General features: G+C 61.6%; 178 protein-coding genes, 2 pseudogenes and 2 riboswitches (1 of these 182 cut by a window edge). Of the genes and pseudogenes, 83 read left to right on the top strand and 97 right to left on the bottom strand.

Features of this window, described 5'->3' with window-relative positions:
• The first annotated feature begins 24 nt into the window (after window positions 1-24).
• The 3 genes from KQ659_RS19260 to KQ659_RS19250 all read left to right on the top strand — a co-directional run bounded on the left by KQ659_RS19260 (window position 25) and on the right by KQ659_RS19250 (window position 3,607).
• The gene (locus KQ659_RS19260; RefSeq protein ID WP_216685801.1) at window positions 25-1,554 is read left to right on the top strand and encodes a BatD family protein; all 1,530 of its coding nucleotides are present in this window, start codon (window positions 25-27) and stop codon (window positions 1,552-1,554) included.
• A 188-nt stretch (window positions 1,555-1,742) separates the two neighbouring features.
• Window positions 1,743-2,822 (top strand): chorismate synthase, encoded by a 1,080-nt coding sequence (aroC, locus tag KQ659_RS19255; protein ID WP_216685802.1) that lies wholly within the window; start codon window positions 1,743-1,745, stop codon window positions 2,820-2,822.
• Window positions 2,823-3,004: 182 nt separating this feature from the next.
• The gene (locus tag KQ659_RS19250; RefSeq protein WP_216679600.1) at window positions 3,005-3,607 is read left to right on the top strand and encodes a NifU family protein; all 603 of its coding nucleotides are present in this window, start codon (window positions 3,005-3,007) and stop codon (window positions 3,605-3,607) included.
• 385 nt (window positions 3,608-3,992) lie between these two features.
• Here the strand turns inward: KQ659_RS19250 and secDF are convergent, their stop codons facing one another.
• The 7 genes from secDF to KQ659_RS19215 form a co-directional block, all read right to left on the bottom strand.
• Window positions 3,993-6,980, bottom strand: a complete 2,988-nt coding sequence (gene secDF, locus KQ659_RS19245; protein WP_216679601.1) for a protein translocase subunit SecDF — start codon at window positions 6,978-6,980, stop codon at window positions 3,993-3,995.
• Window positions 6,981-7,140: 160 nt separating this feature from the next.
• Window positions 7,141-7,518: a hypothetical protein gene (locus KQ659_RS19240; protein WP_216679602.1), complete on the bottom strand. Its 378-nt coding sequence runs from the start codon at window positions 7,516-7,518 to the stop codon at window positions 7,141-7,143.
• 87 nt (window positions 7,519-7,605) lie between these two features.
• Window positions 7,606-8,067 (bottom strand): DUF4268 domain-containing protein, encoded by a 462-nt coding sequence (locus KQ659_RS19235; protein ID WP_216679603.1) that lies wholly within the window; start codon window positions 8,065-8,067, stop codon window positions 7,606-7,608.
• 90 nt (window positions 8,068-8,157) lie between these two features.
• Window positions 8,158-8,547 (bottom strand): hypothetical protein, encoded by a 390-nt coding sequence (locus tag KQ659_RS19230; protein WP_216679604.1) that lies wholly within the window; start codon window positions 8,545-8,547, stop codon window positions 8,158-8,160.
• Window positions 8,548-8,773: 226 nt separating this feature from the next.
• Window positions 8,774-9,394: a uridine kinase family protein gene (locus KQ659_RS19225; RefSeq protein ID WP_216679605.1), complete on the bottom strand. Its 621-nt coding sequence runs from the start codon at window positions 9,392-9,394 to the stop codon at window positions 8,774-8,776.
• A 106-nt stretch (window positions 9,395-9,500) separates the two neighbouring features.
• Entirely contained in the window at window positions 9,501-10,082 is a 582-nt protein-coding gene (gene rdgB, locus KQ659_RS19220; RefSeq protein ID WP_216679606.1) for an RdgB/HAM1 family non-canonical purine NTP pyrophosphatase, read from the bottom strand.
• Window positions 10,083-10,251: 169 nt separating this feature from the next.
• Window positions 10,252-10,674, bottom strand: a complete 423-nt coding sequence (locus tag KQ659_RS19215) for a hypothetical protein (protein ID WP_168672423.1) — start codon at window positions 10,672-10,674, stop codon at window positions 10,252-10,254.
• 232 nt (window positions 10,675-10,906) lie between these two features.
• On the opposite strand from KQ659_RS19215, the gene KQ659_RS19210 reads away from it, so the two are divergent.
• From KQ659_RS19210 to KQ659_RS19180, 7 genes are all read left to right on the top strand, one after another.
• On the top strand, window positions 10,907-11,176 hold the full coding sequence (locus KQ659_RS19210; RefSeq protein ID WP_168672421.1) for a type B 50S ribosomal protein L31: 270 nt from the start codon (window positions 10,907-10,909) through the stop codon (window positions 11,174-11,176).
• 172 nt (window positions 11,177-11,348) lie between these two features.
• Window positions 11,349-12,548 carry a GlmU family protein gene (locus KQ659_RS19205; protein WP_216690578.1) on the top strand — a complete coding sequence of 400 codons (1,200 nt, stop codon included), beginning with the start codon at window positions 11,349-11,351 and terminating at the stop codon, window positions 12,546-12,548.
• Window positions 12,549-12,641: 93 nt separating this feature from the next.
• Window positions 12,642-13,043 carry a GxxExxY protein gene (locus KQ659_RS19200; protein ID WP_216690579.1) on the top strand — a complete coding sequence of 134 codons (402 nt, stop codon included), beginning with the start codon at window positions 12,642-12,644 and terminating at the stop codon, window positions 13,041-13,043.
• Window positions 13,044-13,129: 86 nt separating this feature from the next.
• Window positions 13,130-14,266 carry a DNA polymerase III subunit gene (locus KQ659_RS19195; protein ID WP_216679609.1) on the top strand — a complete coding sequence of 379 codons (1,137 nt, stop codon included), beginning with the start codon at window positions 13,130-13,132 and terminating at the stop codon, window positions 14,264-14,266.
• Window positions 14,267-14,335: 69 nt separating this feature from the next.
• Window positions 14,336-15,262, top strand: coding sequence for a hydroxymethylbilane synthase (gene hemC, locus KQ659_RS19190; protein WP_216679610.1), 927 nt, complete (start codon window positions 14,336-14,338; stop codon window positions 15,260-15,262).
• Window positions 15,263-15,352: 90 nt separating this feature from the next.
• A complete protein-coding gene (locus KQ659_RS19185; protein WP_216690580.1) occupies window positions 15,353-16,006 on the top strand; it encodes a peptidylprolyl isomerase in 654 nt (217 codons plus the stop codon).
• A 74-nt stretch (window positions 16,007-16,080) separates the two neighbouring features.
• Window positions 16,081-16,992 carry an SDR family oxidoreductase gene (locus KQ659_RS19180; protein ID WP_216690581.1) on the top strand — a complete coding sequence of 304 codons (912 nt, stop codon included), beginning with the start codon at window positions 16,081-16,083 and terminating at the stop codon, window positions 16,990-16,992.
• A gap of 780 nt (window positions 16,993-17,772) precedes the next feature.
• On the opposite strand, the gene KQ659_RS19175 is transcribed toward KQ659_RS19180, so the two are convergent.
• The 4 genes from KQ659_RS19175 to KQ659_RS19160 form a co-directional block, all read right to left on the bottom strand.
• Window positions 17,773-18,750, bottom strand: a complete 978-nt coding sequence (locus KQ659_RS19175) for an ABC transporter permease (RefSeq protein ID WP_216690582.1) — start codon at window positions 18,748-18,750, stop codon at window positions 17,773-17,775.
• Window positions 18,738-19,808, bottom strand: a complete 1,071-nt coding sequence (locus KQ659_RS19170; protein ID WP_216685811.1) for an ABC transporter permease — start codon at window positions 19,806-19,808, stop codon at window positions 18,738-18,740. The genes KQ659_RS19175 and KQ659_RS19170 overlap by 13 nt, the downstream gene beginning before the upstream one ends.
• 3 nt (window positions 19,809-19,811) lie before the next feature.
• Window positions 19,812-21,437, bottom strand: coding sequence for an ABC transporter substrate-binding protein (locus tag KQ659_RS19165; protein ID WP_216690583.1), 1,626 nt, complete (start codon window positions 21,435-21,437; stop codon window positions 19,812-19,814).
• 204 nt (window positions 21,438-21,641) lie between these two features.
• Window positions 21,642-22,031 carry a hypothetical protein gene (locus KQ659_RS19160; protein WP_216679616.1) on the bottom strand — a complete coding sequence of 130 codons (390 nt, stop codon included), beginning with the start codon at window positions 22,029-22,031 and terminating at the stop codon, window positions 21,642-21,644.
• A gap of 539 nt (window positions 22,032-22,570) precedes the next feature.
• Here KQ659_RS19160 and KQ659_RS19155 point away from each other — a divergent pair.
• On the top strand, window positions 22,571-24,022 hold the full coding sequence (locus KQ659_RS19155; RefSeq protein WP_216690584.1) for a hypothetical protein: 1,452 nt from the start codon (window positions 22,571-22,573) through the stop codon (window positions 24,020-24,022).
• Window positions 24,023-24,219: 197 nt separating this feature from the next.
• On the opposite strand, the gene KQ659_RS19150 is transcribed toward KQ659_RS19155, so the two are convergent.
• From KQ659_RS19150 to KQ659_RS19125, 6 genes are all read right to left on the bottom strand, one after another.
• Window positions 24,220-24,840 (bottom strand): PKD domain-containing protein, encoded by a 621-nt coding sequence (locus KQ659_RS19150; protein ID WP_216690585.1) that lies wholly within the window; start codon window positions 24,838-24,840, stop codon window positions 24,220-24,222.
• A 33-nt stretch (window positions 24,841-24,873) separates the two neighbouring features.
• Window positions 24,874-25,599, bottom strand: coding sequence for a LytR/AlgR family response regulator transcription factor (locus tag KQ659_RS19145; RefSeq protein ID WP_216690586.1), 726 nt, complete (start codon window positions 25,597-25,599; stop codon window positions 24,874-24,876).
• 56 nt (window positions 25,600-25,655) lie between these two features.
• Window positions 25,656-29,312 (bottom strand): hybrid sensor histidine kinase/response regulator, encoded by a 3,657-nt coding sequence (locus KQ659_RS19140; RefSeq protein WP_216690587.1) that lies wholly within the window; start codon window positions 29,310-29,312, stop codon window positions 25,656-25,658.
• A gap of 194 nt (window positions 29,313-29,506) precedes the next feature.
• Window positions 29,507-31,567, bottom strand: a complete 2,061-nt coding sequence (locus tag KQ659_RS19135; protein ID WP_216690588.1) for an OmpA family protein — start codon at window positions 31,565-31,567, stop codon at window positions 29,507-29,509.
• 154 nt (window positions 31,568-31,721) lie between these two features.
• Window positions 31,722-32,795, bottom strand: coding sequence for a tetratricopeptide repeat protein (locus KQ659_RS19130; protein ID WP_216690589.1), 1,074 nt, complete (start codon window positions 32,793-32,795; stop codon window positions 31,722-31,724).
• A 62-nt stretch (window positions 32,796-32,857) separates the two neighbouring features.
• Window positions 32,858-33,904: an acetamidase/formamidase family protein gene (locus tag KQ659_RS19125; RefSeq protein ID WP_216690590.1), complete on the bottom strand. Its 1,047-nt coding sequence runs from the start codon at window positions 33,902-33,904 to the stop codon at window positions 32,858-32,860.
• A 423-nt stretch (window positions 33,905-34,327) separates the two neighbouring features.
• On the opposite strand from KQ659_RS19125, the gene moeB reads away from it, so the two are divergent.
• Window positions 34,328-35,431, top strand: coding sequence for a molybdopterin-synthase adenylyltransferase MoeB (gene moeB / locus KQ659_RS19120; RefSeq protein ID WP_216690591.1), 1,104 nt, complete (start codon window positions 34,328-34,330; stop codon window positions 35,429-35,431).
• Window positions 35,432-35,518: 87 nt separating this feature from the next.
• Here moeB and KQ659_RS19115 read toward each other — a convergent pair whose 3' ends face one another.
• The gene (locus tag KQ659_RS19115) at window positions 35,519-36,130 is read right to left on the bottom strand and encodes an HD domain-containing protein (protein ID WP_216679625.1); all 612 of its coding nucleotides are present in this window, start codon (window positions 36,128-36,130) and stop codon (window positions 35,519-35,521) included.
• A gap of 541 nt (window positions 36,131-36,671) precedes the next feature.
• On the opposite strand from KQ659_RS19115, the gene KQ659_RS19110 reads away from it, so the two are divergent.
• The 11 genes from KQ659_RS19110 to KQ659_RS19060 all read left to right on the top strand — a co-directional run bounded on the left by KQ659_RS19110 (window position 36,672) and on the right by KQ659_RS19060 (window position 55,695).
• Window positions 36,672-38,909 (top strand): sensor histidine kinase, encoded by a 2,238-nt coding sequence (locus KQ659_RS19110; RefSeq protein ID WP_226915717.1) that lies wholly within the window; start codon window positions 36,672-36,674, stop codon window positions 38,907-38,909.
• Between the two features lie 3 nt (window positions 38,910-38,912).
• Complete coding sequence (locus KQ659_RS19105; protein WP_216690592.1) at window positions 38,913-41,096, top strand: ATP-binding protein; 2,184 nt, start codon at window positions 38,913-38,915, stop codon at window positions 41,094-41,096.
• Between the two features lie 138 nt (window positions 41,097-41,234).
• Complete coding sequence (locus KQ659_RS19100; RefSeq protein WP_226930059.1) at window positions 41,235-42,617, top strand: ATP-binding protein; 1,383 nt, start codon at window positions 41,235-41,237, stop codon at window positions 42,615-42,617.
• 2 nt (window positions 42,618-42,619) lie between these two features.
• Window positions 42,620-44,911: an ATP-binding protein gene (locus tag KQ659_RS19095; RefSeq protein ID WP_226930058.1), complete on the top strand. Its 2,292-nt coding sequence runs from the start codon at window positions 42,620-42,622 to the stop codon at window positions 44,909-44,911.
• Window positions 44,912-44,913: 2 nt separating this feature from the next.
• A complete protein-coding gene (locus tag KQ659_RS21695) occupies window positions 44,914-47,283 on the top strand; it encodes an ATP-binding protein (RefSeq protein WP_269808175.1) in 2,370 nt (789 codons plus the stop codon).
• A gap of 2 nt (window positions 47,284-47,285) precedes the next feature.
• Window positions 47,286-49,547, top strand: coding sequence for an ATP-binding protein (locus KQ659_RS19085; RefSeq protein ID WP_226930057.1), 2,262 nt, complete (start codon window positions 47,286-47,288; stop codon window positions 49,545-49,547).
• 2 nt (window positions 49,548-49,549) lie between these two features.
• The gene (locus tag KQ659_RS19080; RefSeq protein WP_216690593.1) at window positions 49,550-51,052 is read left to right on the top strand and encodes a tetratricopeptide repeat protein; all 1,503 of its coding nucleotides are present in this window, start codon (window positions 49,550-49,552) and stop codon (window positions 51,050-51,052) included.
• 123 nt (window positions 51,053-51,175) lie between these two features.
• Entirely contained in the window at window positions 51,176-51,937 is a 762-nt protein-coding gene (locus KQ659_RS19075) for a sensor histidine kinase (RefSeq protein WP_216690594.1), read from the top strand.
• Between the two features lie 267 nt (window positions 51,938-52,204).
• Window positions 52,205-54,133, top strand: coding sequence for a tetratricopeptide repeat-containing sensor histidine kinase (locus KQ659_RS19070; protein ID WP_226915891.1), 1,929 nt, complete (start codon window positions 52,205-52,207; stop codon window positions 54,131-54,133).
• A gap of 51 nt (window positions 54,134-54,184) precedes the next feature.
• Entirely contained in the window at window positions 54,185-54,562 is a 378-nt protein-coding gene (locus KQ659_RS19065) for a response regulator (RefSeq protein WP_216679627.1), read from the top strand.
• An 86-nt stretch (window positions 54,563-54,648) separates the two neighbouring features.
• A complete protein-coding gene (locus KQ659_RS19060) occupies window positions 54,649-55,695 on the top strand; it encodes an adenylate/guanylate cyclase domain-containing protein (protein WP_216679628.1) in 1,047 nt (348 codons plus the stop codon).
• An 82-nt stretch (window positions 55,696-55,777) separates the two neighbouring features.
• Here the strand turns inward: KQ659_RS19060 and KQ659_RS19055 are convergent, their stop codons facing one another.
• Both KQ659_RS19055 and KQ659_RS19050 read right to left on the bottom strand, forming a co-directional pair.
• Window positions 55,778-59,101, bottom strand: coding sequence for a cyclic nucleotide-binding domain-containing protein (locus KQ659_RS19055; protein WP_216690595.1), 3,324 nt, complete (start codon window positions 59,099-59,101; stop codon window positions 55,778-55,780).
• 141 nt (window positions 59,102-59,242) lie between these two features.
• The gene (locus KQ659_RS19050; RefSeq protein WP_216679630.1) at window positions 59,243-59,779 is read right to left on the bottom strand and encodes a DUF4833 domain-containing protein; all 537 of its coding nucleotides are present in this window, start codon (window positions 59,777-59,779) and stop codon (window positions 59,243-59,245) included.
• Window positions 59,780-60,321: 542 nt separating this feature from the next.
• Here KQ659_RS19050 and KQ659_RS19045 point away from each other — a divergent pair.
• Window positions 60,322-60,897, top strand: a complete 576-nt coding sequence (locus KQ659_RS19045) for a helix-turn-helix domain-containing protein (protein WP_216679631.1) — start codon at window positions 60,322-60,324, stop codon at window positions 60,895-60,897.
• 141 nt (window positions 60,898-61,038) lie between these two features.
• On the top strand, window positions 61,039-62,274 hold the full coding sequence (locus tag KQ659_RS19040) for an ice-binding family protein (RefSeq protein ID WP_216690596.1): 1,236 nt from the start codon (window positions 61,039-61,041) through the stop codon (window positions 62,272-62,274).
• A 45-nt stretch (window positions 62,275-62,319) separates the two neighbouring features.
• Here the strand turns inward: KQ659_RS19040 and KQ659_RS19035 are convergent, their stop codons facing one another.
• Window positions 62,320-63,864, bottom strand: coding sequence for a hypothetical protein (locus KQ659_RS19035; RefSeq protein ID WP_216679633.1), 1,545 nt, complete (start codon window positions 63,862-63,864; stop codon window positions 62,320-62,322).
• Window positions 63,865-64,029: 165 nt separating this feature from the next.
• Between KQ659_RS19035 and KQ659_RS19030 the strand changes: the two genes are divergently transcribed.
• The 13 genes and pseudogenes from KQ659_RS19030 (at window position 64,030) to KQ659_RS18970 (ending at window position 77,072) form a co-directional block, all read left to right on the top strand.
• Window positions 64,030-65,196, top strand: a complete 1,167-nt coding sequence (locus tag KQ659_RS19030) for a 2-isopropylmalate synthase (RefSeq protein ID WP_216690597.1) — start codon at window positions 64,030-64,032, stop codon at window positions 65,194-65,196.
• Window position 65,197: 1 nt separating this feature from the next.
• Entirely contained in the window at window positions 65,198-65,371 is a 174-nt protein-coding gene (locus KQ659_RS19025) for a hypothetical protein (protein ID WP_216679635.1), read from the top strand.
• A gap of 28 nt (window positions 65,372-65,399) precedes the next feature.
• Window positions 65,400-66,794, top strand: a complete 1,395-nt coding sequence (gene leuC, locus KQ659_RS19020; protein ID WP_216679636.1) for a 3-isopropylmalate dehydratase large subunit — start codon at window positions 65,400-65,402, stop codon at window positions 66,792-66,794.
• Window positions 66,795-66,930: 136 nt separating this feature from the next.
• Window positions 66,931-67,527, top strand: coding sequence for a 3-isopropylmalate dehydratase small subunit (gene leuD / locus KQ659_RS19015; protein WP_216679637.1), 597 nt, complete (start codon window positions 66,931-66,933; stop codon window positions 67,525-67,527).
• A gap of 13 nt (window positions 67,528-67,540) precedes the next feature.
• Window positions 67,541-68,662, top strand: a complete 1,122-nt coding sequence (gene leuB, locus KQ659_RS19010; protein WP_226915724.1) for a 3-isopropylmalate dehydrogenase — start codon at window positions 67,541-67,543, stop codon at window positions 68,660-68,662.
• A 305-nt stretch (window positions 68,663-68,967) separates the two neighbouring features.
• Window positions 68,968-69,855, top strand: coding sequence for a branched-chain amino acid transaminase (locus tag KQ659_RS19005; protein WP_216679638.1), 888 nt, complete (start codon window positions 68,968-68,970; stop codon window positions 69,853-69,855).
• Window positions 69,856-70,001: 146 nt separating this feature from the next.
• Window positions 70,002-71,711 (top strand): dihydroxy-acid dehydratase, encoded by a 1,710-nt coding sequence (ilvD, locus tag KQ659_RS19000; protein ID WP_216679639.1) that lies wholly within the window; start codon window positions 70,002-70,004, stop codon window positions 71,709-71,711.
• A 159-nt stretch (window positions 71,712-71,870) separates the two neighbouring features.
• Entirely contained in the window at window positions 71,871-73,658 is a 1,788-nt protein-coding gene (gene ilvB, locus KQ659_RS18995; protein WP_216690598.1) for a biosynthetic-type acetolactate synthase large subunit, read from the top strand.
• Window positions 73,659-73,839: 181 nt separating this feature from the next.
• Complete coding sequence (gene ilvN / locus KQ659_RS18990) at window positions 73,840-74,442, top strand: acetolactate synthase small subunit (protein ID WP_216679641.1); 603 nt, start codon at window positions 73,840-73,842, stop codon at window positions 74,440-74,442.
• 82 nt (window positions 74,443-74,524) lie between these two features.
• The gene (ilvC, locus tag KQ659_RS18985; protein ID WP_216679642.1) at window positions 74,525-75,586 is read left to right on the top strand and encodes a ketol-acid reductoisomerase; all 1,062 of its coding nucleotides are present in this window, start codon (window positions 74,525-74,527) and stop codon (window positions 75,584-75,586) included.
• Between the two features lie 221 nt (window positions 75,587-75,807).
• Entirely contained in the window at window positions 75,808-76,038 is a 231-nt protein-coding gene (locus tag KQ659_RS18980) for a hypothetical protein (RefSeq protein ID WP_226915725.1), read from the top strand.
• Window positions 75,959-76,930, top strand: a pseudogene (locus KQ659_RS18975) (pyridoxal-phosphate dependent enzyme). The gene KQ659_RS18980 and the pseudogene KQ659_RS18975 overlap by 80 nt, the downstream one beginning before the upstream one ends.
• Window positions 76,857-77,072, top strand: a complete 216-nt coding sequence (locus tag KQ659_RS18970; protein WP_226930056.1) for a hypothetical protein — start codon at window positions 76,857-76,859, stop codon at window positions 77,070-77,072. Before KQ659_RS18975 ends, KQ659_RS18970 begins: the two are co-directional and overlap by 74 nt.
• 15 nt (window positions 77,073-77,087) lie before the next feature.
• On the opposite strand, the gene KQ659_RS18965 is transcribed toward KQ659_RS18970, so the two are convergent.
• The 11 genes from KQ659_RS18965 to KQ659_RS18915 all read right to left on the bottom strand — a co-directional run bounded on the left by KQ659_RS18965 (window position 77,088) and on the right by KQ659_RS18915 (window position 96,526).
• Window positions 77,088-78,131: a YeiH family protein gene (locus tag KQ659_RS18965; protein WP_216679643.1), complete on the bottom strand. Its 1,044-nt coding sequence runs from the start codon at window positions 78,129-78,131 to the stop codon at window positions 77,088-77,090.
• Between the two features lie 83 nt (window positions 78,132-78,214).
• Window positions 78,215-79,126 carry a LysR substrate-binding domain-containing protein gene (locus KQ659_RS18960; protein WP_216679644.1) on the bottom strand — a complete coding sequence of 304 codons (912 nt, stop codon included), beginning with the start codon at window positions 79,124-79,126 and terminating at the stop codon, window positions 78,215-78,217.
• A 240-nt stretch (window positions 79,127-79,366) separates the two neighbouring features.
• Window positions 79,367-80,809, bottom strand: coding sequence for a T9SS type A sorting domain-containing protein (locus tag KQ659_RS18955; protein WP_216690599.1), 1,443 nt, complete (start codon window positions 80,807-80,809; stop codon window positions 79,367-79,369).
• 151 nt (window positions 80,810-80,960) lie between these two features.
• Complete coding sequence (locus KQ659_RS18950; protein ID WP_216690600.1) at window positions 80,961-81,794, bottom strand: glycoside hydrolase family 16 protein; 834 nt, start codon at window positions 81,792-81,794, stop codon at window positions 80,961-80,963.
• Between the two features lie 186 nt (window positions 81,795-81,980).
• A complete protein-coding gene (locus KQ659_RS18945) occupies window positions 81,981-82,850 on the bottom strand; it encodes a glycoside hydrolase family 16 protein (RefSeq protein ID WP_216690601.1) in 870 nt (289 codons plus the stop codon).
• Between the two features lie 51 nt (window positions 82,851-82,901).
• Window positions 82,902-84,158, bottom strand: coding sequence for a PKD domain-containing protein (locus KQ659_RS18940; protein ID WP_216679648.1), 1,257 nt, complete (start codon window positions 84,156-84,158; stop codon window positions 82,902-82,904).
• A 68-nt stretch (window positions 84,159-84,226) separates the two neighbouring features.
• Window positions 84,227-85,717, bottom strand: a complete 1,491-nt coding sequence (locus KQ659_RS18935; RefSeq protein WP_216679649.1) for a RagB/SusD family nutrient uptake outer membrane protein — start codon at window positions 85,715-85,717, stop codon at window positions 84,227-84,229.
• 19 nt (window positions 85,718-85,736) lie between these two features.
• Window positions 85,737-88,880, bottom strand: a complete 3,144-nt coding sequence (locus KQ659_RS18930; protein WP_216690602.1) for a SusC/RagA family TonB-linked outer membrane protein — start codon at window positions 88,878-88,880, stop codon at window positions 85,737-85,739.
• A gap of 60 nt (window positions 88,881-88,940) precedes the next feature.
• A complete protein-coding gene (locus tag KQ659_RS18925) occupies window positions 88,941-91,304 on the bottom strand; it encodes a glycoside hydrolase family 3 N-terminal domain-containing protein (RefSeq protein WP_216685831.1) in 2,364 nt (787 codons plus the stop codon).
• 490 nt (window positions 91,305-91,794) lie between these two features.
• Entirely contained in the window at window positions 91,795-93,780 is a 1,986-nt protein-coding gene (locus KQ659_RS18920) for a 7TM diverse intracellular signaling domain-containing protein (protein ID WP_216679652.1), read from the bottom strand.
• A gap of 202 nt (window positions 93,781-93,982) precedes the next feature.
• Complete coding sequence (locus KQ659_RS18915) at window positions 93,983-96,526, bottom strand: DUF5686 and carboxypeptidase-like regulatory domain-containing protein (protein WP_216679653.1); 2,544 nt, start codon at window positions 96,524-96,526, stop codon at window positions 93,983-93,985.
• A gap of 727 nt (window positions 96,527-97,253) precedes the next feature.
• Here KQ659_RS18915 and KQ659_RS18910 point away from each other — a divergent pair.
• A complete protein-coding gene (locus KQ659_RS18910) occupies window positions 97,254-97,964 on the top strand; it encodes a hypothetical protein (protein ID WP_216679654.1) in 711 nt (236 codons plus the stop codon).
• A 161-nt stretch (window positions 97,965-98,125) separates the two neighbouring features.
• Here KQ659_RS18910 and KQ659_RS18905 read toward each other — a convergent pair whose 3' ends face one another.
• Window positions 98,126-99,241, bottom strand: a complete 1,116-nt coding sequence (locus KQ659_RS18905; RefSeq protein ID WP_216685403.1) for an IS4 family transposase — start codon at window positions 99,239-99,241, stop codon at window positions 98,126-98,128.
• Window positions 99,242-99,698: 457 nt separating this feature from the next.
• Between KQ659_RS18905 and KQ659_RS18900 the strand changes: the two genes are divergently transcribed.
• Together KQ659_RS18900 and KQ659_RS18895 are read left to right on the top strand one after the other, a co-directional pair.
• Window positions 99,699-100,892, top strand: coding sequence for a hypothetical protein (locus KQ659_RS18900; protein ID WP_216690603.1), 1,194 nt, complete (start codon window positions 99,699-99,701; stop codon window positions 100,890-100,892).
• 36 nt (window positions 100,893-100,928) lie between these two features.
• A complete protein-coding gene (locus KQ659_RS18895) occupies window positions 100,929-101,174 on the top strand; it encodes a T9SS type A sorting domain-containing protein (protein WP_216679657.1) in 246 nt (81 codons plus the stop codon).
• A 40-nt stretch (window positions 101,175-101,214) separates the two neighbouring features.
• Here KQ659_RS18895 and KQ659_RS18890 read toward each other — a convergent pair whose 3' ends face one another.
• The 13 genes from KQ659_RS18890 to metH all read right to left on the bottom strand — a co-directional run bounded on the left by KQ659_RS18890 (window position 101,215) and on the right by metH (window position 117,857).
• A complete protein-coding gene (locus tag KQ659_RS18890; protein WP_216690604.1) occupies window positions 101,215-102,549 on the bottom strand; it encodes a family 1 glycosylhydrolase in 1,335 nt (444 codons plus the stop codon).
• Between the two features lie 161 nt (window positions 102,550-102,710).
• On the bottom strand, window positions 102,711-104,381 hold the full coding sequence (locus tag KQ659_RS18885; protein WP_216679659.1) for a GMC family oxidoreductase: 1,671 nt from the start codon (window positions 104,379-104,381) through the stop codon (window positions 102,711-102,713).
• 126 nt (window positions 104,382-104,507) lie between these two features.
• A complete protein-coding gene (locus KQ659_RS18880) occupies window positions 104,508-105,113 on the bottom strand; it encodes a gluconate 2-dehydrogenase subunit 3 family protein (RefSeq protein ID WP_216679660.1) in 606 nt (201 codons plus the stop codon).
• Between the two features lie 142 nt (window positions 105,114-105,255).
• On the bottom strand, window positions 105,256-106,779 hold the full coding sequence (locus tag KQ659_RS18875) for a M20/M25/M40 family metallo-hydrolase (protein WP_216679661.1): 1,524 nt from the start codon (window positions 106,777-106,779) through the stop codon (window positions 105,256-105,258).
• 104 nt (window positions 106,780-106,883) lie between these two features.
• Window positions 106,884-107,030, bottom strand: coding sequence for an MFS transporter small subunit (locus KQ659_RS18870; protein WP_216679662.1), 147 nt, complete (start codon window positions 107,028-107,030; stop codon window positions 106,884-106,886).
• Window positions 107,031-107,061: 31 nt separating this feature from the next.
• Window positions 107,062-108,543, bottom strand: a complete 1,482-nt coding sequence (locus KQ659_RS18865; RefSeq protein WP_216679663.1) for an L-lactate MFS transporter — start codon at window positions 108,541-108,543, stop codon at window positions 107,062-107,064.
• A 304-nt stretch (window positions 108,544-108,847) separates the two neighbouring features.
• On the bottom strand, window positions 108,848-109,780 hold the full coding sequence (locus KQ659_RS18860; protein ID WP_216690605.1) for an SDR family oxidoreductase: 933 nt from the start codon (window positions 109,778-109,780) through the stop codon (window positions 108,848-108,850).
• A 255-nt stretch (window positions 109,781-110,035) separates the two neighbouring features.
• Window positions 110,036-110,617, bottom strand: coding sequence for an aquaporin (locus KQ659_RS18855; protein WP_226930053.1), 582 nt, complete (start codon window positions 110,615-110,617; stop codon window positions 110,036-110,038).
• A 64-nt stretch (window positions 110,618-110,681) separates the two neighbouring features.
• Window positions 110,682-111,836, bottom strand: coding sequence for a PA14 domain-containing protein (locus tag KQ659_RS18850; protein ID WP_216679666.1), 1,155 nt, complete (start codon window positions 111,834-111,836; stop codon window positions 110,682-110,684).
• Between the two features lie 111 nt (window positions 111,837-111,947).
• On the bottom strand, window positions 111,948-112,388 hold the full coding sequence (locus KQ659_RS18845; RefSeq protein WP_216679667.1) for a putative signal transducing protein: 441 nt from the start codon (window positions 112,386-112,388) through the stop codon (window positions 111,948-111,950).
• Window positions 112,389-112,488: 100 nt separating this feature from the next.
• Complete coding sequence (locus tag KQ659_RS18840) at window positions 112,489-113,055, bottom strand: hypothetical protein (protein ID WP_216679668.1); 567 nt, start codon at window positions 113,053-113,055, stop codon at window positions 112,489-112,491.
• Between the two features lie 86 nt (window positions 113,056-113,141).
• Window positions 113,142-114,098: a methylenetetrahydrofolate reductase [NAD(P)H] gene (gene metF / locus KQ659_RS18835; protein ID WP_216679669.1), complete on the bottom strand. Its 957-nt coding sequence runs from the start codon at window positions 114,096-114,098 to the stop codon at window positions 113,142-113,144.
• A 63-nt stretch (window positions 114,099-114,161) separates the two neighbouring features.
• A complete protein-coding gene (gene metH, locus KQ659_RS18830) occupies window positions 114,162-117,857 on the bottom strand; it encodes a methionine synthase (protein WP_216685842.1) in 3,696 nt (1,231 codons plus the stop codon).
• A gap of 71 nt (window positions 117,858-117,928) precedes the next feature.
• Window positions 117,929-118,036, bottom strand: a riboswitch (SAM riboswitch).
• 123 nt (window positions 118,037-118,159) lie between these two features.
• Between metH and KQ659_RS18825 the strand changes: the two genes are divergently transcribed.
• Together KQ659_RS18825 and KQ659_RS18820 are read left to right on the top strand one after the other, a co-directional pair.
• Window positions 118,160-119,110, top strand: coding sequence for an NADP-dependent oxidoreductase (locus KQ659_RS18825; RefSeq protein WP_216679671.1), 951 nt, complete (start codon window positions 118,160-118,162; stop codon window positions 119,108-119,110).
• A 417-nt stretch (window positions 119,111-119,527) separates the two neighbouring features.
• Window positions 119,528-120,259: a LytR/AlgR family response regulator transcription factor gene (locus KQ659_RS18820; RefSeq protein WP_216679672.1), complete on the top strand. Its 732-nt coding sequence runs from the start codon at window positions 119,528-119,530 to the stop codon at window positions 120,257-120,259.
• Window position 120,260: 1 nt separating this feature from the next.
• On the opposite strand, the gene KQ659_RS18815 is transcribed toward KQ659_RS18820, so the two are convergent.
• The 14 genes from KQ659_RS18815 to KQ659_RS18750 all read right to left on the bottom strand — a co-directional run bounded on the left by KQ659_RS18815 (window position 120,261) and on the right by KQ659_RS18750 (window position 138,593).
• Window positions 120,261-123,356: a lantibiotic dehydratase gene (locus tag KQ659_RS18815; RefSeq protein ID WP_216690607.1), complete on the bottom strand. Its 3,096-nt coding sequence runs from the start codon at window positions 123,354-123,356 to the stop codon at window positions 120,261-120,263.
• 75 nt (window positions 123,357-123,431) lie between these two features.
• On the bottom strand, window positions 123,432-124,433 hold the full coding sequence (locus KQ659_RS18810) for a hypothetical protein (protein WP_216690608.1): 1,002 nt from the start codon (window positions 124,431-124,433) through the stop codon (window positions 123,432-123,434).
• A 48-nt stretch (window positions 124,434-124,481) separates the two neighbouring features.
• A complete protein-coding gene (locus KQ659_RS18805) occupies window positions 124,482-125,498 on the bottom strand; it encodes a tetratricopeptide repeat protein (protein WP_216690609.1) in 1,017 nt (338 codons plus the stop codon).
• A 34-nt stretch (window positions 125,499-125,532) separates the two neighbouring features.
• Complete coding sequence (locus KQ659_RS18800; protein ID WP_317196071.1) at window positions 125,533-127,731, bottom strand: peptidase domain-containing ABC transporter; 2,199 nt, start codon at window positions 127,729-127,731, stop codon at window positions 125,533-125,535.
• Window positions 127,732-127,760: 29 nt separating this feature from the next.
• Window positions 127,761-128,966, bottom strand: a complete 1,206-nt coding sequence (locus tag KQ659_RS18795; protein WP_216679676.1) for a lanthionine synthetase LanC family protein — start codon at window positions 128,964-128,966, stop codon at window positions 127,761-127,763.
• Between the two features lie 36 nt (window positions 128,967-129,002).
• Window positions 129,003-131,426 (bottom strand): outer membrane beta-barrel protein, encoded by a 2,424-nt coding sequence (locus KQ659_RS18790; RefSeq protein ID WP_216690610.1) that lies wholly within the window; start codon window positions 131,424-131,426, stop codon window positions 129,003-129,005.
• Window positions 131,427-131,491: 65 nt separating this feature from the next.
• Complete coding sequence (locus KQ659_RS18785) at window positions 131,492-132,178, bottom strand: hypothetical protein (protein ID WP_216679678.1); 687 nt, start codon at window positions 132,176-132,178, stop codon at window positions 131,492-131,494.
• 20 nt (window positions 132,179-132,198) lie between these two features.
• Window positions 132,199-135,342 carry a lantibiotic dehydratase gene (locus tag KQ659_RS18780; RefSeq protein WP_216679679.1) on the bottom strand — a complete coding sequence of 1,048 codons (3,144 nt, stop codon included), beginning with the start codon at window positions 135,340-135,342 and terminating at the stop codon, window positions 132,199-132,201.
• Window positions 135,343-135,431: 89 nt separating this feature from the next.
• Window positions 135,432-135,593, bottom strand: coding sequence for a class I lanthipeptide (locus tag KQ659_RS18775; RefSeq protein ID WP_216679680.1), 162 nt, complete (start codon window positions 135,591-135,593; stop codon window positions 135,432-135,434).
• A gap of 100 nt (window positions 135,594-135,693) precedes the next feature.
• Window positions 135,694-135,864 carry a class I lanthipeptide gene (locus KQ659_RS18770; protein ID WP_216679681.1) on the bottom strand — a complete coding sequence of 57 codons (171 nt, stop codon included), beginning with the start codon at window positions 135,862-135,864 and terminating at the stop codon, window positions 135,694-135,696.
• A gap of 100 nt (window positions 135,865-135,964) precedes the next feature.
• Window positions 135,965-136,135: a class I lanthipeptide gene (locus tag KQ659_RS18765; RefSeq protein WP_216679681.1), complete on the bottom strand. Its 171-nt coding sequence runs from the start codon at window positions 136,133-136,135 to the stop codon at window positions 135,965-135,967.
• Between the two features lie 101 nt (window positions 136,136-136,236).
• Window positions 136,237-136,407, bottom strand: coding sequence for a class I lanthipeptide (locus tag KQ659_RS18760; protein WP_216679681.1), 171 nt, complete (start codon window positions 136,405-136,407; stop codon window positions 136,237-136,239).
• A gap of 239 nt (window positions 136,408-136,646) precedes the next feature.
• A complete protein-coding gene (locus KQ659_RS18755; RefSeq protein ID WP_216679682.1) occupies window positions 136,647-136,802 on the bottom strand; it encodes a hypothetical protein in 156 nt (51 codons plus the stop codon).
• Window positions 136,803-137,579: 777 nt separating this feature from the next.
• Window positions 137,580-138,593 (bottom strand): sensor histidine kinase, encoded by a 1,014-nt coding sequence (locus KQ659_RS18750; protein WP_216679683.1) that lies wholly within the window; start codon window positions 138,591-138,593, stop codon window positions 137,580-137,582.
• Window positions 138,594-138,968: 375 nt separating this feature from the next.
• Here KQ659_RS18750 and KQ659_RS18745 point away from each other — a divergent pair, with 375 nt between their 5' ends.
• A complete protein-coding gene (locus KQ659_RS18745; RefSeq protein ID WP_216679684.1) occupies window positions 138,969-139,124 on the top strand; it encodes a hypothetical protein in 156 nt (51 codons plus the stop codon).
• Between the two features lie 311 nt (window positions 139,125-139,435).
• Entirely contained in the window at window positions 139,436-140,578 is a 1,143-nt protein-coding gene (locus KQ659_RS18740) for a lanthionine synthetase LanC family protein (RefSeq protein ID WP_216691033.1), read from the top strand.
• A gap of 136 nt (window positions 140,579-140,714) precedes the next feature.
• On the opposite strand, the gene KQ659_RS18735 is transcribed toward KQ659_RS18740, so the two are convergent.
• Window positions 140,715-141,938: a molybdopterin molybdotransferase MoeA gene (locus tag KQ659_RS18735; protein WP_216691034.1), complete on the bottom strand. Its 1,224-nt coding sequence runs from the start codon at window positions 141,936-141,938 to the stop codon at window positions 140,715-140,717.
• A gap of 99 nt (window positions 141,939-142,037) precedes the next feature.
• Window positions 142,038-143,105: an SDR family oxidoreductase gene (locus tag KQ659_RS18730; protein ID WP_216691035.1), complete on the bottom strand. Its 1,068-nt coding sequence runs from the start codon at window positions 143,103-143,105 to the stop codon at window positions 142,038-142,040.
• A 241-nt stretch (window positions 143,106-143,346) separates the two neighbouring features.
• On the opposite strand from KQ659_RS18730, the gene moaC reads away from it, so the two are divergent.
• The 4 genes from moaC to KQ659_RS18710 all read left to right on the top strand — a co-directional run bounded on the left by moaC (window position 143,347) and on the right by KQ659_RS18710 (window position 146,601).
• Window positions 143,347-143,838 carry a cyclic pyranopterin monophosphate synthase MoaC gene (gene moaC, locus KQ659_RS18725; protein ID WP_216679689.1) on the top strand — a complete coding sequence of 164 codons (492 nt, stop codon included), beginning with the start codon at window positions 143,347-143,349 and terminating at the stop codon, window positions 143,836-143,838.
• A gap of 8 nt (window positions 143,839-143,846) precedes the next feature.
• Entirely contained in the window at window positions 143,847-145,052 is a 1,206-nt protein-coding gene (locus KQ659_RS18720; protein WP_226930051.1) for an NTP transferase domain-containing protein, read from the top strand.
• 101 nt (window positions 145,053-145,153) lie between these two features.
• A complete protein-coding gene (locus tag KQ659_RS18715) occupies window positions 145,154-145,729 on the top strand; it encodes a S41 family peptidase (protein ID WP_226930140.1) in 576 nt (191 codons plus the stop codon).
• 179 nt (window positions 145,730-145,908) lie between these two features.
• Window positions 145,909-146,601, top strand: coding sequence for a porin family protein (locus tag KQ659_RS18710; protein ID WP_216691037.1), 693 nt, complete (start codon window positions 145,909-145,911; stop codon window positions 146,599-146,601).
• 107 nt (window positions 146,602-146,708) lie between these two features.
• Here KQ659_RS18710 and KQ659_RS18705 read toward each other — a convergent pair whose 3' ends face one another.
• Together KQ659_RS18705 and KQ659_RS18700 are read right to left on the bottom strand one after the other, a co-directional pair.
• Complete coding sequence (locus KQ659_RS18705) at window positions 146,709-147,131, bottom strand: molybdenum cofactor biosynthesis protein MoaE (protein ID WP_216679692.1); 423 nt, start codon at window positions 147,129-147,131, stop codon at window positions 146,709-146,711.
• Between the two features lie 85 nt (window positions 147,132-147,216).
• Window positions 147,217-147,459 carry a MoaD/ThiS family protein gene (locus tag KQ659_RS18700; protein ID WP_216679693.1) on the bottom strand — a complete coding sequence of 81 codons (243 nt, stop codon included), beginning with the start codon at window positions 147,457-147,459 and terminating at the stop codon, window positions 147,217-147,219.
• A gap of 138 nt (window positions 147,460-147,597) precedes the next feature.
• On the opposite strand from KQ659_RS18700, the gene moaA reads away from it, so the two are divergent.
• The 8 genes from moaA (at window position 147,598) to KQ659_RS18660 (ending at window position 154,686) form a co-directional block, all read left to right on the top strand.
• Window positions 147,598-148,635 carry a GTP 3',8-cyclase MoaA gene (gene moaA, locus KQ659_RS18695; RefSeq protein WP_216691038.1) on the top strand — a complete coding sequence of 346 codons (1,038 nt, stop codon included), beginning with the start codon at window positions 147,598-147,600 and terminating at the stop codon, window positions 148,633-148,635.
• A gap of 72 nt (window positions 148,636-148,707) precedes the next feature.
• Window positions 148,708-148,974, top strand: coding sequence for a hypothetical protein (locus KQ659_RS18690; RefSeq protein ID WP_216679694.1), 267 nt, complete (start codon window positions 148,708-148,710; stop codon window positions 148,972-148,974).
• Window positions 148,975-149,001: 27 nt separating this feature from the next.
• Complete coding sequence (locus KQ659_RS18685) at window positions 149,002-149,505, top strand: alpha/beta hydrolase (protein WP_235726929.1); 504 nt, start codon at window positions 149,002-149,004, stop codon at window positions 149,503-149,505.
• 220 nt (window positions 149,506-149,725) lie between these two features.
• Complete coding sequence (locus KQ659_RS18680) at window positions 149,726-150,886, top strand: MFS transporter (protein ID WP_216679696.1); 1,161 nt, start codon at window positions 149,726-149,728, stop codon at window positions 150,884-150,886.
• 173 nt (window positions 150,887-151,059) lie between these two features.
• Window positions 151,060-151,437, top strand: a complete 378-nt coding sequence (locus KQ659_RS18675; protein ID WP_216679697.1) for a cupin domain-containing protein — start codon at window positions 151,060-151,062, stop codon at window positions 151,435-151,437.
• A gap of 7 nt (window positions 151,438-151,444) precedes the next feature.
• The gene (locus tag KQ659_RS18670; protein WP_216679698.1) at window positions 151,445-152,236 is read left to right on the top strand and encodes an SDR family oxidoreductase; all 792 of its coding nucleotides are present in this window, start codon (window positions 151,445-151,447) and stop codon (window positions 152,234-152,236) included.
• A gap of 40 nt (window positions 152,237-152,276) precedes the next feature.
• Window positions 152,277-153,848 (top strand): MDR family MFS transporter, encoded by a 1,572-nt coding sequence (locus KQ659_RS18665; RefSeq protein ID WP_226915729.1) that lies wholly within the window; start codon window positions 152,277-152,279, stop codon window positions 153,846-153,848.
• A gap of 81 nt (window positions 153,849-153,929) precedes the next feature.
• Window positions 153,930-154,154: riboswitch (cobalamin riboswitch) on the top strand.
• 145 nt (window positions 154,155-154,299) lie between these two features.
• Window positions 154,300-154,686, top strand: coding sequence for an acyl-CoA thioesterase (locus tag KQ659_RS18660; protein ID WP_216679699.1), 387 nt, complete (start codon window positions 154,300-154,302; stop codon window positions 154,684-154,686).
• A 120-nt stretch (window positions 154,687-154,806) separates the two neighbouring features.
• On the opposite strand, the gene KQ659_RS18655 is transcribed toward KQ659_RS18660, so the two are convergent.
• The 9 genes from KQ659_RS18655 to KQ659_RS18615 form a co-directional block, all read right to left on the bottom strand.
• On the bottom strand, window positions 154,807-155,985 hold the full coding sequence (locus KQ659_RS18655) for a putative sulfate/molybdate transporter (RefSeq protein WP_216691039.1): 1,179 nt from the start codon (window positions 155,983-155,985) through the stop codon (window positions 154,807-154,809).
• 82 nt (window positions 155,986-156,067) lie between these two features.
• Complete coding sequence (locus KQ659_RS18650; RefSeq protein WP_216679701.1) at window positions 156,068-157,045, bottom strand: alpha/beta fold hydrolase; 978 nt, start codon at window positions 157,043-157,045, stop codon at window positions 156,068-156,070.
• A gap of 141 nt (window positions 157,046-157,186) precedes the next feature.
• On the bottom strand, window positions 157,187-158,281 hold the full coding sequence (locus KQ659_RS18645; RefSeq protein WP_216691040.1) for a tartrate dehydrogenase: 1,095 nt from the start codon (window positions 158,279-158,281) through the stop codon (window positions 157,187-157,189).
• 209 nt (window positions 158,282-158,490) lie between these two features.
• Window positions 158,491-159,645 carry a glycerate kinase gene (locus KQ659_RS18640; RefSeq protein ID WP_216691041.1) on the bottom strand — a complete coding sequence of 385 codons (1,155 nt, stop codon included), beginning with the start codon at window positions 159,643-159,645 and terminating at the stop codon, window positions 158,491-158,493.
• Between the two features lie 85 nt (window positions 159,646-159,730).
• Window positions 159,731-161,059 carry a cation:dicarboxylate symporter family transporter gene (locus KQ659_RS18635; RefSeq protein WP_216685857.1) on the bottom strand — a complete coding sequence of 443 codons (1,329 nt, stop codon included), beginning with the start codon at window positions 161,057-161,059 and terminating at the stop codon, window positions 159,731-159,733.
• A 194-nt stretch (window positions 161,060-161,253) separates the two neighbouring features.
• Window positions 161,254-162,159, bottom strand: a complete 906-nt coding sequence (locus tag KQ659_RS18630) for an AEC family transporter (RefSeq protein ID WP_216679705.1) — start codon at window positions 162,157-162,159, stop codon at window positions 161,254-161,256.
• Between the two features lie 159 nt (window positions 162,160-162,318).
• Window positions 162,319-165,375: a TonB-dependent receptor gene (locus KQ659_RS18625; RefSeq protein WP_216691002.1), complete on the bottom strand. Its 3,057-nt coding sequence runs from the start codon at window positions 165,373-165,375 to the stop codon at window positions 162,319-162,321.
• Between the two features lie 61 nt (window positions 165,376-165,436).
• Window positions 165,437-166,462 (bottom strand): FecR family protein, encoded by a 1,026-nt coding sequence (locus KQ659_RS18620; RefSeq protein WP_216691001.1) that lies wholly within the window; start codon window positions 166,460-166,462, stop codon window positions 165,437-165,439.
• 243 nt (window positions 166,463-166,705) lie between these two features.
• The gene (locus KQ659_RS18615; protein WP_216679708.1) at window positions 166,706-167,323 is read right to left on the bottom strand and encodes an RNA polymerase sigma factor; all 618 of its coding nucleotides are present in this window, start codon (window positions 167,321-167,323) and stop codon (window positions 166,706-166,708) included.
• A gap of 291 nt (window positions 167,324-167,614) precedes the next feature.
• On the opposite strand from KQ659_RS18615, the gene fdhD reads away from it, so the two are divergent.
• From fdhD to KQ659_RS18600, 3 genes are all read left to right on the top strand, one after another.
• Complete coding sequence (fdhD, locus tag KQ659_RS18610; RefSeq protein WP_216679709.1) at window positions 167,615-168,484, top strand: formate dehydrogenase accessory sulfurtransferase FdhD; 870 nt, start codon at window positions 167,615-167,617, stop codon at window positions 168,482-168,484.
• 115 nt (window positions 168,485-168,599) lie between these two features.
• Complete coding sequence (locus KQ659_RS18605) at window positions 168,600-168,947, top strand: DUF7009 family protein (protein ID WP_216679710.1); 348 nt, start codon at window positions 168,600-168,602, stop codon at window positions 168,945-168,947.
• A gap of 123 nt (window positions 168,948-169,070) precedes the next feature.
• On the top strand, window positions 169,071-171,617 hold the full coding sequence (locus KQ659_RS18600; protein WP_216691000.1) for an FdhF/YdeP family oxidoreductase: 2,547 nt from the start codon (window positions 169,071-169,073) through the stop codon (window positions 171,615-171,617).
• Between the two features lie 791 nt (window positions 171,618-172,408).
• Here KQ659_RS18600 and hemA read toward each other — a convergent pair.
• Window positions 172,409-173,683 carry a glutamyl-tRNA reductase gene (hemA, locus tag KQ659_RS18595; protein WP_216691004.1) on the bottom strand — a complete coding sequence of 425 codons (1,275 nt, stop codon included), beginning with the start codon at window positions 173,681-173,683 and terminating at the stop codon, window positions 172,409-172,411.
• 287 nt (window positions 173,684-173,970) lie between these two features.
• On the opposite strand from hemA, the gene KQ659_RS18590 reads away from it, so the two are divergent.
• A complete protein-coding gene (locus KQ659_RS18590; protein WP_226930050.1) occupies window positions 173,971-174,978 on the top strand; it encodes a DMT family transporter in 1,008 nt (335 codons plus the stop codon).
• 84 nt (window positions 174,979-175,062) lie between these two features.
• Here KQ659_RS18590 and KQ659_RS18585 read toward each other — a convergent pair whose 3' ends face one another.
• From KQ659_RS18585 to KQ659_RS18570, 4 genes are all read right to left on the bottom strand, one after another.
• Window positions 175,063-176,040, bottom strand: coding sequence for a lipid A deacylase LpxR family protein (locus KQ659_RS18585; RefSeq protein ID WP_216690999.1), 978 nt, complete (start codon window positions 176,038-176,040; stop codon window positions 175,063-175,065).
• Window positions 176,041-176,205: 165 nt separating this feature from the next.
• Window positions 176,206-176,766 (bottom strand): transposase, encoded by a 561-nt coding sequence (locus KQ659_RS18580; protein WP_216679713.1) that lies wholly within the window; start codon window positions 176,764-176,766, stop codon window positions 176,206-176,208.
• Window positions 176,767-176,853: 87 nt separating this feature from the next.
• Window positions 176,854-178,653 (bottom strand): amino acid permease, encoded by a 1,800-nt coding sequence (locus tag KQ659_RS18575; protein WP_216690998.1) that lies wholly within the window; start codon window positions 178,651-178,653, stop codon window positions 176,854-176,856.
• Between the two features lie 81 nt (window positions 178,654-178,734).
• Window positions 178,735-179,238, bottom strand: coding sequence for a hypothetical protein (locus KQ659_RS18570; protein WP_216690997.1), 504 nt, complete (start codon window positions 179,236-179,238; stop codon window positions 178,735-178,737).
• 283 nt (window positions 179,239-179,521) lie between these two features.
• On the opposite strand from KQ659_RS18570, the gene KQ659_RS21945 reads away from it, so the two are divergent.
• From KQ659_RS21945 to KQ659_RS18550, 4 genes are all read left to right on the top strand, one after another.
• On the top strand, window positions 179,522-180,400 hold the full coding sequence (locus KQ659_RS21945; protein WP_216690996.1) for a carboxypeptidase-like regulatory domain-containing protein: 879 nt from the start codon (window positions 179,522-179,524) through the stop codon (window positions 180,398-180,400).
• A gap of 51 nt (window positions 180,401-180,451) precedes the next feature.
• On the top strand, window positions 180,452-181,159 hold the full coding sequence (locus KQ659_RS18560) for a carboxypeptidase-like regulatory domain-containing protein (protein ID WP_216685866.1): 708 nt from the start codon (window positions 180,452-180,454) through the stop codon (window positions 181,157-181,159).
• A gap of 330 nt (window positions 181,160-181,489) precedes the next feature.
• Window positions 181,490-181,993 (top strand): hypothetical protein, encoded by a 504-nt coding sequence (locus KQ659_RS18555; protein WP_216690995.1) that lies wholly within the window; start codon window positions 181,490-181,492, stop codon window positions 181,991-181,993.
• A 41-nt stretch (window positions 181,994-182,034) separates the two neighbouring features.
• On the top strand, window positions 182,035-183,099 hold the full coding sequence (locus tag KQ659_RS18550; protein WP_216679719.1) for a lipocalin family protein: 1,065 nt from the start codon (window positions 182,035-182,037) through the stop codon (window positions 183,097-183,099).
• Window positions 183,100-183,197: 98 nt separating this feature from the next.
• Here the strand turns inward: KQ659_RS18550 and KQ659_RS18545 are convergent, their stop codons facing one another.
• Both KQ659_RS18545 and dusB read right to left on the bottom strand, forming a co-directional pair.
• Window positions 183,198-184,403, bottom strand: coding sequence for an ATP-binding protein (locus KQ659_RS18545; RefSeq protein WP_216679720.1), 1,206 nt, complete (start codon window positions 184,401-184,403; stop codon window positions 183,198-183,200).
• Window positions 184,404-184,579: 176 nt separating this feature from the next.
• Window positions 184,580-185,569: a tRNA dihydrouridine synthase DusB gene (gene dusB / locus KQ659_RS18540; protein WP_216679721.1), complete on the bottom strand. Its 990-nt coding sequence runs from the start codon at window positions 185,567-185,569 to the stop codon at window positions 184,580-184,582.
• 231 nt (window positions 185,570-185,800) lie between these two features.
• Between dusB and KQ659_RS18535 the strand changes: the two genes are divergently transcribed.
• The 4 genes from KQ659_RS18535 (at window position 185,801) to KQ659_RS18520 (ending at window position 190,447) form a co-directional block, all read left to right on the top strand.
• Window positions 185,801-186,781, top strand: a complete 981-nt coding sequence (locus KQ659_RS18535) for a CPBP family intramembrane glutamic endopeptidase (protein ID WP_216690994.1) — start codon at window positions 185,801-185,803, stop codon at window positions 186,779-186,781.
• 117 nt (window positions 186,782-186,898) lie between these two features.
• Window positions 186,899-187,870 (top strand): phosphatidate cytidylyltransferase, encoded by a 972-nt coding sequence (locus KQ659_RS18530; protein ID WP_216690993.1) that lies wholly within the window; start codon window positions 186,899-186,901, stop codon window positions 187,868-187,870.
• A gap of 367 nt (window positions 187,871-188,237) precedes the next feature.
• Entirely contained in the window at window positions 188,238-189,527 is a 1,290-nt protein-coding gene (locus tag KQ659_RS18525) for a Glu/Leu/Phe/Val family dehydrogenase (RefSeq protein WP_216679724.1), read from the top strand.
• 257 nt (window positions 189,528-189,784) lie between these two features.
• Window positions 189,785-190,447, top strand: a complete 663-nt coding sequence (locus tag KQ659_RS18520; protein WP_168672318.1) for a phosphatidylserine decarboxylase family protein — start codon at window positions 189,785-189,787, stop codon at window positions 190,445-190,447.
• Window positions 190,448-190,619: 172 nt separating this feature from the next.
• Here the strand turns inward: KQ659_RS18520 and KQ659_RS18515 are convergent, their stop codons facing one another.
• On the bottom strand, window positions 190,620-191,102 hold the full coding sequence (locus KQ659_RS18515) for a GAF domain-containing protein (RefSeq protein WP_216690992.1): 483 nt from the start codon (window positions 191,100-191,102) through the stop codon (window positions 190,620-190,622).
• Between the two features lie 86 nt (window positions 191,103-191,188).
• On the bottom strand, window positions 191,189-192,226 hold the full coding sequence (gene ribD, locus KQ659_RS18510; RefSeq protein ID WP_216685870.1) for a bifunctional diaminohydroxyphosphoribosylaminopyrimidine deaminase/5-amino-6-(5-phosphoribosylamino)uracil reductase RibD: 1,038 nt from the start codon (window positions 192,224-192,226) through the stop codon (window positions 191,189-191,191).
• Between the two features lie 55 nt (window positions 192,227-192,281).
• Between ribD and prmC the strand changes: the two genes are divergently transcribed.
• Window positions 192,282-193,139 carry a peptide chain release factor N(5)-glutamine methyltransferase gene (gene prmC / locus KQ659_RS18505; RefSeq protein ID WP_216679727.1) on the top strand — a complete coding sequence of 286 codons (858 nt, stop codon included), beginning with the start codon at window positions 192,282-192,284 and terminating at the stop codon, window positions 193,137-193,139.
• A gap of 46 nt (window positions 193,140-193,185) precedes the next feature.
• Here prmC and KQ659_RS18500 read toward each other — a convergent pair whose 3' ends face one another.
• The 4 genes and pseudogenes from KQ659_RS18500 to KQ659_RS18485 all read right to left on the bottom strand — a co-directional run bounded on the left by KQ659_RS18500 (window position 193,186) and on the right by KQ659_RS18485 (window position 196,448).
• Complete coding sequence (locus tag KQ659_RS18500) at window positions 193,186-193,881, bottom strand: T9SS type A sorting domain-containing protein (RefSeq protein ID WP_226930048.1); 696 nt, start codon at window positions 193,879-193,881, stop codon at window positions 193,186-193,188.
• A complete protein-coding gene (locus tag KQ659_RS18495) occupies window positions 193,806-194,903 on the bottom strand; it encodes a pectate lyase family protein (RefSeq protein WP_216685872.1) in 1,098 nt (365 codons plus the stop codon). The genes KQ659_RS18500 and KQ659_RS18495 overlap by 76 nt, the downstream gene beginning before the upstream one ends.
• A gap of 20 nt (window positions 194,904-194,923) precedes the next feature.
• Window positions 194,924-195,169 (bottom strand): hypothetical protein, encoded by a 246-nt coding sequence (locus tag KQ659_RS18490; RefSeq protein WP_216679731.1) that lies wholly within the window; start codon window positions 195,167-195,169, stop codon window positions 194,924-194,926.
• Between the two features lie 322 nt (window positions 195,170-195,491).
• Window positions 195,492-196,448 (bottom strand): annotated as a pseudogene (locus KQ659_RS18485) (alpha/beta fold hydrolase).
• Window positions 196,449-196,911: 463 nt separating this feature from the next.
• Here KQ659_RS18485 and KQ659_RS18480 point away from each other — a divergent pair.
• Window positions 196,912-199,281, top strand: coding sequence for a T9SS type A sorting domain-containing protein (locus tag KQ659_RS18480; protein WP_216690991.1), 2,370 nt, complete (start codon window positions 196,912-196,914; stop codon window positions 199,279-199,281).
• Between the two features lie 91 nt (window positions 199,282-199,372).
• On the opposite strand, the gene KQ659_RS18475 is transcribed toward KQ659_RS18480, so the two are convergent.
• Entirely contained in the window at window positions 199,373-201,607 is a 2,235-nt protein-coding gene (locus tag KQ659_RS18475) for a S9 family peptidase (protein ID WP_216690990.1), read from the bottom strand.
• 103 nt (window positions 201,608-201,710) lie between these two features.
• On the opposite strand from KQ659_RS18475, the gene KQ659_RS18470 reads away from it, so the two are divergent.
• A complete protein-coding gene (locus KQ659_RS18470; RefSeq protein ID WP_216679736.1) occupies window positions 201,711-202,733 on the top strand; it encodes a hypothetical protein in 1,023 nt (340 codons plus the stop codon).
• Between the two features lie 74 nt (window positions 202,734-202,807).
• Here KQ659_RS18470 and KQ659_RS18465 read toward each other — a convergent pair whose 3' ends face one another.
• Window positions 202,808-204,418 carry an OmpP1/FadL family transporter gene (locus KQ659_RS18465; protein ID WP_216690989.1) on the bottom strand — a complete coding sequence of 537 codons (1,611 nt, stop codon included), beginning with the start codon at window positions 204,416-204,418 and terminating at the stop codon, window positions 202,808-202,810.
• A gap of 75 nt (window positions 204,419-204,493) precedes the next feature.
• Complete coding sequence (locus KQ659_RS18460; protein WP_216690988.1) at window positions 204,494-205,933, bottom strand: hypothetical protein; 1,440 nt, start codon at window positions 205,931-205,933, stop codon at window positions 204,494-204,496.
• 262 nt (window positions 205,934-206,195) lie between these two features.
• On the opposite strand from KQ659_RS18460, the gene proS reads away from it, so the two are divergent.
• The 4 genes from proS (at window position 206,196) to KQ659_RS18440 (ending at window position 209,851) form a co-directional block, all read left to right on the top strand.
• A complete protein-coding gene (proS, locus tag KQ659_RS18455) occupies window positions 206,196-207,671 on the top strand; it encodes a proline--tRNA ligase (RefSeq protein ID WP_216679739.1) in 1,476 nt (491 codons plus the stop codon).
• A gap of 241 nt (window positions 207,672-207,912) precedes the next feature.
• Window positions 207,913-208,221 (top strand): hypothetical protein, encoded by a 309-nt coding sequence (locus KQ659_RS18450; protein WP_216679740.1) that lies wholly within the window; start codon window positions 207,913-207,915, stop codon window positions 208,219-208,221.
• 246 nt (window positions 208,222-208,467) lie between these two features.
• Window positions 208,468-209,298 (top strand): IS5 family transposase, encoded by an 831-nt coding sequence (locus KQ659_RS18445; RefSeq protein ID WP_216678791.1) that lies wholly within the window; start codon window positions 208,468-208,470, stop codon window positions 209,296-209,298.
• Window positions 209,299-209,422: 124 nt separating this feature from the next.
• Window positions 209,423-209,851 (top strand): DUF4844 domain-containing protein, encoded by a 429-nt coding sequence (locus KQ659_RS18440; protein WP_216679741.1) that lies wholly within the window; start codon window positions 209,423-209,425, stop codon window positions 209,849-209,851.
• Window positions 209,852-209,942: 91 nt separating this feature from the next.
• Here KQ659_RS18440 and KQ659_RS18435 read toward each other — a convergent pair whose 3' ends face one another.
• Entirely contained in the window at window positions 209,943-212,021 is a 2,079-nt protein-coding gene (locus KQ659_RS18435) for an OmpA family protein (protein ID WP_216688076.1), read from the bottom strand.
• Between the two features lie 205 nt (window positions 212,022-212,226).
• Between KQ659_RS18435 and KQ659_RS18430 the strand changes: the two genes are divergently transcribed.
• The 3 genes from KQ659_RS18430 to KQ659_RS21610 all read left to right on the top strand — a co-directional run bounded on the left by KQ659_RS18430 (window position 212,227) and on the right by KQ659_RS21610 (window position 215,021).
• A complete protein-coding gene (locus KQ659_RS18430; protein ID WP_216688077.1) occupies window positions 212,227-214,326 on the top strand; it encodes a hypothetical protein in 2,100 nt (699 codons plus the stop codon).
• 107 nt (window positions 214,327-214,433) lie between these two features.
• On the top strand, window positions 214,434-214,874 hold the full coding sequence (locus tag KQ659_RS18425) for a transposase (protein ID WP_216688078.1): 441 nt from the start codon (window positions 214,434-214,436) through the stop codon (window positions 214,872-214,874).
• Between the two features lie 24 nt (window positions 214,875-214,898).
• Window positions 214,899-215,021 carry a hypothetical protein gene (locus tag KQ659_RS21610; RefSeq protein ID WP_262898293.1) on the top strand — a complete coding sequence of 41 codons (123 nt, stop codon included), beginning with the start codon at window positions 214,899-214,901 and terminating at the stop codon, window positions 215,019-215,021.
• Between the two features lie 183 nt (window positions 215,022-215,204).
• Here the strand turns inward: KQ659_RS21610 and KQ659_RS18420 are convergent, their stop codons facing one another.
• Window positions 215,205-217,964 (bottom strand): ATP-binding protein, encoded by a 2,760-nt coding sequence (locus KQ659_RS18420; protein WP_216688079.1) that lies wholly within the window; start codon window positions 217,962-217,964, stop codon window positions 215,205-215,207.
• Window positions 217,965-218,225: 261 nt separating this feature from the next.
• Window positions 218,226-219,818 carry an RNA polymerase factor sigma-54 gene (rpoN, locus tag KQ659_RS18415; RefSeq protein WP_216679746.1) on the bottom strand — a complete coding sequence of 531 codons (1,593 nt, stop codon included), beginning with the start codon at window positions 219,816-219,818 and terminating at the stop codon, window positions 218,226-218,228.
• A 274-nt stretch (window positions 219,819-220,092) separates the two neighbouring features.
• On the opposite strand from rpoN, the gene asnS reads away from it, so the two are divergent.
• On the top strand, window positions 220,093-221,487 hold the full coding sequence (asnS, locus tag KQ659_RS18410; RefSeq protein ID WP_216679747.1) for an asparagine--tRNA ligase: 1,395 nt from the start codon (window positions 220,093-220,095) through the stop codon (window positions 221,485-221,487).
• Between the two features lie 118 nt (window positions 221,488-221,605).
• On the top strand, window positions 221,606-223,243 hold the full coding sequence (locus KQ659_RS18405) for an FAD-dependent oxidoreductase (protein WP_216679748.1): 1,638 nt from the start codon (window positions 221,606-221,608) through the stop codon (window positions 223,241-223,243).
• Between the two features lie 189 nt (window positions 223,244-223,432).
• Here KQ659_RS18405 and KQ659_RS18400 read toward each other — a convergent pair whose 3' ends face one another.
• The 3 genes from KQ659_RS18400 to KQ659_RS18390 form a co-directional block, all read right to left on the bottom strand.
• Window positions 223,433-223,945, bottom strand: coding sequence for a hypothetical protein (locus KQ659_RS18400; protein ID WP_216679749.1), 513 nt, complete (start codon window positions 223,943-223,945; stop codon window positions 223,433-223,435).
• 165 nt (window positions 223,946-224,110) lie between these two features.
• Window positions 224,111-224,671, bottom strand: coding sequence for a hypothetical protein (locus KQ659_RS18395; RefSeq protein WP_216679750.1), 561 nt, complete (start codon window positions 224,669-224,671; stop codon window positions 224,111-224,113).
• A 110-nt stretch (window positions 224,672-224,781) separates the two neighbouring features.
• Window positions 224,782-225,573, bottom strand: a complete 792-nt coding sequence (locus tag KQ659_RS18390) for a hypothetical protein (RefSeq protein WP_216679751.1) — start codon at window positions 225,571-225,573, stop codon at window positions 224,782-224,784.
• Between the two features lie 410 nt (window positions 225,574-225,983).
• On the opposite strand from KQ659_RS18390, the gene uvrA reads away from it, so the two are divergent.
• Window positions 225,984-229,016 carry an excinuclease ABC subunit UvrA gene (gene uvrA / locus KQ659_RS18385; RefSeq protein WP_226915732.1) on the top strand — a complete coding sequence of 1,011 codons (3,033 nt, stop codon included), beginning with the start codon at window positions 225,984-225,986 and terminating at the stop codon, window positions 229,014-229,016.
• A gap of 97 nt (window positions 229,017-229,113) precedes the next feature.
• On the opposite strand, the gene KQ659_RS18380 is transcribed toward uvrA, so the two are convergent.
• Both KQ659_RS18380 and KQ659_RS18375 read right to left on the bottom strand, forming a co-directional pair.
• Window positions 229,114-229,716, bottom strand: a complete 603-nt coding sequence (locus KQ659_RS18380) for a DUF4142 domain-containing protein (RefSeq protein WP_216679752.1) — start codon at window positions 229,714-229,716, stop codon at window positions 229,114-229,116.
• Window positions 229,717-229,871: 155 nt separating this feature from the next.
• Complete coding sequence (locus KQ659_RS18375; protein WP_216679753.1) at window positions 229,872-230,483, bottom strand: DUF4142 domain-containing protein; 612 nt, start codon at window positions 230,481-230,483, stop codon at window positions 229,872-229,874.
• Window positions 230,484-230,682: 199 nt separating this feature from the next.
• On the opposite strand from KQ659_RS18375, the gene KQ659_RS18370 reads away from it, so the two are divergent.
• Window positions 230,683-230,686: the 5' end (the start) of a hypothetical protein gene (locus KQ659_RS18370; RefSeq protein WP_216679754.1), read on the top strand. 836 nt of this gene lie beyond the right edge of the window; 4 of the gene's 840 nt are visible here — the first part of the coding sequence; its start codon is at window positions 230,683-230,685; the stop codon falls past the right edge of the window.

Here is a 230,686-nt window from a genome sequence, read left to right as displayed (position 1 = left end):
GGGGGTGATAATGCGCTAGTGACTATGGGAGGACTTTTTTGGGCATTGGGGCTGCTGCCGGGGCTACTACTGGCCGGACCGGGCCAGGCCCCGCCCAAACTGAGTCCGGCCCCGCCGGCCGCCCAGCCTCGGCCCCCGGCCACCCTGCCGGCCGATGTAGAGCTATTACCTGGGCCAGCCACGCTGCCCGTCACGGGGGTGTTCACGCTGGCTTTCCGGCTGCGCGGCGGTGCGCTCGACAAATACTCAGAGTTTCCGGAGCTGGAGAGTTTCAAGAAAAGCGGCAAAACCAGCACCACCACCACGCGCATTGTGCAGGGCCGGCGGTTTTCCGACCTCACCATTACCCAGCGCTACGTGCCCTACGGCGAGGGCGAAATCATTATCAAGCCCTTCCAACTCACGGTGAATGGGGTGGTGTTGCGTAGCAAAGGGGCCACTGTGCGCGTGGTGCCGGCCGCTCCGCCCAACCCCGGCGCCATCACCAAGCCTGCTAACCCCAGCGCGCCGCTGCAAGCCGTGGCCGACCTGGACAAGATGTTTGGCAAGCCCAAGCCGGTGCTCTACGAAGAGCGGGCCGACCATGCCTTCCTGGCCGTGGTGGCCGACCGGCCGCGCGTGTTTGTGGGCGAGGGCGTGCGCGTGGGGCTGTATTTCTACCTCAAGCCCGAAGACCAGGCCCTGCTGGCTTTCCACGATTTTAACGACCAGCTGCCGCCCCTGCTCCACGAGCTGCACCAGCCCACCGCCTGGCAGGAGCCCGGCCCCGAACCCAGCGTGACCCCCGATACCGTGCGCCACCTGGGCCAGAAATACCTGCGCTTCCGGCTGGCCGAAAACCTGTATTATCCCCTCACAGACCAGCCCCTGCGCTTCCCGGCCCTGGCCCTGACGATGGTGAAGTTCAAGCTTCTGAAAAAGCCAGAGCCCGGCCAGGACAACCGCCTGGCGGGTTACAAAACCTATACTTCGCCCGGCATAGTAGTGGCCGTGCAGCCGCTGCCCTTGGCGGCCCCGGGCGGCCCGTTGGCCGTTGGCCGCTTCACGCTCCAGGAGGCTATCAGCCGGACGAAGTTCCGGGTGGGCGAGTCATTCACTTACACCTTTGGCGTGGCGGGGCCGGGTAATTTGTCGGCGGTGCTGGCCCCGGTGGTGGCACCCTGGCCGGGCCTGGACGTGTACGGCCCCGACGTGCGCGAGGAGCCCGCGCCGGGCGGCGGCCGCAAGCTGTTTCGGTACCGGCTGGTAGCCCGGCGGCCCGGTGTGCTGCCCCTCGATAGTCTGTTGCAGTTGGTCGTATTCAACCCCGCTGTGGCGCGCTACGAGGTGTTGCGCCCCGGCCTGCGGCCGTTGGTACAGGGCGTGGTAGCCACCGTCGAGCCCCTGGCCCGGCCCGAGGACGACCCTTTCTATGGCCCGGCACTGGCCGGGGCCGATACCACCATGCAGTCGCTGGACGTGTACCGCGACGTGCGCCGCTACGCCGACTGGCTGCTCATCGGGCTGGCGGGCGTGGCCGCCTTCGGCTGGTGGCGGGCGGGGCGGCGGGCGTAGTTTTGCGAGGACTTGTGGCTGTCCGTCTGTCATCCTGAGCTCGCGAATGACCTTATCACCGCTTCGCTGTTTGAGTATGCGGCAAGCTGTTCCGGCCTGATTAGGTCCTTGGCTACGCCGACCTTCGGTTAGCAAGCTCAGGATGACAGGCACCAAGTACTAAGCACCAAAAACCAAGCACCCAAAAAATGTCCAATACTTTCGGCTCCCTCTTTCGCATCACCACATTTGGCGAGTCGCACGGGGCGGGCATCGGCGTCATCATCGATGGCTGCCCGGCGGGCGTGGCCGTCGATGCCACCCATATTCAGGCCGCGCTCGACCGGCGACGGCCCGGCCAGTCCGACCTCACCACGCCGCGCAAGGAAGCTGATACAGTGCATATTCAGTCGGGCCTGTTCGAGGGCGTGACCACCGGCACGCCCATCAGCCTGTTCATCCCCAACGCCGACCAGCGCTCCGACGACTACTCGCACATTGCGCACGCCTACCGCGCCAGCCATGCCGACTACACTTACGACGCCAAGTACGGCCGCCGCGACTATCGCGGCGGAGGCCGCAGCTCGGCCCGCGAAACGGCCGCCCGCGTGGCCGCCGGCGCGGTAGCCGCCCGCCTGCTGGCCCATTTCGGCATCGATACCGTGGCTTACGTTTCGGCCGTGGGCGAGGTAGAAGTGCCCGTGGGCTACGAGCTGCTCGATTTAAGCCTTATCGATAGCAACCTGGTGCGCTGCCCGCACCCCGAAACGGCCGTTCTCATGGAAGCTCGTATCCGGGCTGCACAGGCCGCGCACGACACCGTGGGCGGCGTGATTACGGGCGTGGCGCGCCACGTTCCCGCCGGCCTCGGCGAGCCGGTATTTGACAAGCTGCCCGCCCTGTTGGGCCAGGCCATGCTCAGCATCAATGCCGTGAAGGGTTTCGAGTTCGGCTCGGGTTTCGAGGGCACCAAGCTGCCGGGCTCCGAGCACAACGACGAGTTTTACACCGACGCCCTGGGGGCCGTGCGCACCCGCACCAACCACAGCGGCGGCAGCCAGGGCGGCATTTCCAACGGCCAGGATATTTATTTCCGTGTGGCGTTTAAGCCCGTGGCCACGCTGCTCCAGCCCCAGCAAACCATCAATGATAAGGGCGAGGCTGTTACGCTGGTGGGCCGGGGCCGCCACGACCCCTGCGTGCTGCCCCGTGCCGTGCCCATTGTGGAAGCCATGACCCAGCTGGTGCTGGCCGATTTGCTGCTGCGGGCGCGGGCCAACCGGCTGTAACGTGGACGCTGCGAGTCCGCGAGTGGGCGATAGTTAAACGTCCTCTTCCATGCGCGGACTCGCAGCGTCCACGGTGCCTAAAATCGTGTACGTACATTTGCAACCTCCGTCACCCCGTTGTGGTTGTACCTTTACAGCTGCCGCCACGGCGGCGCTTTCCCCTGATTTTAAGCCCCGAAACCATGTCTGCTGTTTCCATTTATGCCGAAGCCTCTCCCAACCCGGAGAGCATGAAGTTCGTCCTCAACCAAAACCTGCTGGTGGATGGCGTGAGCGTGGATTACCCCAATCTCGAAGCCGCCACCAACTCGCCGCTGGCGCAGGAGCTGTTTGGCTTCGACTACGTGGGCCGCGTGTTCATCGCCCAGAACTTCGTCACCGTCACCAAATCCCAGCCCGAGCTGGCCTGGACCCAGCTCATTCCCGAGCTGCGCCAGTTCCTGAAAAGCTACGTGGAGGCCGGGGGCCCCATTTTCCTCGTGGACCCCGCCGCCGAGCAGAAAGCAGCTCAGGCCGCCGTTGCTGGCGACCCCACCCAGCAGGACGGCCAGATTGCCCAGAAAGTCATCGACCTGCTCGATAACTACGTGCGCCCCGCCGTGGAGCAGGATGGTGGCAACATCACCTTCAAAAGCTACCACGAAGGCATCGTGACCGTGAACCTGCAAGGTTCGTGCTCCGGCTGCCCCTCGGCCACCGTTACCCTGAAATCCGGCATCGAAAACCTGCTCAAGCGCATGGTGCCCGAAGTGCAAAGCGTAGTAGCCGAAGGCATCACGGTTTAGCCCTCAACACCAGCCAGAAGAAGCCCCGCCGTCCGCAAGGTCGCCGGGGCTTTTTCGTTTGTATCGACCGTGGCGAACAAACACACGGCTGGCCCACCTCATCAGCCGCAAAGCGGCGATACGTTGGTAGTAGTAAGCTGAAAACAGCGCAGAGCCGCAAAGCGGCGGCACTCGCCCACGACAGTGGTGCCGCTACTTTGCGGCTCAACATCCGCCAACAACATGTCGACTACCAAGGTGTCGCTGCTTTGCGGCTAATGAAACGGCTCAACCGCGTGTCCGGCAGGCACAAAAAAAGGCTGCCCGAAGGCAGCCTTTTTTCAATAGGGTCAATCGAAATAATCAGCCACGAAATCCGAGGAATCCGTTTAATCCGCGGTTCAGACTAAACCGTGGTGGTGCTCAGCTTGGGGGCGTCGCCCGAGAGGTTGCTCACGTCCTCACCGGCGGCGAGGCGCTCACGCTCCTCTTTCTTGCCGTAGGTGTCGAGGATAATCGGGGTGGCGATGAACAGCGACGAGTACGTGCCGAAAATCACGCCGATAATCATGGCGAAAGAGAACGAGCGCAGCGTTTCGCCACCGAAGATGTACATCACGAGTACCACCAGGAATACCGTGGTGAATGTAATCATCGTCCGCGAGAAGGTCGAGTTCAGGGCCGGGTTCACCACCTGGGCGAAGGTCAGCTTGGGGTTTTCGCGCAGGTACTCGCGGATACGGTCGTAAATCACCACCGTGTCGTTCATCGAGAAGCCGATAACCGTGAGCACGGCGGCCACGAAAATCTGGTCCATCTCGTAGTTCGCCCCGAAGAGGCGGGCAATCGGGAAGGCCGCGATAACCAGCAGCGCATCGTGGAACAGGGCCACTACGGCGGCCATCGAGTACTGCCACTTATCGAAGCGGAACAGTACGTACACGAAGATGCCCAGCAGCGTGAGGCCCAGCGAGAGCACCGAGGTGCGCTTGATGTCGTCGGCAATGGTCGCGCCCACTTTCGAGGTCGACTTGATGGCCGGGGCATCGGCGCTGTACTGCTGCAGGCCCTGGTTGAGGGCGGCCGTTACCTTGGCATCGGCGGCGGCGCTTTCATCCTCGGCCAGGTAGCCGGTGGTGATGCGCAGGCGGTCGGGCGAGCCGTACTGCTTCACTTCGAGGCCGGCATCCTGGAACGCGGGGCGGATTTTATCGGCCACGTCGGAAGCCACCATCGTTTTGTTGAAGTCGACTACGTAGGCGCGGCCCCCTTTGAAGTCCACGCCCAGGTTCGGGCCACCCTGCACGTACATCAGGCCGAAGCCGATGATAATGAATACGGCCGAGAATGTGTAGGCAATTTTGCGCTTGCCCACGATGTCGAAATTCAGGTTTTTGAACAGGTTGCGCGAAATCGAGGTGCTGAACGTCATCGGGTGGTTCTCGTTGCCCTTCACCATCCACTCGATGATGAGGCGCGACACGAACACGGCCGACAGGAACGAGGTAAGCACACCAATGCCGAGCGTGATGGCGAAGCTCTGCACCGGACCCGTGCCGAAGAAGCCGAGAATCACAGCAATCAGCATAGTCGTCACGTTCGAGTCAAAGATGGCCGAGAAGGCCCGCGAGTAGCCTTTGTTGATGGCATCGGTGAGGCCGAGGCCGTGGTCCAATTCCTCTCGAATCCGCTCAAAAATCAGTACGTTGGCATCTACCGAAGTGCCCATCACCAGAATCAGACCGGCGATGCCGGGCAGGGTGAGGGCCGTGCCGAACTGCGCCAGCACGCCCAGAATCAGGAAGATGTTGAAGAGCAGGGCGATGTCGGCTACCACGCCGGCGCGGCCGTAGTAGAGGGCCATGAAAATCATGATAATCACCACGCCGGCCAGCGACGAGTACAGGCCCTGGTTGATGGCTTCCTTGCCGAGCGACGGACCTACCACGGCCTCTTCCACGATGCGCGTGGGGGCGGGCAGCTTACCGGCCTTGAGCTGGTTGGCAAGGTCCTGGGTATCTTCGATGGTGAAGCTGCCGGTGATGCTGGTACCGCCGCCCGAAATCTCGCTCTGCACCACGGGGGCCGAGCACACGTAGTCATCCAGCACCATGGCTACCTGCTTGCCGATATTGGCGGCGGTCATCTTCTGCCACTTACGGGCGCCCGAGGGCGTCATGCTCATCAGCACTTCGGGCTGGCCGTTCTGGCCGATGTCGGAGCGGGCATCGCTCACTACCTCGCCACCCAGGGGAGGCACGCCATCGCGGGTTTTGCGCACCGGAATCAGCTCCAGGTACTCCTGCTTGTCGATGGTGGTGGGCTTCAGGCTCCAGAGCAGGGCCAGGGTGGGGGGCAGGGTAGCCTTGGCTTCGGGCGAACGCAGGATGGTGTTCATGGCCGAGGTATCGCGCAGATTCACGCCCAGGCGGCCGGGCATGGTGAAGAGCTTGGCCAGCGCCCCGGCCTTATTGGCGGTGGCCGACGAATCAGCGGCTGTTTTGCCGGATTTCTTGGCGAGCTGGGCGGCCAGTGAGGTCGAGTCGCCGGCGGTGGCGGTAGCCGTGGTGTCGGCGAAAGCCGTGGCGGTGGCGGGGCCGGCTTTGGCAGCGGCGTCCCGGGCTTGCAGCTGCTTGTCGAGGGCTACCAGGTAGGGGCCTACTTCGTTTTGGTTCCATACTTCCCAGAACTCCAGCTTGGCCTGGCCTTGCAGCAGTTTGCGTACACGGTCGGGGTTGTCTACGCCGGGCAGCTCGATTTGCAGGCGGCCAGTGCCTTTCACCCGCTGAATGGTGGGCTGATTCACGCCGAACTTATCGACGCGGGTACGCAGGATGTTGAACGAACGGTCGATGGCTTCTTCTACTTCCTTATCAATCGCGCCAATCACCTTCTCGTTCGAGGAGTTGATGTCGATGTTGCGGCTCTTGTTGGTGGTGTTGGCAAAAATGCGGGCCAGCGGCTGGCCGGGTGCGTTCTGCTGGTAAGCCTGGGCAAACAGCGCCGTGAAGGGCGTGCCCGAGTTGGTTTTCTGGGCTTGCTGTGCCTGCTCCAACGCTTTGTTGAAGGCGGGGTCCTTGCTGTTGCCACTCATGGCGCGCACAATTTCCACCGGCGAAACTTCCAGCGTTACGTGCATGCCGCCTTTCAGGTCAAGGCCGAGGCCGAGCTCGCTCTGGCGCACCTCGCGGTAGGTGAAGGGGCCGAATACGGGTGCCCGCCACACCGAGTCGAGGTAGTGCTGGCGCTGGCCTTCGTCGAGTTTGCCGTCGTGGGTGGCGTAGGCCACGGCCTTCTGCTGCACCCCACGCGAGATGTAGGTGAAGAACAGGAAGTACGCGCACAACGCCGTGACGACGAGTGTGAGCGCGATGATTAATCCTTTGTTACGCATTATCTTAGGAGGGTTGAGTTTTGAATGTTGAGGGTTGAATTCCCAGAGTTGAAATCGGAGAGTAAGCGAAGCGAAAAAGAAAAGGGTTGAATGTTGCCTGAGCTCTCCGCCCTGCGACGAAAACTCATTCAATATTTAACCCTCAAAATTCAACACTTCATTAGGGTGCCTGCGGGGACAGGGCCACGGCCAGCAGCCGCGCCCGGAAAATCTCGCCGGCCCGTACGCCCGCCCGGGGGCGCGGCACGGCCAGAGCGCGGCGCAGGGCCGGCAGCCAGGTAGTGGCCATGGTGGGCAGCGGGAGCCAGGCATCGGCCAGCGGGGCCACGAAATGCTTGAGCGAAGCCGTAGCTTCAAACTGCACCTTCTGCTTCACCACCGTGGCCTTGGGCGGGGCGGCGAGGTGGTTTTGGTCCGTGCCCTGGGGCAGGCGCAGCACGCTCACGGCCCGCTGGTTCAGGCCCAGCACCAGCAGCACCGTGGCAGCAAGCCATGCGAAGCGGAGCGAAAACCAAAAACGAGCAATCAGTTGGGACATGGCGGCAAACGGGGTCTGCAAAGATACCAATTTGACGCGAACGGGCGCAAATGATTATGTAGCCCGCCAGCCGGGCCGTAAAGCCCGCTACTTCAGCGCATCAAACGAATACTGCGCGTCGGCCCAAAATGTGTCCAGCGCCATAAGCCGGGGCTTAAAGAACGAAATCAGCGCCGGCCAGTCGTCGCGGTTGAACAGGTTCACGCCGGGCAGGTCGTAATAGATGCGACTCAGCGGCTGGCCATGGGCATCGGTGGTATCGGGGGCCCAGGTCCAGGTTTCGCCCAGGGTTTCGTGCAATAGGGTCTTCAACTCCAGAAACTGCTCCCAGAACAGCTCGCGGATGCCCGCGTCGGGGTGCGTGAGCTCGATGGCGATGCTGGCCCGCGCCTTATCAGCCTGCATCCGAAAATACACGTTCTTAACGCCCGTCTTGTAGTTTATCCAGTTGGTCGTGTCGCCTTCGGCCGAAGGCACTGGGGCCATGTACTGCCCAAACGCCGTCCAGAAGGCCTGGCGCAATCGGGTGATTTCTGCTTTGCTATACATTGGGGGAGTTAAGAGTTAGAAGTTAAGAGTTAAGAGTTGTCAGGAAGTGTGTTTATGTCAGTTCCTAACTCTCAACGCTCAACTCTTAACTCACAATGGGGTAGCCCACCAGCCGGCTTCGTTGTTTTGAATAGCCACACCGCCCGCGTTCTGGTAATACTCCGACACGCACTCCCGGAAGCCGGGGTTGTACGTGCTGGCAAAGCACACGGCATGGTCGGCGGTGGGCAGCGGGCCGGTGTGCACGGCAAACATGCTGCCGCGCTCGGCCTTGGTAATGATGAGATAGGTGGTGTCGCTCAGCTTACTGGTCGATGCGTCAAAGGCCTGGTCGTATTCCTTGTCGGGCGTCACGGGTACGCGCAAAGCCTTGTTTCCTGCCGGGTGTTGCAGCACGCCGGACTGGCCATTTTTGTCACAGCTGGTCAGCCCCACCAATCCCGCCACCGCCAGCACCACTAGTTGAAAAGAACCCTTCATCGTTGCAAGAATAGCGTGTAAAAGAGAATTATACGGAACATTCTACCCTTGAGCCAACCCCGACCGGTGCGCCTTCAGGAATGATTGTGCTTCGATTTTGGTCCAATATAATCCATTTTAACTGCTAATTACCTGAAAGCCGCAAAAAGCGCTGGCCGGCTTAGCCAGCTGTATTGCGTAGCAATGGCCTTCTACGGCAGTCTGACCGTTGCTAAAGACCTTATTATCAGGCGTTCACCTTGGTGCGCAGGAAGCCCACCAGCACCTCCAGGCCGCGCTCGAAGTGGCGGTTGTTGGGAATAACGATATCGGCGTAATGCTTGTAGGGCGCGATAAACTGTTCGTAGGTGGGCGCTACGTGGTGCGTGTAGCGGTAGAGCACGTCGGCCAGGTCGTAGCCCCGCTCGTCGCGGTCGCGGATGATGCGGCGGTGCAGCTTCACATGCTCCTGGGCATCGATGTACACTTTCAGGTTGAGGAGCTTGGCGATTTCCTCGAAGTGAAACACAAAAATGCCCTCTACTACCACAATGGGGGCGGGCCGGAACACCAGCTCCTGCGGCGTCACGGAGGCGTTATTGAAGGTATACTCCTTGCGACGCACCTCGTGGCCCTGGCTGATGCTGAGCACATCGGCCGCGTAAGCAGTGGCATCGATGCTGGCCGGCAGGTCGAAATTTTCAACCCCCATGTCGTCGCGCAGCTGTTTTTCGCGCGGGTGGTAATAATTGTCCTGCGAGATGAGGCAAATCTGTTCCTCCGGGAATGCTTCCAGCAGCCGGCGCAGGAAGGTAGTTTTGCCAGAAGCGCTGCCGCCGGTAATGCCAATTAAGTAGGGGGTCTGCATAGCTGGCAAAGGTAGCAGTTGAGATGGAGAATATGGGGTAGGGGAGGAGGGATAAGCCGAACGTCATGCAGCGCGCAGCGAAGCATGACGTTCGGCTCTATTATTCCTACGCCTCATTCAAAAACGCCACCAGCCCGGCCACGGCCCGCGCCCGGTGGCTGATGCGGTTCTTCTCAGCCCCGCTCATCTCGGCAAACGTGCGGCCGTCGCCCTCGATGGGCGCAAACACGGGGTCGTAGCCGAAGCCGCCGGTGCCCCGCTGGTCTTCCGTAATACGGCCGGCTACTTCGCCCGCGAACTCGTGCATCGTGCCATCGGCCCCGGCCAGCGCCACCACCGTGCGGAAGCGGGCCGAGCGGTCGGGCTGGCCGGCCAGCTCCTGCAGGAGCTTGGCCACGTTGTCTTCGGCCAGGCGCTGGGGGCCGGCATAGCGGGCCGAGTACACGCCCGGCGCGCCGCCCAGGGCAATTACTTCCAGCCCGGTATCGTCGGCGAAGCAGGCCATGCCGTAGTGCTGGCGCACGTATTCGGCTTTCTGGCGGGCGTTGCCTTCCAGGGTGTCTTGGGTTTCGGGCAGTTCTTCGTGGCAGCCGATGTCGGCCAGGCTCAGCAGCTCCAGGCTGGCCGGCAGCAGCGGGCGGATTTCATCGAGCTTGTGGGCATTGTTGGAAGCGAAGCAGAGGCGCATGGATAAGGCGGGATTGTTGATGAGGCCACAAAAGAACGTTATGCAGAGCGCAGCGAAGCATCTTTACCGCAATAGTAAATCCTGTCAATTGGATTACTGGCGGCGGGCAAGATGCTTCGCTGCGCTCTGCATGACGTTCTGTAAAATGAAACGCGCCTGATGTTTCCCCCTACCGGAACATCGACTTGATAGTACCCCAGGAGCGCTGCACGGCGCTGGGCGTGCCGGCCAGCCCGGTGAGGTAGCTCTGGTCGGCCCCGGGGCCGCGCACGGTGAGGCGATAAGTATAGGGGCCATTGCCGGCCGAAGGCGCGGGCGTGGTGCCGCCGGTGGTGCGGTACACGTTGGCATCGAGGTACTGGTAGTGGCGCATGCCGGTAACGGCGGTGGTATTCACTACGGTGTAGCTGGTTTCGGTGGCTCCCTTGCGGGCCAGCTCGAAGCCGGTGACATCGGTTTCGGTGTTCACCTCCCAGTCGACCTGCACCATGGCGCCGGAATAGGCCGCCGTGAACACCGTGAGCGTGGCCGCATACACCACCGCCACGCTCCACAGCACCAGTAGCAGGGCTACTGGGCCGGAACGGCGCAACAGATGGCGAACGAGTACAGATTTCAGCACACGCAACGGGCCGGCCCCGAGTGTAGGTCGAATTCAAATGTACAACCTTTTCAGAAAGCCAACAAGCTCAGCCGCATGGGGTGGCGAGGGCCGTTGCGGCGAAAATATTGGACGCAGAGTTGGGTATTTCCGAGCTAAGCCGTACTTTTGCAGTCCCTTCCGCAAAATCGGCCGGGTTCAACTGGTAAAATAGGCCCTCGATATGAAAAAAGACACGCACCCCGAGTATCAGGAAGTAGTATTTCAGGACTCTTCTTCCGATTTCAAGTTCATCACGCGCTCGACGATGAAGCCGACCGACACCATTGTAATGGAAGACGGCAAAACGTACCCGCTGGTGAAAATCGAAGTTAGCTCCGCTTCGCACCCCTTCTACACCGGCAAAAACATGTTCATTGATACGGCCGGACGCGTGGAGAAATTCCGCAGCCGCTACGCCAAGAAAGAGCAGGCCAGCGCCAACAAAGAATAGCTGCTTTTTAGCTTTTAGCCAATGGCTGATAGCTGTTAGCTTTTTAAAAACTCCTTTCGGGAATACCGGAAGGAGTTTTTTATTGGCCCTTTGCCAAGTCGCCTGCCGTAAATTTGGATCTATTTCAAAAGAAGCTAACAGCTAACGGCTATTAGTTAATAGCTTAAGAAAAATGCACGTTCTCCTCTTCGACGACCCGACCATTCGGCCGCACCTGCTGCCCTTCACCTTCACGCGGCCCGTGGCGGCGCTGCGTTGCGGTATTCTCACGCTGGCCGAAAAGTGGCAGCACCGGCTGGGGGTTGATGCCGTGGGCTACCTCACGCAGCCTTACCTGCAGGCCAAGTATCCGGCCGGCGAGGTGAGCGGCCCGGCTCTTATCATCAACGGCGCGGTGTGCCCCGACGACCTGCTGACCAAGCAGGTGCGGGCCCTGCAGCCCGGCCAGGCCCTGTATTGCGACGAGCTGCTGGTGGCCGCGCACGTTGCCGATGCCTCGCTGGTGGCCGAACTCATTCAGGACGGCATCCCCGAAACCCGGCAGGTAGCTGAGCCCGTGACGGTGATTGACCGGCCGTGGCAGCTGTTTCTGCGCAACGGCGTGGAAATCCGCCGCGACTTCGCGCTCCTCACCAAGGGCCGCACCTCGCAGCCGGTGAACGACGCGCATACCATCGTGTATGGCGCGGAGAATATTTTCATCGAAGAAGGCGTGAAGATTCGCGCCGCGATTCTCAATGCCGAGGATGGCCCGATTTACCTGGGCAAGAACTCGCAGGTGCACGAGGGGGCCATCATCAAAGGTCCGCTGGCGCTGTGCGAGGGCTCGCACATTAATGCGGGTGCTAAAATGCGCGGCGACAACACCGTGGGCCCGTTCTCGAAAGTGGGCGGCGAAGTGGGCAACAGCATCCTGATGGGCTACTCCAATAAGGGCCACGACGGCTACCTCGGCAACTCCGTCATCGGCGAGTGGTGCAACCTTGGGGCTGACACCAATACCTCGAACCTCAAGAACAACTACGCGCCCGTCAAAATCTGGAGCCACGCCGCCAAGCGCTTCGTGGATACCGGCCAGACCTTCTGCGGCCTGATGATGGGTGACCACAGCAAGTGTGGCATCAACACCATGTTCAACACCGGCACGGTGGTGGGCGTGGGGGCCAATATTTTCGGGGCCGGCTTCCCGCGCACCTTCATCCCGAGCTTCAGCTGGGGCGGCGCGGCGGGCTTCGAAACCTTCAAGCTGCCGAAGGTGAACGAAGTGGCTGAGCGGGTGATGGCCCGACGTGGCCTGCCGTATGATGCAGTGGAGCAGGGAATTATGGCTAAGGTGTTTGAAGACACCAAAGCCGACCGAAACGATGTCTGAACCGCGGATTTATCGGATTCGTCGGATTCGTCGGATTTTGTGGGCGAAGCGGTAGTTCCTACAGTCAGTTGCCGTGCATTTCTCTTTTCTGCCATGCTCCTTCAGAATAAATATCAGGCGATAACTGGGTTGGTTATCGGTTGTGCGATGGAAGTACACAAAACATTGGGAAGCGGATTCCAAGAGGTTATCTACCAGCGCAGCTTGGCAGTTGAGATGGAAAAGGCCGGGTTGGTTTTCGGTCGGGAAGTAGAGATGCCTCTTTTTTATAAGGGCGTGGACGTAGGCTCGCGCCGGGTCGACTTTCTGGTTGCAGATGCAGTGCTGGTTGAGTTAAAAGCGCTGCACGAAATCACGCCAACGCACCACGCCCAAATCATCAACTACCTCGAAGCCTATCAATTGGAAGTCGGTCTGCTCATCAACTTTGGCGAACGCAGTCTTCGCTTCAAACGATTCATCAAAGCCCCACGCCCCTTGCGCCCAAACGTATAAAAGCTTTCTTCAAACCTCGCCAACCAGAAGTACAATCGGCCACAAAATCCGAATAATCCGACCAATCCGATAAATCCGCGGTTCAGATGACCTTCGCTGATATTCCCAACCAGTCCGCCGTTAAAGCCCTACTGCGCCAATCCGTGGCGCGGCAGCACGTGGCGCACGCCCAGCTTTTCCGGGGGCAGGAGGGCGGCGCGGCGCTGGCCCTGGCCCTCGCCTACGCCCAGTTCCTGAACTGCGAAGCCCGTGCCCCCGACGCCGACGACAGTTGCGGCCACTGCCCGGCCTGCACCAAAACGGCCAAGCTCGCCCACCCTGATTTGAACTTCATCGTGCCCGTGACCACCACTAAGTCGGTGGCCAAGGACGCGGTGAGCAGTAAGTTCATGGGCGAGTGGCGAGCATTCGTGCTCGACAATCCCTACCAGGGCCTCAACGACTGGATGCAGCACATCGGGGCCGAAAACAAGCAGGGCAACATCAGCAAGGACGAGGCCGTGCAGATTTTGAAGTTGGTAAGCCTGAAAGCGTTCGAGGCCCGCTTCAAAATTGTGATTCTCTGGTTGCCCGAGCTCATGCACCCTGCCGCCGCCAACGCCGTGCTGAAATTACTGGAGGAGCCGCCGCCCGCCACCATTTTCCTGCTGGTGAGCCATGCGCCCGAGCAGCTCATGCCCACCATCATCAGCCGGGTGCAGCCGGTGGTGGTGCGCCCATTTTCGGAGGACGACATCACCGATTTCCTGCACGAGCACTACCAAGTGCCCGAAGTGAAAGCCCGCCAGGTCGCCCAGCTGGCCGAAGGCAGCCTGGGCGCGGCCATTGCCAGCCGCGACGCCAACGCTGACCACGACTACTTCGAGTTTTTTAGCGGCTGGATGCGCCTGTGCTTCAGCTACGGCAACAAGGCTGGCGAAATTCTGAAGAAGAGCGAGGAATTTCAGAAGCTGGGCCGCGAAAACCAGAAGGAGCTGCTTAGCTATTCGCTGGGGCTGGTGCGCAAAGTGCTGCTGTTCGGCATTGACCCGAAATTTGTGCCCCACCTGGCCACCGGCGAGCAGCAATTTGTGACCGGCTTCGCCAAATTTGTGACGCCCCGCAATGCCGATTTATTAACCAGAGAGCTGACTGATGCCCACTACCACATCGAGCGCAACGCCAACGCCAAGATGGTGTTTGTGGATAGCTCGCTGCGGCTGGGCGGCTTTTTAAGAGTTTGAGCAAATTGAAAACAGCACGTCATGCTTCGGCTGCCCTCAGCATGACGTGCTAACGACCCCAAACAAACCATGACCATCCGCCTCGCCACCCGCGCCAGCCGCCTCGCCCTCTGGCAGACCGAGCACGTTGCCCACCTGCTGCAAAAAGCCGGTTTCGAAACCGAAATCGTGCCCATGCAAACCACCGGCGATGCCGTGCAGGACCGCAGCCTGGCCAAAATCGGCTCCAAAGGCGTATTCACCGAAGAACTGGAGGCCAGCCTTCTGCGCCACGAAACCCACCTCGCCGTGCACTCGGCCAAAGACGTGCAAAGCAGCATCCCGCGCGAGTTGGAGCTGCTGGCCTTCCTGGAGCGCGAAAAAGTGAATGACGTGGTGCTCAGCTTCGACGAGAACTTTTCCCTCGACAAGCCGGGCATTGTGCTGGGTACCAGCAGCACCCGCCGCAAGGCCCAGCTGCGCCGCTTCTACCCCAATGCCACCACCGCCGAAGCCCGGGGCAACCTCCAAACCCGCCTGCGCAAGCTCGAAGAAGGCCAGTTTGATGCCCTGGTGCTGGCCTACGCCGGCGTGCACCGCATGGGCTACGAGCACCTGGTGCGCCACACGCTGCCCGCCCACCAGTTTGTGCCCGCCACCGGCCAGGGCAGCATCGCCATCGAGTGCGCCGCCGACCTGGACGAAGCCCTGAAAGCCCGCCTAAAAGCTGCCCTCGACCACGCCGCCACCCATACCTGCCTGCTGGCCGAGCGCGCCTTTCTGCACACCATGGAAGGCGGGTGCAGCATCCCGTCCTTCGCCCTGGCCACGCTCGACGGCGACCGGCTGCGGCTGCACGGCGGCCTCATCAGCCTCGGCGGCGAGGAGTACGTGGAGGAAATCCAGACCGTCGAAACTACCGCTGAAGCCCTGGCGCTGGGCACCTCGGTGGCCGATGCCGTGCTGGGGCGCGGGGGGCGCGAAATTCTGGCCAGTATCCGCGAACACCGCGGCTAGGGGCTGTTTGGTGCGGCCCGGGCGCTTGGTCGGGGCCTGCAAATCCAAGTAGTTTTGGGGCATTAACCCCGTATTTCTGATTTTTATTTTATGAAATCCTTTCTTTTCTCCTGGGCTAGTACGCTGTTTCTGGCCCTGTTGTGGCTGACTTCTCCCTCCTTCGCGGCTGACAAGCCGGCCAAGCCCGCCAGGCATAAAAACAAGGATGAAGTCGTAACCATCACCACGGCTCAGGGGACTATTCGCCTGGTTTTGTTCGATGACACGCCTCTGCACAAAGCCAATTTTCTGAAGAAAGCCAAGAGCGGATTTTACAACGGCACCAGCTTTCACCGCGTTATCGACGGCTTCATGATTCAGGGCGGCGATGCCAATTCCAAAGATGCCGACCCCAGCAACGACGGCCTGGGCCAGCCCAATGAAGGCACTGTTCCCGCCGAGCTCGCGCCTGGCCACAAGCACAACTACGGTTCCCTGGCTGCGGCCCGCATGGGTGGCCCGGCCGGTACGCCCAGCAGCATCACGCAATTTTACTTGGTTGAGAACCACGACGGTGTCCATTTTCTCGATGGCCAGTACACCGTTTTCGGCCAGGTAATTCAGGGTCTCAGCGTAATTGATAAAATTGCAAAGCTCCCCAAAGATGGCCGCGACCACCCCCTGGCCGACGCCAAAATGACCATGAAAGTGGAGAAGATGCGACGTAAGAAAATCATGAAAGAATACGGCTATACCTATCCGTAAAGCACTGAGGTATCGTGCTGATTATCAGCATATGTGAGGGTATTAGGTAATAACTGATTGCAATGGCGTACCGCATGAAAATCCTTCTCACGGGCTCCAACGGCCTGCTCGGGCAGAAGCTCGTGGCCTTACTGCGGCAGCAGCCCGACGTAGCCCTCGTCGCCACATCGCGGGGCCCCAACAAGTTGGCCGGCTTATACCCGGACGTTCGTTTCATAGAATTGGATGTGAGCGATGCCGCTCAGGTGCAACAGGTGCTGGCCCGGGAGCAGCCCACCCACCTCATCCACACCGCCGCCATGACCAACGTGGACGAGTGCGAGCTCAACCGCGAAGCCTGCTGGCAGCACAACGTCACGGCCGTGGAGCACCTGGTGCAGGCCTGCGCCCGGCAGCAAATCCACCTCACGCACCTCAGCACCGATTTTGTTTTCAGTGGCGAAGCCGGCCCCCTGGCCGAAGATGCCGTTCCGGGGCCGGTCAATTTCTACGGCGAAAGCAAGCTGGCCGCCGAGCAGGCCGTGCAGGCCAGCCTGGGCCCCTGGGCCATTGCCCGCACCGTACTGGTATATGGTGTGGCGCACGATTATGGCCGTACCAACCTGGTAATCTGGGTGCGCGACTCCCTGCGCGCCGGTAAACCCATCAAAGTAGTGGCCGACCAGTGGCGCACGCCCACCCTGGCCGAAGACCTGGCCCAGGGCTGCTGGCTGCTGGCCCGGCAGACTGCCCAGGGCATCTACCACATCAGCGGCGAAGAAATGCTCACGCCCCACGCCATGGCCCTGCGCGTAGCCGCGCATTTCGGCCTCGATGCGGGCCTGATTGAACGAGTAGACGCCAGCACCTTCACGCAGCCCGCCCGGCGGCCGGCCCGTACCGGCTTCCTCATCGCCAAAGCCCGGCACGACCTCGGCTACCGCCCCCACACCTTTGCCGAAGGCATTGCCCTGGTTAGCGTCCAAAACGAAACGGCCGCCAGCTAGCAGCACCTGGCATCGGGCGGGGTATTATTTGCCGCACACCGGACAAAAAAACCCGCCGGGGTAGACGGCGGGTTGAAGCTCAACTGGGGTAGCCGGTGAGCGGTAGATACTGGATTATGGGTAGCATATTATACCAGATTCGGGAAGGGTAGTCGAGGGCTGGAAATCGAGAAATAGGAAAGGTAGAACAGCAGTGGAAGCACAGGCTACGCCTGTGGCCATACCCCAACAAGAAGCCCTCCTACCAAAACGGCCGTGCGGCCCAGCAAAGCAGCTTCGCCAAAAGCTCGGGGTACTACCATTCCGTCGGGAGTGACGAAATCGAGGCCCGTTGAGGTTGGGCGAGCGGTTTCTTTCGGGGCTTTTGGCCGGCGAGGAGTGCTCAATGACGGGTATATGAGTAGATACATAAGAATATAGATAAGACGTCGGTAGAAAAAGATGCGCTACCTGGGGAAAGCAGCGAGGGCTTAGGTTAAAATCAATACAATGTTACGGCGGCTCTTATGCCCATAAAAGGACATTATGCTACTAATTGTGACATTGAAAAATTGAGATAATGCGGTGGCTTCTGATAATTTATAGTGGGTAAAATTATATTAAACGAAACGTATATAAAATGTATTTTCGTCAAACAAATGATTTTCAGATGGATAGTTGTAATCGGTGCTCGATGTAAAAGGCCCTTAGCTCTCTGAAAAAAGAACCAATTGTGACATCGGATTAATATCCTCGTTCTGCTTAATTATTAAATAACCGCACCTTTTTATACGCCGGGAATTAAGCCCTTGATGTGGACATCCGGCTTAAGGTGTTTAAGCTCAATATGCTCAGGGTGAGCAATAAAGATGGGAAAAGTAGGGCCCACCAGGCACTGGGCTCATCGCGCACGGTGGCGAGCAGCCGGCCCCAGCTGGCTATCTCTGGGGGCAGGCCAATACCCAGAAACGACAGGGTGCTTTCCAGGCCCAGCAGCCCCGCAACGCTCAGCGGCAAGGCGGTGCGGAGCGGGTGCAGGGCATGGGGCAGCGCGTGCCGAAACCATATCTGCCGTTCCGGGAGGCCGGCCGCCCGTGCTGCTTCTATAAACGGCAGCTGGCGCACGCGCAGCATTTGGGCCCGCACCAAACGGGCCATTGGCGGCCACGCGGTCAGAACCATTACCGCCAGCAGGCCGGGGGCCGAAAGCCCGATACTCGCCACCACGGCCACCACCACAATCAGGCGCGGGATGGTGTCGAGGGCCGTGGCTGTGCCTACCACCAGGGCATCGACCGGGAGTGGCCAGGTAGGGAGCGGGCGGTTTTGTAAGCGCGCCAGCCACGCCAACAGTGCGCCGATAAGCATCAGCCCCAACCCGAGCGTGGGCAACGGTAGCTGCAAAACCCACCACGTGCCGCCCGTGCCCACCAGCCAGTAGGTCAGGGGCACCCGGGCAGAATTTTCCCAAAAGCCGGCGGCGGCCCCGGCCAGGCCCCCCACCAGTGCCGCCAGCAGGGCGGCCGGCAGCGTGAGCAGCACGGCCGTGCGGGCACCATATACCAGAATGCTCAGCACATCGCGCCCCTGAGGGTCGGTGCCCAGCCAGTGCCGGGCGGCGCTGAATGGTGGCACGGCCATGTTGGCCAAATCGGGCAGGCCCGGCGGGTAGGGCAGGGGCAGCAGGGGCGCTGCTGCCGCCACCAGCACCAGCAAAACCAACCAGCCCAATGCCAGCCGCTGCCACCAGGTGAAGCGGAAGGCGGTCAGGACTGCCAACGGATGCGGGGGTCGGCCCATAAATAACACAAGTCGGCGAGGAGCAGGGCCAGCAGGCGAACTGCACCGGTGAGCAGCACGCCGCCAATCAGCACGGGATAGTCGCGGGCGGCGGAGGCCTCCGCCAGCAGGCGGCCCATACCCGGCAGGGCAAACACGACCTCTACCACCACAGCCCCAGCCACCAGGGCGGGCAGGAACTCGGCGATTTGGGCCAGGGTGGGGAGCAAGGCATTGCGCAGGGCATGGTGCCGCACCACGGCCGCTGCCGACAAGCCTTTGGCGCGGGCCGTGGTGGCGTAGGCGGTGCCCAGCTCCTGCTGCAGGGCTGCGGTGAGCTGAAGCGTGAGCTCGGGCACGGCCGTAATAACCAGCGCTGATACGGGCAGAATTAAATGCAGGAAACCATCGGTCAGCTGCTGGGTGGTGCTCGTGTTCAGCTCATTGGGGCTGCCGAGGCCATACGTAGGCAGCCAGTCCAGCACATCGGGATTGGCAAATACCAGCAGCAGCACCAAGGCCACTACGAACAGCGGCAGCCCGTGCACGGCCACCAGCACCGCCCGCAGGGGGCGCTGCCACCATGGGGCCGTGGCTAGGCGCTGCGCCAGGGCCAGCGCGCTCAGCACCGCGAGCAAGGCCGCCGTGCCCGTGAGCGGCAGCGTGAAAGCCAGGGCGTGGCGCAGGCGGCCGGCCACGCCCTGGCCCGTCCGAAACGAGGTGCCCCAATCGCCGTGCGCCAGCCCCCGCAGCCACTGGTGGTACTGGTTGCGGCCGCCATGCCAATGCCAGGGCCGCACCCCGGCGGGCGAAGCCGGCCCGCGGCTCACGTAAAAAACGGGTAAATCGAGGCCAAATCGCCGGCGCAGGGCCTGCTGAGCAGCCTGCTGGCGCTCGGGTAGCAGGGCCGCGCCTGAGCCCGCTTGGCTGGTGGCATCGGGCAGCGACAGGCGCAGGGCCGTGTCGAGGTCGTGGCGGCTCAGCAGGAATACGCCCGATGCCAATGCCCAGATTGCCAGGAAAGTGCGGGCTAGTCGCCAGAAAATAAAGCCGGCCATGCACTACGGAGCAGGAGTAGCCCGGGCCGTGCGCACGATGGTAGTGGCCAGGTAGCCCGGCTTGAGGCTGCCCACGTTCAGCCCGCTCAGGCGTTTATCGGCCACCGTGCGGCTGGGGAGGAAAAACAGCGGCACTATCGGCATCTCCTGCTGCATCAGGGCTTGGAACTGGCGCAGAAGCCGTTGCCGGGAGGCGTTGCTGCTGGCGGTGGCAATGGCTTCGATGAGGCGGTTGCTGGCCGGGGTGCTGAACCGCGTGAAATTGCTCACCCCAATGCCCTGCGAATGCAAAAAAGACGTGAAGTTGAACATAAACGGATTACCTTTCAGCACTTGGGCATACATGTCGAAATCGCCGACGCGCAAGGCCTCCGAAAAAGACCCCGCTTCGGTGGGCAGCAGCGAAACCGGGATATCGAGCGGGGCCGTAGCTGCCTGAAACTGCAGCGCGATGGTGGTAAGCAAGGGGTCGCCGGCGCGGTAGCGCATGGTTAGGCGCAGCTGCTGGCGCGTGCCACCGGGGCCCGGCCGGAACCAGCCGGCCGTGGGCGCGGCCGCCCGCCGCCAGCCGCTCTGGCGCAATAAGGCCGCTGCTTGAATGGGGTCGAAGGGGATGAGGGACAGCGCACGATTGTAGTTCGCCGTGTCGGAGGGACTGATGAAGCCCACGGTGCGCTGGCCGGCCCCCAGCTGGGTGGCTTTCATCAGGCGGCCGGCATCAAAGCATCGGCTCAGGGCCCGGCGGGTAGCGGCATCGGCCAGGGCCGGGTGGCTGGTATTGAAGCCCGCCGTCACCACATTGTAGGAGTCCGTGGTGTAAAACTGCAGTGCTGCCCGCGTGGCCGGGGCGGTGCGCAGGCGCTCAAACTCGCGGGCCGGCATTTGCGGAAATACATCCAGCTCGCCGCGTCGCAGGGCGAGAATGGCCGTGGCCACATCCGGAATAATGACGTATTCCAGCTGCTGTGGCTTGGCCCGGAGCATCAGGGGCGTGGGGTGCAGCTGGTCGGCCCACCAGTGGGACTTGCGCCGCAAATACAGGAAACGGTCTTTTTCCCAGCTCACCAGCTCGTATGGCCCGCAGCCGGGCAGTTGCCCCGGCGAGTGGCCGGCATAGCCTTGCTGGTATTGGCGGGCCAGGGCTTGCAGGGCCGTATCGGCGGGGGCAGTTGGCGCGCGGTGTTGCAGCTCGGCCAGGGTGAAGCGGCTGAGGCGGCCGGCGGGGTCCAGCGTGGCGGCCGGCAGGATATAAAAATCACCGGTGGCCTTTACGTATTCCGGCGCCTGCCCCCAGCACACAATGGTGAACCGGCGCGGGGTGGCCGGGTCCGTAATTACCGCTTTAATAAAGTGGTATTGGTTTCTGACTACTTCATTGGGCAGGCCCGGGCAAAACATGAGCTTGACGGTGAAAGCTACGTCGCTTCCCAGTATGGGGCGGCCATCGTCCCACGCGGCCACCGGCCGCAGCTCATAGGTGATGTGCATCAGCGAGTCGCCAACCAGCCGGACTTCCGGCAATGCGACGGCCAGGGCTGGCACGTACTGGTGGTTTGTTACTTCGGCCTGTATCAGGCTGAGGTGAAGCAGGTTGTTTACCTCAACGGCGGTCTGGTTGACGAGGGCCATCGGGTTAATGGTTTCGGGGTCGTGGACCCATCTTATTCGGATGGCTTCATGCGGGCTGCCTTTTGAGGAGCAGCTACAAGCCAGCAGGGAGCTGAAGATAAGCCAAAGCAGAACTCCTGAGGGATTTTTCTTTGGAACGAGCATCGAATATTACTATTTCACCAAGGTGAATAGGCAATATAAGGATGAAATTGTGCCGCCCGTTTAGGCGATGTCGCCGCCCCAGCCGCCCGTGCCACCGTCGAGGGCGATGTCACCACCCCAGCCGCCCGTGCCGCCATCCTTGGTCATGGTAACATCGCCGCCCCAACCGCCGGTGCCGCCGTCCTTAAGCACAGCAACATCGCCACCCCAGCCACCGGTGCCGCCATCAAGAGCAATGTCGCCGCCCCAACCGCCGGTGCCACCGTCTTTAAGCATGGCGATGTCACCGCCCCAGCCGCCGGTGCCGCCATCAAGAGCAATGTCGCCGCCCCAGCCGCCCGTGCCGCCGTCCTTAAGCACAGCAACATCGCCACCCCAGCCACCGGTGCCGCCATCAAGAGCAATGTCGCCGCCCCAGCCGCCCGTGCCACCTGGCAAAATTGAGGTCACAATAGCCGGGGCTGTCGAAGCCTGTTTGGCAACGTTTGACTGTGCGCCAACAGAAGAAAAGCTGGCAACTTGAAAGAGGGCGATGGCGAGGAGGTTCAGCACGATATGGAGGAGTTGGAAGGTGCATTAGGTGATTGATTGACACAAAGTTGTGGCCTCCATGGGGCTTAAAAAAGGACTATATTGCGCTAGAACTGACTAAAATTATATTGATAAATTAAATAAATAAAAAAAGTTTTTTTTCTGAAAAGACTATTGGATACAGGCAATCACACAATTTTATTTGAACTTTTAGGAAAAACAAGCCAAATTGTGACATCATCGCTCAAAAACACCCCATTATATCATGATACAAAGGTGATTGTTGTGCTGGTATTAAAAAAGGAAAGTATACCGGTTTTTAAGACATCGGTTTTAAGAGGAAAAATTTTACAAAAATTCTGATTTATGGCTTCTAAGGCACTTTTTCTATGAATGAAATTGCGAATTTGGCGCGAATTGTGACATCGCGTAGTTTGTCTTCTCTGCCAATCCTGGATTTGCGGAACAATCAGGCGAACAAAGAGAACCAGTTCGTGGAATCCCTGAATAAGTCGCCGGAAGCCACCCAATTACAGGTGGTGAAAGCCTTATATGGCAAGACTACGCTGGCCAATGTGCGGGCCCTGCACAAGCTGCAGTCGCGGGTGCGCAGCAAGCTGCTCAACCAGCTGTACTTCCTGGACCACTCCGACCCCCGGTTGCTGGTGTCGCGGCGTTACGAGCTGGAATGCCTGGACCTGCTGCACAAGGTGAGTATTCTGTATGCCGAGCGCGAGTACAAGCTGTCGGAACGGCTGCTGCAGCGCTGCCTGCGGCTGGCCGAAGCCGGCGAGTTTACGCAATACGTGGTGATGTGCGCCCGCATGCTGCGCAACCTGCACGCCGAGCGGCAGCAAACTATCCTTTATAAGAAAGCAGCTAAGGTATTTCAGCGCGCGCAGCAGGTATTGGCCTGGGAGGACGAGGCCGAGCAGCTGCACACCGAAACCCAGCTGGCCCTGAGCGGAACCGTGGCAACCCGCCGGGCCGTGCTGGCCGTGCTGCCCGACCGCATTGCCCAGCTCGATGCCCTGCACCGCCGGGCCCGCAGCTTCACTACCTATAACATTGTGTACCGGGCCCGGCTGGCCTACGAGGAGCTGCAAGGCAACTATCAGGAGATGATTCGGGTGACGGCGCTGGCCTCGCGGCGGCTACGGGCGGGCAAGCTGAACGACCGGCGCTTTGATATTCGCTTCAACCATTTTGTGAGCGTGTATGCCTACCTGCGCAGCCGGCAGCCGGTGCAGGGCCTGCGGCTGGCCGATGAGTACAACCGGGATTTTCACCCGTCGTCCCACAACTGGTTTTATTTTCAGGAGCACTACGTGTTGCTGGCTTTGCACGCCCAGCAATACGAGCGAGCGCAGCAGCTGATGGGCATTATCGCCAAGAACCCGGCCTATTCCATTCAGCGGGATACGGCCTTGCAGCGGTGGGACTTATATCGGTCGTACGTCGATTTTGTGGTGCCGCCCGCCCGCAATACCACGGCCCGCCAGCGGCAGCTGGCCCAATGGGTGCTGATGCTGCCCGAATACAGCCGCGACAAGCGAGGCCACAACGTGGCCATTCTGGTGCTCCAGCTGCTGCACTTCCTGCGCGAGCGCAACCTGGAAGCCGTGATGCAACGCCTGGAACGCCTGCGCAAGTACCAGCAGCGCCATCTGTACGAAGCCAACACGCTGCGGAGCCGCCTGTTTCTGCGTCTGCTGTCGATTATCGTGGAAAAGAATTTCGATGCCGACCGCATTGCCGAGCGCGGCAAAGCCCTGCTCCAGCAGCTGCGCGACACGCAGCCACCCGGCGAGGCCTTTGCCGAGGTCGAAATCATCCCGTATGAGCATTTGTGGGAGCTGGTGCTGGACTTGCTGCGCGAAGGCCCGCCGGTACCAAACGAAGCGCCGTAGCACGAGCGGCAGCATTGACTCAGAATACAGCTTCTAAGCGTTTGTCATCCTTCGCTCCGCTCAGGATGACGTTCTATTAGTTATACTCGTCACGAAGTGGATTGCGAAAAACGAAGTAGGGTACGACCCCGCACTCTACTTCGGGACGAGTATAACACGGTATCAGCACCGCCAGGGAGTTGTATCTGCCCCTCAGCTTAGGGCTCAACTACGATTTCGCGCGAAACGCAGTGGCTGGCCACGCAGTCCTGCGAGCCGTAGCCGCGCATGCTGAAGCGCACCGAGTACGTGCCGGGGCGGCGGAAGCTATGCTGCGCCGTGCGGCCCTGCATAATGGTGCCATCGCGAAAATCCCAGACATACTGCACGTTGCGGCAGGTGATGAGCTGGGCCTCGGGCGAATCGAAGGACACGGGCTGGCCCACGTGCACGCGGGTGGTGGTAGTGAAATCGATGATATCCTGCTGCACGAGGTTGACGGGGATGTACTTCTGGCCACGTCGGATTTCGCCGGTTTTATCCACGATGACGTCGAGCTCGACCACGTAGTTCTTGCGCTCCTTGTAGCAGTAGCTCACCGTGGGGCCGGTGAGGGTGGTGCCATCGCCCATGTGCCATTGGTAGGTGAAGGGGCCGGCGGGCTCGTCGATGGATGGGCGGCCGTCGAGGTCTACGCACAGCATGCGGGGCAGCGGCGGGCCGCAACTTATGCTGGTGGTATCGCCGGCCTGCTGGGCCTGGGCGGCAAAGCCCACCAACATGAGCAGGGCGGCCAGCAGTGAGGTTTTGGCGGAAATAACGGCTAATGAAAAGCGCATATCAGAGAAGTAGACAGGGGGAAAGCGCGGTGGCTAGAATTTGTTCAGGCGCTGCATGACCTCGCGCAGGTAGGTCTGGCCCACGGGAATGTGCTTGGCTTCCACAATGACCGAGTTGTCCTCAAGGGCCTGAATGCGGTTGAAATTGACAATGAATGAGCGGTGTACGCGCACGAAGCGGTTGCTGGGAAACTTCTCTTCCACGGCCTTCATGGTGCTGTACACGATGAGCTTGCTCTGGCCCGTGACGATGTGCACGTAGTCGCCGAGGGCTTCCACGTAGCGTACTTCGTCGAAGCCCACGCGCACGAGCTTGTTGTCGACTTTCATGAAGGTGAAATCGGCGTCGGCGTCGGGCACTTCGATGGCGTCGGGAGTGGTGGTAGCGCGGCGCTCGGCCATTTCCAGGGCTTTTTGGGAGGCTTGCAGGAAGCGGGCGTAGCTCACGGGCTTCACCAGGTAGTCGACCACGGCGTGCTCAAAAGCCTGCACCGCGTAGTCTTTGCTGCTGGTGATGAGCACGACCAGCGGCGGGTGCTGGAGCATGCCCAGGAGCTCGATGCCGGAAAGCAGCGGCATTTCCACGTCGAGAAAGAGCAGGTCGACGGGGGCGGTACGCAGGGCTTCGGTGGCTTCGATGGGGTTGGTGAAGCTGCCGGTGGCCGTCAGAAATGGCGTGTTGTTGATGCAATTGAGCACTACCTGAACTGAGAGCGGGTCGTCATCAACCACTAAGCAACGCAGATTAGAAACAGCCATATACAAGCAAAATTGAGGGGGTTTTGGTAACGAATGTAGGGCGTACCGGTCAATTTTCAAGTTCCGGCCCGCTCCTCCAGCTGCGGGTACAGCTCGGCCAGCTGCTGGCGGATGGTGTGGAGCAGCGGCTCGCAGTAGGGCAGGGCCGGGTGGCGGGCGGCGCGCTCCAGCTCGTCGAGCTGGGTGTGCAGCACCGGCACCCCAAAATACGCCACCTGGCCCTTGAGCTTGTGGGCGGTGCTGGCCAGCGCGGCGGGGTCATGGGGGTAGGTGGCGGCCAGCAGGGCCTCCAGGGCCGGGGCTTCGGTGAGGAAGGTGGTGATGATTTGGCGCAGGAAGCTTTCGTTGCCGCCGGCCAGCTCCTCCAGGAGGTGCCAATTGGGCTTGAGCGTTGGTGGATTGGCGGATTGGTGGGTTGGTGGGTTGGTAGTGATGCGGGGATGTTTTTCGTTGGGGGTGGTGGCCGCTTCATTGCCGACAGTGCTCCGCCCCGTGAAGTGGGCAATACGGGCGTAGAGCACGGCCGGCTCGAAGGGTTTAGCGAGGGTATCGTTCATGCCGGCGGCCAGGGCCAGGGCGCGGTCTTCGGGCAGCACGGAGGCGGTGAGGCCGATGATGGGCAGCTGGCCGGCATCGGGATAATGCCGGCGAATTTCGCGGGTGGCCCCGTAGCCGTCGAGTTCGGGCATCTGCACGTCCATCAGGATGGCGTCGAAGGGCTGGGTTGCGCCGGTGATGGCCTCCACGGCCAGGTGGCCATTTTCGGCGATGACGACCTGTACGTTCCAGGCTTCGAGGGTTTTGCGGGCCACGAGCTGGTTGAGGGCGTTGTCTTCGGCCACCAGGATGCGCAAGGCGGGCTCGAAGGGCGTGAGCAGGCCGGCGTGGGCGTCGGGGCGGGCGGCGCTGGCATCGGCCAGTTCGTAGGGCAGCTCGAAGAAAAACTCGGAGCCCTGGCCTTCCTCGCTGGTCACGCCGAGCTGGCCGCCGTGCAGCTGCACGAGGTTGCGGGCAATGCTCAGGCCCAGGCCAGTGCCGCCAAACTCGCGGGTGGTGGAAGTATTGGCCTGCGAAAAATCCTCGAAAATGGCCCCCAGCTTGTCATTCGGGATGCCAATCCCGGTATCGCGCACGGCGAAGCGGATGAGTGGGTTGGTGGATTGGTGGATTTGCGAATCCGGCCCGGGCACAACTTCGACCGTCACCGTTACGCCGCCGGCGCGGGTAAACTTGATGGCGTTACCCACCAGGTTCACCAGGATTTGGTTGAGGCGCACGGGGTCGCCGAGCACGGCGGCGGGCACGTTGTCGGCCACGTTCACCGCGAAAAACAGGCCCTTGCTCTCGGTGGCAAATTTGAACATGGCCCCCAGGCGGCGCACGGCTTCGGGCAGGCGGAAGGGCACCTGTTCCAGCGTGAGCTTACCGGCCTCCATTTTGGAGCTGTCGAGGATGTCGTTGATAATCAACAGCAAGTTCTGCGACGACGACTCGATGGCCGTGAGGTATTCGGCCTGCTCGGTGTTGGGGCGGGTGGCTTGCAGCAGGTTGGTGAGGCCGATGACGGCGTTCATTGGCGTGCGAATTTCGTGGCTCATGTTGGCTAGAAACTGCGCCTTGGCCCGGCGCGAAGCCTCGGCCGCGTCGCGGGCCACCATCAAATCGACGTTGATGTCTTCGATATGCGCCTTTTGCTGGCGCAGCTCGGCGGTGCGCTCGCGCACGGCGCGCTCCAGCGCAAACTGCGTGCGGCGCAGCGTGCGCTCGCGGAAGCGTATCAGCCCATAAGCCAGCCCAGCCAGCGCCAGCAGCGCCAGCGTGCGGAACCACCAGGTGCGCCAAACCGGCGTAGCCACGTCAAAAGTGGCGGCCACCACCGGGCTCCACGGGCCGGAATCACCACGCCGTACCCGCGCCTCAAACACGTACTGGCCGGCATCGAGGCCCGGAAACTGGGCTTCGGCGGCGGGGCCGGGGTGGCTCCATTCATCGGCGAGGCCGCGCAGGCGGTGCTGGTACATCAGTGCTTCGCCGGCATTGAGGCTGATGCCCTGGAAGGTGAAATTGACGCGGTGGCGGGTGGCCGACAAGGTGCCCAGCGCATCGAGGGCGCGGGGCTCGCCGTCGATTTCGACTGCGGTAATGGCCAGGCCGGGCCGGCGGGCGGCTACGAGGTGGCGGGCGGCATTCACGTCCACGCGCAGCAGGCCGGTGCGGGTGCTTAGCCACGCAATGGTACCCGTACCGGGGCTGGTGGCCAGGGCAGCCGGCCCGAGGCAGTCGCGCACCAGCGGGTCGTCGGTGGTGGCGAGGGGCGTGAAGACGCGGGTGCGGCAGTCGAGCAGCGTGAGGCCCTGGCGATGCACCAGCAGCAGCTGCGGCCCGGCTGGGCCGGGCAGCGGCAGCAGGCCATAGGCATAGTCGGAAGGCAGCTGGCTGACGGCGGCGAGATGCTGCCACTGGCCGGAGCGCTGGCGGCAATAGATGCTCTGGCCCTCGGTGCCCACCCAGATGCGGCCGTCGGCATCCTCGGCCAGGCTGCTGGCATCGAGGCCCACGGAGCCGAGGCGGTAATGCACGAATTCGTCCAGTGCGGGGTCGTAGGCGGCGATGCCGGTGCCGTGCGTGGCTACCCAAACGCGGCCATTGCGGTCGGCCAGCAGGGCGTAGGTGGTGTTGTGCAGCAGGCCGTTGGCGGTGGTGAAATGGCGGATGCGCAGCGAAGAATCGGCGGGCAATAGGTAGATGCCGTCGGCGGCGGTGCCTATCCAGAGGCCGGAGCCGGGCGCGTAAGCCAGAGCAGTGATGTTGAAATTAGTGTTGTTTGACAAGCCCGGTATAGCCTGTGGAAGGTGGTTGGGATTAGAAGTAGCGTAAAGCCCCGTCGAAGTTCCCACCCAAAACCCGCCGCCCAGCCGCGCCGGGCGTGGCAGCAGCACTTTCACCTCGTCAGGCAAAGGGGGAGCCCGCGGATTGCCAGTCGCAGCAGGAACATCAGTGGTTGCTCTTAATTGATAAAATCTATTGCCATACTGCGTAAGCCAAGCCTCTGCAATGCCGTTTGTGAGCACAGTAGCCAATACGGGGAAGTCGCTTGGTGTCGGTACCCGGTACGGTTCCATTCGCAAATGCCGGTCCGAATGCCGCAGCAGGCCCTGACCGGCGGTGCCCAGCCAGGCGTTGCCCTCGCGGTCTTCGAGCAGACAGGTGATTTCGGTGCCGACTGGCAGGCGCAGGTGGTAGCGCCTCAGGTAGTGGCCAATGGCGGCGGTGTCGACGCGGGGCGGGCCGTCGGCGGACAGGCGCAGGCCGGCGGGCACGGCGCTGCGCTTGGCAGGGCTGAATGAGCCGGCGGCCGTTTTTTTTACCGAAATGCCGCCCTGGTAGTGGCCCACCCAGAGCCGGCCGGTGGCGGGCTCCTCGCGCAGCGACACCACAAAATCCTCGGCCAGCCCGTCTTTCTTCGTGAAAGTGATGAACTGCGTGCCGTCGTAGCGAATGAGGCCTTCGCCGGTGCCCAGCCAGAGGTAGCCCTGCCGGTCCTGCAACAGCGCGTACACGAAGGCTGGGCGAAAGCCTTCAGTGGGGCCAAACTGGCGCAGATAGACCTGCTGGGCACTGGCCGGCCGCGTCCAAAACAGCAGCAGCCCGAGCAGCGCCAGTAGCAGCAGCCCCAGCCGGCGCATATAGAGAAAGCGGAGAAGTAGTTTCAAGCGGAAAATGCTACCTGCCGGATTGGGCAGCGGTTTAGACGCTGCAAGGTAGAACGGGCCATTTGGCGGCGAACCGGCTTTCCGATTATCGAAGGGCAGAACCCGATGAACACGGCGTTTTGCCCGACTGTAGTGCGGTCTTTTAGTGCGCGTATGGCAGCTCTCATACGCGGACTAAAAGTCCGCGCTACAGCCTACTTGGCCGTCACCTTGAATTCGGTACGGCGGTTGAGCTGGCGGTTGCCTTTGCTGGTATTGGGCACTTCGGGTTTGCTTTCGCCGTAGCCCACGGCCGTGAGGCGGCTGGCAGCGATGCCGTGCTGCGTGAGGTAGGTGACCACAGCCTGGGCGCGGCGCTGGCTCAGGTCCTGGTTTAGGGCAGCTTCGCCCACATCGTCGGTGTGGCCGGCCATTTCCAGTTTCAGGGCGGGCGTTTCCGTCAGGAGCTTTTGCAGGCGTTCCAGCTCGGCGGTGCTTTCGGGGCGCAGAGTCGCCTTGCCGGTATCGAAGAAAATGTTGCGCAGAACGATGGTGGTGCCAATTTCGACCTTCTTGAGCGGAATGTCCTTCACCACTTCGGCAAAGGCCGCGCCGGCGGGCAGGTCGAAGTTTTCGGAGTGAAACAGGTAGCCGTCCTGCCGCACCACGATGCCGTAATTGGTGCCCGAGGGCAGGCTCACGAGGTAGCGGCCCGAGGTGGTGTTGCTGCGGAAATTGGCAATGGTCTGGCCGCTGGTGTTGTCAATCAGGTCGATGGCAGCATCCACGGGCTGGTGCGTGGCGTCGTCGGTCACGGTGCCTTTCAGAATCGTGACCTGGGCCGTGGCCACCGCTACGGCCGGCGCCAGCACCATTTGCTTGATGGGCGCGAGGCGCGAGGCCAGTAATTGGTCTTCTTCGCTCAATAAAGGCTGTTTTTCGGGACCCAGAAAGGTGATGCGGTAAATGTCCTTCGCGCCGAGGCCGCCGGGCCGCTCGCTGCTGTAGTAGCCGTGCCGCCCCGAGGCCGAAGTCACGAAAAAAACGTCGTCGTCGGGCGTATTAATCGGCCAGCCCAGGTTTTCGGGCGTGCTCCACTTGCTATTCTCAAATACTGATTTAAAGATGTCGTAGCCGCCCATTGAGTTGTGGCCTTCGGAGGAAAAGTACAGTGTTTTGCCATCAGGGGCCATAAATGCGCCTTCTTCTCCATACGCCGTATTGATGGCCGGACCCAGGCTCACGGGCGTGTTTTTGCCATCGAGGTCCACCTTATAAATGTCGGAGCTGCCCGCGCCGCCGGGCCGGTCGCTCACGAAATAGAGGTAGCGGCCATCGGGCGAGTAGCTGGCCGAGGTTTCGTGGGCGTTGGTGTTGATGCGGTTGTTGAGGCGGTGGGGCTTGTCCCAGGTGCTGCCGCTGAGGGTGGTTTCGAGCAAATCGCCGCCGTTGGTGCCCACGTACACCAGCATGCGCTGGCCGTCGGGGGCCAGGCCCACGGTGGCGTTGTGGTCGTCGGTGTTTACGGGCGCGCCCAGGTTGGTGGCGCGGCTCCAGGCCTTGCCTTTCCAGGTCGACTGGTAAATGTCTTCGAAAAAGTCGTTGCCCTCCGGGTCTTTCTTGCCGCCCGTCGAGCCCTCCCGGCGCGAGGTGATGAGGATGGTCGACTCGTCGGCCGATACCACCGGGCCGTAGTCGGAGGCCGGCGAATTCAGCTCCGGCCCCGCGTTGTCGATGAACACGCGGGTGGGGTGGGCCATCAATTGCTGGCCGTTGCGGCACTCCTGCATGCGGCGCTGCAAGTCGTTGGGCGTGATGGTGCCGGCGTCGCCGTTGCGGGTGTTGCTGGCCACGGGCGGGGCCAGCTGGTATTCGGCCATGGCCTCGCGCCACTTGGCGCTCAGGTGCAGGGCTCGGGCCAGCAGGTAGTGGGTGCGGGCATCGGCGGTGGCATCAAGCTTAGCGGCCTTTTGCAGGTAGGGCAGGGCGGCGGTTTTGGTGGCCGAATTCAGGTAGCAGTCTCCGATTTTAACGTTCAGGGCCGCATTGTTGGGGTTGAACAGTTGGGCCGCCAGGAAGTGCGGCAGGGCCTGGGCGTAGCGCGGCGGGTCGGCGCGGTAGTCGTCGTCGCCGGCTTTTAGCTTGCGGTTGGCTTCGCGCAGGCCGTCCTTTTCGTTGCCAAAATTGTCTTTGGTAAAGGCAATGCTTTGGGCTGCGGCGGGCAGGGCCGCGCCGGCGAGGAAAAGGAGGAATAGCAGGCGAATAGGAAAGGACATAGCAGATAATTAGGAATAAGTGTGGCCGTCATGTCGAGCGCAGCCGAGACATCTCGCTCGAAGCCGTTGAATCGATTGGATTGCTATTGCACGCGAGATGTCTCGGCTGCGCTCGACATGACGTTCTGATTGTTAGCTCCGTGCTCGTTTTTCTCTACTCCGCCGCTTCGCCCGCGCAGCCGGCGGCGGCCGCGTAGTTATTGCCCACCGCAATGCCCAGCTCGGCGGCTTTGCGCCAGTCCTGGCAGGCCTCGTCGGCCTGGCGGAGCATTTCGCGGGCGTGGCCCCGGTTGAGATAGGCCTCGGCGTAGTCGGGCTTCAGCTTGAGGGCAGCGCTGGCATCGGCGGCGGCATCGGCGTATTTCTCCAGTTTGAGGTGGGCGGCGGCGCGGTTGTTCCAGGCGTAGGCGTACTTCGGGTCGATTTGTAGGGCCTGACTGAAATCGGCAATGGCGCCGGCGTAGTCCTTGCTCTCGAAACGGGCACTACCCCGGTTGTTATAGGCGAGGGCGTTGTCGGTTTTCCTGGCCAGGTAGGCGTCGTAGTCTTTCAGGGCCTGGGGCAGCTGGCCGGTGTGGCGCTCGGCGGTGGCGCGGTTCAGCAAGGCCGCGAGCAGCTCGGGCTGCAAGGTCAGGGCCTGGGTATAATCCAGCGTCGCAGCGGCATAGTTGCCGAGTTTCTGCTGGGTGCTGGCGCGGTCGTGGTAAGCATAGGCCAGCTTGGGGTCGGCCTTGATGGCCCCGTCGAAATCGTCGCGGGCGGCCTGGTAGTCGCCTTTCTCAAAGCGTAGCACGGCGCGGTTGTACCAGGCCGGCGCGTAATCGGCCTTGGCCTTCACGGCTTCGGAATAGTCGGTTTCGGCTTCGCTGCGCTGGTTTTGGGCCTCGTGGGTACGGCCCCGGCCGAAGTAGCCGGCGTAGTTGCCGGGCTCCAGCTTCAGGGCCTGGTCGTAGTCGGCTAGGGCCTGCGGGTACTCTTTCAGCTCGTAGCGGGTGGCGGCGCGGTTGGTGTAGGCGGCCGCAAAATCGGGCTTGGCCGCAATGGCCTGGTCGAAGCTGGCCAGCGCCGCCGGGTAGCGCTGCTCGCTGAAGCTGGCCAGGCCGCTGTTATAGGCTTTTTCGGCCAGCTGCGGGCCGGGCAGGGTGCTGGCCCGCACGGTATCGACCTGCGCCCGCACGGCGAGCGGCGCGCCCAGCAACACGAATAAAAACAGACTTTTTTGTATCATAGCCAGATGCCTCGGCTGCGCTCGGCATGACGGCCAAATTCCGCTGACGTTCGCCAGAATGCCTAGTTCTTCTTCGCTGCCTTCACTTTCCCAAAAATGCTCTTCGGCAAAATCATGTGGGCCCCGCGCGTGCCGTCCACTACCTGCGTCACGTCGAGGTCGCCGGCTACGCTGCATAGCATGTAGGCATCGTCGCGGGTGAGGTGCTTTTCGGTGACTAGGAAGGTAATCATTTCGCGCACCGCGTCTTTGGCGGCGAGGGTTAAATCCTCGTTCAGGCCCATGCTGATGTAGGCGGTAGGCGTTTCGGCGCGGGGTAGGGTGAGGTGCATGTCCTTGCGCACAATGAACTGCAGCGTGCCAGTGAGCGAGGTTTCGAGCCCCGTAATATCAACTTCGCCGTTGCCCTGCCCGGCGTGGCCATCGCCCACAAAAAACAGCGCGCCCGCCGCGTGCACCGGCAGATATAGCGTGGTGCCGGCCACCAGCTCCTTGTTATCGAGGTTGCCGCCATGGATGCCGGGCGGCGCGCTGTTGATGCGGCCCGCTGCGGCCGGCGGGGCCACGCCCATGCTGCCAAAAAACGGCCGCAGCGGCACATCAATGCCCGGCAGGAAATGCGCCACCATCTGCTTCGCGTCGAGCGGGATAATGCGCATTTTGGCGTAGCCGAAATCCTCCGGAATGAAGCCACTTTTGGGCCCAAAAGCATTGTAGGCGTAGGGAATGGCCAGGTCGACGCGCTGAATGCGTACTTCCAGGACGTCGCCCGGCTCGGCGCCTTCCACGAAGATGGGGCCGGTGAGGATGTGCCCGCCCGGTCCTTTGTTGGTTACGTGCTCGGTGATGTCGCGCAGGTTGGGCTCGACCTGCGCGGCGGGCAGGCCCGCGCCTTCCAGCCGCGATGGCGTGGAGGTAATGAGCGTGTGCACCCGCACCGTTTCGCCGGATTTGATGCGCAGCACCGGCGGCGCGGCGGCATCATAATAGCCCCAGGCGGCGGTGGCCGGCGTGATGGGCAACTCGTGCGAGGCGGCTTTCTGGGCGCGGGCGCGGGGTGACAGGCCTAGCAGCGCGGCCAGGACGAAAAACGGGAGACAAGCTTTCATGCCGGTAAGTTCGCTCCGGGGGCGCGGTTGTTCAACCGGATGCCTGGGCGGCAGGTCGGGCGGGTGGTGGGCACGGGCCAGCCGTTGGGTGAAGTCGTCCGTTTCCGCATCGCCAAAAAACAGGCCTATGAGCTTAGAATGAGGTTTGATAAGCCATTTAACTATTTTTTTAAATAAAAAGCGCCCATGAAAAAATTTCGTTTTGCCAACCCGTAGTTTTGAGTGCTTCGGCAAATTTAGGGCAGAGGCCCGTCCGAATGCAATGCGCTACGGTAGCGCTTGCCCAAGCAACGTCAGGACCGCAACGGCTGCCGGTGCGCCGCTCCCACCCGAGATTTGCAGAAGCATTGCGCCAATTGCGTCAGCCAACTGTTTCAGCAGACCCACGTAATTGTGCTGAAGCACGTAATTTCCGCTACCACCATGACCCCAGCCGCCGCCCCGCTTTCCGCCGCCGAAACCAACCGCTACAGTCGACACCTGCTGCTGCCCGAAATAGGCCCGGCCGGCCAGCAGAAGCTCAAAGCCGCCCGCGTGCTGGTGGTGGGCTGCGGCGGCCTGGGCTGTCCCGTGCTCCAATACCTGGCCGCCGCCGGCGTGGGCACGCTCGGCCTGCTCGATTTTGATACCGTGGACGACAGCAATCTGCAACGCCAGGTCCTCTACGCCACCGCCGACGTGGGCCGCCCCAAGGCCGTAGCCGCCGCCGAAAAGCTGCGCGCCCAAAACCCTTTTATTGTGTTGCAGCCGCACCAGGTGGTGCTTTCGGCGGCTAATGCGCTGGCGCTGTTTGCCGAATACGACGTGGTGGTAGACTGCTCCGATAATTTCGCCACCCGCTACCTCGTCAGCGATGCGTGCGTGGTGCTGGGCAAGCCGCTGGTGTTCGGGGCCATCTTCAAGTTTGAGGGACAGGTTTCGGTATTCAATTACCAAAACGGCCCCACCTACCGCTGCCTGCACCCGGTGCCGCCTACCCCCGGCGACGCCCCCAACTGCGCCGAAATTGGGGTGCTGGGCGTGTTGCCCGGCCTTATCGGCACCATGCAGGCGAATGAGGCCCTGAAAATCATCCTCGAAATAGGGGAGGTGCTGAGTGGCCGCCTGCTGCTGGTGGATGCCCTGAGCATGCGCTTCCAGACCATCCGCTTCCAGCCCGTGGCGGCCAATCAGCAGCTCACCGCGCTGGCCCCGGACTACGCGGCTTTTTGTGGCGAAGCGCCCCTCGACGCCGCCCCGGCCCGCGCCCCCGAAATATCGGCCGATGAGCTGAAGGACTGGCAGGCCAGCGGCCGGCCGCTGCAGCTGCTGGACGTGCGCGAGCCGCATGAGCACGCCCGCCGCAGCATTGGCGGGCAGCTGGTGCCGCTGGGGCAATTGGCAGCGCAATTGGCTGGCTTTGAGTCCGACGTGCCCGTGGTGGTGCACTGCGCCAGCGGCGTGCGTAGCCAAAAAGCTGCGCAGCTGCTGCTGGCCAATGGCTTTGCCGAAGTGTACTCGCTGCGCAACGGCCTGGCCGACTATTAAGTAGCTGCTGTTACGCGGCAGTAATCGTCTGCTCCGGTCGGACCGCCCTAGGCGGTCGGACCGGTGGTATCGCCTGATAACGCTTCCTTAAGCACCGTCCTGCTGCGGGCCGGGCCAGGCCGCCAGGCGCGCCCGGATGTGCGCGAGCCGGGCCTGCTTGGGCGTGCTGCGCCGGGCCAGGGCCGTGGCCGTCCAATACCGATGGCCCGTGAGGAACTGCTCCTGCAGCTGAAACCAGGCAAATTCGTCGGCGATAAGCTGGCGGACCGTCAGCTCGCGGAAAAGGCTGGTGGAGATGGGCACGAAATCGGGCCGGCCGAGGTAGTCGAGGTCGGCATCGCAGAGGATTTGGGCCAGGTGGCAGCGGGGGGCCTGCGGGTACTGGGTGGCGATAATCAGGGCACATATCAGCTCAATCTGGCCCGGCGAGTAGCCGAAGTCCGGCAGCGTGGCACGGCCCATCTCGCAGCCCCGGGTTTCGTGGCCCGCGTACGTGTGCAGGAAGCCCGCATCGTGGTACAGGGCCGCCGTGCGGAGCAGCGCCAGGGTTTCGGCATCGGTCACGCCTTCGGCGGCGGCCAGCGTCTGGGCCGCCTGCGCCACGTCGAGGGTATGGGCCAGGCTGTGGTAGTAGAGGGTGGGGGCCAGGCCCCGGCGCAGCTCGCGCACAATAAACGCTTCGGCAGAGGAGGCTTGCATAGGGAAGGGGCGAATGCGGTGAGGGGATGAAACGAGGCGGAGCAGGCCGGTTGAAAAAGCAGGGGCAAGTCAAAACCGGGCCCAATGGCGGCTACTAATGCACTACTGCTGAGAAATTAAGAAGCTGCAATAAATTTAGATATGATTTATTACAAGGCAAAATTATTCGCTACCTTGATTAGGTATCGAATTTGGCCCGCTAGTTATGAAGGAGGAAATTAATTTCGTCAAACAGGTTTTTAGCAAGTAATATATTGAAAATGAAGGTAATATACTGACTTAATGATGTCTGTTAAAAGCGGAGTGGCGTAATTAATTCATCTTTGTGCGACCAATGCGGGCCGGCACACCGTCGGGCCCTGTTGGTGTTGTCCGCCCCGGCGGTCTGGCCGTAATTTTCGCCCAGTTCCCACTCGCTTCTGCCCCTGATGATGTCCTGCCAATCCTATTGCTTTTCGTTCCGGCTACCGTGGCCGCGACCAGCAATACAGTACGGACAGGGTACGCGTTTCCCCGTCGCCGTCAAGCCCCAGCTTTGTATATGAGATGGATTCTTACGGTGTTGATTTTCTGGGTGATGTGTGGGCCGGCGGTTGGCCGGCAGCACTACTGGGAGGCCGATTATGATTCGCTGACCCGTGCCTTGCCGCAACAGGCTTCTGACATGGCCCGCCTGCGGGTGGTGCAGCACCTGATAGACCTGCACCCCACCAACGTACAGGCCCTGCCGCTGCTCGACCAGCTGCTGCGTCTGAACCAGAAACTGCAGCTGCTGGAGGCGGCCCCTTACCGGCACCTGCGCAACGGCCTGGTGCTGTGGCAGCAAGGTGGCGCCGATGCGGCCGCCCTGGATACCATGAAGGTAGCCGTGACGGAATTCGACCGCCTGGGCCGGCCCATTCCGTGGCTGCTGATTGATTTGGTGACGCTCTACAACCGGCTGAGCCGCATGGATTCCCGCCAGCGCTACTACGAGAAAAAGCTGGCCTACTACCGGGTGCACAACGCCACCGAGAACATCGCCGCCTGCTACGTGTCGCAGGGCGGCTACTACCGGCGCATGGGCGACTACAATCGCACCCTAAACAGCGTGCTGCGCGCCGCCGACCTGGTGCGCACCTACGACCGGCTGCTCTACGTGCGTGAGCTGCTGGTGACCGGGGCCGTGTACGCCGACTGGGGCAACCGCGCCAAGGCCGTGCAGTACTTGGGCCAGGCCCTGCGCCTGCCGGAGTTTCGGCGCATCCAGGGCCTGGAGCGGGTATTTACCTTTCTGGCGCTGTCGCGCCTCTACGCCGAGGGCAACCACCCCAATACCGCCCTGCGCATGGTGGATTCGGTGCTGGCCACCCACAGCGGCGATGCCGCCGAGCGCAAGCTCAGCCAGGCCTATGCGCTGGTGCAAAAGGGGCGGGTGCTGCTGCAAATGCAGCGGGTAGCGTCGGCGGGCCAGCTCCTGCAGCAGGCGCAGCAGCTCGACGATTCGCTGCACATCCCCATGTCGGGCAGGCCCGGCGAGTTTGAGCTGGATGCCGCCTGGGCCCGGTATTACACGGCCCGGCACGACGATGCCCGCGCCGAAAAGCACTGGCTACAGGCTTATCGCAAGGCCACGGCCGGCCGCGTTGAGCGCCTGCGGCCCGAATACCTGAAGCAGCTCATTGCCTTCTACGACGACCGCAACCGGCCGGCCGAGGCGCAGCGCTACTCCCACGCCTACATCGCCCTCACCGATACCCTCAATGCGGCCCAGAACACTTTTCATGTGGCGCAGTACGAAAGCGAGCGGCTGGAGCAAACCCAGAACGCCCGAATTACCAGCCTGAAACAGGACCAGGCGGTGCAGGCCATGCGCCTGCGCCTGGGCCAGTGGCTGCTGCTGGGCGCCCTGCTCACGGTGCTGCTGGTGTCGGCCCTGGGCGTGTTTATCTATCGCCAGCTGCAGGTGAACCGGCGCACCCTGGACCAGCTGCGCCAAACGCAGAGCCAGCTGGTGCAGGCCGAGAAAATGGCTTTCCTGGGCGAGCTCACGGCCGGCATTGCCCACGAGCTGCAAAACCCGCTCAACTTCATGAAAAACTTCGCCGAAGTCAGCACCGACCTCGTCGACGGCATGAACCCGCAGCACAATGGCCACGTGCCGGTGCTGGAAACCGAGATTCTGGCCGGCCTGAAGCAAAACCTCCAGCAAATCAGCCAGCACGGGCAGCGGGCATCGTCCATTATTAAGGACATGCTGGAGCACTCGCGCTCCGGCACCGGCGAGTGCGTGCCCGGCGACCTAAACGCGCTGGCCGCCGATTCGCTGGCGCTGGCTTACCAGGGCCTGCGCACCACCGACAAAGACTTTTACGCCACCCTGAGCAAGGAGCTCGACCCCAGCCTGGAGCAGGTAGTGATGGTGACGCAGGATATGGGCCGCGTGCTGCTGAACCTGTGCACCAACGCCCTGCACGCCGTGCGCCAGCGCCAGCGCGACCTGGCGCAGCCGGGAGCCGGCGGGCCGGCCAACTACCAGCCCACCGTGACGGTGCGCACCCGCCGCGCTGCCGGTAGCCCGGTGGTGGAAATCCTGATTTCTGACAACGGCACGGGAATGTCGGAGCAGGTGCGGGAAAAAATCTTCCAGCCCTTCTTCACCACCAAGCCGCCCGGCGAGGGCACCGGCCTGGGCTTGTCGCTGAGCTACGACATCGTGACCAAGGGCCACGGCGGTACCCTCACCGTAGAAACCCGCGAGGGCGAAGGCACCGAATTCCTCATCACCCTGCCCGCCTGAGCTGTGGAGAAGCCAGCCAACCAGACGGGCCGCCGCGCCACCACCAGCTGGGCCATGGGCCTGCGCCGCGCGGCGCTGGATTGGGGCCTGCGCGCGGCCGTGGCCATTGGCGTGCTGCTGAGCACCCCCCCTTCTGTGCACGCCCAAAACCCCGCCACCGACCGCCTCCGGGCCAAGGTGCAGGCTAATATCCAACCCGATGCCTCTCGCGTCAACAGCCTCAACGCCCTGGCCCTGGAGCTGCGCAACAACGCACCCGACGAGTCGGCCAGCCTGTTTGAGGAGGCGCGCCAGCTGGCGCAGCTGCTGGGCTACACCGCCGGCGCGGCCGAGGCCGAGCTGGGCCTTGGGTTTTACCACCGCCACCGCAGCGAGTTCCCTTTGGCCGAGAGCTTTTCGGAGCAGGCCCGGCGCGATTTTGAGCGGGTGGGCGACCGCATCGGGCAAACCCGCAGCCTCTACAACCAGTCGAACGTGTATTCGGAACAGGGCCTGTACGCCAAATCCCTGCAGGCCAACCTGCGTGGCCTGGCCCTGGCCGAGGCAGTCCACAGCCCCAAATGGCTGGCCTTTCTCAACACCCAGTTGGGCATTACCAGTACCTATCTGCGCGAGTATGAGAATGCCCGGCGCTACCTCACGCAGGGCCTGTACTGGGCCCGGCGCTCGGGCGACCAGCCCGGCATCGGCCATGCCTATTCCGGGCTGGGCAACCTCTACCGCACCCAGGGACAGTGGGCCACCGCCCAGTACAACTACGAGCAGGATGCCAAGATATTCCGGCAGCTGAAGGACGAGGGCGGGCTGTTGTTCGAGGGAATTAACGTTGCTGATATGGAAGAGCGGCAGGGCCATTACCCCGAAGCGTTTGCCAACGCCCGCCGCAGCTTGCGGCTCGCCCTGCGCCTGCGCGCCGTGGGCGAAGTGCCCCGGGCAGAGCTGGTGCTGGCCCGTACTTTTCTACACATCGGCCGCCCGGATAGCGCCATTTTTTACGCCCTGCGCACCTTGCAGGCCACGCGCCGCAGTGGGGCCCGGCAATATAGCCGCGACGCCAGCCAGATACTGGCGCAGGCCTCGGCCCGGCGCGGTAATTTTGCGGCCGCCTACCGCTACGAAAAGTTGTTTGGCGCCTATCGCGACACCCTCAACAGCAGCGACCTGCAGCGCCAGGCCGCCGTGCTGGAATACCGCGCCGAGCTGGCCAAGAAGCAAGCCCAGATTGGCCGGCTCACTAGCAACAGCTGGCTCATTCAATCCCAGAACCGCCAGCAGGGCTGGCTGCTGCTGGCCGCCCTGCTGGGCCTGGGGGCCGTGGGCACCCTAAGCGCCGTGCTCTGGCGCAACAATCGCGAAAAGCAGCGGGCCTACGCCCTGCTCAAGCACCAGCAGGACGAGCTGCACGCCGCCCAGAGCCAGCTGGTAGCGGCCGAGAAATGGGCTTTTGTGGGCGAGCTTTCGGCCGGCATTGCCCATGAGCTGCAGAACCCGTTGGCGTTCATGAAAAACTTTGCCGATGTGAGCGTGGGCCTGCTCGACCACAGCCCCGCCGCGCAGCCCGCCGGCCTGGAACAGGAAATTATGGCTGGCCTGAAGCAGAACCTGCTCAAAATCAGCCAGCAGGGCCAGCGGGCTTCCGCCATCATCACCGATATGCTGGCTCATGCCCGCACCGGCGCGGGGCCGCGCGTGCCCACCGAGCTCAATGCCCTGGTGGCCGAGGCGCTGGCGCTGGCCTACCAGGGCCTGCGCGTGCAGGACGCCACCTTCCATGCCACGCTGGTGCAGGACTTTACCCCCAATCTGGGGCTGGTAGCCGTGGTGCCCTCCGACCTCACCCGCGTGCTGGTAAACCTGTGCACCAATGCCCTGCACGCCGTGCGCCAGCAGGCCGAAGCAGCCGAAGTGGCCTACCAGCCCACCGTGACGGTGGGGACGCGCCAGACCGCCGCCGGCACCGTCGAAATTACCGTGCATGACAACGGCACGGGAATGCCGGCGCAGGTGCGGGAAAAAATCTTTCAGCCCTTCTTCACCACCAAGCCGATGGGCGAGGGCACAGGCCTGGGCCTGTCGCTCAGCCACGAGATTGTGACCAAGGGCCACGGCGGCACCCTGGCCGTGGAAAGCGAAGAGGGCAAAGGCACCGAATTCATCATCAGTCTGCCAACTGGCGGCAAAGCTTAACGGCGGGGGTAGTAGATTTCAGCCGTTTGGGCGGGCCCGAAACCGGGCCCGGGAAAAATTCAGCCGCACTACCCAACTTTGCGGTGGCCCGCGCGCCGTTTCTCTGCTCTACTTTCTTGCTTCTGCGCTTCTTCCCCTATGGCTCACTCGGCTGGTTACGGCGACCTTTTTTACCTGGCTCCGATGGCGTATGGCATCATGCGCGGCCTGAGCCGGTTTCTGGACCTGCCGCAGCGGCTGCCGCGCTGGCACCGGGCGCTGAATTATATCTGGGTGCCGGCGGCGGCGTTTGTGTTCATTTCGGTGGCGCTCAGGTTCAAATCGCCGGTGCTGGGCGATGTGTACTGGCTGCTGGTATTGTTTGCCCTGCTGGGCGTGCTGCTGGCCGTGCGGCACTACCGCCCGGCGCGTACGCTGCTGTTTGCCACGGCCCCGTTTGTGGTCTACAAAGTGCTCGAAATCATTATTGAAGATTCCAACGGTAAGATTCCCAAGAGCTTCGATGCCTTCCTTGGTACAACGCAGGGCTTTGTCATCATCTGGCTGATTACGTTTGTTTTCATTGCCCGCAGCCAGAAAAAGCAGCTCGAAAAAGAGCGGGTGCTGCGCGAAGAGGAAGAAAAAGCCAAACGCCTCATCGAGGCCCAAAACGTGGAGCTGGAGCGCCTGGTGGCCGAGCGCACCGCCGCCCTCACGCAGCAGGCCCAGGAGCTGAGCGGGGCCCTCGTGGAGCTGCGCACCACGCAGGCCCAGCTCATTCAGGCCGAGAAAATGGCGAGCCTGGGGGAGCTCACGGCGGGCATTGCCCACGAGATTCAGAACCCGTTGAATTTCGTCAACAACTTTGCCGAGGTCAGCGCCGAGCTGGTGGAGGAGCTGGAAGAAGAGCAAACCCGCTCCGTACGCGACCTGGAGCTGGAAGCCGAGCTGCTGGGCGACCTCAAGCAGAACCTGGTCAAAATCAACCAGCACGGGCAGCGGGCGGCCGGTATCGTGCGGGGCATGCTCGAACACAGCCGGGCCAGCACCGGCGAGCGTGCGCCGACCGACGTCAACCAGCTCGCCGACGAGTACCTGCGCCTGGCCTACCACGGGCTTCGGGCTAAAGACAAGACGTTCAACGCCACGCTGGAAACCGACTTTGCGCCGGCCCTGCCCCTGGTCGATGCCGTGAGTGGCGACCTGGGCCGGGTGCTGCTGAACCTGTTCACCAACGCCTTCTACGCCGTGCGCCAGCGCCAGCAGGCGGGCGAGGCGGGCTACGCGCCTACCGTCGGCGTGGGCACCGCGCGCGCGAACGGCCACGTCGAAATCCGGGTGACGGACAATGGCACGGGCATGCCGCCCGAGGTGCAGCAGAAAATCTTCCAGCCTTTTTTCACCACCAAGCCCACGGGCGAGGGCACGGGCCTGGGGCTTTCGCTCAGCCACGATATCGTAGTGCAAGGCCACGGCGGCACGCTCACCGTCGAGAGCCAGCCCGGCCAGGGCACCACCTTCACCATTTCCTTACCCGCTTAGCCGTGTCCTCTTTTCCCCCACGCCCGCCGGCCCGCCGGTGCTGGCTGCCGCTGGTGTTCCTCCTGCTCCTTAGCGGCCCGCTGGCCGCCCAGTCCAGCCGCCGCTACTGGGAGGCCAACCCCGACTCGCTGCGCCGGGTGCTGGCCACCCAGCGCGCCGACACGGCCCGTCTGCGCACCCTCCAGCACCTGGCCAATTTAGCCCCGGTTGCGAGCGAAGGCGCAATGCAGGAACGAGACTACGAAGAGCTGGTTGCCCTGACCAGCCGCCTGCATCGCCCCGAGCAGCGAGCCTACCGCCTGCTGCTGCACGGTAACCAACTCCTCCAACGCAAGGTCCTGATTCCCGCGCTCGACAGCCTGAAAGCGGCCATCGCGGAGTTTGACCGCCTGCACCGGCCGGTGCCGATACTGCTGATTTCCATCCGCTTCCTGTTCAACGCCGCGGGCCAGCCGCAAGCCAGGCGGGCCTATTACGAAGGCCAGCTGGCCACCTACCGCCGGCGGGGCGATGCCGTCAGCATGACGGCCTGCTACCATGGCCTGGCCGGCTACTACTACTTGCTGGGCAACTACAACCAGGCCATTGGCTATTACCTGCAAGCGGCCGAAGGGTACCGAGCTTTTAGTAGGGGCACTTCCCTCAATGAGTTCGCGACGGCTGGCCAGATGTATGCCGAGTGGGGCAACCTGGACAAGGCGCTGTATTATCTGCGGCAGTCCCTGGCGGGGTCCCTGGCGGGGCAAGGCAACCCGGACGATAGCTACCGGAACCTGCAGATGGCCGCGGTGCAGCTGCAAGTGCATAATTATCCGGCCGCGCTGCACGCCATCGACCGGGCCCTGGCGGCCGCAGCCCGTGATACCGCTAACGATGCTGCGTTAAAACCCATTGCACTGGTGCTAAAAAGCGCGGTGCTGCTGGCGCAGCGGCGCCCGCGCGAAGCCGGACCGCTGCTGCGCACGGCCCAGCACCTGGCCGACTCGCTCCAGTTGCCTTTCAGCAGCGGCAACGGCACTTTGGAGCTGGAGGCGACCTGGGCGCGGTATTACGAGGCCCTGGGCGACAGCGCCCGCGCCGAAAGCTATTGGCTGGCTGCTTCCCGCACGGTCCGGCGGGTCGGTTTCGCCTCGGAGCGCCTGGCCTATCTGCACGAGCTGGCCCGCTTCTACCAGCAGCACCGCCGGCCGGCCGTGGCGGCCACTTACGCGCTGGCGGCCCTGGGCCTGGCCGACACCCTGCGGGCGGCCGAAGGTGCCCTGAATGTAACGCGCTACGAAACCGACCAGGCTCAACAAACCCAGCAGGCGCGCATCGCGGGCCTGCGCCTGGCCCAGGTGCAGGACGCGGCCCGGGCGCGGCGCCAGCGCCTGCTGCTGGGCGCCGCGCTGGCCGTGCTGGCCCTGCTGGCCGGCCTGGGCTTCGTGTTGTGGCGCGGCAATCGCCGCCAGCAGCAAGCCAACGCGCAGCTGGAAGCCCAGCGCGACGAAACCGCGCAGGCGCTGAAGAATTTGCAGACCACGCAGGCCCAGCTCATTCAGGCCGAGAAAATGGCGAGCCTGGGGGAGCTCACGGCGGGCATTGCCCACGAGATTCAGAACCCGTTGAACTTCGTCAACAACTTTGCCGAGGTCAGCGCCGAGCTGCTAACGGAGCTGAAAGAAGCCCAGGCCGCAGGCGACTTTGAAGAAGTCATGGCGTTGGCCGACGACCTGACCCAGAACCTGGTCAAAATCAACCAGCACGGGCAGCGGGCGGCCGGTATCGTGCGGGGCATGCTCGAACACAGCCGGGCCAGCACCGGCGAGCGGGCGCCGACCGACGTCAACCAGCTCGCCGACGAGTACCTGCGCCTGGCCTACCACGGGCTTCGGGCTAAAGACAAGACGTTCAACGCCACGCTGGAAACCGACTTTGCGCCGGCCCTGCCCCTGGTCGATGCCGTGAGTGGCGACCTGGGCCGGGTGCTGCTCAACCTGTTCACCAACGCCTTCTACGCCGTGCGCCAGCGCCAGCAGGCGGGCGAGGCGGGCTACGCGCCCACCGTCGGCGTGGGCACCGCGCGCGCGAACGGCCACGTCGAAATCCGGGTGACGGACAATGGCACGGGCATGCCGCCCGAGGTGCAGCAGAAAATCTTCCAGCCTTTTTTCACCACCAAGCCCACGGGCGAGGGCACGGGCCTGGGGCTTTCGCTCAGCCACGATATCGTAGTGCAAGGCCACGGCGGCAGCCTCACCGTCGAGAGCCAGCCCGGCCAGGGCACCACCTTCACCATTTCCTTACCCGCTTAGCCATGTCCTCTTTTCCCCCACGCCCGCCGGCCCGCCGGTGCTGGCTGCCGCTGGTGTTCCTCCTGCTGCTCAGCGGCCCGCTGGCCGCCCAGTCCGGCCGCCGCTACTGGGAGGCCAACCCGGACTCGCTGCTCCGGGTGCTGGCCACCCAGCACGCCGATACGGCCCGCCTGCGCACCCTGCTGCACCTCTACGATACTTCGAACCTCCTGTTGGTGGGCCTCTTTAACGTGCCTTTAGGCCCACAATTAGGGGAGTTGGTGCAGCTCACGCGCCGGCAGCAGCGTCCTGATGCCCCCGCCTTCCGCCTGAGCTATGCTGCGGTGCGGCTCGCCCAGGCGGAGCCCGCGCGCGCCCTCGACAGCCTGCGGGCGGCGGTCGAAGTGTTCGACCGCGTGGGGCGGCCCATTCCGTTCGTACTCGCAGCGGTGGCGTCTTATTTCCGACGGCTCAAGCAGCGGGCGGCGCAAATAGCCTATTTCGAAGCCAAGCTGGCACGGTACCAAGCCCGCGGTGCCCGGGAAAATACTTCCCGCAGCTACCATGCGCTGGGCGGCCCTTTCGTGGAACAGGGAGATTACAACCGGGCCATCAGCCACTACCTGCGCGCGGCGGACTTGGCCGTCACCTACGACCGGTCGTTTCAAGAAAGTGAGCTTCAAGTAGTGGGCAACTATTACGCCGAGTGGGGCAACCCGACCAAGGCCCTGTACTTCCTGCGCCAGTCGTTGGCCGTGGATGCAACCTTGCCCCGGCGCAATGGCCTCGACTGGAACTGCTACACGTACTGGGCTATGGCCCAGGCCTACCGCCAGCTGCGCAACTATCCCGCAGCCCTGCGCTATGCCAACCTGTCCTTAGCTGGTGTCCCCACCGACACCACCCGCATCTATGCGGCTCAAGTTCCAGCTGTTCAGGCATACGGCTTGGTGGTCAAAAGCGCGGTGCTGCTCGATATGAGACGCGTGGCCGAAGCCGGGCCCTTGCTGGCGCGGGCGCAGCACTTGGCCGACTCGCTCAAGCTAAACATCATCAGTTCCGATGGAGTTATCGAGTTGGATGCGACCTGGGCCCGCTACTACGCCGCCCGCAACGAGCCGGCCCGCGCCGAAGCCGCTTGGCTCACCGCCTTTCGAAAGGCCCGCGAGATGAAGATTGTGCCGCTGCGCTTGGTCTACCTGCGCGCGCTGGCCGACTTCTACGCCCAGCGCGGAAAGGACGGGCCTGCCGGCCGCTACGCCCGCACGGCCCTGGCCTTGAGCGACTCACTCGGCGCCCGGCAGGGCGCCTTTCACGTGGCCGGCTACGAAGCCGAGCGTGCCGAGCAGGCCCAGCAGCAGCGCATCGCCGCCTTGCGCTTGGCCCAGGTGCAGGACGCCGCCCGCGCCCGCCGCCAGCGCCTGCTGCTGGGGGCCACGCTGGCGGTGCTGGCGTTGCTGGCGGGCCTGGGCGTGGTGCTGGGGCGCGCCAACCGCCAAAAGCAGTTCGCCAACGAGCAGCTCAACGAGCTCAACGCGGCCGTCACCCATCAGAAACAAGGCCTGCAGACCCAGCGCGACCAGCTCGACGCCTCCCTGACGGAGCTGCGCACCACGCAGGCCCAGCTCATTCAGAAAGAGAAGATGGCGAGCCTGGGCGAGCTCACGGCCGGCATCGCCCACGAGATTCAGAACCCGTTGAACTTCGTCAACAACTTCTCCGAGGTCAGCAGCGAGCTGCTGGCCGAGCTGGCCGAGGAACAAATACGCCCGGAACGCGACGCTGGCTTGGAAGCGGAGCTGGTGAGCGACCTGCGGCAGAACATGCAAAAAATCACCCAGCACGGGCAGCGGGCCGCCGGCATCGTCAAGGGCATGTTGGAGCACTCCAGTTCCGCCGCTGGCGAGCGCGAGCCCACCGACTTGAACCGCCTCTGCGACGAGTACCTGCGCCTGGCCTACCAGGGCCTGCGGGCCAAGGACAAATCCTTCAACGCTGCCCTCAGCACCGACTTCTTGGCCGACTTGCCGCGGGTCACGCTAGTGGGCGCCGACGTGGGGCGAGTGTTGCTGAACCTGTTCACCAACGCCTTTTACGCCGTGCGCCAGCGCCAGCAGCAGGGCGAGCCTGGCTACCAGCCCCAGGTCGGCGTGCGCACCGTGCTGCTCAATCAGCAGGTCCAGATTCAGGTGACGGATAACGGCACGGGCATGAGCGAAGCCATCCAAAGCAAGATTTTCCAGCCTTTTTTCACCACCAAGCCCACGGGCGAGGGCACGGGCCTGGGGCTTTCGCTCAGCCACGATATCGTAGTGCAAGGCCACGGCGGCAGCCTCACCGTCGAGAGCCAGCCCGGCCAGGGCACCACCTTCACCATTTCCTTACCCGCTTAGCCGTGTCCTCTTTTCCCCCACGCCCGCCGGCCCGCCGGTGCTGGCTGCCGCTGGTGTTCCTCCTGCTGCTCAGCGGCCCGCTGGCCGCCCAGTCCAGCCGCCGCTACTGGGAGGCCGACCCGGACTCGCTGCGCCGGGTGCTGGCCACCCAACGCACCGATACGGCCCGCCTGCGCACGCTGATGCATTTGGTGGATACTGGAGAGGGTAATATCGCTCACCTCGCCGAGTTGAGCGCCTTATCGGGCCGCCTGCACCGGCCCGAGCACCGGGCCTACCGCCTGCTGCTGCACGGCAAACAGCTCGCTGCACGCCGAGCGGTTGTTCCCGCCCTCGATAGCCTGCAGGCGGCCATTGCCGCGCTCGACCGCCTGCACCGGCCGGTGCCGTGGCAGCTGATTTCCATCCGCTTCCTGTTCAACGCCGCGGGCCAGCCGCAAGCCAAGCGGGCCTATTACGAAAGTCAGCTGGCTACCTACCGCCGGCGGGGCGATGCCGTCAGCATGACGGCCTGCTACCATGGCCTGGCCGGCTACTACAACTCGCTGGGCAACTACAACCAGGCCATTGGCTATTACCTGCAAGCGGCCGAAGGGTACCGAGCTTTTAGTAGGGGCACTTCCCGCGATGAGTTCGCGGCGGCTGGCCAGTTGTATGCCGAGTGGGGCAACCTGGACAAGGCGCTGTATTATCTGCGGCAGTCCCTGGCGGGGCAAGGCAACCCGGACGATAGCTACCGGAACCTGCAGATGGCCGCGGTGCAGCTGCAAGTGCATAATTATCCGGCCGCGCTGCACGCCATCGACCGGGCCCTGGCGGCCGCAGCCCGTGATACCACCAACGATGCTACGTTAAAACCCATTGCACTGGTGCTAAAAAGCGCGGTGCTGCTGGCGCAGCGGCGCCCGCGCGAAGCCGGACCGCTGCTGCGCACGGCCCAGTACCTGGCCGACTCGCTCCAGTTGCCTTTCCGCAGCGGCTACGGCACTTTGGAGCTGGAGGCGACTTGGGCGCGGTATTACGAGGCCCTGGGCGACAACGCCCGCGCCGAAAGCTACTGGCTGGCTGCTTCCCGCACGGTCCGGCAGGGCGGTTTCGCCTCGGGGCGCCTGGCCTATCTGCACGAGCTGGCCCGCTTCTACCAGCAGCACCGCCGGCCGGCCGTGGCGGCCACTTACGCGCTGGCGGCCCTGGGCCTGGCCGACACCCTGCGGGCGGCCGAAGGTGCCCTGAATGTAACGCGCTACGAAACCGACCAGGCTCAACAAACCCAGCAGGCGCGCATCGCGGGCCTGCGCCTGGCCCAGGTGCAGGACGCGGCCCGGGCGCGGCGCCAGCGCCTGCTGCTGGGCGCCGCGCTGGCCGTGCTGGCCCTGCTGGCCGGCCTGGGCTTCGTGTTGTGGCGCGGCAATCGCCGCCAGCAGCAAGCCAACGCGCAGCTGGAAGCCCAGCGCGACGAAACCGCGCAGGCGCTGAAGAATTTGCAGACCACGCAAACCCAGCTCATTCAGGCCGAGAAAATGGCCAGCCTGGGGGAGCTCACGGCGGGCATTGCCCACGAGATTCAGAACCCGTTGAACTTCGTTAATAACTTTGCCGAGGTCAGCGCCGAGCTGCTAACGGAGCTGAAAGAAGCCCAGGCCGCAGGCGACTTTGAAGAAGTCATGGCGTTGGCCGACGACCTGACCCAGAACCTGGTCAAAATCAACCAGCACGGGCAGCGGGCGGCCGGTATCGTGCGGGGCATGCTCGAACACAGCCGGGCCAGCACCAGCGAGCGGGCGCCGACCGACCTCAACCAGCTCGCCGACGAGTACCTGCGCCTGGCCTACCACGGGCTTCGGGCTAAAGACAAGACGTTCAACGCCACGCTGGAAACCGACTTCGTGCCGGCTCTGCCCCTGGTCGATGCCGTGAGTGGCGACCTGGGCCGGGTGCTGCTGAACCTGTTCACCAACGCCTTCTACGCCGTGCGCCAGCGCCAGCAGCTGGGCGAGGCGGGCTACGCGCCCACCGTCGGCGTGGGCACCGCGCGCGCGAACGGCCACGTCGAAATCCGGGTGACGGACAACGGTTCGGGCATGCCGCCCGAGGTGCAGCAGAAAATCTTCCAGCCTTTTTTCACCACCAAGCCCACGGGCGAGGGCACGGGCCTGGGGCTTTCGCTCAGCCACGATATCGTAGTGCAAGGCCACGGCGGCAGCCTCACCGTCGAGAGCCAGCCCGGCCAGGGCACCACCTTCACCATTTCCTTACCCGCTTAGCCGTGTCCTCTTTTCCCCCACGCCCGCCGGCCCGCCGGTGCTGGCTGCCGCTGGTGTTCCTCCTGCTGCTCAGCGGCCCGCTGGCCGCCCAGTCCAGCCGCCGCTACTGGGAGGCCAACCCGGACTCGCTGCGCCGGGTGCTGGCCACCCAGCGCGCCGATACGGCCCGACTGCGCACCCTGCTGCACCTCTACGATACTCCGAGCCTCCTCTTTAACGTGTCTTTAGGCCCACAATTAGGGGAGTTGGTGCAGCTCACGCGCCGGCAGCAGCGTCCTGATGCCCCCGCCTTCCGCCTGAGCTATGCTGCGGCGCGGCTCGCCCAGGCGGAGCCCGCGCGCGCCCTCGACAGCATGCGGGCGGCGGTCGAAGTGTTCGACCGCGTGGGGCGGCCCATTCCGTTCGTACTCGCAGCGGTGGCGTCTTATTTCCGACGGCTCAAGCAGCGGGCGGCGCAAACAGCCTATTTCGAAGCCAAGCTGGCACGGTACCAAGCCCGCGGTGCCCGGGAAAACACTTCCCGCAGCTACCATGCGCTGGGCGGCCCTTTCTTGGAACAGGGAGATTACAACCGGGCCATCAGCCACTACCTGCGCGCGGCGGACTTGGCCGTCACCTACGACCGGTGGTTTCAAGAAAATGAGTTGAAAGTGGTCGGCTACTGCTACGCCGAATGGGGCAACTCGGCCAAGGCCCTGTACTATCTGCGCAAGTCGCTGGCTGTACACCGCTCCTTGCTGGCTGCACACCCCTCCCGGTACGACCGGCTCACCTCCTCCCTGGCGTACACTTACCGGGGCATGGCCCAGGCCTATCGCCAGTTGCACGACTACCCCGCTGCCCTGCGCTACGCCCGGCTCTCGGGGGCGAATAGCCCCGCTGACACCCTCCGCGACATGGCCAGTTTCGTGCTTCAGATGCGTGCCTATGGGCTGGTGGCCGAAAGCGCGGTGCTGCTCGACATAGGCCGCGTAGCCGATGCCAGACCCCTGCTGGTGCGGGCGCAGCACTTGGCCGATTCGCTCAAGATGGGCCTCACTTCCTCCAACGGCTCCTTTGAGCTCGATGCCACCTGGGCGCGCTACTACGTCGCCCGTAACGAGCCGGTCCGCGCCGAAACCGATTGGCTCACGGCCTACCGCAAGGCCCGCGAAGCCAAGCTGGTGCCCCTGCGGCTGTCCTACCTGCGCGCGCTGGCCGACTTCTACGTCCAGCGTGGGCAAACCGAACCCGCCGGCCGCTACGCCCGCCTCGGCTTGGCCCTGAGCGACTCGCTCAGCACCCAGCAAGGCGCCTTTCACGTGGCCGGCTACGAAGCCGAGCGTGCCGAGCAGGCCCAGCAGCAGCGCATCGCCGCCTTGCGCTTGGCCCAGGTGCAGGACGCCGCCCGCGCCCGCCGCCAGCGCCTGCTGCTGGGGGCCACGCTGGCGGTGCTGGCGTTGCTGGCGGGCCTGGGCTTCGTCCTCTGGCGCGCCAACCGCCAAAAGCAGTTCGCCAACGAGTAGCTCAACGAGCTCAACGCGGCCGTCACCCATCAGAAACAAGGCCTGCAGACCCAGCGCGACCAGCTCGACGCCTCCCTGACGGAGCTGCGCACCACGCAGGCCCAGCTCATTCAGGCCGAGAAGATGGCGAGTTTGGGCGAGCTCACGGCGGGCATTGCCCACGAGATTCAGAACCCGTTGAACTTCGTTAATAACTTTGCCGAGGTCAGCGCCGAGCTCATCACCGAGCTGGAAGAAGAGCAACAGAAACCCGACCGCGACCTGGAGCTGGAAGCCGAGCTGCTGACCGACCTCAAGCAGAACCTGCTCAAAATCAGCCAGCACGGCGGGCGGGCGGCCAGCATTGTGCGGGGCATGCTGGAGCACTCGCGCACCAGCTCCGGCGAGCGCACGCCCACCAACCTCAACCAGCTGGCCGACGAGTACCTGCGCCTGGCCTACCACGGCCTGCGCGCCAAAGACAAAACCTTCAACGCCACGCTCAAGCCCGATTTCGACCCCGTCCTGCCGCCTGTCGAGGTTATTGCCCAGGACCTGGGCCGGGTGCTGCTCAACCTGCTCAGCAACGCGTTTTATGCCGTGCGCCAGCGCCAGCAGCGCGGCGTGGCCGGCTACGCGCCCACCGTGGGCATCAGCACCCGGCGGGTGGGTGAGAAGGTGGAAATCCGGGTGCGCGACAACGGCCAGGGCATTCCCGAGGCCGTGCGGGCCAAAATATTTCAGCCTTTTTTCACCACCAAGCCCACCGGCGAGGGCACGGGCCTGGGCCTGTCGCTGAGCTATGATATTGTGACGCAGGGCCACGGCGGCACGCTCTCCGTGACGTCGGAGGAAGGCAGTTTTACCAAGTTTCTGATTAGCTTGCCTATTAATCAAACAGGCTGATTACTGGCAATGCCTCCGGCCCGGCCTTGCTCGGCACACCAGCCGCTGTGCTGCTCTCTTTTCTGGTTCTACCACAGGATTTCACTGCTAAGCTACTGAACCATTGGCTGTATTTGGCGGTTTGGGCGGGGCTTTGGCCGGTGGCTTGGTGAATAAGCGCCGGCGGTATCAGTCACTTTTTTTCCCCTTAGAACCAATTCGTTGATTTCTATTATTTCCCGGATTTCAGCTTTCCGTAGGCTTGGCTGGCTGGGCATCTGGTTGGCTGTGCTGGTAGCCGGCCCAAAGCCGGTGGTGGCCGGAATCCCGTCGCCGGGAGTGGCCGTAGACAGCCTGCGCCACCTGCTGACGCTGCCCCAGACCGACTTCAACCGCGTGACGCTGCTCTGCCAAATCAGCGACCAGCTCTGGACCCAGCACACCGACTCGGCCGCCGTGTACGCCAACAAGGCCTTGGCTCTGGCCCGCCGCATCCATTACCGGCAGGGCGAGGGCGCGGCCCTCAACCGCCTGGGGGCCGCCCTGCGCGAGAGCAACCTGGCGCGCTCGCTGGAGGTGTTTCAGCAGTCCTTGCACATTGCCGAAACCACCCACGACCAGGGCCTGATTGCCCAGAACCTGCGCAGCATCGGCATAATCTACGTGTACTTGCGCGACAAGCGCCAAGGCCTGGCCTACTACTTCCGGGCCCTGAAAATTGGCGAGCAGCTGCACGACGAGTACCGCACGGTGATTGAGCTGAGCAACATTGGCCTGGCGTATGACTTGTTCGGCCAGCTCGATTCGGCCCGGATTTTTCAGGAACGCGCCTACGCCCTGGCCCGCCGCCTGCACACCCCCACCAACTACATTCTGTACGGCCTGGGCAACGTGGCCCGCAAGAGCGGCCAGGTGGCGCCGGCCCGCACGTACTACCGCCAAAGCATCGCCGAGTCGAAGAAGGTACACCACCTGCGCAGCCTCAATTTCGCCTACGTGGGCTTGGCCGAGCTGTACCAGCAAACCGGGCAGCCCGATTCCAGTATTTACTACGCCCGGCTGGGCTGCCAGGCGGCCCAGAACAATGGTTTTCTGCGCGGCGTGCTCAACGCCAGCACGCTGCTTACCAAGGATTTTAAACAGCGCGGCCGCCCCGACAGCGCCCTCAAGTACCAGAGCCTCATGCTGGTGATGAAGGACACGCTGTTTGGCCAGGAGAAGGTGATGCGCCTGCAAAGCCTCAACTACCGCGAGCAGCAGCGCACGCAGGAAGTGGCCGCCAGCCATGCCGCGCTGCGGGCCCGCTACCGCACTGCCGCGCTGGTGGCCGGGCTGGTGGGCCTGCTGGTGCTGGCCGTGATTCTGGCCCGGCACGGCCGCCAGCAGCGGCGCGCCCGCATGGCGCTGGAGCAGTCGCTGGCCGAGCTCAAAACGGCCCAGGACCAGCTGGTGCAGCGCGAGAAAATGGCCTTTCTGGGCGAGCTCACGGCTGGCATTGCCCACGAGCTGCAAAACCCGCTCAACTTCGTGAAAAACTTCGCCGAAGTAAGTGCCGAGCTGGTAGACGAAATCAACGGCGCCCCCCACAACTCCGCCCGCGACATCACCCTGGAACGCGAAATTCTGGATGGCCTGAAGCTGAACCTGCAGCAAATCAGCCAGCACGGGCAGCGGGCCACGTCCATCATCAAGGGCATGCTGGAGCACTCCCGCACCGGCAGCGGCCAGCGCGAGCCCACCAACCTCAACTCCCTCATCGAGGAAAGCCTGTGCCTGGCCTACCAGGGCCTGCGCACGAAGGATAAAGATTTTAACGCCGAGTTTATCACCCGGCTCGACCCCGCCCTGCCGCCAATGTCGGTGGTGACGCAGGACCTGATTCGGGTTCTCATTAACCTGTTTACCAACGCCTTTCATGCCATGCAGCAGCGCCAGCGCCGCCACTCTGGGCCCGGGTACCAGCCGGCCCTCACGGTGAGTAGCCGGGTGGTGGCGGAACAGGTCGAAATCAGCATTCGCGACAATGGTACGGGCATGTCTGACAAGGTGAAAGCCAAAATATTCCAGCCGTTTTTCACCACCAAGCCCGTGGGCGAGGGCACGGGCCTGGGCCTGTCCATGAGCCACGAAATAGTGACTAAGGGCCACGGCGGCACCCTCACCTTAGAAACCCGCGAGGGCGAGGGCACCGAATTCCTCATCCGCCTGCCGGCCTAAGCCGGTCCGCGCCCTACCTTTGGCCCCGACTACTTTTCCAGCCTCCGCCCCATGCAAATTCTGGTTGTTGATGATGAAACCGATGTGCGCGACCTGTTTTTGCAGCGCTTTCGCCGCGAAATCCGCAACGGCGAGATGAGCTTCAGCTTCGCTTTTTCGGGCGAGGAAGCCCTGACGTATCTGCGCGCCCACCAATCCGAGGTGCTCATCATTCTCTCCGACATCAACATGCCCGGCATGAGCGGCCTCGACCTGCTCGGCCACGTCAAGGAGGAGTTTGAGATGCCGCCCACCACCATGATAATGATTACGGCCTACGGCGACAATGCCAGCTACCAGCAGGCCATGAGCCTGGGGGCCAACGATTTTCTGACCAAGCCCGTCGATTTTGCCGTGCTCAAGGAAAAGCTTCAGCACCTGCTGCCCTAAGCCAACATAGAAAGGGGAGCGGTAATCTAAGTGCCATCCTTTTCCGACGTATTTTTGTCCAACTATTCGGCCTTCTGCCAATCCTTATGAAAACCAAGATTCTGGTGGTCGATGACGAAGCCGACCTCGAACTGCTTATCAAGCAGAAGTTTCGGCGCAAAATCCGGGAGAGTACCTACGAGTTTGTCTTCGCCACCAACGGCCAGGAAGCCCTCGACCGCATCCTCGAAAATCCGGATACCGATGTCATTCTCTCCGACATCAACATGCCGGTGATGGATGGCCTCACCCTGCTCACCCACACCCACACCGAGTACCCGGCCATGAAAACGGTCATCGTATCGGCCTACGGCGACATGGGCAACCTGCGCATCGCCATGAACCGGGGCGCGTTCGATTTCGTGGTGAAACCCGTCGATTTTGCCGACCTGGAACTCACCATCGAAAAAACCGCCGAGCAGGTGCGCCAGCTGCGCGACACGCTCCGCGCCATCCAGGAAAACAACATCCTGAAGATGTACGTCGATGAAACCGTGCTCAATTTCATGACGCGGCCCGACTTCGAAAACCGCCTCCTGGCCTCCGAAACTGTGGAAGCCACCGTGGTTTTTCTCGATATCTGCGGCTTTACCTCGCTGGCCGAAAAGCTGCCGCCCACCGACGTGGTGAGCCTGCTCAACACGTATTTTGACTTGGTAGTGAAGGAGTTTATTTCCCAGGGCGGCCACGTCGATAAGTTCATGGGCGATGCCGTGATGGCCGTGTTCCGGGGCGAGCACCACCTAGACCGCGCCATCGATGCGGCTCTCTCGGCCCGCACCGCGCTCCAGCAGAGCCAGGCCCCGCTGCCCCCCGGCTTCGACTACCGCCCCAAAGTGAGCATCGGCGTGAACACCGGCGAAGTCGTATCCGGCAACATCGGCTCCGCCTCCCTCAAACGCCTGGATTACACTGTGATTGGCGACGTCGTGAATATGTCGCAGCGTCTGCAGTCGGCCGCCAAAGCCGGCCAGGTTATCATCAGCGAAGCCGTGTATTTTAAGGTGAAAGGGTCCTTTCACTGCCAGTATGTTGATGAGGTAGTACTCAAGAACAAGGCGTTGCCGGTAAAGATTTACGAAGTAATGGAGTAGGGAATAGCGCTAATCAGAGCACGTCATGCTGAGCGCAGCCGAAGCATGACGTTGTTTTATACCCTAAACCCAACTCAGACCTCTACCCCGCCAGCTCGCGCATTTTCTCGTTCTGCGCCCTGATGCGCTGGCACAGCATGCGCAGGATATTGCGCAGCACCTCGCCGCGCTCCTCCATCAGGTCGTAGAAATCTTCCTGGTCGATGCGGAAGGCCAGTACTTCGCTCAGGGCCGCCGCCGTGGCTGAGCGCGGCTCGGCATCGAGCAGGGCCAGCTCGCCAAAAAAGTCGCCCGGCCCGAAGGTGGCCAGCTGCTGCGGGCCGTTGAAAATGCCCACCTGCCCATCGTGCAGGATGAACAGCGAGGTACCGATGTCGCCTTTGGCAAAAATCTCCTCGCCTTCCCGAAAGGTTACCTCCTTCATAATGGGCACGATACTACTGAGCACGTTTTCGGGCGTGGTGGCAAATAGGGCGGTGCTTTTCAGCACCACCACCCGCTCCAGGGCAGAAATGCGAGCGTCGGAAGTGGCGTGGGCGTGGCTCATTTCGAGGGGAAGATGAAGTTCGGAGAGGGGCACGCCACGGTGGGCAGCCAGCGCCCGGACCGCTACTCCGGCGCTTTCGCGTAACAGCAGGTAGGGCGAGGCGCAGTAGGGCCGCAGCAGGGCGGTCGCGTCGGTTTCGAGGGGCTGCCAGTGGCGCAGGGCCTGGCTTAGCGTCCAGGATGTGAAGGCGGTGTGGCCGTGGCGCAGCAGCAGCGTGGGCAGTGGCTCGGGCGTGGGCGGCGGCGCGTAGTGGTGCACGTGCGGCGGTGGGGCCACGGCGCTGCCGGCGGCGGCGCCCATTGGCACCAGGGTGTGATGATGAGCGGCCGGAGTCGGTACCGCCGTGAGTCCGGCAAACAGCCGCGCCTTCTCGGCCACGGGCGAGTCGTCGAGCAGCGCCTGCAAGCCCTGGTATACAGGTCGGGGGATGAGGTTGTCGAGGATTTCAAGGGCATTGGCCTGGCGCTCGCGGGCGGCGTGGGCCACGTTGCGCTGGGCCGTGGCTACCAGTTCGGCATCGTAGAGCAGGGCCAGCAGGCCAAACACACGCTGGTGCAAGAGGGTCAATTCGTAGTCGACGGTTGCGGCCAGGGCCGGGCGACCGTCGGCCACCACGCCTTGCAGCAGCTGCGCGGCCAGGCTGAATTCCTCGCGCAGCAGGTGCTCGAAGGTGGGCCGCTCGGCGGTGCGGGCCGGGAAGCGGCGCAGCGCCCGCAGCGCCAGCCCGCGCGAAAACAGGTGCGGGTGCCGGGCCAGCTCCAGCAGCACGGCGCGGCTGGCGGTGGTATCGAGGCGTTCGAGCACGGTGGCCAGGCGCTGCGGGTGGGCGGGCTCGGCCTCCTGCAGTAGCACCTGGCGCAGCAGCGGCACCACGGCCGGGCCCAGGGCCACAAGGCTGTCGGCGGCCCCGGCCCAGCGGTGCTTATCATCGAGGGCGGCGAGCAGGTGGTGGGCCAGTTCGAGATGACCCACGGTACCGATGGCGCGGAGCGCGGCTTGAGCTACCTCCGGCTCGGAGCTGGCGAGGTGGCGCTCAATCAATTGCTGCTGAACATCCAGCGGGTAGAAACGTAGTAGTGCCAGTGCCGCCTGGTGCGCGCCGGGATGCGTATCGGTCAGCAGGGCCCGCAAACTTTTGCGGGCAGCCACGTTGCCCGTTTCCAGTGTCAGGCATCCCTGAATAGCACCCTGCCGGGCAGCCAAATCAATCCCGGTCAAAAGCATATTCTGAACTGCTCTAACTGAATCGGGTGGGGTAGCAGTGGCTAATTCGCGGGCGGCTAATTCGCGTATTGCCGGAACCGGGTCGTGCTGGGCTAATCCTGCCAAAGTGTTGAGTGGCAGCGGTTGTGCCTCGGGGGTGGCCAGCAGGGCCAGCCGGATGCGCTCGTCGGGATGTTCGAGCAGGCGCGGGGCATGGGCGGGCAGCGACCTTGGCTCGTGCTTTCGTAGCCAGGCCACGGCATTCAGCACCTCGGTGGGGTGGGGGCTGAGCAGGTGGGCCAGCACGACGTGGCGGGCGGCATCGGGCAGGGCCAGCTCGGCGGTTTCGGCGAAGCGGCGGCCCAGGCCCTCCTTCAATTCGGCCAGATAATTCAGGTAGGTGCGGCGCAAAAACAGCAGCGCCAGCCCTAATAATGCGCCCATCCACACCAGGGGCAGGCCGCCATCGAGCAGGCCCGACGAACGCAGGCCGAAGAACAGCCCGCCCGTGAGGGCCATGCCCAGCGGCTCATAAAAACCTTTGGCCAGCGTGTGCGCCGCCAGCCGTTGCGGCGGGGCCAGCGGCTGAAACAGCACCAGAAACACGGGGTCGAACACGGTGCGCCGCAGCACTTCCAGCAACAAGTACAGCCCGCAATAGAAGGCCAGCTGCCCGGTTTGCGAGTAGCCGCTAGCCACCTTGAAACCGCCGAACACGGCCAGCGCCACCAGCGCTACCACTGGCAGTAGCCGCAAGGACCATTGTACGCCGTAGCGCTCCAGCGCCTGCCGGCTCACCAGCAGCTTGAAGAACGTGGCGGCTAAGTACGTGGCCGCCAGTATCCAGCCCACCGACTGCATCACGTCCTCGGCCTCGTGAAACTTGTGCTTCACGTTCAGGAAAAACATGTACTCCACGCCCGTAATCACGGCCGCGATGGCCACCAGGCTCAGGCACATGGCCAGCACCAGCTGACTGCCGCCAAATAGCTGCTGCACCAGCTTCTTTGGTGGCTGGGCCACGGCCCGCACCGGCCGCGCCGTGGCTTCTACTACGTGCGACTTGAGGGTGGCCCGCAGCGTGAACAAGGCCCCCAGATAGGCCATAAATGCCACGCCCAGCAGCACCGGCAACTGGGCATCGCCGTGGATAAGCGCCGCCAGGATAGCCCCCAGGGCCTTGGCCGGCATATCGCCCGAGCTGATGATGCTGAACAGGCGCTTGCTCTGCCGCACATCAAACACCACCGCCGACACGCCCCAGAACTCCAGGTTAGTGAGCAGATAGATAACCCGGTAGCCCGCCATAATGGCCACTGCCGCCGCCACCGAATGGCCCAGCACAACCAGTACGCCCAGCACGCCCGTGAGGGCTACCACGGCTAGCAGCACGCGCACGACCAGCATTTTCAGCAGCAGGTGGTGCTCAAAATGCGTGTAGATTTTTCCCACGGCCATCATGGCCAGGGCGCCCATGATGTAGCCCAGCGGCAGGCTGTGCTCAGGGTTGTGCTCCAGCAGCAGCACATTGGCCGCCACGTACACCAGCACCGAGCCGATGCCGAGTAGAAAATTGTGCAGCAAAAACAGCCCCACGGTGCGGGTTTCGCTGGCTTTGATGCCGAAGAGACGTTGCAGAGAGGTAGCCGGAATCATGCGCGGAGGCAGCCGGCCCCACCGGGCACGGCTCCGGCCAAAGATAGGGCTAAGGCATGTAGCGTGGACTAAAAGTCCGCGTATGGTCAAGCCGTGCGTGGCAAGGAGCTTCCCAGGCAACGCGCGGACTAAAAGTCCGCGCTACAGCATTATCCGCTCGGCTGCCGGCTCGCGGGTCGCGGTATTTATTCCTTTGAACTCGATGTACTTCACATTCGGCACCCAGAACGTGCCGCCCTCGATGCGCAGAAATACGCGCTCCAGCTGCAGCTGTTTGCCGCCGATGGTGGTGTACACGTGGAAGGCCTTATCCGTCGGCGACTTCAGAAGGAAGAACCGGACCTTATTGTAGGCCGCAAATTTCAGCTCGTATTTATCGGCCGCCAGCTTTTCGGCCGTGAGGCCGTAGGCAAACTTGCGTTGGATGAAGTTCAGGTCCTTGCGCTCGCCGTGCTCATCGTAGCGCAGCCAGAACACGTTCACGGGCTCGTCCTCGATGAGGTGGCCGGCGCGGTCCACGTTCAACTGGTAGATAACGGTGTTGGTATTGGGGTCGCGCTGGAGGTAGAAGAGTTGGTTGGGCACGCCGCTGGGCACCGGGAAGATGACGGTTGGCTTCGGCGCGGGCGGCAGGGCGAAGAGCAGGTTGAAAAACAGCAGGAGGGTCGTTGCCGACATTGTTTTGGGGATTCAATGAGGCGGCAAAGGTACGATTGAGGCCAACGGCTCATCTTACCTCCCCAGCGCCTCTATTAAAAAACGGGGCCGACTGATTCCTCCGGCCGGTATGGTGACCCTGAGAGCAAACGAGGCACGGCTGAGGGCGGCGATACCCGCTAATTTCGCCCACTGGCGCACAGCACCTTCCGACGCGGGTTGGATGGAGCACGGCCGGTGCAAGGCCAATTGCAAACAGGTGGGCCTTGGCATGCAGGCGCCGTTGCATGTCGCTGACTACCGGACGTGGGGAGTCAGCAAAATAAAACAAAACAAATCCGTGATACCGTTAAATGCTTGCTTTGTTTAGCAGTCTGTGAATTGTGTAACATGTGCCATTATCAATGGAAGTATCTTTGAGACACAATATGAAGATATTGCTACTACTTCTATCTGTGAAAACATTGCGCTTAGTGTAACACGCGCCGCTGGACTGGAAGCTTTTAGGGATAAAGAGCAATTAAAAGGTTGCAGCGGCATTACTCCTACTTCGCAATCAGTTAATGAGAATTCATATCAAGTTCATGGTCAGTCCGCGCTGCATCGTGATGGTGGAAGCGGCATTGGGAGCGTTGGGCCTGTCCGGAAGTGTAGTGGTTCTGGGGCAAGCGGAAATCCCAACACGCATAACCCTGGACCAGCACTGTGAGCTAAAAGCCTCACTGGCAGCCCTGGGGCTGGAACTGATGGACGACGAGCGGGCCACACTGATTGAAAGGATAGAAGCAGTCATCGTCGAAATGGTGGACGGCGACGACGATACCGTGCGCGAAACAAAGAATTCCGCCTACATCAGCAGCAGGTTGAATTACAATTACACCTATCTCGCCAATACGTTCGCCATTGCGACGGGTAGCACCATTGAGCGGTTTATAATTTACCGCAAAATCCAGCGCATAAAGGAATTATTACGCTACGACAAACTCACGCTGACGCAGATATCCTACAAATTGAACTACAGCAGCGTAGCCCATTTATGTAAGCAGTTTAAGAAAGCTACTGGCTTGACAACCAGTGGATTTATGCGGATTGTTTCCCTGGTATTCGTAGCATTGGAAAGTATTTGGATTGCTAATTGATTTTCGCAATTGCTCAGCACCATGCAAAAAAGCGCTTTTGCCATGGGTATAATCAATTTACGTACTACTTGAGCATCCATGCGAAGACTACTTCTACTAGCTGCACTGCTCATAGCGGGCTGTTTTTCTGCAAACATCGTTTTGGCCCAAACAATCAATATGCGCAGCGCGGCTGGCTATTGCCTGTTCACCCGCACCGGTGCTATGGGCGATAACAACTCCACTACCCAATCAATCATTACCGGCCGGCTTGGTACGCACACCGGCGGATATACTGGCTTTAACCCGGTCTATAATGCTCCGGTAGGAATCCAGCCCGCTCAGCACGAATTAGATGCCGCCACCTTGCTCCAGGTAGCCGACGATATAGATGCGGCCGATGCCCAGATAGAAGCGTATGTTGATAGCCCGGTGGCTCTGCCAAGCACGATGGGAGGACTGGTTATTACGCCGGGCGTATACAATATACCCAGTGCGGTATCCTTATCCGGCGACGTGATTCTCGATGGCCTAGGGCAGATTAATCCGCTGTTTATTTTTAAGGTGGGCGGGGCGTTCACGACTACTTCTCCCTACCGGGTTTTGCTGATAAACGGTGCCACGCTGGACAATGTGTACTGGCGCATGGCAGGGGCCGTATCCTTCGCCGGTGGTATTTCGATTTTCAGGGGTACCGTAATTGCCACGCCGGCCGGGGCCATCAGCTTTGCAGACGGGGCCACGTTGCTGGGCAAAGCGCTGACGAAGGCCGGGGCCATCAATCTGGACAATAACCGGGTCAGCAACAGCGAGCTGCCTTATGTTGGCCCCTTGCCGGTAGAGCTCACGCGCTTTGTGGCGGAGCGGCAGGGCGTTGCCGCGCAGCTGAGCTGGGCCACCGCGTCGGAAAAAAATAACGACTACTTCGCCGTGGAGCGCAGCGCCGATGGCCGCACGTTCGCCGAGGTGGGGCGAGTGGCAGGCCATGGTACCAGCACCTTCCCCTACGCCTACCAGTGGATCGATGCGCACCTGGGCCAGTATGCCCCGGCAGTGTACTACCGGCTGAAGCAAGTGGATAGCAACGGGGCGGTTATCTACTCACCCGTTCGCACGGTGGCTGGTGTACCAGCCACGGGCTCGCCACTGCAGTTACGGGCATATCCAAATCCGGCCTGGAACGGTTTCAGTGTGCAGCTGGATGTGGCCCTGGCCGGCCCCGCGATACTGCAGCTGAACGATTGCCGCGGCCACATGGTGGCGCAACGCCAACTCGTGCTGGTGCCGGGCAGCACCACGCTGGTACTGAGCGAGGCCGCCAGTCTGCGCCCGGGTATTTATCTGGTGCAGCTCCGGCAAGGTGCTCTGCATCAGGCGTTGCGCCTGGTGCAGGAGTAGCGGTCGCGCCCGGCAGGGACAGGGGCGGCTTGCGCCAGCAGGAGGTTATTTCATACCCCTAAATTTCCGGCGCATCACCTCCTGCACCGGCACGCCCTCAATCTTGCTGTCGAGCCACGACACGATGTCGAGGTACAGAAACGGCCGGCTCTCGTAGGGCGTGGCGGCGATGACGATGAGCTTATCGCGCAGCCGGATAAACGCCTCGCGCACCTGATGCGGCGCAATGCTGCCCACGGTGCGCAGAAACCGAAAAATCTCGACCTGCATGGGCTGCTGGTCGTCCATCTTGCCCAGAAAGTGGTACACCGAGCGAATCTGGTAGTCCAGGCTGGCATCGTCGCCGGCCTCGTAGTGGGCAATCAGGTTCAGGATGCGGGCGAAGCATTGCAGGTCCTCGCGCAGACTCAGCTCCTTGTGCTGGATAATCAGGTTCAGGTATTCAATGGCCTTCCCGAACTCGCCGCTGCCGAAATACAGGCTCGCGATTTTGTAGTACAGCACCAGCGTGCGGTGCAGGTCGAGCTGCGGCTTGTAGCGCTCCAGCTGCTCCAGCAGGTCGGGGATAATAGTCAGGCCCTCGGTGAGGCGGCCTTCGAGGAAGTAGGCGTTGATGCGGTTGGTGTAGAGGTACTGGAAGAGCAGGATTTCGGTGTTGGGGCTGCTGCGGCGCGTCTGGTTGGCCGCAAACTCTTCGAGGGTATTCAATACCTGCTTGAATTTGCTGTAGTACAACATATTATACAGTGAGGCCAGCAAATTGTGTAATCCCTTGATATAGAGCATGGTTTGCAGCTCCTTCATGTGCGGCGCGGCCTCAAATAGGTCCACCCACTTCTGGGCGTAGCGGTAGCCGGCCCGGAAATCCTGGTCGAGCGTGTGGTACCACACGTGGGCTTGGTAGAAGTAGAGCTTCTCGAAAAAGCCACCCTCGCTGTGCACCTGCGGCGGCAGATTATCCCGGAAAAATGCGGTGATGTGCTCGTGGTCGGCCCGGTTGCGGGCGTGCCCGGCTTTCAGGTACAGCCCATACAGCCGCAGCGAGGCATTGCTGAGCGCATGCTGATTGGCCAGGTGGGCCACGGTGTCGGTGGCTTCGGCGGTGAGGGTATCGGCGCGGTCCTTCAGGCTGCGGGTGATGTACTGGCTTTCAATCAGCTTCTCAAAATCAAGAGCCAGCAGCACAATGTGCGGCATTTCGGCCTGGCGCGCGCCCTGCTTCACCTTTTCCAGCATGCGCAGGGCCTGCTGATAGAAGCCCTTGTTGTAGAGTACGCGGGCGTAGTCGAGCTGCTCGTGGAGCTGAATATCGGGGTTCTGGCCGGCGTGGTACACGCGCAGACTGGCCAGAATCTGGCGGTAGAGGTTGGCCTTGAGATTGGCCAGCTGCACGCGCTTCAGGCTGGGAACCTGGGCGAGCACGGCGGCGTCGTCGGCCGTATCCAGCGCGTCGAGGGCATCGAAAAGCAGCAGGAATTTGAGGTCCTCGCTAGCCCCCGCCCGGTTGGTAAACAGCCGGAAATGGCGCTTTTCGGTCCGCGTCAGGGACTTAATTAACTGAAATACGGGCTCCTGGCTTTTGGTAGGCATTGTATGGAATGAGAAAGCAAGTAGCTGATAGATAAATGGTTGTTTGATGAAATCCGGCTTTTGGAAATAGTATAATTTCCGAAAACAGGATTTTGCAGCGCGAGCGTAGGGCGGTTCTTGCCGACCTATTCACCACTACAGCCTTTCGTTTCGGGCTATTATCGTATGCCAACCCAGCAAATCCAGATATTCGATACCACGCTCCGCGACGGCGAACAGGTGCCGGGCTGCAAGCTAAACCGCGACGAGAAGCTTCTCATTGCCCGGCAGCTCGAACAGCTCGGCGTCGACGTCATCGAGGCCGGTTTCCCGGTGTCCAGCCCCGGCGATTTTGCCTCCGTGCAGGCCATCGCCGCCCAGACCCGCGAAGCCACCGTCTGCGGCCTGTCGCGGGCCGTCGAAAACGATATTCGCGTGGCCGCCGAGGCCCTGCGCCCGGCCCGCTACCCGCGCATCCACACCGGTATCGGCACGTCCGATGTGCACATTCAGCACAAGCTCTGCACCACGCGAGAGGACGTGCTGGCCCGCGCCATTGCGGCCGTGAAGCTGGCCAAAAGCTTCGTGGAAGACGTGGAATTCTACGCCGAAGATGCCGGCCGCACCGACAACGAGTTTCTGGCCCGCGTGTGCGAGGCCGCCATCCGGGCCGGGGCCACCGTCCTCAACATCCCCGACACCACCGGCTACTGCCTTCCCCAGGAATACGGCGCGAAAATCAAATTCCTCCACGAGAACGTGACGGGCATCCACAACGTGCGCCTCTCCACGCACTGCCACAACGACCTGGGCCTGGCCACCGCCAACTCCATTGCCGGCGTGATGAACGGCGCCCGCCAGATTGAATGCACGATAAATGGCGTGGGCGAGCGTGCCGGCAACACGGCCCTGGAGGAAGTAGTGATGATTCTGCGCCAGCACCCCTCCCTCAACCTGCATACCAACATCAACACCCGCCTGCTGGCCGAAACCTCGGCCATGGTTTCGCACCTCATGACCATGCCCGTGCAGCCCAACAAGGCCATTGTGGGCGCCAATGCTTTCTCGCACAGCAGCGGTATCCACCAGGACGGCATCATCAAGCACCGCGAAACCTACGAAATCATCGACCCCCGGGAAGTCGGCGTGGCCGATTCGTCCATCGTGCTCACCGCCCGCTCCGGCCGCGCCGCCCTGGCCTACCGCCTCCAGAAGCTGGGTTACGATTTCGAAAAAGTTGCTTTGAACAAAGCATACACCCGCTTCATGGAGCTGGCCGACCGTCAGCGCGAGGTGGTGGATAATGACCTGCATATGCTGGTCGAACAGGAAAAACTCGTTACTGCTGACTGATATGACTATCTCCGAAACCCCTTACATCAGCCTCACGCCTGCCACCGAAAACCACCAACCCGAACAACCGGCAGCGCACTCCCAGCGCTGCGCCGATTGGATTAGCTACGCCGCCGCCATGAGTCAGCAAGTAGCACCCACTACCGCCGATTTCACTGAATCCACTACTCGTTAAGCCTCTTTTTTCCTTCCTCCCCCAACCAATGGCCAAGTCCTTGTTCGATAAAATCTGGGATGCGCACGTAGTGAAAACTGCGTCCGGCGGCCTGGACATCGTGTATATCGACCGCCACCTCATCCACGAGGTGACCAGCCCGCAGGCATTTGACGAGCTCGATGCCCGCGACCTGCCGCTGTTCCGCCCGGCGCGCATCCTCGCTACGGCCGACCACAACGTGCCCACCCGCAACCAGCACCTGCCCATCGAGGAGCCGCTGAGCCGCTCGCAGGTAGACAAGCTGACTGCGAATTGCGCCAAGTACGGCGTGGAATTGTACGGCCTGGGCCACGCCCGGCAGGGCATCGTGCACGTCATCGGGCCGGAGCTGGGGCTCACGCTGCCCGGCACCACCATCGTGTGCGGCGACAGTCACACGTCCACCCACGGCGCATTCGGCGCGGTGGCCTTCGGCATCGGTACCAGCCAGGTGGCCCAGGTGATGGCCACTCAGTGCCTGCTCTTGAGCCGCCCCAAGCGTATGCGCATTGCCGTGGACGGCGAGTTGCGGCCCGGCGTAACGGCCAAAGATTTGATTCTCTATGTAATATCCAGGCTCGGCACCGGCGGGGCTACCGGCTACTTCGTAGAGTATGCCGGCAGCGCCGTGCGCGCCCTGAGCATGGAAGGCCGCATGACGGTCTGCAACATGAGCATCGAAATGGGTGCCCGTGGCGGCCTCATCGCGCCCGACGAAACGACGTTTGCCTACGTGGAGGGCCGCCCCTATGCCCCCAAGGAAGCCGCCTGGGACCAGGCCGTGGCCTACTGGAAAACACTGTATTCGGACGACGACACGGTTTTTGATGCTGCGCATCATTTCGACGCGGCGACCATCACCCCGATGATTACCTACGGTACCAACCCCGGCATGGGCATCGCCCTGAACGGCCACATCCCCAGCGAAGTACCCGCCAGCGAAGCTGAGAGCTTCGATAAGTCGCTGCAGTACATGGGGTTTAAGCGTGGCGAATCCTTGCTGGGCAAGGAAATCAACTACGTGTTCATCGGCAGCTGCACCAACTCGCGCATCGAGGATTTGCGGGCGGTGGCGGCCTACGTACAGGGCAAGCAGAAGGCTGGCCACGTCGAGGCCATCATCGTGCCCGGCTCGAAGCAGGTGGAGCAGCAGGCCATTGCTGAGGGCCTCGACAAGATTCTGGCCGATGCCGGCTTCGAGCTGCGTGAGCCCGGCTGTAGCGCTTGCCTGGCCATGAACGAGGACAAAATCCCTGCCGGGGCCTACTGCGTGGCCACCTCGAACCGCAACTTCGAAGGGCGGCAGGGGCCGGGGTCGCGCACGCTGCTGGCGAGTCCGCTAGTGGCCGCGATTACGGCGGTGCAGGGCCGGATTGTGGATATCACGCAGTATTTGAACTAGATAAGAACGTTATTAAAAGGACCGTCATGCAGAGCGCAGCGAAGCATCTTTACCTCATTAGTAATCAATGCAATTGCAACGAAGCGGGCAAAATGCTTCGCTGCGCTCTGCATGACGTGCCAACGGTTCAAGCATAATGGAAAAATTCCAGACCCTGCACTCGGCCGCCGTGCCGCTGCCGCTCGAAAACATCGATACGGACCAGATTATCCCGGCCCGTTTCCTGAAGGCGACCACGCGCGATGGTTTCGGCGAAAACTTGTTCTGCGACTGGCGGCGCAATGCCGACGGCTCGCCCAAGCCGGATTTCGTGCTCAATAACCCACGCTACGCCGGCCAGATACTGCTGGCGGGCAAGAATTTCGGCTGTGGCTCCAGCCGCGAGCACGCTGCCTGGGCGCTGTACGACGCCGGTTTTCGGGTAGTCATTTCGAGCTACTTCGCCGATATATTTCGCGGCAACGCGCTGAATACCGGCCTGCTGCCCCTGCAAGTGACCGATGAGGAGCTAAGCCAGCTTTTCGCGCTGGTAGAGCAGAATGCCGACACGCAATTCGTGGTGAACCTGCCCGAGCAGACGCTGTACGTGCCTGCCACCGGCGACAGTTTTCACTTCGACCTCGACGCCTACAAAAAGGAATGCCTGATTAACGGCTACGACGACATCGACTATCTGGTGAGTCAGAAGCCGGCCATCGAAGCCTACGAACAAACCCGAACCTGGAACTGGTAAATAATTAGTTAAGATGATGGTAAGCAAGAAAATAGCCATATTGCCCGGCGATGGTATCGGCCCGGAAGTGTGTCGGCAAGCCGTGAAGGTGCTCGAAGCCGTAGCCGAACGGTTCGACCACCACTTCGACCTGAGCTCGCACCTGATGGGTGCCTGCGCCATCGACGCCACCGGCAACCCCTTGCCCGACGAAACCCTCGACGCCTGCCGCGCCGCTGATGCCGTGCTGCTCGGGGCCATCGGCGACCCCAAGTACGACAACGACCCCAGCGCCAAAGTGCGCCCCGAGCAGGGCCTACTGCGCTTGCGCAAGGAGCTGGGCCTGTTCGCCAACATCCGCCCCGTTACGGCCTACGATGTGCTGCTGGCCCATTCGCCCCTCAAAAAAGAGCGTATTCAGGGCACCGACATGGTCATCTTCCGCGAGTTGACGGGCGGGATTTATTTTGGCGATAAGGGCCGCACTGCCGATGGCGAAGGTGCTTACGACCACTGTACTTACAGCCGTACCGAAATCCGCCGCATCGCGCACCTGGCGTTTCAGGCCGCTGCCGGCCGCCGCCAGCATCTCACGCTGGTGGATAAGGCCAACGTGCTCGAAACCTCCCGCCTCTGGCGCGAGGAAGTGCGCGCCATGGCCAGCCAGTACCCTGAAGTGACGGTCGATTACCTCTTCGTGGATAACGCCGCCATGCAGGTCATCCTCAACCCCACGCAGTTCGACGTGATTCTGACCGAGAACATGTTCGGCGATATTATCTCCGACGAGGCTTCGGTCATTGCCGGCTCCATGGGCCTGCTGCCCTCGGCTTCGGTAGGCGAGGCGGTGGCGCTGTTCGAGCCCATTCACGGCTCATATCCGCAGGCCAGGGGCAAGGGCATCGCCAATCCCATTGCCGCCATTCTATCGGCCGCTCTGCTGCTGGAGCACCTCGAGCTGCCCGAAGAAGCCGCCCTGGTGCGCGAGGCCGTGGACGAAGCCCTGAACAACGGCATTTTGACGCCCGAGCTGAATCAAAATGCTCCCTACACCACCGAGGAAGTAGGCAACTACATCGCCTTCTGGATTGCCGATTCCAACGAAAAGCAGTGGAACAAGAACAACGTTGAAATCGGCGTGAGCACGATTATTTGATGGTTAATGGAGGGAAAAGAAACGTCATGCAGAGCGCAGCGAAGCATCTCGCGTGCCACCACTAACCCTTTTCTAACGGTTGGATTACTACCCCACGCGAGATGCTTCGCTGCGCTCTGCATGACGTTCAACTTGCCAGAAACTCACCCATGAAAAACCTCCTTCTACTGGTCTTTACTATCATTATTCCTGGCCCGCGGGGCGCGTAGGAACAGCTTGTTGCAACCTAGCAAAAGCCTTTCTAAGCCCCGCGCTCAGAAGGGCTTTTTTATTGATTTCCTGACTCTTAAACGTTTTTCAGAAGTATGTATTTTAACCCCGATACCCTGGCCTTTGTCGACGGCGAATTCATCAAAGCCGAAGCCGCCCGGGTGAGTGCCTACGCCCAGTCGCTGCACTATGGCTATGCCGTTTTCGAAGGTATCCGGTCGTATGCCACGCCGGCCGGCACCCGCATTTTCAAGGCCGAGGAGCACTACGAGCGGCTACACTACTCCTGCCGCAGCATCGGCCTGCCGTTCAGCTACTCGGTGGAGGAACTGACCAGCATTACCTACCAGCTGCTGGAGAAAAACGGCCTGGCCGACGCTTACATCCGCCCCTTGGTGTACGCCGGCGAACCCAACATGACCCTGAAGCACGCCAGCAGCAGCAACCTGCTCATTGCCGTGTGGGACTGGGGCAAGTACCTCGGCGACCAGAGCCTGCGCCTGAGCATCTCGCCCTACCAGCGCCCCAACCCCAAGGCCGTTCCCATCGAGTCCAAAGTATCGGGCCACTACGTCAACTCCATCATTGCCAGCTCCGAAGCCAAGGGCCGTGGCTTCGACGAAGCCCTGTTGCTGGACATGAACGGCTACGTGGCCGAGGGCCCAGGCGCCAACTTCTTCTTCGAGAAAAACGGCGAGTTATTCACCGCGCCGCAGGGCAGCATCCTGCGCGGCATCACCCGCAACACCATTATTGACTTGGCCCGCGAAGCCGGCATTTCGGTCACCGAAAAATTCTTCACCCCCGATGAGCTACAGGGCGCCACTGGCGCATTCTACACCGGTACCGCCGCCGAGGTGGTGGGCATTGCCGCCATCGATGAGCTGGAATTCAGCCTGCCGTTTTCCGAGACGCTGGGGGCCCAACTGGCCGAGCGCTACCGGGCGTTGGTGACCGGCGCGCTGGTTGCGCAGACTGCTTAGAAGAACGAAAGCAGAACAACAAAAAAGACCGTCATGCCGAGCGCAGCCGAGGCATCTCGCGTGCAATAGTAACTCAATCGTTGAACGATGCGAGCGAGATGCCTCGGCTGCGCTCGGCATGACACACGATTCCCCAATACCCTAACATGATTCTCAATAAATACAGCCGCATCTATACCCAGGACGACAGCTTACCGGCTTCGCAGGCCATGCTCATCGGCTCGGGGCTGTCGGATGCGGATTTGCGTAAGCCGTTCGTGGGTATCTGCTCCACGGGCTTCGAGGGCAACACCTGCAACATGCACCTGGATGCGCTGGCCGACGGCGTGAAAATCGGCGTGCAGGCGCAGGGGCTGGTGGGGCTGCGCTTCAACACCATCGGTGTGAGCGACGGCATTACGAACGGCACGCCGGGCATGCGGTTTTCGCTGGTATCGCGCGAGATTATTGCCGACTCCATTGAGGCCATGGCGGGCGCGCACAACTACGACGCCCTGGCCACGGTGGTGGGCTGCGACAAGAACATGCCCGGCGCGCTCATCGCCATGGCGCGGCTCAACCGGCCCAGCCTGATGGTGTACGGCGGCACCATCAAGGGCGGCACGTTCAAGGGGCAGCAGCTCAATATTGTATCGTGTTTTGAGGCCTATGGTAAGAAGCTGCAGGGGGAGATTTCGGACGAGGACTACAGCGGCATCATTCACAATGCCTGTCCCGGGCCGGGGGCCTGCGGCGGCATGTACACGGCCAACACCATGGCTGCCGCCATCGAGGCGCTGGGCATGAGCGTGCCGTTCTCGTCGTCGCTGCCCGCCGTGAGCGTGGAGAAAAACCAGGAATGCCTCGATGCCGGGGCCTACCTGCGCCGGCTGCTGGAGCGCGACATCAAGCCCCGCGACATTCTGGTGCGCGAGGCGTTCGAGAATGCGTTGGTAGTCATCACCATCCTGGGCGGCTCGACCAATGCGGTGCTGCACCTCATTGCCATTGCCCACGCCGCCGGAGTGCCGCTGAGCATGGAAGATTTCCAGGCTGTGAGCAACCGCGTGCCGGTGCTGGCCGACCTCAAGCCCAGCGGCAAGTACCTCATGGAGGACCTCTCGGCCCTGGGCGGCGTGCCCGCCGTGATGCGCACCCTGCTCGACGCCGGCCTGCTGCACGGCGACCTGCTGACCGTAACCGGTAAAACCCTGGCCGAAAACCTGGCCGACGTGAAACCCCTGGGCCCCGAGCAGGACCTGTTGCGCCCGCTGGATAACCCCATCAAAGCCGACGGCCATATCCAGATTCTCTACGGTAACCTCGCCCCGCGCGGCGCGGTGGCCAAAATCACGGGCAAAGAAGGACTACGCTTTGAAGGCTCGGCCAACGTGTTTGACTCGGAAGAGGCACTGAACGAGGGCATCACGCAGGGTAGTATTAAGGCCGGGCAGGTGGTCGTGATTCGCTACGTGGGGCCGAAGGGCGGGCCGGGCATGCCCGAAATGCTGAAGCCGACTTCGGCCATCATCGGGGCCGGGCTGGGCGATAAGGTGGCCCTGATTACGGACGGCCGGTTTTCGGGCGGTACCCACGGTTTCGTGGTCGGCCACGTCTGCCCCGAGGCCTACGATGGCGGCGCTATCGCCCTGGTCGAAAACGGCGACTGGATTATCCTCGATGCCGCCGCTAATACCATTGATATTCAAATTGACCCCGCCCTGCTGGAGCTGCGCCGGAGCCAGTGGCAGCGCCCCCGCCCCAACGTGCGTCAGGGCGTGCTGCTGAAATACATCCGCACCGTGAGCGACGCCAGCCATGGGTGTATCACTGATTTGCTGGAGGAGGTCGTCCTCCCCGTCAACCTCACCCCCTGACCCCTGCCGGGCACGGCCCCTTTCCAAAAAAGAGGGGGCACCGGAAATGCTCCTAATAAATCCGCGCGAAAAATCGTCCTCACGGACCGGTGCTCCCTCTTTTTTGGAGAGGGGGTCAGGGGTGAGGTGACCCTGTCGCGCCGTTTTAAGCTCAACCCCATGTTAATCAACGAGCCCACCACCGCCACCGCCGAGCCGGAAACCACCGTGCTCACCGCCCCGGAAACCACCGTGCTCACCGCCCCGGAAGCAACCGCGCCTAACTCCACGGGTGCCGAGGCGGTGCTGAACATCCTGCTGGCCGAGGGCGTGGACACCATTTTCGGCTATCCCGGCGGGGCCATCATCCCGATTTATGACGCGCTATACGACTTCAACGACCGGCTGAACCACGTGCTGGTGCGGCACGAGCAGGGCGGTATTCACGCGGCGCAGGGGTATGCGCGCAGCTCGGGGCGGGTGGGGGTAGTGTTTGCCACCAGCGGGCCGGGCGCGACCAACCTGGTCACGGGCTTGGCCGATGCGCAGATTGATAGCACGCCGCTGGTCTGCATCACGGGGCAGGTGTTCGCGCACTTGCTGGGCACCGATGCGTTTCAGGAAACGGACATCATCAACATCACCACGCCCGTCACGAAGTGGAACTACCAGGTGACCAAGGCCGAGGAAATTCCCGAGGCGCTGGCCAAGGCTTTCTACATCGCGCGCAGCGGCCGGCCCGGCCCGGTGCTGATTGATATCACCAAAAACGCCCAGCTGCAAGCCTTTCATTTTGCGCCGTACGCGCCGTGCACGCACATTCGCAGCTACCGGCCAGTGCCCATCGTGCGGCCTGAGTACATCCGTGAGGCGGCGGCGCTTATCAACCGGGCTAAAAAGCCGTTCGTGCTTTGGGGCCAGGGCGTGGTGCTGGGGAGAGCCGAGGCAGAGTTTAAAGCCTTCATCGAAAAAAGTGGCATTCCGGCTGCCTGGACCATCCTCGGCGCGGGCGCATTGCCCACCGACCACCCGCTAAACGTGGGCATGCTGGGCATGCACGGCAACTATGGTCCCAACGTGCTCACCAACGAGTGCGACGTGCTCATCGCCATTGGCATGCGCTTCGATGACCGCGTGACTGGCCGCTTGGATAAGTACGCCAAGCAAGCGAAGGTGATTCACCTCGACATCGACCCCACCGAAATCGATAAAAACGTGGCCGTCACCGTGCCCGTGTGGGGCGACTGCAAGGAAACCCTGCCGCTGCTCACTGCCCTCATCGAGCCGAAAACGCATCCCGAATGGCACCAGCGCTTCCAGGACTACATGGCCGAGGAGGTGTCTGCCGTGATAAACGACGAGTTGTTTCCGACGGGCGAGGAACTGACCATGGGCGAGGTCCTGCAACAGCTCAACGAGCTGACCGGCGGCGAGGCCATCATCGTGACCGACGTAGGGCAGCACCAGATGGTGGCCTGCCGCTACGCCAAATTCAACCATACCCGCAGCAACATCACCAGCGGCGGACTGGGCACAATGGGCTTTGCGCTGCCGGCCGCTATCGGGGCCAAATTCGGCGCGCCCGAGCGGCCGGTGGTGGCCATTATCGGCGACGGCGGCGTGCAGATGACCATTCAGGAGCTGGGCACCATCATGCAGACCGGGGTTGATGTGAAAATCATCATCCTCAACAACCGCTTCTTGGGCATGGTGCGGCAGTGGCAGGAGCTGTTCAACTCCCGCCGCTACTCCTTCGTGGATATCCAAAGCCCCGACTACGTGGCCGTAGCGGCCGGCTACCGCATCGCCGGGCGGCGCGTGGAAATTCGCGACGAGCTGCAACCCGCACTGCGGCAGATGCTGGAGCAGCCCGGCTCCTTCCTGCTGGAGGTGCTGGTGGCGAAGGAGAATAACATCTTCCCGATGGTGCCGCAGGGGTGCAGCGTGGCGGAAATAAGGCTGCGTTAAGAACCAATAGAACAACGAAAAAAGAACGTCATGCAGAGCGGAGGCGCAGCCGCAGTCGAAGCATCTCGCGTGCTTCAACTAATCCAATCGATTGAATTACTACCCCAAGCGAGATGCTTCGACTGCGGCTGCGCCTCCGCTCTGCATGACGTTCCATTAAGTCAGTATTTCCCCAGAAACCATGTCTCACCAACCTGACCGCCAGGAATACAACATCACGGCCTACACCGAAAACCAAGTGGGACTGCTCAACCGCATTGCCATTATTTTCTCGCGCCGCAAAATCAACATCGAGAGCCTGAACGTGTCGCCCTCGGAAATCGAAGGCATCCACCGCTTCAACATCGTCATCACCGAAACCGAGGAAGTGGTGAGCAAGCTGGCCCGCCAGATTGAAAAGCAGGTGGAGGTGCTGAAAGTATACTACAACACCAACGCCGACGTAATCTGGCAGGAAATGGCCCTCTATAAAGTGCCTACCGATGTGATTGCCGAAAAAGCCTCCGTCGAGCGTCTGCTGCGCGAAAACGGAGCCCGCGCCGTGGTCATTCGCAAAGATTATACGGTGTTTGAAACGACCGGCCACCGCGAGGAAACCGATGCGCTAATCAAGGTTTTGCAGCCGTACGGGCTCATTGAGTTTGTGCGCAGCGCCCGCATCGCCATCATCAAGGCCAGCGACGGCTTCAACCACAAGCTGCGCGATTTCGAGCGCCGCGAGCCCAGCGAGGACGTGGCCGAAAACGAGTTCCTGAACAGCCGCGACGCGGTGTTTACGATGTAGCGCGGACTTTCAGTCCGCGAGTAAAACGATATTCTTTTAACCCCGGCGCGGACTAAAAGTCCGCGCTACATCCCTTAACCCCATGGCACAAATTAATTTCGGTGGCGTAGACGAAACCGTTATCACCCGCGACGAATTCCCGCTTGAAAAGGCGCTGGAATACCTCAAAGACGAAACCATCGCCGTTATCGGCTACGGCGTGCAGGGGCCGGGCCAGGCCCTGAACATGCGCGACAACGGCTTCAACGTCATTGTGGGCCAGCGTCAGGGCACGCCTTCGTGGGACCGCGCCATTCGCGACGGTTGGGTGGAGGGCGAAACCCTGTTTTCGCTGGAAGAAGCCGCCGAGCGTGGCACCATCATCTGCAACCTGCTGTCTGATGCCGGCCAGATTGCCCTGTGGCCCATGCTCAAGAGCAAGCTCACGCCCGGCAAAACGCTGTACTTCTCGCACGGCTTTGGCATCACCTTCAACGACCAGACCAACATCATTCCGCCCGCCGATGTGGACGTGATTCTGGTGGCGCCCAAGGGCAGCGGCACCAGTCTGCGCCGCCTGTTCCTGGCCGGCGGCGGGCTGAATTCATCCTTCGCCGTGTTCCAGGACGCCACTGGCAAGGCCTGGGAGAAGGCCATTGCTATGGGCATTGGCGTGGGCTCGGGCTATTTGTTTGAAACCGACTTCAAGAAGGAGGTGTACTCCGACCTCACCGGCGAGCGCGGCGTGCTGATGGGCGCCCTGGCCGGCATCATCGAGGCCCAGTACCAGGTGCTGCGCCAGCGCGGCCACTCGCCCTCCGAGGCCTTCAACGAAACCGTGGAGGAGCTCACCCAGAGCCTCGTGCCGCTGGTGGGCGAAAACGGCATGGACTGGATGTTTGCCAACTGCTCGGTAACCGCCCAACGCGGGGCGCTGGACTGGAAAGGCCGCTTCCGCGAAGCCACCCTGCCGGTGCTCAACGAGCTGTACGACAGTGTGGCCAGCGGCGCGGAAGCCCGCCGCACCATCGAGCGCGGCACCACGCCCAACTACCGCGCCGAGCTGGACGCGGAGCTGAAGGAAGTGCGCGAGTCGGAGCTGTGGGCGACTGGTGCCACGGTGCGCCAGCTGCGTTCCAAGGCGGCGGAAAAGGTAGAGGCGTAGGCGAGGTAGAGACGCGACACTTCGCGTCTCGTCGTTGAACGACCCGGCAGAACGACCAATCTGGAACGGTTCTGCTGAACAACCCCAGAACGTTATGCTGAGCGCAGCCGAGGCATCTCGCGTGCCACCACTAATCCTGATGATTGGATTACTATCCCACGCGAGATGCCTCGGCTGCGCTCGGCATGACGTTCTTTTTTATCCCAACGATTTCCATTGCTATGCCCAACGCCGCCGCCGCCCCGCCCGCCGTGCTGCTCAAAAACGTGGAGCGGGCGGCGCGCAACCTCAAGCACGTCATCTACAAGACGCCGCTGCTGCAAAACCACGGCCTCTCGCGCCTCTACGGCGCCACGGTGCTGCTCAAGCGGGATGATTTGCAGGGTGGTGCGCTCCTACAAGATTCGCGGGGCCTACCACAAGATGAGCACGCTGTCGCCCATTGCCGGTGAGCGCGAGATTGTGTGCGCCAGCGCCGGCAACCACGCCCAGGGCGTGGCCTACGCCTGCCAGCTGTTGGGCCTGAAAGGCTACATTTTCATGCCCGCCCAAACGCCTGCCCAGAAGGTGGACAAGGTGCGTCTCTTCGGCAAAGAATACGTGGAGGTCATCCTCACCAGGGCCAGCTTCGATGATTCGTTCCGGGCCGCCCGGGAGTTCAGCGACGAGCGGGGCAGCACCTTTATTCACCCCTTCGATGACCTGGCTATTGTGGAAGGATAGGCCACTGTGGGGCTGGAAATCCTGAAAGCCACCACCGGACCCATCGATTACTATTTTCTGCCCATCGGCGGGGGCTGGCTGACGGCGGGCGTGGGCAGCGTATTCCGGCTGCTGAGCCCAGGTATCAAGCTCATTGGCGTGCAGCCCCTGGGCGCGTCCTTCATGCACGATGCAATCCGCAATCAGCAGCATGCGGCGCTGGCCAGCATCGACAGCTTCGTGGACGGCGCGGCGGTGAAGTGCCCCGGCCAGCTCACGTATGCGCTGTGCCGCGAACTGCTCGACGAGGTAGTGCTGGTGCCGGAAGGCCAGGTCTGCCTCGATTTGCTGAAGATGTACAACGAGGAAGGCATCGTGCTGGAGCCGGCCGGCACGCTCACCATCTCAGCCCTGCACCAGTTTGCCGACCGCATCGCGGGTAAAACCGTGGTATGCGTGGTGAGCGGCTCCAACAACGACATCACCCGCATGGAGGATATCAAGGAGCGCGCCGCCAAATACCAGTGCTTGAAACACTACTTCATGGTGAATTTCAACCAAGCCCCCGGTGCGCTGCTTCGTGAACCAGGTGCTGGCCGAGGGCGACGACATCATTCACTTCCAATACATCAAAAAAGATAACCGGGAGAAAGGCCCCGTTTTCGTCGGTATCGAAGTGAAACGGTCCCATGACGTGGAGGCCATCAAAGCCTGCATGGGGGCAGAGGGCTTTGATTTTGAGTATTTGAACGGCCAGCCCGATTTCCTGGCGCTGCTGGTGTAGCCGGGTATGACCGTTCTACGCCACCGTGTGCAGAATCACATACAGCGACGCGCTCGAAATGACCACCCACAACAACACGCCCAGCAAATAGGGCCGGGCCCCCACCGCACGCACCGTTTTGGCCGATAGCCCCGCCCCGATGAAGAACAGCGTGAGTGTGAGACCGATTTTGGCCAGCGCCACCAGCACCGGGCCCAGCGGGTGCAATGCGGGAACGTAGGTATTCAGCAGCATGGCCGCGATGAAGCCGAAGATGAAATAGGGAATCTTGATTTTGACACCTTTTTGCTTGAAAATAAGTGCTGTGCCGATGCTGACCGGGATAATCCAGAGGGCGCGGGCCAGCTTCACGGTGGTAGCTACCTGCAGGGCCTGGTCGCCGTAGACCTTGGCCGCGCCCACCACCGAGGACGTGTCGTGGATGGCAATGGCACACCACAGGCCAAACTGCTGCTGCGTCATGGCCAGGGCGTGGCCGATAGGCGGGAAGGTAAACAGCGCAATGGCATTGAGCACGAACACTGTGCCCAGCGCCACCGAAATTTCCTCGTCCTTGGCCCCCAGCACCGGCCCCACGGCCGCAATGGCCGAGCCCCCGCAAATGGCGGTGCCGCACGAAATAAGGTGCGTGACGCGCCTGCCCAGTCCCAGCCAGCGCCCCGCGAAATACCCTAGAATGAGTGTGCCGAGAATGGACACTACCGTGAACAAAAGGCCCGTCCGCCCGGCCTGCACCGCCGCGTGAGCATTCATGCCGAAGCCCAGGCCCACCACCGAGTATTGCAGCAGCTTGGCCGTGGCCGCCTTGGTCTCACTGGCGAAGGGATTGCCCAGCGTCTGGGCCAGCACGAGGCCCAGCGCCAGCGCTACCGGCGGCGAGGCCCAGGGCGTGAGGCAGAACACCAGTAGCACCCCAAATACCACCTGCCGCCCCGTAACCGGGTAGCCCGCCACCAGATGCGGCGTGTGCAAGTGCCGGAAAAAGCCGGTGGCTACCGCCGACTCGGCCGTTTCTGGCGGGGCAGGCGGGATAGATGGTGGCAGGGTGGGAGGGGCCATGAAGCAGCAGATTAGGTGCCTCAAATTTACGACTTAGCCAGTCGCAGAGGTAATTGAAAAAGGTAATCTCAGATTACCAGTAGTTATGACAACTGCTTCAACTGCTGCTGGGCGAAGCTGAGAAACCGCTGCGCGGCGCGGGGTAGCTGCTTGCCCTGCACCCACACCGCCTCAAACTGCCGGGGCAGATGCAGGCCCTCAATGGGCACGATTTCGAGCCGGCCGGCGGTGAGTTCCCGGGCAAGTGCCCGGCGCGATACGAAGCCCAGCGCATCGGGTGCGGCTTCGAGGTAGCCTTTGATGGCTTCGGTATTATCAAAAAAAAAGGCTACTTGCAGGGTGCTGAGCTTGATTTTTAGCTCGCGCAGGGTAAACTCCAGCACCTCCAGCGTGCCCGAGCCGCGCTCGCGCAGCACCAGCGGGTGGGCCAGCGCCTCGGCCAGGAGCAGGGGCGTGGCGGGTGGGCCGGCGGGGGTGGCGCGGCGCACGGCCACCAACTCATCGGGGAGCAGTAGCTCGTAGTGCAGGTCGCGGCTGCGGGAGCGGCCTTCCACGAAGGCCAGGTCCAGCTCGCCGCGCAGCAGGGTTTCGGCAATGTGCTCGGAATTGGCGTTGGCCAGGGTGAGCTGCACGTTGGGGTAGCGGGCCTGAAAGGCCGGCAGCAGGCCCGGCAGCACGTACTGGCACAGGGTGGTGCTGGCGCCCAGGCGCAGGCGGCCGGCGGCTTCGTCGGGGTCGCGCAGGGTCAGGAGCTGGTCGGCGAGAAGCTGGTCGGCGGCGGCCACGGCTTCGGCGTGGCTCTGGAGCAGGCGGCCGGCTTCGGTGAGGGCCACGCGGTTGCCGCGCCGCTCCAGCAGGCGCTGGCCGTAGTGCTTCTCTAGCTCGTGGATGTGCTTGGTGACGGCGGGCTGCGTTACGAACAGCTCCCGGGCCGCTTTGGTGAAGCTCAGGTGTCGGGCCACGGCCTCGAACACGCGCAATCGGAAATCAGACATGGCCCAAAGTACGCCAGGGTTACGTTGGTTCTATGAACAACCTCAGAACGTCATGCCGAGCGTAGCCGAGGCATCTCGCGTGCATTAGCAATCCAATCGTCAGGATTAGTGGTAGCACGCGAGACGCCTCGGCTACGCTCGGCATGACGTTCTTTTCTTCTCGTTATGCTACCTTCAAACGCATGAAAAAGCCCTCGTCGGTTCCGGCGAGGGCTTTGTAGTTCAGGCAATCAAGCGAACCTATTCCACGCTCAGCGGGCGGGTCAGGCTCATGCCGTCCACGGTGAGGCGGCAGGTGTAGAGGCCGGGGGCCAGCTTGGCGGCGTTCAGCTCGGCGGTGAACTGGCCGGCGGCGCGGGGCTCACCGTTGATGAGCTGGGCCACGCGGCGGCCGAGGTTGTCAAACACGGCCAGGCTCACTACCGACGGCTTCTGCAGGCTGAAGGGCAGCTGCGTGAGGCCCGAGGTGGGGTTGGGGTAGGCCGGGGCGAAAGCGGCAAAATCGGTGCTGATGGTGCGGGTGGCGGTGGGCACGAAACCAACCAGGCTCGGGCCGTAAAAATCGTCGAGGTAAACCCTGCGGCGGGTGGTGGTGTTGGGCGCCACCAGCAGCACAATCTCGTTTATGCTGGTATTGGCCGTGGCGCTGGGTGCGTTTACGAAGTTGAAGCTCAGGTTTTCCCAGCCGTTGGTAACGGTGGTGGTGGCGGTGTACTCCGAGTTGCGGCCGGCCGGATAGTTGGTGGCACCGGCCACAGTCGAGTCCTGCAGCGTAATCTGGTAGAGCACGCCTGGAGTCACACTAAACACCTTCAGGGTCATGTGCAGAGCGGTGGGGGTGGTGCTTTTGAAGTTGGTTACGTCGGCCAGGGCCGCGCCCCGGGGTTGCATCACCAGCACGTCGTATTGGTTGGTTGAGCGCGTGTAGCGGGCCACGCGGGCGCTGGTGTTGCCGGCGCTTACCGAATTGTTCAGCGTATCCAGCTTCAGCCCACCCGATGTTTTGGAGCCACCAATGTACTTGATGACGCGGGTACCATCGTAGTTGTCATAGAGCTGGCGCACGGCCAGATTATTGGGCGGAGCCACGGCCAGCAGCTCTGGGCCCATAATGTCGTCGAGAAAATAGGTAGCCGAGTTGTTGGAGTTGGGGGCCACCTGAAACAGCATCTGGTCGATGTCGGTCACCGTCACGCTGGCGTCGAAGTTACCCGCGCCGGCCGGGCTGGGCGTGAAAGTGAGGACCTCCCAGGCGTTGGCCACGGTGGTAACGGCCGTGTACTCGGTACCGAACTTGCCGGTAGGGTAGTTGGCCGTGTTCAAGCGGCTGTTTTGCAGCACCACGCCCACCGTCACGCCCGCAGCGGGGCTGCGGAACTTCACGCTGATGCGCTTGGCGCCGCCGGTGGTGTAGGCGGTCACGTTGTCCATGCGGGCGTTGTTGGGCTTCACCACCAGCACCGCGTATTGGGCGGCGGCGGCCCGGGCGTAGCTGGCGCAGGTGCTGCTGGTGTTCACGGGGTTGCTGCCGGGGTTGGCCGCGTTCTGCACCAGCGTACCCTCTACTATGGGGTAGCTCACCAGCCGGGTATTTTCAAAGTTGTCGTACAGGGTCTGGGCTGAAGCCGCCGTGGCGCAGGTCAGCAGCGCGGCGGTACTTAGCAAACGAGTAAAGTTGTTCATGTGAGAATTGGTAAAAATGTGGGAAAAATTGATTGGGAAACGAGAAGCCTGTTGCCGGGAAAGCGGTGGTAGATGAGTAGAAAGTGGCTTATTGCTTGGTAATAGCCCGTTATGCTGAGCGCCAGCTGTCATTCCGGATGACAGCTGATGCTCAGGAGGCCTTTTTCATCTCATAGAACCGCACGTAATCCACCAGCATCTGCTGGGGGAATGCGGCTTCGTCCACGCCCTTCAGGCCGCCCCACTCGCCGCCTACTGCCACGTTGAGCAGCAGGTGAAAGGGCTGGTCCCAGGGCCAGGTTTCCCAGCCGGTACCCTCGTTGCGGTGGGCGAAATAGATTTGGCCATCGATGTAGGCCGTGATGGTTTCGGGCGTCCACTCCATGGCGTACACGTGGTAGGCCGAGGTGGCATCGGGCAGCTTGGTGATGCCCGTTTTCTGGGTGTTGATGCGGAAGTAGTAGGCCTTGCAGTGGGTGGTGGCGTGAATCACGTTAGGGTCGTAGCCCACGTGCTCCATGATGTCGATTTCGCCGTTGTCGGGCCAGCCGTGGTTGCCGTAGGGGTTCTTGTCGGGTAGCATCCAGATGGCGGGCCAGGTGCCGCGCCCGCCGGGAATTTGGGCCCGAATCTCGAAGCGGCCGTAGAGCTGGCTGCTGCCCTTGCCCCGCGATACCAGGCGGGCGGAGGTATAGTCGTTGCCGGGCATCAGGGCCTCCTTGCGGGCTTCCACCACGAGGTGGCCGTTTTCCACGCGGGCGTTTTCGCGGCGCTTTTTGGTGTAGTACTGCTGCTCCTTATTGCCCCAGCCGGAGCCGCCCACGTCGTAGGTCCACTTCGTGGAATCGGGCAGGCCGCTGTAGTTGAACTCGTCGGCCCAGGCCAGCTTGCTGAAGGTGTAGCGGGGCGTGGGCGGGGGCGTGGGCGGGCCGGTTTCGGATGGGCTGCCTAATAGCAGCAGGCCGGTAAATAGCGTAGAAATCATGCTATTGAAAAGTTGCGGGGAGAAGTGCCCGGCCCAAAACGGGCACAGGAAAAGAAAACCCAATTGGCCGCCAGCCCACTGGACCGGCAGCCAACGCCCAGTCCGGCGGAGAACTCACCAAAGCTCCGGCCGGAGTGACCGTAGTAAAGGGTAGAAACCATCGGGGCAGGGTCGATGGCCAGGCAATTACTTGTATTGCAGGTACTTCACGTAGTCCACCTGCATCTGCTGCGGGAAAGCGGTAGAGCCGTCGGGGTTGCCATCGAAATCGCCACCAATGGCTACGTTCAGCACCACGAAAAATGGATAGTTGAAGGGGTAAGGGCTGGCGTCGGCCCCGGTGAAGGCATAGTACTGCTGCCCGTCGACGAAGAAGCGCATCTGGTCTTTGCTGCGCACCATGGAGTAAATGTGGAAATCGGCCGACAGGTCCATGTTCATCACCTGGGTGGTGCCTTTGTAGCGGTGGTCGGGCACGCTGTTGCCAAAGTGCATGGTCGAGAGGAACTGCTGGGGCTGGCTGCCGCGCAGCTCCATGATGTCGATTTCGCCGCAGCGGGGCCAGTTATTCTGGTCGATATCGGCCCCCAGCATCCAGATGGCGGGCCACACGCCCTTGCCCTTGGGCAGCTTGGCGCGCACATCGATGCGGCCAAACTGGAAGCTCTGCTTGCCCTTGGTCACGAGGCGCCCCGAGGTGTAGGAACCCGCCGCCCCCCGGGCCTGAATGACGAGGCTGCCGCCTGCCTGGTACACGTTGTCGGCCGAGTTGGTGTAGGTCTGTAGCTCATTGTTGCCCCAGCCGCCGCCGCCCAGCTCATAGGCCCACTTGCTCTGGTCGAGGGCACCGCCGGTAAACTCGTCGCTCCAGATGAGCTCCGTGTAGTCGGCGTAGGCGCGGGCGTCCTCGTTGGCGGCGGTGGTCGGAGTCGTTGGGGTAGTGGGAGCCGGTGTAAAGCTGCTGCCTTTTTCAGTGCAGGCGGCCATGCTCAGCGCCAGCAGCAGGCTGGTGCTGAGGTACAAGCTGCGGCGGCTAGCTGGGGTTAATTTAAACATAAGCAATACGGTAATTAAGTGGTTCTATCTGAATAAAAAACCGATATTCAGCTATTTAGCAACCAGCTTAATGGTGAATACGGTTCCGCCGTTGAGGCCGCTGCCAGCGCGCAGCACCATGTGCTGGGCATCGATGGACAGTATGCGGTACACCCGCTCGGTGACGGAGGCATCGGTAGCGCCAATGAAGGCACCCATCCGCGTGAGGGTGAACTGCGCTAGCCCCGTACCGGCCGACGGCCCAAACACGAAGGGCGAGGTGCCCGTCTGGGGAGCCTGGCAGGAGTAGCCATTGGCCGAGAAGGTTTCGGCCTTGGCATCGTAGGAGAAAATGTTGGTGTTCGAGAACTTGTACTCGTCATCGGACTGGCAGGCGGGCAGCTGCCCGGCTAGCACGCCGGCAAAGTAGGAGGTGGGCGCGGCTTCGGTGCCTACCACAATGGGGGCGTCGGCGGCATTGTCCAGCAGCCACGTTTTGGAAGAGCCGCCGGTGAGCAGCAGCTTATAGGGGGCCGTGGCATCGTAGGGCGCGAAGGTGAGGGTGGTGCGGGTACCGTCGGGATTGGTGCCGCGCAGGCGCAGGCGGGTATCAGTGGCTTCCAGTACGTCGTAGGTTTTGTTCACCACCGAGTCCGTGAGGCCCAGGAAGGTCTTTTTGCCTTTCAGCACAATCTGCGGGTTGCCGCTGGCATTGGGCCGGAACACGAAGTCGGTCGCGAAGTTCAGCGAAGCGCCGCAGGCTCCGTTCTGGAAGGTCTGGCCGGCGCTGTTGTAGTTGATGGTAAACGCGCTGCTGAACGAAAACTGGTCGTCGAGCTGGCAGGCGGGCAGCGTGGTGGAGGTCGAAATGGGCACGCCACCGGCCGTTTCCCGCACAATGGCCCCGGGCTGGCTCGAAAACGCCCATACCCGGATGCCGCTGCCCGCGCAGTTCACCACCTTGCTGAAGGTGGCATTGGCACAGGGGTCGGCAATGGTCACGGTCTGCTTGGCCGAGATGCCGGTGCCGCCGCGGCCGGCCGTGGTCAGCTCTACCTGGTAGGAGCCGCCGCGGGGGTAGGTGTGCATCACGGTAGGCCCCGAGGCGATGGAATTATCGCCGAAGTTCCACTGATAGAGAAAGCCGGCGGTGCTGGTGCTGGTGAAGGACACCACGGTCGGAAACTCGGTGGTGTTGACCTGGGAGGTAAAGGTGGAGGTGGGCACGGGGCCTTCGAGCTTGCTATCGTCGCCGGCTTTCTTGCAGGAAGTCAGCAGCAGGGGCGTCATCAGCACGCCCAGCACGGCGGTACGAAGTATATTTTTCATGGGAATTCAAAGGAGAGGGGTGAGATGCCTGGGGCCGGCAGCGGGAAGGCCGCCGGCCCGGCGGTCAGTTAATAGCCAGTATTTTGCGTGAGGGCGGGGTTCACGTCGCGCTCCGACTGCGGAACGGGCAGCACAATGTTGAAGGGCTTCACGCCCTTGACCGTGTACAGCAACAGCTCGCCGGTGCGCTTCATGTCGAACCACCGGTCGTTTTCGAACGCCAGCTCGTACTTGCGCTCACGCCACACGGCGGTTTTGAAGGCCGTGGCGCTCAGGCCGGCGGCCAAATCGTGCGGGCCAGCCGTGCCAACAGCTTCCCCAAACGAGCGGCGGCGCACCTTGTTGATGGCCTCCAGGCCCTCGGCCGTGGGGCCCACGCCTTCGGCCATAATCAGGTACATCTCGGCCAGGCGCAGCACCGCAATGTTCAGTTCCGAGTCCCAGATGTTGGTATTCACCTTGCCGATAAACCATTTTTTGCAGCCGTAGCCGCGGGGCGAGCCCGGCAGCGAAGCCGGCTGGGTGCGGCCATCGGGGTAGGCATCGCCGGGCTTCCAGATGGTCACGTCGCGGCGCAGGTCGCCGGGTTCGTAGCCGGCCACAAAGGCGTCTTCGGGAATGTTGAAGCCGTAGCCGCCCTGGGGCACAATGCCCTGGCCGCGGGGCCCGAAGAACTCGTTGCCCACAAAGCCCAGGCCATCAAACGTGTACTGGTTGCGGCCCGCCACGTACTGCACCTCAAAGAGCGACTCCTTGCCGTTCTCGTTGCCTACCTTAAAGTTGTCGCCGTAGTTGGCCCACAGGCTCTTGCCGCTGCTGTTGATAACGGTGCGCGCCTGGGTGGCGGCCTCCGCCATTTTGTCCTCGGTGAGGTACACCTTGGCCAGCAGGCCGGTGGCAGCCCACTTGGTGGCGCGGCCCAGCTCATCGCCGCTATACGAGGCCGGCAGCTTGGTAATGGCGTCGAGCAAATCCTTCTCAATCAGGGCATACACCTGTGCCGCTGGTGTGCGGGGCACGTTCACTTCGGCCACCGTGGTGGGCGGCGTGGTGAGCAGGGGCACATCGCCGAAAGCCCGCACCAGGTCGAAGTAGTACTTGGCCCGCAGGAACTCGGCCTCGCCAATGGAGCGGGCCTGAATGGCCGGGTCAATCTGCATGGCCGGCACCTTTTGGAGCACAATGTTAGCCCGGCCAATGCCGATGTAGCAGCCTCCCCACAGGCGCGAAGTGAGCGGGTTGGTGGCCGGAATGTTGTAGTTATCGAGCTGCTGCTGCTCAATGCCGTCGCCGCCCCCGCCGCCGCCGGTGTAGGAAATATCCGAGCCAATGTCGCCGATGCCCCACAGGGCATAGTTGTACTGCCCGCCCTTACCCAACTCGCTATAGATAGCGTTGGTGGCCTGAATGGCGTCGGTGGTTGTTTTGTAGAAGTTGGCGTCGGTCACCTGGTCGGAGGGCGACTCGTCCAGAAACTTCTTGCCGCAGCTGGCCGAGAGCAGGCCGAGGGTAAGCAGCAGCGCGCTGCTGGCGAATTTAGGAGAAATGGTGAGTTTCATCGTCGTAAGTCGTTAAGGATTAGAAGCCCAGGTTGAGGCCGGCCAGGAACACGCGCGGCTGTGGGTATACGCCCAGGTCTACCCCGCGCGAGCCCACCTCGGGGTCGAAGCCGGTGTACTTGGTCAGGGTCACCAGGTTTTGGGCCGACACGTACACGCGCAGCTGCTTGGCGGCAATGCGGCTGGACAGGGCCGTGGGCAGGCTGTAGCCCAGCGTCAGGGTTTTGATGCGCAGGTAGGAACCGTCTTCGATGTAGTAGCTGCTCACGCGCAGGTTGTTGTTGGGGTCGCCGGCAATGGCGCGGGGCACGTCGGTGCTAGTGCCTTCGCCGGTCCAGCGGCCCAGCACGCGGGTACTGCCGCTGCTGTTGCCATACAGGGCGCTTTCCAGGATGTAGCGGTTCTGGTTGTAAATCTGGTTGCCCTGCGAACCCTGCACAAACACATTCAGGTCGATACCCTTAAAGGTCAGGCTGTTGTTCACGCCGTAGGTGAACTTGGGGTTGGGGTTGCCGATGTAGGTGCGGTCCGAGGCATTAATCACGCCGTCGCCGTTCAGGTCCTTGAAGCGGATGTCGCCGGGGGCGGTGCTGGTTTGCGAGTTGGTGCCGCCGGTTTGGGTGGCGTGGTTTTTCACGTCTTCCGGCGTCTGGAACAGGCCATCGGCCACGTAGCCGAAGAACGAGCCGAAGGGCTGGCCCTGGTCGTAGCGCACAATCACGCCGCTCAGGCTGCTCAGGCCATCATAAGGCTGCCCGGCACCCAGTGATTCCAGCTTGGTCTTGTAAGCCGAGAAGTTCAGGTTGGTGGTCCAGGTCAGGCCCGAAGTGCCGCCCTGGATGTTGCGCGAGGTCAGCGACACGTCCACGCCGCGGTTGTAGGCCGAGGCCGCGTTGCGGTTCACACTCTCATAGGTGCCCGACACCAGCGACACGGGTACCGGCGCAATCAGGTTGGGCGAGGTGCGGTCGTAGAGGTCGATGGTGGCCTCAAAGCGGTTGTCGAGGAAGCCGAAGTCGAAGCCCAGGTTGGTCTGGTTGTTGGTTTCCCAGCGCAGGTCGGGGTTGGCCAGGCGCGTAGGCGCGGCACCCGTCTGAATGGTGCCGCTGGGCCCGAAGGGATACGAAATGGCCGAGTTGATGGAGTAGAGGTAGGCGAAGCGCCCGGCGTTGTTGGGGTTGCCCACCTTGCCGTAGCCCACGCGCACCTTCAGGTTGCTGATAACAGCGTTGCCCTTGAGGAATGCCTCCTCCGACACCCGCCAGCCGGCCGATACGCCGGGGAAGAAGCCGAACTGCTGGCCGGGCGGGAAGTTGCCCGAGCCATCGTAGCGGGCAATGGCCGAGAACAGGTACTTGCCGGCAAACTCGTAGTTGAGGCGGGTAAAGTAGCTGGCCAGGTGCGAGGTGGGGTTGATAATGCCCGCGTTGGCCAGCGACGTGTTCAGCGGGCCGGTGTTAATCACCTGCAGGTCGTTGCGCAGATAGCCCGTGCGGTAGGCTTCCACGTTGCTGAAGTTGAAAGCCTGCGCCGACTGGCCCAGCAGCAGCGTTACCTGGTGCTTGTTGGCAAAGAGGTGGTCGTAGGTGGCCGTGTTCTCAATCAGGTAGCTCGGCGTGTAGCCGGCCGTAGCCGTGGCACCGGCCAGGTTGTAGCGGGTGCTGTACACATCAGCGCCCACCCGCAGCTCGGGAATGGTGGGCCGGAAAGAATTGAAGTTGTCAAAAATCAGGTCGGCACCCACGTTGGTGCGGAAGCGCAGGCCTTTCAGGGGCTCCACTTCCACAAAGAAGGTGGTGAGGGCCCGGTTGCGGGTGAATTTCTGATTGTTGAGGGTGGCCGCTACAATGGGGTTTTCCTCAATAAAGTTGTCCTGGGCACCGCGCGGCTCATAGTAGTAGCCATCGGGTCGGAACACCGGGATAATGGCCGGAATGCGCAGCGCCTGCTGCACCGTGCCATACTCGCCGCTATTGGTCGTAATCTGCCGGTCTTCCAGGTGGGTAATCGAAATGCTGTTGCCGATTTTCAGAATCTTGTTTATCTGCAGGTCGCCGTTGGCGCGCAGCGTAAACCGCTCAAAATTAGAGCCCACAATGGTACCGTCCTGCTTAAAGTAGCTGGCCGAAACTGCAAAGCGTGCCTTGTCGCCGCCGCCCGTGGCCGACAGCGAATAGTTCTGAATAGCCGCCCGGCGGAACACCTCGTCCTGCCAGTTGGTGCCCGTGCCCAGGGCCTGCGGATTGCGCAGGCGGTCTACCACAATGGGCTGGCCCGCCGCGAGGCGGTTTTCGTTGTTAATCACCGCGTATTGCTCGGCCGTGAGCAGGCTCAGCTTGCGCGATACATCCTGCACGCCCCGGTAGGCATCCACGTTGATGGTGGATTGCCCGGACTTGCCGCGCTTGGTGGTGATGATGACCACGCCGTTGGCGGCCCGCACGCCGTAGATGGCCGTGGCCGAGGCATCCTTCAGGATGTCAATGGTTTCAATGTCGTTGGGGCTGATGGCGTTCAGTTGGTTCTCGCTGCCGTTGTCGGGTAGCGGGAAGCCGTCGACTACGTACAGCGGGTTGTTGTTGCCGGCCGATGTAATACCCCGCACGCGCACCGAAGTGCCCGCCGCGCCGCCCGGCGCGCCACCGTTAGAAGTTACCGTAACGCCCGCCGCCCGGCCCTGCAAGGCCTGGGTAGCATCGGCCACTGGCTGGGAGGCAATCTCCTTCGCTGTTACCGATGATACAGCCCCCGTCACGCTGCCGCGCTGCTGGGTACCGTAGCCCACTACCACTACTTCGTTCAGCTTCTGCTCGTCTACGGCCATCGACACGGATACCGTGCCATTGGCGCTCACGACGGCCTCTTGCGTCCGGTAGCCGATGTAGCTAAATACCAAGGTACTGCGCTCGGGCGCATTCAGCGAGAAGCTGCCGTCGGCGTTGGTCGTAGTGCCAATCGTGGTGCCCTTTACAAGCACCGTCACGCCGGGCAGGCCGCCGCCGCTGCCGTCGGTCACGCGCCCGCTTACGGGTACATCGGCTACAGGCCGCATCACCGGGCGCGAAGCCGAAGCCGGAGCTCCGTGCGCTAGGATGGGCATCCCGCAAGCCAGCAGCACCGCAGAGCGGCGCAACAGAGCAATCAGGTAATAATTTCGCTTCATGGTGAGAGTTGAAAATGGTATAGTGGGAATTAGAAGCAACTGGGTATTCAAAAAACTGGGTTATCGGGAGGTTGCGGCCGTAGCCGCGCCGGCGGGTAGCGGGCCGCCGGAGGGCCGCACCGCGCCGGTCGTGTTGCTGGTGGTCGGCGTGGTGCCGGCTACCGGGCCGCCCGCATAGCGGAAGCGCATCATCTGGGAGCCTACGCGCAGGGTGTACCAGCCGTTTTCCAGCTGGGGCCGGCCCTGGCCATCGGGGTAGCTCAGGTCGCGCAGCGGGTCAATATCGAAGGTGAGCTCGCGGCTCTGGCCGGGGGCAAAGGGCTGCTTCTCGAAGTGCTTCAGCAGGCGTACCGGGCGGGCCACGCGGCCTACCTCATCGGTCAGGAACCAGAGCACCGCCTCCTGGCCGGCGCGGGCACCGGTGTTGGCCACGCGCACCGTGGCGCGCAGCTTGGCGGCCGGCCCGGTCAGCACCGAGTCGCTCAGCGCCAGCCCCGAGTAGGCGTAAGTAGTATAGCTCAGGCCCTCGCCGAATTCGGTGAGCATCGAGCTCTTGTACTTGGCCCCGCGCTGCTCAAAGCCCGCGCCGAAGTCGCTCAAATCAAGACTATTCTCGTTGTTGTCGTGGTGGTAGTTGGTGATGTGGCCGGCAAACTGCGGGTAAGTAAACGGCAGCTTACCGCTCGGATTGGTCTTCCCGCTGATGATTTCGGCCAGGGCCGTGCCGCCGCCGTAGCCTGGCAGCCCCGCCCAGATAATGGCCGGCGTGCCCTCGGCCACGCTCCGGATGATGCCCGGCCGCCCGCCAATCATCAGCAGAATGGTGGGCTTGCCGCTGGCCTGGGCCGTGCGCGCCAGCTGCTGCTGGTCGTCGGGCAGGGTCAGGTCGGAGGTGTTGCCTAGGCCTTCGGTGTACGGGCGCTCGCCCAGGGCCAGTACTACGGCATCGGCCTGCCGGGCGGCGCGGGCAATGCTGGCCAGCAGCAGGTTGCCTTTGGCGTCGCGGTAGGGCAGCATCTCTACTTTGGCCTGCGGGTACTCGCGGCGCAGGGCTTCGAGCACAGTGGGCACGTCCTTGGGGTAAGCCTCTTCGGGACGGCCCTGCCAAGCCAGGGTCCAGCCGCCGCACAGGTTGGCGCGGGAGTCGGCCGAGGGGCCCACTACCAGCAGGCGCTTCACCCTGGCCGGGGCCATGGGCAGGATATTTTGCTCATTTTTAAGCAGTACCACCGACTCGCGGGCGGCACCAACGGCCTGGGCACGCAGGGCTGGGTCGCCTACGCGGCTCAGCCGGTCGGCACGCGGCATGGGGTTTTCAAACAACCCGATTCCGTCCTTCATCTGCAGCACGCGGCCGGCCGAAAGGTCGATGCGGGCCTGCGTGAGGCGGCCCTCCTGCACCAGCTCCTTCACATAGCGGCAGAAGGTGGTAGTGTAAGGCGTCATGGCCATGTCCACGCCCGCGTCAATGGCCATCCAGGTGGCTTCCTTTTCATTAGCCGCCACTTTCTGAATGCGTACCAGCCGGATAATGTCTTCCCAGTCGGTCACGGCCACGCCCTTGAAGCCCATCTGGCGTCGCAGCAGGTCCGTCAGAATGGCCTTGGAGGCGTGCACCGGCTCGCCGTTGATTTCGCCGGAGTTAATCATGATTGACTTCAGGCCGGAATCGATTGCGGCCTGGAACGAAGGCCGGAAGAACTCCTGCAGCCGCTGGTCTGGAATGAGGGCATTGGTACGGTCCCAGCCATTGCGCGGGTCCGAGTAGCCCAGGAAATGCTTGCCGCAAGCCGCTACTTTGTAGGGCGCGATTTCTGTGTTGGTCTGCATCTCCCGCACGAAGGCGCTGCCCAGCGTGGCGGCAACCAGCGGGTCTTCGCCGTAGGTTTCGTAGAAGCGGGGCCAGTAAGTGTTCACGCCCAGGTCCAGGACCGGTGCAAACACCCAGTGATGCCCCAAATCAGCCGATTCAAGTATCGTGGCGCGGGCCGTCTGGCGGGCCAGCTCCGGATTGAAGCTGGCGCCGATGTTGATGTTGTGCGGGAAGATGGCGGTGCCGCTCACGTAGCTGGCCCCGTGCATGTGGTCGATGCCATAAATCATGGGGATGTGCAGCCGCGATTCGCGCAGGGCGATGCGTTGCAGCGCAGCCGAGTAGCGCAGCCATTGCGTGGCCGGTACAGCCTCCCCGTTGATGAAGGACCCAATGTGAAAATCCCGAACCAGAGCAGTTGCTTTGGCCGAATCGAGGGTGACATCACCACCGGCGCCAGTATGATTTATCGCCGAAATATTCAACTGGGTCATCTGCCCAATTTTTTCTTCCAGCGTCATCTGCGCCAGCAGCTGCTGCACACGCGGGCTAAAGGTGGCGGCCGGTAGCTCAGCCGCAATGCTCACGGTAGGCGGAGCTACCGTGGCCATGGGGACAACCCCGCGCTGGCAGGCCGCCAGGAGTGGCACCGCTAGTAATAGATTGCGCCATCCAAATAAGGAAGGCTGGACTGCCGATGACAAGCCCGAACCGGCAAGTATGCGAAGGCGAATCAGGGAGGAAAATAAAGGCATCTGTAGTATTCAGTTGACCAAATGTAGTAGAGTGTGTTGAGCTAATACAACTCAATAAATGCCCTGAAACGCTTTATTTGAAGGTTTTGAGGTATTTTCAAAAATGGTTTATACGCTTGCCACACACGCGTCAATTGCTGATTCTCGCTTGATTCGGGTAGCCGGAGCGTTTTGGTCTTCTGTCTGATAGGCTAAAAAACAACAAAAAAAAACGGCTATTGTTGAAAAAAAACGGGGAATAATTCCCAAGTAGTGAATTATCAGGCTGAATGCCGGCCAGAGCAGTTATTAATACCTGAAAAGCTATTTCTGCTAGTCACAAACGTTGCCGGAGTATTGGGTGCGCTCAATTACTGGTTTTGGTAGGCTCGTTCTCCTCCACCTCCATCTCCATTGAGGCATCCAATAGCACGTGGGTCCATGGTTCGCCGTCCTCGTAGTCGGTGGCCTGGCGGCGGCGCTGCAAGGCCTGCAGTACCTTCTGGGCAAAGGTCCAGCTGGTGGCCGGGCGCAGGTCCAGCACCCGGGCCAGCTCGGAGGGGGAGTAGTTCCCTTTGTGAGCGTGCAGCAGGAAGACGGCATACAGTGCCTTGACGATTGAGAATTTGCACTTTTGCAAGAGGGTGCCCGTCGTGGCCGACTCCACGTAGCGGCAGCGGGTGCAGCGCTGGGCGTAGGGTTCGCGGGCTTCGCAGCTCTTTTCGTGGCCGCACTTGCGGCATTGGTAGCTGCCATGTCCCCATTTCAGGTCGGCCAGGTAGCGCAGACAGGCATCCTTATCAGGATATATCTGGCTGAATTCGCCAAAGTCTACTTCCTTCGACTCTATGCGCGCCGCCTTCTCCGCGTGCAGGTCGCGGCTGAGGTCGCCGTTGAGCTTCTCGATGGCGGCCGATTGCAGGGCCAGCAGGCCGTTGGCTTGCAGTAGCTCGCGGTTTTGGGCGGCCACAGTTTCATTTTGCTGGCGTAGCTCGGTGGTGCGCAGGGCTACCAGGCCTCCCAGCTCGGTATTGAGCTGGTCTTTAAGGATTTGGTTTTCGCGCATTTGCACTACCAGTCGGTCCTGGGCCTGGTGTTTTTTGCGTAGCTGCTTCAGCAGGCGGTGCTGCGTGAGCAGCGCGACATCCATCAGGCCCTTCAGCTTTTCGCCCAGCGCGTAGCTCAGAATCACTACTTCTACCACAAAGGCGGCATTCAGGCTATATACCGTGTACACATTGCTGTAGAAATTGATGCCCAGCTTGCGCATGATGAGAAACGTGAGGCTGATAGCTACCAGCGCCTGGGCTAGTAACAGGTAGCGGGCTGGTCGCAGGCCGCTGCGATAGGCTTGTAAGCCAGCATAATACAGCAAGCCATAAGGCAACAGGTAGAGCCAGAAGCTAAACCCCGAATGCACCACCGCCGCATCGAGCACCAGAAGGGTCGTGCTGATGCCCACCACCCACTGCCCCGCCCGGTGCAGCCCCGGCAGCCGGGAGGCCGTGTCAAGAAAGCCACCCGCGTAGGTCGCAAACGTGAGCAGCAGCAGCACCGGGGCCAGCGCCCCAATGAAGTGGTTCAGGCGCGGGAAATCGGACCATAAGTACTGAAAACCCAGGCCATCTTCGGTGAGAAACAGCAAGGCCCCGCTGAGCACGTAAAGGACGTAGTAGAGGTAGGTGCGCTCGCTCAGGAAGAAGAACAGAATCAGGTTGTAGAGCACCATGATGAACAGGATGCCGTAGAAAATGCCCAGCAGCCAGTATTGCAGCGACAGCTCCGGGATGAGGCCAGCCCCGCTGTGCAGCATGGCCCGGAAGCTGGTGCGGGTGTCGGAGTGCAGCCGCAGGTAGTAGGTGGCGGTTTCGCCGGGCCGGGGCGGCAGGTCAAACAGAAAGTTCTTGTAAGGGTGCGGGCGCGTGGCAAACGATTGGTTGGCTCCCGTAGCCACGCTGTCGTAGGCGGTAGTTGAGCCGCGTTGGGGGCTGAAGAACATCGCGTTGCCGATGTGGGAGTCGTACAGCTCGAGGTACCACGCCGCATTGTCGGTAGGGCGCTGGCGCACCGTGATGCGCAGCCAGTAGATGCTGCTCGGATGCTGGATGTTGGGCGGGTGCCCCGAGCCCCGCATGGCCACAAACCGGCGGCTCCACTCCGGCAGCTGCACATCGGCAAGATGCAGCTGGCCCGTGGGGTCTTCCAGCATGCTGTAGTAATTTTCCTCCAGGTAGAGGGCTGGCTGGGCCGGGTTCACGGCCAGGGTATCTTCGGGGGTGGCGTGGGCACGGGCCGGCAGCAGCAGCCCGAGGAATAAGATGGCCAGTCGGAATAGCGGGTACTTACCACCCATAGATTGCAAATGTGAAATCAGTGAGGAAATACGAGGCATAGCAGCGGCGAACTTACAAAAATGCAACTCGAAACCGGTTGAAGGAAACCGCTTTTATAGGTAAGAGTTCACGCACGAAATACAACAGTACGTAGTGGCAATAAAAAAACGCCCGGCCGTGTCGAAACACAGCCGGGCGTTAACATCTGAGCAGGCCGCGCGGCTACAAACGGAACTGAGCTCCCACTTTGATGCCAAAGTTGCTGGTATTGGGGGTGTCGCGGTAGGTGAGGCGGTGAATGAAATCGACCCGAACAAACTTGAAGATGTTTTCTACCCCGTAGCCTACTTCCACATAAGGGGTCGAAATGGTGCCGGGTAGGTCGGGCGTATTGCCGTTGATGCGGCGGGCCCGGTCCGAGAGCTTGCCATAGAGCACGTTGCCGGTACCCACCAAGCGCCAGTTGAGGGCGCGGATACCCGGAATGGAGTTGACGAGCAGGCCTTCGAAATGGTGGTCGAGGCGCAGCGTGACCGAACGGTCGGTGATGAACTCGAAGTAGTTCATCAAGTTGAAAGCGTTGGCGTTGTAAAACGGCGTCTGGTTGCCCAGCGGGGTTTTGAGGATGAAGTAGGGCAGCGCCGTGGGAATGTAGTTGCCCTCGGCCCGGTAGGTGAGGCGGCCCAGTTGGCCCACTGAAACGCTGTGCGAAATGGCCAGATTGAACTTGTGGTACATGAAGTCGCCCTGCGTCCAGTCGATGGCGCCCAGCGTGTAGCGGAGGGTGAACACTGGCAGGCGCTTCAGGCCCACGGCCCGGCGGCGGGTTTCGCTCTGCACCAGGTTTTCATCGGGCGCGTAGCGCGATTCAGATACCAGCTCGCTCAACTGCAGTACATCCGAGCCGGGCTCCACTGTGGGCGGCTGGCCACCCGGGCTGGTGGAGCGACGGTATTGAAACAGCGGGTTGATGTTCTGATAGCGCAGCGTCAGGGTCTGGGTGAAGCCGTGGAACAGGTCGCGCTGCACACTCAGGGAGGTGAGGTCGCGCAGCACGGGTTTGCCCTGCCGGAAACGGCCCCAGCGCGAGGCGGCCGTAAACAGGTTGTTGTTGTCGAGAAAGTCGTTGTCCAGCAGGGCGGCCTGCTCCACGTCGTGCTTGAACTCGCCGGTGAACACCGTCCAGTGACGGCGCTCGGCCACGAAGCTGACGCGGGCCCCGTACTTGAAGCGGCTGTCTTTGGTGCCGTAGGCTATGTACGCCTGCGTGAGCCAGTTGCGACTGATTGCGGGCGTGGTGCGGAAGCCAAAGCGGAAGCGGTTGCCTTCGAAGTCGTTGTTGGCGTAGAGCGTGGATATGGGGCCCAAATCGAGCTTGCCCACGCGCTTGTAGCCGTTCACGAGCAGCTCCACCCAGTCGAGCACGTTGCGCACCGAAGGCAGCTGCTTGGCCGAGTCGAGTACGGCAAACGTCTGGCGCTCGCTCAGGCTCAGGGTATCGGGCCGGTGCTGGTCGAAGTAGCCGCCCGCTCCGCCCTGGGGCAGGCCAGTGAGCAGGCTGCCCACGCCAGGCTCCTCCTTTTCGGTGGGCTCCATGAGCGACGACATAATGGGCTGATCGTAGAAGCCGGGCTCCTCGTGCACCTGGTTGCGCACGAAATTGCTGCTCACCGTGGTGAAGCGCACCAGCATGGCCGCCTGCTTTTCGTAGGGCCGTACACTGAGCACCATTTTGGTACGCGTGGGCAGGCCCGCGCCGTCGGCGGGCGAGGTCAGGTCCTGGTAAATGCGCAGGTCATTCACGAAGTTAATGTTGGCTTCGGGGCTGGCCACGAGGTCGGCCCGGCGCAGGGCGTAGCCTTCCTGCGTAATCCAGATGGTGCCTTTGAAGGCCAAATCGTGGCTGCGCTTGGGCGTGACGGCAATTTTATAGCACCAGTCCTTGCCCACAAACACGGAATCCTGCAGCTCGTAGTCGTAGGTGACGCGGCCGCCTTCGGCAATGGGCGAGATGAAGTCCTTGCCCAGCACGTTTTGCCAGTTGGGGTAGAAGTCGAAGTTCTGGAAGTTAGAGCCCAGCATCTGGGAGAGTACCGAGCCTTCGCGCGGGCCCACGCCGCGCATCTGCTTGTGCAGCAAGTCTTCGCGGCGGCGCAGGGGCGAGTTGCGCTGGTATACCCGCGAGCCCACTTCCGAGGCAAAAACCGGGAGCGGGGCATCAACATCGGCGGCGGCGGCGGCACCCTGGCGCACAGCCAGCGCCCGAATATCCTTGATAACCTTGCGATTGGACAAGCTCTTGGGCAGGTCAATCAGGCTGGTTTCGATGCGGTTGTAGGAGTCGTACTCGGCGGCTTGCAGGGCGGTGCGGGCATTCCCGGGCTTGTGGCGCTGCACTTCGCGCAGGATGCGAAAGGCCGGGTTCTCGGGCTGGCGCGAGCTCACGAATACTTCGCCCAGCGTAACGCCGCCGGTTTTCATCCGGAAGAGCACCGTTTGCACGGCCGCGTTGCTGAGCTGGCGCCGCTGCGTGGCAAAGCCCAGCGCCGAGGCCGCGATGGAATCGGGCGAGCCCGTGGCGGTGAGCTTGAACTTGCCATCGGCATCGGCCGTGACGCCGGCACTGCTCTTCGGAATAAAGATGGACGCGAACGGCACCGGCTCACCGTTCGTAGCCTCCACTACCTGGCCACTGATTACGATACGCTGGGCTGCAGCCGGCAGTGCCAGGAGGCACACCAGGAGCAGCGGAGCAAGAAATTTCATACGAAGTATAAAAGGGCCAAATGCCAAAACCATAAGTAAGTGCTTGCTCCAAATTAAACAGTTGATACATTTGACATAACTAACTGATAGTAAACAAGAAATACAAAGACTATCAGCTAAAAGCTAATGGTTCGGCACTTAGTCCCGCAATTTACGCAAAGCGCAAGCGGCTCCCAACTAGTTCCGTGCCGAAAACAGGAAAATTTGTGATGAAGGATTAAACCTGCCGTGCGAATGGTTGTCAGGGCCCGGCCAGTGGGTTCCATTGCTTGCAGCCAGGCTGTGGCTTGGGCCTTCCCGTTTGCCACACGATAGCCCCAACTAAGGCAAGTCCGCTTGGCGGGGCGTTGCGTTACGGGGAGAGAAGCGCCCGGCCAGATGCGAGAAAAAAGGGGTTTGTGGCTTTGCCCGACTGGCGACCCGCGCTGTCAAATCCACGTAGCGGTGCCATTGTTGCTACTAAAGCCAACGGCCTGGGATGTCACAAACCCAGCGTTTCTGCTGTGTGCACCACTATCAACTATGCCTTCCATTGTCTGGAAATTTACCCCCCCCCATTTTTTTAATTGAATAATTATATGGAGGATAAAATTGGTTATTGTCCGTTTTAGAGGTGTTGTTTCCTTTTTGCATTTGTGGTTGGTCACACCTTTGCGTGGCACCGATTTATGCTTCCGGAGCGGGGCCGACGGCTATCTTGGCCGCTCATCTTTGTTTTGAAAAACGCATGAACTCCACCTTTTTCGCGCCTCTGTGCGCAGCTTTGTTAGCGGCGGTCCCAGGCCTGGCCACGGCCCAAATGGCCATCCCAGCCCCGGCCGATACGGCCCGCCCCTACAAGTACGAGTTTGGCCTGACGGCCAGCCCGCAGTTGGACCACTTCTTCACCGCCAACCGCAGCCTGCCCATCGGGCTGATTTATAAGCAGCGCCTCACGCCCACTAAATCGTTGCGGCTGCGACTGGTGGGACTTTTTACCTATGCCGATTCGACTAATTTTAAGGATGATATTTTTGATACCGTTAATGGCTATGTAACAGGGCCAAGCTATCGGAAGTGGCAGCTACAGGTATTTGCTGGTTATGAGTGGCAACGGATGCTAGGCCGACGTGTATCGCTGTATTACGGGGTAGAAGTTGGTTTAGGCTACCAGCGCCAAGGCTTTTCCTCGGCGTATCGAGCTCCTTATCCTCCAGGTGGATTTGGAATAGATTATTACGAACGCACGACGCAGGACTGGCAGGTACAAATACGCTCCTTTGTGGGAATTAATTATCACATCATGCGGCGCTTGTGCATGTTTGCCGAAACGGCCCTGCCATTGAGCTACACTCATCAACGCAGTACATACCATGTGCGGGAAACATTTACCAAATTCGACGAGGTGGACCGCTTTTTAGATGAGCGTACTCAGGCTAACCGTGTTGCGCTGACTTAGAGGCCGGTACAACTACTGGGGGTGACCTATGATTTTTAATTTCCTTTCTACTTTTTCTCAACCAAAATGAAAGCACTATTTACGCATTTGTGCACTCTGGTACTGCTTGGATTAATGCTTCTGCCTAAGCCGGTAAGCGCCCAGCCAACTATGCTCTTACTCTACCCTACTATTTTTCTAGTGAATTGATATCGAGTAATTTGCCAGCAAAACCAGCGCAATACTGTTTCCACCATTCGGGCGAGCTTCTCAGCCGCCCCGGTACCGGGGCGGCTGAGCTGGCGCAGGATATTTAAGCCGTGTCGGCTAAGGCTCATGGCTCGGTAGCCGTGGTTTTTGCGGCCGATGGGCTGGCTTTTCCGGTCGGCTACCGTGCCCACGCCCAGGCAAAAGGCGTACGCCAGACTGACCAGGGCCACGAGCTTGCGCAACTTCAGGTGGCAGCGCAAGTGACTGGCCTCCAGGTTGAAGCCCCGACCTTTGAGGTTCTGAAAGCACTGCTCGATGGTCCAGCGCTTGGCGTAGAGCTGCCCCATGTACGGCAGGCCCACGTTGCCAAAAAGAAAGAGGAAATCCCCGTCCGTCAAGGCCTTGACCCAGACCTGTCCCCAGACCCCGTCGACCTGGCACTGGGCGAAGCGCCGGGTCTGTCCGACGGCCAGGCCCAGGTCCGTAATGGCTTGCCGGCGGCCACTCGGGTGAGTGAGCAGATGGTGCCGGGGTAGACGCATAACAAAAGGCAGTCCGTTGTCCTTGAGCCATTTGAACCAGGCATGGCCCACGAATTCGCGGTCGCCCAGCACCAGGCCAATCCGGTCTTTGCCCAGCACCTGGACGCAGACCCGGAGCAGGGCGATGCGGTCAGCCGCGTTGGAATTGCCGCTGCGGTTGTCGAGCAGTTCCCAGTAGAGGGGCACGTGAAACGCGCCCTGACCCACGGTCACGAGCAGGATATTGACCTGGCACTGGCCGAAATCCCACTCCGTGCGGTCCAGGCACAGGCGCAGCTTGCCCTGGGCCGGCAGCAGGCCCAGCACTAACTGCGCCAGCACCAGATAGTTCAGGTCCGTTTCGCGGAAAAAATCCTGAATCCGGGTTTCGTTCGAGGCCAACTTGACGGCATCGTTCAAGTGCTGGGCCACCTCGCAGAATTGGACGTTGCGGCTTTTTATCAGCGCGATGATGAACTGGCTCACAAACTTTTGGCGAGCCAGGTTGCGCACCACCGGCAGGTGTTGTAAAACGGTCGTAATTTTGGCGATGAGGCGTTGCTTCATGGGGCGGAACGAGTTGAGCGTGTAGGAACCTCAAAGGTCGGGCCGCCCCGTTTTTTTGCCTTGCCTGACTTTTAGTAGGGTAGAGTACTATGCTCTAAAACGCCAACGGTACGTTTCTATGCCCGAACAATACGTATAACTTTTCTTCTGCCTCTTCTCCCAGCACAAGTGGCTGTTCAGTGAATTGGGCTGTAGCGGGCGGCAATACGTTGCTGACCAATCCGACAACGGCTGGCCTCATGCAGATTTCATTTAATGATGTACCAAGTGGCACCGCGACATTGCGGACAACCTACACCAACTGCGGTAATACAACAGCTAACGGGAGTTCCCCTTCGTTAACCGTCTACATCCGCTCCATTACCAATCAGCCGTTGGGCGCACTCACGTTGAACGGCGGCACGAGCGGCAACATCGACTTTGGCAGCACGGCAGCACGGCAGCAGTGACGCTGGAAGTGCCACTGCTAACGATTCCGCGCAATGCCAACGACCCGAATCGCAATGCGACCATCGCGGCCAACGGCTATGAGTGGACGATACCTTCGGGGTGGAGCTGGCCCGACAACAGCATTTCCAACGGCACCCCACGCTTGTTTAGCTACCCCACCTACAACACGCCCAACCGCATTCAAGTCACGCCGCCAGCCTCGGCGTGCGCGGGCGGTGCCACCCCGGTGGTAAGGGTGCGGGCGGTAGACACGGAATGTTTGGTAGGGGCACAGGCAGGGTACGTTCCCACAAAGAGTGCTGAACGCACATTGAATATCAACTGCATTACCCCGCCGCTCGTCATCGCCAGTAACCGCACTCCCCAGGGTGGGCCAATTGTCCTGTTTTGCGGAGAAAAGCTTGAGAATGAAAAAGTGCGGCCTCTGAGTATGGGGGTGCCCAGCGGTGGCACGTTCAGCAATTATGTTTTCTCGGTGAGTGGCATTGTGCATTCGTTTTGCTGCCTGAATTCGGACACGCCCGGCGTATACGTTACCGGGCCGGGCACAGGCAGCATCGGCCTCACGGCCACCTACACGCGCAACGGTGCCAGCACCATTGTTGTCGTTGCGGCCACTGCCGTCACGGTACGGGCCGAAATGGCACCAGTGAGTCTGCAGCCCATTCCCAACTCATGTCTGGGGCAAACCATTCGGGTGCAGGTAGACCCGGCACCCGGCGCCACTTCCTATACCTGGAGCATCCCGTACCCGTTCAGTCCGCAGGGTAGCACCACTACCACACTGCCTTTCTTGGATATCACTTCTTCAGCCACGGCTCTGAGCCGCGATTTTACCATCGGGGTAGCAACAGGCAGCAATGGCAGCGGCTGCACGGCCAGCACCAGCACGGGCATAGTGGGAGTGGGCAGTAGCGTCAGCATCGTACCCGATGCATCGTACACCGATACGGAAATCTGCGCTAATACCAGCTTTGCGCTGTCCGCTGGCATCAATGATTACCGATATATTCCCAACACGACCTATACCTACGACTGGACCGTGACCCAGCGCAACGGCCAAACAGGAGCTACTGCCACCTATAGCGCTTCGGGACAGACCATTCAGGTAACCTCGCCCGGTACCGGCGACTGGCTTGATGTTGGCCTACGCGTTTCCACGTCGTGTGGCGATTTCTTCCCCACGAGCCAGAGTTGGTAATCAGTATACCGCTTCCAGAACGGGCAGTTTTGTGTGATGTCGCGCTCGAATGCCGCCGCCCAACCCGCTACCGAGGCCTACCCCAACCCGGTCGATGAGCGCATAAACTTGCCGGCCGCTACCGGCCCTTACACCTTTTACGATGGCCATGGGCAGGCCGTTCGGGAAGGGAAAACGGCCCGCGTGCTGGATACACGCAAGCTGCCCGATGGCCTTTACTATTTGGTGCACCAAGATGCGTCTGGTCGGGCTGTACGTCAGGCAATCGAGGTAAAGCATTAGCCCGCCGTAAGCTTTCTGATACCCCACTGTGGCGTCCGCACTACACCTCCACTTTCAGCGTGGCGGGCGCGGAGGTTATTTCAAAGAGCTCGCCGTGAGGTACAATGGTAATCTGGCCGTATTCTTGGAGCAGCATTTTGTAGGCCTCGGCCACGGGGCGGGGCTTGCGGTCGAGGTCGAAGAGGCCGCAGGGGTTCACGGTGCCCACTTTGCGCGCCAGGCCCTTGTCCCAGTCAATCTGGTCGATGAGCGAATACCAGGTGAAGCCGAGCACGGGCACGCCTTCCTTGCGCATTCTGAGGATGTTCACCCACTGCTTCCAGAGCCAGGTAGGGCCTTCTTTGGCATCAAACACGTTGGTTTCGGTGTGCATCACCGGCTTTTTGTAGCGCTGGTAGTAGTCGCGGGTGATGTTGTACCAGCCCAGTACGTCCATGCTGGTTTGGATGGAGCCATCGGGCAGCATTATCTTCTCGTTGCGGCCGTAGTAATCGTTGCCCATTATCTGGTATCCGGGGGGCTCGCCGGCCATAAACCAGTCGTATTCCCGCCGGGTCATGCCGTTGTCATAGAGGTAATTAACCACTTCGCCCTCGGGGTGGTGGGCATAGAGCAAATCGAGTGAGGCGAAGCGCAGCTTGTTCTGGAGCTGCACTTCGGGCGTGTGCTCGGCCCGCAGCTCGTGGGTAAACTCCGCCGACTCGCTCTGCACGATGATGCAGTCGGGCCGGTGCTTGGCAATCCTTTGGGTGCCCATGATGCTCGCGGCCACCAGGTGCTTCAGGGCCGTCACAAAAGCCTTGTCCGACTTCAGCTGCTCGTTCCAGATGCCGTCCTTGGCGCTCAGCTTGGCGGTTACGTAAATCTCGTTCACGGGTGTGTAGTAGCGCACCCACGGGTAGCGTTTGGCCACTTCCTCACAGTAGGCCGTGAAATGCACCGGCAACTCGGGGTTCTGGAAATTGCCAATGAAATCGGGTACGCCAAAGTGCATTAAATCCAGAATCGGTGTGATTTCGAGGCGGCGGATTTCGGCCATCGCGGCATCCGCAAATTCCCAGTCGTATTTGTCGGGACTGAGCTGGATTTTGTAGTAGGGCAAGCCGTAGCGCAGCACCTTCAGGCCCATTTCCTTCACCAGCGCCAGGTCCTCTTTGTAGCGGTTGTAGTGGTCGCATTCGGCCAGCAGGTCGCGGCGGGTTTTGCCATTGTCGATGGTCGGGTAGCTGCACTCGATGCCGGTGGCGAACATGAAATTATTGGGCAGGCCGGTGGGCAGGCCATTGCCGTTGTGTCCACTCGCGCCACCAAACTGGTCGCCCTCGTAGTTGCCATCGCCGAAATGGTCTTTGATTTCTGTGAGAAAAGACTTCATGGTTTTTTGAAATTCAGAACGTCATGCCGAGCGCAACCGAGGCATCTCGCGTGGGTTAGTAACTCAATTTTTGTAAGCGTCAAGGATTAGCGGTGGCACGCGAGATGCTTCGCTTCGCTCTGCATGACGTTCTTTCAAGTACCTGATTTCTTAGTTGGCTGCTACTTCAGGCTCTCCAGAAACTTGTCCGCCGTGCGCAGGCTCAGGGCCATGATGGTCAGGGCCGGGTTCACACTCAACGCACTCGGGAAGGTTGAGTTGTCCGAGATGTAGAGGTTGGGCACGTCGAAGGCGCGGCCGTTGGCGTCCACCACCGCGTCGTCGCCGCTCCGGCCCATGCGGGCCGTGCCAATAACGTGGGCATAGCGCTGAAACGACCAGATATCCGTAGCGCCGGCGGCTTCCCAGATGCCGCGCATGATTTTCTCGGCGTGGGCATTCATACGGTGCTCGTTTTCCTGAGCCGTGAAGTGCAGTCGGGGCTTGGGTAGGCCACGCGCGTCTTTTTCCTCAGCCAGCTCCAGGAAATTGTTGGCGTGCGGCAGGCAGTCGCCCAGAATATTGATGCCGGCAATGTGGTTGAAGTTGCGCATGTAGTCGCGCAGGGGCTGGCCCCACAGCTTGCGGCCCCGGGCCACCTGCCCGGCAAACGTCACGGGCATCACGCCGATGCTTTGCAGCAGGTAGCCGCCAATGAAGTCGGCGTCCTTCGGCCGGTGGGTGTCCTGCGAAATCAGGCCGCCGGGAATTCCTTTATTGGGCCGCACCTCATCGGCAAACGTGCCCCATACCTGCAGGCCGGGGTGGGCCATCAGGTTGCGGCCCACCTGCCCGCTTGTGAGGGCCAGCTCATTGAGCAGCAGCAGGCGCGGGGTTTCCACCGAGCCACCGCAGAGGAACAGGTGGCGGCAGCGCTGGCGCTTTTGCTCGCCGTTCTGGGTGTACACCACGCCTGTCACGTAGCCCCGGGCATCGCGCTCAATCTCGGTCACGAAGCTGTTGGGCCGGATGTCGGCCCCGTGCTTCACCGCCAGCGGAATAAACGTCACGTCCATGCTCGACTTCGCCCCGTTGGAGCAGCCGGCCTGGCAGAAGCCGCGGTTGGTGCAGGCCTCGCGCCAGCCCACGCCCTCCTGGTAGTAGCGCGCCGAGAGCGCCGCATTGGCCGCCGGCGAGGTTTTGATTCCCATTTTCTCCGCACCGCGTACCATCAGCTGGGCCGCGCTGTTCAGCGGCAGCGGGGCCAGCGGGTAGCCCTGGCTGCGGGCGGGCCCCCAAGGGTAGGGGGTGGGGCCGGATACCCCGATAAACCGCTCAACTTCATTGTAATAAGGCTCCAGCTCCTCGTAGCTCACCGGCCAGTCCTCGCCCTGCCCAAAGTCGCGCCGAACGTGCAAATCGTCGGGCAGCGGGCGGGGGGTGTAGGCGGTGTAGTGCAGCGTAGAGCCGCCCACGCCGGTGCCGGAGTTATTCTTGCCCATGGCCAGCGGGTCGCCGCCGGCGGCCAGCCGCTCGTCGTTCCAGAACAGGAAATCCTGCGCTTTTTCGTCGGTGGCGAAGTCGGTTTCGGGGTTGTGCCAGGGGCCAGCTTCCAGGGCCACCACCTTCAGGCCAGCCTGGGCCAGCCGGGCCAGCAGTGGCGCGCCGCCCGCACCCAGCCCAATCACCACGCAGTCAACTTCATCGGCTTCGGGCTCCACTGCTTGTGGCTGTTCCTGCGGCGTATTGGTGGCTATGGGCTCCTCGGCCAGCAGGGTCCGCAGCAGCGGGTCCTGAATTTCGGGCTGCACAGGATTGAGGACGCCTTTTTCGAGGATTTCTTCGTCGGGCATAATGGGGTTAGGTAAATTCGGATTGAGGTAAAAAATCTGTCATCCTGAGCTTGCGAAGGACCTTATCACCGTTGAACGAATAGTAGTATCTCAACTGCTGCAAACGTGATAAGGTCCTTCGCAAGCTCAGGATGACAGGCTTGGCTCTCTTTCTTCTTTTTCATTGAGGCCGATTTTCGACCACTTGGGCAGGTCGGCCATCCCGACATAGCCGATTTCCTCCTGGGCCAGGGGGTGGGCGTAGTAGGTTTCGGTGAGCTCGGCCAGCATTTCTTCGAAGAAGCGCCCGGCGTCCAGGGTTTCCCAGGTAGTGCCGGGTGGGGTGCCCCCGGCAAGCGCCTGGATTACGGCATCCTGCTGTTCGACATTCAACCCCATAAAATCGGTCTGAAACAGTTCCTGGGCAATTTCCTGAATGCCGCCCAAGCCCAGCCGGTAGGCTTCGCGGTCGGGCGGGAGGGCATCGTAGCGCCAGCCGTCGGCGCGTCCTTCGGTGAGGCGTTGGTCCACGCCGGGGGCCATGGCAATGGGGCTATCGGGCCGGTCGGGCTGGGGGAAGAGGCGGGCGGCTACGGCTTCGAGCAGGGCGAACGTTTCGGGGGCCAGAAACTGCGGCTCGTAGGCAACCGGGGCATCGAGGCGGGCCTGCAGGGCGGTACGGGTGGCATCGGAAACGTGCGGTGTAGCGAGCAAGGCGCGTACGGTGCCAGACGGATAAGTGGGAGCGGACATAGGCGAACGTAAGTCAGAAACGAGGCCGGCACTGCCAGCCCCCTCGATAACTGCTTACGGACAAAATCTTCCCGGGGCTGATGGCCGAGGCCGAAATTTCCTGGCCGCCACGTCCCCGCATCCGCGGTTAATACCGCGCGGGCTACTTCAGCTGCATAATCGCGGCCATCGTTTCAAGGCCCTCCCAGAGGTTGCCGAGGCGAATATTCTCGTTTTCGGCGTGTTGGTTGTTGTCGTAGTTGGCCACCGGCACCGTGATGGTCTGGGCCTGCAGCTGCTGCTCGAACACGTAGAGCGGCAGGCTGCCGCCCATGGTGGGCAGCACCACCACGGGGTCGGTGGTAGTGGTTTGCACGGCCGCGATAATCTGGCGGGCAATGGGCAGGTCGAGGCGGGTGCGCTGGGCATTGTAGCCGGGCTCGGCCTGCACCTTCACCAGCAGCGGGTACTGGGCGCGCTCGGCGTCGGTGGGCTCGGCGCTGAGCACGTGGTAGCCCTGCGCTTCGATGTGGCGCACCACTTTTTGCACCTGGCGCTGGGCATCGTTGCCGGGCACCAGGCGCAGGTCGAGCACGGCGGCAGCGCTGGTCGGAATCACGTTGGCGGCGGCCGGGCCCACGTTGGCGCTCTGCATGCCGTTGATGTTGAGCGAAGGCTGATTGAGCAGCTCCACCAGCGTTTGGCCCGTGCCATATGGCCGCGCAAAGCCCAGCTCCTGCCGGATGGTTTCGTCGAGATTGGGCACCTGGGCCAGGGCGGCTTTTTCGGCCGGGCTCAGCGGCGTCACGTCATCATAGAAGCCCGCCACGCGCACCCGGCCGGTACTGTCTTCCATCGAGGCCAGCAGGCGAGCCAGGGCCAGGCCGGGGTTGGGGGCCCAGTTGCCATAGTGGCCGCTGTGCAGCGGCCGGCGTGGGCCATACACCGTCAGGCGCATGTTCACATCGCCCCGCGCCCCAAATACCACCTGCTTGCGGCCCGACTGATGCACCGGCCCATCGCAAATCACCCACACATCAGAAGCCAGCCGGGCCTTATGCTTGGCCAGAATCTCGGCCAGGTGCGGTGAGCTCCGTTCTTCTTCGCCCTCAAAGAAGAATTTGATGTTGATGTTGGGCTTGAGCTTGCTGGCTTTCAGGGCCTCGTAGCCGGTCAGAATGGCCATCACGCCCGCCTTGTCGTCGGAGGCGCTACGGGCGTAGAGTCGCCAATCGGGATTGAGCGGCTGGCCGGCGGCGGGTAGCTCGGTCAGCTGTCCGCCCCGGTCGAGCGGGCCGGTGGCCAGCTGCGGTCGGAAGGGCTGCAGGCCGTAGCCCCACTGCGCGGGGTTCACGGGCTGGCCGTCGTAGTGGGCATAAAAAATGACGGTGCGGGTAGCGCCCGGCACGCGCACTTCGCCAAACACCACCGGCGGCACGCCCGGTGTGGGCGCGGCCAGCAGCTCGGTGGCAATGCCGCGCCGCCGCATCATGCCCTGAATGAACTGCGCCGTACGCCGCAGCCCCGCCGAATCGGCCGCCACGTTGGAGATGGCCACCAATTGCCCGAACTCCGCCAATAGCTCCCGCTCGTGTGCCTGCCGGAACTGGCGTACCCGTTGCGTGGGAGGCGCGGCTGGCGTGGCGGCGAGGAGCGTGAGCAGGACAAGGGGCAGGAGGGCTTTCATGGTGGGAAGGTAAGTGGCTTGGGGGCTAGTGTTGGCAATTTCGTGCACAAAAAAGCAGCCGACCCACTGGGCCGGCTGCTTAATAATCTGTTATAACACCGCCGCTATTGAAACAGCGTCAGTGCCTTAATAAAGGTTTGCGACACGCCCCAGGCCAGGGGGATGCCCACAAAAAGCCAGGCAATCACCAGCGCGCCGGTCGAGCTCGTTTCGGCTGCCGGAGTGCCGAGGTTGTTGGGTTGTGGATTCATATCAAAGTCGGATTTAGAAGGGGAGAATGGCTTAGTGCCCGCCGCCCTGGGGCGTAACGGGGCCTTTTTCGAAGTATTTCTCGTTCACGGCCGTTACCGCGAAGTTGGCCAACAGGCCTACCACCAGCACGCCCGCCATGGTGTAGAATACGGGCTGGTATATGTACGAACCACCCATTGCTTTGATATCTGGGTGATTGACAAGAAATGTTTGTAGGTCGGGCCCAGTTAGCTTATTAGTAAGCTCCGCGAACTTTGCTTTGCGGCCCTCAGACAAATAGTTGACGATGAGCGGGCCGACCACGCCGGCCGTGCTCCAGGCCGTGAGCAGCCGCCCGTGAATAGCACCCACCTGGTATTTGCCAAACAGGTCGGACAGATACGCCGGAATGGTAGCGAAACCGCCGCCGTACATGCTGATAATCACGCAGGCAACTATCACGTACAGCGTGAGCTGCAGGTTGTGGCCCAGCGTGGGGATTAGCAGGTACAGCGCAATGCCGAGCGCAAAGTAGATGGCGTACGTCACCTTCCGGCCCAGCTTATCTGAAGCCGACGACCAGAAGAAGCGACCCAGCAGGTTGAACATACTGAGCAGGCCCACGAAACCAGCCGCTGCGGCCGCCGTCACAAACTTACCTCCGCCCATTGCTGCCTTCGAAAAAGTGTCCTGAATAAGCGGCGAAGCCGTTTCGAGCACGCCGATACCGGCCGTCACGTTGGTCATCAGCACCACCCACAGCAGCCAGAACTGCGGCGTTTTGATAGCGTTGTCGGCCGATACGTTGCCGCTGGTAATCAGGGCGCTGTGCTCAGCATTGGGCACGTAGCCAGCCGGAGCCCAGTCGTCGGCCGGAACCCGGATGGACCACACCCCAAACTGCATGAACAGGAAGTAGATGATACCCAGCGTGATAAACGTAGCTGCTACGCCCAGCGTGCCGGTGCTCTTAAAGTGCGCCATGAGTGCTACCGCAAGGGGCGAGGCAATCATGGCACCGCCGCCAAAGCCCATAATGGCCATGCCCGTAGCCACACCTTTGCGGTCCGGGAACCACTTAATGAGCGTGCTCACCGGCGAAATGTAGCCTAGGCCCAGGCCAATGCCGCCCAGCACACCGTAGCCCAGGTACAGCAGCACGAGGCTGTGCAGGTGAATGCCGAGCGCGCCGATCAGGAAACCGCCGCCGAAGCAGAGTGCGGCCGCCATCATGGCCTTGCGCGGGCCCACGCGCTCCAGCCACTTGCCAAATATGGCCGCCGACAAACCCAGCAGCACAATGGCAATGGAGAAAATCCAGCCAATCTGGCCCGGCGTCCAGTCGGTGGGGGCGGGCGCATCCACGTTGCCGCTGATGAGCGCCCCGAGGGGCTTTTTGAAAACGCTGAACGCATACACCTGCCCGATGGCCAGGTGAATGGCCAGCGCCGCCGGTGGCACCAGCCAGCGGTTGTAGCCCGGCCCCGCAATGGTGCGGCTGCGGTCGAGCAAAGAAGAGGAATTATCGGCCATGTAAAAGTGGGAATTGATGTGAAAGAAGAAAATAGAAAATACCGCTACCAAGGGGTCTAACCCCTTGAAAATGCGTATAAAGCAGCAAGGTAATCGGCTGCTTCGGTGGTTGACTAATCGTGGCGTGAAAACTTTGCTAAATAGCTATAGCTGGCTGTGTGACGACCAACAAGGACGGTCATGTCGAGCGCAGCCGAGACATCCCGCGTGGTCAGGTAATCCAGTCGTTCAACGACATTGATTACTACCCCACGCGGGATGTCTCGGCTGCGCTCGACATGACCGTTCTGAATTCATCCCAGCGCTACTCGTCGCTGCTGAGCTTGCCGCCGGTTACGTGCACGAGGCTGCCGGTCATGAAGGAGCCGTCTTGGGAGGCCAGCAGCACGTAGGCGGGAGCCAGCTCCTCGGGCTGGCCAGGGCGCTTGAGGGCGACCTCGTGGCCGAATTTGGCGATTTCTTCGATGGGCATGGTACCGGGAATGTTAGGCGTCCAGACCGGGCCGGGCACCACGCAGTTCACTCGAATGCCTTTCTCGCCCAGATACAGCGCCAGCGACTTGGTAAGGGCATGAATACCGGCCTTCGAGCAGGCATAATCCACCAGAATGGGGATGCCCGTGATGCCCACAATACTGCCCGTGTTGATGATGCAGTCGTCCTTCTTCAGGTGCGGAATCGTAGCCTGCGCCATCCAGATGTAGCCCAGGATATTTGTGTCGAAGGTGCGGCGAATTTGCTCCTCTGAGATGTCCTCAAACTTCGCCTGGCTCATCTGGAACGCGGCGTTGTTCACCAGAATGTTCAGCCCGCCCAGCTCGGCCATGGTGCGGCGCACGGCCTGCTTGCACTGTTCGGGGTCGCGCACGTCCATCTGCAGCAGCAGGCACTTGCGCTTCTCCTTCTCAATCATTTGTTTGGTTTTTTCGGCATCCTCCACGTTTTCGTTGAAGACGATGGCCACGTGCGCGCCTTCTTTGGCGAAGGCAATGGCCACGGCTCGGCCAATGCCGGAATCGGCCCCGGTGATGATGGCGACTTTGTCCTTCAGCTTGCCGGCGGCCTTGTAGTTGGCCAGGTCCGAATCGGGCTGCAGTTTCATGTCGGCCTGTTTGGCCGGATAAGGTAGCTTTTGGGCGGCGGCCTTCATATCCTTGGCCGTGGGGCGGCTCTCGGCTTTGGCGGGGGCGGCTTTTTTAACCGGGGCTTTGGCGGAATCAGTCTTTTTGGCGGGCATGGCAGCGTGGAAATAGTGTGCCTCTGCTTACGCGAAAAAAGGAAAAATGGCTAATGCCGGACCCCAGCCGGTAGCCTAGATGGCTGGTGCAGCAACCGCTGAGCGACATCGGCCCACGCGGCCCAGCAGCTTTTTTCAACCCACTCTGCGCCAATTGCTACTCAGCAGAATAATCTGGGCACACCGGTGGGTATGCTGTTGGGTGCCGCCGCTGCCGCCAGCGTCCGTACACGGCGGCCGTGACCCAAGTAGCGGTCAGCGGCCCCAGAAAATACAGCCACAAGCTCGGGCTGCTCCCGGCGGGTATGGCGCTGCCCATTGAGCGGGCAGGATTTCGGCCCCCAGCGCAATCACCCAGCCGTAGGCTCCCGCGGGCGGGCGGGTGGTGTTGTAGTGCACATCCGGGTGACCAAACCACGGGGCCATCAGCCAGAAGATAGCCACGCCGGCCACCAATGCCCCCGCAAACTGCGCCACTACGTACCAAATGGCATCGGCCGTCCGGATATGGCCCAGCTGCCAGAAGCCCAGTGTCACGGCCGGGTTGAAGTGCGCTCCCGAGCGCTTGCCCCAGGGCGAGTAGGCCATGGCCGCCACCAGGCTGCCCACTATCAGCCCTACCCCAATGCGCTGCACCCATTCGTGGGGTCCCAGCGCCCGTGCCACCGCCGAATTAGGGTGGTGGCACACTACGGCCGCTACGCTCGAAAAAACGAGAAAAGCTACCAGCCCGGCCGCCTCTACCAAGTAGTTGGGCCAGTGGCGGCGAAGCGAGCGCAACAGGTGAGTGGCAAATAGTATGAACGACGGATAGAGGCGGTTGCAATACGAACGCACCGGGGAAGTTGGCAGCTGCAATCCGAACGCATACGGGTTTTGAGCACGATGGGGGAAGGCGGAGCTACAGCCGGCGTAGTACCACGCGGCGGTTGCGGGGGCGCTGGACGGGGTCGGCGTTGTCGGCTACGGGCTGGGTGCCGCCGTAGCCCACCGGTCGTAGCTGGGCCGTGTGCACGCCGTGGGCCGTGAGGTAGCGGCATACGGCCTCGGCCCGCTGCTGCGAGAGCTGGCGGTTCAAGTCGGCGTTGCCCACGTTGTCGGTGTGGCCCTGCACTTCGAGGCGCAGGCCGGCGCTTTTTTGCAGCATGGCGGCCAGTGTGTCGAGGGCGGCGCGGGCAGGCGGCAGCAGCCGGGCTGTGCCCTGCTCGAAATGAAGCTCGGGCAGCGTCACGGCTTCACCCACGGCCAGGCGCGCCAGCTGCGCGGTGCCGCCCGAGTCGGCCCGCAATACCAGGGCTTCGGGCGCTGGCGGCGCGGTAGCTTGGGGTGGTGGCAGCATCGGGCGGCGTGCCGGCCGCGCCGCCACCCGCGGCTGGGGAGGCGGGGCGGCTGCGGGTACCGGGGTAGTGCGCGGCCGGGCGGCTACCGTGGGTCTGATGCCGGAAAGCGGTGGCAGCGGCTGTGACTTGGGCGGCGTCGGTGCTGCGGCCGGCCGGGGGTTATTGGCATACAGAAAGCTCGTCGGAATGGGCTCCGGCTTGGGCGTTTCAGCCGCGAGGCCCCACAGGTTGCGCCACGACGAGGGAGCCTGCGCCGCCCGGGGGCCAGGTGGCTCCCAGGTAACAAAAACGCGGGTATCCATGCTGTATTGGCAATAATCGACCCGCAGGCGGTAGGGCTCGCCGGCCCGCAGCTCCACGGCGGTGGTGTAGTTGCTCAGAGGCTGCCCGCGCCACTCGTTTATAATCAGCTGGTCGTTCAGCCACAGCCGAATGCCGTCGTCCACGGTCACATGAAAAAGGTATTTGCCGCTGGTCGGGGGCACTAGCCAGCCCGTCCAGCGCACCGAAAACAGCTCGGCCCCGAGGCCCGGCGCGGGCGGCTGCTGGCCCCAGTTGAAGTTGATGGTGGTATCGCGGCGGGTCAAAACGAACTTTTCGAAATTCGTCCCTTCGTAGTAATCGCCTTTCAGGCCGCTGCCCGTCGGGAGAGGTGCCTGCGCCCACGCGGGTGCACCCGGCAGCCACCACGCCAGCAGCAATACGTTAGCAAGCAATAGCGGCCGCCCAGGCCCCCTTTGGTGTACGCTAGTCATGCGGCAACAACGGTGATTCCCACGCCTTATTGTTGGCGGCCCTCAGGGTTAAATCAGGCGCTGCCGGGCCGCCTACTTAAACTCATCGCCGCAATGAAAGCAGTGAAACCGCTTGCCGCGCACCGGAAACCGCAGCAGTACCGATAGCAGCCCCGACCAGAACCCATACGTATTGCGCGTAGCCGGGCCATAGGCTACATCCGACGACCCGCAACGCGGGCAGCGCGGTGTTACGGGGTCGGGCGCATCGGCGGCGAAGGAGGCAATGTCCGGGTCCGTGGCCCGGGGCACGGCCTCATCGTGCAGAATTTCGAGCGCGGCCTCCGCGTCGCTTTGCCGCACGTGCAGCCGCACGCCGCCCGTAATCGGGCTGTACAGCGGCATAATGGACACCAGATTCTCATTGCTGAGGAAGCACGGAATACCCGCCGCTTCCAACCGGGTGCGGGCCAGGTTGGCCGCCATCGGCTCGTAGAAGGATTCGAGAAAAACGACGGAATCGGGGCTGGACACGGGAGGGAAGTTAAGAGTTGAAAGTTAGGAGTTAAGAGTTGATTAAGCGGCTTGTGATAAAAGCCAGTTAACTCTTAACTCCTGATTTTCAACGCTTAACTTATTTTTGCTGCCGGGTAGCGGCGTCGATGCCGTTCATGGCGTGGCCGGCTTGGAGGCTAACGAACTCAGCCTGGCGGGCACGCACCCGTACTTCATCACGGGCGGGCATGTCCATGCGCACCTGCTTCAGCTGGTCGTTCAGGCGTTGGTACACGGCGCGGGCGTAGTCCCAGTCGCGGTCGGTCCAGGTGGCGCGCTGGGTGCGGGCCTCGCGCACCAGCTGGCCATAGGCGGCGGGCAGGTCCTGGGGCGTGAGGGCGTTGATTTGGCCGTTGTAGGGGCCCAGCAGCTTGGCTTCCATGGCCATCTGCTGGCGCGGGTCGAGGGGCCGGGCGCGGCGGGCGCGGTTGGTGGCATCGTAGGTGGCCGCGGCTTTGCCCACGCGGGCCAGCTTGTGGGCGGCTTTGCTGGCCACGTCATCCAGTTCACGGCCGGCGTTGCGGGCCACGGCCCGGCGCTCATTGGGCGTCGAGTCGCAGCCGGTCAGCAAAAGGGCCGCCAGTGCCGCCGCCGGGAAAAAGCGTAGACGGCGGTTTGCATTAAAACCATCAAATAGTCGTTGCATAGGCATTTTTGGGCTTGAAAAGGCCAACGTGGCCTCGCCTTCTACGGCTAAACGGGCAGAAGGTAGCGGCACCGGCGGCGGCCGGTTTAAAATAGCTCGGCCGCAATGCGCCGGATGCTTTCCGACTTGCCCATGGAGTAATAGTGCAGGCAGGGCACGCCGTGGGCCATCAGCTCGCGGCTCTGGTTGAGGCACCACTCGATGCCGATGGCGCGGGCCGCCTCGTTGTCGCGGCACTGGCTGATGGCCTCCGACAAGATTTCCGGAATGTTGAGGAAAAAGGTCCTCGGCAGCATCGTGAGTTGGCTTTTGGTGGTGAGCGGCTTCAGCCCCGGAATGATGGGCACGTTGATGCCCGCGTCGCGACACTTCCGCTCAAACTTGAAAAACTCCTCGTTGTCGAAAAACATCTGGGTCACGATGTATTCGGCGCCTCGGTCCACCTTATGCTTCAGGAAGCGGATATCGGAGGCATAATTGGGGGCCTCGAAATGCTTTTCGGGGTAGCCGGCCGTACCGATGCAGAAGTTGGTGGCCCAGGTATCATCCTGTTCCTCATCCAGGTACTCGCCCTTGTTCAGGTTGGCCACCTGGCCGATGAGGTCGCAGGCGTAGGCGTGGCCATCGGGCTCGGGCTTGAACACGCCCTCGCTCTTAATGGGGTCGCCGCGCAGGGCCAGAATGGAGTCGATGCCCAGAAAATGCAGGTCAATCAGCGCATTCTCGGTTTCCTCCTTCGTGAAACCGCCGCAGATGAGGTGCGGCACTGTGTCCACATCAAACCGGTTTTTGATGGCCGCGCAAATGCCCACGGTGCCGGGGCGGCGGCGCACGGTCTTCTTCTCCAGCAGGCCGTTGGGGTGGTGGCGGTACACGTACTCTTCGCGGTGATACGTCACGTCGATAAACGGCGGCTTGAACTCCATCAATGGCTCGATATTCGAGAATAGCGTGTGGATGTTCTCGCCCTTTTTGGGCGGCAGCACCTCAAAGGAAAAAAGGGTTTTGCCGTTGGCCTGGGCCAGGTGGTCAGTAACTTTCATTATATGAGCTAGCCGTTAGCTATTAGCTTTTGGGGTCGGGATTTTGAGAACTAGAGCTAACAGCTAAGCCTTCGGTTCGTAGTTCAAATTCGGCATCAGCCAGCGCTCCAGCTCCGGCAGTTCCATGCCTTTGCGCTGCGCGATATCCGCCACCTGGTCCTTGCCAATGCGGCCCAGGCCGAAGTAGCGCGAGTCGGGGTGGGCGTAGTACATGCCGCTCACCGATGAGGCCGGGTACATGGCCAGGTTCTCAGTGAGCGTGATGCCGGTTTTGGCACCCGCGTCGAGCAGTTGGAACAGGGTGATTTTCTCGGTGTGGTCGGGGCAGCCGGGATAGCCGGGGGCGGGGCGCACGCCGCGGTATTTCTCCTGCACCAGGTCCTCGCTGCTCAGGTGCTCGTCGGGCGCGTAACCCCAGAACTCGCGGCGCACCCGCTCGTGCAGGCGCTCGGCGAAGGCCTCGGCCAGGCGGTCGGCCAGGGCTTTCACCATGATGCTGGAGTAGTCGTCATGGTCGGCGTCGAACTGCTCAATCAGCTTCTCGATGCCGATGCCGGCCGTCACGGCGAAACCGCCCATGTAGTCGGCGCGGCCCGATTCTTTGGGGGCCAGGAAGTCGGAAAAGGCGATGTTGGGGATGCTGGGGCCTTTCTCTCCCTGCTGGCGCAGGGTGAAAAACTCGGTGGCTACCGCGTCGCGGGTATCATCCGCGTAGATTTCGATGGTGTCGGAGCCCTTGGTATTGACCGGCCAGAAGCCCAGCACGGCGCGGGCCGTGAGCAATTTCTCATCAATGATTTTGGTGAGCATGGCCTGCGCATCGGCAAACAGCTTGGTGGCCGCCTCGCCCAGCGTGGCATCTTCCAGAATGCGCGGGTAGCGCCCTTTCAGCTCCCAGGTGTGGAAGAAGGGCGTCCAGTCGATATAGCGGGCCAGCTCGGCCAGGTCGTAGTCTTCCAGTACTTTGGTGCCCAGGAAAGTGGGCTTAGTAATCGAAACCGTGTTCCAGTCCGATTTCACGCCGTTGGCGCGGGCAGCCTCGATACTTAAGTAGCTTTTGTCGCGCTGGCGGCTGGCGTAATCGGCACGCAGGGCGGCGTAGTCGTCGGCCACGGTTTGGGCGTAGGCGCGCTCGCTCGAGCCGAGCAGGCCGGCCGCCACGCCCACCGAGCGCGAAGCGTCGTTCACGTGTACCACCGGGCCGCTGTAGGACGGCGCAATTTTCACGGCCGTGTGTAGCCGCGAAGTGGTGGCCCCACCAATGAGCAGGGGGATTTTCAGGCCGCGCTTTTCCATGGCCTGGGCCACGTACACCATCTCATCGAGCGAGGGCGTGATGAGGCCCGACAGGCCAATCACGTCCACCTGCTGCTTCTGGGCTTCATCTAGAATTTTCTCCAGCGGCACCATCACGCCGAGGTCGATGATGTCGAAGTTGTTGCAGGCTAGCACCACGCCCACAATGTTCTTGCCGATGTCGTGCACGTCGCCTTTCACGGTGGCCATCAGGATTTTGCCGGCCGTCTGGCGGTCGCCGCCCTGCTTGTCGGCCAGCAAATACGGCTCCAGATAGGCCACCGCTTTCTTCATCACGCGGGCCGATTTCACCACCTGCGGCAGGAACATCTTGCCGGCCCCGAACAGGTCGCCTACCACGTTCATGCCGGCCATCAGCGGGCCCTCAATCACGTTCAGGGGCCGTGCCAGCTCCAGGCGGGCGGCCTCGGTATCCTCGTCGATAAACTCGGTAATGCCCTTCACCAGCGCGTGCGCCAGGCGCTCCTGCACCGGCAGGCTGCGCCAGGCGTCGGCCACCACTTCCACTTTGCCCTTCTGCTTCACCGTGTCGGCAAATTCGAGCAGGCGCTCAGTGGCGTCGGCGCGGCGGTTCAACAGCACGTCTTCGGCCAGGGCCAGCAGGGTGGGCTCAATCTCATCGTACACCCCGAGCTGGCCGGGGTTCACAATGCCCATGTCGAGCCCGGCCCGGATGGCGTGGTAGAGGAAGGCCGTGTGCATGGCCTCGCGCACCGCATCGTTGCCGCGGAACGAGAACGAAATGTTCGACACCCCGCCGCTGGTGAGGGCCCCGGGCAGGTTGGCTTTAATCCAGCGCACCGACTCGATGAAGTCGACGGCGTAGTTGCGGTGCTCCTCCATGCCGGTGCCGACGATGAGGATGTTGGGGTCGAAAATGATGTCGGTGGGCGGGAAATCGATGCTCATCAGCAGGTCGTAGCTGCGCTGGCAGATTTCCTTGCGGCGTTCCAGCGAATCGGCCTGACCGTCTTCGTCGAAGGCCATCACCACCATGGCGGCCCCGTACTGGCGCACGGTGCGGGCCCGCTGCAGGAATAATTCCTCGCCCTCTTTCAGCGAAATCGAGTTCACGATGCTCTTACCCTGTACGCATTTCAGGCCGGCTTCCAGCACGCTCCACTTCGAGGAGTCAATCATCACCGGCACCCGCGCAATGTCTGGCTCCGAGGCGATTAGGTGCAGGAAGGTGGTCATGGCCTGCTCCGAGTCGAGCATGCCTTCGTCCATGTTCACGTCGAGCACCTGGGCCCCTTCTTCCACCTGCACGCGGGCCACGGCCAGCGCTTCTTCATAGGCACCGGTGCGAATTAGGCGAGCGAAGGCGCGGGAGCCGGTCACGTTGCAGCGCTCGCCCACGTTCACAAACAGGCTTTCGGGCTTGATGGCGAACGGCTCGAGGCCGCTGAGGTGCGTGGCGACGGCAATTTCGGCCGGCAGCTGGCGCGGCTTGTACCGCTCGGCCAGTCGGCTCAGCTCGGCAATGTGCTGGGGCGTGGTGCCGCAGCAGCCGCCCACCACCGTCACGATGCCTTCTTTCAAATACTCCTCTACTAAGCTGGCAAATTCCTGGGCCGATTCGTCGTAGCCGCCAAAGGCGTTGGGCAGGCCGGCGTTGGGGTAGGCCGAGATGTGCACGTCGGAAATGCGGCTCAGCTCCTGCACGTACTGGCGGAGCTGGTCGGCGCCGAGGGCGCAGTTCAGGCCCACGCTCAGCAGCGGCAGGTGGCGGATGCTGTTCCAGAAAGCCTCCACCGTCTGGCCGCTTAGCGTGCGGCCGGAGGCATCGGTGATGGTGCCCGAAATCATGATGGGCACCACGCGGCCGCCCTCGTCGAAGAACTTCTGCACGGCGTAGAGGGCTGCCTTGGCGTTCAGCGTATCGAAAATGGTTTCGATGAGGAGCGTGTCCACGCCACCGTCCACGAGGCCGTGCACCTGCTCCAGGTAGGCGGTGGCTAGCTCATCAAACGTCACGGCGCGGTAGCCGGGCCGGTTCACGTCGGGCGAGAGCGAGGCGGTGCGGTTGGTGGGGCCCACGGCCCCGGCCACGAAGCGCGGGCGCTCGGGCGTGCTGTATTCGTCGGCCGCCTCGCGGGCCAGGCGGGCCGACTCGTAGTTCAGCTCATAAACCACGTGCTCCAGGCCGTAGTCGGCCTGCGCAATGGTGGTGCCGCTGAAAGTGTTGGTTTCCACCATGTCGGCCCCGGCCGCGAAGTACTCAGCGTGAATGCCTTTGATGATGTCGGGCCGCGTCAGGCTCAGCAGGTCGTTGTTGCCGCGCAACGGCTTGGGATGGTCGGCGAAACGGGCACCCCGGAAGTCCTCCTCCGTGAGCGGGTGGCGCTGAATCATGGTGCCCATGGCGCCGTCGAGAATCAGCAGGCGCTGGCGCAGGATTTCGGGAAGAGGGGAGGGGGCGGCGAGAGTGGCAGTGGGCATTTCTTTCTGTTCGATAGGGCTACGTAAGCGCGTATCCAGAAAGAAACCCATGCGGCGAGGCACGGTTCCGGCTGTCATCTTCTTTCACCAAAAAAATAGTGAAACGGGAGTTGGCACCTACTCTAGGTAGGTTGCCAAGACGTCATCGGGCCCGGTCCCTCGGTCTTTCTGGATAGCAGCGTTGAACGAATATACAGCCGAAACGCAAAATGGTTCGCTGGCCGTGCAAAACCTACGCCTGCCCGTGGGAGTTAAGTCACCCATTCCAAGGAGCAATTTCTTCCAGGGAGCAATTTTCAATTATGGCAAAACAAACGAAAGCCGCCTTCTACACCGAATTCGGTGGGGTGGATAAAATTCAAGTCGGTAACCTGGACCTGCCCGAAGTAAAGGAAGGGGAAGTGCTGCTGCGCGTGAAGGCGGCCGGGGTCAATCCCGTCGATTCGCTGATTCGGGAGGGCTATTTACAGCAGATGCTACCGGCTGAGTTCCCTGTTGTGCCGGGCTGGGATATGGCCGGGGTGGTAGAGGAGCGCGGCCACGGGGCCCGCCGCTTTGCTGTTGGCACGGGGGTGTATGGCTACATTCGTCGTCCCACGGTGCAGCACGGCACTTTTGCCGAGTACATGGTGGTGCCCGAAAGCTACCTGGCCCTGCGGCCCGGTAGCCTGAGCTGGGAGCAGGCGGCCGGTATTCCGCTGGCGGGGCTCACGGCCTACCAGTCGCTGTTTGACGCCGGCCAGCTGCAGGCGGGCCAAACGGTCCTGATTCTCGGAGCTTCGGGCGGGGTGGGCGGTTTCGCCATTCAGCTGGCCAAAGACCGGGGCACAACGGTAGTGGCGGTAGCCAGCGAGCCCAACTTCGCCTACATGAAGGAGCTGGGTGCTGATTTCACGGTTGACTATCGCAATGGAAGCGTGGGTGATGCCGTGAAAGCCCTTGTGCCCGCCGGTGTCGACCTGATTTTCGACTGCATCAGCGGCGATACGCTTACCCAGAGCCTGCCGGCCCTGAAACCCGGTGGTACGCTGGTTTCCATCCTGCACAACGGCCAGGGGCTGGATGCCAGCATCAACTTCCACTACGTTTTTGTGGAGCCCAATACCCAGCAGCTGGACGAGCTGCGCCAGCTGGCCGATGCCGGTAAATTGACGGTGAAAATTGCTGAAACGTACCCGCTAGCAGAGGTGCAGGAAGCCCTCAAGCAGATTGAATCTCACCACACGACCGGCAAAATCGTTGTCGTGCCCTAGCAGCGTCAGAACAAGGGTTAGCCAAAAGTGTGAACGTCATGCTGAACGCCGCAATAGCGGCGTTCAGCATGACGTTTTTTGATAGGGGCTATACCAGCCACACGCTGCCGGCCGCAAACCGGGCCGGCTCGGGCAGCAACTCCGGAAACAGCTGCGCCCCAGCAGTCGGGCCCAATTGCCGGCGCTACCCACGCGTAGCGGCCCGGCATTGGCCTTCGGTGTTTTAAGGGCAGGCGCACGAAACAAGAATACCTGATAAATCGAATATTAAAAAATAACGCTGCTTTGTAAATAGTTTAAAATCATGAAAATAAGTGATTTTATAATTGGATTACTGCTGGCGGGACGGACAATATAAAAAATCCGCTATCTTTCACCGTCACCTGCACCGTTTCCCTTCGAATACACTGCCAGCCTATGCTTTCTTGTTTAATTATAGATGATGAGCAAGGTGCCATTGATATCCTGAGCACTTTCATCGAGAAGACCCCGTTTTTGAATTTGGAGGGTACTACTTCGAGTCCCATTGAGGCACTTAGTATCATCGAAAACCAGACAATTGACCTGGTGTTCCTGGATATTCACATGCCGCAAATTTCAGGGCTTGACTTTATGCCGCTCATCAAGGGCCGCACCAAGGTTATTCTGACGACAGCTTATAGCGAGTTTGCCGTGAAAGGATTTGAGCTGGAGGCGCTGGACTACCTGCTCAAGCCTATCGCCTTCGAACGATTTTTGAAAGCAGCCCAGAAAGCCCTGAATGCCAATATCGAACCTTCGGCGCGCTGGCAACCCGCCGAAAAAGAAGACGACTACATCTTTGTCAAAACAGAGAGTAAGGGAAAAATGATGAAGGTTAATTTTGCCGACATCATGTATATCGAAGGGATGAAGAATTATTTGTCCATCAATACGAAAGAAGACCAGGTTGTTACACTTTTAAATATCAAGGATTTAGAAGAGCGGTTGCCGGCCCGGCAGTTTATGCGGGTCCATAAATCGTACATCGTATCCATCAATAAAATCAAAGCCATTGATGGCAACCAGATTCTGTTTACCGATATGAAAGCCTACGTTCCGCTGGGCGATACCTACCGCAGCGCCTTTTTTGAAGCCTTGAACCAGAAAATGATGGGCGGGAAGAAATAAGCTATGGCCGTTTTTGCATAGCCTGCAGGGCAGCGTAGTGCCGATACAGAAAATCGTAAAGCACCAGCTCATGCAGCCTTGCCTCGGCCGGAATCAGCCGATTGAGCAACATATGCAGGTAGGAGCTCATGAGCTGGTTTTTGGCCACTACCAGGCGGCCTTCAGCTGCCAGCGTGTTGATTTGTTGGGCGATGGCGACTAGCGCCGCCGGCAGCGCCGTGGTTGCTGCCTGTGCCAGAGCCTGCTGAATTGCCGGGCGAGCATTGCGGTACTTAGTGGCAAGCTGCAGCTTTAAGTCCTTATCCAGAGCGAATTCGCGGGCGAAGGTATCCCGCATGCTTTCCAGCAGCAGCACCTTTTGGGCCAGGCAATACCCGAAGGCATTGAGGAGCTCTTCGATGGCCCCCAGCCCCCACAGCCAATTATCGGGCGCCGTATCGGGCTGCTGCTCGGTAGCGAGTAGCATATGCAGGAGGGCAGTGCTTTGGTAGCCGAATAAGGCTTCGGTGAGCGCTATGGCGCTGGGGCCGTAGCGTTCCAGCTCCCGCTGGTAGGTCTCGGTCTGGATTTTCCAAATGGAGCCATCGGCGCTCAGAGGGGCCAGGTAGGCTTGAATGCGCTGAATGACGTGGCCAATTTGCTGGGGCTGCGGGAGGTGGAAGCGTACGCGCAGGTGATTGTCGGGGTCGGAATAGCGGATAAAAAACCAATTGTCGATGAGGCCCTGGGCCAGCAACTCCTGCGTTAACGGGTGAATGATGGTGAGCAGCACCTGGTCGGCAATCTTTTGGCCGCAGTATAGCTTGTAGTAGAGCCATTCCGTGCCGAGGATAAACGCTCGCTGCACGGTTGTTTCAGGTAACTTTTGTTTGGGCGCCGGGGCCGGGTAGCTGGCGTGCTGGTGTACCAGCAGCCCAATGAACTGCTGGGCGTAGGGCCTGCCGGTAGCATCGTGGACAGGGCTGGCCGCCGGATTCCCTAAAAACTCCTTCAGCCGGAAATTACTCAGCTTCCGGATGGCATCGAGCCAGATTCGGACCAACAAGTCATTGTCGGCATCAATCAGCAGCTCGTTATCCCCCTCGACGAGCACAAACAAGCGCGGTAGCTGCCACTGTTTGCGAAATTTTTGCCAGATATCTGTAAAAGAGATGGCTGTACTGGTTAGCAAGGTTTGTACATCGGCCGACTCGAAATACCAGGAAGCCGGCTCCAGTACTACATTTTGGTAGTTGAGCCGGGGCAGGAACCGCGCTCCGGCGGCGATTGACTGCCAGCTGAAACCTAACCGGGGTTGGAGGCCCTGGGTCTGTAGGTCGCACAAAAACTGGTACATCGGTAGCGCCTCGCCCGAGAAATTATGCGCTGTGCTCAGCCGGGGAATGATGGTCTGGTTGGTTTTGCGCGAGCGCAGGACCAACTGCCCTCCTTTCACCGAGATAAGCATGTCCTGCACCATTACCTGCTCCGTAACAGGCAGGGCCGACTGCGCCAGGTAGGGGATTTCGAGGGCCCGGAAGCTGTGGCGCAGCAACACATTGCCAACCCGGCTGGCGGGCAGGTGACATATTTCGGCAAATGCAACGTTCGGGTTCTGCTGTTGCTCCTGCGCGGTTACCTCGCGCACCAGCTGCTCGATGGCCGGCTCGGCGTGCGCGAAGCGCCCCAGCAGGTTGACGGCGCTGGAGCCGGCGGCGCTCTCCAGCAAAATACGCCCGTCAGCAAGCAGGCGGAATACAACGGCCAGCGAAGGCGGCAACGGCTGGCCCGCCGGGGCAAAGCCTTTTAGCTCGGCTTCGGTAATACTGAGGCTGTACGCCTGCTGCTGCTGGGCCTGCCACAGCTTCTGACGCATAAATTGCTGCACCTCGCTTAGCGCCGGGGCGGTGCCCGAAGCGGCGGTTTTGGGCAGGGTCAAGTCGTGCGTCAGCGGGGAGTAGGTACTGCTGCCGTAGTCGGTGTATGACAAGCCCCGTTCGTTGTCAAGCGCTTCTACCAATGCTACTTCGCGGTCTTCGTAGCGGGCGTAGAAGCGTCGGCGAAAGTCATCGAGGCGGGGATTGGTGGGCGGGGCAGTGAGGTGTGATAGTACGCGCAAGGCCTCCAGGAGCTCTGTTTGCAGCGTGGCGGCCAGCGTTGGCTCCGGTGCCATGCCCACGATGGTATCAATCTGAAATAGCTTGCTGGCATCTGCCTCTATGCCCAGGGGGGCCAGCAGCGTCGCAATGGCTTCATAGCTGGCCGGAGAATTAACGGCGGCCTGGTCCAGGGCCTGCACCTGTTGCCGTACCACCTCCAGCAAGTCGATAATAGCGGCCAGCTCGGGACTGGCCTTCGTTTGCTGCACCCGATTAAGCACGGCCTGGATGCGGTAGAAGAACTCCTCACCCGTAACCGTGGGCTCCAGTTCGTGCACCAGTACCTGGCTATCAATCAGCTCCTCCACAAACTGCGTGGCTTCGGCAGGGTCGGTCGCATCATCATCATCATCATCCAGCAGCAGGGCGACCAGCTCGGTATAGGACTGGCCGTTCTGCGCGGCCGTTAGTACCCGCAGCAGGTAAGGGCTGGCTTCCAGGGCACTTAGTTGATTCACGCGCGCCCCGTTGAGATAGTAGTATTCGAGGTAGCGAAATGCGCCTCCCGTGAGGTAGAGACTGCTGTTGGGCCAGTAGCGCAGCTGCGGCCGGATGGCCTCATGGGCGGCTAGCTGCTGCGCCAGCGCACACAGGTAATGCATGTCGAGGCGCGTGTGGCGGCCCGCCTTTTCGGGCGCGGCGATGAGCTTAGTAGTAGCGCCCCACTGCACTACCGCGCACCCGGCAAACAACCCAAACGGGGTGCAGCGAGTAGTGGCCCGTACGTAGTAGCGGCTGAGGGAACGGCGGAGCTTATCGAGCCGTCGGATATCGGTTAGCTCGCCCTGCTGCCACTTCTGGCACTCTGCCCACAGTACCGGCGAGGCCAGGTAGAGGGCTTCCATAAAATGGTCGTCGTGTAGCAGGCGGGTAAGGGTCGCTTCAGCAATGTGCTCGTCGAATGGGCGCGTGGGAGTCCGCAAAATCAATTGCGGATGAAACTGGTAGGCGTGGGGCATAAGCAGGAACCGGCATTAGCGAATAGAGGTCCCTAAAGGTGCGGCACAGTTCCTGATTAAGCCGCACAAGCGGGCTCAGGCCGCCAGGCGCACCGCCCGGCCCCGCCGGTCGAGGAGGGTGGCCGTGGCAAAATTGCGAATGACGGCCAGGTGGGTCGTGTCGGACGTTTGCTGGTGTAAATAGTGGCCGGCCTGGGCCAACAAATTGGCTTTAAACACGCCGTATTCAGAAGCAATTTCAGGGTCAGCTACGAAAATAAGGACATTCTCCAGGAAGGAATTGAGGCCGTTTTGGTAGTATGATTCCTTTACATACAGCCAGTTGTGTAGGATTGCCCGGTTGTAGGTGTCGGGGTGTAGCTGCTGCAGTAAGTCCCGGAAAAAGAAGTGGTAGTGGTAGTCGTCGGTGTATTGTGGATGGGTGAGATAGGTGGTGTTCTGGCTGGCGAGTTTCGCAAATGCCTCGTCGAGGGTATGTTCCTGGTAGGCCCGCACCTGTTGCAAGGCCGCGCCATCCCAGTCATCGATGAGCAGGCCAGTGGCCTGGCCGGTATGAGCAAACGTGAGGATGTTGCGCAACAGGTTGTGGGCGCGGGCATGGTGCTGTTGCTGCGTATAGAGCGCCACGATATTGAGCAGCTGCTCGACTCGCCGGTAAATGAGCTTGTAGCCCTGCCGCTCCAGCTCGGCGCTTAGTAGCAGGCCCTGGTGCAATAAGGCAATTCCCTGCGTGGTATTGCCAACTTTATACTGGTAGTTGCCCCACGCCGAGAGGTGGAATAAGGTAACAAATGCTTGCGGGGCGGCTGGTAATTCAGCCAGCTCGGCATCAGCCAGCTGCAGTTGGGCAAGGGCGGCCGCCAGCTTATCGGTGCGGCATAGCTGCACGGCTGCGGTGTACTGCTGCAGAACCGCCGTTGCCTGTTGGTAGGCTTCCGGGCCCATTTTTGCCCGGAGCTCCTTATCGAACCAGGTGGTAAATATGGCTTGGATATTCGGGCCCTCTACCAGCGTGGGCTGGGGTAGCTGCCGCAAAGCCGCCAGTTGGCGGGTGAACGTGGACAAGGAGCTGGGCATGTGACTGATTGCTTGAGGGTTACACGCTAAGAAGGTGGCAGCGGCAGGCTACGCGGCCATGCGCGCGGCCCGGCCGCCGGCCCGCAGGCGGGCGCGTTCGGCCACGGCTCCCACGGTACTCAGCAGGTCCTCGCGCTGGGCAGTGGCTTGCTGCCGGATGTGGCTGGCTGCCTGGGCTAGCAGGTTGGCCTGGAAAACCCCATAGCGCGGGGCGGCAACGGTGTCGGCAAGAAAAGTCAGCACATTAGCGAAGAAGGCATCCGGCCCTTCTGCATAGAATGACGCTTTCACGTACAGCCAGTTGTAGAGCAGAGTGCGGTCGTAGGTGCTGACTTCGAGGCCGGCCAGTAGCTTGCGGCCCGCGTGGCAGTGAAAGTAGTCGTCGGGCAGGCCCGTTGGGGAGGCCAGCATAAGCGTGTTGAGCTCGGCCAGCTGCCGGCACACGTTGAAAAGCGTGGTTTCCTGCAAGGCCTGCACCTGCCGCAAACGAGCGGCATCCCAATCGGCAACAAATAGCCCCGTGGCCTGCCCCGCGTGAATGAACGTCGCCGTGCTGGTCAGCAGCCCGATGGCGGCTTCGTACTGCTGCTGCTTGCCATAGATGGTGGCAATGTTTTGCAGCTGCTCGATGCGCCGGTAGATGAGGGCGTGGTGGCCCTGCTGCTCGAGCTCGATACTCAGTTGCAGGCCCTGGCAGAGCAGCGCTACCGCCCGCTCGCCTTCGCCGGCTTTGTAGTAATAGTTGCCCCAGCCCGAAAGCTGAAACAGTGAAGTGTAAGGTATCAGCGCCGCTGGCAGGGCGGCCAATTGTTCGTCGCCGCGCTGTAGCTCGGCCAGGGCGGCGGCCAGCTGGTCCTGGCGGCACAGCAACACTCCTTCGTTGAATTGGCGCATCACCGCATCGGCCTGGGCAAAGCCGGCGGCACCGTACTGCGCCTGAAATTCATTGGTTAGCAATGCGGAGAAAAGCGCCTGCGTATCGAGCGAGAGTTCGCGCCGGGCATTGGCGGGGGGCCTGGGCAGGGCGACCAATTGGTCGACGAAGTGCTGGAGGGTGCGGCTCATCGGCGTAGGAGAAAGGGGGTGGTGGTGTAATTGCTTAGTTGCCTAGCTCGAGCTGATTTTTAATAAGCTCGAAGTAGTAGCCCCGGTTGCTGACAAGTTCCTCGTGGCTGCCCTGCTCCCGGACTTCGCCATTGTGGAGGACAATAATGTTGTCGGCATTTTTGACGGTACTGAGCCGATGCGCAACGATGACCACCGTTTTGCCCTGGAAAAAGGCATTCAGCCGCTCCATAATCACCCGCTCGTTGTGGGCATCTAGGGCGCTGGTGGCTTCGTCCAGAAAAATATAGTCGGGGTTTTTGTACACCATGCGGGCTATCAGCACCCGTTGGCGCTGCCCCCCGCTCAGGCCCTTGCCGTCTTCGCCAATTTTGGTGTGCAGGCCCAGGGGGAGGCTGTTCACGTACTGGTCGAGGTTGGCTACGTGCAGGGCATGGGCCAGGGCCGCCTGGTTGCGGTACTCGGCATTGATGGCAATGTTATTACCGATGGTATCGGAAAAAATAAAGCCGTCCTGCATCACAATACCGCAGTGCTGGCGCCAGTGTTGAGGACTGAGCCGCTCCAGGGGCAGCGCATCCACCAGCACCTGCCCCGTGGTAGGGTTGCAGATGCGTAGTAACAGCTTGAGGAGCGTGGTTTTACCGCTGCCGCTCGCCCCGACAATGGCGGTGGTTTTGCCGGCCGGCACAGAAAAGGAGAGGTTCTTGAGCACGGGCTGGTTGCCCGCTCCCGGATACACAAACGAGAGTTGCTCGAGGTGTAGCCCCCGCCGGGCGGGTAGCTCCGGCACATAATCCTTGGTGGCATCCTCTTCATCGTCGAGCATGTGTACCTGCCCCAGGCGTTCCAGGCTCACTTTGGCATCCTGGTAGGTTTGCATGAAGGTGGCCAGCTGCGCAATCGGTCCATTCATCTGCCCCACGATGAACTGAACGGCCATCATATCCCCTAAGCTCATCTGCTGGTTCATCACCAGGCGGGCCGCCACGAACAGAATGAGGACGTTTTTGGCCTGGTTGATGAACGTGGCTCCGACCTGCTGGTACTGCGTGAGGGCCAGCGAGCGCACGTTGAAGTGAAAGAGCTTGGCCTGAATGCTCTCCCATTCCCAGACCTTCTGCACGCCGCAGTCGTTGATTTTTATCTCATACACGCCGTTGATGAGCTGTAATACCTTGGCGCGGTTTTGCGCGGCTATGCCAAACCGTTTGAAGTCCAGTAGTTTGCGCCGCGACAGGAATAAATGACTCCAGGTAAAGTACAGGGCGCTGCCGCCCAGCAAAATACCGCAAATAAGGGGGCTGTAAAAGTACAGCACTACCCCAAACATGCTGAAGGTCAGCATCGAAAACAAGGTATTGAGCGAGCTTCCCGTTAGCAGTGCCTCAATGCGGTTGTGGTCTTCGATGCGTTGCAGGATATCGCTGGTGAGCTTGGTGTCGAAGAAGGAGAGCGGGAGCCGGAGGAGCTTATGCAGAAACTCAGACAGCACCGCCACATTCATGCGGGCCGTGATGTGAAGCAATATCCAGCCCCGAATCAGCTCAACGGAGGTTTGCCCCAGGGTAATGAGCAGCTGCCCGAATAAGATGACATAGACAAAGTTGAGGTCGTGCCGCTTGATGCCCACGTCGACCAGGCCCTTGGTGAGCAAGGGCAGCGCCAGCTGAATGAGCGCGCCCACCACCAGCCCGGCCAGCAGCTGGCGCAGCAGGGCCTGATACTGCCACACGTGGCGCAGCAGCTGCCCAATGCCCGCCCGGGTGGCCGGCCCGTCATCCTCGGCCTGGTAAAAAGCCGGGGTGGGCTGTAGCAGCATCACAATGCCGGCGGCCTGGTTATGCACCGAGGTATAGGCCCAGTTCTGCAAAAATTCTTCCTTGGAGTAGGTGTGCAGGCCGCTGGCGGGGTCGGAGATGTAGACTTTGTTGCGCTTTATCTTGTAGAGCACCACAAAGTGGTTTTTCCGCCAGTGAATGATGCAGGGCAGCTGGGCGTGCTGGGTCAGCTTGTCGAAGGTCATGTTGCCCCCCATCGCCTTGATGCCGAGCTTCTCGGCGGCCCGGCTGATACCCAGGAGCGAAACGCCCGTTTTGCCAATCTGGCTGGAGAGGCGAATTTTCTCAATATTGAACAGCTTGCCGTAGAACTTGCTGATTATCTGTAAGCAAGTAGGACCGCAGTCCATGACGTCGTGCTGGCGGTAGTGCGGAAAACTAAGCGGCATCATGGCAGTAGGGGTAAAAGGGTTCTGGGCGATTAAGACAAGCCGACGAACGCGGCGAGGGCATAGCGCCCTTCGGACTCTGCCTGCAGGAGCGTCAGCCCGATGCCCACCACGCCGAAACTCATGCCCAGCTGTGCCGCCGGATAGTGCGCGTAGAACTGGGGCGAAAAATGGAGGTAGTCATTCGGGTGCGTTGCCAGGCTGGGTATGCGTTCCAGCCAGTAGGTGGCTGCCGTGGCAAATTCGGGCACCGCCGTGTGGCGGTACAAGGCATCGTAGAGCAGGTAAACGCCCGCCGCCCCGTAGTACACGGAGGCATCCTGAATGTGGGTTTCGGACAGGTTACGGCGGGGCAGCGTCCGCATCACCACGGCCAGGGCCGCCTCCCGGGCCGCCTCATCCTGTAGCACGGCAGCAGCTCGCAGCAGGCCATAAGCCGTGCCCAGGTCGCCGTAGATGAGGCACAGGTTGTTGGTAAGCTCGGCCTTGCCCGCCCACAGCGGAAACGACGACAGGAACCGGTCGGGGTCGATGCGGGCGGCCAGTAGCCAGGTGGTCGCATGTCGCAGCAGCGTAGCGCACTGGGCCGGCCGGATGCCGGCCGCGTGCAGGTCGGCCAGAAAGGTCATTATCATGGCGCTGCCGTGCGAAAAGCCGGTATAAGCCCGGGGCTCGGCAATAACGCGGCACAGCCAGTAGTAGCCTGTTTGCTCGTCGCCCTGGTGCTGCTCCGTCAGGGCCGCGAGCAGTTCTTCGAGCAGTGGCCGGGCTCGCTCCGTGTGCGGCAGCCGGCGCAAAAAGTACGTGCCACAGCTTAGGGCCCCGCTGGTGCGCTCAAAATTGTGGCTTGCCAGGTAGTGGCGCATCCGGTCGGCCAGCAGGTTGTCAATCTGTTGCAGCGTTGGCTCGGCATCCCAGTCGAGGTGGCCCTGGGTGGTGAGGTAAACCAGCAGCCCGCCCAGCTCGGCCAGCTCCTGGTAGTAGTTGCTGCTGAAATCGGCTTTGTAGGTGCGAGGGTTGAGGGCGGCCATCACCTGCTCCAGCTCGGCCAGGGCCCGCTCGTAATACCCGGTTTCGCCGCTAAAGGCTGCGTAGTGGCAGTTGAAGAGGATGGTGCCGCCTTTGCCCGATGCCACGCCGAAAGTCGTCAGTGTAGGAGCCCCCGGGGCATTGAGGTAGTGGGCCACGGTTGCCAGCAGCGGGCCGATGGCGGTGGGCGCAGCGGTTAGGGTTTCCATAGTGAAGGACGGGTTAGCAGTCTGGTTGGTAGATGTTTAGTGCAGGCGGTTTAGCTCGTCGGTATTGCCCTTGGTTTGCACCTGTTTGCTCTTGAAGCCGGTTTTGCCAAAATTGTAGGTGAACGAGGCACGCACCCGGCGGGTATCGGTGCGATTGATGCCTTCCGTCACGATGGGGACCACATTGGACGATATCCCCACGTTGGCCTGATAAAAGATGTCCATCACTTCCAGTTTCAGCGAGGCGTGTTTCTGCAGCAGCGACTTCTTCACCGCCACCCGCACGTTGGAGTACGAGCTGTAGTCGAGCAGCCCGCTGAAGGAGGGAGAGCCGTAGGCTCCGAATACCTGGGCCGTCCAGTCATGTCCCAGCTGGAACGTGTGGTCGGTGCTGGCCGTGAAGTACACTTTCTGCTTCGTGTAAATCGCCGCGGTCTCCATGGGGTCGGGCAGGCTCAGCTGCTGGTAGAGCAGGCTGCCATTGTTGGTCATGCTCCACCACTTGGCCAGCTGCACGGGCGCCGTGAGGGTAATGGTGCCCAGGTGGCGCTGCCGAAAGTTCTGGGGCGTGAGCACGAAGCGCAGCGTGGCGGGCTGGTACACGTAGAGGGAGGCAATGGCATTGGTGGTTTGCGTGTAGGCTAGCTGCAGGCCAAACCCCTTGTAGAGATGGTTCCAGGAAAAGCTGTTGGTGTACTCGGGCCGCAGCCGGGCATTGCCCTTACGCGAGGTATAGTTGTTGATAAACAGCTCGTAGGGAATCAGATTTTCGTAGGCCGGCCGGTTCACGTTGCGGGCGTAGGCCAGCGAGGTCGTGTAATTGGGCGATGCCTTAAAGTCGGCCCGCAGATTTGGAAACAGGTTGAAGTAGCTCGAGTCGATACCGGCCCGGACCTGATAGCGGGTTTGCTCGGCCCGGAGCCCGGCCGCCAGCGTCAGCTTATCGTAAGTTTTGTTCAGGCTGAAGTAGCTGGCCCCAATCTGCTCCTGGTAGCCCAGGTGCGAGAAGGGCGTGGTGGCCTGGGGCTTCCACTGGCCCTCGGTCAATAGCTCGGCCTGCTGCCGGCTATCGTTGTAAGTAGCGGTGTACTTCAGGCCGGCCTCAAGCCGGGTGGTTGGGCCAAGTACCTTGGTGTAGTCCAGGGCGCTGGTATAAATGTCGTAGGTGGCGGGGGCGGTGTTGCGAAAAACCGACTCGCTGCCTGTCGAGTCGCGGAAGCCCTGCTGGTACTGGTTGAAGGTTTGCTCCTGGCGGCTCAAAAACTGCGCGTAGTTGGCCGTGCCCAACAGGTTCGACCCTTGCTTGTCGAGGGTGCGCTGAAAAAACAGGTTGTAGCTGCGCAGGTCTATTGCCACCCGGCCGTTGTTGCGGCTGGTCGAATTAGTGATACCACCCGCCTCTCGAATAACGCCCTGCAACAAGCCCTGGGCCGCAATGCTGGATGTTACCGTCTGAACGTCCACTCCCACCGTGGTGCGCTCATCGAAGTGGTAGTTCACGCTGCCCGCAAAGCTGCCGTCCCGGATGGTGGTTTCAAAGTCATTGTCCTGGTGCAGCGTGCCGGCCGGGGTGCGCCCCGCAAAAAACGTCCGGTTCTCGTAGCCGCGCTCAATGCCGTTGCGGTTCGCCAGGCTGCCGTTGGCCGCGAAATCAAACTTGGCCGAGCTGGCCCGCACTCCGCCGTTGAGGCCCTGGCCCATGCGAAACCCCTGGCTCAGGTTGCCGCCCAGGTTGGCCGCCCAGCCGCCTTCGGGGCTGCGCTTCGTGTAAATTTCGATGACCCCGCCCGAGGCATTCGCGTCGTATTTCGACGACGGGTTGCTAATCAGCTCGATGCGCTCAATCTGGTCGCCGGGCAGGCTGGCCAATACGCTTTCCAGGTTGGCCCCGGGCAGCCGTTTGCCATTGAGCAGAATCAGCACATTGCTCTTCCCCCGGAAAGTGAGGTGCCCATCGCGCAGCTGCACCGCCGGGGCCATTGCCAGAATACTGTAGCCATCGTTGCCGGCGGCCAGCACGCTGTGGGCCACGTTCATGGTAATGCGGTCGGGTTTCTGTTCCAGCAGCGGCCGCTGCCCTACCACTTGTACCTCTGCGAGCTGCTGGGCCGCTGCCTGCAAGCCAATGGGGGCGAGGCTCAGGGGCGGCGCACCAGCCAGCAGATTGAGCGCTTGCACATGCGTCGCGTAGTTCAGCATCAGGATGTTGAACTGGTAACTGCCCGGTTTCAGCCCCTGCAGGGTGAACCGGCCGTTTTCGTCGGCCAGGGCCGAGTTTACCACGCTGCCGTCAGGGCCGTTGGTTTTCACTACGAGTGTGGCGTAGCTCACGCCGGCCTGGGTGGCTTGGTCGATTGCCTGGCCCGTGATGGTGCTTTGCGCAGCTGCGAGCGTGGGGCCGGCCAGCAAGCCCAGGAGCGTGAGGAAATTCCGACTTTTTTTATTAAAAAGTATATTCATGGCCGTATATTTTTTAAGAAAAAAGAATGTTGAGAAAAGAGGAAAGGCCGCTTGCTGAAAGAGTTTTAGTGCGTTTGCAGCAGGCGCTGCACGACGGTTTTGGGCGCACCGCTCACCTGCAGCAGCCCGTTGAGTTGGGTGATGGCAACCAGCCGATGCGCCAGTAGCTGATTGGAGGAGCTATCGAGCAGCCCGATGTAGGTGACCTGGCCGTTGTGGACGGCGGGGGCGATGTAGCTGAGGTGGCCGTGTAGCACCAGGGCTTGGTCGGTGCCCTCCAGCGGTACTTCCAGCACCAGGGCGGGGGCTTGTCGCAGCGCGGTTAGCTGGCCCAGGGCTATGCGGCCGCTGAAGCGGTAGGTGTTGGTGAGCGGGACCAACAGGCCCAGGGTATCGCCGGGGATAACGGTGGTCGGCGCGGCCGAGAAATACGTTCCGGTGAACGGAGCCCGTAGCCCGCCAATAGTATCTGTTGGAGAGGCATTTGTCAGGTAATGGCCCTTGGTTACCACGCTGCCCGAGGCCAGCAGCGGCCGCAGCTGATTAGCTGACTGACGCAGATAATAGGGCGCCACTTCGCCTTTGAGAACCAGCGGGTAGCTGTGGTGCTCGGGCAGCGCAATGCTGCTGGCCAGGGCCGCCACGCCCAGCAGCAAACCCAGGAGTAGCCCCCCGCCCGCCCGCACAATCCAACGGGGGGGCGTGCCGATAATATCGGTGATTTCGGCTGAAAATAGCGGGCGGTTTTCCATGGGTCGGCGGGGGTAAAGGGTTACACTTCACTGGTGGCGAGCTGGCGCTCACGGGCTTTGATAGAGGTGTAGTGCTTAGTGAGGTAGTGGTAGACCACTAGCTCGTGCAGGCGCTGGTTGGCCAGGAACATCCGATTCAGGAACATGTGCAGGAAGCTGGGCACCAGGCGCCGCACGGTGGCGGGCGCAACAGCTACGCCCTGGTAGGCGGTTTGCACGGCCAGCGAGCGTTTGGCAAAGAGGGCTACCGCTTCGGCCGTTTCGGCCGTGTCGTTGGCCGGGTTCAGAAAGCTGGTGAGCAGGCGGCTCACCGCCCGGTACTTATCGTTGAGGCGGCGGGTAAGGTCGGGGGTGCCGTTAAACTCCTGAAAGAAGCTTTGCTGACTACGCTCGGCCAGCGCCAGCTTTTCGGAGAGCGAAAACCCGAAGTCGGTGAGCATGGCATCCACGCCGCGAATGGCAAAGAGCCAGCGGTATTGCTCGCCGGCCTCGCCGCCGTCCAGCAAGTCCACGAACCGGATAACCGCCCGGCTGTCATGATAAAAAATGGTTTCGCTGAACTCCATGGTGGCCGAGCCGTAGCGCTCCAGCTCGCGGCAATACGTGTCGTATTGCAGGGCATGTACCACCCGCGCCTCCTGCAGCGGAGCCAGGGCCTGGTGCAGGCGGTCGACCAGAGTGGCAATTACCGTTGGGTTGGCCGCGTGCAGCAAGCGCAGGCGCAAATGGGGCCGGGGGTCGTTGTAGCGAATAAAAAACCACTTACTGAGCAGGCCTTGCTCCTCCATCGTTGCCAAACAAGGGCGGAGGTATTCGGCCAGAATCTTATCGGCCCACTTGGCTCCGCAGTATATTTTCAGGTAGGTCCATTCGCTGCCCAGGGCAAACGAGCGGCGTACCGGGGTCGCCGGGCTTTCGCTGCTTAGCCTGCTTGCCGGGCGGGTTGCTGCTGGCGCGGCCGTGCGGGCAAAGGGAATGAGCAATTCATTCACGTAGCTCTGCCCCAGTGGGTCGGTAATGAAGCTCGACGTTTCGCGGTGGATGAACTCGAACAATACGGCCGCCCCTTTTTTCAGCCGCTGGGCCAGTAGCGTCACGGCCAGCGGGCAGTCGAAGTCGAGTAGCAGCTCGTTGTCGCCATCGGCCAGCATTACCTGGCGGGGCAGCCGGTAGGTTGCTCTGAAAGCCGCAAGCGCTTCGGGCGAGTGGCTGGCAGCCTGGGCTTGCTCCTGCGCCGTAGACGGTAAGTGCCAGCGTTCACGGCTCACAATCAGGTGCTTGTACTCAACCCGGGGCAGGTGAAGCTCTTCACGCAGCACGCCCCAGTCCCAGGCAATGGAAAAGGCCTCCCGCTGGTGCTGCAAATCGCAGAGAAACTTGTACAGTGGCAGCCCATGCGCATAGTTGTGGGCCGTGGTTAGTCGGGGCGCGATGACCTTATTCAGGCGTTTCGAGCGCAACACCAACTGTCCCTGGCGCACCGAGAGCAGTAAATCAGCCGCCGGCAGCTGCTGTTCCGCCGGAACCGAAGCACTGCCCAGAAAGGGTATCTCGTAGGCCCGCAGCTGGGGGCGTTGCAGAATGTTGCCTACCCGGGCCTCGGGCAGGTGCACTACCTCGGCCAGCAGGGCTTCGGGGCTGGCCAGCTGCTCCCGCTGGCCACAGGCCACCAGCTTGGTCGCCAGCTCAGCGTCGGCATGGGCAAAACGTGCCAGTAGCCCCATGGCCCCGGGGCCGTGGCAGGCCATGAGATGGAACTTGAAATTACCGGCATCAAACGCGGCGGCCGATGCGGCCACTACGCTGCCCAGTGCATAGAAAGTCGCCGGTACCACAGCCGTATGAGTCTCCGCCAAAGTGGCTAAATCGGCATCGGTGATGACCACAGGCTGGGTTTGCCCCTGTCCCTCCCGAAACTTGCGGAATACCAAGCGGCGGTAGGCCGTCCAGGGTACTTGGGTGGTGGTGGCCTTCCCGGCCGGCACTCGCACGTCGGCCACAAAGGGCGTATGGTGGGTTTTGGCCCCGCTGGCTGCACCATAGCCAAGGCCGGTTTCGCTATCCAGCACTTCGAGCAGGGGCACCTCTTGCTCCTCATATCGCTCCATAAAGCGCTGGGTTAAGCTCCGCAGGTCGGCCGGTACCGCTTCTTTGTAGAGCACGGCAAGGCTAGCCATCTCCCGGCTGATAACCGCGACTGCATTCGCTTGCAGCGTATTGCTCATTAGGTTAATGCGTAGGTCGGTCTGAATGAGGTCTTTGCTGCTTGCGGCACGAAAGGCATCGCCCACCATTGCCTGTACCGCCTGGTAGGTGGTTGTGCCGGCGTGGGGGGCGCGCAGCTGGGCCTGTATGTCGCGCAGCTGGGCCAGGCTCGAATGCGAGGGCGCCAGGGCAGCAATTCTGTCAACCAGACAATGAAAAAACTCCCGGCCTGTAACCGTGGGTTCCAGCTCCGAAAGCAGTAATTGCGCCTCTATCAGGCGGTCCATAAAACGGGTTGCCGCAGCCGGTGCCACATCCTGGGCAACTAGCAGGGAGTGCAGGGCCTCGTAAGTGGCCCCCGCCTTGGCCGCTTCCAGTAATTGGTCGAGGTAAGCGGTTGCCTTCACCGATACCAGGTGATAGGCCCGCCGTTTGTGGCCAAGCTGATACTCGTAATAGCGGTACGCGTCAGGCGTTTTGTATAAGCTGTTGTTCGTGAAGAACGTCAGGCGGGTGCGCAGCTCGGGGTCGGCCAGCAGCTGTTTGCATAGCTCGGCCACCGAGTTCATGTCGAGGCGGGCGTGCTTGTGGTAGCGTTCCGCCATGGGCGCCAGCCGCAGCTGAGTGGGGCTATCGGCAATCTGCCCGGTGCTAAAGCCGGCAAATAGTCCGTAGGGGGTGCAGCGGCTGCTCATGCGCAGCAGGTATTTGTAGAGCGTGAGTACCAACCGCTCGTCATCGGCCGACTCGTAAGTCGCGATGGGCTGGGCGAGCCATTTGCGCAGCTGCTGATACAGCTCGGGGCTAGCCAGGTAAATAGCCTCCTGAATGGTGGGGGCCTGGTAGTGGGTGTGCAGTACCTGCGCGAGGGCAGCTGGTTGCCGGCAAGTATGGAGCGTGGCTAGTCCACTGATGGGGAGCACGGGCAGCCGCAACAAGTAAAAGTCCAGAGGTTCCATAATGCAGGAAGAAAAAAGGGAAGAGAATGAGGGTGCGGAATTGGTGCTCAGAGGATTAACCAATTTGTTTCCTGTTGCCAATCAGCGATTTACTCGGCAACTTCCTCGGGCTTGTAGAAGCAGGAGGTAAACCAGCAGGACAGTTCGGATGGAAAGGCGCCGCCTTCAATTTCCAGGAGCTGCTCCTCGCTCAGGTTGGCAATGATTTCCTTGCTGAGGTCCAGCTTGTCGGCAAATGGTATTTTTTTCATAACGCGGGTTGGGAATGAGTGGCGGATTGAAAGAAAGCAGGCCCGGTTCGTGGCGGGGCCAGCCCGGAGGGCATGGCCCCGCCACGAAGGGTTTCCTTACTTACTCAGCCGACTCGATGGCCTCGGCGGAGTTGGTAACGCAGGAGTTGAACCAGCACGACTGCTCGGCAGCGGCGGCGCCACCTTCGATTTCCTGGAGCTGCTCCTCGCTCAGGTTGGCAATGATTTCTTTGCTGAGGTCCAGCTTGTCGGCGAATTGTACCTTTTTCATAACTCGGGTTGGGAATGGGTTGGGAATTGAAAAAAAATGGGAGCCTGGTGCGTGGCAAAGCCAAGCCGGGGGCGCGGCCCCGCCACGCAGGGTTTCTTACTTACTCAGCCGACTCGATGGCCTCGGCGGAGTTGGTAACGCAGGAGTTGAACCAGCACGACTGCTCGGCAGCGGCGGCGCCACCTTCGATTTCCTGGAGCTGCTCCTCGCTCAGGTTGGCAATGATTTCTTTGCTGAGGTCCAGCTTGTCGGCGAATTGTACCTTTTTCATAACTCGGGTTGGGAATGGGTTGGGAATTGAAAAAAAATGGGAGCCTGGTGCGTGGCAAAGCCAAGCCGGGGGCGCGGCCCCGCCACGCAGGGTTTCCTTACTTACTCAGCCGACTCGATGGCCTCGGCGGAGTTGGTAACGCAGGAGTTGAACCAGCACGACTGCTCGGCAGCGGCGGCGCCACCTTCGATTTCCTGGAGCTGCTCCTCGCTCAGGTTGGCAATGATTTCTTTGCTGAGGTCCAGCTTGTCGGCGAATTGTACCTTTTTCATAGCTTTGGTGTGGGAATGGGTTGGAAATTGGAAAAAACCTGTGAAACCAAGTAACCGGTGTGCTGTTGGTTCGCTAGGCATTTATAGTCCGAGTAGTGGCCACTACTTGGGCTAGGTTGGTGCACCGGCGGCAGGGGCCGTGGCGCTGATTGGCAGGAAAAATGTAAGTCGGATTAATGCGCTAAAGAGCAGGGGATTGAACCGGGTGATAAGGCCGGTTTTGCCGGTGCCGGCAGCGGCTAGTCTTCGGCGTCTTCAATCAATTTATTGTCGGTCAGAAAGTCAAACGTGAGCTCATCATCACCGCCGCCCATAATCAAGGCCAGCTCGCCTTCACTAAAAGGGTTGAAGTCATAGTTCTCATTGGAGAAGCAGAGGTTATCAGTTCTTTTCATGACAGTCGAGTTGGGGTGAAAAAGCAGATGAAACGGATTCCAATAAGACATCTTTTACCCAGCGGAACTCAAATTGACCAGCAGGTAAAACGCGACAATAGGCATGGCTTTTATCTGATGAGCAGCTTATTAAGAGCGGCTGGTCTTTTGCTACCATTATTGTTGATTCAAAACTAGTGGGAGGTGTTTGCCTAAAAAAAAATACTACACCACTAGGCCGATTGGCAGGACTAAACCCCCTATTTCGGGTGTTTCCGCCTTCCCAACGGCTGACTATTTCCACTGCCCGGCTACTACGCCTGATTGATTTTTGTATTAAATAAAGAATAGATGCTGCCTTGGTGCCCCTTCTTGTCATCAGGAAAGCCCGCCCGGGGCCTGCGAGCCAGGTGCCGGCGACTATCCGGGCCTCAAACGGGAACCTGCACCTGCTCTATCACCAGCAAAAGGAAGCCCTGAGTGCTGTGGCACCAGCACAGGGGCAGTACTGCGCCAGCCGCGGGGTGGTCAGCAGCTGCCGGCATAGCAGCAGGTGGATGGCTGGAGAATGCCAGCGCCGGACCAATAAGGTACTTGCAGCTGCGGTAGCAGCGACTGGGAGCGGCTGGTGCGCCGGGCAGTAGCCGCACTAGTCGCTACTGAACAAAAGGGCATCGCCCGCCTGAGAAACCGGACTATTTAGGGGCCTGGGCCCCCGGGGCTATACAGCACCGGGTAGCGGTAGGCGCTGGCCGGGCCGGGCCGGGCCAGCCTAACCGGACCACTCCGCAATACCGTTTAGAGCGTGATGGTCAACGTGCAGGTGTAGTAGTCGGGCTCATCTTTCAGCACCAGCTCGTGCCGGTCGGGATATAGTATCTCCAGCCGTTTCCGGGTATTAACCAGGCCAATACCAGTGCTTTTTTCCTTGGGGCCATGGCGCTTTTTATTATGCGAATAAAAAGCAAGCTGATTTTGAACGGTCTCCAGGCGAATGACGAGCGGATTCGCGGGGTCATCCAATTGCCCGTGTTTAAAGCAGTTTTCTACAAACGTGATGAGCACGAGTGGCAGAATCATTAAAAACTGAATGTTGCCTACTATTTCGAAATCAATGTTAAGCTTCTTGTTAAAGCGGAGCTGATTGATAGCAATGTAATTATGGAGGTGTTCTACTTCCTGGGTTAGCATCACCTTCCCGCTGCTGTCTTCGTGTAAGGCATAGCGCATGGTATCGGCCAATAGCAAAATGCTTTTAGCGGCATTTTCGGAGTGCGGGTACACCTGTGCGTACAGGAAGTTGAGCGAATTGAAAAGAAAGTGCGGATTAATCTGGCTTTTCAGAAAGGCGACATTGGCCTGCATCAGGCTACGTTCGGCGTCCCGCTTCTGCTTTTCCAGCACAATGGCGTTGCGTGCAAACCAATAGCCGGTACTTATCAATAAGAAGAAAGTGCCTCGATAGACGGACGAAACCCAAAGCTGATGAACCGAATAGGGAAGTTCCGGGATATGGAGCAGCGGGGCCAGATACAGGCTTACTGCACTCCGGAAAAAAGCAAACGTGGCCAGCAAGCTCAGTGCTGCTAACGAAAAAAGGAAGTAGCGCTTCCGGTTGTATAGGGCAGGAAATAGCAGGTTGCAGCTGGTATAAAACAGCGCGGCATTGAGCAGGTAGTTTACCAGGGCGAAAAGAAAGATAAACTTCGTCGTGCTCGTAATGAGAATAATAGATTGTTCATAAATGGCAAAGCCCACCCATGTCGCCAAGTGGGTTAAGAAAGGCCGCATTTTTGGGGAGTCCGTACGCATTTGGTAGTGGTAAGGGGAGTAATTCGAGCGGCGACAAATTCCGGTTGCAGGGAGGAGTCCGGTTTCAGGAGAAGAAGGCGAAAGAAGAATGCGAATATAAATATAGTTAGCTGCCGAGCAGGCTCATTAGCTAAGCTTGCTTTCGGCAGGCCAGGTCAGCAGGGGGCAACGACAGCCTGGCCATATGATGCGGCTATCCGCTTTTTGCCAGAGCTACAGCCTGCTGGCAGTGGCCCCAAAGGAGTGGCTTTGGGATTGGTACTGCCAAAAAGGGCGTTGGTGTAAATTTCTTGGGTTAGTTAGCAGACAGAAGTACGTTTGTTCCAAGCAACGCAGACAGCGCTGTGCCGTCCACCACACTTTTCACTATTTCATATGAAAAACATCGACAACTCCGCCCGCACTGTCAACACTGCTAAATTTCAATTGAAAAAAGCCGTTATCACGCGCTTCAACAAACCCAATACGAATAGCGCTTTCTATACGTCGACCATCGATACGGTCACCAGTGTCATTAACGGCGGTTTCTAAGCAATACGCTTATAAACAATGCTTTGTACCTGGGTAAGCCGGCAATTGGGGGAGTATAACAGCTTCCCCAATTGCCGGTAGTGGTATAGGCCATTCTATGAGGCCTGCATTGTAAGGCTGGGCAAGTAATTCACTTTTGCTGGACTAGTTAAGAAGGGTAGTAGTTGGTTTGTAATGGTACTATTTAAGTGCTGCCGGCTTGATTGTTAGTAAGGTGGCGGAAGCCTGTGCTGCTATTGATTTCCTGATGTGCAGTACATCTGGTGTTTGAGGTTGTGGCCCCTATCAGCTTAATTAATCGTCGCTTCATTATGCAGGATATACATGATAAAGCGACCGAAAGCTGGCAGGAAGTGCATCGCATCCTGACGAACCGTGATTGGATTAGTGCTTCGCTGCCGGAATTACTAGGTTCGAGTACCTATGCCTTCTGCTTTTATAAAATTTTTGGCCAGAAGCAGGATGCGCTTCTGGCCTGCCATCTGTTTGAACGGGTAGCGTTACGCCCCGAATGGTATTCGATTAAAGTATGGCCTGCTGAACAGTTAGACTATGCATGCATGGCCGCATGGCTGAATGCCCGTCTCGTAGTCGAAGGGCTCCAGGTAGACCACGTACTCCTGGCCGAAGTAGACCAGGCGCTGGGAGAGGTTGCAGAGCACGTGATTCAGCATCCAGATACCTTTAATCGGAGTCGTTTTTTTCGAATACTGCGCTATTTCAGTCTGCGTTTGCCTGGCCAGCAAGCTGCTCATTTTTTGCAGCGACTGTTGGTTTGGTTTTCGGCTGCGAAGGGCGACTTGCATAAGGTTCCGGTCACGCAAACCCAGGTATCCTTGGGGTTAGATGCTGGCCTGGCCGCCGAGCTGCTGGTGCTCATCCGTCTCCACGCGTTGGGTCTGCAGAATGAGGGTCTTAAAAACCTCATCGTTAAGGGCATTATTGGGATTTTGGCGCTCAAACGCAACGTTGATTTCCAGGATGGAAGGTTTGCGGTATTTCCTTATCAGGTTCATAGTCAGACGGAAGAAACGACTTTTTCGCCCACGCTAAGTTGGCGGCGTGGCGACATTGGCCAATCTTTGCTGCTATATCAGGCTCATGCGCATTTGCAGGAGCCGGAGCTGGCTAAAATCGCCGAGTTGGTAGGATTAAACACGCTGCTGCGAACAACCATAAAAGACACGGGCATAGTTAGTTCGCAGCTATACGATGGCGCGGCTGGAGTTGCGCACTTATACGCCAGGCTCTACCGCCTTAGTGGGCAGGATAAGTACCAAAAAGGCCAGCGCTATTGGCTGGGCCAAACGCAAAGCTGGTTGCGACAGGAATTATTGACGGGTTATTATCAGCAGCGGGAGAATGAAGTAAAACAAGGTTTGGTAGGGGTGGCATTGGTAATGCTATCAACCATGACCGACCTGGATTTGGACTGGGAGGCCGCCCTGCTATAAGTGGTTAGGTGTTGAAGACCTGTTTCGCGCCATGGCCTATCGGTTCGTGGAGCGGAGATTTTAGGATGGAGGTATAGCCCTGGAGATGAGATAATCAATGCACTAAAGAGTAGCGCTGGTACGGCTAATACCGGCGCTATAGCTCCCAGGCCGGCCACACGCTGCCCGCCGCAAACACGGCTGGCTCGGGCGGCAGCTCCAGAAACGCCGTAGCCCCCAGCAACCCGGCCAAATCGCCGGAGCCGCCCACCCGCAGTGGCGTAGCCAGGCGTTGGCCGGCGGCATCGACGGTCAGGCGCACGGGCACGAAATGGGCCAGCTGGGGCTTGAAATTAATATCGACGGTAAGCACGGCTGGTTGGGGCGCTTCGAATGCGGCGGTAGTTTCGTCTGCACTGGTGGGCTGCTGCACGGCGCGTAGCCAGGGCCGCACGTAGCGGCAGGCCGTGAGAAACGTGGATACCGGGTTGCCGGGCAGCCCGAATACTACCGGCCCTTCGGCCCGCGCCCCAAACCACATGGGCTTGCCGGGGCGTTGCTGCACCTCATGAAATATTTCGACCACGCCTAACTCGCGCAGCAGGCCGGGCAGGTGGTCGGCGCGGCCCTTGCTCACGGCCCCGCTCAGCACCACAGCATCGAAACCGGACGTGAGGATGTTGGTAAGGCCCGCGCGCAGCTCGTCCACGTTATCGGTGAGGTGAAACAGCGAAACCTCGGCTCCGGTCTGCGCGAACAGCGCCTGCAGGGCATAGATGTTGGAGCGCCGAATCTGGTGCGGCAGCGGGGTGTCGGCTATGCCCACCAGCTCATCGCCGGTGCTCACCACGGCCACGCGGGGGGCACGGATCACGCGCACTTCGGCCGCGCCTACGGTGGCGGCCACGGCCAGCTCGGCGGGGCCCAGGCGGGTGCCGGGGGGTAGCAGGGCATCGCCGGTGCGGCGGTCGGCGCCCTGGCGATGAATGTTGGGGCCGGGAGCCTCGGGCGGCGCAATCTGGATGGTAGCGCGGTTGTTTTCGAGCAGAATATCCTCGTAGCGAATCACCACATCGGTGCCGACGGGTAGCACGGCGCCGGTCATCACCTCAATGGCCTGCTGCGGATTTTGCAGCGCCTGGGCCGGAGCCCCGGCGTACTGGGCGTGCGCAATAACAAATTCCGACTGCCCGTCGGCCCAGGTGGCAAGCTGCACCGCAATGCCGTCCATGGCCACCCGGTTGAAGGGCGGAAAGTCGCGGTCGGCCACAAGGGTTTCGGCCAGCACGCGGCCGGCGGCGTGGGGTAGGGCAATGGTTTCGGGCGGCAACGGGCGGGCAGTGGCCAGCACGCGGGCAGAAGCTTCGGTAACGGTGAGCATGGGGGAGGGGCTTGTAGCACATGCCGTAGCTTGTGCAGGGATGGAATGAGGTAATTAATGCTGCATATTAGCACAAGCTAAAGTCTATGCTACGGCGGGCTAGGGAATCAGTCGGTCGTGGCGCAGCTGGGCAAACAGGTCGAAAAACGAATCCTCCGTGGGTTGGTACACCGTGAAGCCGCGCTTGCGGCTGTTAGCCATGTCGGTCATCACCTCGATGGGCCGGCCCAGGTCCAGGTCGGTATGCCAGGGCGAGGCCAAGCGGCTCAGGTTGGGCTCGGCCAGATTGTGCTGCGCGGCAATTTCGTGCCAAAGGTTGGCGTCGGCCGCCATCTGGGCTTCCAGCGGTTGCATGCTGCCCCCAAAGCCCACGGCTTCTACCCCAAACCAGTCGGCCAGCCGGCCCCACAGCCAGCTCCAGCGGAAAACGTCGCCATTCACCACATTATAGGCCTCGTTGCGGGCCGCTTCGGTAGTGGCGACCCACACCAGCTGTTTGGCAATGACGCGGGCATCGGTCACGTCCGACAATCCTTCCCACTGCGCTTGCGAGCCGGGCCAGCGAAACGGCCGCCCCGTGGCCTTGCAGATGCTGGCATAAACGGCCAGCGTGGTGCCCAGGTTCATGAGGTTGCCCACCGCCTTGCCGATGATGGTGTGCGGCCGATGGATGCTCCAGGTGAAGCCATCGCGCGCGGCAGCGGCATATACCTCGTCTTCCTGCGCGTAATAAAAATTGTCGAGCGCCAGCCGGGGCTGGGCCTCGCGCAGCGGCGTGGGCGGTGGCACGCCCCCGCTCACGTAGGCCTCGAAAGGCCCCAGGTAGTGCTTCAGGCCGGTTACCAGGGCCACGTGCTGTACCGAGTGCTTCGGGCCCAGCACGGCCAGCAGGTTGCGTACCATGGCGCCGTTCACCCGGATGTTTTCGGCTTCGGTGTCGTTACGCATCCAGGTCGTAATGAATACGTGCGTGGGCCGCAGGTCGGCCAGGGCAGTTTCGAGGCGGGCGACGTCGAGCAAATCGGCGGCCACAGGCTGCAGGCCCGCAATACGGGTGTTGGGGCGGCGGGCCAGGCCGTAGGTGGGCCAGTTTGTGGCCAGCAGCTCCTGGGCCAGGTTGCTGCCGATGATGCCGCTGGCACCGACTACTAATGCGGTATTGGTCATGCAAAAATGGGGATGAAGGCAGGACGGGCGAGGGCCCGGTCTGCCGGATTGGTCCGTCGGCATACGTGTTTTCGCAAAGCCGGACGGGAAAAACTACCGCTCGCCGGAATAGTTTGCCCTCACAACCGGGGGGCATCGTTGGCTGTTAGCAAATGTGCTCCCGCTGCCTCGCCTGGCCCCGGGGGCTTATTTTGCGCCTGTACCGTTCATAACCGCCCGTTTGTCTCCGCCCCACCGCTTTATGCTGACCAAAAATTTTACCCACGTCAATGCCGCTAACCAGCCCACCATGGTGGATGTAGGGAGTAAAGTGCCTACCCGCCGGGTAGCCCGCGCCCACTGCCGCGTGGTGCTGGGGCAGGAGCTGCTGAGCCGCGTGCAGGCTGGCGAAATGCCTTCGCACAAAGGCCCGGTCATTCACACCGCCATCCTGGCGGGCATCATGGGCGCGAAAAGAACCGCCGACCTTATCCCCCTCTGCCATCCGCTGGGGCTGGACGATTGCAGCATCACCATCGAGCCCGACGGTCCCGATGCCCTGCGCGTGGTGTGCACGGCTGTGGTCACGGGCCGTACCGGCGTGGAGATGGAGGCCCTGACCGGCGCCACCGTGGCCGCCCTCACCATATATGATATGTGCAAGGCGTTTTCGCACGACATCAGCATTGAAGGCGTGCAGCTGATGGAGAAAACCGGCGGCAAAAAAGACTTTCATCGCGCAGAAAATTCGTAAATTCCGACATGGATAGTCTATCAAGCTCAACCGTAAAACGCACCAAGCACGCCGCCCTCACCCGCCCCGATGTGGGCGAATTTGGCCGCCACGAGCTGGCTATTCTGGGTGCGCCCTGCGGCGACATTCAAACGTTGGTGGCCCGGCTGCTACCGCTGTTAGCGCCCACATTGCGCGTGGCCTACGTCGATGCTGACCACGCCGCCGGCGATAGTGCGGCAAGTGCCAGCTTGCCGTCAGATACCCCAGCCAAGCCCATGCCCTATGTGGCCGAAAATGGTCTTTCGGCGGAGCTGGTCGATAAAATTACCTACCGCCAGCTCAACCTCACGCGGGCCCTCGATAAGTTCTCGCAGCCCGAGCTACTGGCCCACGAAAGCGTGGTGCTGGTGAACGGCAACCACTTCCGTGCCCGCCAGCAGGTCGTCATCATCGACCCGCGCAAGCCGCTGGATAAGAAGCTCGACCGCCTCACTGACGTGCGACTGATTCTGCTGGCCGAGGGCCAGACCGACCTGCCCGCCGTGCTGCTGGAGCACCTCAGCGCCGCGCCGCTGCCGCCCGTGTTGCCGCTGGCCGACACGGTCAAAATCGCGGCCTTCATCCGGCAGTGGTACCAGCTGGCGCTGCCGGTGCTGCGCGGCCTGGTGCTGGCCGGCGGCCGCAGCGAGCGCATGCAAACCGACAAGGGTGCCCTACACTATCACAACCTCGACCAGCGCCAGCACACCGCCGCCCTGCTGGCCGAATTCTGCCCCGATGTGTGCGTATCGGTGCGCCCCGACCAGGCGGCCGGGCTGCCCGTCGGCCTCACTGCGCTGCCCGATACCTTCCTGAACCTGGGGCCGTTGGGCGGTATCCTATCGGCTTTCCAGGCCGACCCCAATGCGGCTTGGCTGGTACTGGCCTGCGACCTGCCTTTTCTGACCCGCGAAACGCTGGAGCATCTGGTGACGAACCGGCAGCCGGCCCGCATGGCCACATCCTTCCGCAGCCCATTCGACGAGTTTCCGGAGCCGCTGGTGAGCATCTGGGAGCCGCGCAGCTACGGGCAGCTGCTGCGGTTTCTGAGCCTGGGTTACTCCTGCCCGCGCAAGGCGCTCATCAATTCCGACATTGAGCTGCTGAACCCGCCCGCGCCCGGCGAACTGCGCAATGTGAACACGCCGGCGGAGCGTGCCGCCGCCACGCAGGAGCTGGAGCCGCGCCGGTAGCCCGGCTCCAGGGCTGGAATAAAAACGGGTGGCGGGCAACTTCAGGCCCGCCAACAACGGGATGCCCGACCCCAAAGCTCCGTTCTTCCAACTGCTGCCCGATAACGTCGGCTACTTTTCATTGGGTACTATATAGACAGGATGAGCTGCCCGCCGCTATGGTCCAGCTGAAAAATACCAAAGGCCTCGTCATCGACATCCGCAACTACCCGGCGGAGTTCGTGGTGTTTTCGCTCACCAAGTATTTGTCAGCCAAGCCGGTGCCGTTTGTACGGTTCGGCGAGCCGCAGCCCATGTACCCGGGTGTGTTTCTGCGCACGCCGGTTACGGCCGTATGGGGCACCAAAGATGCCCCGTACGCGGGCAAGGTCGTTATTCTGGTGAATGAGCTGAGCCAGAGCCAGTCGGAATACACCACCATGGCCCTGCGGGCCGTGCCGGGGGCCAAAGTGGTGGGCAGCACTACCGCCGGGGTCGATGGCAACGTGTCGACCATCATCTTGCCCGGCAACATCTCCACTATGATTAGCGGCCTCGGCGTGTACTACCCCGACGGCGGCGAAACCCAGCGCGTGGGCATTGTGTCCGACGTGGTGGCGCAGCCCACCATCGCCGGCATCCAGGCCGGGCGCGATGAGGTGCTGGAAAAAGCCGTGCAGCTGATTGCCGGCCAGTAGCGGCCGGCCATGCCAGACCTGCGGGCCAGTTTCTGCCAGAAAGGAACCGCCCGTCCGGCGGTTATTTTTTTGTGCTGCGGTTCAGACTATTATCCGATAAACCAACGTTAGGGCCGCGCGTTGGCACGTTTTTGAATGACGAGCCCACGACACGTCTTATCAACCAACCTTATTTCATCATGAAAAAGACTGCAATTCTAGCTGCCGCGCTGCTGGCTACGGCTGCTGTTTCGTCGGCTCAGGCCCAGAGTGTGCGCATCGGGCTGCGCGCCGGAGCCAACTACTCCAACCTGGCTGGCAACGTTCAGAATCAGGATACTTACAACAATAAATTCGGCTTTCTGGGCGGCGTAATGCTCAATGTGCCGCTCATTCAGGACGGCTTCCTGTCGCTCCAGCCCGAAGTGCTGTATTCGCAGAAAGGCTTCGAAAATAAGCCTGCCGAATTCACCGGCCTGCTCGGAGGCAAGCAAAAGCGCGAAGGCCAGGTAAACTACAACTACCTCGACGTGCCGGTGCTGCTGAAAGTGCGCGCCGCCGGTCTCATCTTCGAGGCAGGCCCCCAGTATTCCTACCTGCTGAGCGCCAACAACCAGACCAAAATCACGACTACGCCCGCGCTGGGCGGCTCGCCTACCACTACCGAGGCGCAGGACAAGACCGATGTCAGCGGCTTCAATCGCAACGAGCTGGGCTACCTGGCTGGCGTGGGCTACGAAGCCGAAAACGGCCTCAGTCTGAGCCTGCGCTACACCGGTGCCTTCAGCGACTTCGTGAAATCCGACAATAATACTTACTTCAATGGCGACCTGAAAAACGCCCGCCACTCGGCCTTCCAGCTCTCGCTGGGCTACCTGATTCCGAGCAAGTAAGAGCCGCGTACGCCGGTCGGACCGCCCTAGGCGGTCCGACCGGCGCGATACCAAAAAGATGCCCGGCTTCTGGAAAGAAGCCGGGCATCTTTACTTCTAAAGATTCCTTACGGGTGCGCTGCCACCCATTCCGTGCCATCCTCATATTCCTCACGCTTCCAGATGGTGACCACCTGCTTCAGCGTATCAATGATAAACTGGCAGGCGGCGAAGCTCTCGGCGCGGTGCGGCGTGGCTACTGCCACTACTACGGCCACATCGCCGAGCTCCAGCGTGCCTTTGCGGTGCACCACGGCCACTTCCTGCAGCATGGGCCACTTTTCGTAGGCCTGCGCTACCACATGGCCCAGTTGCGTGAGCGCCATGCTGTCGTAAGACTCGTAGTGCAGCCGGCGCACCGGTCGGCCGCCCGACTGGTTGCGCACCGTGCCGACAAAGGAGTTGACTGCGCCGGCGGTATCGGTTTGCACAGCTGCGAGAGCGGCGGCAATGTCAATGGGCTGGTCGGTAATGGAGAGGTGAGGGGTCATGTGGGCAGTAGCGCGGACTTTTAGTCCGCGATTCGGGAAAAAGGTGCGGAAACTATTCAGGCGCGGACTAAAAGTCCGCGCTACATCAGCCACCGGCTACGGGCGGGATGAGGGCAATTTCGTCCACCGTGTGCAGGGGCTGGTCGTTGCCGGCATACTCGTTGTTTACGGCTACAGCACAGCTGCGCAGGTCGCCCAGGGCGGGGTACTGGCGGCGCATTTCGGCCAGCAGCTCGCCCACCGTGGCGGGGGCGGGGGCCGGCAGCTCGATAACGGACGTACCCACAATCTCGCGGGTAATGCCGAAGAGGGCGACTTTTAATGACATATCTTTAGACCTAAATTCTGTGGGTTGAAAACCGGCTGCGGATAGTGCTTCGGCCTGTGGCCTGAACACCTTTCCTGCGTCCGGGGTTTACCACAAGCCGGCAGTCTTACGTACAGCCGGACAAAATTGGTGATAAACGTGCTTCCATCCCTACTCTCGCCGGCCGCGCCGGCCGTTACGCCCCTTTTCGACCAGCATGGCCGGCCGCTGGAATACCTGCGCCTGGCCGTGACGGACCGCTGCAACCTGCGCTGCTTCTACTGCATGCCCGAAGAAGGCATTAAGTACATGCCCAAGCACGAGCTGCTGAGCTACGAGGAAATGCTGCGCCTTACGGGCCTGCTGGCCGGCTTGGGCGTGCGCAAAGTGCGCCTGACGGGCGGCGAGCCCTTCGTGCGGCGCGACCTGGTACCGTTCATGGAGCAGCTGGCCCAGCTGCCCGGCATCGATGATATCAGCCTGACCACCAATGGCGTGCTTACCGCGCCGCACGTGCCGGTCCTGGCCCGCCTGGGCGTGAAGGCCGTGAATCTCAGCCTCGATACGCTGGACCGCGAGCGGTTCTTCCAGATAACGCGGCGCGACGAGTTGCCCAAGGTGATGGAAACCTTTCACGCCCTGCTGGAGGCCGGCATTCAGCTGAAAATCAACGCTGTGGTGATGGACGGCCAGAACATCGACGACCTCATTCCGCTGGCCGCCCTTAGCCGCGACCTGCCCGTGGATGTGCGCTTCATCGAAGAAATGCCCTTCAACGGTGGCAGCCACGCCGCCGGCCCTGCCTCGCTGCCCTGGAACCACATTCGCATCCGCCAGCACCTGGAGGCCCATTTCGGCGAGCTGACGCCCGTGGCCATGCCGGCCGGGGCCACGGCCTCGGAATACCGCATGGCCGGGCACCGGGGCACGGTGGGCATCATTGCGGCCTACTCGCGCACCTTCTGCGGCACCTGCAACCGCCTGCGCCTCACGGCCGAAGGCGGTATCAAAACCTGCCTCTACGACCAGGGCGTGCTCGATACCCGCGCCCTGCTGCGCGGCGGCGCTTCGGATGCGGAAATTGTGGCGGCGCTGTCGGCTGCGTTCCGCTACCGGGCGGCCAACGGCTTCGAGGCCGAGCGGCAGCGGCCGTTGCACCAGCTCAGCTTCGAGAGCATGGCCACGATTGGGGGGTAAAAGGTTTTTGGGCCAACGGGTTTTACCTTGGCGGCCCCGAAGGCAAGTGCTTCCATAGAAAGCAGCCCGCTGATGATGAAAGTTGTGCTTATTGTGCTTAGCGTGGTGGTGGCGCTGTACTTACTGCTGTGCGGGGCACTGTATTTCAAGCAGGAAAAGCTGCTGTTTGCCCCCACGCACTTGCCGGCCGGCTATCAGTTTCGTTTTCCCGGCCCGTTTGAGGAGCGGTGGACGACCGCTGCCGATGGCACCCAACTGCACGGCCTGCTTTTCAAAGCGCCTGATTCCAAGGGCCTGATATTCTACCTGCATGGCAATGGCGGCGCGCTCGACAGCTAGTGTAACGCGGCTGCCACCTACACTGCGTTGCACTACGATGTGTTCCTGCTCGACTACCGGGGCTATGGCAAAAGCGGTGGTACCATCACAAACCAGGCCCAGATGCTGGCCGATGTGGATATTGTGTATCAGCAGCTGCGGCCCGAATACCCCGAAAACCGTACCATTGTGCTGGGCTACTCCCTTGGTACCGGGCCGGCCACCTGGCTGGCCGCCCGCCGCCACCCGAAGCTGCTGATTTTGCAGGCTCCGTACTTTAGCATGCGCGACATGGCGGCGCGGCTTTATCCGTTTGTGCCGGCCCTCGTTTTGCGCTACCCCATGGCCACCAATGAGTTGATTGGCCGGGTGCGTCCGCCCATCGTGCCGTTTCATGGCGACCGCGACGAGGTGATTGACTACAACTCGACGTTGCGGCTGAAAGCGTTGCTCAAGCCCACCGACAAGCTCATTGTGCTGCCCGGCGCGCGCCACAACGGCATGACCGACAACCCACAGTATCAGCAGAAGCTGGCAAAGCTCCTGAAGTAGTCGCAGTGGCCGTTTTCAAAGCCAATCAATTGGCAACAATTCACTGATTGTCAAATATTTTTGCAGTAAATCGCCGGCGGGAAGTTTTGCTGGCGTATAAACTGTGCTTTTATAATACAGGCAACTTCGCGGCGCTGGCCGGCGTTGGCTAAGCTTGTAATTTGCCGAAATCGGGACCCCGGTTCCGGCGGATTACCGCTACGCTATTCGGATGATGAACATGATTTCGCTACCGCCGGCCACCGGCTATATTTCCCGCAAAACCCACCGCTTGGCCGTAGGGGTACTATTTTTCCTGTTGGGCCTGTGCTTTGCCAGCTGGGCGTCGCGCATTCCGAGCGTGCAGCAGGCAATGGGCATTTCGGAGGCGGCGCTGGGCGGCGTGCTGCTGGCCATTCCGCTAGGGCAGCTGGCGTCATTGCCGCTGGCGGGCTGGCTGGTGGCCAGGCAGGGCAGCCGCCGGGTGGTGCTGTGGGGCGTGGTGCTCTACGCCACGGCGCTGCTGGGGCTGGGCTGGGCCAGTAGCCTCTGGCAGCTGCTGCCGTGCCTGGTGCTCTTCGGCGTGGGCGGCAACCTCACCAATATTTCGGTGAATACCCAGGCCGTGGGCGTGGAGCGGCTTTATAAGCACAAGCCCATTATGGCCTCCTTTCATGGACTGTGGAGCCTGGCGGGGTTTGTGGCGGCGGCCGTGGGCTCGTTTATGATTGGGTACGCGGTGCCGCCGGGTGTGCATTTTATTTTTATTTCCCTGTTTATTCTGGCCGGACTGGTGGTGAGCGCCGGCTACATCGTGCGCGAGGATTCGGGCGTCGACCCCGACCAGCCCATCTTCGTGAAGCCCGATAAGGAGCTGCTGGGCCTGGGGGCCATTGCCTTCTGCGCACTCATCTGCGAGGGAGCCATGTTCGACTGGAGCGGGGTGTATTTCAAGAAGGTTATTCAGGCCGACAAGGCCTGGGTGGGCGCGGGCTACACGGCCTTTATGAGCACCATGGCGCTGGGCCGTTTCGGGGCCGACTGGCTGGCTCACCGCCTCGGGCCGAAGCGTGTGATTCAGCTCAGCGGCCTGCTCACGGCCACCGGGCTGAGCATTGCCGTGGTCTGGCCCACGCTGCCCACGGCGCTGCTGGGCTTTTTGCTGGTGGGTTTCGGCACGTCGGCGGTGGTGCCGCTGGTGTACTCGGCGGCGGGCAAGTCGACCCATATGTCGGCCGGGATGTCGCTGGCGGCAGTTTCTACGATTGGCTTTTTCGGGTTCCTGCTGGGGCCGCCGGTCATTGGCTTCGTGGCGGGCGCAACGAGTTTGCGGGTGTCGTTCGCGCTGATTGCCGTGATGGGGCTGTGCGTGTCGGCGGTGGCGAGCCGGGTGCGGGTGTAGGCTTTCTAAGTGATAAGTGAAAGCCGGAAGAAACGTCATGCTTAGCTTGCCGAAGCATCTCTACCGCGCAACTAATTCCAACATTTAGGTTAGTATTGAGGTAGAAATGCTTCGACTGCGCTCCGCTTGCTCAGCATGACGTTCTAATAAATCCCACTCAATTCACATACCCAATGGAAAACCCCCAAACAGTCACCAAATACACCTGGGACGACATGCCCAAAGAGCAGGTGACCGACCAGCTTTCGCGCCGCCTCATCACGGGCGACAAGATGATGCTGGCCCACGTTTACCTCAAAAAAGGCTGCATCGTGCCCCTGCACCAGCACCACAACGAGCAGATTACCTACATCCTGGAAGGCGCGCTCCGCTTCTGGATTGGTTCCGAAGATGCCGAGCCCATCGTAGTTGGCGTAGGCGAGGTGCTGCACATTCCGTCCAATGTCTGGCACAAGGCCGAGGCCATCGAAGACACGCTTGATGTGGATATTTTCAGCCCGCCCCGCCAGGACTGGTTGGATAAATCGGATGATTATCTGCGCCTGAAATAGCCCGATTATGGACCTCGGAATAAAAGGAAAAATTGCCCTGGTAGCTGCCGCTAGCCAGGGCCTTGGCCGCGCCGTGGCCGAAGAGCTGGCCGCCGAAGGCGCGTCGCTCATCCTCTGTGCCCGCCACGATGCGGCGCTGCAGGAAACCTGCGCCGCCATCGAAGCCGCCCACGGCGTACCCGTGCTGGGCTTGGCCACCGACGTGGCCGACCCCGCCGCCGTGGCCCGCCTCGTGGAAGCCGGCCTGGCCCGTTTTGGCCGCATCGATATCCTGGTGACCAACGCCGGCGGCCCGCCCGCTGGCACCTTCGATACGCTGAGCGCCGAGCAGTGGCAGGCTGCCACCCACCTGCTCCTCACCAGCGTGGTGGAGCTGACCCGCGCCGTGCTGCCCGGCATGAAAGCCCAGGGCTGGGGCCGCATCCTCAACATCACGTCCATCTCGGTGAAGCAGCCGGTGGCCAACCTGATGTTGTCCAATAGCCTGCGGGCGGCCGTAACGGGCATGGCCCGCACGTTGGCCACGGAGGTGGCAGCGCAGGGCATCACCGTAAACAACATTCTGCCCGGCTACACCCGCACCGAGCGCGTAGTGGGCCTGGCCGATGCCACGGCCGCCCGCGAGGGCATTTCGGCCGCCGAGGCTACGGCCCGCTGGGAGCAGGAAATTCCCATGCGCCGGCTGGGCGAGCCCCGCGAGTTCGCCGCGCTTGCGGCCTTCCTGTGCTCGGAGCGGGCTAGCTACATCACCGGTACCTCCGTGCCGGTGGATGGCGGGTGGATTCGCTCGTTGTTATAATCTGCCTGACGTTCAGTGAATCCATCAAATTCCCAAAGCTTTGACCGAAGCCCTCACCCACCGCCAGAAGATGCTCACCTTAGCTGGTATTCTGCTGGCCATGTTTTTGGGGGCGCTCGACCAAACTATTGTGAGCACCGCGCTGCCGCGCATCGTGGCCGATTTGCACGGGCTTGACCGGTTTACATGGGTGGCCACGGCCTACCTGGTGGCCAGCACGGCGCTGGTGCCCATTTATGGGAAGCTGGCTGATATGTACTCGCGGCGCACGATTGAAATTGTGGCGGTGAGTATTTTCCTGGTTGGGTCGATGCTGTGCGGGCTGGCGGGCGAGTTTGGGACCTTGCCGCTGCTGGGCGATGGCATGACGCAGCTGGTGGTTTTCCGGGCCATTCAGGGGTTTGGTGGGGCGGGGTTGTTTGCCATGGCCTTCATCATCATTGCCGATTTGTTTGCGCCGGCCGAGCGGGGGCGTTACCAGGGTTTTACGGGGGCGGTATTCGGCACGTCGTCGGTGCTGGGGCCGCTGCTGGGCGGGTTTCTCACCGATAAAGGCACGGGGCTGATTCCCGGCGTGGCGGGCTGGCGGCTAGTGTTCTACGTGAACCTGCCGCTGGGCCTAGTGGCCCTCTGGTTCATCATTACCCAGATGCCGCCGCTGCGCCCGCGCACCGCGCCCAAGCCGTTCGACTTCATTTCGGCAGCGCTGCTCATGGCCGGGTTGGGGCCGCTGGTCATCGCCCTCCAGCTCAACCGCACTCTTTACCCCTGGACGGCTCCGCTCACGCTGGGCATGCTGGCTTGGGCGGTGGTGGCGCTGGGCCTGTTTGTGGTGCGCAGCCTGCGGCACGAAAACCCGATTCTCAACTTCAGCCTGTTCAAAAACCCGGTGTTCCGGTCGGCCAATGCGGCGCTTTTTCTGATGGGCGGGGCGTTTCTGGGCATCATCATTTTCGAGCCGCTGTTTATGGTGAACGTGCTGGGCGAGTCGGCCACGCGGGCCGGGGCCAGCCTCATTCCGCTGTCGCTGGGCGTGGTGTCGGGCTCGCTGCTGGCCGGCCAGATGGTGTCGCGCTTCGGCCACTACAAGCGCTGGATGCTGAGCGGCTTGGTGCTGTTGCTTGGGGGCCTCACGCTGCTGGCCACCATGCCGCCCACCGTGCAGTACCACCAGGTGCTGCTGTACCTGGCCATCTGCGGCCTAGGCCTCGGGCCCACCATGCCCCTCTACACCCTGGCCGTGCAAAACGCCACCGCTCCCGAACTGATGGGCCAGGCCACCTCGGCCAGCCAGTTTTTCCGGCAGATTGGTGGTGCCATCACCGCCTCGGCACTAGGTGCGGTGCTCACCTTTACCCTCACGCACAGCCTGCCGGTGGCCGCGCAGGCCCCCACCGCCCGCCCGTCCGTAGTGGCCGACGGCCCGGCACTGCCCTCGGCCGCTGCCACGGCCAGCGCCAGTCCGGCAGTGCGGGCGGCATTTTCGAAAGCCATTTCCCGGGTTTACCTCTTCAATATTTTTCTGGTAGTGGGTGGGTTTGTGCTCACGCTGTTTGTGCCGGAGCTGCCGTTGCGCAAGAGCAACGAGGGGCCGCCAGTGGCGGAGAAGTAGGGGCGTGACGTTCTTTTATTTGCGTTAATCAGCGGCCCGCCGCTCACGGCGTACCTTTGCCCCGTTGGTTCTCGGTTTGATTTCCTTCAATCAGCGGACGGTTTTTCACCCGGGCTTTGGCCGGGGTAAAGATTAAAAGGGAATCGGGTGCAACTCCCGAACAGACGCGCTACTGTGAATTTCCCGGCCCCGATGGTCGGAGCCGGTGAGCCCCATTGCAAGTCCATTGGCCCGCCGAAACCGGGCTGAGAAGGACGGGGCCCACCCGAAATAAGTCAGGAGACCTGCCGGCCGCCGAGTGATGCTGCCCTCGCGCTTTGGGGCTGGCATCGGCGGTGCCGTGCCGCCGCGCCCAGGGCGCGGCCGGGGTGGCGTGCGGCCGGTGGCGGGCTTTGGCATAGTGGGCTTGAATGCAAACGGAGGCCGTTTTTCACCTCTTTTCCTGCTCCGCATGCTTCTTGCCGACCGTATTGCCCGCGCCGAAACGCGCATCTTCAAAGCCGTGTTTCCCAACACTACCAACCACTACGACACCCTCTTCGGCGGCACCACGCTCATGCTCATGGACGAGGTGGCCTTCATCGCCGCCACCCGTTTTTCACGCCTGAAAATGGTCACAGTTTCCTCCGAGCGGGTCGATTTCACGCACCCCATTCCCGGCGGCTCATTGGTCGAATTGGTGGCGAATATTGAGCACGTCGGCCGCACCAGCCTCAAAGTGCGCGTGGAGCTGTTCGTAGAGCAGATGTATTGCGAAGACCGCCACAAGGCCGTCACGGGCCTCTTCACCTTCGTGGCCGTGGATGAGCACAAGCAGCCCGTACCGATTCTGGGATAGGCGCCCGTCCGTCATGCTGAGCGCAGCCGAAGCATCTCTACCGTGCAAGTAATCAGTTTACTACTGCGGTAGAGATGCTTCGGCTGCGCTCAGCATAACGTTACTATTGGAATAACGCCCCTACTTCCCCAGGCCCACCCAGCCGCGCTGCATGGCATAGTAAAGGGCCGTGCCCACAATCAGCCCCACCAGGTAGCCATACGGCAGCCCGGCGCACAGCAGTCCCACTAGCAGCGCCACCAGCAAATCGGCGCGGCTGCTGCTGATGTCGCGCAGCAGCGTGGCCAGCGACAGCGCTTCGAACAGCAGCAGCACGCCCAGTACCGGCAGCGGGAAAATCTGCACCACATCGGCAAAACCCTGGCTGAAAAACAGGCCCATCACCAGGAAAATACTGCCGTAGATGACCACCGACCCGCCCGTGCGCGCCCCAAACGCATAGTGCCCCACCATGCCGCCCGAGCCGTGGCACACCGGGAAGCCGCCGAAAAACGGGTTCGCCAGGTTCATCAGGGCATAGGTGAAGCTGATTTTCTTAATCGTGAGCGGCTCCCGCTCCGGGAACAAGTCCTGCGCTACCTGCTTGGTAGCCAGAATAGAATTGCCCAGCGAAAGCGGAATCTGGGGCAGCGCCAGTAGCACGGCCCCGGTAAGGATGTCGGCCGACTGGGGCAGGTGCCAGGTGGGCAGGTGCAGGCCCACCGCCTTCTGGGCCGTGGCGAAATCGAGCTTGAACACCAGCGCATACACCACGCCCAGGGTAATAACGATGAGCGCCGCCGGCCAGCGCCGGTTGCCAAACAGTACCACCGTAACCGTGAAAGCCGCCGCCGCCAGCGCGTAGCCGGGCGCGCCATCGGCCCCCACGTACTGCTTTAGGGCCAGCGTACTGAGCTGCAGCGCCAGTCCGAACTGAATGCCGCGTACTACGGCCTTGGGTACCAGCCGCGCCAGCGCATCAATGAGCCCCGTTATCGAGAGGAAAAACATGCTGACCCCAATGGCCAGCCCTCCGCCGAAAATGACGCGCCCCGGAATTTTCTGGGCAATGACCAGCGCCGCAAAAGCCTTGAGGGGCTGCACGGGCATGGGTATGCGGTACCAGAGCCCGGTAAAAACCTGCATCAACCCGAAGAGAATCAGCACCCCGGCACTATCGACCCCCGAAGCGGCGATAACGCCGATGAGCAGCGGCAGGTCGGTGCCGAGGTCGCCAAACGCGCCGGCCAGCTCGTTACGGTCGAAGCGGATGGGCGGGCGAGTAGGGGCAGCGGGCGAGGGCAGGGTTGAAGATTCCACGACGGCAAAGGTCGGGTGTGAAAATTAGCTGTGGCCGGCGCGGCGCTGAATTACCGGCTGTCAGTCTGCCCAGGCGGCCTGTTCAATCCCGAAAAAATGTCTGAAAATGGGCTAGTACCGCCTGGGGCTGCTCCTCGGGCAGGAAGTGGCCGCAGTCCAGGGCCTCGCCCCTCACGGTGGTGGCCTTGGCCTGCCAGGTGGCCACCACGTTCCAGAGGCGGGCCACCGTGCCCCGGGCACCCCACAGGGCCAGGAGCGGGGCCGTCACACGGTGCCCGGCCGCGTCGTCGGCCCGGTCGTGGTCGAGGTCGATGCTGGCGGCGGCGCGGTAGTCCTCGCACACGGCGTGGATGGTGTTCTGGCAGCAGTAGCAGCGCAGGTACTCGCGCAGGGCGTCGGGCGCGATGGCGCCGGGCGTTTTATTCTGCACGGCGAGGTGGTGTTGCAGGTAATAGGTCGGGTCGAAGCCAATCAGGTTTTCGGGCACGGGGGTGGGCTGAATCTGGAAAAACCACCACACGTAGCGCGTCGCGAACTCCTGGTTGGTGTCGGCATACATGGTCAGCGTAGGAGCGATGTCGAGCACGCATACCTTGCGCACGGCACCGGGGTGGTCGAGGCACAGGCGGTGCGCCACGCGCCCGCCCCGGTCGTGCCCGGCCAGAAAAAAGGTGTCGAAGCCGAAGTGCGCCATCACCTCCACCTGGTCCTGGGCCATGCTGCGGAAGGAGTGAGGGCCGTGGTCGGGGCTGCTGGCGGGCTTGCTCGAATCGCCGTAGCCGCGCAGGTCGGGCAGCACCACCGTGTAGTCGCGCGCCAGCTCGCCGGCTATCTTGTGCCACATCACGTGGGTTTCGGGGTGCCCGTGCAACAGCAGCAGCGGCGGCCCGGTGCCGCCCCGCAGTACGTGAATGGTGGCCCCGGACGTAGCCACGGCATGCACCGTGAAGCCCGGGAAAAAGTGCGCTTCCACGCCCGGCGGCATCGGGGCCGGCAGCTCCGGTAGCTGCGCGTACCCTGCTGATTGTGGGGTGTTGGGAGTGCCGAGGGTGGGGGTCATGACAGGTAATGGATTGAGTTCAGGGCCTATTCGCTTTATGTAAAAGCACGGTCATGCTGAGCAGAACGGTCATGCTTCGACAAGCTCAGCATGACCGTTCTTTTTTATTCAAAATAGCAATGCCTTTCCATTAGCCAGGTATCAGCGTTTGGCCAAAGCCGGCTCCGTTTCCAGCGCCCGGCACACGGCCTGGGTCATGTCGGTGGTGGAGCTGGTGCCGCCCAGGTCGCGGGTGCGCACGCGCTGCTCGCGCAGCACCGTTTCGATGGCGTGCATGAGGCGCGAGGCCAGCTCGGTTTCGCCCAGAAACTCCAGCATCAGCTGCACCGACCAGATGCTGGCGATGGGGTTGGCCACGTTCTTGCCCACCAAATCGAAGGCCGAGCCGTGGATGGCCTGAAACAGGCTGGGGTAGCGCCGCTCGGGGTTGAGGTTGGCACTGGGGGCCAGCCCCATGCTGCCCGTGAGCGCCGCCCCCAGGTCCGTGAGGATGTCGCCAAACAGGTTGGAAGCCACGAACACATCCACCGTTTCCGGCTGGCTCACCATGCGGGCCGTCATCGAGTCCACGAGCTGCTGGTCGGTGGCTTGGGCAGGGTAGCCGGCCGCCATTTCCTGGAAAATATCGTCCCAAAACACCATGTTGTGCTGCATGCTGTTCGATTTCGTCACGTTCGTTACCAGCCGGCGGCCGTGCTGTTGGGCGTAGTCGAAGGCAAAGCGCATCACCCGCTCCGTGCCCGCCCGCGTGAACACAATGGACTGCAGCGCCACCTCTTGGGGCCGCTGCCGGTGTACCCGCCCGCCCACGCCGGCGTACTCGCCCTCCGAGTTTTCGCGGATGCACACCATGTCGATGGGGTACTGCTCGGGGTTGCGCAGGGGCGAGGCCACGCCGTCGAGCTGGCGCATGGGCCGCAGGTTCACGTACTGGTCGAAGCCCTGGCGAATGGGCAGCAGCAGGCCCCACAGCGTGACATGGTCGGGAATGGTGGGGCTGCCCACCGGCCCCATCAGGATGGCTTCAAACCCACCTTTCTCCATCTGCTGAAGTCCATCGGCCGGCATCATGGCCCCGGTTTTCTCGTAGTGTTCCGAGCCCCAGCCAAACTCCTGCGTCTCGAAGCGCACGCCGCCGTGCAGCTGCTCCAGCTTGCGGAGCACCTGCCGGCTGGCCGCAATAACTTCCGGCCCAATGCCGTCGGCGGGAAGAACCGCGAGGTGATAGTCTTTCATGAAATGAGAGGTTGAAAGTGGCGAAGGTTGAATGTTAAGGGTTTGGATAGGAAGACGGGTTCTTTCAAACAGTTTGCTAGCTGACCGTCATGCTGAGCTTGTCGAAGCATCTCTACTGCTTCGTTTGGCGCTTTTCAACGAAGCAGTAGAGATGCTTCGACAAGCTCAGTATGACGAAAACGATGTCTTGATAAATTCCCGAAAATGCTCTAAGGCGCTGGCTTGCAGTGAATGCCGCCGTGCGCCAGCAGCCGGCCCAGCAGTGCACCCTGGGTTTCGAGCAGGGCCGGGGTGCGGCGCAGCGCTTCGGCCAGCGGCAGTGGCTCGGGCAGGATGGAGGTGGCGTAGAGTACGTTCGGGTCGGCTAGCACGGCATCAACCTCCAGCAGGGTGCCGCATACCAGTACCACGGGCACCGCGTGGTGGGCGGCCCGCGCCAGCAGCCGGCCCAGCAGCTTGCCCTGCCAGGTCTGGCCATCTACCCGGCCTTCGCCGGTGATGAGCAGGTCGGCGGCTTGCAGCAGCTGGTCGGCCCCGGTCAGCTCCAGTACCCAATCGGCGGCCGAGCTGATGCGCGCCTGCAGGAAGGCCGCCGCCCCGCCGGCCATGCCCCCGCCGGCCCCGCTGCCCGGCAGCTGCTGCACGGCCAGCCCGAACGTGCCCTGGAGCACGTCGGCAAAAGCGCGCAGGCCGGCGTCGAGGTGGGCAATGGCGGCGACATCGGCTCCTTTTTGGGCGGCAAAGACGTGGGCCGCGCCCGTGGGCCCGAAGAATGGATTAGTCACGTCCGTCACCACGCGGCAGCTGACGGCGGCTAGTCGCGGGTGCACCTCGGCGGCGTCGATGCGGCGCACGCGGCCCAGGTGCTCGCCGGTGGGGGGCACGGTGTGCCCGTTTTCGTCGAAAAACCGGTAGCCCAGGGCCGTGGCCAGGCCCAGGCCAGCGTCGTTGGTGGCGCTGCCGCCCACCGTGAGTACGAGGTGGCGAGCGCCGTGGTCGAGGGCGTGGGCCAGCAGTTCGCCGGTGCCCAGCGTGGTGGTGCGGGCAGCGTCGCGCTCCGTGTCGGCCAGCCGCTCCAGGCCCGAGGCGCGGGCCATTTCGACCACCGCGGTGGCCGTTTCGGGCAGCCAGAGGTATTCGGCGCGAATGGGCCGGCACAGCGGGTCGTGCACTTCGGCCGCCACAAATACGCCGCCGAGTACGGCAGCCAGCGTTTCTAGGGTGCCTTCGCCGCCGTCGGCCAGGGGCAACAGCCGGCAATTTGCCGCCGGAAAAGTCCGTTGCAGCCCGCGCCGCAGGTGCTCACACACCAGCGGCGCGGCCAGGGCATCCTTGAACGAGTCGGGGGCAATGAGAATGTTCACGGCGGGGTAAAACGGAGCTTTGAGCGGGGCTGATTCCGTGGGAAAAAGCTGGCAGGCGCGGGGTTGGGCCGAACAGGAAATTCCGCTATGGGCGCGACGTTTCCTGTTCGGCTGCTGCTTCCAGCGCATCCGCTTCGGCCACGGTGCCGAGGTATTCGCCGCTGGTGGGCGTACGGCTGGACTTGCCAAAGGTGAAGCGCCGCATGGGGCGGCCCAGGGCTTCTTCGGCGCGGGCATGGTCGAGGGCACCTTCGTTGTGAGCCAGGAAGATGGTGGCCACGCCGTTGCCAATGAAGTTGGTGATGCTACGGGCTTCCGACATAAACCGGTCCACGCCCAGTAGCAGGGCCAAGCCCTCCACCGGAATCACCTTCATGGCTGTGAGCGTGCTGGCCAGCACCACGAAGCCGCTGCCCGCCACCCCGGCCGCGCCCTTGCTGGTCACCATCAGAATGCCCATCATCGTAATAATCTGGCCCACCGAAAGCTCGACTTTAAACACCTGGGCCAGAAACAGGGTCGCGAGCGAGAGGTAAATCGTCGTACCGTCGAGGTTGAAGGAGTAGCCCGTGGGCACCACTAGGCCCACCACCGGCTGCGCGCAGCCCATGCCCACCAGCTTTTCCATGAGGCCCGGCAGGCCTGCTTCGGAGGAAGAAGTGCCCAGCACAATCAGCAGCTCGGCCTTTATGTACTTCAGAAACGACCACATGCCGATGCGGCAGTAGCGTAGAATAGAGCCCAGAATCAGGAAAATAAACACGGCCATGGTCAAATACACCGTCACCATGAGCTTGCCCAGCGGCAGCAGCGTGGCAATACCATACTTGCCAATGGTGAAGGCCATGCCCCCAAACGCCCCGATGGGCGCCAGTAGCATCACCAGGTGCAGGCCCCGGAATACATACTTGGAGGCCGTTTTCAGCAGGGTGATGATGGGCTTGCGACCGGCATACTTGCTGAGCACAATGCCCATGATGATGGCCACGATAAGCACCTGCAGCGTGAGGTTGTCGGCCAGGAAGTGACCCCACGAAAAATCGCCGGCCCGCTTCGTAAACTCGCCCACCTTCCCAGTATCGAGCTTTTCGGTGCTCACGCCATCGCCGGGCCGCACAAGAGCTGCCACCGCCACCCCAATGAGCAGGGCCAGCGTGGTCACTACCTCAAAGTAAATCAGCGCCTTGCCCCCAATGCGCCCCACCTTCTTCAGGTCGCCCATGGTGCTGATGCCGAGCGTGATGGTGAGGAAAATAATCGGGTTGATGAACAGCTTCACCACGTCGATGAACCGCTTGCCCAAAAACTCCATCTTAACGGCCGTGGCTGGCTCGAAATGCCCCAGCAGCGCCCCGGCCACAATGGCCAGTAGCACCCACAGCGTGAGGTTGTGAAAAATGCGGTTGAATGTCATGGGAGGGGGAGGTTTAAGGTAGGAGGGTATAGGAGGATAGGAAGGCACGAATTTAGAAGAATGTCATGCCGAGCGCAGCCGAGGCATCTCGCTTATGGTAGTAATTCAATCGTTGAAAAAAGATTAGTGGGAGCACGCGAGATGCCTCGGCTGCGCTCGGCATGACGTTCTTTTTACTTTACTCAGTCACCAATTTACTGCAGCCACCAGCCCAGCAGGGCCAGTAGCGGGAGGGAGAGCGGAATGCCCAGCCCCACCATCTGGGCGGCCAGCGGTGGGTCGAGGCCGTAGCGGTCGGCGATGACGGCGGCCGTATTCATGGGGCCGATGGCCGCGCCGAGCAGGCAGATGTTGGTGGCCGGCCCGTGCTGCCGGAGCAGGCCCACGTACACCACCGCCACCACCAGCGGGGCCAGCAGCAGCTTGTAGCCGAGGCCCCAGGCCAGTAGGCGGGCGCGGGCCTGGGGCACCCGCCATTGCAGCTGCAGGCCCACCGCCAGCAGCGCAATCACCGGAAACGGCGAGCTGAGCCGCTCCAGCACGCCGCGCACCAGCGCCGGGTGCCGGTAGCCAAACAGGTGCGCCACCAGCGCCGCCACAAAGGCCAGAAACGGTGGAAATCGCACCACATTGCCCACCATGCCGCGCCACGTGGGCCGCGCCGCGCCGTACCACGAGCCCACCACCACGCCCAGCGTCACACTGATGAGAATGGAGCCGGCCAGGCTCATCACCAGCCCCATGGCCAGCCCGGCGGGTCCGTACAGCATCTCAAAAATTGGAAATCCCACAAACGACACGCTGCTGATGCCGCCCGTGAGAATCAGCGCCCCCACCGTGCCGCGCGCCAACCCCAGCCGCCGCCCCAGGAGGGCAAAAAACACCCAGCCCACCCCAAAAATCAGCCAGGGCATCAGTATCGGCAGCAGCAGCCGGGCTTCGGGCCGCGCCTCGGCTAGGTGCAGAAAGGCCAGGGCCGGGAGCAGCACCACCACCACCAGCTGGTTCAGCACGCCGGCCGCCGTAGGCGGCAGCAGCTGCCAGTGGCGCAGGGCGGCCCCCAGGCCCAGGCACAGCACCAGCAAAACGAGGTTGGTCATGGGGGCAACTTGGGGATAATTGAACGTCAAATAAAAAGAACGTCATGCTTTATCTGGCGTCCGCTTGTCGAAGCATCTCCCCCGCTTCGTTGCAGCGAAGGGGTTTACTATTGAGGTAGAGATGCTTCGACAAGCGGACGCCAGATAAAGCATGGCGTTCTAGAACGTCAGCGTCACGTTCGTGTAGTAATACGCCCCATTAAAGCCGAACTGCGCGGCGTTGCGGGTGTAAGGAATCTCACCGTTGGAGTAGCTGCCGAAGCGGGTAGCGTCCACCTTGTCGGGGTACACGTTGAACAGGTTGTTGCCGCCCAGAGTAAGTGATACAGCCTTGGCCGGGTTATAAACCAGCGCCAGGTCAATCAGCGTCTTGCCCTTAAACTCCTGGCTGATGTGGGGCACGTATACCACCGCGCCGTTCACGGTACGGTTGGCGGGCTTCTCGTAGGCCGTCACGGCGCCGAAGTAGGAGGCGCGGGGCGTGATGCTGAATTTGCCGTAAGTGTACGTGGCCGAGAGCAGAATCTTCTGGCGGGGCTGGGCCCGCTCAATCAGCCCGATGCTTACCGTGTCAATCAGCAGAATGCGGTTGGTGGTGCCGGCTTGCAGTTGGGCGGGCGTGTCGCTGGTGCGAACGATGTTGGTCTGGTTGAAGGTGAGCGCCAGGCTGGTGGTGAAGCGGCTGCGCTCGCTGAACTCGGTTTTGTAGGTCGTCACCAGGTCGACGCCGCGGGTGCGGGTGTCGATGGCATTGGTGAAGAAGCGAATTTCGCTGATGCCGTCGAAAGCCGGGGTTTGCAGAGCCTTGATGCTGCTCTTAATCAGGCGCTCGCTGTCGATGATGCGGTCCTTGATATCAATCTGGTACGCATCCACGGTGAAGAGCAGGTTGGGGCCCAGCTGAGCGGCCACGCCGGCGCTGTAGTTCCAGGAGGTTTCGGCCTTGGGAGCCGCTACGCCCAGCGGCTGCAGGCGTGGGTCGTCGTTGCGCAGCTGCTTGGTTTGCACAATGGCGCCGCTCTGCACTGTCGAGGTCGTCACGCTGTTAAACGTCTGTTGCAGCGACGGCGCCCGGAAGCCCCGGTTCAGGGAGCCGCGCAGCGAGATGCCCTCCGTAACCTTGAAGCGACCGGCAAACTTGCCCGATACGTTGCTGCCGAAATCGGAGTAGTTCTCGTAGCGCAGGGCGGTGGTGAGCAGCAGGCGCGTGGTGATGTCGCTTTCGAGGTCGACGTACACGCCCACGTTGGTGCGCGTGGCGTTGGTTTCGTCGTCGGGGGCAATGCCGGGGCGGCCATTCGAGCCTGGCGACTTGCCCGAGCTGGCCGCCAGCGGCCCGGCGAAGTACGACTCGGCGCTGCCGCGCTGCAGCTTAAACTGGTCGGCTCGGAACTGGCTGCCGAAGGCCACGTTGAACGACTTCGTGCCAAACAAGCCCGTGTAGTTGCGGCTCACGTTCACTTCGCTGGTGCTCTGCCCGAAGGCGCTGCGGCCCACGTAAAAATCGGTGGGCGAGGCTGTGCCCATCGAGGCATTGGCCGTTTTGTTGGCGAAGAGGTCGAGGTAGTTGTAGCCATAGCCCGTGCTGAAATCGAGGTTCCAGCCGCCGGCCAGCTTGCGGTTCAGGCCCACTACGGCCGAGTAGTCGTCGGAGCGGCCGGGCAGCTCGGGCAGGTAGCCATCGGGGTGCAGGGGGCTGTAGTTCGAGCCGGTGGTGATGGCGTTGCGGAAGAAGCCGTAGGCCAGAATGTCCTTGCGCGAATACCCGCCAAAGCTATACACCGACCACTTCGAGTCGCCCAGCGGGATGCCCAGGTTATAAAAACCCTGGTAGATGTCGGCCTGGTTGCTGCCGTATACACCCACATTAAATGGCTGGCCTACTTGCGGGTACACGTTGCCGCGCTCGGTCCGTAGGCGGTTTTCGTTGGCAATCTGAGTGGCCGAAGGCGTTGGGTTGGCCGAGTTCAGGGCCGGAAACGCGGAGTAGATACCACCCCGGTAGTCATCGGAGCGGTTGGTCTGGCTCTGGTGCTGGTACTGCAGGGTCATGTTGAGGTAGCCGGGGTTGGTTTTGCCCAGCTTCACGCCGTAGTTGGCGCCGGCCAGGTACTGCGCCCCATCGCCCTGCTGCGTGACGCCGTACTGCACCTTGGCCGTGGCTACGCCCGTGCTCTTGTTCAGGCCCAGGTTGATAACGCCGGCAATGGCATCGGAGCCATACTGGGCCGCCGCGCCATCGCGCAGCACCTCAATCCGCTCAATGGCCAGCGTTGGAATGGCATTCAAATCCGTTACCACCGTGCCGGCGCCCACCGTCACGTTCAGGTTCAGGGCCGAAAACTGGTGGCGGCGCTTGCCATCTACCAGCACCAGCACCTGGTCGGGCGAGAGGCCGCGCAGGCTGGCCGGGTCGGCGTAGTTGGCCACGCCGTTCACGCCGGTTTTGGCCGAGTTGAACGAGGGAGAGTTGAACTGCACCTGCTGGGCCAGGTCGGTCTGGCCAGTGAGCTGCAATTCCTTGGCGTTCAGCACGTCCACGGGCATGGGGCGCTCCACATCGGTGCGGGGCAGGCCGCGCGAGCCTACCACCGTCACGTCGCCGAGGTCGGTGGCGCTGGGCACCATCCGCACGTCGAAACTGGTGCGCTCGCCCACCGTCAGCAGCTGGGTTTTGTAGCCCACCGCCGAAATAACCAGCGTAGCGCCGGGCTGTACTTTCAGGCTGAAGCGGCCGTCGCCATCGGTGCCGGTGCCGTTGGTGGTGTTTTGTTCCAGCACCGTCACGCCGGGCATGCCCGCGCCCTGCTCATCTACCACCCGGCCCGTTACCGGAATGGGCGCTACTGCCGCAGTAGGCGCCAGCACAATGCCGCTGCTCACCACCTCGTAGCCAATGCGCAGCGGGGCCAGCAGGTGTTGCAGCACGCCGCTCAGGGGCTCGTCCACGGCTGCCACGCTCACTCGGCGCTCGGCTCCGATGAGCTGCTGGCTGTAGAGAAAGTGGATGTGCACCTGGCTTTCTATAGTGGCTAGTACAGCCTTAACAGTTTGTGCCTGAGCCTGAAGTGTGACGTGGCGCGTGAGCACGTCTTCGGCAGTGAGCCGGGTGGTGGGCCGAACAGCGGCCCCGGCCAGCCCCGGCAGCCCGGCTGCCAGCACGGCTACAAAGGTCAGCCGGGCAGCAGCGCGGCAAAAAGGGAAAGCGTGCAACATAACAATGAATTGAATGGTGGGAATTTTAAAGAAGCAAGGCAGCCCCAGGGCGCCGGAAAATCTATTCGCTTTGGCAGCCTAGACTGCGGAAAATAATGGCCTCATTGGTGCGGTCATAGCTGGTGCCCAAGGTTTTGCAGAGTAAGTCAAGCTTGCCAAACAGGTCTTCGGCGCCGAAGGACAGGCTCACTGTGCAGCCCGCCAGCGCCGCCCCGTCGTAGCGAATGGGCACGCCGTAGCCGGCCTGCAGTGAGGCCAGCACCTCCGCCACCGGCCGCTCGTCGAAGTGCAGCGGCTGGGGGCGCAGCAGCACTGGCTCGGCTACCAGCACTGGTTGCAGCGCCGGCTTGGCCAGGGAGTACACCACCTGCTGATTGGGGCGCACCACCACTGCTTTGGGGCTCGCGGGCGAAGCCAGACGCGGCTGCACGCTCACTGCGCCACTGCGCACCTCCACCGTGGCTTCGGCCTGTCCCGGCACCGCCCGCACCCAGAAACTGGTGCCCAGTACCGTGGTTTCGAGCTGCGGCGTAAGTACCCGGAAGTGCCGTTTGGACTCGTGAAACACGTCAAAAAAAGCCTCCCCGCGCAGCTCTACCACCCGCTCGCGGCTGGCTGCAAACTGCGCTGGGTAGCGCAGGCGACTGCCGGGCCGCAGCGTCACGGTGCTACCATCGGCCAGGGCCAGCGGTAGGGCGCGGCGGGTGGAGTTGGTGCTCACCTGCCAGCCACTGGGCTCGGTAGTTGTAGTCAGCTGTCCGGCTGGCACGAACGTTGGGGGGATAGCCAGCCCGCTTCCGGTCTGGGGCGCCGTGTTCAGCCAGCTTAGCCCAAGGCCCGCGCCCAGCATGGCGGCGGCTGCCCAGCGCACTGCTGGCCGCTGCCATACCACCGGCCGGGGCCGCGTGCGGGCCTGAATGCGCTGCCAGGCGCGGGCCTTTGCGGCGGCCTGCTCGGCGGGCGTCAGGGCCTTCGGACGGGGCATATCACGCGCCTCATACCACTGGTCTACCGTCCAGGTTTCGCCCTCCGTGGTGTTATCCTGAAGGTAGCGCTTCAGTAAGTCGGCAAGGTAGGAGGGCTTCATGCGCGGCAGGCCGGAAATGCCGGTCTGCTTACAAGTCGTGCCACAGGGGGCGGTACCCTAGTGGGGGTGTGAAATTTTTTTGGAAAGGGGTACTATTGGGGGTGAAGTTGACATGCAGCCCGTCATGCCGAGCGTAGCCGAGGCATCTCGCATGCCACCACTAATTCTCTTCTCGCGATTGAATGACTACCACAAGCGAGATGCCTCGGCTACGCTCAGCATGACGTTTTACTCCCCCAGCCGCTAGGAACTCAGCATAGCTACCAGCAGCACGCTGGCCACAAACTCCCGCAGGCAGCCGCGCAGCAGGCGCAGCGAGCGGGCCAGATGGTATTCCACCGTTTTGGGCGATACTTGCAGCTGGGCCGCGATTTCGGGTACGGTGCGGTATTCCAGGCGGCTGAGCTGAAACACGGCGCGGGCGTGGTCGGGCAGGCGGCGTAGGCTGGCGGCCAGGGCGGTAGCCAGGTCGGCCACGGCTACGGTTTCTTCGGTGCCGTGGTCGGTGGCGGCGTGGGCGGGCTGCGGGGCGCTGGCGTGGGCCTGGCGCACGGCCTGCGCCCGGATGCAGTCGATGATGCGGTACTTGAGGGCAGTGAAGAGGTAGGCGTTGAGCTGCTGGATGCCAGGCGCAGTGTGGCGCTTGTTCCAGAGGGCCACGAACAGGTCCTGCACCACTTCCTCGGCTTCCTGGGCGCAGCTCAGCTTGCGGCAGGCGTGGGTGTGCAGGTCGTCCCAGTACCGCTGGTAAATTTCGGCGAAGGCCGGCTCATCGTCCTGGGTCAGGGCGCGGAGCAGGGTGGCATCATCACAAGCCGCCAATGCAGTCGAAGTCCGGGACGATAACGAAAGCACTTTCATCGGAACCAGTACGTTAAGGAGGTGATGATGAAGAATTAAGGGGCGGAATCGATTGCGGAAGGGAAACTAGGCCAGGCGAGTGATGTAAGCCCTGAAAATAAGTTGATAAGCCTATGAAGCGCCGCCAAAGCAGTCCGGCCAGAACTACCTGATGCAATGTATGGTTTAAATTAAACATCTGCAGCATTCGCCCCCAAAAACAGCCCTTGTCAGCCCTGGTTACTATAGTTAGCTATAGTTGTGGCACAAAAAGGCTGGGGGCCCGTTTCTTTGCCTGCTCTGTTTATTTATATGGAACCTGCCATCCTGCTCCCCGCCGCCAGCTACGAATTTGCCACCATTCAGAAAGTGAGTGGCACTGGCCCGCCCGTGCCCGCCTCCGACCAGCTGGCCGCCGAGGAACCGCTCGAAATCCGGGTGGGCTATGAAACCAACGGCCAGCGCGAGCACCGTACGCTGTCGGTGACAATGCGCACGCCCGGCCACGATGAGGAGCTGGCCGCCGGCTTCCTGCTCACCGAAGGCATTATTCACGAAAAGGCCGACCTGCTGGGCATTATTCCCTGCCCCGATGTCAAGAAAGCCGAAGAGGTCGGCAATGTGGTGCGCGCCGAGCTCGCCGCGCATGTCAACGTCAATTTTGCGGCCATGGAACGCCATTTCTACACCAGTTCCAGCTGCGGGGTGTGCGGCAAAACCAGCATTGATGCGGTGCGGACGGCCTCCTGCCCCATATTACCCGCCACCGGCCCTCACCTGCGCTATGCCGTGGTGCACCAGTTGCCCGAGAAGCTGCGCGCTGCCCAGGCCGGCTTCGAGCAAACCGGCGGGCAGCACGCTTCGGCACTTTTTTCCCCCGAGGGTGAGCTGCTGCTGTTGCGCGAAGACGTGGGCCGCCACAACGCCTTGGACAAGGTAATTGGCGCGGCGCTGCTGGCCGGCTGGCTGCCGCTGCACCAGCACGTTTTGCTGGTGAGTGGCCGCGTCAGCTTCGAGCTGGTGCAGAAGGCGGCGGCGGCCGGCATTGGAATTTTAGCGGCCGTGGGCGCGCCAAGCAGCCTGGCCATTCAGGCGGCCGAGAGCTTCGGGATGACGGTGTTGGGCTTCGTGCGCAACGAGCGTTTCAACGTATACAGCCATGGCTGGCGGCTGGGGGCGTAAAGGCTTAACCCGTTGTGGGCGAACCCCGGCAGAATTAAGTTGCTCAATAGCTATAGTTAGGCAACGGCTTCCCCCTCCCTGACGTTTAACTTTCTACTCCGAAACGCTGCATTTTATGAAACTTCGCATTGAAGATGACACCCTGCGCTTGCGCCTCTCGGCCGCCGAGCTTGAGGAATTTGCCCAAAATGGCCGGGTGGAGGGCGCTGTGCATTTCGGCCTGAGCCCCACACAACGCCTCACGTACGCGCTGGAGCGCGGCTCTGAACTGCCCCAAACTCTGCCCGACGAGGAGCCGGTGCAGGTACATTACGAGCCGGGTGCCCTCACCATCCTTGTCCCCTTCACGCAGGCTAAAACCTGGGTTGAAACCGACCAGAACGGTTTTTCGCACAACCTGCCGCTGGCTGAAAACCAGCGCCTCCGCATTTTGGTTGAAAAAGACTTGGACTGCCGACATTAAAGACGTTTTGAGTATCGGGTTTTGAAGGCTGAACGAGTTTTGGTACTAATATCAACTCATTACTGTTTGAAATCCAATACTTCCTTAGCTCAATTTAACTACTTAAAAATCAACATTCCCACCATGGAAGATTCACCCAAAACTGACCCGAGTAAAGCAGGCGACCTCGGCGCCCAACTTGCCAAAAATGCTCCTCAAAGCGGCCAGCGGGCCGGCCAGGGTGAAGCCCCCGCGCCCGACCATTATAAAAGCAAGCCTGAAGACATGCACATCAAGGAAGCCATTCCGGTGCCCGATGTGGCCGGGGCCAAGTACCATGAGCCCATTCTGGCGCAGCCGCCCGAAGCCCTCACCGGCTTGCGGCTGGAAGGCCGGGAGAAAATTGCGGCCGGCGTAACGGCCGTGGTCAAGTCCATGCAATTCAGCTGGACCGAGGGGGGCGTGGGACGCGGCACCAAAGCCCTCTTGGGCCTGAACCAGAAGAACGGCTTCGACTGCTCGAGCTGTGCCTGGCCCGACCCGGATGAGCACCGCTCGGTGGCTGAGTTCTGCGAGAACGGTGCCAAAGCCACTGCTTCTGATGCCGACGACAAGGCCGCCGGCCCCGAGTTTTTTGCTAAGCACAGCCTGGCTGAACTCTCGCGCATGACCGACCGCGACCAGAACAACGCCGGCCGCCTCACCCACCCCATGGTGAAGTACCCCGGCGACAACCACTACAAGCCCATTGCCTGGCCCGATGTGTTCGACCTCATTGCCAAGGAGTTGAATGCGCTGGATTCACCGGATGAGGCCGTGTTCTACACGTCGGGTAAGATTCCGAACGAGCCGGCTTTTCTGTTCCAGCTCTTCGCCCGGCAGTTTGGTACCAACAACCTGCCCGACTGCTCCAACATGTGCCACGAGAGCAGCGGCTCGGCCTTGAGCCCCACGCTGGGCCTGGGCAAAGGCTCCGTTACGCTCAACGACATTCACGATGCCGAGGTCATCCTCATCATCGGTCAGAACCCTGGTACCAACCACCCACGCATGCTTTCGGCCCTGCAGGCGGCCAAGCGCAACGGGGCTAAAATTATCAGCATCAATCCGCTGATTGAGGCGGGCCTCAACCACTTCAAAAATCCGCAGGATTTCATGAACCCGCTGCGCGCACTGGGCGCGTTGCTGGGCGATGGGACGCAAATCACCGACTTGTACCTGCAAGTGCGCGTGGATGGCGATATGGCCCTGCTACGCGGCATCATGAAGCACTTGTTTGAGGCGGAGGACCTGAACCCCGGCCTGGTAGTGGACCGGCCGTTCATTGCCGAATATACGGAAGGCTTCGACTCTTTCGAGCAGAATATCCGCAACACGAGCTGGGAGGAGATTGAGGAAATCAGCGGCATCAGCCGCGCCCAGCTGCTGGAAGCGGCTAACATGCTGGCCCGCAAGCAAAAAATCATTACCTGCTGGGCTATGGGCGTCACGCAGCAGCGCCAGGGTGTGCAGACCATCCAGGAAATCGTGAACCTGCACCTCATGAAGGGCGCTATTGGCAAGCCCGGCGCGGGCACCTGCCCGGTGCGCGGCCACTCCAACGTGCAGGGCGACCGCACCATGGGCATTTGGGAGAAGATGCCCAAAGGCTTCCTGGAGTCGCTGGAAAAGGAGTTTGGTTTTACGCCGCCCGTCGAGCATGGCCTCGATGTGGTGGAAGCGCTGAAAGCCATGCGCCTGAAAAAGACCAAAGTGTACTTCAGCTTTGGCGGCAACCTGCTGGCCGCCGGCCCCGACACCGAGGTAATTGCCGAAGGCATGCGCAACCAGAACCTGACCGTGTTTGTGGCCACCAAGCTCAACCGCGGCCACCTCACCACCGGCAAAACCAGTCTGCTGCTGCCCACCTTCGCCCACGTCGACATCGACATGCAGAAGAGCGGCCACCAAATGACGAGCTGCGAAAACTCGATGGGCGTGGTAAGCCAGAACAAGGGCATTCTGGTGCCCCTGGCCGGCGACCAGCTCAGCGAAGTAGCTATTGTGTGCGGCATGGCCATTGCCACACTGGGCGACAAAACCCGCATCGACTGGGTGGCCATGACGGAGAACTACGACGTCATCCGCGACCACATTGCGCGCGTCATCCCCGGCTTCGAAAACTTCAACGTGAAGCTGCGCTCGCCGGGCGGCTTCTACCTGCCCAACGGCCCGCGTGAGCGCAAGTTCACCACCGAGGACGGCAAAGCCCACTTCAGTACCACCACGCTGGAACGCTACGAAGTGGAGCCCGACCAGCTGATTATGATGACGGTGCGCTCGCACGACCAGTTCAATACCACCATTTACGAATACAACGACCGGTACCGGGGCATCCACAACGAGCGCCGCGTACTGTTCATGAATCCCGCCGACATGGCTTCCCGTGGCATCAAGGCGAAGGACCTCATCGACATCACCAGCCACTTCAATGGCGAGGAGAGGCGTGTCGAGAAGTTCGTGGCCGTGCCCTACGACATCCCGAAAGGCAACGTGTCGGCCTACTTCCCCGAGGCCAACCCGCTGGTGCCCATCGGCAGTGTGGCCAAGGTGAGCAACACGCCCACTTCGAAATATGTGGTGGTAACGGTGGTGCCCACCGCCGTGAACAACGACGTGCGGATTAAGGAGCGGGAGAAGATGATGGCGTAGGCGGCACCTCACCCCCTGACCCCTGCCGGGTACGGCCCCTCTCCTCTGGGAGAGGGGGAACCGGTTCGGCTGCAATAACCCGACTTGTTTCAGAGAAATAAGAAGCCCCGATTCTGCATAGATTCGGGGCCTTTTATTTCAGGCAGCTGTAAACTTACAGCGAATTATTAAACCAATATTATAAAAGAGTTTGTTGTTTTCGAAAGCTAATAGGCTGATGTATAGAGAATTTTTGGCAAATTCCTACAAAACAAATTGTATGGAATCATACAATCATCTGTAAACTTGCCGTAGATTTGCAGCGTAGAATACCAATAAACAAGGGGCTGAACCTCCCGGTCCAACCCCTTGCCGCCTCTTACAGGTAGTGGATGGCCGCCGATAGGGCGCCACCGCCTACTGCAAGTCCGATAAGCCACTTGACTAGCTCATCGGACAGCTGGAGGTCAAGTCGCAACTTGGCCCCCGGTTTTACACGCTTGTTTCTCATCTTCAGGGAGAATTAGGTGTCCAACCACCTTCTTCTTTTAAGCCCCGACCGTTCCACCGGCCGGGGCTTTGTCTTTTCTCAAAGACCGCCGAGGTGAGGTGGATTAACCGTGCTGTGTAAAGGTACCGAGAGCTATTTGCATTTGGAAACCCGATACAGCAGTTGCTAAAATTATTGGAAATAGATTTTATAATAAAAGCCCCAAAACCTTGCAGTGGTGGGGCTTTTATTATAAAATTACTCTGGTTGATTAGAGCAACAGTTGTTCCGCTATGCTCATTGCAACTGAATTTTGGGACCCCTACGCGGCGGGCTCGCCCGCCTTCTCTAAATCGAACAACTCGCCCAGCAGTTCCACCAGCTGGCCGCCATCGTCGCGGCGGCAGGCCGATTTCAGTTGCAACACGTGCTGCTTCAGAATCTTCTGCATCAGCGAGCGGGTGGCCTCGTCGAGGAGCTTGCTTTCGGCGGGGGTGGCGCGCTTCTGGTAGCGGTCCATTTCCTCCTGGCGCAGGGTTTCGAGGCTGGCCTTCATCTTCTGGATGAGGGGCGATACCATCATTTCCTTGGCCCAGTCATTGAGGCTGGCAATGCTTTCGGCGATGATGGCGCGCACCTGCGGCACAGCGGCCAAGCGCGTTTGCAGAGCCGCTGAGGCCTTGCTCTGGATGGCGTCGATGTTGTAGACCAGCACGCCGGGCACCTGCTCCACATCGGCGGCAATACTGCGGGGCACGCTCAGGTCAATCAGGAACTTGAAGCTGAGCACGTCGAGGTTTTCGGCCAGCTCACGGGTGAAGAAGGGCTCGCTGCGGTTGATGGAGGAAATAACTACGTCGGCATCTTTCAGTGCCGGCACGAGGTCTTCAAAATCAACGAGGCGCATGTTGCACTCGGCGGCCAGCTCTTCGGCCTTGGCACGGGTGCGATTGCAGATGGTGACTTCGCCGAAGGCCTTGCTGGCCGACAGATGGCGGCACACATCGGCCCCGATTTCGCCCAGGCCCACCACCAACACTTTGGGGTTGGCCACGTCGGCGGTCAACTCTTCCACCAGCTCCAAGGCGGCGTAGCTTATCGAAGCCGCCCCGTCGCGGAAGCTGGTTTCGGTTTGCACGCGTTTGTTGGTGAAGAATACGGTGTGCAGCAGGCGGTGCAGGAAGGGGCCGGCGGCATCGGCATCGGCGCTCCACTGGTAGGCCGTTTTTACCTGGTTGCTGATTTGCAGGTCGCCCACTACCTGGGCTTCGAGGCCCATGGCTACTTCGAAAAGGTGCCGCACGGCCGCGTCGGCGTCGGGCAGCAGGTCGAAATAGGGGAGGAACTGGCCGATGTCGGCGCGGTCCTTCAGGTGGCCCAGGGCGAGGATAATCTCGCGGCTGCGGTCATCCTCGGCGGTGTAGTACACCTCGGTGCGGTTGCAGGTGCTTAGCACGAGCAGGTCATTAAGGCCCAGCTCATTGTGCAGCATATTCAGGAAGCGGCGGCAGGCGGCCTCATCCAGCGAAAGCAACTCACGAATGGCAAGCGGGGCTTTCTTGAAGGAGAGGCTAACAGCCTTGAACGGATGCGACATAGACGGAATCGACACGAAATCGGACTACAAAATTACGGCAGGATTTCGGTAGGATATACTAACAACCCAGGCATAAGTAGGGTTCGAAAGGAAACTTGACGAATATCAGGCTTCTATGGACCCTCAGAGGCAATCAGGCTACCGGAGCCCGGCCGGCATGACAAAAATTAGGCAAGCACTGGGTCACGGCGGCTGTAGGAGCATCGCCGGCCGCCGTGCGGAGGGCCTTGTACCTTTGCGGTATGTTATCCAAACGCCCACCCGCTGCCCCTTCCTCACTCGTCCCGATGCCCGCTGGGGGGGCTTCACTGGCCGTGCTGGCCGCTGCCGAAACCAGCCTGTCCGGGGCTGCCGACGAATCGGCTTCCCTCGAAGCCACCGAAGCGCCGACCGCGGCCGCGCCGGCCGTTACCTCGCCCGTGGCGTGGATGCTGCTGATTATTCTGGCTTCCATCTGGGGCACGTCGTTTATCCTGATGAAGAAAGGGCTGGTCGTGTTTTCGGCCACAGAGCTCGGGGCTACCCGTGTGAGCGTAGCGGCGTTGCTGCTGCTGCCGTTTGCTCTGCGCCATGTGGGCAAGGTTGAGCGTAGTCGTTTCAAGTGGCTGGCAATTAGTGGGGTGGTGGGTACGCTCATTCCGGCGTTTCTATTTGCCTATGCCGAAACCAAGCTGGCTTCGGGGCTAGCGGGCGTGCTCAATGCCCTCACGGTGGTGTTCACGCTGCTGATGGGTGCCCTGCTGTTTGGGCAGCGTCTCACGAGCCTGCGGGTGCTGGGAATTTCGCTGGGCCTGGTGGGCACGGTGGTGATGCTGCTGCTCGGCGGCAGCGGCGGTACCGATACACCCACGGGCGAAGGCAACGCCTGGTACGGCATCTATATTCTAATTGCTACGGTCGGCTACGGCCTGAGCGTGAATGTGATTAAGTACAAGCTGGGTGGCCTGACGCCCGTGGCGGTGACGTCGGTACTGTTGCTGCTCATTGGCGGGCCGGCGCTGGTATATCTGCTGCTGGGCACGGCCTTCCTGCACAAGCTGGCCACCGTGCCGGGGGCGTGGATGGCGTTTGGCTACATCGCCCTGCTGGCCACCATGAGCACGGCGGTGGCGATGGTGCTGTTCAATAAGCTGATTCAGCAATCCACCGCGCTGTTTGCGTCGTCCAGTACCTACCTCATTCCCATCGTGGCGCTGGCCTGGGGCGCGCTCGATGGCGAGGCCTTCAACCTCTGGCACTTCGCCGGCATGGTGGTTATTCTAGCAGGTGTGTTGATTATTCACCGGGCAAAGTAGGTATGCTTTGAGCCCTGACGTCCACCTCACCCCCTGACCCTCTCTCCAAAAAAGAGGGGGTCAGGGGGTGAGGTAGACGTTCGCTCAGAACCCCACCGTCAGCCCCAAATGCCCCCAGCGGTGCGAGCGGCCCCCAGCAAACTCCGGCGAAACCCAGGTGGCGGTGGCGGCGAAGCTCACGCCGCCGTGGGCCAGCACCACGCCGCCCGTGCTGCGCAGCACGGCCCGCCGCACGTCGCTGGCGGGCAGCGTGTACGGGTCGCGGTTGGTGAAGGGGCTGCCCTGCAAAGTGGCATCGTAGCCGATGAGGCGGCCAGTCAGCGAGGCTTCGCCGTAAAGCTGCCAAGGTGGGGTCTCGTTTTTGTGCTCCGGGCCTGTCGTCTGCGGATTCATGAAATAGGGCCTGAATTTTCCTACTCGCAGCCGCAGCCCAGTGTCGGCATACGTGTACAGTGTGCTCAGCGAAGCCTCCGCGTTGCCCAGCACTTCTGCGAAGCGGCCAGCAGCCAGCAGTTGCTCAACTTCCACCCGGTAGCCGATAATGGGCGCATTGCGAATCTGATAGTCCCAGCCGCGCGGCTCGGCGTTGCCCGTGACGCGGTGAATGGCGGTTTGCAGCTCCTTGCCGCCCGCCGCCGGCCCGATGAAGCCGATTTCCAGCGCCGTGGTCAGACGCTGGTGCCGCCTAGGCTGGTTGCTGATTCGGGAAAACGACCCGTACAAATACGCCGCGTAGGGCCGGTCGCCCACCCGAATAAAGGCATCCTGAATACGTAGGGGCGTAAAGCCGTCGTAGCGCAGCGTGAGGTCGTATTGCTGCGTGCTGCCGCGCGGGCCGGCCGCCAGCAGGTGCCGCACCGGCAGCCGCGCCAGGGCCGGGTGCACCAGCGTGAGCGTTATGCCTTGCGTGAAGTAGTAGTCGGTGCGAAAGAACAGGTCATTCGCATAGGTGTAGGTTAGCAGCCGGGCGGGGCTGAGGGGCCGCAGGGTATCGACCGGGGCGGGCGCGGCGCGGCTTACGGAGCCGGATAAGCAGAGAATCAGCAGGAGCAACAGGCGCATAAGCAGCCGGAGTTACGGGCTGGCGGAGGGGTTGGGATTGGGGAGGAAGTGGAAGAGCAGTCATGCCGAGCGGAGCCGAGGTATCTCGCGTGTGGTAGTAATTCACTCGCGAGAAAAGAATTAGTGGTGGTACGGTCATGCCTCGGCTCCGCTCGGCATGACCGTTTATTTCTCCTTTCCTTCACTCACATACGGCCACTCCTGAAACCGCGCTGGCAACCCGGCCTGCCGGGCGTTGCCGCGCACGTAGGCCAGCACCCGCGTCAGCTCGGCTTCGCCCTGCACCTCGTAATTGAACCAGCCCACCTGCCAGAACTGGGCTTCGGGCGGGAGCTTGGGGCGCACCAGGCGGCGGCAGGCGGTGCCCGTGCGCAGGTGGAGCAGGTCAATTGCTTTGGCGAAAGACAGGTTGCTGCTGGCCGGTAAATGCAGCACGATGTGCGCGTGGTTGGGCAGAATGGCGAAGCCGTGGACGGTGAAGCCGGTTTCTTCCAGCATCATGATTTCGCCGGCCAGCACCTCGGCCATCTTCTCGTTTTCGAAATACCCCGCCCCGATGGGTGCCCGGTCCAGCACGGCATCAAATCGGGCAAAGAACTGCTTCTGGGCGCGCTGGTGGTCGGTGCCGGCTTCCCGGGCCAGGCGCAATTCGGCGGCCAGCTCGCAGCCGGTGGCGGCGGGAATGGTGCCGTGCAGGCGAAAGGTGAGGAAGGCGGCTGGAACCAAGAATTTGGCAGGAAAAACCCGGGATTAAAAAAGCACGCTGGCCGCCTCTCTGCGTACGCGGAGAGGCTGATTTACCGGCCGGTGCGCTTACTGCGCTACGGGTGCTACGGCTACCTTTCCCAGCTTCGAATTCTTGTATCCGTACCCGAAATACACGGCCAGCCCAATCAGCAGCCACACAAAAAACAGCGTCCAGTTGCTGATGCCCAGCTCCGTCATCAGATACAGGTTGATGAGCAGGCCCAGGGTGGGCAGCAGCGAGAGCCGCTTGCGGAACGAGAGTACGCTCATGCTCACGCAAAACAGCAGGAACACCAGCGCCGGAATCTGGTGGGCGAAGCCGCCCGTCACTTTGCCGCTGCTCGCATCGATTTGCAGCCAGCCGTGCTGCCCGGTGGCATCAAGCCAGAACTCGTGGTTGCCGGTGGCATTGAAGCGGAACACCAGGTATGCGCCCAGCGCCAGAATGAGCGGCACCAGCCATTTCCCGTTGATGTAGGGCACCTTGAAACGGGCCTCCGACTTGCCATAGGGGTCGATGATGAGAATGCCGCCGCACACGAGCGCAAACGCGAACAGCGTGCCGATGCTGGTGAGGTCGACCACCAAATCCATATTCAGAATGAGCGCCGGCACCGCCACGAAAAAGCCCGTGACGATGGTAGCGAACGACGGCGTGTGAAAGCGCGGGTGAATGCGCGAAAATACCGACGGCAGCAATCCATCGCGGCTCATGGTGAGCCAGATACGCGGCTGGCCCAGCTGAAACACCAGCAGCACCGAGGCCATGGCAAATACCGCGCTCACCGCCACCAGCCCCGACAGGCGCGGCAAGCCCACTTTGGCAAATACGAAGGAAAGCGGGTCGCCCACGCCCAGCTCCTTATACGACACCATGCCCGTAAGTACTATGGTGATAATGACATACAGCACCGTGCAGATGATGAGGGCATACATCATGGCCTTGGGCAGGTCGCGCTGCGGGTTCTTGCACTCCTCGGCCGTGGTCGAGATGGCATCGAAGCCGATGTAGGCGAAGAACACCGCCGATACGCCCTTTAGCACGCCGCCAACGCCGTTGGGGGCGAAGGGGTGCCAGTTGGCCGGCTGCACGTAGAACGCGCCCACCGCAATCACGACAAACACAATTATTAACTTCAATAGCACCAGCAGGTTGGAAACGTTCTTGCTCTCCTTGATGCCGATGTACACCAGCGCCGTAATGGCCACGGTGATGGTGAAAGCGGGCAGGTCGATAACCAGATGCAGGCCGTCGGTGAGGGCCGGGGCCTGCATCCAGGCCTTGTAGCCGTCGAGCTGGGCCGGCGACACGGCCGCCGTAGCCTCGGCCAGCGACTTGCCGCTTTGTACCAACACTTGCACGGCCTCGTAGCCCGCGTGGCCTGTCTGGGTGCCCATCGTGAGCCAGAGCGGAATGTGCAGCCCGATGCCTTCCATCAGGCCGGTGAAATAATCGGACCACGAAATAGCCACCACGATGTTGCCCACCGCGTATTCCATTATCAGCGCCCAGCCAATAATCCAGGCTGCCAGCTCGCCAAACGAAGCGTAAGCGTAGGTATAGGCCGAGCCACTGACCGGAATAGTGGCCGCGAACTGCGCGTAGCACAGCGCCGAAAACGCGCAGGCAATGGCCGTGAACACGAACAGCAGCGACACCGCCGGGCCGCCATCGAGGCTGGCCTTGCCGATGGTGCTGAAGATGCCGGCCCCGATGATGGCCGCGATGCCCAGCGCCGTGAGGTCGCGCACGGTGAGGTGGCGCTCCAGGCCGCCGGGGCCGGCGTGGCCCTCGTGGTCGGCCGGGGGATTTTGTAGAATGGCCGCGATGGATTTGCGGCGAAACAATGATTTTTCAGAGCTCATGAACGAACGGGGGGCGGGTTTGGGGGCGAAAAGATAATGCCCCGGCGCGGCTTGCGGCGCGGCCAGCCCCGTTCGCGGCCGCTAGCGCAGCAGCCCGCTCAGCAGGCTGCCGGCCACGTGCACCGTCATGGTGCCGCTGCCCACCCGCACCGGCATTCCCACCGACAAGCTACCCAGCCCCCCGCCGTAGCCGTTGTAGTTGAAGCTGTTGGGTACCGCTCCGCGCAGTGGTAGCGGCGCAAATGCCGGGTTGCCGCTGCTGCCATCGGCCCCGCCGAAGGGTGCGTAGCTGCCGTAGGGCTGCACCCAATAGGGCGAGAGGCTATATTGTACGAAGGGCCGCGCCCGCTCGCCTTTGCCCAGTACGTAGCGCAGGTAGGGTTGCACGCCGTAGCCGGCCAGGCCGGGTGCCAGCACCGGCGCGTAGCTGCCCGTGACGTACGCGCCGGCCAGCCAGTGCCCGGTGGCCGGCGCGGGCGAAGCCGGAATTTTGAGCCCCACCGCGCTACCACCGCGCTGCTGGGCGTGGCTGAACAAGGGAAGGGCAACCAGCGCCAGCGGCGCAAATCGGAGGAGCGTTTTCATGTGGAAAGAGCTTGAGCGGCCGGATAGGTACTAGAGTTGTTGCGAAGCAAAAAGCCTTGATAATCAATTAATTATATCAACAATAAAAACCGACAAAAATTGCAAAGAGAACGTCTAAGCCACATTGCCAATAAAATTAGCGCGATTTCATGCCTGTAATAGGCTGATTTTAAGCACAAAAATTACGCAACAAGTCTACTCAAGATACGGGATTTTGCGAATTGGTCGTGTGCATTTGCGCGGCGGCTGGCATCGGAAGGGCAAAGCCGCTCACTGCCTGCCCGTGCGCCCCACCACTGCCCTCCACATTCCGCAGCCCTGCCCCGAAAGCTGGGCCGCCATGTTGCCCACTGCCACCGGCCGCCACTGCACCGCCTGCGCCAAAACCGTGGTCGACTTCACCCTGAAAACCGATGCCGAAATCCTGGCCTACCTGGCCGGGGCTGCGAATGGCCGCACCTGCGGCCGTTTCGCGGCGGGGCAGCTTGAGCGGCCGTTGCAGCGCGCTGCCCCGGCTGCCCCAACGGCGCGGTGGCGGGCCTGGCTGGCGGCGGCCGTGGCGCTGTGGGCAGTGCGCGAAAGCAGCGGTATGGTGGCCCACGCGCAAACTCCCAGCGAATGGCGCGCCCGCTACTGGGGTGGCCCGGTGCCGGCTGCTTCGCCGGCCGGGAAAAAAGGAGCTGCTTTGCCAGCTACTGCTGCCCCAGTGTCCGGGCCGCTTACCATGGGCGAGCCCGCGAGCATAAGTTCCGTTCCGACGTACTCTGAATATTTGGCGCCCGCGCCCGTAATACTCCGGGGCATTGTCACTGATTTTCCCAGTAAAGAGGGCGTGCCGGGGGCCACCATCTACCTCAAAGGCACCACCATCGGGGCCAGCACCAACTATAATGGTGCGTTTGAGCTAACGGTGCCGCCGGAGCTGACGCACACGGCTAACGTGACGATTATCGTGTCATTCGTGGGCTACCTGACGCAGCAGCGCCTGCTGCCAGCGAGCGCCGCGGGCGCGCCGCAAAACTTCTGCCTGCAGGCCGATGTGAAAGGCATGCTGGGCGAGGTCATTCTTCTTCCCCGGCCCATGCCGCCCGCGCCCTGGCACCCGCGCCGCTTCTATTACTGGGGCAAATACTGGCTCACCCGGCCCTTCCGCCGCAACTGACATTGGGAGCCAGCTGCCCGTTGCTCCCCCCAAAATCCCTACTTTAGCCGCATGGCTATTCTCCCCAGCATCTCCATTCCGCAGCCCTGCGCCCAGCCCTGGGCTGCCATGTCGCCCACGGCCTCCGGCCGCCACTGCGCCGCCTGCGCCACCGAAGTGGTGGATTTTACCCGCATGAGCGACGCCGAAATCCTGGCCTTTATGGCTCGGCAGGGCGGGCGGCCGGTGTGCGCCCTGGCTCATTCGGCGCAGCTGGCTCCGTTGGCCCCGGCCACGCGCTGGCGGCGCTGGCTGCTGGCCGGGCTCGCGCTGCTGGGCTGGCAGTCGGCTACTTCGTGCGCCACCAAGCCGCCCCAGCCGCCGCCCGTGGCCACTGCCGCTGCCCCGGCCACCGACCCGGCCATGGCCCCGGCGCGCCAGGTTATCATTCGCGGCCAGGTGCTGGACGGCGTTGGCGGCCCCGTCGTGCCCGGCGTGCGCGTGCTGATAAACGACACGCAGTTCGGCACTACCACCGACGAGAAAGGCAACTTCGAACTGATAATGGCCCGCGACTGGGCCCCCATTGCCGGGGGCAGCGTGACGCTGAAGTTTTTTGGAAACCCGTTCGACTTTCAGGAAAAAACCGTGGCGTTGGACCTGAAGGCTTCGCCCCAGCCCGCCGCGCTGGTCGTGCCCATGGAGTCGGTGCCCAACCGGGGAAAGGTGAAGGGCAAAATCCGCATGCCCGAGCCGCCCGTGGCCCCGCCGAAGGGGTAAGGCGAAACAAACAGGCGCAAAGCAATATCCGGCGTTACTTTCCTGTTTAGCTGAAACACAGTTTGCGGCTATGAAACCGACTTCGATTCTTATTCCCCAGCCATGCGCGGCAAGCTGGAGCGCAATGGTGCCGGACGGGGCAGGCCGGCATTGTGCCAGCTGCCAGAAGACAGTCGTGGACTTTAGCCAAAAAAGTACTGCGGAAGTACTGGCTTATCTGGCGCAATCCGGCCGCGAGCATACCTGTGGCCGGTTCCGGGCCGGGCAGCTGCGCCCGGCCGGCTCCTTACCTGGCGGGCGGCACCGGGGCTGGCGTTGGCGGTAGTTGCCGTGCTGACCCTGACGCGCTGCTCGCCCAACCAGCCATCCGCCATTCCGCTAGAAAAGCCAGCTGTTGCCGTGCCGGATGGACAGCTGGTGCGGGGCCGGGTACTAGACCAGGAATCCCGCAAGCCTCTGGCAGGAGCAATCATTATTTGTGAAGCCGATACGCTGTGCCAGACCCATACGGCGGCCGACGGTTCGTTTGCCTTCGTCGTCCCGCATCGTTTTGCCAGCAGCAAGTTGATTGCCGGCCTGGCCGAGCCAGCTGCTGCGCAGGGCCAGGATGAAGAATGGCAGATGCCTTACGTCCTGCATTTCTTCGCGGCCGGCCCCGATGTGACGGTGCTGCTCCGGCGCCCTCCAATGATACTCGGGCAAACCCGCCTGGAACCCGACGAAACATTCAGCCCGGCAAGCCGGCAATACCTGGGGCGCGAAGGGGCTGCTCCGCCACCACCGAAAATCACGACCATAAAATTTACGCCGCCAACTGGCAGCTCAAGGGACTAAATTACCAAACCTTTTGGCCCCGAAAACCCTTTTGACAGGGTATGAAAGTTTTGCGTTTTGTCCTTATCTGGCTGTTGGCTACTGCCTGCGCCGCGCCCCGCCCCACTACTCGCTTCAACCCCACTGCTACCCGTGCCGAGCTGCCCCACGAGGAGGCCGTGCACCCCAAAAACTCGCTGGAATGGTGGTATCTCACCGGCCACCTGCGCGACCAGGCCACCGGCGAAGAGTTCGGCGTAGAGTACGTTTTCTTCCACTTCAACCTGAAAGACGGCCGGCAGGACTGGCAGATGGTGAACGTGGCCCTGACCGACCCGCAAGGCCAGAAATTCCACTTCGACTACAAGCTGGGCAAGCTGCCCGTGCTACTCACCGACTCGCTGCCGCTGCGGCTGCGCGAGCACCAGCGCGGCGAAACCTGGAAATTTGACGGGCAGGAGGGAGCCTATCACCTGCAGGCCGCCCTCACCGGCAAGGCCAATGCTGGCTACGCCCTCGACCTCACCACCAAACCCACGCGCGATGTGGTGCTGCACAGCGGCACCGGCTACGAAAACTACGGCAACGGCATCATGGCCGGCTACTATTCCTTCCCGCGCCTGGCCACCACCGGCACCCTCACCGTGGCCGGTAAAACCCGCCAGGTAACCGGCGAACTGTGGTATGACCGGCAGTGGAACTGCACCAGCATCGTGGACAAAAACGTGGGCTGGGACTGGCTCAGCATTCAGCTCGACCAGCCCCAGGAGGAGTTCATGCTGAACACCCTGCGCAACTCTGCCACTGGCAAAAACCTCAACAACGGCACCTTTAGCGCCGCTACCGGCCCCAGCGTGCACCTCTCCGGCTCCGATTTTCAGCTCACGCCCCTCACGTACTGGACCAGCCCGAAATCGAAAAAGAAGTACCCCGCCACTTGGCGCGTGCAGGTGCCCGCTCAGGGCTACGACCTCACCGTGGAGCCGCTGGTGCCCCAGCAGGAGCTGGCGCTGCGGTTTTTTCACGCCTTCACCATGTATTACTGGGAGGGCATGTGCCGTGTAACCGGTACCCACAACGGCCAGCCCGTAACGGGCAAGGCGTACGTGGAAATCACCAATCGGTAATTTCATTTATCGATTAACATTTAACAGTACGTCCAAAGGCGCAACATGCGCCATCAGAAAGACTGTTAAATGTTAATTGATAAATGTTAAATGAAAAATCACTGATTCAGCACTACCCGGAACGTGGTGCCGCGCCCCGGCTCGCTCCATTTCACAAAGAGCCGGCCTTCGTGGTAGTTCTCGATGATGCGCTTGGCCAGGGCCAGGCCCAAGCCCCAGCCGCGCTTTTTGGTGGTGAAACCGGGCATAAACACGCTTTCGAGCTTGTTTTTGGGGATGCCCTTGCCGGTGTCGGTGATGTCGATGGCCACCTGGCGGGGCGGGGTGCCGCGCCGGTACCAGGTGCGGCGGGTACGCACGCGCCGCAGGTGCAGCGTGATGGAGCCGCGCCCTTCCATGGCATCCACCGCGTTTTTGCAGATATTTTCGATGACCCAGTCGAACAGCGGCACGTTGATGCGGGCGGGCGTGTCCATCGGCAGGTCCGACTCAATCTTGAAGATGACCTTCTTCGACACCCGGCTTTGCAGGTATTCGATGGCGTTGCGGGTGGTCTGGAACAGGTTTTCGTCCTTGAGCACCGGCACCGAGCCGATGTTGGAGAAGCGCTCCGTAATGATTTCGAGCCGCCGGATATCCTTGCCCAGCTCTTCCACAATGGGCTCGTCTTTGAAGCGGTCGGAGTCGCGCAGGTAGTTCTGCCAGCCCACCAGGCTGCTGAGCGGCGTGCCCAGCTGGTGGGCTGTTTCCTTGGCCAAGCCCACCCACACGCGGTTTTGCTCGGCCCGGCGCGAGGAGCTGAACGCGAAATACGCGATGACGGCCAGGCAGCCAATAACCACCAGTTGCACCAGCGGGTAGGTACGCAGCTGCCGCAGCAGCTCCGAGTCGCGGTAAAAAATGTAGTTCACCTGCCCCGCCCCAAATTTCACGATGATGGGCGGGTGCTGCTGTTTCATCAGCAGCAGCTCGCTGCCGAGCAGCGTCACCGAATCGGCCGGGGAGAGGTGGGCCGGCATGCTGATATTTTTGGCGTTGGTGATGTCCTTACCGTCGCTGCTGAGAATGACCGGAATGGTCGTATTGTTGCTGATTATCTCGTTGAAAACAAAGGTATTGGTTTCAGCTTCGGAATTGATAATGTATTGCAGCGCCTTGGCATACAGCTGAATCTGCTGCTGCTCCCGCTGCGACACGCGCTGCACCAGCCAATTGGTATAGATGACGGTAGCCGCCCCGATGAGCAGCGCCAGCACGGCTATCAGGATTTTGATGCGGGTTTTTTGACTGTATATCGGAATCATGAAAGCGGTAATGTAGCAACGACAAAGAACGTCGGGCTGAACAAAAAGAACGTCATGCCGAGCGCAGCCGAGGCATCTCGCGTGGGGTAGTAATCATACCGTTGTCACGATTGATTTACTTCGGCACGCGAGATGCCTCGGCTGCGCTCGGCATGACGTCCAGAATAGCAAGTGTCTTACCCCACCAGCACGGCGTCGCTGCTGGCTATTTCCTGCAAAATCTCCAGCACATCGGCGGGGGTTTCGGCATTCACCAGGCTGGTACGCCAGGCTTTCGCGCCTTCCAGGCCCCGGAAATAGTGGGCGTAGTGGCGGCGCATCTCGAAGATGCCCACCTTCGGCCCCTTCCACTCGATGCTGCGGTCGAAGTGCATCTGGCAGGCGGCCACGCGCTCTTCGAGCGTGGGCGGGGCCAGCAGCTGGCCGGTGGCCACGTAGTGCTTCACCTCCCGGAAAATCCACGGATAGCCGATGCTGGCCCGGCCAATCATCACGCCATCCACGCCGTAGCGGTTTTTATACTCCACGGCTTTTTCGGGCGAGGTAATGTCGCCGTTGCCGAAAATGGGGATTTTGATGCGCGGGTTATTTTTGATGCTGGCGATGAGGCGCCAGTCGGCATCGCCCTTGTAGAGCTGGGCGCGGGTGCGGCCGTGCACGGTGAGGGCAGCAATGCCGATGTCCTGCAGGCGCTCGGCCACTTCCTCCACGTTTTTGGTGCCTTCGTCCCAGCCCAGGCGGGTTTTCACGGTCACGGGCAGGTGAGTGTGGCGGATTACGGCGGCCGTCATGGCCACCATCTTGGGAATGTCCTGGAGCAGGGCCGCGCCCGCGCCCCGGCAGGCCACCTGCTTCACCGGGCAGCCGTAGTTGATGTCAATCAAATCGGGCCCGGCCTCGGTGCTGATGGCCGCGCACTCGCCCATCGTCTCCACATCGGAGCCGAAGAGCTGGATGCCGATGGGCCGCTCATAATCAAAGATATCCAGCTTCTTGCGGCTCTTGGCCGCCGCCCGAATCAGGCCTTCCGAGGAGATGAATTCGGTGTACATGAGGTCGGCTCCGTTGGCCTTGCACACGGCGCGGAAGGGCGGGTCGCTCACGTCTTCCATGGGCGCGAGCAGGAGCGGGAAATCGGGAAGCTGGATGTTGCCTATGTTGACCACGGGAATACTGGGGTTATAAGGAGGCGTTAGTAGTGCCAGAACGGTAGCGTGTGACCGTCATGCAGAGCGCAGCGAAGCATCTTTGCCTCGATAGTAAATCCTTTCGATTGGATTACTTACTGCGGGCAAGATGCTTCGCTGCGCTCTGCATGACGTTCCTTTGTCTTCGTTCAATTACGCCTAAGTTAAAAACTGCGGTAAATTTACGCCCTTCTCAACTTGTACCCCGCTATGAAAGGTTTCCTGCCCCGCACGCTGCACCCCGGCCTACAGATACTGGTGCTACTGGCCATGCTGGTGGCGGGGGGCTGCGTGGGCTACGCCATCATCTTCGCCTGGGCGCAGTGGGGCTTCGGGATGTCGGTGCTTGAAATCCAGCAGGTGGCGCAGGCCCCGGCAGCCTCCCCGCAGGGTTGGAGCCTGCTGATGATGATGCAGGGCGTGCTGCTGTTTGTGGCTGGCACGGGCGGGGCGCTGGGGCTGGCCTCGGCGCTGGGCTACGGCTGGGCCGAGTATTTCAGCCCGCGCCGGCTGGGGGCGGCGGGATGGCTGCTGGTGGTGGCGGGGCTCATTATCGTCACGCTGCCGTTCATGTCCACCATCATTGCCTGGAACGCGGGCGCGCATTTCCCGGCCGCACTGCACGATTTTGAGGTGTGGGCGCGGGCCAGTGAGGACAAAGCCGCCGTGCTCACCAAGTTCCTGACGAATTTCAACTCGCCCGCGCGGTTCTGGGTGGGGGTGCTGGTGATTGGGCTGGTGCCGGCTGTGGCCGAGGAGCTGGTGTTTCGGGGTGTGATTCAGAAAAACCTGGTGCGCTGGTTTTCGCCGCATGTGGGCGTGTGGCTGGGGGCGGCCATTTTTTCGGCTATTCACATGCAGTTTTTTGGGTTTGTGCCGCGCTTCGTGCTGGGGCTGGTGCTGGGGTACTTGTACCTCTGGAGCGGCAATATCCTGGTGAGCATGGCCGCGCACTTCACCCAAAATGCCTTCCAGCTCGTCCTGCTTTACCTGGCCCAGCGTGGCCAGTTCGGCTGGGGCTTCGACCCCGATTCTTCCGATGCCCTGCCCTGGGCGCTAGCCATTCCGTCGGTGCTGCTCTCGGCTGGGCTGCTCTATGTCCTACACCGGCACTTTACGGCCCCGGCTGCGCCCACCGCCATGCTCACCCTCAGCAGCGAGGGCGTGGCCGTGCGCGGTGGCGACGCATAATTGCGTCTCGGCGTTAAACGGCTTGCGTTGAACGACCGGAACTGTGCTGCTTCGCTCAAAATAAACAACATCAGCAACGACGAGACGCAATTATGCCTCTCTACATCCCTTTCCAACTTGCCTGACTCTACGCTTCCGAATACCTCCATTACCCCCGAAAAAACCGGTCCCAGCAACCTGCGCCTGCGCGTTATCTACGGCCTCATCGGGGCGGCCATGCTGCTGGGCAGTGTCTGGTTCAGCCCCTGGACGTTCGGGCTGTTCTTCGCCGCCGTGCAGGCCGTAATGCTGTGGGAGTTCTATCGCATGATGCGGGCGGGCGGCAGTAAACCCATTGTATGGATGGGCCTGCTAATGGGGTTGCTGATTTATGTGTACATCTACGGGCTAGGCGCTGTTAATGATTATTTCAACTTGCCGAGTGGAGGCTATACCATTTACCCACCGTTAGGAGAAGAAAGCCCTTTTGATAGAAATACTTTTTTGCTATCAACACTCCCAAAAATTTATACTGGAATTAGTGTAGCCGCATTGGCCGCAATGGTAGGGCTTGTTTTGTATGAGATTTTAAGGTGGCCGAATGGGGGTAAACCTTTTGATAATATTTCTGCCACTTATGGCGGACTATTTTATGTGGGCCTGCCGATGAGCTTTTTGAGCCAGATAGCCTTTTCAAGTGGCCACTACGACTACCGCCGCATCTTCGCCCTGCTTTTCCTCATCTGGGCTTCCGACATCGGCGCGTATGCCGCCGGCAAAACGTTCGGCAAGCACAAAATGGCCCCCCAAATCTCACCCGGCAAAACCTGGGAAGGCTGGGCCGGCGGCTTCGTGCTCACGTTGGTGGTGGGCTGGGCGTTGGGTTTTATGCTGCCCGATATGCCGCTTACGCATCGCCTCGTGGCGGCCGGCGTGGTGGCGGTATTCGCGCCGCTGGGCGACTTGGCCGAGTCCATGCTCAAGCGCAGCGTGGGGGTGAAGGACTCGGGCAGCATCCTGCCCGGCCACGGCGGGTTGTTGGATAGGTTCGATGCGTTTCTGCTGGTGCTGCCGGTGCTGGCGCTGCTGCAGCTGCTGGCGGGGTTGTAGTGCGAAGCGCCGCTTCGCATACCCTCGGCGCTGGCCGCAGTTTAGCGCGTAGCGCGTAACTGCTGGCCTATGGGTAAGGCGAGTTTGTAACTCGCCGCTGGATGATGTGGGTACGGGATTGCCGCTTCGCGGCAGCGAGTTGCAAACTCGCATTACGTGGTGGCTCGCAGTTACGCGCTACGCGCTAAACTGCGGCCAGCGGGCCCATAAACTGCGGCAGCATCGTTCCTGCGCAGTAACAGTCGATTAAAACCCGCCCCAAAGGTTTGGGGGATTTGCCCGAATCATCCTGACAAAAGCAATACCTTTGCGGCCCTAAACCGTACCTGTTATCCCACCCAACCCCATCCCTAAATCCCCTTCCCGAATGACAGCCCACACTGTGTACAAGGAGCCGGCTCCGATAATGGACCGCGAAAACCCGCTCGAATCTATGATGTCGCGTTTCAACATCGCGGCCGAAATCCTCGGCCTCGACGACGAAACCTACAACGTTCTCAAAGCGCCCGATAAGCAAGTCATCGTGAACCTGCCCGTGACGATGGACAATGGCAAATTGCGCGTATTCGAAGGCTACCGCGTGATTCACAACACCATCCTCGGCCCCAGCAAGGGCGGCATTCGCTATGATAAGCATGTGCACCTCGACGAGGTGAAGGCCCTCGCAGCCTGGATGACCTGGAAGTGCGCCGTGGTGGACATTCCCTACGGCGGTGCCAAAGGCGGCATTATTTGCGACCCCACCACCATGAGCGTCGGCGAGCTGGAGCGCCTCACCCGCGCCTACACGTTGGCCCTGAAAGACGTTTTCGGCCCCGACCGCGATATTCCGGCCCCCGACATGGGCACCGGCCCGCGCGAAATGGCCTGGCTGATGGACGAATTCTCGAAAACGGTAGGCGCGACCTCGCCCGCCGTAGTAACCGGCAAGCCGCTGGTAATGGGCGGCTCGCTGGGCCGCACCGAGGCCACCGGCCGTGGCGTAATGGTATCCGCGCTGGCCGCCCTGGCCAAGCTGGGCCTGGAGCCCACCGAAGTATCGGCCGCCGTGCAGGGCTTCGGCAACGTAGGCTCGTGGGCCGCCAAGCTGCTGAGCGAGAAAGGGGTAAAGATTAAGGCCGTGAGCGACGTATCGGGCGCTTACTGGAACGCTGATGGCATCAATATCGACGAAGCCATTGCCTACAAAAACGTGCACGCGGGCCGCCTCGACGGCTACGCCGGTGCCACGCTGATGGAAAATGCCGACGACCTGCTGACCGCCGATGTGGACGTGCTGGTGCCCGCCGCCGTGGAGGACGTTATCACCGAGCACAACGCCCGCGACATCAAGGCCAAGCTCATCGTGGAAGGTGCTAACGGCCCCACCTCGGCCTCAGCCGACCCCATTATCAACGAAAAGGGCATCCTCGTGGTGCCGGATATTCTGGCCAACTCGGGCGGCGTCACGGTGTCGTACTTCGAGTGGGTGCAGAACCGCCAGGGCTTCAAGTGGACCGAGGAAATGGTGACCGAGCGCGCCGACCGCATCATGTCCGACGCTTTCGAGAAGGTGTACCAGACCAGTGTGAAATATAAAATCCCGATGCGCATCGCGGCCTACGTCGTGAGCATCGACAAAGTGGCCCAGACCTACAAGTTCCGCGGCGGCTTCTAAACAGTTGATTCTGGCTGCTTAACCGGGGTTGCGCTGATTGCGGGCGTGGCCTACAGTTGAGGCGAGGATAATAATAGAAGGCAAACCCGGCGGCAAGTGCGCCTAGTCGGTTGTTATTTTGTTGTACGTAAGAAAGGGCATAGGCCGCTTGGTCCGTGCCGTTTCTGGCCGTAATTTGCCCGGCCAGGCGGCTTGTTGCGCCGATTGACTATGCTGAAACCAGCGAAATCACGGTTAATCAGCGAAAATCAGTGATTATGAAGATTCATAAAGAAGGACGACGCATTCTGTTTGTTACGCTGCTGATTTTGCTGGCGCTCAATTTGCTCATGTTCCAGTTCAATCGGGGCCAGGATTTGGTGAACCGCCTCTTTGCCGGGGCCACGGTCATCATCTTTTTGCTGATTCTCCAGTTTTTCCGGAGCCCGTTCCGGCACCTGTTCACCCACGAAGACCTGCTGCTGGCTCCGGCCGATGGCAAGGTGGTGGTGATTGAGAACGTGTTCGAGCCCGAGTATTTTGAGGATGAGCGCAAGCAAATCAGTATCTTCATGTCGCCCATCAACGTGCACGTTACCCGCAACCCCATTTCGGGCCTGGTGAAGTACTTCAAGTACCACCCCGGCAACTACCTGGTGGCCTGGCACCCCAAAAGCAGTACCCAAAACGAGCGTACCACCGTGGTGGTAGAGTCCGATGCCGGCCCGCTTGTGCTCTTCCGGCAGATTGCCGGGGCCATGGCCCGCCGCATTGTGTGGTACGTGAACGAGGGCGACGAAGTGAGCCAGGGCGAAGAGTTCGGCTTCATCAAGTTCGGCTCACGCGTCGATGTGTTCGTGCCGCTGGATACCGAAGTGAAAGTGGAGCTGGGCCAGAAGGTAAAAGGCGGCGAAACCGTCATTTGCCAGCTAAAGGTCTGACCACGGATTAGTGCGGATTTCACGGATTTTGTGGACGATTAAAATCAACAAAAAAGGCTTGCCAATCGGCAAGCCTTTTTTGTTCTCCTGACACCTTTATGAGTCTCCGGATGACTGGCAATAATCGCCCACAAAATCCGTGAAATCCGCTAAAATCCGCGCTAATCCGTGGTCAGAACCAGGTGGCCGCCAGCTGCATCAGCTGCTCCAGCGCAGTTTGGTCGTCTTGGTCGAAATCGTTGAGCTGGTCGCTGTCGACATCGAGTACGGCCACGACCAGGCCGCCTTTGAGAATGGGCACCACGATTTCAGATTTCGAATCGGAGCTGCAGGCGATGTGGCCGGGGAAAGCCTCCACGTCGGGTACGAGGATGGTGTCGGCTCGGGCCCAGCTGGCTCCGCACACGCCCTTGCCCTGGCGGATGCGCGTGCAGGCGATGGGCCCCTGGAATGGGCCCAGCACCAGCTCTTCGCCTTTCACGAGGTAGAAGCCGACCCAGAAAAAGCCGAACGCCTGCCGCAGCGCGGCGGCCGTGTTGGCCAGGTTGGCAACCAGGTCGGGCTCGCCGGTGGTGAGGGCTTGGATTTGGGGCAGGAGCTGCCGGTACTGCTCGGCTTTGGTGAGCGTGGTGTCGAGGGCGAGGGTTTCGGCCATAATTGCTTGTAGCGCGTGGTTTTAGTCCGCGGATGAATTTTAGATAGACGTATTTTAAAGGCGCGTCCGCGGACTAAAAGTCCGCGTTACTTATCGTTCACGTACCAAAACAGCTCATCGGCCCCAACGTTTGTGCGCTCGCGCAGGCCGCCGTGGCCCAGGCGTGGCGCGGCAATGCCCTGGCCCAGCTTCATGGGCGAGCGGAACACGCGGATTTCATCCCAAAGCCCGGCGTTCAGCAGCGCGTTGAGCACCGTGGGGCCGCCTTCGACCAGCACCGATTGCACCTGGCGCTGGTAGAGGTCGGCTAGCACCTGGGGCATGAGGTCATCGGCTTCGGAAAGCATGACGTGGTCGAGGTTGGTGGCGTGGCGCGCCTGGCGGTAGGTGTAGATGATGGTGGGCTGCGAGCCGTCGAGCAGGTTGTGAGTGGGCGGCAGGCTCAGGTTTTTGTCGATGACGAGGCGCGTGGGTTGGGCTCCGGGCCATTCGCGGGCGCTCAGGCGGGGGTTGTCGTGCAGCGCCGTGCGCGTGCCCACCAGAATGCCCTGCTCCTCGGTGCGCCACTTGTGCGTGAGCAGCCCCGCCTGCGGCCCACTGATTTGCACCTGCTGGAAATAGCGCCCGGCCAGGAAGCCGTCGGCTGTTTCGGCCCATTTCAGCACCAGATAAGGCCGTTTTTTCTCGTGGAAGGTGAAGAAGCGCCGGTTCAGCCAGCGGCCTTCTTCGGCCAGCAAGCCGGTTTCGACGTGCACGCCGGCGGCGCGCAGCTTCTCGATGCCGCGCCCGGCCACCAGCGGGAAGGGGTCCTCGTTGCAAATCACCACTTCGGGTACTCCCTTGGCAATGAGCAAATCGGCGCAGGGTGGCGTTTTGCCGTGGTGGGCGCAGGGCTCCAGCGTCACGTACACGCGGCTTTTTTTCAGCAGCTCCTGGTTTTCTACCGCCGCCAGGGCATTTGCTTCGGCGTGGGGGCCGCCGTACTTTTTGTGCCAGCCCTCGCCAATAATGCGGCCTTTGTGCGTTACTACGCAGCCTACCAGGGGGTTGGGCCGGGCGTAGCCAGTGCCAAGCAGTGCCAAATCGAGGGCGCGGCGCATGAACAGGGCATCATCGTTTTCCATGGGGGCGAAGGTAAGGGCCGGGCCGCCGCTGGGGCGCGGCGCTACCTTTGTTGTAATGAACGTTCGCCAATTCACCACCTCGGTTACTACTGCGCTACTCCCCATCTACCCCCAGCCCGAAGCGCAAGCCATTGCCGCGCTCGTCGCCGAGCACCTGCTGCAGCTCGATGCCCTGGAGCGCATGATGGAGGCCCAGCAACCCATCGCCGACGGCGCGGAAGCCGCACTGCAGCCGCTACTGGCCCGCCTGCTGACCCACGAGCCGGTGCAGTACGTGCTGGGCATCGCCTACTTTGTCGATATGGAGCTGGAGGTGACGCCCGCCACCCTCATTCCGCGCCCCGAAACCGAAGAGCTGGTGCATCTTATCCGGCAGGAGCAGGCGGGCCGGACGGGCCTGCGCGTGCTCGACGTGGGCACGGGCTCGGGCTGCCTGGCGCTGGGACTGGCCCGCGCACTGCCCGCCACCGAGGTGCTGGCCGTGGATATTTCGGCCGAAGCGCTGGCTGTGGCCCAGCGCAATGCCGCCCGTTTCGCGCCCGGAGTGGCGTTTGAGCAGGTTGATATTCTGAATGGATTACCGAAGGGAATTGCCCTCGGCTCGTTGGATATTCTGGTAAGCAACCCGCCCTACGTGCGCGAAAGCGAGCGCCCCGCAATGCGCGACAACGTGCTGGCCTGGGAGCCCGCCACCGCGCTGTTCGTGCCCGATGCCGACCCGCTACTGTTCTACCGCCGGCTGGCCGAAGTGGGCCGGGCACTGCTGCGCACTGGCGGAAGTATATATCTGGAAATTAACGAGTTACTGGGAATTGAAACGGCAGATTTGCTCACGCCGGATAACTTTGAGGATGTGCGCGTATTGCCTGATATGTTCGGAAAGGCGCGCATGGTGCGCGGTACTCGCCGGTAAAAAGCTGTCATCCTGAGTAAAGCGAATGATGACTAGCGGCGACAGGTTATTCCACCATCAGCTTGGCGCGGTATGTGCCGCCATTCGTGCTCACCGCGTAGATGTAGACGCCGGCGGGTAGCTTGGTGGTCGGGTAGTTAATCTGATGACTGCCCGCACCCAAGGTGGCGGCGCTTACCGGCACGTCGGCCACTTTTGCGCCGGTGAGGCTGAACAGAGCAATGCGGACGGGGCTGGCGGTGGGCAGCGTCACCTCGAAGGTGGTGGCCCCGGCCGTGGGGTTGGGGTTGGCCGATACTTGGGGCGTGGCGGCTCCTGCGCTGGCTCTGGTGGCCAGCACTTGCACGCTGCCCACGGCATTGGCACAGTTAGTGGGCACAATGCAGTTGCCGGTGATTTCCAGCCAGTCGATATCGGCAAAAGAAGCGACGGCGGTGGTTTCGAGGCGGATTTCGTTCACGCCGTTGGCCAGCGTTACGTTTTGGGTAGCGAAGCCGAAGGTGCTGCTGCTGGCCGTGCGTGGGAAAGGTGCCACCGGGCTCACCAACAAGCCGTTGATGCTGAGCTGGCTGGTGAAGCCCGAGCTGGCGCTGCTGTTGGAATAGCGCCATTTCAGCTCGTAGGCGCCGGCGGGGCCACTTCCACTTTCCAGGCAATGGCCCGGCCCTACGAGTTGGTGAGGTTGATAACCGCGCCGTTGTCGGTCCCGGTGTTGTTGCTCACCACGCCGTCGAAGCTGCACAGGCCGGTGGCAGGCGTGTTGGTGTCCTCGATGCGGATGAGCGGGCCGGGCGCGCCGGTACCGGGAATGAGTGTGAACGTGGCCCGCACTGCCTTGCTGCCGTGCACCCGGAAGGGGAGCGGGTTGGTGGTCATGGTGGTGTCGCCGCTCCAGCCGGCAAACTGCCACCCAATGCCGGGCGTGGCCGTGAGCGTCACGCTCTGGCCTAGGTTGTAGATGCCGCTGGCCGGCGACACGGTGCCCTGGCCCAGCGCCGAGGCCGTGACCGAATACGTGCCCGTGGCCAGCGTGGGGCCCACTTTGCCAATGCCCGCGTTGGCCACCACAATGGCCGGTACGTTGGCGGCCGGGTTTAGCACGCTGGTGTACACGTAGGGCACCACGGCGGTGCAGGCCGTGAGCAAATGCACATCGGAGGCATATGCGAAGGGGCTGTTGACGAGGGTGTTGCCCACGATGTCGCCGTAACCATCCAGCGGGCTGTAGGCGGCCACGTAGGGGTTGCGGCTGTTTTCATAGTAGTTGTTCTCGATTTTGAGGCAAGCCCCCATGCGCGCGTTCACGCAGGTAGAGGCAATGTCCTTGTAGTAGTTGTTGAAAACGTGGCCGGTGCCGAAGCGGAACAGCGGCAGGCGCGAGTTGATGTTCTCGAAGCGGTTGTGGTGGTAGGTGATTTTACGGTCGAAGTTGTCGGTTTCGGTACAGCCGCAAAGGCTGGCCTTCCAGCCGTCGTGCAGGAAATTCCAGGAGTAGGGGATGTACTGGCAGTCGGCCTTGGCGTCGAGCAGGCCGTCGTAGTCGTCGGTGCCCACACCTTGGTACACGTTGTACATCTCGCAGTGGTCGACCCAGATGTGGTTGGCCGGGCCTTCGATACTGATGCAGTCGCCATCGCCCATAGCGGCCAGTACGTTGTGCACTTTCAGGTTTTGCAGGATGATGTTGTTGGCCCGAAACACTTTCAGGCCAATGCCGACGAACTCGCCCAGCCGGTCGAAGCCAATGATGGACAGGTCGCTCACGTCCTTCACATCAATTTTGGTCAGCGTTGGCGAGTTGGCCAGCGTGATAGTGCCGTTGATGTAAATGGTGAGCGGCTGCGTGCTCTTGTTCCTAATAGCGGCTTGCTAATAGCGGCTTGCAGCGCCGTGCCGGTGCTCACCGTCACGCTGGTGCCGCCCGCGCCGCCGGTGGTGCCGGTCGTCATCGAGGCGTAGCCAAAGAGGCCATAAACCGCGCCGCCCGTTTGGGCGAAGGCCGGGAAAGAGCTGACCAGTGCCAGTAGCATAATGAAGCTGTTTAGAAAGTCCCCGAACGGTCATGCAGAGCGCAGCGAAGCATGACCGTCTGAGTACCTTTTGTGACTTTCTGAATAACTCCAATAGTAGAGCCATAAGCTGCAATAAGATGCTCGCAAACAGCTTTATATTAGCGCAAACGACGCCGGGAACGATGCCGGCCGAACTGCCGGCCGCATGCTCCAGACCATTATCCAAATAGGGTGAAGCGGGAGGGCTGCCCCGTGGCGGCCATCGTCTTTTTTGGCTTCAATGGAAATAAAAAAGGCCACCCGAAATGGATGGCCTTGCTGTGGAAGAAGCGGGTAGGCGCTAGCCCGGCAGCTGGCGCACGAAGGCGGCCAGCGCCCGGCTCACTTCGCGTGGGCTTTCGAGCAGGGCATTGTGCTTGCCCGGCATGGGCACCACGCGCTGGTTGGGGAAGTGGAAGGACTGGTGCTGGGGACCGGTCACGGCATCGGCCTGGCCGGGCAGCACCAGCACGGGCATCCGCAGGGCCGGAGTGGCCACCGTGAAATCTTCGAGGTAGCCGTCGATGACGCCGGGCTGGTAGAGGGAGGCCGCAAAGTCGTGGTTGGCCGGCTGGGCGGGCTTGATGCGGCCCACGCGGGCGACCGTAGAGTCGGCGCTGTACATGAGCTGGTCCATGAGGTGCTGCTGGTTGAGCAGGCCCATCACCATGCCGAAGCGCTGGGGCAGCGGCGCGGTGGTATCGACGGCTGCGCGGGCGGCGGACGGCAGCAGGGCGTAGCCATTGGTAGCCAGGCTTTCCATGGAGGCCGGCAGGTTCAGAATACTGTTGCTGAGCACCAGCCCCAGCACATGCCCGGGGTACTGCCGGGCATAGGCCGTGGCAATGAGGCCGCCGAAAGAGTGCGAAAGCAGCACCTACTTATCGAGGTGCAACTGCTGGCGCAGCTCCTCCAAATCCTGCACCTGGCGGGCCAGGCCGTAGCTTTTGGTAGTTGAGCTGGCCGAGCGGCCGCTGCCGCGCTGGTCCAGGTAAATCATCTGGAAGTGCTGCTCCAGTAGGGGGCCGGCCAGGGTTTCCTGCACTTCGGAGCCCGCGCCGGGGCCGCCGTGCACAAACACGCAGGGGCGGCCCTGGCCCTCCACCCGCACATATAGGCGCACCCCATCGGAGGTGGTGACGGTGGGCGTGCCATTCGCTAGAAGCGAGGGCGCGGCGTAGGTGCTGGTTGTGGCGAGCAGCAGCAGCGAGAAAAAGAGGCGGAACAAGACCGGGCAGGTAAGGGAGGGCGTTTTCATGTTCCAAAGGTGGCAAGGGGCAGGCCGCTGGGCAAAGCCGCAGTTGCCGAACCATCGCCTGGGCCAGACGAACCGTCGTACCGGCGGGAAGAAGCTGCACCAGCGTGCTGAACAGTTGAAGCCTTGACAACCAGGTTGACTTCAACTTGCGACCAGCCGTAACGGGTTGGCCGGTCCTCGCTGCCCATCCTATGAGCCGGTGCAATCAGCAGTCCGAAAAAAAGCGCAGTAGCCCAAAAAAGATGGAGAATTGTTGGTCGGCCAAAAACAGAGTTTCATTGGGTGATACAGGGCGTTGGTCGTAGAGTGAAGCCATTTGCAATCAGCACGGGCCTCTTTATCCGTGAGCCAGTATTAGGTAATATATTGGTTTGCAGAGGCTAAATCATACATTTGTTCTGCTTAAAATTTCGCTTAAAGTTTATATATGATTTTTTTTATAAATGCTTCTTTCTTCTGCGTTTTGTCCGATACTGGCCGTTGCTGCCGCATTCTCCTGTTATTGTTGCTGATGGTGGTAGGGCCAGCTGCCTTCGCGCAGGTTTCCCTCACGAGTGGCAGTACGGCATACACCACCAGCTTCCCCGGGACCACCATCAACGTAAGCGGCGGCTATTCAGGCAGTATTACCCTGGCCAATAGCAACTGCACGGTCAATTTTAACAGCATCAGCTACGGCGGCGCATTGAGTGTGACCGCAACGGGCTGCACCGTCAACAATAATTCCGGCAGCACCATCAGCGGCAGCAGCAACAGCATTAGTGCCGCCGCCACCATCAACAACAACGCCGGGGCCACCTGGACGGGCAACTTTTACAGTGGCATAGCCGTGGGCAGCACCGTAAACAATGCCGGGAGCTGGGGGCCGGGTGGGCCGCAATTTTCGCCACTCAATGGCCTGACCATCAACAATACCGGCACCTGGAATGCCATTAGCTACGGGGTGAAAACCAACCCGGTAACCATCGTCAACTCCGGTGCCTGGACAAACACGCTGGGGGGCATCAGCACCAACTTCACGCTCACCAACAATGCCGGGGCAACGTGGTCGCAGCCGGTGCAGAACTCCGGCACGGGAAATTTTACCCTGACCAATGATGGCACCTGGACCGCAGCCATTACATTTCCTTTGGGCACCAATACCTTCAGCAACCGCGCCGGGGCCACGGCCACGATTGGTTCGATGGCCTTTGGCGGTTCCACCACCATCAGCAACGCGAGCAACGGTGGCACGCCCACGCTCACCTTCAGCAACAGCATTTCGCCCTCTGCCGGCACCTCCATCATCAATTATGCGGGCACGGTAAATACCAATGCGGGCATCAGCAGCGCCGGTAGCATTGATAACCGCGCCGTCTGGAATGCCAGCAGCTTTTCGACCAGTGGCACCCTTGCCAATACCGGTACCATTACCCCTACTACCAGCTATGTCACCAGCGGGACTATCACCAATAACGGCACCATCAGTCTGACTGCCAGCGGTACTACCTACACCAACAGCGGCACCATCACCAACAACGGCGCGATAAACGTGGCAGCCGCGTACATTAATTCCGGGACCACCACCAACAGTGCGAGCGGAACCATTGTGGCGGCAACCTATGCCCAGAGCGGCGGCACCACCACCAATGCCAACAGCATCACGGCCACGGCTTCGGTGACGGTGACCGGCGGCACGCTTACCAACAATGCCGGGGCTACCATTGCCACGGCTGCTTATACCAACAACGGCGGCAAAACCACCAACAGCGGCACCCTGAACCCCACCGGCAATTTCATCACCGGCTCGAGCTCCGGCACCGTGGTGGTGAACAGCGCCATCAACCCCGGCGGAAACTACGTGAACGGGGGCACCACCACCAACAACGGCCGCATTGCGCCCGGCGGCTACTACGACAACCAAAACTCCGGGGCCACCACCACCAACAACGGCACCATCAGCCCGGGCACTTACTACAGCAACAAGGCCACCACCGTCAACAACGGCACCATCACGCTGAGCGCCGCCGCCGGGTATTTTGAGAATGTGAGCAGCGGCGTCTTCACCAATGCCGGGCGCCTGAACGTCACCGGCAACTTTACCAACAGCGGCACCTTCAACGGCTCGCCGACGGCAACCAGCGGCAGCGTGCGCGTGGCGGGCGTGAGCACCAATTCCTTCTTTGGCTTTGGGGCCTCGGGCCTGCTGGATTTCTGCGACAGCACGCCGGGTGCCGGACCAGTCACCAACAAAGGCTTCAACGTGCAGTCGGGCTCGGTGGCGGCTACCGTAATGGCTTGCGTTGTAGCCCCGCTGCCCGTGGAGCTCACCCACTTTGCCGCCACGCCCACTGCCGGCCGGGTGGCCCTGAGCTGGGCCACCGCCTCGGAGAAAAACAGCGCCTACTTCGCCATTGAGCGCAGTGCCAATGGCCAGGAGTTTGCCAAAATTATGATTGTTAAAGCACAGGGCAATTCCACGGCCAGTATTGACTACCAAGCGGCCGATGCCCAGCCCCTGGCCGGCCTGAGCTACTACCGCCTGCGGCAGGTTGATTTGGATGGTACGTTTTCCTTCTCGCCCGTGGCAGCGGTGACGGCGGAAACCCGCGCTGCTGATTTCACCGTCAGCCCCAACCCAGTGGCCGACCAGGTGCAGGTCGATTTGACCGCCTGGCCTGCCCAGGCCAGCACCGTCGAAATCATAAGCCTGAGCGGGCAGGTGGTCCTAAGCCAGGCGGTGCCGGGTAGCAGCCGCCAGTTGCTGGACGTGCGGGCCGTGCCCGCCGGCGTGTACCTGCTACGGGTGCGCAACCCCAGCCAGCAGACGACGCGCCGGCTGTTGAAGCTGTAGCCCGCGACCCAATTCATGGCAAAGCAATGGCCCGGTGCCGCCCGCAACTATGCGAGGCGGCGCCGGGCCATTGCTTTTCGGGATGGTTCGACTACAGGTTCTGCAGCACGAAATTAGTCATCTGGCGGTAGAGGTGCAGGCGGGTGTTGCCGCCCGAAATGCCGTGGTTGCGGTTGGGGTAGTACAGCGTCTGGTAGTCCTTGTTGGCCTTGATGAGGGCATCGACGAAGGCGATGGAGTTCTGGAAATGCACGTTGTCGTCGCCGGTGCCGTGCACGAGCAGGAACTTGCCGCGCATGTTCTGGGCAAACTGCACGGGCGAGTTATCGTCGTAGCCGCCCGGGTTTTCCTGGGGCGTTTTCAGGTAGCGCTCCGTGTACACGGTGTCGTAATAGCGCCAGTTCGTGACCGGGGCCACGGCGATGCCCATCTTGAAGAGGTCGGCGTTTTTGGTCATGGCCAGCGAGGTCATGTAGCCGCCGTAGCTCCAGCCCCAGATGCCGATGCGGGATTTATCCACGTAGGGCAGCGTGGCCAGGTACTTGGCGCCTTCGCCCTGGTCGATGGTTTCGAGCTTGCCCAAATTGGCATACGTGGCCTTCCGGAAGGCCGAGCCCCGGCCCGAAGTGCCCCGGTTTTCCACCGAAACCACGATGTAGCCCTTTTCGGCCAGCAGCTGGTGCCAGAGGTAGTTGGTGAGGGCCGTGCCGCCGCCGGTGTTATCCAGCACCGTTTGGGTGCTGCCGCTGCCGAAACTGGGGCCACCATACACGTGCATCAGCACGGGGTATTTTTTGGCGGGGTCGAAGTTGCTGGGCTTCATCATCCAGGCGTTCAGCTCCACGCCTTCGGTGGTTTTGAACGTGATGAATTCGAGCTTGCCCAGGTCGTACTGCGTCAGGGTTTGCTTCAGCTTGGCGTTGTCCTCCAGGGTTTTCACCAGCTTGCCAGTGCCGCCTTCGCGCAGGCTGGTCATGGCCGGCACGCCCGCCGCCGAATGCACGTTCAGGAAATACTTCGTGTCGGGGCTCATGTTCACCACGTCGGTGCCCGGACCATTTTCGCTGATGCGCTCTTTGCCGTTGCCGCTCAGGTTCACGCGGTAGAGGTGGCGCTGCAGGGCCGAGCCTTCGGTGCTGGTGTAGTACACGAAGCCGGTTTTGGCATCGAAGCCGTTGATGGCCGAGATTTCCCAGTTGCCCTTCGTGAGCTGGCGCACGGGCTTGCCGTCCATGTCGTGCAGGTAGAGGTGCTGGTAGCCGTCCTTCTCACTGGTGAAGAGGAACTGTTTGCCGCCTTCGAGGTAGTTCAAATCGTCGTTTATCTCAACGTAGGCGGGGTTGGTGTCCGTGAGCACCACTTTGGTTTTGCCGGTAGTGGCATCGCCGTGCAGAATTTCGAGCTTGTTCTGTAAGCGGTTGAGGCGCTGAATGCTGAGCGTGTTGGGCACCCGCGTCCACTGCACGCGCGGGATGTACTGGTCGGCCACGGGGCCCACGTCCAGCTTGGTGGTGCGGGCGCTGGCCACGTCGTAGCTGCTCACCAGTACCACCGAGTTTTTCTCGCCGGCCTTGGGGTATTTGAAGCGGTATTCCTTGGGATAAAGCCCACCCCATTCCTGCATGTCGTACTCGGGCACCTGGCTTTCATCGAAGGTGTAAAAAGCCAGCTGCCGGCTGTCCGGCGACCAGAAAAAGCCCTGCGCGAAGCCAAACTCCTCTTCGTACACCCAGTCGGCCGAGCCGTTGATGATGTTGTTTTTCAGGCCATTCGTGGTCACGGCGGTTTCCTGCATCGTGGCCAGGTCGGTCACGTACACGTTGTTGTCACGGGTGAAGGCCACGCGTCGGCCATCGGGCGAAAACGTGGCATAGCCCTGCTTGCCACCGGCGCTCAGGGGCGTCAGCTTCTTGCTGCCGCGGTCGAATACGTAGTAGCTGGCGCGGGCGCTGCGCCGGTAAATAGGCTCAGTGCCCGTGGTGAACAGGATTTTCTGCTCGTTGGCATTGAAGGAGTAGCCATCAACCTTGAGCGCCGCGCCGCCCAGCTCCAGCTCGGCGGCGGTTACCAGGGTTTGCACGGCTTTGCCGGTGGTCACTTCGTACTGCACCAGGCTGCCGTTGTCCAGCGCCGAGTAGTAGCGGCCGTCGTTCATCCAGTTGAAGCCCGGCACCGAGGCCGAGCGAAACGTGGGCTTGGCCCAGATATCTTCTAAGGTCAGGGGCAGCTTCTGCTGCGCGTGGGCGAGGGGGAGGGTGAGGCCCGGCACCAGGGCCGGGCCATTGGCGGCCAGCAAGGCCGCCAGGGCTAAAAAGCGTAAACGCATAGGAAATAAGGACAAAATCGAAATAAAGGATGGGAACTGAGCGTTAAAGGTAACATTCGGCGGCAGCACGGTTGCAGGCCGTAGCCCCCGTTACCTTTGCATTATGCGTTTTCGCCTCCTGTTGCTTTGCCTGCCCGTGCTGCTGGCCTCCTGCTCCAAAACCGCTCGCCCGGTCCAGCTCGATTTTGTTGGTATTTCCACGCTGACCTCCAGCAACAAGACCGTGCAGCCGAACGACACGCTCACGACCCGGGCCTATGCCGTGGGCAACGACAATATGCTCAAGCGTCTGACCATCAAGGTGACTTATGACCCCGGCCTTAAGCCCATCACCTACCCGGTGCCCCTGTCGTCCTTTGACCCCAAAAACGCGCCTGCTAAGCAGGAAATTACCTACCTCGACTCACTGATTACGCCGCAGGTAGGCAATACCAACGGCCACTCTATCAGCGAAACGCTTTTCGTTAATCAGTTTTCGGCCCGCGCCACTTCCGGCACCGAGCTGTGGCAGTACACGGCTACCGATGTGGCCGGGGCCTCGGCCACCCGCGCCTACCGCCTCACGGTGCGCAAAGCCGACTCGGCGGCCCTGTTTCATAGCTACACCATGGTGCTGCGGCCGGTGCCGCGCCGGGCGGTGGTAGCCAAGGGCGTGCGCGACCGCAGCCGCGTATTCCTCAACCTGCAATACGGCCTGCGGTTTCCCAAGTACGCGGTGCTGAACCAGGAGCGCTCCGTGGCGGCCAACCAGGATTTGGTGGACCTGATTTGCGTGTCGGGCGGTACGGGCACCACGGTGGGCCTGGTAGCGCCCGCCAACACCGCCGATACCGTGTGCACGCTGCCCGTCGCCTGGACCACCCGCCGCGCCACCGGTCTGCGCCTCACTACAATCAGCAGCGACCAGTTCAGCAAGACCGTCGCCGCCGACTTCACCACCAGCTACACCACCAATAGCACCGCCTACTCGCCCAACCCCTTCTACACCGGTGCGCTGAGCAAAGGACAGGTGCTGGCTTTCAAAATCACCGAGGGCACCACCGAGCGCTACGGCCTGCTGCTTGTTTCCGACCTCGTGCCGGGTTCGGCCCCGGTGATGACCTGCTCCGTGCGGGTGCAGAAGTAGCATCGCCGCACGCCAATAAAAAGGGCTGCTCCGATGTGGAGCAGCCCTTTTTATTGGCGTGTTCGGCAGCTTGCTTAGAACGTGATGCCGGCCGTGATACTGGTGGTGAAGCGGGTGTTGTTCACTTTCACCAACGGCTCGTAGCCGCCCAGGTCGTAGGGGGTGTAGTACTGGTTGAGCTGGGTGTAGACGCCGGCCAGGTCCAGGAAGAAATTGCCTTGCCGCAGCCCGGCCCCCAGGGTGTAGAAGTTCTGCGCCCGCTCGTTGTTGCTGTCAATCTGATACGGGTCGCCGTAGCGGGCATAGCCGGCGCGCACCCGGAATACATCGAAGCGGCCCTCGGCCCCAACGCGGATATTGACCGTATTCTTGTAGCTGGCCTGAATGTCGCTGTTTTCGGCGGCGAAGGAATAGTTGTCGCCGTTGCCATCCTGCGAGTCGTTGTGCAGCCGCGCCTGGCTGTAGCCCACATACTCCACATCGCCCGAAATAAACCCGAGCTTGCCTAGGGTGTAGGCCACACCGCCATTGGCTCGGAAAGGGGTGGTGATGGTGTAGGCGTAGAGCGGAAACGCCTGGTCGAGCACTTTCACGCCCACCGGGCCCGTGGGGAGCGAAGTCGCCACCACATCGTTGCCCTGCGCCGTAAACGTCGTGGTAAAGGCCGCACTGTAATTGTCGGTGAGGCGCATGAACGTGGGCGTTTGGATAGAAGCCCCAAAGCGCAGCGCATCCGTAGCCCGGTAAATGGCCCCGATGCGGGCGTTGAGGCCGGTGCCGGTGGTTTTCAGCTCATCATGCAGCGTGTAGTCGCTGAGGTGAGTGGTGGCATCGGTTTCCGTCTCGGTATAATTCCGGGTCTGGGTAAAGTTCGAGCTCACAATGCCCACGCCCAGGCCCAGGTAAAGCCGGTCGCGGTAGTTGGCGCCGTAGCCCAAATCAAACTGCGAAACCGAGCCCCGCGAAATCACACTGCCCGCCTGCCCGATTGGTCCCTTGCGCGTAGTCGAGGCCACGCCCAGGTCGTTGCCGTTGCGGTCTTTGGCAATGCTGGTCAGGTAGGCCCCGTAGGCCAGCCCGTTGAGGGAGGAGTATTCGCCGGACTGCCCCTGGGACCGCAGCCTGTCGATGCTGGCCTGCGTGTAGCCATCGAAACCCACTGTGCGGCGCAGCGAAGCCAGGTACGATTGGTCGTCGCCGGTCAGGTTGTAGCCGTTCACCGTGCGGTTGCTGAGGGTGTTGCCGTAGCGGAAGCCCGTGTTGAAGTCGGCCAGCCGGGTGAAGCCCAGGGCAAAAGCCCCTCCCCGCCAGTTGCTGGTCTGGTCATTATCGGGCCGGCGGGTGGCAAACACCGCGCCGGCGCTGCCAATGTGGAAGCTGTTCCTTGCTTCGTTCTGGGCGGCTCCCGTGCCGCCATCAACGCGGCTGTCGCTCTGGCCAATGCCGATGCCGGGCGTCAGATGCACTTCCGATTTCTGAAACAGGCCCAGCCCGGCCGGGTTGCTGGTGAGGTTACCAAAGTCGGCCCCCAGGGCCACATTGGCCCCCCCAATGGCCTGCGTGCGGGCCGTGCCGCCAAATTGCAGGCGGGAATAGCGCAGGGCATCGCTGGCATCCTGGGCAAAGGCGTGGCCTGCCTGCCCTGCTACGAGGGCCAGGCTAAGCCAGATAATCCGTTTTTTCATAGTGTAGGAAGAAAAGGAGCCGGCCGTTCGGCCGGCTCGCTGGAAATTCTTTATGCAGAAACCACGGGCGGAAAATTACTCACCCCGGCCACGACCCCGGCCGCCACCACCGCCGCCGCTCTGCGATGGGGAGGAATAGGAAGGCTGGCTATAGGAGCGCTGCTGAGGCTGCTCATAAGAGCGTTGCTGGGGTTGCTCGTAGGTGCGTTGCTGAGGTTGCTCATACGTCCGCTGCTGCCGGGGCTGCTCATAGCGTTGGCGGGGCTGCTCGGCCGCCTGGCCATTGCTGTTGTTATTGGTGGGCTCGCCAAATACGTTCTGGAAGAAGCCTCCGCGCCGGCGCTGGCCTTCCTGTGGCACTGCGGCGGGCTGCATCTGGCCGCTATTCTGCGGTTGGGCCTCCATGTTGCGCGGCCGGTACCGGCCGTCGTCACGCATTAACCGACCCTGCCCCGAAGCATCGCCAATTGCTGGCTGCATGTTCGTGGCCGGGTCCATATTGCGGTAGCGCGGCTGGCCGTCCATGTTGCGGGGCTGGTTGTAAGAGTCGTTGGCCCGCATGGGTTGCGAAGCGGCTTCGCTTCGGGTGCGGCCCACAGCGTCAGCCGTGCCCATGGGCATCGACTCGGGCGTATTCGACGTAACCCGCTCACTGCGAACGCGGCCGCTACCATTCGGCGCGCCGGGATTGGGGTTGTCCGGCGTGCTGCCCACGATGCCCGACGAATGCCGGCCATCCGAAGCCCGGTCGGTGCGGTGGCTGCCGTAGCTGCGGGTGCCCCGGTCGCCGCCGTTGCCATAATAGCCGCTGTTGTAGTTGTTGCCATAGTAGCCCCCGCCGCCATAGTAGTTCCGGCCATAGTAGCCACCATAGAATGGGCTGCTATAGTAGAAGGGGTCGTAGCCGCCAAAGCCGCCGTAGCCATAGCCAAACGAGCGGCCAAAGCCAAAGCTGATGCTCAGGCCCGAGCCATAGCCGTAAGGACTGTAGCCAAACGGGCTGCCGAAGGAACTATAAAAAGGGTCGTAGCCGCCGTAGCCATAGGGCGAAAAGCCGTAGCCGCCGCCGTAGCCGCCGCCGTAGCCGCCGCCGTAGCCGCCGCCGTAGCCGCCGCCGTAGCCGCCGCCGTAGCCGCCGCCGTAGCCGCCGCCGTAGCTCAGGCTGGTGTAGGGGCTATAGGGAGAATAGGCGTTCAGGCCCGGGCCATAGTAGCTCGATGAGCCCCCGTAGCCGGGCGCGCCACGCATGGAGGTATAGGTGTTGTCGTAATACTGGTCGGAGCCGGAATTCTGCCGGGCCGACGGCGAATTGGTAGAGCCGCCGTTGTAGTCCGGGTTCGCCTCCTCACTGTTGGCGGCCTGGGCCGGGGCAGTGCTGACGACGGCCGTAGTATGGTCCTTCGACGAATAATAGACCCCATCATCTTCCGACGACGTGAGGGCCGAAGTACCTGCACAGCCGCCCAGCGCAAACAGGGCCAAGGCGGGCAAACAGGCGGTGAGCAGATTTCTCATGATTGAAAAAAGATAAGGATGGGAAAGCTTTACGTAAAAAAACGACCTACAGATGGAAGCAGGATGAAGCGACTAGAAATCAGGGCCCAGCCGGCTTAAATAAGGGAGATTTAAGCTGGCTGCTGCCCCTGCCCGCACAAAGAGCTTCCGCAGGAGGTCCGCACTTTAATAACGTAATTTGACCCCGAAACGGTGCCCCAAGGTCAACTCAAATCTTGTACCAAAACCGGGAACTTTTTCAATTACCCCTAAGATGCCTCCCATGAGCAAAAAGTTGCCTACCCGCCAGGAAGATTATTCACTCTGGTATAACGAGTTAGTGAAGCGCGCCGGCCTGGCCGAAAACTCCGCCGTGCGCGGCTGCATGGTCATTAAGCCCTATGGCTACGCCATTTGGGAAAAAATGCAGCGCCAATTGGACGATATGTTCAAGCGCACCGGCCACGAAAATGCCTACTTCCCGCTCTTCGTACCCAAAAGCCTGTTTGAGGCCGAAGAAAAAAACGCCGAAGGCTTCGCCAAAGAGTGCGCTGTGGTAACCCACTACCGCCTACAGACCGACCCCGACCGCCCCGGCAAGCTGCGCGTCGACCCCAACGCCAAGCTCGAAGAAGAGTTGGTGGTGCGCCCCACTTCGGAGGCCATCATCTGGAGCACGTATAAGAACTGGGTGCAGAGCTACCGCGACCTGCCGCTGCTCATCAACCAGTGGGCCAACGTGGTGCGCTGGGAAATGCGTACCCGCCTGTTCCTGCGCACCGCCGAGTTCCTGTGGCAGGAAGGGCACACCGCCCACGCCACCGCCGAGGAAGCCGTGGCCGAAACCCGCCAGATGCTCGACGTGTACGCCGAGTTTGCCGAGGAGCATATGGCCCTGCCCGTGGTGAAGGGCGTGAAAACCCCCAACGAGCGGTTCGCCGGCGCCGAGGACACTTATTGCATCGAGGCGCTGATGCAGGACGGCAAAGCCCTGCAGGCCGGCACCAGCCACTTCCTGGGCCAGAACTTCGCCAAGGCGTTCGACGTGCAGTTTGCCAACAAGGAAGGTGTGCGCGAATACGTGTGGGGTACCAGTTGGGGCGTGAGCACCCGCCTGATGGGTGCCCTCGTAATGGCTCACTCCGACGATGAAGGCCTGGTGCTGCCGCCCAAGCTGGCCCCCATTCAGGTGGTCATCATTCCCATCTACAAAACCGGCGAGCTTGATGCCCTGCTGGAGCGCATCAAACCCATTCAGATGGGCCTGATTGCCCGGGGAATTTCGGTGAAGCTGGACGCGCGCGACACCGAGCGCCCCGGCTTCAAGTTTGCCGAGTGGGAACTGAAGGGCGTGCCCGTGCGCCTGGCCATCGGCGCGCGCGACCTCGACGCCGGCATGGTGGAAGTGGTGCGCCGCGACACCAAGGAGAAAATGAGCCTGCCCCTGGCCGACATCGTGGCCAGCGTAGACCAGCTGCTCACCGACATTCAGACCAACATCTACGAGCGCGCCAAAAATTTCCGCGCCACCCACACCACCCGCGTGGATAGCTACGACGAGTTCAAGCGGATGCTGGACGAGGAGCCTGGCTTCCTGCTGGCCCACTACGACGGCACCTCCGAAACCGAGGAGCGTATTAAGGAGGAAACCAAAGCCACCGTGCGCTGCATTCCACTAAATGAAGCCGACGAAGAAGGCATTTGCATGGTAACGGGCAAGCCCAGCCCGCGCCGCGTCTACTTCGCCCGCGCCTACTAGGGCTACCGCTGGCCGCTGATTGCGGTGCCGCAAATCATTCTCCGAGGCCGCTGACCACATTGGTTGGCGGCCTCTTTGCTGACGGTCTTGCCGTGTACTGGTATAGAATATTTATCCCAATACTACGGCCGTGAGAGGGGTATTATGCCTGATTGCTAGTGCCTTCGGAGGGGAGAGTAGTAATGCCCGCCGGACTCGCTTTAGCATTTCATCATCTTACCATAACTTTTGCCTCATGACTATGAAACACACCATACTAGCCAGTCTGCTGACGCTGGGTGCCCTGGCTGCCAATGCCCAGACGGGTACCAGAATCCAGGTGCCAGCCCGGGCCATCACTCAGCTCGAAGACCTGAAAGAGCTCACCAAAGCCGAAGTGACAAAGGCCGGTAAAGCCACGAAAGCCCACGCCGAAGTGCGCCCCGACCTCAACCGCTACCTCGTTATCTCAGCCGATGATTTTCTGCGCGTTACGAAGGCGCAGCCTACCAAAGAGGCTTACTTCATCTGCCTCGATGCCTTCGTGGGCTCGGCCGACAAGGCGCGGTAATAAACCCGCACTGCCCCGGATTCCGGTCTGACTGCTTTTGGGCGGCCTGCTAAGCACCCGCGCCCGGCCCGCCGCTACCACCTAGCCTACTGATGTGGGCAGGTGGTAGCGGCGGGCCGGGCTTTTTTGTGCAAGATGCAATGCAATAAGATGTTTATTATGACGATAATGAAGCTGTTTAGAAAGTCAAAGGACTCCCAAAAAAGCGCGAAATTTGAGGTGTAACACTCCTTTTTTCGCATTTTAATGGAAGTCCTGTCCAAAGATATGATTCGCCAATGGATTCTGCCCGCGCTCACCTTCTCCGCCCATGGCCGCCCCTCGGTCGTGGAGCCGGCCGAGTTGGTGGAAGCCATTCTCTACAAACTCAAAAGCGGCTGTCAATGGCGATTATTGCCTGTTAAACAGTTTTTTACGGGCGCATCGCTGACCTGGCAGGGCGTGTACGCCCGCTTTAATGCGTGGCGCAAGGACGGGTCCTGGCAAGGGGTATGGCTCCGCTTGTTGCGCGAAAACGGGGCCCATCTGGACTGTTCCAGCGTCCAACTCGACGGCAGCCACACGCCCGCCAAGAACGGCGGGGAGGCCGTCGGCTATCAGGGCCGCAAGAAAGCCCGTACCACCACAGCCCTCTTCTTGGCCGATAACCGGGGACAACCGCTGGCCTGCGCCAGCCCGCAGGCGGGCAACCACCACGACACCCACCAGCTCAACGCCTTGTTCGGGGAAATCTGCGCCTCGCTCGAAGCGGCCAATATTCCCGTCGCCGGGCTGTTTCTGAACGCCGACAAAGCCTTTGACACCCAAGGCTTTCGTCAGGAATGCGCCCGGCGCGACATCGAGGCCAACATTCCCCGCAACCGCCGCGCCGCCGACTGGCAGACCGACGACGACACCTTTTTCGACCCCGAACTCTACCGCCGCCGCGTCGTGGTCGAACACGCCAACGCCTGGCTCGACGGCTTTAAAACCTTGCTCGTGCGCTACGAAACCAGCGTCGGCAATTGGCTGGCCTGGCACTGGCTCGCCTTCGTCGTCATCTTTTTGCGAAAAATTAATCAAAAGCCGACTTTCTAAACAGCTTCAATGAGTAATAAGGATGAGGTTAATAAAAATTCATTTATTTTTCATGATTTATATAAAATAATTTCATTTAAATCTTAGCTTTGTCATGAAAAAACATCCACTCCTACCAAATTCCATGAAAAAGCTGCTACTCACGCTGTTCACCCTTACTGCTCTGGTCGGCCACGCCCAGAGTGTGACTCCCGCGCCTCACTCCGTGCCCGAAAAAGCCGTGACGCAGCTGGAAAAAATGCTCCGCCAGACCCAGGTAGAGGTAGTAATAGGCCGACGGAAATCGACCCTGCCGGCCGAAGTGCGCCCGATGCTCAACCGTATTCTGGTGCAGTCGGCCAACGATTTCCTCGCCATCACGCACGGCCAGCCTACCAAGGAGGCCTACTACAAGAGCTTGGAAGCAGGCCTGGCGCGCCTCCAGTCCCTCACCCCCAAGCAGGAAGACCGCGAGCAGGTAGCCGAATACTTTCAGGACCTGCTCGACATCGTTGGGCTCGAAAGCTCCGAGGGCCGGCTCATGGCCTTCGTCGAAGGCCCGGGAACGAAGTAACCGGCCGGAGCCATCCCCACGCAATCGGGCCCCGGTCCTGCTGACGTCAGCAGGACCGGGGCCCGATTAGCTTTCCGGCGCTGGGCCGGGGCTACTTCTTGGTGATGGTGAACTCTACGCGGCGGTTTTTCATGCGGGTGTCTTCCTGGTCGTTGCTGGCCAGGGGCTTGGTGTCGCCGAAGCCTTCGGTGGTCACCCGCTCGCCCTTGATGCCGTGGCTGCCGAGGTACTTCTTCACCTCGTTCACGCGGTCCTGGCTCAGCTTGAGGTTCAGGGCGGGGTCGCCCTGGTTGTCGGTGTGGCCCGAGAGCTTGATTTCCACCGTCGGGTAGTCCTTCATGATGCGGATGAGGCGCAGCAATTCGGGGTAGGAACTGGTGGTGAGGTAGTACTTGCTTTGCTGGAAGAAGATGTTGTTCAGCTTCACGGTCTGGCCCACGTTGAAGGGCACGAGGAACAGGTCCTGCTTCTGCTCGGAGTATTTGTCCTTGGCCGTCACGTCGAGGTTGGCGTTTTCGGCGATGTAGCCTTTGGCCTCGGCACGGTAGCCGTACTGCACGCCGCTGGGCAGCACAATGGTGTAGGAGCCGTCCACGGGGTCGGTTTCGGCCACGCCGATTTCCTCACCCGTGAGCAGGTTTTCGTAGTGAATGATGGCCCGGATGGGCTTGCCGGTGTTCACGTCGAGCACTTTGCCGGTCACCAGCGTCACCACTTCGGGCTGGAAGGCGGGGGCCAGCGAGATGCGGAAAATATCGCGCGAGCCCTCAATGCCGTTGCGCGACGATACGAGGTAAGCATCCTGGCCGGCGGCCGAGATGGTGTAGTAGGCGTCGAAATCGGGCGAGTTCACCACCGGGCCCAGGTTGCGGGGCGGGCTCCAGTTGGTCCAGCTGTCGTCGAGGCGCTTGGTGTAAAAAATATCGGACTTGCCGTAGCCGCCGCGCCCGTCGCTGGCGAAATACAGCGTCTTGTTATCGGCCGCCAAAAAGGGCGCGAAGTCCGATTTGTCGGTGTTCACGTTCGGCCCCAGGCTGAGGGGCTTGCTCCAGGTGTTGGTGGTTTCGGGCACCGGGAAACTCACGAACAGGTCCTGCCCGCCCCGGCCTTCGGGGCGCTCCACGGCCATGAGCAGGGCGCGGCCCGAGGTGGCCAGGAAGAAGTCGACGTGCTCCTTATCCAGGTTCACGAAGTCCTTTATTTCCTGCTTCACCGGCTGCGTCCAGCCCATGCGGGTGCGCTTGCTGAGGCTACAGCCTTGCGGGTCGATGGTGCCGTCGCGGTTATAGATGTTGATGAGGATGGCGCTTTGGCCGTTGGCCGATACCGAGGCCAGGCCGTTGGGGTCGTCGGGGGTGTTTATGGGGCCACCCATGTTCTTGGCCAGGCTCCAGGTCTTGTTTTTGCCGCTTATCAGGGTGGAGTACCACACGTCCTGCGGGTCGCGGTTGCCACCCACGTTGCCGGGGTTGCCTTCGCGGGCGAAGTAGAGCGTGCGGCCGTTAGGCGAAATCACGGGGTGGGTGTCCACGTAGCGCGAGTTCACGTTCGGGCCCAGGTTCACCAGGGAGGAGTCGAACTGGCTCGATTTCACGGCTTCGGGACCCTTCTCGCCGGTGAAGGCCTGCTTCACCATGGTCGACACCACGTCGGCAATGCCAATGGCATCAAGCTGGTTGATGCCCTCCACCTTGGCCGTGTTCATGTACACTTTCACGCCCAGGGTGCGGTACTCGGCGGCCGGAAACTTCACTTCCAGCGTGCGCGAGGGCTCGGGCAGGGGGCCGGGGTTGGCGTTGGCATACACTTCGTGGTGCACGCCCTTGGTATCCACCAGCTCGACTTTGGTGATGGAGCCGGGGTTGAAGTTCTCGATGATGGTGACCTGCTGGGCCGCTACCGAGCGCGCAAAGCGCACCTCGATGAACTCGTTGGGGCCTTCCTTGCGCGGAATCCAGGCCTCGTTGCTGATTTGGCCCAGCGGCAGGGCGTTGGGCACGCCCAGCACCTGCGAGGGGGCAAACGGGTCTTTGCCATCGGCTTTCTGCGACGACACGGCCACCAGCCGGGCGGCCCATTGCACGTGCTGGGCCTGGGCCGAAGTAGCGGCCAGCAGCCCCAGCGCAAGCGGCGCAGTCGTGAGCAGGCGTTTGATAAGATAATTATTCATGGTAACAATAGCAGAAAAGAGAAGTGGCACTAGGGCCCCGGGCAAATTTACACCAGCGCGGCCGGGGATGGGCCGCGGTTTCGACAGCTAACCTAACGAAAAACTATTTTCGGAGCCTCCCCGCGCAATGTGCTACCTTCCCGCTACGGCCCGCCGAAGGGAGTAAGTCGGGGGCCGGGCAAACGTGGTAATCCGGTGGTTTTCGGTGGGTAAGAGCACCGTAGCGCTGAGCGTGGCGATAGGCCGGCGCATGGCCGCGCTGCTGCTGCTGGCGGCGCTGCTGCCGCTGGCCGGCCGCGCGCAGGTGCTGGTGGGCGCTACCGCGTTTGGGCCGGTATTTCGGGGCTTGCGGCCCGCCGGGGCCGATACGGCGCTGCTGCTGGTGGCCCGGGCGCGGCGGGTGGGTGTGAGCACCTTCGTGCAAACCAGCGGGGCGCGGGGCTACCTGCGCCTGGGGCCGCGCCAGCAACTGCGCTACCGTGTGGGTACCGACATGATTTACGACTCGCGGGGCACGCCGCCCTTCGTGCGGGAAGACTACGGGGCCGATGTGGCCGACGTATTTACCCTGGACGCGGCCAACCACTGGCAGCTGGGCCAGCAGCTGCACTACGACCAAAGCCGGGCCAATGCCACCCGCACCGGCCTTTGGTTGGGCCGCCTGGGCTACCAGCGCCGCCTACGGGCCGCCTCGCCCACCGATACGCTAAGCCAGATGCGCTTCACGGTGCTGGGCGGCCTGGCCACCGACCGCCGCAACGGCCGCGAAGACGCGGGCTTCGCCTTCGGCTTCGACGCGGCGGCGCTGTACTTTCTCAACGGGCCGCTGGCCGCGCCGCTGGCGCTGCGCGTGCTGGGCACCCGCGCCCGCCTGGGGCCGCGCACCATGCAGCGGCTGGTGGCCGAGGCGGTCGGCGAGCAGGCCTTTCTGGAGGGGGCGCCGCTGGTGGTGCAGGGCCGCGTGGGCTACCGCACCAACCGCGCCGAGGACTACCTGCTGGGCTCCGTGCAGCGCATTCAGTCCGATACGGTGGCGATGCAGGCGGGGGCTTCGTACCGCATCAATGAGTTTGCCACGCTGCGCTCGGATAATAGCCTGCTGCTACCCAGCCGGGCGTTCCGGTACCGGCGGCTGGGCGAGCGGGCCGATACTTTGCAGGACGTGGGCTACCGGCAGCGCGAGCTCGATACCCGCCAGGAGCTGCGCTTTGCCCGACCCCGGCTGCAAACGTCCATCAGTTTCGGCTATCGGGAGCGCACCCGGTCGTATTACCTCGACAACTCCCGATTCCTGAGCGTGCCGCGTCTGGCCACCACCCTGGCCCGCGAGCAGGTGAAGGACATTAAGGAGCAAACCATATTGTGGCTGGGCAACCTCACCTGGCTGCCCAGCCCGCGCCACGCGCTGGCCCTACTGGGCTCGGCCCAGCTGCTGCGCGTAGATGCTCCCAGCAAAGACAACCAGCAAACCCGCGACGAGGCCCAGCACCTGCTGCGCCTCACCTGGACGGGCCGCTGGGCCGGGGCCTTCCGCACCACGCTGGGCGTGGCCGGTGAGTACCGCCAAACAGTTTTCATCAGGGCCAGCCAAAGTGCCGAGAACTACGTGGACCACCTGCTGCACTGGGAGCCGGGTTTCACCTGGGCCCCCGGCCGCTGGAGCATTCGCTCCAGCTACCACCTGTGGGTGAGCTACCAGGTGCGCGACCAGACCACCGAGCAGGCCCGCAACCGCGCCAGCCGCGTGCTGGAGCAAACCCAGAGCCTCACCTACCAGCTGCGGCCCCGCCTGCTGCTGCTGGCCGACTACCAGCGCCGCGAAAACCGCGTGGGCCAGCTCGACTGGACGCGCTTCCGCGAGAGCCCGCTCGATACCAGCGTGACGCACGACCTGTCCATCGGCGGGCGGCAAAGCTGGGTGGGCCGCCGGGGCAGCACCAGCCTGCGCCTGGGTTACCGCCTGCTGGAGCAGCGCAACTATGGCCGCGCCGCCCTCCAGCTCGACAACCCCACCGGGCCTGCTTCGCAGCTTATTTACCTGCACAGCATCACGCGGCAGCAGGGCCCGGAGGTGGCCGTGGAGCGCCGCGCCACGGCCGGCTTCAACCTCACGGCCAGCATTTGGCTGCAATGGCTGCGCACGTACTCGGCGTATTCGGTGGGTAAGGGGGCATACTCGGGCAGCAGCTACACGGCCGTGGATTTGGCTCAGGAAGCGCGTCGGGTGCTGCCGTATTTCGAGCTGGCGGCGGAGTGGCGGGTAGGTGCGAAGCGGCGCTTCGCACTACGTCCGGCCGGCCAGTGAGTTTTATTGGTTTGTAGGTGCGAAGCGGCGCTTCGCACTACAGCGGGTAAGCCAATTCGGCATTATATTACTTTGGTGCGAAGCGCCGCTTCGCACTACATTCGGGCATGAATGTGCCGGAGTATTATGAGCGTAACCTGCCTCATCGGCTGGCGCTGGGCAGCACGTTATTTCTCACGTTTCGGCTGGCGGGCTCGTTGCCGCTGATAGCGCGGTTGAAGGCCGAAGCCGCCGCACCTCCCGATATACCAGCTGACTACGCGGCGCAAAGGCGGTACTTCGGCCGCTTTGATGCCTTTCTCGACCAAGCTACTACCGGCCCCACCTGGCTGCGGGTGCCAGCCATAGCAGCCCTGGTGGCCGAGGCCCTGCACCACCGGCACGGTACGGGCTATGAACTGGTGGCCTATTGCATTATGCCCAATCATGTGCACGCGGTAGTGGCGCTGCCCGACGATGCGCCTCCGCTGTTGCGCACCCTGCAATCATTGAAAGCCAATACTGCTATTCTCGCCAACCGCCATTTGCAGCGCACGGGGCCATTTTAGCAGCGTAAAACCTGCGACCACATCGTGCGCAGTGCCGAAGAGGGCCGCCGCATCGTGGCCTACGTGCTGAACAACCCCGTGAAAGCCGGTTGGGTCACGAGCTGGGACCAGTGGCCCCACACCTACTGGAACCCCGACCATCAGTAGTTGGTGTAGTTGCGAAGCGGCGCTTCGCATCCCGGCATTGCGAAGCGGTACCCCGCCGCCCGGCATTGCGAAGCATCGTTTTGCAACTACACTTGGGCAGGGCCGCCAGCAACTCGCTGAGGCTGATAGTGTAGTTGCGAAGCGGTACCCCGCCGCCCGGCATTGCGAAGCACCGCTTCGCAACTACACTTTGGGCAGGGCGGCCAGCACTTCGGTAAGGCCGGTGGCCAGGGCCAGGGTGGCTTCCCGTCGGGCGGCATCGGGGCCGGTTTTGCTCTCCAGAATTTCCATCCAGGGCACCAGTGTGTTGGCCCCGATTAGCTTGAGCGACGGCCGCAGCTTGTGGGCCACGGCGGCGGCGTAATGCCAGTCGGAGGCGGCCAGGGCGGCGTGCAGGTCGGCCACGCTGCCGGGGGTATTGGTGTGGAAGGAGGCTAGAATCCGGTTGATGAACGTGGTGTTGCTGTGGGCTGTCTGGTGCAGCAGGGCCAGGTCGAATAGCGATGTGGGCGCGGCTGTGGGTGGGAGTGGGAGTGGGAGTGGGGCGGCCGTCGGGGCAGCCGCCGCAGGCTTCACGTCTACCAGCGGGGCGGGCACCCCGGCAATGAGCGAGGCCAGCTTGCTCAGCAGCTCGGCTTCGTCGAAGGGCTTGGGCAGGGTGTCGTTCATGCCGGCGGCGGAGTATTTCTCGGCATCGGCCCGGAAGGCGTTGGCCGTGAGGGCCAGGATGGGCGTAGCCGCCCGCCGGGTATCGGCGTGCGCCCGGATGCGGGCGGTGGCCTCGAGGCCGTTCATGCCGGGCATCTGAATGTCCATAAGGATGACGTCGTAGTAGTTCAGCTCAAATAGCTCTAGGGCTTCAATGCCACTGGCGGCTTCATCTACTGCCACGCCGTGGGCTTCCAGCAGCAGCTGGGCTACTTCGCGGTTCACGGCATTGTCTTCCACCAGCAGCACGCGGGCACCGCGCACGGCTGCTTCCTGCATCGGGGTCAGGGTGGGCAGGGCCATCTGCCGGGCTTCGGCGTTGGCCTTGGGCAGCGTGATGCGGAAGGCGAAGGAGCTGCCCTTGCCGGACTCGCTTTGCACCGTGAGCTGCCCGCCCATCTGGGCCACCAGGGCCCGGCTGATGCTCAGGCCAAGGCCCGTTCCGCCAAACTGCCGGGTGGTATCGGCATAAGCCTGGGTGAATTCCTGAAAAATGCTGTCCAGCTTATCCGGGGCAATGCCGATGCCGGTATCCGTCACCCGAAACTCGGTGGTGAGGGTGTCCTCGGTTTCGCTCACATAGTAGCCGCCTATTGTCACGGTGCCGCCCGCCGGCGTAAACTTGATGGCGTTGGAAACGAGGTTGATGAGTACTTGGTTGAGGCGGTAGGAGTCGCCGAGCACCCAAGGATGGAGGCAGGAGTCCTGCAGGCGCGTGCCCAGCACTCGAATGCCCTTCTCCTGGGCCTGAATGGTCAGCGGCTGGCAGGCACTGGCCATCGAGTCGCAAAGGTTGAAGGCCATTTGCTCCAGCTCCAGGTTGTCGGAGGTGATTTTGGCCATGTCGAGCACGTCGTTCACCACGTTCAGCAAGTGCCGGCCCGAGTGCTGAATAACGGCGGTGTAGTTGCGCTGCTGCTCGTTGAGGCCGGTTTTGGCCAGCAGGCTGGTCATGCCCAGCACGCCGTTGAGGGGCGTGCGGATTTCGTGGCTCATGTTGGCCAGGAAGTTTTCGCGGGCCGTGGCGGCCGCTTCGGCCGCGTGCTGGGCGTTTTTCAGGGCCGATATGTCGGTGCTCACGCCCAATACCTGGGCCGTGCCGTCGGCCATTACCAGCGGGCAGCGCACAGTTTGCAGCCAGCGTACTTCGCCGTTGGCCAAGGTAATGGATACCTGAGTGGTCAGTGGCTGGCCGGTGCGCAGCACTGCCTGGTCGGCCATTACCGAGGTCTGGATTTCTTCCTTACTCATACCCGCCTCCATGCTGGACGCGCCGGCAAGCTCCGTCATGTGGCGGCGCCAGAACTTCATTTCGGCGTTCTCGAACACGGTGTGGCCCTCCGCATCGCGCACCCAGATGAGGTTGGGGTTGAGGTCGAGCACCAGGTTGGTGAACGACTGCTGGGCCAGTGCGGCCGCCTCACTCTCGCGGGTGCGGGCCTCGGCCTCCCGCAAAGTGGTAATGTCCAGGCCGTAGCACATCACTTGGCGCAGCACCTCATCGGCCCCGAATACGGGCTGGTAGTAGCATAGCCAGTGATGGTGGGCGGTGGTGTTGGTGTCGGGCCAGCGTTCTTCCCAGCTCACGAGGGCACTGGTATTCACGGCCCGCTCAAACAGGCGGCGGCGGCGCACGGCCAACTCTCCGGGCAGGCCTTTTCGGGCGCAGTGGTCGGCAAAAGTGCTGCCGATGCGGGCCTGGCGCTGGGCGGGGTCGGGCTCGGCGTAGGCATTCACATAGCGGTAGCGCTGGTTGGGGTCAAGCACCGTCACCACGGCCGGCAGGTGGGTCATCACCGATTCGTAGAATGAGTATTGCTCCCGCAGGCTTTCCTCGGCCTGCCGTTGCGCCGTGATGTCGGTGAGGTAGAGCATCGCGTAGTGATATTCTACCACGGGCACGGCCGACAGCAGGAAATGCTGGTCGTTAGCCATGATTTCGCGCTGCTGCACAGCTCCGGTGTGCAGGGCGCTGGTGGTGGCCTGCACCAGCAACGGCCGCAGCCGCGACGGCCCGGTGGTTTCCAGTTCGCGGGCCATGAAGCCGGCGGCCGGGTTGGCATACAGCAGCTGACCCATGGCACTCACCCGCAGAATGGGGTTGGGGTTAAGCTCGGGGATGTGGCTTAGCGCGAGCAAGGCCGGCAGCTTCGCTTCGGCCTGCTCGCGGCGGGCGCGCTCGGCCATCAGCAGCTCCCGGAGTTCGGCGGGGTCGGTGGGAAGTTCGGTTTTCATTAGCAGAAGCGAAGCGGCGACATCTGGCAATGTACTGTCGCCCGGACAGGGAAGCCCAATCCTGACTGGAAAGTTGCGTCAGGCCACTTGTTTCGTGCTTCTGATTGGCTGCTCCGAAGTTGATTAGAGCAGTTTCGCAGTCAAATGTACAGCCGAGCCGTAGCGTGGACTTTTAGTCCGCGAGCTGCTGAGCTTGTTTCACTCGCGGACTAAAAGTCCGCGCTACTGTACAGCAACTCCGAAACTGCTCTGTTTTCTGATTTACAGTTCTTTGCGCAGCCGGGCCACCGGAATGTTCAACTGCTCGCGGTACTTGGCCACCGTTCGGCGGGCAATGTTGTAGCCCCTGGCGTTGAGCATTTTTTCCAGCTTGTCGTCGCTCAGCGGGCGCTCCTTGCTCTCCTTGCCGATGAGGTCTTTCAGGATGCTCTTCACCTCGCGGCTGCTGGCGTCCTCGCCCGAGTCGGTGGCAATGCCCTCGGAGAAGAAGTATTTCAACGGATAAATGCCGAACTCCGTCTGGATGGATTTCGAGTTCGCCACCCGGCTCACCGTCGAAATATCCATGCTAATCATCTGGGCAATATCCTTCAGAATCATGGGCTTGAGCTTGCTCTCGTCGCCTTCCACGAAGAACTCGCGCTGCAGCTCCACAATGGCGTTCATGGTGCGCAGCAACGTGTTCTGCCGCTGCCGGATGGCGTCGATAAACCACTTGGCCGAGTCCAGCTTCTGCTTCACGAAGGTAACGGCCTCCTTCATCTTGGTGTCCTTCTTGGCCGCCTTGTCGTAGGTCCGGAACATCTCGGTGTAGGTCGGGCTCACGCGCAGCTCGGGAGCGTTGCGGGCGTTCAGGGTCAGGTTGAACACGCCGTTATCGTTGGTCAGGATGAAGTCCGGCATCAGGTACTGCGTCTTGCCCAGGCCGCTGGGGCCACTGCCGCCCGGCTTGGGGTTCAGCTTCAGAATCACGTTGATGGCCTCCTTCAGCTCGTCCTCCTCCAGGTCCAGCTTTTGCTGAATACGGGCGTAGTGCTTCTTGCTGAACTCCTCAAACGTATCGGTCAATATCCGCTCGGCGTTCACCGTGTTCTCGTCCTGCGGGCGGCGCTCCAGCTGCAGCAGCAGGCACTCGGGCAGGTCGCGGGCCGCAATACCGGGCGGGTCGAAGCCGTGCACCACGCGCAGCACGGCCTCAATCTCGGCCACGGTCACCTCCAGGTTCTGCGAAAAAGCCAGGTCGTTGGCAATGGCCGAAAGGTCGCGCCGGATGTAGCCGTCGCCGTCAATCGAGCCGATGAGCTGCTGGCCAATGGCCTCCTGGCGCTCATCCAAATCGGCAAAGTGCAGTTGGTCAAGCAGCGAATCCAGGAGCGAGCCGCTGGTGTCGGCCAGGGGGGTGTCGCGCTCCTCTTCCTCGCCGGGGCCATCGCCCTGCATCTTGTAGCCCGCTATTTCGTCGTCGTTGAGGTAGTCGCTCAGGTCGAGGTCGGTGTTGTCGGGGGCGGCTTCGCTGTCCACCGGGCCTTCGTCCTTGGGCATTATTTCGGGCTCGGGCATTTCGTTGGCCATCTCCGATTCGCTGCCGCTGCGGTCATCAAAGTCTTCATCCAGCGTATTCTCGTCGTTGTCGAGGCTGGCGTCCGGGTCGTCCGAATCGTCGCTGTCGTCATCGTCGCGCTCCATTTCTTCGGTGTCGTCGGGCTCGTCTTCTTCCAGGGCCGGGTTCACCTCCATTTCCTCCTTGATGCGCGTCTCCAGCTCCGCCGTAGGAATCTGCAGCAGCTTGATAAACTGAATCTGCTGCGGGCTAAGCTTTTGCGAAAGGAGCTGTTTGAGGTCGAGGCGTTGCATAATTACGAAAGTACGGAAAGGCGGGGGCGGAGGTGAGTTCTACTAAACTTTGGCATGAAAAGTTGGTGGGCCGTGAGCTTTAGCCGAAGTACCGTAAGCTTTAGCTGGCGATGAGCGCAGCGAATAAGGACGGCCGCACCGTTCAACGATTTTACTCGCTACGCTCGTCGCAAGCGAAAGCTTACGGTACTTCGGCCAAAGCTTGCGATAATTCCACTAAAGCTTGCGGTACATTCCTACCTTTGACGTCTTACACTCCGCTTCCCCGCAAGTTATGTCCCTCAAACGGTCCACCGTCAAAGAACTCCTGGCCAGCCAGGACCTCGACCGCGAAGTCCTGGTTAAAGGCTGGGTTCGCTCCCGCCGCGGCAACAAATACGTGCAGTTCATCATCGTGAACGACGGCTCCACCATCCACACCATTCAGGCCGTGGCCGCCGCCGAGAATTTCCCCGAGGAAACCCTCAAGGACGTGGGCAACGGCGCGGCCGTGGCCATTCGCGGCACGCTGGTGGCCTCGCAGGGCAAGGGCCAGGCGGTGGAGATTCAGGCCACCGAAATCACGGTGCTGGGCGCGGCCGATGCCGAAGCCTACCCGCTGCAGAAGAAAGCCACCTCGCTGGAACACCTGCGCGATATCGCCCATTTGCGCCCCCGCACCAACACGTTTGGCGCGGTGCTGCGCATCCGGCACGCGCTGGCCTTCGCTGTGCACCAGTATTTCAACGACCACGGCTTCTACTACGTCCACACGCCCATCATCACCGGCTCCGATGCCGAGGGCGCGGGGCAGATGTTCCGCGTGACCACGCTGCCGGCCGATAAGCCGCCGCTGGCCGAGGACGGCTCGGTAGACTACACCCAGGACTTCTTCGGCAAGCAGACCAACCTCACCGTATCGGGCCAGCTCGAAGGCGAGCTGGCCGCCATGGCGCTGGGCAGCATCTACACATTCGGCCCTACCTTCCGGGCCGAGAACTCCAACACCGCCCGCCACCTGGCCGAGTTCTGGATGATTGAGCCCGAAGTGGCCTTCAACGAGCTCGAAGAAAACATGGACCTGGCCGAGGATTTCCTCCAGAGCCTGGTGAAGTACGCGCTGGCCAACTGCGCCGACGACCTCGCCTTCCTCAACGAGCAGTACGATAAGGAGCTGCTCACCCGCCTCAACTTCGTGGTGGATAATGCCTTCCAGCGCCTCACCTACACCGAGGCCGTCGAAATCCTGAAATCAGCCAAGCAGAAGTTCGAGTTTCCCGTGGATTGGGGCACCGATTTGCAGTCGGAGCACGAGCGTTACCTCGTCGAGAAGCACTTCAAGAAGCCCGTCATCCTGACCAATTATCCGAAGGAAATCAAGGCCTTCTACATGAAGCTGGACGACGATGGCCGCACCGTGCGCGCCATGGACGTGCTGTTTCCCGGCATCGGCGAAATCATCGGCGGCTCGCAGCGCGAGGAGGACTACACCAAGCTCACCACCCGCATGGCTGAGATGCACGTACCCACCGAAGACCTGGACTGGTACCTCGATACCCGCCGCTTCGGCACCGCGCCGCACGCCGGCTTCGGCCTGGGCTTCGAGCGCCTGGTGCTGTTCGTGACAGGCATGAGCAACATCCGCGACGTGATTCCCTTCCCGCGCTACCCCAAGAACGCGGCGTTTTAACCTCCACGCTCCACTATTCGATTGCAGAAAAGCGCCTCCGCCGGGGGCGCTTTTTTTGTGCGTGCTTAACCTTGCCGGCCCGCTGTCCGTTGCTACTTAGCACCAACCTCTTGCCCCTATGCTTCCCGAAATCGACCTCACCGACTCCGCCAGTCTGCCCGAAGGCGGCCTCAAATCCTTTCCCACGCCCAATGACGGCCCCCAGGTACTGCTCACCCGTCAGCAGGGCCGCGTCCACGCCTTTGCCGCGCACTGTCCGCACTACGGCGCGCCGCTCGAGAAGGGCCGGGTAGTGGGAGGGAAGCTGATTTGCCCTTGGCACCACGCCTGTTTCAAACTCGAGAGCGGCCACCTCTGCGAGCCGCCCGCTCTCGACGACCTGCCCGCCTTCGCCGTGCGCGAGGCCGACGGCCGCATCTGGGTGCAGCTGCCCGACAGCCCACCCGCCAGCACCGAGAAGCCCGCCGCTACTCCCACTGCCGAAGTAGGTGGCACCCCTCCCGCCGCCCTAGCCCAAGCGCCCGTCGATGCCCGCACCTTGGTCATCATCGGCGGCGGGGCGGCGGGCCAATACGCCGCCCAGACGCTGCGCCGCGAAGGATTTAAAGGACGCCTAGTCATGGTGTCGGCTGATGAAGCCGCACCCTACGACCGCACCAAGCTCAGCAAAGCCTACCTGGCCGGCAAGGCGAAACCTGCCGCGCTGCCGCTGCGCCAGCCCGAGTTCTACCAGCAGCAGCGCATTGAGCTCCTGACCAACACCCAGGCCACCGGCTTAGACCTGAAAAAGCAGGAAATCCACTTTGAAAACCACCCGCCGCTGCGCTACGACCAGCTGCTGCTGGCCCTCGGCGGCACGCCCAACACGCTGCCCAAGCTGCCGGGCCACGACCTGCCCGGCGTGCACACCCTCCGCACCCAGGCCGATGCAGATGCCATTCTGGAAGCCACCAAGGAGGCAAAGCAGGTGGTCGTCATCGGCTCCAGCTTTATTGGCATGGAAGCCGCGAGCAGTCTCGTCAGCGAAACGCGGCAGGTGACCGTGGTGGCGCAGGAAAAAGTGCCGTTTGAGCGGGTACTGGGGCCGGAAATCGGGCAGATGTTCCGCCAGCTGCACGAAGAGAAAAGCGTGCGGTTTGAAACCGAAGCCGAGGTAACGGCCCTCCTGGGCGAAGGCGGCCACGTAAGCGGCGTGCAGCTGAAATCGGGCAAAATTCTGCCCGCCGAGGCCGTGGTGCTGGGCGTGGGCGTGCGCCCGGCCACCGGGTTTCTGAAAGATGTTTTCGACCTTGGAAAAGACGGTAGCGTGCCGGTTGATGCGCAGCTGCGGGCCGCCGAAAACGTGTATGCCGCCGGTGATATCGCCCGCTTCCCGTTGGCGCCCGGTGGCGCGCCCACCCGCATCGAGCACTGGCGGCTGGCCCAGCAGCACGGCCATACTGCCGCCCGCAACATGCTGGGCCGGCAGGAAGCATTCACCGCCGCTCCGTTTTTCTGGACGCAGCAGTTTGGCAAGAGCCTGCGCTACGCCGGCCACGCCGAGCAGTGGGACGAAATCATATATCATGGTGTAGTAGCGCAGCAGAATTTCCTGGCGTTTTACGTGCAGGCGGGCCGCATCGTGGCCGTGGCCGGCATGGGCCGCGACACGGCGATGCTCTACATCACCGAGCTATTGGGCCGGAATGCAATGCCCAATCCGGCCAGCATCAGCCCCGAAACCGACTGGGCCACGTTGGACGAAAACGCGGAATAAACCCGGGCCCTCAACAAAAAAGGCTGCCCATATGGGCAGCCTTTTCTAAATCTGGAGCCGTTGCTCCGGTCCGACCGCCTAGGCGGTCGGACCGGAGCAACTGTCTACTGTTCGATAGCCGTTAAATAAATCCGGGCAAGGACAAGCCACATGGGCAGCTTTCTTCGCTTCTGATGGCATCACATTCGCTTAGTCGCGGTCGTGGCCCCTGCCATGACCGTTGCCGTTGCCACGGCCGTTTCCGCGGCCGCGGTCATCCTCACGGCCTTCGCGGTAGCCTTCCCGGTAAAGCTTTTTGGCCTGGCCGGGGGGAAGGCCGCGCTGGCGTACTATCACGGGGCGGGGCTGCACCACCACTACGCGGCGGGGGTAGCGGTCGCGGTGCGCGCCCACGTACACCCAGGGCTGGCGGCCCCGGTAGTCGAGCACCATGGGGTGGAACTGGTAGGGGTCGTAGCCGTCCACCACGGCCACGGGCAGCCACTGGCCATTGCGGTACACGATGTACTGCTGGGCGTAGAGGTCGTAGTACCCGTCAATTTCGGGGATGTAGTAGAACTGGGTGCCTTGCGGCACGGCCGGACCCCAGGCGGGGCGCCCCACGTTCACATCAACATTTACCTGGGCCTGAGCAGGGGCGGGAGTTGCGAAAACGGCAAAAGCACCGAAAGCAAGGGCGAGGAGCGGCTGATGGTATTTCATAGCGGAAAAATGGAAAAAACGGAAAAGATTGTCCGGGGTTAGCCAGATAGTCTTCCTAATGCAAACCAGACTCAAAACATAAAAGAGCCTCTTTTCTGACCATAAGAGAAGCGCTTCTTTTATGGTCAGAAAAGTGCGCTGGCCAGTGTCAAAGGGCCGGCAGGGCTAGTGGTTGCCTTTGCCTTTGCCGTGGCCTTTGCCTTCGTGCTCATACTCGTGTTTGTCGTGCTCGTATTCGTGTTTGTCGTGCTCGTATTCGTGTTTGTCGTGCTCGTATTCGTGTTTGTCCTGCTTGTCTTTTTTGCCGTGTTCTTCCACGTAATAGGTGCCGCCGACGGGCACCAGTACGGTGCCTTTTTTGAGCTTCTTGGCGTGGCCGTAGGGGTTGCCGTGCTTGGGGTACTTCACCTTATACTCTTCGTAGCGCACCCAGGGCTGCGCACCCACGTAATCGACCACTACGGGGTGAAAGTTGCCGGTGTTATAGCCGCTCAGCGTGGCCGTCCGAACCCATTTGCCATTGCGTGATACCACGTACTGGCGGGCCGGTACATCGTAGAAACCATTAGTTTCGGGGATGTAGTAATACTGGGCGCCCTGCGGCACGGCCGGGCCCCAGTTGGGCGGCGTGATATTGATATTAATCTGGGCATGCGCCTCTGGGGTGACCGCGAGGGCAGCCCCGCCAAGCAGTACGGCGCACAATAGGGTGGGAAGCAATTTCATGAGTGTGTTGGGTTGGTTGAAAATAAGAGTATTCGGTGCCGTACAGGCAATGCCGGATGGCCCTATACTGGGTTTAACCCAAGTGGGTTGGTACGGGCTGAATTTGAAGTTTAATCTCGGCCGTGGCCCCGGCCGCCACCTTGGTTGCCGTCGTTGCCGCGTCCGCCGCCGTCGTTGCCGCGTCCGCCGCCGTCGTTGCCGCGTCCGCCGCCGTTGTTACCGCCGCCTTGGCCGGGATTGTAGCCCCCGTCCCCTTGCTGGGGCTGTTGCGTGGGCTGCTGGGGCATCGGATTGCTGCGCGGAGTATTGTTGCCGCCGGAGTAATGGCCGCGGTTGTCACGGTCGTTGCCCCGATTGTCGTTGCCCCAACGGCCGCCTCGGTCATCGTGGTCATTGCCCCGATTGTTGTTGCCCCGGTAGCCGCCCCGGTCGTCGCGGTCGTGGTCGCCGTAGTTGCGGCCGTTGGAGTAGCCACCGCGGGTGTCGTAGCGGGGGCGGCCGTAGCTATTGCCGTAACCACGGTTGTAGTAGCCCGGGCTAGGGCCGTAGTTACGGTAGGGCCGGTAGGCGTAGCGCTGGCGGTAGTAATCAACCCGCAGCCAGGGCTGGGCCCCGCGATAGTCCACAATAACGGGGTGGAACTGGTAGGGGTCGTAGCCATAAAGCTGCGGCAGCGGCACCCAGTAGCCGTCCTGAAACACAATGTACTGCTGGTTGTAGAGGTCGTAGTAGCCGTCGATTTCGGGGATGTAGTAATACTGCGTGCCGTAGGGAACCTGCGGCCCCCAGGCCGGGGTGCCAATATTAATATTTACCCCCACCTGGGCCTGAGCGGCCGGGGCCGTAAACAGCGCAAACGCGCCCACCAGGGCCGCGCCAATAAATTTTGCGAGGGGTTTCATGGTAAGAGATTGATAAAATAGGACTTACGCATTTGAAGCACTAACTAACTGAAAAACAGCAATATAACAAACATGCGTCTTGAATGTAAGTCGTTGATTTTCAGGTTACACAGCTTTTGAAGTGCGTAAGTCCTATAAAAGTAAGCTGGCCCATAACGGTGCTGCCACTTTAATAGATGCAAGGCAAGTGCCAGAGTGCCCGGCCAGCCGGTGGTTGGGCCAAAACATTCGCCCAATTGCCCAAAATCAACGCCTATTTATTTTCCGTGGGATTGCTGGGGACAAATACCCCCCGTTTGGGGTTGTACCCCGACGCCCGGCGGCGTCAGTCCTCGTCTTATCTCGTTGCCCGGGCTAGCTATCGGGCGGCGCTTTCCGTACTTTTGCGAACTTATTCGCTGCGTTTCTGAATGGCCAAAAAATCCACTGCTACCCCGGTTGCCAAAGCTCCTAAAGCCCCGGCCGCCGCTAAGAAAAAACCGGTTGCTAATGGCGTAGCCGTGGCGGCCGAAATGGCAGCTGCCGTGCGTGATATTGCCGAAATCCCGGCGGCCGGCCCCGTTACCGGGCACGTCCACGGTCAGCTTAACGGCCATAGCCCCGCCTCGCAGTACCTGGAAGCCCAGTACATTGAGGTGTACGGCGCGCGCGAGCACAACTTGAAGAACGTAACGGTTAAAATTCCGCGCAATCGGCTGGTGGTGTTCACGGGCATTTCGGGCTCGGGTAAGAGCAGCCTGGCGTTCGATACCATTTATGCCGAGGGGCAGCGGCGGTACATGGAGACGTTTTCGGCCTATGCCCGCAGCTTCATGGGCGGGCTGGAGCGGCCCGACGTGGACAAGATTGAGGGCCTGTCGCCGGTTATCAGCATCGAGCAGAAAACCACCTCGCGCAACCCGCGCTCCACGGTGGGCACCATCACCGAAATCTATGATTTCCTGCGCCTGCTGTATGCCCGCACGGCCGAAGCCTTCAGCTACGCTACCGGCGAGAAGATGATTCGGCAGAGCGACGACCAGATTATCAACTTTCTCCTCAAGCACTTCGACGGCAAAAAGCTGGTGGTGCTGGCCCCCGTGGTGAAGGGCCGCAAGGGCCACTACCGCGAAGATTTCCAGAAGATTGCCAAGCTGGGCTTCACCAAGGTGCGCGTCGATGGCGAAATCCTCGACATCACGCCCAAGATGCAGGTGGACCGCTACAAGATTCACGACATCGAAATCGTGATTGACCGGCTGCTGGTGAAGGAGGAGGACCGGTTCCGTCTCTCGGGCTCGGTGCAGAATGCCCTCACGCACGGCAAAGGCACCATGCTGGTGCTCGACCCCGATGCCAAAAAGGCCACGCCGCAGTTCTTCTCGCGCTTTTTGATGGACCCGGCCACCGGCATCGCCTACGACGACCCGGCACCCAATACCTTCTCATTCAACTCGCCCTACGGCGCGTGCCCGACCTGCAACGGCCTGGGCGAGGTGCAGGAAATTACGGAAGAAGCTGTGCTGCCCGACCGCAAGCTGAGCATCAGCCGGGGCGGCATCGCGCCGCTGGGCGAGTACCGCGACATCTGGATTTTTCAGCAGCTCCAGCTCATTCTCAAGAAGAACAAAGCCACGCTGAACACGCCGATTGAGAAGATATCGGAAGACCTGCTCCATGCCCTGCTCCACGGCATTTCGGAGGACGAGGCCGACAGCGGCAAGGGCCTGTATAATGAGGTGTTCGAGGGCATTATTCCCTTCCTGCGCCGGCAGATGGACTCGGAATCTGACAACATTCGGGAGTGGATTGCGCAGTACGCGCAGGCCCAGCCCTGCCCCGAGTGCCACGGCTACCGCCTCAAAAAGGAAAGCCTGCACTTTAAAATGGATGGCAAGCACATCGGCGAGCTGTCGGTGATGGACCTCAACGACCTGGCCGCCTGGTTTGAGGGGCTGGAAAGCCGCCTGACCGACCGCCAGAACGTGATTGCCCGCGAGCTGCTCAAGGAAATCCGCAAGCGCATCGGCTTCCTGCTCGAAGTGGGCCTCGACTACCTGAACCTGCACCGTCCGGTACGCACGCTGAGCGGCGGCGAAAGCCAGCGCATTCGCCTCGCCACCCAGATTGGCACCCAGCTCGTGGGCGTGCTCTACATCATGGACGAGCCCAGCATTGGCCTGCACCAGCGCGACAACGAGCGGCTCATCAAGGCCCTGCAGCACCTGCGCGACATCGGCAACTCGGTGATTGTGGTGGAGCACGACAAGGACATGATTCTGCACGCCGACCACGTGCTGGACATTGGCCCCGGCGCGGGCATCCACGGCGGCCACATCGTGGCCCAGGGCACACCGCAGGAGATTTTCAACTCCGGCTCGCTTACCTCGCAGTACCTCAGTGGCCAGAAGCACATTGAGATGCAAAAGAAGAAGCGCAAGGGCGAAGGCGTGGATTTGGTGCTGAAGGGTGCGAAGGGCAACAATCTCAAAAACGTGACCCTGAAGGTGCCGCTGGGCAAGCTGGTGGCTGTAACGGGCGTATCGGGCTCGGGCAAATCCACGCTCATCCACGACACGCTGTACCCCATTCTCAACCAGCATTTCTTCAACGCCAAGCGCGAGCCGCTGGCTTATAGCGGCATCGAAGGGCTGGAGTTTATTGATAAGGTGATTGAGGTGGACCAGTCGCCTATTGGCCGTACGCCGCGCTCAAACCCGGCCACCTACACGGGCGTATTCACCGAAATCCGCCAGCTGTTTGGCGAGATGGCGGAGGCCAAAATCCGCGGCTACGGCCCCGGCCGCTTCTCCTTCAACGTGAAGGGCGGGCGTTGCGAAACCTGCGAGGGCGCGGGTATCCGCACCATCGAGATGAACTTCCTGCCCGACGTGCACGTGCCCTGCGAAACCTGCAAAGGCCGCCGCTACAACCGCGAAACCCTGGAAGTACGCTTCAAGGGCAAGTCCATCACCGACATTCTCGACATGACTGTGGAGAAGGCCGTGGAGTTCTTCGAATACCAGCCCCGCATCCTGCGTAAAATCAAGACCCTGAACGAAGTAGGTCTCGGCTACCTCACGCTGGGCCAGCAGGCCACCACGCTAAGCGGCGGCGAGGCCCAGCGCGTGAAGCTCGCCACCGAGCTCAGCAAAAAGGACACTGGTAAAACCTTCTACATCCTCGACGAGCCCACCACCGGCCTGCACTTTGAGGATATTAGTCACCTGGCGGACGTGCTCCAGAAGCTGGCCGACAAAGGCAATACCGTCCTCATCATCGAGCACAATCTCGACCTGATTAAAGTGGCCGACTACGTCATCGACATCGGCCCCGAAGGCGGCGCGGCCGGCGGCATGATTGTCGCCCAGGGCACACCCGAGCAGGTGGCCAAGTCCGGCAAGGGCCACACCGCCCGCTTTCTGGCCGAGGAGTTGAAAACCAGCAAGTACGCTACGGCGTAAGCCCCCCTTTCTAACGCTAAAAAGCCAGAGCGCAGCGGCCCTATCGGATATCGATAAGGCCGCTGCGCTCTGGCTTTTTAGCGTTAGAAAGGGGGGCTTACTTCCGCTCGTCGGCGCGCTTGTACAGCTCTTCGATTTGTTGCAGGTGGGCGCGCAGGTTGGGCAGGGCCTGGGCCGCAAAGGCGCGCAGCTCGGCGTTGCTGAGCTGCGTGGCGGCGGCGGCATAGCGCTGCACGTCGCGCTCGTGGGCATCTTTCAGGCTGCGCAGGTACTTCTTGTCGAAGCCGAAGTATTTGCGGTCGTCCACGTCGTTGTAGTGGTCGCGGTCGTCATCGCTCATCATCCGGGGCAGGGTAATGTTGGCGCGGCCGGCAATGGCTTCCAGCTCCTGGTCCATCTTGGTGTGCTCGGTTTCAATGGTTTTGGCCCATTCCTTCACCTCCAGCGCAATGGCCTTCTGCTGGGCCAGCTTGCTGATGGCTACTTCGAGCTGGTTGCTACTGGAAGCGGCCACCGCGAAATCGGCATCGTAGTCAAGTCTTTTCTTCACTTGCTCGGGCGTTTCGATGGCGGCGGCCACGGTTTCGTTGCGGCGCTCGTTGGCTTTGTTGGCCTGCTGCACGGCATCCTGCGAGCCGGTGCAGGAGGCAAGGCCCGCGACGGTGAAGGAAAGGAGGAGAACGTTGAATTGCTTTTTCATGGAGGAACTATTGGGTGTGAGGAGTCGGGCCATTTTGGGTCCGTCTCGGAATCATATCCTTGTTCTTTACGCGCTCAAGCCGAAACAGATAAAAAAAGCCGCTCTTGGAGCGGCTTTTTTTATCTGTTTCGGTGGCTCAAAACCCATCGGTTTGATTATGGTAGCTTGTCGGCCACATCGGCCGCATCCTTCGCCGCATCAAGCTGTTCCTGCACCGGCCCGTGGAACTTGGCCGCGAAGCCGCGAATGTCGCCGTCATACCCATCATCGCTCATGTCGTCGAAGGCGTCTTCGTCCTGCTTCTGGGCTTTCACCAGCAGGGCCATCAGGTATTTATCGAGCTGCGTACCGGGTTGGGTGCTGGCTTCGTGGTAGGCCTGCTGCTCATCGCCGCCGAGGGCGGCGGGCACGGTCAGTCCCTTGGCGGCGGCCAGGGTGCGCAAGGTGCCCAGCAGCTCCAGGCGCTGCGGTACCAGGCGGGCCCCGTAGCTGCGCACGGCGGGGGAGGTGGCGCGGGCCTGGGCCAGCTTGCCCAGCTCTACTTCGAGCAAGGCATTGCTGGTGCTCTTAACGAGAAATTCAGCATCGGCCTGCTGCTTCTTGGTGATGTCGGCGGTGTCAATTTTTTTCTCGTTCTGCGCCATGGCATTGTCCACGGCATCGGCGTTGCTGCCGTTGCCCGAGCAGCTGCCGAGTAACGGCAGTGCAACCGCCAGCTGCCAGAAAAACCGGCGCGGCAGGAAAGTAGAATGGAGGAAATGATGCATGAGGGGGCCGAAAAGCGCGCGACTATTTTGGCCGGGCGTGCAGGCTATACGGCCGGCTGAAAATGGGGTTTGACCGAAAGCATCGCAATATTTATTTCGACCGCTTAAACCCGGCGGTATCTTCCGCTTCCAACCGACCACAAACGCAGTGCTTCGTCCTGTTTCTCACTTTATTCCCAACCCGTTTTTCACCTTCGTTATGC

The sequence above is a fragment of the Hymenobacter siberiensis genome (assembly GCF_018967865.2).
Taxonomy (GTDB): Bacteria; Bacteroidota; Bacteroidia; order Cytophagales; family Hymenobacteraceae; genus Hymenobacter; species Hymenobacter siberiensis.
Note: the sequence above shows the minus strand (reverse complement) of the source record. Positions and strands in the feature narration are given on the sequence as shown.

Excerpts from the sequence above, each read along its gene's own strand:
- KQ659_RS19260 (WP_216685801.1), top strand. The coding sequence starts at position 25 with ATGGGAGGACTTTTTTGGGCATTGGGGCTGCTGCCGGGGCTACTACTG.
- aroC (WP_216685802.1), top strand. The coding sequence starts at position 1,743 with ATGTCCAATACTTTCGGCTCCCTCTTTCGCATCACCACATTTGGCGAG.
- KQ659_RS19250 (WP_216679600.1), top strand. The coding sequence starts at position 3,005 with ATGTCTGCTGTTTCCATTTATGCCGAAGCCTCTCCCAACCCGGAGAGC.
- secDF (WP_216679601.1), bottom strand. The coding sequence starts at position 6,980 with ATGCGTAACAAAGGATTAATCATCGCGCTCACACTCGTCGTCACGGCG.
- KQ659_RS19240 (WP_216679602.1), bottom strand. The coding sequence starts at position 7,518 with ATGTCCCAACTGATTGCTCGTTTTTGGTTTTCGCTCCGCTTCGCATGG.
- KQ659_RS19235 (WP_216679603.1), bottom strand. The coding sequence starts at position 8,067 with ATGTATAGCAAAGCAGAAATCACCCGATTGCGCCAGGCCTTCTGGACG.
- KQ659_RS19230 (WP_216679604.1), bottom strand. The coding sequence starts at position 8,547 with ATGAAGGGTTCTTTTCAACTAGTGGTGCTGGCGGTGGCGGGATTGGTG.
- KQ659_RS19225 (WP_216679605.1), bottom strand. The coding sequence starts at position 9,394 with ATGCAGACCCCCTACTTAATTGGCATTACCGGCGGCAGCGCTTCTGGC.
- rdgB (WP_216679606.1), bottom strand. The coding sequence starts at position 10,082 with ATGCGCCTCTGCTTCGCTTCCAACAATGCCCACAAGCTCGATGAAATC.
- KQ659_RS19210 (WP_168672421.1), top strand. The coding sequence starts at position 10,907 with ATGAAAAAAGACACGCACCCCGAGTATCAGGAAGTAGTATTTCAGGAC.
- KQ659_RS19205 (WP_216690578.1), top strand. The coding sequence starts at position 11,349 with ATGCACGTTCTCCTCTTCGACGACCCGACCATTCGGCCGCACCTGCTG.
- KQ659_RS19200 (WP_216690579.1), top strand. The coding sequence starts at position 12,642 with ATGCTCCTTCAGAATAAATATCAGGCGATAACTGGGTTGGTTATCGGT.
- KQ659_RS19195 (WP_216679609.1), top strand. The coding sequence starts at position 13,130 with ATGACCTTCGCTGATATTCCCAACCAGTCCGCCGTTAAAGCCCTACTG.
- hemC (WP_216679610.1), top strand. The coding sequence starts at position 14,336 with ATGACCATCCGCCTCGCCACCCGCGCCAGCCGCCTCGCCCTCTGGCAG.
- KQ659_RS19185 (WP_216690580.1), top strand. The coding sequence starts at position 15,353 with ATGAAATCCTTTCTTTTCTCCTGGGCTAGTACGCTGTTTCTGGCCCTG.
- KQ659_RS19180 (WP_216690581.1), top strand. The coding sequence starts at position 16,081 with ATGAAAATCCTTCTCACGGGCTCCAACGGCCTGCTCGGGCAGAAGCTC.
- KQ659_RS19170 (WP_216685811.1), bottom strand. The coding sequence starts at position 19,808 with ATGGCCGGCTTTATTTTCTGGCGACTAGCCCGCACTTTCCTGGCAATC.
- KQ659_RS19165 (WP_216690583.1), bottom strand. The coding sequence starts at position 21,437 with ATGGCCCTCGTCAACCAGACCGCCGTTGAGGTAAACAACCTGCTTCAC.
- KQ659_RS19150 (WP_216690585.1), bottom strand. The coding sequence starts at position 24,840 with ATGCGCTTTTCATTAGCCGTTATTTCCGCCAAAACCTCACTGCTGGCC.
- KQ659_RS19145 (WP_216690586.1), bottom strand. The coding sequence starts at position 25,599 with ATGGCTGTTTCTAATCTGCGTTGCTTAGTGGTTGATGACGACCCGCTC.
- KQ659_RS19135 (WP_216690588.1), bottom strand. The coding sequence starts at position 31,567 with ATGTCCTTTCCTATTCGCCTGCTATTCCTCCTTTTCCTCGCCGGCGCG.
- KQ659_RS19130 (WP_216690589.1), bottom strand. The coding sequence starts at position 32,795 with ATGATACAAAAAAGTCTGTTTTTATTCGTGTTGCTGGGCGCGCCGCTC.
- KQ659_RS19125 (WP_216690590.1), bottom strand. The coding sequence starts at position 33,904 with ATGAAAGCTTGTCTCCCGTTTTTCGTCCTGGCCGCGCTGCTAGGCCTG.
- moeB (WP_216690591.1), top strand. The coding sequence starts at position 34,328 with ATGACCCCAGCCGCCGCCCCGCTTTCCGCCGCCGAAACCAACCGCTAC.
- KQ659_RS19115 (WP_216679625.1), bottom strand. The coding sequence starts at position 36,130 with ATGCAAGCCTCCTCTGCCGAAGCGTTTATTGTGCGCGAGCTGCGCCGG.
- KQ659_RS19110 (WP_226915717.1), top strand. The coding sequence starts at position 36,672 with ATGAGATGGATTCTTACGGTGTTGATTTTCTGGGTGATGTGTGGGCCG.
- KQ659_RS19100 (WP_226930059.1), top strand. The coding sequence starts at position 41,235 with ATGGCTCACTCGGCTGGTTACGGCGACCTTTTTTACCTGGCTCCGATG.
- KQ659_RS21695 (WP_269808175.1), top strand. The coding sequence starts at position 44,914 with ATGTCCTCTTTTCCCCCACGCCCGCCGGCCCGCCGGTGCTGGCTGCCG.
- KQ659_RS19075 (WP_216690594.1), top strand. The coding sequence starts at position 51,176 with ATGGCGAGTTTGGGCGAGCTCACGGCGGGCATTGCCCACGAGATTCAG.
- KQ659_RS19065 (WP_216679627.1), top strand. The coding sequence starts at position 54,185 with ATGCAAATTCTGGTTGTTGATGATGAAACCGATGTGCGCGACCTGTTT.
- KQ659_RS19060 (WP_216679628.1), top strand. The coding sequence starts at position 54,649 with ATGAAAACCAAGATTCTGGTGGTCGATGACGAAGCCGACCTCGAACTG.
- KQ659_RS19055 (WP_216690595.1), bottom strand. The coding sequence starts at position 59,101 with ATGATTCCGGCTACCTCTCTGCAACGTCTCTTCGGCATCAAAGCCAGC.
- KQ659_RS19050 (WP_216679630.1), bottom strand. The coding sequence starts at position 59,779 with ATGTCGGCAACGACCCTCCTGCTGTTTTTCAACCTGCTCTTCGCCCTG.
- KQ659_RS19045 (WP_216679631.1), top strand. The coding sequence starts at position 60,322 with ATGAGAATTCATATCAAGTTCATGGTCAGTCCGCGCTGCATCGTGATG.
- KQ659_RS19035 (WP_216679633.1), bottom strand. The coding sequence starts at position 63,864 with ATGCCTACCAAAAGCCAGGAGCCCGTATTTCAGTTAATTAAGTCCCTG.
- KQ659_RS19030 (WP_216690597.1), top strand. The coding sequence starts at position 64,030 with ATGCCAACCCAGCAAATCCAGATATTCGATACCACGCTCCGCGACGGC.
- KQ659_RS19025 (WP_216679635.1), top strand. The coding sequence starts at position 65,198 with ATGACTATCTCCGAAACCCCTTACATCAGCCTCACGCCTGCCACCGAA.
- leuC (WP_216679636.1), top strand. The coding sequence starts at position 65,400 with ATGGCCAAGTCCTTGTTCGATAAAATCTGGGATGCGCACGTAGTGAAA.
- leuD (WP_216679637.1), top strand. The coding sequence starts at position 66,931 with ATGGAAAAATTCCAGACCCTGCACTCGGCCGCCGTGCCGCTGCCGCTC.
- leuB (WP_226915724.1), top strand. The coding sequence starts at position 67,541 with ATGATGGTAAGCAAGAAAATAGCCATATTGCCCGGCGATGGTATCGGC.
- KQ659_RS19005 (WP_216679638.1), top strand. The coding sequence starts at position 68,968 with ATGTATTTTAACCCCGATACCCTGGCCTTTGTCGACGGCGAATTCATC.
- ilvD (WP_216679639.1), top strand. The coding sequence starts at position 70,002 with ATGATTCTCAATAAATACAGCCGCATCTATACCCAGGACGACAGCTTA.
- ilvB (WP_216690598.1), top strand. The coding sequence starts at position 71,871 with ATGTTAATCAACGAGCCCACCACCGCCACCGCCGAGCCGGAAACCACC.
- ilvN (WP_216679641.1), top strand. The coding sequence starts at position 73,840 with ATGTCTCACCAACCTGACCGCCAGGAATACAACATCACGGCCTACACC.
- ilvC (WP_216679642.1), top strand. The coding sequence starts at position 74,525 with ATGGCACAAATTAATTTCGGTGGCGTAGACGAAACCGTTATCACCCGC.
- KQ659_RS18980 (WP_226915725.1), top strand. The coding sequence starts at position 75,808 with ATGCCCAACGCCGCCGCCGCCCCGCCCGCCGTGCTGCTCAAAAACGTG.
- KQ659_RS18965 (WP_216679643.1), bottom strand. The coding sequence starts at position 78,131 with ATGGCCCCTCCCACCCTGCCACCATCTATCCCGCCTGCCCCGCCAGAA.
- KQ659_RS18960 (WP_216679644.1), bottom strand. The coding sequence starts at position 79,126 with ATGTCTGATTTCCGATTGCGCGTGTTCGAGGCCGTGGCCCGACACCTG.
- KQ659_RS18955 (WP_216690599.1), bottom strand. The coding sequence starts at position 80,809 with ATGAACAACTTTACTCGTTTGCTAAGTACCGCCGCGCTGCTGACCTGC.
- KQ659_RS18950 (WP_216690600.1), bottom strand. The coding sequence starts at position 81,794 with ATGATTTCTACGCTATTTACCGGCCTGCTGCTATTAGGCAGCCCATCC.
- KQ659_RS18945 (WP_216690601.1), bottom strand. The coding sequence starts at position 82,850 with ATGTTTAAATTAACCCCAGCTAGCCGCCGCAGCTTGTACCTCAGCACC.
- KQ659_RS18940 (WP_216679648.1), bottom strand. The coding sequence starts at position 84,158 with ATGAAAAATATACTTCGTACCGCCGTGCTGGGCGTGCTGATGACGCCC.
- KQ659_RS18935 (WP_216679649.1), bottom strand. The coding sequence starts at position 85,717 with ATGAAACTCACCATTTCTCCTAAATTCGCCAGCAGCGCGCTGCTGCTT.
- KQ659_RS18930 (WP_216690602.1), bottom strand. The coding sequence starts at position 88,880 with ATGAAGCGAAATTATTACCTGATTGCTCTGTTGCGCCGCTCTGCGGTG.
- KQ659_RS18925 (WP_216685831.1), bottom strand. The coding sequence starts at position 91,304 with ATGGCCACGGTAGCTCCGCCTACCGTGAGCATTGCGGCTGAGCTACCG.
- KQ659_RS18920 (WP_216679652.1), bottom strand. The coding sequence starts at position 93,780 with ATGGGTGGTAAGTACCCGCTATTCCGACTGGCCATCTTATTCCTCGGG.
- KQ659_RS18915 (WP_216679653.1), bottom strand. The coding sequence starts at position 96,526 with ATGAAATTTCTTGCTCCGCTGCTCCTGGTGTGCCTCCTGGCACTGCCG.
- KQ659_RS18910 (WP_216679654.1), top strand. The coding sequence starts at position 97,254 with ATGAACTCCACCTTTTTCGCGCCTCTGTGCGCAGCTTTGTTAGCGGCG.
- KQ659_RS18905 (WP_216685403.1), bottom strand. The coding sequence starts at position 99,241 with ATGAAGCAACGCCTCATCGCCAAAATTACGACCGTTTTACAACACCTG.
- KQ659_RS18895 (WP_216679657.1), top strand. The coding sequence starts at position 100,929 with ATGTCGCGCTCGAATGCCGCCGCCCAACCCGCTACCGAGGCCTACCCC.
- KQ659_RS18890 (WP_216690604.1), bottom strand. The coding sequence starts at position 102,549 with ATGAAGTCTTTTCTCACAGAAATCAAAGACCATTTCGGCGATGGCAAC.
- KQ659_RS18885 (WP_216679659.1), bottom strand. The coding sequence starts at position 104,381 with ATGCCCGACGAAGAAATCCTCGAAAAAGGCGTCCTCAATCCTGTGCAG.
- KQ659_RS18880 (WP_216679660.1), bottom strand. The coding sequence starts at position 105,113 with ATGTCCGCTCCCACTTATCCGTCTGGCACCGTACGCGCCTTGCTCGCT.
- KQ659_RS18875 (WP_216679661.1), bottom strand. The coding sequence starts at position 106,779 with ATGAAAGCCCTCCTGCCCCTTGTCCTGCTCACGCTCCTCGCCGCCACG.
- KQ659_RS18870 (WP_216679662.1), bottom strand. The coding sequence starts at position 107,030 with ATGAATCCACAACCCAACAACCTCGGCACTCCGGCAGCCGAAACGAGC.
- KQ659_RS18865 (WP_216679663.1), bottom strand. The coding sequence starts at position 108,543 with ATGGCCGATAATTCCTCTTCTTTGCTCGACCGCAGCCGCACCATTGCG.
- KQ659_RS18860 (WP_216690605.1), bottom strand. The coding sequence starts at position 109,780 with ATGCCCGCCAAAAAGACTGATTCCGCCAAAGCCCCGGTTAAAAAAGCC.
- KQ659_RS18840 (WP_216679668.1), bottom strand. The coding sequence starts at position 113,055 with ATGCAACGACTATTTGATGGTTTTAATGCAAACCGCCGTCTACGCTTT.
- metF (WP_216679669.1), bottom strand. The coding sequence starts at position 114,098 with ATGAAAGTTACTGACCACCTGGCCCAGGCCAACGGCAAAACCCTTTTT.
- metH (WP_216685842.1), bottom strand. The coding sequence starts at position 117,857 with ATGCCCACTGCCACTCTCGCCGCCCCCTCCCCTCTTCCCGAAATCCTG.
- KQ659_RS18825 (WP_216679671.1), top strand. The coding sequence starts at position 118,160 with ATGGCAAAACAAACGAAAGCCGCCTTCTACACCGAATTCGGTGGGGTG.
- KQ659_RS18820 (WP_216679672.1), top strand. The coding sequence starts at position 119,528 with ATGCTTTCTTGTTTAATTATAGATGATGAGCAAGGTGCCATTGATATC.
- KQ659_RS18815 (WP_216690607.1), bottom strand. The coding sequence starts at position 123,356 with ATGCCCCACGCCTACCAGTTTCATCCGCAATTGATTTTGCGGACTCCC.
- KQ659_RS18810 (WP_216690608.1), bottom strand. The coding sequence starts at position 124,433 with ATGCCCAGCTCCTTGTCCACGTTCACCCGCCAACTGGCGGCTTTGCGG.
- KQ659_RS18805 (WP_216690609.1), bottom strand. The coding sequence starts at position 125,498 with ATGAGCCGCACCCTCCAGCACTTCGTCGACCAATTGGTCGCCCTGCCC.
- KQ659_RS18800 (WP_317196071.1), bottom strand. The coding sequence starts at position 127,731 with ATGATGCCGCTTAGTTTTCCGCACTACCGCCAGCACGACGTCATGGAC.
- KQ659_RS18795 (WP_216679676.1), bottom strand. The coding sequence starts at position 128,966 with ATGGAAACCCTAACCGCTGCGCCCACCGCCATCGGCCCGCTGCTGGCA.
- KQ659_RS18790 (WP_216690610.1), bottom strand. The coding sequence starts at position 131,426 with ATGAATATACTTTTTAATAAAAAAAGTCGGAATTTCCTCACGCTCCTG.
- KQ659_RS18785 (WP_216679678.1), bottom strand. The coding sequence starts at position 132,178 with ATGGAAAACCGCCCGCTATTTTCAGCCGAAATCACCGATATTATCGGC.
- KQ659_RS18780 (WP_216679679.1), bottom strand. The coding sequence starts at position 135,342 with ATGGAACCTCTGGACTTTTACTTGTTGCGGCTGCCCGTGCTCCCCATC.
- KQ659_RS18775 (WP_216679680.1), bottom strand. The coding sequence starts at position 135,593 with ATGAAAAAAATACCATTTGCCGACAAGCTGGACCTCAGCAAGGAAATC.
- KQ659_RS18770 (WP_216679681.1), bottom strand. The coding sequence starts at position 135,864 with ATGAAAAAGGTACAATTCGCCGACAAGCTGGACCTCAGCAAAGAAATC.
- KQ659_RS18765 (WP_216679681.1), bottom strand. The coding sequence starts at position 136,135 with ATGAAAAAGGTACAATTCGCCGACAAGCTGGACCTCAGCAAAGAAATC.
- KQ659_RS18760 (WP_216679681.1), bottom strand. The coding sequence starts at position 136,407 with ATGAAAAAGGTACAATTCGCCGACAAGCTGGACCTCAGCAAAGAAATC.
- KQ659_RS18755 (WP_216679682.1), bottom strand. The coding sequence starts at position 136,802 with ATGAAAAGAACTGATAACCTCTGCTTCTCCAATGAGAACTATGACTTC.
- KQ659_RS18750 (WP_216679683.1), bottom strand. The coding sequence starts at position 138,593 with ATGCGTACGGACTCCCCAAAAATGCGGCCTTTCTTAACCCACTTGGCG.
- KQ659_RS18745 (WP_216679684.1), top strand. The coding sequence starts at position 138,969 with ATGAAAAACATCGACAACTCCGCCCGCACTGTCAACACTGCTAAATTT.
- KQ659_RS18740 (WP_216691033.1), top strand. The coding sequence starts at position 139,436 with ATGCAGGATATACATGATAAAGCGACCGAAAGCTGGCAGGAAGTGCAT.
- KQ659_RS18735 (WP_216691034.1), bottom strand. The coding sequence starts at position 141,938 with ATGCTCACCGTTACCGAAGCTTCTGCCCGCGTGCTGGCCACTGCCCGC.
- KQ659_RS18730 (WP_216691035.1), bottom strand. The coding sequence starts at position 143,105 with ATGACCAATACCGCATTAGTAGTCGGTGCCAGCGGCATCATCGGCAGC.
- moaC (WP_216679689.1), top strand. The coding sequence starts at position 143,347 with ATGCTGACCAAAAATTTTACCCACGTCAATGCCGCTAACCAGCCCACC.
- KQ659_RS18720 (WP_226930051.1), top strand. The coding sequence starts at position 143,847 with ATGGATAGTCTATCAAGCTCAACCGTAAAACGCACCAAGCACGCCGCC.
- KQ659_RS18710 (WP_216691037.1), top strand. The coding sequence starts at position 145,909 with ATGAAAAAGACTGCAATTCTAGCTGCCGCGCTGCTGGCTACGGCTGCT.
- KQ659_RS18705 (WP_216679692.1), bottom strand. The coding sequence starts at position 147,131 with ATGACCCCTCACCTCTCCATTACCGACCAGCCCATTGACATTGCCGCC.
- KQ659_RS18700 (WP_216679693.1), bottom strand. The coding sequence starts at position 147,459 with ATGTCATTAAAAGTCGCCCTCTTCGGCATTACCCGCGAGATTGTGGGT.
- KQ659_RS18690 (WP_216679694.1), top strand. The coding sequence starts at position 148,708 with ATGATGAAAGTTGTGCTTATTGTGCTTAGCGTGGTGGTGGCGCTGTAC.
- KQ659_RS18680 (WP_216679696.1), top strand. The coding sequence starts at position 149,726 with ATGATTTCGCTACCGCCGGCCACCGGCTATATTTCCCGCAAAACCCAC.
- KQ659_RS18675 (WP_216679697.1), top strand. The coding sequence starts at position 151,060 with ATGGAAAACCCCCAAACAGTCACCAAATACACCTGGGACGACATGCCC.
- KQ659_RS18670 (WP_216679698.1), top strand. The coding sequence starts at position 151,445 with ATGGACCTCGGAATAAAAGGAAAAATTGCCCTGGTAGCTGCCGCTAGC.
- KQ659_RS18660 (WP_216679699.1), top strand. The coding sequence starts at position 154,300 with ATGCTTCTTGCCGACCGTATTGCCCGCGCCGAAACGCGCATCTTCAAA.
- KQ659_RS18650 (WP_216679701.1), bottom strand. The coding sequence starts at position 157,045 with ATGACCCCCACCCTCGGCACTCCCAACACCCCACAATCAGCAGGGTAC.
- KQ659_RS18645 (WP_216691040.1), bottom strand. The coding sequence starts at position 158,281 with ATGAAAGACTATCACCTCGCGGTTCTTCCCGCCGACGGCATTGGGCCG.
- KQ659_RS18635 (WP_216685857.1), bottom strand. The coding sequence starts at position 161,059 with ATGACATTCAACCGCATTTTTCACAACCTCACGCTGTGGGTGCTACTG.
- KQ659_RS18630 (WP_216679705.1), bottom strand. The coding sequence starts at position 162,159 with ATGACCAACCTCGTTTTGCTGGTGCTGTGCCTGGGCCTGGGGGCCGCC.
- KQ659_RS18625 (WP_216691002.1), bottom strand. The coding sequence starts at position 165,375 with ATGTTGCACGCTTTCCCTTTTTGCCGCGCTGCTGCCCGGCTGACCTTT.
- KQ659_RS18620 (WP_216691001.1), bottom strand. The coding sequence starts at position 166,462 with ATGAAGCCCTCCTACCTTGCCGACTTACTGAAGCGCTACCTTCAGGAT.
- KQ659_RS18615 (WP_216679708.1), bottom strand. The coding sequence starts at position 167,323 with ATGAAAGTGCTTTCGTTATCGTCCCGGACTTCGACTGCATTGGCGGCT.
- fdhD (WP_216679709.1), top strand. The coding sequence starts at position 167,615 with ATGGAACCTGCCATCCTGCTCCCCGCCGCCAGCTACGAATTTGCCACC.
- KQ659_RS18605 (WP_216679710.1), top strand. The coding sequence starts at position 168,600 with ATGAAACTTCGCATTGAAGATGACACCCTGCGCTTGCGCCTCTCGGCC.
- KQ659_RS18600 (WP_216691000.1), top strand. The coding sequence starts at position 169,071 with ATGGAAGATTCACCCAAAACTGACCCGAGTAAAGCAGGCGACCTCGGC.
- hemA (WP_216691004.1), bottom strand. The coding sequence starts at position 173,683 with ATGTCGCATCCGTTCAAGGCTGTTAGCCTCTCCTTCAAGAAAGCCCCG.
- KQ659_RS18590 (WP_226930050.1), top strand. The coding sequence starts at position 173,971 with ATGCCCGCTGGGGGGGCTTCACTGGCCGTGCTGGCCGCTGCCGAAACC.
- KQ659_RS18585 (WP_216690999.1), bottom strand. The coding sequence starts at position 176,040 with ATGCGCCTGTTGCTCCTGCTGATTCTCTGCTTATCCGGCTCCGTAAGC.
- KQ659_RS18575 (WP_216690998.1), bottom strand. The coding sequence starts at position 178,653 with ATGAGCTCTGAAAAATCATTGTTTCGCCGCAAATCCATCGCGGCCATT.
- KQ659_RS18570 (WP_216690997.1), bottom strand. The coding sequence starts at position 179,238 with ATGAAAACGCTCCTCCGATTTGCGCCGCTGGCGCTGGTTGCCCTTCCC.
- KQ659_RS18560 (WP_216685866.1), top strand. The coding sequence starts at position 180,452 with ATGGCTATTCTCCCCAGCATCTCCATTCCGCAGCCCTGCGCCCAGCCC.
- KQ659_RS18550 (WP_216679719.1), top strand. The coding sequence starts at position 182,035 with ATGAAAGTTTTGCGTTTTGTCCTTATCTGGCTGTTGGCTACTGCCTGC.
- KQ659_RS18545 (WP_216679720.1), bottom strand. The coding sequence starts at position 184,403 with ATGATTCCGATATACAGTCAAAAAACCCGCATCAAAATCCTGATAGCC.
- KQ659_RS18535 (WP_216690994.1), top strand. The coding sequence starts at position 185,801 with ATGAAAGGTTTCCTGCCCCGCACGCTGCACCCCGGCCTACAGATACTG.
- KQ659_RS18525 (WP_216679724.1), top strand. The coding sequence starts at position 188,238 with ATGACAGCCCACACTGTGTACAAGGAGCCGGCTCCGATAATGGACCGC.
- KQ659_RS18520 (WP_168672318.1), top strand. The coding sequence starts at position 189,785 with ATGAAGATTCATAAAGAAGGACGACGCATTCTGTTTGTTACGCTGCTG.
- KQ659_RS18515 (WP_216690992.1), bottom strand. The coding sequence starts at position 191,102 with ATGGCCGAAACCCTCGCCCTCGACACCACGCTCACCAAAGCCGAGCAG.
- ribD (WP_216685870.1), bottom strand. The coding sequence starts at position 192,226 with ATGGAAAACGATGATGCCCTGTTCATGCGCCGCGCCCTCGATTTGGCA.
- prmC (WP_216679727.1), top strand. The coding sequence starts at position 192,282 with ATGAACGTTCGCCAATTCACCACCTCGGTTACTACTGCGCTACTCCCC.
- KQ659_RS18490 (WP_216679731.1), bottom strand. The coding sequence starts at position 195,169 with ATGCTACTGGCACTGGTCAGCTCTTTCCCGGCCTTCGCCCAAACGGGC.
- KQ659_RS18475 (WP_216690990.1), bottom strand. The coding sequence starts at position 201,607 with ATGCGTTTACGCTTTTTAGCCCTGGCGGCCTTGCTGGCCGCCAATGGC.
- KQ659_RS18470 (WP_216679736.1), top strand. The coding sequence starts at position 201,711 with ATGCGTTTTCGCCTCCTGTTGCTTTGCCTGCCCGTGCTGCTGGCCTCC.
- KQ659_RS18465 (WP_216690989.1), bottom strand. The coding sequence starts at position 204,418 with ATGAAAAAACGGATTATCTGGCTTAGCCTGGCCCTCGTAGCAGGGCAG.
- KQ659_RS18460 (WP_216690988.1), bottom strand. The coding sequence starts at position 205,933 with ATGAGAAATCTGCTCACCGCCTGTTTGCCCGCCTTGGCCCTGTTTGCG.
- proS (WP_216679739.1), top strand. The coding sequence starts at position 206,196 with ATGAGCAAAAAGTTGCCTACCCGCCAGGAAGATTATTCACTCTGGTAT.
- KQ659_RS18450 (WP_216679740.1), top strand. The coding sequence starts at position 207,913 with ATGAAACACACCATACTAGCCAGTCTGCTGACGCTGGGTGCCCTGGCT.
- KQ659_RS18445 (WP_216678791.1), top strand. The coding sequence starts at position 208,468 with ATGGAAGTCCTGTCCAAAGATATGATTCGCCAATGGATTCTGCCCGCG.
- KQ659_RS18440 (WP_216679741.1), top strand. The coding sequence starts at position 209,423 with ATGAAAAAGCTGCTACTCACGCTGTTCACCCTTACTGCTCTGGTCGGC.
- KQ659_RS18435 (WP_216688076.1), bottom strand. The coding sequence starts at position 212,021 with ATGAATAATTATCTTATCAAACGCCTGCTCACGACTGCGCCGCTTGCG.
- KQ659_RS18425 (WP_216688078.1), top strand. The coding sequence starts at position 214,434 with ATGAATGTGCCGGAGTATTATGAGCGTAACCTGCCTCATCGGCTGGCG.
- KQ659_RS18420 (WP_216688079.1), bottom strand. The coding sequence starts at position 217,964 with ATGAAAACCGAACTTCCCACCGACCCCGCCGAACTCCGGGAGCTGCTG.
- rpoN (WP_216679746.1), bottom strand. The coding sequence starts at position 219,818 with ATGCAACGCCTCGACCTCAAACAGCTCCTTTCGCAAAAGCTTAGCCCG.
- asnS (WP_216679747.1), top strand. The coding sequence starts at position 220,093 with ATGTCCCTCAAACGGTCCACCGTCAAAGAACTCCTGGCCAGCCAGGAC.
- KQ659_RS18405 (WP_216679748.1), top strand. The coding sequence starts at position 221,606 with ATGCTTCCCGAAATCGACCTCACCGACTCCGCCAGTCTGCCCGAAGGC.
- KQ659_RS18400 (WP_216679749.1), bottom strand. The coding sequence starts at position 223,945 with ATGAAATACCATCAGCCGCTCCTCGCCCTTGCTTTCGGTGCTTTTGCC.
- KQ659_RS18395 (WP_216679750.1), bottom strand. The coding sequence starts at position 224,671 with ATGAAATTGCTTCCCACCCTATTGTGCGCCGTACTGCTTGGCGGGGCT.
- KQ659_RS18390 (WP_216679751.1), bottom strand. The coding sequence starts at position 225,573 with ATGAAACCCCTCGCAAAATTTATTGGCGCGGCCCTGGTGGGCGCGTTT.
- uvrA (WP_226915732.1), top strand. The coding sequence starts at position 225,984 with ATGGCCAAAAAATCCACTGCTACCCCGGTTGCCAAAGCTCCTAAAGCC.
- KQ659_RS18380 (WP_216679752.1), bottom strand. The coding sequence starts at position 229,716 with ATGAAAAAGCAATTCAACGTTCTCCTCCTTTCCTTCACCGTCGCGGGC.
- KQ659_RS18375 (WP_216679753.1), bottom strand. The coding sequence starts at position 230,483 with ATGCATCATTTCCTCCATTCTACTTTCCTGCCGCGCCGGTTTTTCTGG.